Genomic DNA, 189,191 nt, shown 5'->3' with positions numbered 1-189,191 from the left:
AAGGCAAAAGCGAGAAAAGCTGAAGGCTGCCCAAGGCAGCCTTCAGCTATGAAACATGTTTACCGGACACTAGTGACGCTCTGCGTGGGAATGCCGCCAGGGACGCTCCGCGTTCCGCTGTCGACGCATGACGTGAGCCGTGCGCAACGGTGACGCGGAGCGTCACAGGATGCATTCCCACGCAGAGCGTGGGAACGATCACGTGTTCACTTGAAATCAGGTCGGCTTTAAGGCCGCCTCGCTTTGGCTTTGGATTTGGGTACCCCGTTAAATCACGATGGCTGAACGCAGGCATTGCGCAGCGGCTAAACCGGCAGTACGCCGGTTTAGCCGCGTCATCGTTGACCTTCATCGCGAGCATGCTCGCTCCTGCAGGCCGGGCGGCGTTCCGTGCTTCCAAGGGACGCGCCATAGGGCGAAACCCTAAGTGGCCGTTACCGCAGCAATGGATATGTACACAGTCAACCACCTACCACAGCAGCGATCAAAGCTCGAACCGCAACTCCGGCCAGATCGGCGACGTGCCACGCTTTTGCGATTCAAGAATGGCCCGGCACAACGAGCACAGGCGCTGGTCCTGGAACACCCGCCGATCGACGTTCGACCAGCGTGGCTGAGCCGGCAGCAGACTGCCGCACAGGGTCCGGTCCGCCGAGCCGCCCAGCTCCAGTTGCCGGGTCACCAGGTGTACCCGCACTTCCTGGCAGGCGAACAGATCCAGCTGTTCGTCAGGCTCGATCAGTTGATAGGCATAAAGTGACCAGGCAGAACGCGGCATCGGGGGCTCCAAATCGGGGGCGCCACCTTAGCCGAAAGCCTGCTCCTAGAAAAGTGTCATAACAGCGGTTTTAGCGTAGGCCAGACATTTTCCAGCAACTTGCCCTGAGCCCCGGCTGCCGGGTGAATGCCATCGGCCTGCATCAAGTCCGGATGACCGCCCACGCCGTCGAGGAAAAACGGCACCAGCGGGACTTTTTTCTCATCGGCCAGGTTGCTGTAAACGTCACTGAAGGCCTTGGTGTATCGAGCGCCGTAATTGGGCGGCAATTGCATGCCGAGCAGCAGGACCTTGGCGCCCGCCTGCTGCGACTGCTGAATCATCGACGCAAGATTTTGTTGCAATTGTGTTGGCAGCAGTCCGCGCAGGCCGTCATTGCCCCCCAACTCCAGGATCACCAGATCCGGCTTATGCTCTGCAAGCAGCGCCGGCAGGCGTGCCTGGCCTCCGGCACTGGTGTCGCCGCTGATGGACGCATTAACCACCTTATCGTCGAAACCTTCGCGCTTGAGCCGCTGCTCGAGCAGCGACACCCACCCCAAGCGGGTATCCAGTCCGAAACCGGCGCTGATACTATCGCCAACGATCAGGACTGTACCCGCCGCTGCGTTCTGGGCCATGCACATCAAGGCCAGGCCAGCACTCAAAAACCACACACGCATCGGATTCTCCATGGGCGCAAGCATTCTCACCGCGAAGAACCTTAGCAAAGTGGTTCCCAGCGCGGAAGGTGAACTGACCATCCTGCACCAACTGAGCCTGGAACTGAACAAGGGCGACAGCCTGGCCATCGTCGGCGCCTCCGGTTCCGGGAAATCCACCCTGCTGGGCCTGCTCGCCGGCCTCGACCTGCCGAGCAGCGGTGAAGTCACCCTCGCCGGCCAGGGCCTGAGCAACCTCGACGAAGACCAGCGTGCGCGCATCCGCGCCGAACATGTGGGCTTCGTCTTCCAGTCATTCCAGCTGCTCGACAGCCTCAACGCCCTGGAAAACGTCATGCTGCCGCTGGAGCTCGATGGCCGCCAGGACGCCCGCGGCCGTGCCACCGAGTTGTTGCAGCGGGTAGGCCTTGGGCAACGCCTGACCCACTCGCCACGCCAGCTCTCCGGCGGTGAACAGCAGCGCGTGGCGATTGCCCGGGCGTTTGCCGCCGAACCCGATGTGCTGTTCGCCGACGAGCCCACCGGCAACCTCGACAGCCATACCGGCGAGCGCATCAGCGACCTGCTGTTCGAACTCAACCAGGAACGCGGCACGACCCTGGTGCTGGTGACCCACGATGAACGCCTGGCACACCGCTGCCGGCGCCTGATCCGCCTTGAAGCCGGCCTGCTGGTCGCCCCCCTGGAGCCTTGATGGCACGCCTGCCGCTGTTGCGCCTGTTCAGTCTCGCCGTCCGCCAACTGTTGCGCGATGCCCGCGCCGGTGAACTGCGCGTGCTGTTTTTCGCCCTCGTGGTCGCTGTGGCCGCCAGTACCGCCATCGGCTACTTCGGCGCACGCCTGAATGGCGCGATGATGTTGCGCGCCACTGAGTTCCTTGGCGCCGACTTGCTGCTTGAAGGCAGCTCCCCTGCGCGCCCCGAGCAAGTAAGAAGCGGCACCGAGCTTGGCCTCGAACACGCCCGGGTGGTGGAGTTTTCCAGTGTCATCGCCACCGACAACGGCATACAGCTTTCCAGCATCAAGGCGGCAGACGACGTCTACCCGCTGCGCGGGGAACTGAAAAGTGCCCCTGCGCCCTTCGCCCCGGAAGAGCCCGGTGGCGGGCCGAAACCCGGTGAGGCCTGGGTCGAAGCCCGGTTGCTGACGGCGCTGGACTTGAAGATCGGCGACAACATCGATGTCGGCATGAAAACCCTGAAGCTGGCACGGGTGCTGACCTACGAGCCCGACCGCGCCGGCAACTTCTACAGCCTGACGCCACGGGTACTGATCAACCTCAGTGACCTGCAAGCCACTGGCGTGGTGCAACCCGGCAGCCGGGTCAGCTACCGCGAACTCTGGCGCGGCAAGGCCGAAGCCCTGGAAACCTATCGCCAACTGATCAAGCCCGGCCTGGCCGCCAACCAGCGCATCCAGGATGCCCGCGATGGCAACCGGCAGATCGGCGGCGCACTGGGCAAGGCCGAGCGCTATCTGAACATGGCCAGCCTGGTGGCGGTGCTGCTGGCCGGGGTGGCCGTGGCGTTGTCGGCGACGCGCTTTGCCACCCGCCGCTTCGATGCCAGCGCGCTGTTGCGTTGCCTTGGCCTGTCCCGTCGGGAAACCATGGTGCTGTTCAGCCTGCAGTTGGCCGTACTCGGTCTGCTCGCCAGCCTTGGCGGCGCCGTCATCGGCTGGCTGGCGCAATTGGGTCTGTTCGCCTTGCTGCACGATTTGTTGCCAACCGATGTCCCGCCGGGCGGCCTGCTCCCGGCCATCGCCGGTATCGGCACTGGACTGGTGGCCCTGGCCGGTTTTGCCCTGCCGCCGCTGGCGGCGCTGGGTCGGGTTCCACCCTTGCGCGTGTTGCGCCGGGACATGCTGCCGATACCTTCCAGCACCTGGATGGTCTACGGCGCCGCATTGGGCGCCCTCGGGCTGATCATGTGGCGCCTGAGCCTGGACCTGCTATTGACCTTCGCCCTGCTCGGCGGCGGCGTGGTTGCGGCACTGGTACTGGGCGGTCTGCTGTTGCTGTTATTGAAAAGCCTGCGACGCATGCTGGCCCGTGCCTCCCTGCCGTGGCGACTGGGGCTGGGGCAATTACTGCGCCATCCTTTGGCCGCCGCCGGGCAGTCCCTGGCCTTCGGCCTGATCCTGCTTTCGATGGCGTTGATCGCCCTGCTGCGTGGCGAGTTGCTGGACACCTGGCAGAACCAGCTGCCCAAGAACGCACCGAACTATTTTGCCCTGAACATCCTGCCCGCGGACAAGCAGGCGTTCACCGACCGCCTGATCTCGTTGTCGGCGCAATCGGCCCCCCTGTATCCGGTGGTTCCGGGGCGGCTGATCAGCATCAACGGCGAACCGGTGCAGCAAATCGTCACCAAGGAATCGGCGGGTGACCGGGCGATCCAGCGCGACCTGAGCCTGACCTGGGCGGCAGACCTGCCGGCGGGCAACCAGATCACCGCCGGCAACTGGTGGCCAGAGCAACCGCCGGATGACATCCCCGGCGTGTCGGTGGAGGGCAAGGTCGCCGAAAGCCTGAAGCTCAAGCTCGGCGACCACATGGTCTTCACCGTGGGCGGGGCCAATCGCGAGGCGAAAGTCACCAGCCTGCGGGAGATCAACTGGGACAACTTCCAGCCGAATTTCTTCATGATCTTCCAGCCCGGCACCTTGAAGGATTTACCGGCCACCTACCTGACCAGCTTCTATCTGGCGGCCGGGCATGACCAGCAGATCGTCGACCTGTCGCGCAGTTTTCCGGCGGTGACGATCCTGCAAGTCGAAGCGCTGCTGGCGCAACTGCGCAGCATCCTCGCCCAGGTCACCCTGGCAGTGGAGTATGTGCTGTTGTTTGTCCTGGCGGCGGGGATGGCTGTTTTGTTCTCCGGCCTGCAGGCGACCCTGGATGAACGCATCCGCCAGGGCGCCCTGCTGCGCGCGCTGGGTGCCGAGCGGCAGTTGCTGGTGAAGGCGCGACGGATCGAATTCGGATTACTGGGTGCGGTCAGCGGCCTGCTCGCGGCACTGGGTTCGGAAGTCGTCAGCCTGGTGCTCTACCGCTACGCCTTCGACCTGCCCTGGCATCCGCATCCGTGGCTGCTGGTGCTGCCGTTGATCGGCGCCGTGCTGATCGGTGGTGCCGGCGTGTTCGGCACCCGCCGTGCCTTGAACGCCAGCCCCCTGACAGTCCTGCGCGAGGGTTGATAGACTCAAGCGCTCCTGATTCGAAGAAAAGTTGCCATGAGCCGTTATCGCCCTCCCCGTACCGCCGGCACCGCGCTGATCACCCCCGAAGGTGAAGCGCGGATGCGCGCCGAGTTTCATGAACTGTGGCACGTACGCCGCCCCCAGGTGACGCAAGCTGTCAGCGAAGCGGCAGCACAAGGCGATCGTTCGGAAAACGCCGAGTACACCTACGGCAAAAAGATGCTGCGCGAGATCGACAGTCGCGTGCGCTTCCTGACCAAACGCCTGGAAGCCCTCAAGGTCGTCAGCGAAAAGCCCAGCGATCCGAACAAGGTTTATTTCGGCGCCTGGGTCACGATCGAGGACGAGGATGGCAAGCAATCACGCTATCGCATCGTCGGACCGGATGAGCTGGACTTGAAACAAGGACTGATCAGCATCGACTCGCCCTTGGCACGCGCGCTGATCGGCAAGGCACTGGACGCCGAAGTACGGGTCCAGACACCGACGGGTGAGCAATGTGTGTATATCGTGGCGATCGACTATCCATGAGCCGCAGCGCCCTGGCTCTTAGCGATCCGTGCCCCAGTGATCAGCGCCTCAGCGACGGGTAATCAGCCCTTGCCGGGCAACGCGGGTCAGTTGCCTGATCATTTCCGGGGCGTCTTCGATGCTTGGCGACTGAATCACCGCCAGGTCGAAGCTGTCCGCGGCAAAGCGCGCCAGGGATTCACCGTCTTCGACAAACTGGATCAGGAAAGCTGCCGGCCCACCGGTGCGACGTGGCCAACCATCGAGGTAACGCAGGAGCGTCGGCTGATGTTGACCGCCAAGCAGGATTTTTGGATTACGCTGGGTGAGATGTGCCGTGATCGGCGCGGGACGTACAACAGGGCTTAGTGCATTCATCGTGTCGTGTCTCAGCCTCAAAAAGTCTGCATGGCAGGTGAGAGGCAACACCGAACCAGCGCTTTAGCGGTATTTCGAAGCCTGCTTCAAGCTTCTGACGGCAACTCAATGAGTGACCTGGCGCCCCGCAAGTAGCTGTTTAAATCGGCGCATGGGCAGCATCGTAGAGAAGCTGACCGGACAGTGTCAAGAATGACGCACAACAAAAAAGGCTCGTCCAATCAAGCGACGAGCCTCCTTTTGCACAAGCCTTGGCCCTGATGGGGCCTGCATCACAGTCGATCGCGAGGGATCGCGCTGCGAATTCGCAGGATATCGGCGAGCACGGCCAGGGCGATTTCCGCCGGGGTCTTGCTGCCCAGGTTGAGCCCGATGGGCGCATGGATCCGCGCCAATTCCGCCTCCCCCAGCCCACCGATGCGCCGCAGCCGCTCGAAGCGCTTTTGCGAAGTCTGCAGTGAACCCATCACACCAATGTAGAACGCGTCGGTGCGCACCGCTTCCATCATCGCCAGGTCATCGATGCGCGGATCGTGGGTCAGCGCCACCACCGCCGTGTCGCTGTGGCAACCGCCATCGGCGATGAACACCGAGGGCAATTGACGACGAATCTCCACGCTGTCCAGCACCACGCCTTCCAGTACTTCGTCCCGCGGATCGCAAAGAATCACCTCGAAGCCCAGGCCCACGGCAAACTCCGCGCAAGCCTGGGCCACACTGGAATACCCGGCCAGCAACAGGCGCTGTGCCGCGCCGATGCGCAGCCTGACGCGATCGATCTCGCGCTCGACGCGCACACCCTGCTCGCGATCATCGAACAGACTGCGCGTGCCGCTGGCCAGGTCGACTTCGCGGATCAGCCGACGCCGGCCCAACAGCGCCGACTCCAGCTCGCGCAGATGCGCCTGCACCTCACAGACAGGCTCAAGGTTTTCCACCAGCACATCGAGCACGCCGCCGCAGGGCAGGCTGACCCGCGAGCGCGGGTCATCGCCTTCGCCGTAGCGCACGACGCTGACCGCTTGCTCGAATGCACCTTCGGCGACGCGTTCGAGGAAGTCCTCCTCGACACAGCCGCCGGACAGCGAGCCGATCCACTGCCCGTCAGCATTCACCGCCAGCAACGAACCCGGCGCACGAGGCGCCGAGCCGTAGGTGGCCAGTACGCTGCACAGCCAGACACGCTGCCCGGCCGTCGACCACGCCAGTGCCCGCCGCACCACTTGCAGATCCAGATGCTGCATGTCAGTGCGCCTTGTGCTCGAGCGGCGGCGCGTCGGCCCGCAACTTCTGCACATCGCCCAAGGCCAGATCACCCGGTTGACCGCCCCACGCCTGGCGCAGGTAGTTCAACAGATCCGCAAGCTGCTCGTCGCCAAGCTTCTGCGCGAAACCCGGCATGGGTTGCATGTGTTCGAAGCCTGCGAACTTCTGCTCGCCGATGCCATCGTCGATCACCCGCACCAGGTTGCGCGGATCTTCCAGGCGCAAGGTGGTATTGCCGCGCATGGCCACGGCGATGTGCGGTTTGCCTTCGCCATTTGGCGCGTGGCAACCGGCACAGACGTTCAGGTAGTCCTGGCGGCCGCGCTGGGCGCTGGCACTGAGCTGGTCCAGTGGCACGTCGGTCAAGACTTTCGCCGCCGGTGGCTGGTCGCCGAGCAGGAAGGTCGCCATCGCCGCCAGGTCTGGATCGCTCAGGCCCTGGGTGCTGTTGTGGAACACCGGGAACATCTCGTTGAACATGGTGCCTTGGGCGCTCATGCCGTGCTTGAGGAACGAACTCAGGTCCTGATGATTCCAGCCACGGGCCGCGAGGTCAGTGGCCAACAGGCTGGGCGCCAGGTAGCCGTTGAGAATGCCGCCGGTCATGCGTTTGTCCTGCTGCATCGCGCCCGGCAAACCGCGCGGGGTGTGGCATTCGCCGCAGTGACCGAGCACGTCGACCATGTACTGGCCGCGCTTCCAGGTTTCGCTCTTGCCTTCGGCCGGTTCCAGCTTCACATCCTTGCCGTACATCATGTTCCAGCCCATCAGGCCCGGGCGCACGTTGAACGGAAAGCTCAGGCTGGTGACCGGCGCGGCACGTTCGATCGGCGCGACGGTTTTCAGGTAGGCATGGATCGCGTCGGAGTCCTCACGCGGCATCAGGTGATACGAGGTGTACGGCATCGCCGGATACAGGTTGGCGCCGTCACGCCGCTTGCCCTCGGTGAGCGCCGCGAAGAATTCGTCATCGTTGTACAGGCCGATGCCGTGCTCTTTGCTCGGGGTGATGTTGGTGCCGTAGATCGTGCCGAACGGCGAAACGATCGGCAGGCCGCCTGCATAGGGCGCGCCACCCGGTGCGGTGTGGCAGGCCATGCAGTCGGCGGCGCGGGCCAGGTAAGCCCCGCGAACCACCTGATCATCCGCCTGCGCCAGCAATACCGGCGCAGCCAGGCCGACCGCCAGCGTCAGGCGGGTAAGTAGTTGCTTCATGCTTAGCCCTCCTTGACCAGGCCGAGATCGGTCAGCACGTTGCGCGTGGCGCTGTAGTAGCGCACGTATCCGGTGCAACGGCAGATGTGATGACCGAGGCTGTCCTCGATGACTTTTTCCAGCTGGCTCTTGACGACCGGCTGTCGCTGCAGCTTTTCCACCAGCACCGTTGCGGCATTCACAAAGCCCGGTGCGCAGTAGCTGCACTGGAAGGCGAATTCGTCGACGAAGCGCTGCTGGATCGGGTTCAGCTCGGTAACCTTGCCCTGCTCGTCACGGGTCGCATGACCTTCGATGGTGCGTACTTTCTTGCCTTCGAAATAGTGCGCGCCGGTGATGCAGGTGCGCACTTCTTCGCTGGTGCCGTCGGGGTTGTCGACGATCACCACGCAGGCGTGGCAGATGCCCTGGCCGCAGCCCAGGCGCGAGCCGGTGAGGTTCTTGTATTCGTGCAGGTAGTCGATCATCGGCAGGTCATCAGGGATGTCCACCGGGCCGACGGATTGACCGTTGAGGGTCAGTTGAAGCGGACGGTTAGCCATTGAGGGCCTCCTTGATGCGTGCAGAAGTGATAGGCAGGTCGCGGACACGTTTGCCAATGGCGTGGGCCACGGCGTTACCGATGGCACCGACCACCGGGATCATCACCACCTCGGCGATACCCTTGGACGGGTCGCTCGGCGACAGTGGCGGCAGGATTTCCGCGGTCTGTTTCCACACCGCCACGTGCCGCGCCATCGGCAAGCGATAACGGTTGAAGTTCCAGTCGCCCTCCCCCGGCCCGCCTTCGTACAGCGGCATTTCTTCCATCAGCGCATGGCCGATGCCCATGGCAATCCCGCCTTCGAGCTGGCCCTTGACCAGTTCCGGCACCAGCACCCGGCCGCACTCGACCCACGAGTGGTGATTGAGCACCGACACTTCGTTCGAACCCTTGTTGACCTTCACTTCCACCAGCGTCGCCACCGGGCTGTAGTAAGTCACCGCCGCGTTGTTCAACTGGGTCGCCGGATAGGCGATGTTCTGCCGATCCAGCAGATGGAAACCGGCGCTGTTCATCTGCGCTTTCTTCGCCTTCGGCGCACCGTCGCCGTACTTGACCGCCAGGCCATCGAGCGGCAAACGCTCACGCACGCCATCGATGCTGTACTCGGCCTCGGCCCAGCTCCAGCGGTTGAAGCCGTGCACCGTGGCTCCGGTGACCAGGCCGCGCTCGTGGGCACGTTTGGCCAGCACTGCAAACGGCAAAGGCTCCATGCCGTTGGCGGTGAGTTTGCCATCGACCCAATGGGCATCTTCGCGGCGCACCACGTAAGGGTTGGCCTGGCCGCCGAAGGGGCCTTGGCGCCAGATCTCGAGTGCCGCCGGCCACAGGCCGTGGTTGAACAGCAAACGCGCCGCTTCACGGGTGGCGTGGCTGAAGTAGTAGGCGGAGTTGGTCGCCGACGACGCCGACGCGACCTTGCCGACCCAGCGCGGGTTGCGCAGGAAGTTGTCCTGCTCGGCCTGGCTCATGATGTACGGGTTGCCGCCGCTGATCAGCTGCAACTCTTTCCATTCGGTTTCGCCGGTCTTCACTTCGTGCGCCGGGTTGCCGAGGAAATCGGCCACCACCATCGCCTGCGAGGTGGACATGCCGGTACCGATTTCGATACCGATGTGGCGCAGGGTGATGCGACCGTCCACGGTGTATTCGATGCTGGCCATTGGCGCTTCGGAACCGGTGCCGAAGTCTTTCTGGCAAATGGCGAAACCGACGCCATACCAGTTATCCGGGTCCGCCGCTTCGCGTTGTTGCTTGATCGCGCTGCGGTTTTTCCAGACTTCGTTGACCGCCGCCTTGTCGAGAATTTCGTGCAGGCGCAAGGCACCGGCCGGGACCGCGCCCTGGGTGTTTTTCATGCCCGAGCGCAGGGCATTCTTGCGCCGCAGTTCAATGGCATCGACACCGAGGCGATCGGCAATTTCATCGACCATCATCTCGGTGGACGCCATGCTCTGCAGCGTGCCGTAGCCACGCATCGACCCGGCTTCCACTGCGCGCGAGTGATAGGCGGTGACCTGCAGATCGTTCTGCGGCATGTAGTAGATCGACTGCGCCGCCGTGGCGCCCACTGCCGCCACGGACGGGCTGTAGTTGACCCGTCCGCCGCCGTCGACGCTCATCTCGGCGCGGAAGATCTTGAAGCTGTGATCGGTCTTGTCCACCGCCAGCTGGTAGCGGATGTCGAACGGGTGACGCTTGATGCCGCTCTGGAATTGCTCGTAGCGGTCGTTGGCCAGGCGTACCGGCACACCGGCGCCGTACAACGCCGCCAAGGCTGCGTAGTAGACGAAAATGTTGTGGTCTTTCGAGCCGTAGCCGACGGTGTAGCCCGGGTGCATGTTGAGGTTGGCCAGGCCGAAACGCGACGGCGCGATCATCTTCGCGGTCTCGGTCGCGGTTTCCAGCGGGCACTGGGTGGCAACGACAAAATGCAGGGTCTTGGTCGCCGGGTCGTACCAGCCGTTGCCGTTGTCCGGCTCCATCGCCGCCGGTTCGATCGACGGGGTCTTGTAGCGCTCGTCGAACACCAGCCAGTTGTCCGGCGGCGTGTCGATCTGCTGCTTCATGCGCTCGGCGTAGAACAGGCCGCGCTCGGTCAGGTTGCCGTGCAGGTTCGGCTGTGCGTTCCATACCGGCCGGCGATTGCGCAGCATCGGGAACAGGATCGTATCCTTGAGGCTGGCGAATTCGTCTTCGTCGGCCGACGTCGCGCCGCCGACGCGCACGTAGCGGAAGCTGCCATAGGGATCGCCCTCGAAAAACGGTACCTGGGCACCGTAACGAATCGCTTTGTCATTGAACTTGAGCTGAGCCTTGGCCTGGCGGAAACGCTCGAAGTCGTTCCAGATCAGGATCGCCACCGGGTGGCCGATGAACATCGGCACTTTGCCGGCCGGCAACAGGGGGTCGGGGGCGTGCTCTTCCGGGAAGACGATGCCGTCCTTGACCAGGTCGTCGGCGGTGACGATGCGGTCGGGCTGCAGGTCGGCACCGAGCCACGACAGGTCCACACCTGCATAAATGCGGTCGGCCTTGATGGTTTTCAGCAACATGGCGTGGCCTTGCTGCTGCGGCCAGCCCGGCATGTCCTTGGCGCGGATGTCGCGGGCAAAGACCTTGCTGCCGCAGACCTTGGACAAGGCATCGTTACGGGCGCGCGCCTTGCCGTTGTTACCAAGCCACTGCTCGGACGGCACGGTCACGCTGTTTTCCATCAAGGCTGCCAGCGCCTGACTGCTCAGCGGTGTAAGCGTCACGCTCACACCCGCCACCAGCCCGCCCTGAAGGAACGAGCGCCGGGATATTTCACGGTTGGACATGGATCATCCTATGGGCGGTCATGGAGGCCGCCCTTCTGGTTATGTTCTGGAAATCTCGAGTCGCGCAGAAGCCCCTTTTGACGATGCAAGGAGCTGTGATGACAATGCAAAGCTGACCGAAAGGTTAACTTTAAAGGTTTATGCGCTCGCGGAAAACAAAAAACTGACCAAGGAATCAAAAAACCGCGGCTTTTCGCCGCAGCAGATCGATGAACAGGCCCAACTCCCGACTGATGTGCTCGCCCTTGCGCAGCAGCAACCCGAACGGCGCCAGCTGCACATCCAGTTCAACCGGCAGCGCCACCACCAGGCCCATTTTCAGGTAGTCGCGCAAGGCGGTCTCCGACAGCACCATGATCGCGTCGGTCAGCTGAATCAACTGCTGCATCGAATACACCGAGCTGCATTCGATGATGTCTGCCGGCAGCGGCAAGGCCAGGCGCTGCAGGGCTTGATCCAGGCCAATACGCGCAGGGCTGGTTTCCGGTTGCAAAATCCACGGCCAGCCGCTGACCAGTTCCGCCATCTGCAGTTTTTCGCGCCGGGCCAGCGGGTGGCCAGCGTGCACCACCACCAGCAGGCGTTCGTTGCCCAGTTGTTCGAATTCGTAGTGCTCGCTATCGGTGGCGGCATTGCGCCGGGCGATGGCGAGGTCGATGCGGCCCTGCTCCAGCAACTGGATCACCTGGTCGCTGGTGTCGCCCATGATACGAATCCGCAGCTGCGGGTTGAGCGCCTTGATCTCGGCAATCGAGTCCATCACCAGGTCCGGCGCCGCGCCCATGATGGTGCCGATGGAGAGATAGCCATAACCACCCTGTTGCCGGGCTATCAGGTCCTCGGCGCACCGGTCGAGGCCACTGAGGGCCGTCTCGGCAAAGCGAATCAGCTCCTGACCCAGCGCCGTCGGTCGCATGCCCCGGGGTAAACGCTCGAACAGGTCGCAGCCAAACATGTCTTCAATCTCATGGAGCATGCGGGTGGCGGCCGGTTGCGACATGTTCAGGCTTTGCGAAGCGCGGTGCAGGTTCTGGCTCGAATTGAGCGTCACCAGCATGTGCAGATGCTTGTAGCGCAGGCGGTTGAGCAGGCTGCGGGAGATGATTGGCGTGGTCATGGTGGGCCTTGTTATCGATACCCTCAAGGTATCGGTTGTGAGCTAGATTCGATTTGTAACGCATCGATCAGCCGCCGTACAGTCTTCCCCATAAGAACAAATGCCCTACCAAAGGAAAACCGCGATGAAGACTCTACCCGCGCCCCTGCTCGCCAAGATTTCCTGGCGGCTGCTCCCGTTTCTCCTGCTGATGTACATCATGGCCTTCCTCGACCGCGCCAACGTCGGGTTCGCCAAGCAAGCCTTCCAGGCCGACACCGGTATCAGCGACGCCGCCTTCGCCTTTGGCGCCGGGGTGTTCTTCGTCGGCTACGCGTTGCTCGAAGTGCCGAGCAACCTGATCCTGCACCGCGTTGGCGCCCGTCTATGGATGTGCCGGATCATGGTTACCTGGGGCCTGGTGTCCGCAGCCATGGTCTTTGCCCATAACGAAACCACCTTCTACGTCCTGCGCTTCCTGCTGGGCGTGGCAGAAGCCGGTTTTTTCCCCGGCGTGATCCTTTATCTCACCTACTGGTTTCCCAACGCGGTACGCGGCAAGGCCATGGGTTTCTTCTACTTCGGTGCACCACTGGCCTTCATATTCGGTAGCCCGTTGTCCGGGCTACTGCTGGAAATGGACGGGTGGGCAGGTTTTCACGGCTGGCAGTGGCTGTTCGCTGTGGAAGGCTTGATGGCCACCGCCGTGGGCATCTGGGCCTACTGGTACCTGGATAATCGCCCCGCCGATGCCAAGTGGCTGTCCGCCGAGGAACGCCAACAAATCCAGAGCCTGCTCGATCAGGAAGACAGCCACAAACAGAACCATGGCCGCAGCCTGCTCAACGTGTTGTGCCAACCCTCGGTGCTGTACCTGTGCCTCATCTACCTGCTGATCCAGGCCAGTGTCTACGGCGTGGTGTTCTACCTGCCGACCCAGGTCGGCGGACTGTTGGGCACCAAGGTCGGGCTGATGGTCGGGCTGGTCACTGCGATTCCATGGATCTGCGCCATCGTCGCCGCGTACCTGATTCCCGGCTACAGCGACCGCACCGGCGAACGGCGGCGCACGGCCTGCCTGACGTTGCTGATGTCCGCCGCCGGTATCGCCTGCTCGGTGACCTTCAGCAGTCCATTCCTGGGCATCATCGCCCTGTGCTTCGCCGCTTCCGGCTTCATTGCCGTGCAACCGGTGTTCTGGACCTTCCCTTCCAGTTACCTCGCCGGTAGCGCCGCGGCGGCCGGCATCGCCCTGATCAACTCGTTCGGTGCCCTCGGCGGCTTCATCGCCCCGGTGCTGAAAAACTGGGCCGAAGGCGCCTTCCATTCCCCGGCAGCCGGTCTGTACCTGCTGTCCGCTACCACCGTCATTGCCGCGTTGCTGGTGCTGGGCGTGCGTTCGCCCAGCCATAAGGCTTCGAACAAACCGGCCACTGTTTAAACCTGAGGAGTCACACCATGGGCATTCCAACCATCAAACACGTGCGCGCTTTCACCCTGCGTGGCGGCGGCGCGGATTATCACGATCAGGCGGACGGTCACTGGATAGACGATCACATCGCCACGCCAATGAGCAAATACCCAGAGTACCGCCAGAGCCGCCGCACCTTCGGCATCAACGTGCTCGGCACCCTGGTGGTGGAGATCGAAGCCAGCGACGGCACTGTCGGTTTCGCGGTCACCACCGGTGGCGAACCCGCGGCTTACATCGTTGAGAAACACCTGGCGCGGTTCCTTGAAGGCGCGAAAGTCACCGACATCGAAAAAATCTGGGACCAGATGTACCAGTCGACCCTGTATTACGGGCGCAAAGGCATCGTGATCAACACGATTTCCGGGGTCGACCTGGCACTGTGGGATTTGCTCGGCAAGATCCGCCAGGAGCCGGTGCACCAGCTGCTCGGCGGTGCGGTGCGCGATGAATTGCAGTTCTACGCCACCGGCGCACGCCCGGACCTGGCGCAGAAAATGGGTTTCATTGGCGGCAAGATGCCACTGCACCACGGCCCGGCCGAAGGCGAGGAAGGCCTGCGCAAGAACCTCGAAGAACTGGCGACCATGCGCGAACGGGTCGGCCCGGACTTCTGGCTAATGCTCGATTGCTGGATGAGCCTGGACCTCAACTACGCCACCAAACTGGCGGTCGGCGCCCACGAACACGGCTTGAAGTGGATCGAAGAAGCGCTGCCGCCCGACGATTACTGGGGCTACGCCGCCCTGCGCAACAACGTGCCCAAAGGCATGCTGGTGACCACCGGCGAACACGAAGCCACACGCTGGGGCTTCCGCATGCTGCTGGAGATGGGCTGCTGCGACATCATCCAGCCGGATGTCGGCTGGTGCGGCGGCCTCACCGAACTGGTGAAAATCTCGGCCCTGGCTGACGCCCACAATGCCTTGGTCATTCCCCACGGCTCGTCGGTGTACAGCTATCACTTCGTCGCCACCCGGCATAACAGCCCGTTCGCCGAGTTCCTGATGATGGCGCCCAAGGCTGACGAAGTAGTGCCGATGTTCCATCCGCAATTGCTCGGCGAACCGGTACCGGTGAACGGGCGCATGCGCCTGTCGGCGCTCGACCAGCCGGGGTTCGGTGTCACCCTCAACCCGGAATGCCAACTGCATCGGCCGTATAGCCGCTGAGAAAGGAGTTCGTGATGAACATGCCGCACAACGCTTTCAAGGCCGCCCTGAAAAAAACCGCGCCCCAATACGGTATCTGGGCCGGGTTCGCCACCGGCTACGCCGCGGAGATCGTCGCCACCACCGGTTATGACTGGATGCTGATCGACGGGGAGCACGCACCCAATTGCGTGCCCGGCGTACTCGCCCAACTGCAGGCTGTGGCGCCCTACTCCACCGCCCCCATCGTGCGCGCCGTGAACGGCGACGCCAGCCTGATCAAGCAGCTGCTGGATATCGGCGCGCAGACGCTGATGATTCCGATGGTCGAAACCGCCGAACAGGCCCAAGCCCTGGTGCGCGCCATGCGTTATCCGCCCCACGGCATTCGTGGCGTCGGCGGCGGCCTGGCCCGCGCCACGCGCTGGGACGGGGTGCCGGATTACCTGAACACCGCCCATGAACAACTGTGCCTGATCGTGCAGGTGGAATCACGGCTCGGCGTGGAAAACGTCGCAGCGATTGCCGCCGTGGAAGGCGTCGACGCTGTATTCATCGGGCCGGCGGACCTGTCCATCGGTCTGGGCCATGCCGGCAATCCCGGCCATCCACAAGTTCAGGAGCGGATTCAACACGCAGTCAACGCCACGCTGGCGGCCGGCAAGGCCTGCGGCATCCTCGCGCCGAATGAAGAAGACGCACGCCGCTATCAGGGCTGGGGCTGCCAGTTCATCGCCGTGGCGATCGACATCAGCCTGTTACGCCAGAGCGCCATGACCACCCTCGCCCGCTACCGCCCAACGGCCACCGAACAAGCGCCGTCGCGTACCTACTGACCAGCCCAGGAGTCGCTCCATGTCATCCGTGCCTGTTTACGAAAATTTCATCGACGGCCAGTTCGTCGCCAGCACCGCCCACCTCGATGTGATCAACCCGGCCACCGGTGCCCTGCTGTCGAAGGTGCCGGCGTCGAATGCCGAAGATGTCGATCGCGCCTTGGCGGCTGCGCGCACCGCGCAAAAGGACTGGGCGCGCAAACCGGCCAATGACCGCGCCGGCTACTTGCGCCGCATCGCCGCCAAACTGCGGGAAAACGTTGCACACCTGGCGCGCACCATTACCCTGGAACAGGGCAAGATCAACGGCCTGGCCGAAGTCGAAGTCAATTTCACCGCTGACTACCTGGACTACATGGCCGAGTGGGCACGGCGTATCGAAGGCGAAATCATCACCAGCGACCGGCAGAACGAAAACATCTTCCTGTTCCGCAAACCGCTGGGGGTGGTGGCCGGGATCCTGCCGTGGAATTTCCCGTTCTTCCTGATCGCCCGCAAGATGGCCCCTGCTCTGCTGACCGGCAACACCATCGTCATCAAGCCCAGCGAAGAAACGCCGAACAACTGCTTCGAATTCGCCCGGCTGGTCGCTGAAACCGACCTGCCGCCCGGCGTGTTCAACGTGGTCTGTGGCGATGGCCGCGTCGGTGCGGCGTTGAGTGCGCACAAGGGCGTGGACATGATCAGTTTCACCGGTAGCGTCGCCACCGGCTCACGGATCATGGCCGCCGCCGCGCCGAACATCACCAAACTCAACCTGGAACTGGGCGGCAAGGCCCCGGCGATCGTGCTGGCGGATGCCGACCTGGACCTGGCGGTGAAGGCCATTCGCGATTCGCGGATCATCAACAGCGGCCAGGTGTGCAATTGCGCCGAGCGGGTATACGTTGAGCGCAAGGTGGCGGATCGATTCATCGAGCGTATCGCCGCCGCCATGAATGCCACCCGTTATGGCGACCCGATTGCCCAACCTGATGTGGAGATGGGCCCGCTGATCAATCGCCAGGGCCTGGACGGCGTCAATCGAAAAGTCCGCACGGCGTTGAGCCAGGGCGCAAGCCTGATCAGCGGCGGGCAGATTGCCGACCTGCCGAACGGCTTTCACTTCCAGCCCACCGTCCTGGCAGGATGCCACACCGACATGGAGATCATGCGCGAGGAGATCTTCGGCCCGGTGCTACCGATCCAGATCATCGATGACCTGGACGAAGCGATCGCCCTGGCCAACGATTGCGACTATGGACTGACCTCGTCGATCTACACCCGCGACCTGAGCAAAACGATGCACGCCATGCGCGAACTGGATTTTGGCGAAACCTACGTCAACCGCGAGAATTTCGAAGCGATGCAGGGTTTCCACGCCGGCGTGCGTAAATCCGGGATTGGTGGTGCGGATGGCAAGCATGGGTTGTATGAGTACACCCATACACATGCGGTGTACCTGCAAGGCTGAGCTTTGCGGTGTTGCTGATGCCGCCTCCGGGCGGCGTTCCGACGAAGGCGCGAAGTCAGTCAACGCAATGTCATCAGAAATCCACCGTCGCCGAGAGCAAGTAGGTCCGCGGCGTCGACAGCGTCAAACCCGGCTCGCTGTCATCCGAGGCCCCCGCCGAACTCCAGTAACGCTTGTCCGCGACGTTCTCGACATTGGCGCGCACGGTAACGTTCGTTTCATCGACTGTGAACGCGTAGCGCGCGCCCACGTCGAAACGCTCCCAGGCATCGATTTCCTTGTTGTTGGACTGGTCCAGATACTGTGAACTGGAATAAAGGCCACGGCTGGTCAGGGTCAGGCCCTGAACGTTCGGCACGTCCCACTCGGCGCCCAGGTTGACGTTGTATTTGGGCGTGGCCGGCGCCCGGTTGCCGTCAAAGGTGCCGTTGGTGGTGTCGGTCAACTCGCTGTCGATGTACATCACACCACCGAGCAGCCGGAACCCTTTGAGCGGTTCACCGAACACGCTCAGTTCCACACCCTCGTTCTGCCGTTTACCGTTGGGGCCAAAAACCCGCGTCGTGGCATTGGTCTCGTAGGCTGGCTGCCTGATCCGGAACACCGCCGCGGTGACGGCGAACGCACCGGCGTCGTACTTGGCGCCGACTTCGACCTGGCGGCTGATGAACGGCGGGAAAATCTCGTCCTCGTTGACCGACGTCGACGGGGCGATCTTGCCCTGGCTCAGGCCTTCCATGTAGTTGGCGTACAGCGACAGCTTGTCGGTGGCCTTGAACAGTATGCCACCCGACGGCGAGACCTTTTCCTCGTCGTAGGCGGTGTCGCCCTTGACGTCATCCGACCAGTCGTCCACCTGCACCCGCTGCCAGCGGGCACCGAGGGTCAACAACACCCGATCATCGAGGAAACCCAAGGTGTCGGACAAGGCCACGCTGCTGAAGCGGTTCTCGGTGTAGACCTCAGGATCGAAACGTGTGGGCCGGACAGGTGTCGGGGTTTCCACCGGGTCGTAGAGGTTGCTGGGGGCCGCGGCATAACGCGCGCCGCCATTCTCGAAGTCCATGTAGAAATAGCTGGCCGCCAGGTTGACCTGATGGCTGACCGGGCCGGTATGGAACCAGTTGCGCACACCCGCCGTGGCCGTACGGACATTTTCGTCGCGGGTGAAGTCGCGCGCCAGCACGCTGAAATCACCCGCATCGTTGCTGACCGCAACGGCATGCCGAAGAAAGTCATGATTGCTTTTGCGCGCGCCGACACCGCCATACAGCAGGACTGAGTCACTGACATCGAGTTCGCCGTTCAGCGTGCCGAAAGTGTCCGTGGTACGCGCCTGGCTCCAGGGCTGCGCGTAGTTGTGGCGGACATCGCTCGCGTTCGGCACCTGCGCGTTGACGCCAACCTGCACACGCTCCTGCGGGGCGTCGGTATCCCGCTCGGTGTGGCCGATGTCCGTCGAGAGCCGCAGGCGCTCACCGCGAAAATCCAGGCCCAGCACGGCCATCTCGCGATCGACTCGCTGGTGATCCCATTCGGTGTCGCCGGACTGCTTCACACCGTTGAAACGAAGACCGAACTTGTCCTCTTCGCCAAAGCGCCGGCCGACATCCACGGCACCGCCGAGCTGGTTGTTGGAGGCGTAACTGCCGGTGAACGACGTGATGGGCAGGTCGGTCGCGCGCTTGGGTACCACGTTGATCCCGCCCCCCACGCTGCCCCGCGGCGAGATGCCGTTGATCAGCTGGCTGGGACCCTTGAGGATATCGACGCGGTCAGCCATCTCCATGTCGATGGTATAGGTCGGCAGGACCCCGTACAGACCATTGTAGGAAACGTCGCTGTTGAACAGGCTGAGCCCGCGAATGGTGAACTGCTCATAACGCCCTCCCGCCGGGTTGGTGGCGCGAACCGATGGATCGCTGGCAACCAGGTCGCCCAGGGTACGCGCCTGCAGGTTTTTCACTGCCTCGCTGGTGTAGGTGGTCATGCTGAACGGCGTATCCATGAAGTCTTGCGAACCCAGCAAGCCTTGTGAACCGCGGCGCGCAACCTGGCCACCGGCATACGCCTGGTCGGCCGCGTCGCCCGCCGTAGCGAAAATGGAGGTCGCGCCCAGTTGCAGGCTGCTGCCGGATGGCGCGGGAACCAGGATATACGCCTGCTCCCCCACCGGCTGCAGTTGCAGGCCGGAGTTTTGCAACAAGCGGACGAAGCCCTCCTCCACCCCATACTCACCGGACAGCCCGGCGCTACTGCGGCCGCTGACCAGCGCCGGATCGACCGAGAGGTTGACCCCGGCCAGGCCTGCGAACCGGGTCAGCGCATCGCTCAGGCTGCCGGCCGGCACCTGGTAACTGCGGCGGGTGACGTCGTCGGCCCAGCCATTGGTGATGAAGATCGGGCTGGCACTCAGGCCCAACAACAGGCTCAGGCGCAACAACGGGCGCAGACCGGACGACACCGGGCGTGGACGGCAAGACTTTACGGCGGGCATTGAAGAGGCTCTCTTGTGCGTTCAGTTGCCTTGAATGACAAGCGAGTCGAAAAAAGGGGACAGGCTTCAAGCAACTTTTTTACGCGGCGTCAGCGTCACCCAATATCGAGTACGCATTTGCACCTCCAGCGGTAGGCTGGCCGCGAGCAGCGCGAGGATGCGATCGGTGTCGTCCAGGCGGAAACTGCCGGTCACCCGCAGCGCTTCAAGCTCTGGCGCCCAACGCAGGACACCGGGTCGATAGGTGTCGAGCTCACGCAAAAATTCCCCGAGTGGTTGGCTGCTGGCCATCAACACGCCTTCGCGCCAGCCGGGTTGCAAAACATCAAAGGCCTGTACCGCGGCGGCGCCTGTCGCCTGCAGACTGACCTGCTGACCCGCGCGCAACATCAGCGCTGCGCCCTGCAAGGGTTGCAACTGCACGGCGCCGTTGAACACCGACACCCGGCATCCGCGACTGTCCTGGCGCACGCAGGCTTCGCTTTGACTGAGGATCACCTGACCGAACCGGGTCTGGATCATCAATGGCGATGTTCCCGGCACATTCAGCGACATTTCGCCCTCCACCAGCGTTACCCGACGGCTCGGCAGCTCCACATCGACGGCGCTGGCGGTATTGAGTTGCAGGACACTGCCATCGGCCAGTCGTACTTGCTTGTGCTCGCCCGTGGCGGTGTGCAGGTCGGCGCGCCAGACGTCCAGCGGCAATTGCCGGCTGATCAGCCAGGCGGCCGGCACCAACGCGACCGCGCCCAATGCGCGCTTGAGCACCACGCGTCGCCCAGGATCGGGGCGGTCGAGGCTGCTCAGGGCCAACGCTGAAGGCAGGTCGGCAAAGCGTTGACGCAAGGCCTGGGCCTTTTGCCAGGCGTGCTCATGACTGGCGCAGCTGTCGCGCCAACGTTGCAGATTCGCGCGGTCCTGTTCGGTGGCACCTCCCGACTCGAGCAACGCCAGCCACTGTGCGGCGGCGCGAACGGCCTGGCGAGCCTCGGGCATCGGGCTGTTCACAGTTCCACCAACAGGCAATGCTCATAGGCTTGCGCCATGTAGCGTTTCACCGTGCGCTGCGACACCGACAAACGCTCGGCGATTTGCTGGTAGTTCAAGCCTTCGAGCTGACTCCAGAGAAAGGCCCGTCGCACTGCCCTGGGCAATCCATCGAGCAGTTCGTCCAGCGCTTGCAGGGTTTCCAGCAGCAACCAACGCTCCTCCGGGGACGGCGCACACGCTTCGGGCAAGGACGCCAACGCACTGAGGTAGGCCTGCTCGAGACTGCGGCGCTGGTAGAAATTGCTCAGCAGGCGTTTGCCCACCGTTAGCAGATAAGCACGGGGCTCCTGCAGATCAGCAATGCGCTGAGAACTGGCGAGCAAGCGCAAAAACGTATCCTGGCTCAGGTCCGCCGCATCGCAAGCACTGCCCATGCGTCGCCTGAGCCAGCCTTCGAGCCAACTACGGTGATCGCGGTACAGGTCGTGAAGGGCTTGCTCCTTCGCCATCGCTGCATCACTCATCTCAAGAAGCCCTGTGCCAGGAGTTATCGTAAATGAGAGTGATTCTAATTAATATCGCGAGACGTCACCAAGTGCTTTATGCAGCAGTTGCGCAGAAAGATTGGGCGGGAGGCTTAACAGAGGAGAAAAAAACAAATTCCAGAAACAAAAAACCCCGGTCTTTCGACCAGGGTCTTTGCTATCGACTCGAAGTAAACCCGTGGTTTTCTTCGTAGCTCCAAGGCGTTCAGTGGGCCTCGAAGCAGATATGGCGCAGCGGACGGGACTCGAACCCGCGACCCCCGGCGTGACAGGCCGGTATTCTAACCGACTGAACTACCGCTGCGTATCGCTGTGGACTTGCGTCCAGGTAACTCGCTTGGTCGAAAGCTTCGGTGCTTTTCAACCGCGAACCGGATACACCCGACTCGTTAAATATGGCGCAGCGGACGGGACTCGAACCCGCGACCCCCGGCGTGACAGGCCGGTATTCTAACCGACTGAACTACCGCTGCGCGTCGGTGGAGGCATTTCAGCCTACCTCTTGCTTTCGCAAGTTTCTCGGGAGTGGTGGGTGATGACGGGATCGAACCGCCGACATTCTGCTTGTAAGGCAGACGCTCTCCCAGCTGAGCTAATCACCCGTTTGCATCTCCGAGGCCGCGAAATTTACGCAGGTAGCGAACCTAAGTCAATAGCAGGATTGAAGTTTTTCTGAAAAAGACGAAATTCTTTCAACCGGCACAGCATCGACAACAGGCAGACCGCTTTCGCGAGCAAGCTCGCTCCTACAGTAAACTTGCATTACTCGCTGTAAATCATCTTCTTGGTCATGCCACCATCGACCACGAACTCCTGGCCCGTGACAAAACCCGCATTCTTCGACAGCAGCCAGGCCACCATCGCCGCCACGTCCTCCACCGTCCCTACCCTGCCCGCCGGATGCTGGGCATGGTCGGCATCCGTCAGCGGCTCGGCGCGACGTACGGAAGGGTCCCGTGCATCGATCCAGCCAGGGCTGACCGCATTGACCCGGATCTCCGGACCAAGACTGATAGCCAGTGCGTGAGTCAAGGCCAGCAAACCACCCTTGCTTGCGGCATAGGCCTCGGTGTCGGGTTCCGACTGCCCGGCGCGGGTCGAGGCCAGGTTGACGATCGCCCCGCTGTGGGCCCGCAGGTACGGCGCACAGTGTTTGGCCAATAGCATCGGCCCACTGAGGTTCACCGCCAGCACCCGATTCCAGTAAGCCAGGTCGAGACTTTCCAGGGTGATGTTATGCGGATCGGCAACCGCCGCATTGCACACCAGCGCATCCAGGCGACCGAACTGCCCCAGCACCTCGGCAACACCCAGCGCCACCTGCCCTTCGTTCGAGACGTCCATGGCGATGAACCAGGCATTATCGCCAAGTACCTTCGCCACCTTCGAACCACGCGTCCGGTCCAGGTCTGTCAGTACCACTTGCCAGCCTTCGCTGATCAACCAGGCCGCAATACCCAGGCCAATGCCACGCGCCGCGCCGGTCACCAGTGCAACGCGGCCATTGGAACCCGGTGGCGTGGACAACTCGATCACAAGGCAGCCAACCCGCGCGCCAGGTCGACTTGCAGGTCTGCCACGTCTTCCAGGCCGACCGCAATGCGGATCAGACTGTCACGAATGCCCGCGGCCTCACGCTCCTGCGGCGCCAGGCGGCCGTGGGAAGTGGTGCTCGGGTGGGTGATGGTGGTCTTGCTGTCGCCCAGGTTGGCCGTGATCGAAATCAGGCGGGTCGCATCGATAAAGCGCCAGGCGCCCTCTTTGCCGCCCTTGACCTCGAAACTCACGACCGCGCCAAAGCCCTTCTGCTGACGCAGGGCCAGCTCGTGCTGCGGATGGCTCTTGAGACCGGCGTAATGGACCTTCTCGATGCCGTCCTGCTGCTCCAGCCATTCGGCCAGTTGCTGGGCGTTGGCGCAATGGGCCTTCATCCGCAGGTTGAGGGTTTCCAAGCCCTTGAGGAAGATCCAGGCGTTGAACGGGCTCAAGGTCGGCCCGGCGGTGCGCAGGAAGCCGACCACTTCTTTCATCTGCTCGCTGCGCCCGGCCACGACGCCGCCCATGCAACGGCCCTGGCCATCGATGAACTTGGTTGCCGAGTGCACGACGATGTCCGCACCCATTTTCAGCGGTTGTTGCAGCGCCGGGGTACAGAAGCAGTTGTCGACCACCAGCATCGCGCCCTTGGCGTGAGCGATTTTCGCCAGCTCGGCGATGTCCACCAGTTCAGCCAGCGGGTTGGACGGCGATTCGACGAACAACAATTTGGTGTTGGCCTTGATCGCCGCATCCCATCCGGATAGGTCCGCCAGAGGCACGTAGTCGACTTCGATGCCGAAGCGTTTGAAGTACTTCTCGAACAGGCTGATGGTCGAGCCGAACACGCTACGCGACACCAATACGTGATCGCCGGCGCTGCACAGGCTCATCACCACCGCCATGATCGCGGCCATGCCAGTGGCGGTGGCCACAGCTTGCTCGGCGCTTTCCAGGGCGGCAATGCGCTCTTCGAAGGCGCGCACGGTGGGGTTGGTGTAGCGCGAGTAGACGTTACCCGGCACTTCCCCGGCAAAACGCGCGGCCGCATCGGCGGCGGTGCGGAATACGTAGCTGGAAGTGAAGAACATCGGATCACCGTGTTCGCCTTCCGGCGTACGGTGCTGACCGGCACGTACGGCCAGGGTATCGAACGCTACGCCTTCGAGGTCGCTGTCCAACCGACCGGCATCCCAATCCTGACTCATGCTGTCACTCCTTGCCTTATTCGGTAGTAGATACGAAACCGGCCTTGAGGAGAGACACCTGTGTAGGAGCTGGCTTGTGTAGGAGCTGGCTTGCCAGCGAAGGGGGCGCCACATTCAACATCACTGTTGTCTGTGAATCCGCCTTCGCTGGCAAGCCAGCTCCTACAGCCAGCTCCTACAGGCCGGTATAAATTTAGTTGTTATACAGATCGATGATCGCGCTCACTGCCTGGGTCTTGACCTTGGAGGCATCGTTACGCGCCTGCTCGATCTTGTTCAGGTAAGCCTCGTCGACGTCGCCGGTGACGTACTGGCCGTCGAACACCGCGCAATCGAACTTGTCGATCTTGATCTTGCCGCCACCGACCGCTTCGATCAAGTCAGGCAAGTCCTGGTAGATCAGCCAGTCGGCACCGATCAGGTCCGCAACGTCCTGGGTCGAACGGTTGTGGGCGATCAGCTCGTGGGCGCTCGGCATGTCGATGCCGTAGACGTTCGGGAAACGCACGGCCGGGGCTGCGGAACAGAAGTAAACGTTCTTGGCGCCCGCTTCGCGTGCCATCTGGATAATCTGCTTGCAGGTGGTGCCGCGCACAATGGAGTCGTCCACCAGCATCACGTTCTTGCCGCGGAATTCCAGTTCGATCGCGTTGAGCTTCTGGCGTACGGATTTTTTCCGTGCTGCCTGGCCCGGCATGATGAAGGTCCGGCCGATGTAGCGGTTCTTCACGAAACCTTCGCGGAACTTCACGCCCAGGTGGTTCGCCAGCTCCAGGGCCGCGGTGCGGCTGGTGTCCGGGATCGGGATGACTACGTCGATGTCGTGATCAGGACGCTCGCGCAGGATCTTCTCGGCAAGCTTCTCGCCCATGCGCAGGCGGGCCTTGTACACCGACACACCGTCGATGATCGAGTCCGGACGCGCCAGGTAGACGTGTTCGAAGATGCACGGGGTCAGGGACGGGTTGGTCGCGCACTGACGGGTGTGCAGCTTGCCGTCTTCAGTGATGTAGACCGCTTCGCCCGGTGCCAGGTCGCGAATCAGGGTGAAACCGAGCACGTCCAGGGACACGCTCTCGGAGGCGATCATGTACTCGACGCCTTCGTCAGTGTGACGCTGGCCGAACACGATCGGACGGATGCCGTGCGGGTCGCGGAAACCGACGATGCCGTAGCCCGTGATCATCGCTACGACCGCGTAGCCACCAACGCAACGGTTGTGCACGTCGGTGACGGCCGCGAACACGTCTTCTTCAGTTGGCTGCAGCTTGCCGCGCTGGGCCAGCTCGTGTGCGAACACGTTCAGCAGTACTTCCGAATCGGAACTGGTGTTGACGTGGCGCAGGTCAGATTCGTAAATCTCCTTGGCCAGTTGTTCAACGTTGGTCAGGTTACCGTTGTGCGCCAGGGTGATGCCGTAAGGCGAGTTGACGTAAAACGGTTGAGCTTCGGCCGAGGTCGAGCTGCCCGCGGTCGGGTAGCGCACATGGCCAATACCCATGTGGCCGACCAGGCGCTGCATGTGACGCTGCTGGAACACGTCACGCACCAGGCCGTTGTCCTTGCGCAGGAATAACCGGCCATCATGGCTGGTCACGATACCGGCAGCGTCCTGGCCGCGGTGCTGGAGGACGGTTAGCGCGTCATACAGCGCCTGATTGACGTTCGACTTACCGACGATACCGACGATGCCACACATGCGACGCAACCCCTACTTAATGGATCTGAACTGAACAACACTCACTGAGGCGTTTTGGCCATCGGCAAGAGCTGCTCCTTGAACGGAATATCAGCGGGTACGCTGATACCGCTGGCAAGCCACTGACTGCTCCACCCGAGAATCAGGTTTTTGGACCAGTCGGCGACCAATAAAAATTTTGGCACGAGTTGGGACTCTTTCCACCACCCGTCCTGTTGTACCGGCCCCAGGCTCAACAGCCCGACCGCCACGACCACCAGCAACACGCCACGCGCTGCGCCAAAAGCCATGCCGAGGAATCGATCGGTCCCGGACAGCCCGGTGACACGAACCAACTCGCTGATAAGATAATTGACCATTGCGCCTACGATCAGCGTGGCGACAAACATGATGGCGCAGCCCGTGATCACACGAGCCGATGGGGTCTGGATGTATCCGGCGAGGTACTCGGACAATGAGCCACCGAACATCCAGGCAACGGCTCCTGCGATGATCCAGGTCACCAGCGATAGTGCTTCCTTGACGAAGCCGCGGCTCAGACTGATCAAAGCGGAGATGGCGACGATTGCAACGATCGCCCAGTCAACCCAGGTAAATGGCACAGTGCAGCCTACGGACGGATAAGGCGGCGCATTTTAGCAGAGCCCATGCTTATCGGTAAGCTGCGATTGTCAGTGCATTTCAAATCGTGGCGATAGATTTAGCCACGCTCTGGCTGAAAGCGCACGACAAACCCCTTGAGGTTCTGTTGGCGGTTCAACAGGTCACGCAGGCGATCGGCCTCTGCACGCTCGATGAGCGGCCCGACAAACACGCGATTCTTGCCATCGGCAGTACGGATGTAGGCATTGTAACCCTGGCTGCGCAGGTTTTTTTGCAGTTTTTCCGCGCTTTCGCGATTGGCCAGGCTGGCCAGTTGCACCGACCAACTGACCGACAGGCCATTGGCGTCGACACGGCTTTGGCTGGTATCCGGCTTGCCCGGTGCAGCGTTGATCGGTTGCGACGGCGGCGTGGCAGGTTTGGCCGCCAGCGCCGGGACGGGGGCTGGGGCTGGGGCTGGGGCTGGGGGCGGCGTGACCGGCTTGGCGGCGGGCGCCGGAGCGACAGGCGCAACCGGTGCAACCGGCGCTTCCTGCTGGGCGATTTCTTCGTCGCTCGGCACGGGCTCCTGCGGCAGGGCTTGCGGTTCAGGCACCACCACGGGCTCCACCTGCACTTGCGGCATCGCCGGCGCTTGCGGCGCGGCCGGGGCCTGGACCGTCACCTGGCGCTGTTCATCCTGACGGGAAAACAGCATCGGCAGGAAAATCACCGCCAGCGCCACCAGAACCAGGGCGCCGACCATCCGCTGCTTGTAAGCCTTATCCAGCAATGCCATTTGCCGCTTCCTCCGTGGAGCGCCGGGCCAGCCACTCAAGGGCCTCGGCAACACAATAGAATGATCCGAACAACAGAATCTCGTCGTCGCTCGTCGCCTGCGCACACTGCCCTTCCAGAGCAGCGGCCACGCTATCATAGGACGTCACCGCAGCACCGCGCTTGTCCAGCGCCTGGCGCAAGTCGGCCACCGGTCGCGCCCGGGGTGAATCCAGCGGCGCGACAGCCCAATGCTCGACACTAGCACTCAATTCGCCAATTACACCATCCAGATCCTTGTCCGCCAGCAATCCGAATACCGCCAGACGCTTACCGGCCGGCGGGCGGCTGGCCAAGCGACGGGCCAGATATTGCGCGGCGTGAGGGTTATGCCCCACATCCAGCAACAGATTGAGGCGCTTGCCCTGCCAGTCGACCTGCCGGCGATCGAGTCGACCGACGATCCGCGTCGCTTGCAGCGCCTGGACAATCTGCGCACTCACCCAAGGCAAACCGAGCAACAGGTAGGCCTGCAGCGCCAGGGCGGCGTTTTCCATCGGCAGGTCGAGCAGCGGCAGATCGTGCAATTCGACCACCTGCCCCTTGGCATCGACACCGCGCCATTGCCAATGCTGATCGGTCACACCCAGGTCAAAATCGCGTCCACGCAGGAAAAACGCGCAATTGAGCTCGCGCGCCTTGTCCAGCAGGGGCTGCGGGGGATTCAAGTCGCCGCAGAGCGCAGGCGCGCCCTGGCGGAAGATGCCGGCCTTCTCGAAGGCCACGGACTCGCGGGTATCACCCAGGTAATCCGCATGATCCACGCCAATGCTGGTGACCAGCGCCATGTCGGCGTCCACCACGTTGACCGTGTCCAGGCGGCCGCCCAGCCCCACCTCCAGGACCACGGCGTCGAGCCCCGACTGTTGAAACAGCCAGAACGCCGCCAGGGTGCCCATCTCGAAATAGGTCAGGGAGGTGTCGCCGCGACCTGCCTCGACCGCGGCGAAAGCCTGGCAAAGCTCGGCGTCAGTGGCTTCGACGCCATCGACCTGCACCCGCTCGTTGTAACGCAGCAGGTGCGGCGAACTGTAGACGCCGACGCGCAGGCCCTGTGCTCGCAGCAATGAAGCCACGAATGCACAGGTAGAGCCTTTGCCATTGGTGCCGGTGACCGTGATCACCCGAGGCGCCGGCTTGCCCAGCCCCATGCGGGACGCTACCTGCTGCGAGCGCTCAAGGCCCATGTCGATGGCCGAAGGGTGCAGCTGCTCAAGGTAGGCGAGCCACTCGCCAAGGGTACGTTCGGTCATAGGTTGGCAGGTACCGGTGGAACCACGACCGGCTCGATTGGTGCAGCGACGAATTTCGGCGTCGGCAGGCCCATCATTTGCGCCAGCAGGTTACCCAGGCGCGGACGCAGTTCCTGACGGTGGATGATCATGTCGATCGCGCCGTGCTCCAACAGGAACTCACTGCGCTGGAAGCCTTCAGGCAGTTTTTCACGAACGGTTTGTTCGATTACGCGTGGACCGGCAAAGCCGATCAGGGCCTTCGGCTCGCCGACGATCACGTCGCCCAGCATCGCCAGGCTGGCGGAAACACCGCCGTAGACCGGGTCGGTCAGCACGGAGATGAACGGAATACCTTCTTCACGCAGACGCGCCAGCACCGCGGAGGTCTTGGCCATTTGCATCAGCGAGATCAGGGCTTCCTGCATCCGCGCGCCACCGGAGGCGGAGAAGCAGATCATCGGGCAGCGCTTTTCCAGCGCGTAGTTGGCGGCGCGCACGAAGCGCTCACCGACGATGGCGCCCATCGAACCGCCCATGAAGGAGAATTCGAACGCCGAAACCACCACAGGCATGCCCAGCAGGGTACCGCTCATCGAGATCAGAGCGTCTTTCTCACCGGTCTGCTTCTGCGCCGCGGTCAGGCGATCCTTGTACTTCTTGCCGTCGCGGAATTTCAGGCGGTCAACCGGCTCCAGGTCAGCACCCAGTTCGGTACGACCTTCAGCATCGAGAAAAATGTCGATACGCGCGCGCGCGCCGATACGCATGTGGTGATTGCACTTGGGGCAAACGTCCAGGGTCTTTTCCAGCTCTGGACGATACAGCACAGCCTCGCAAGACGGGCATTTGTGCCAAAGACCTTCAGGCACCGAGCTCTTCTTGACCTCGGAACGCATGATCGAAGGGATCAGTTTGTCTACTAACCAGTTGCTCATGCTTTCTTTCTCCAGTACCGGCGGCCCGAACGCTCTGGTTCGCAGCCCCGCGTATGCCCTTGAGCTAAATTCATGTGTGCGGCGATGTTCGATGGGTGCCGGGTCAGTGCAGAGACCAGCGTACGCCCCATCAATCCTCAGCCGTTTTGTACAGTGCAGTGGACGGCGGCAGTCTGCCAGCCGTCACATCAACGTGGGAGCTCCTGTGAGCTTCTGCGTACCGCGTCGATGAACGCCTGAATCTTTGCGTGATCCTTGATGCCCTTGCTCGCCTCTACTCCGCCGCTGACGTCCACGGCATAAGGTCGAACCCGCTTCACCGCCTCGGCGACGTTTTCCGGGGTCAGGCCGCCCGCCAGGATGATCGGCCTGCTCAGGCCTTGCGGTATCAATGACCAGTCGAAGGCCTGGCCGGTTCCACCGGGAACGCCTTCGACATAGGCGTCGAGCAAAATGCCGCTGGCACCGGGATAAGCAGCGCAAGCCGCCGCGATATCATCCCCCGCCTTGACCCTTAGCGCCTTGATGTACGGACGATGCCAGCCCTCGCAGTCCTCTGCAGTTTCATCACCATGAAACTGCAGCAGGTCCAGCGGCACGGCGTCGAGGATTTCTCCCAGTTCACAGCGGCTGGCGTTGACGAACAAGCCCACGGTGGTGACGAACGGCGGCAACGCCTTGATGATCGCCCGCGCCTGCTGGAACGTCACGCCCCGCGGACTCTTGGCGTAGAACACAAAGCCGATGGCATCGGCCCCGGCCTCGACCGCCGCCAACGCATCTTCCATGCGGGTAATCCCGCAAATCTTGCTGCGAACGGCTGGCATGTCGAGAAATCCTCACGGTAAATCCGGGAAAGTCCCGGATGGTAACAAAAGCGTTCGAAGGCGTCAGCCGTCAAGTTCGCTGAAACCGGTAAGGAAATGTGGGCCGATGTAACGCTCGGGCAACTGGAACTCGTCGCGGTACTCGACCTGCACCAGATACAGGCCGAACGGATGCGCCGTCACCCCGCCGGAACGGCGAATTCGGCTCTCCAGCACTTCCTTCATCCACTCCACCGGACGCTCGCCGGCACCGATGGTCATCAGCACGCCGGCAATGTTGCGCACCATGTGGTGCAGGAAGGCGCTGGCACGGATATCCAGCACGATCATCTTGCCGTGGCGCGTGACGCGCAGGTGATGCAGCTCCTTGATAGGCGACTTGGCCTGGCACTGGCCGGCACGGAAAGCGCTGAAATCATGGGTGCCCACCAGGTATCGGGCCGCTTCGGCCATGCGTTCGACGTCCAACGGACGGTGGTTCCAGGTGATTTCTTCGTTCAGGTGCGCCGGACGGATCTGGTCGTTGTAGATCACGTAGCGATAGCGCCGGGCAATGGCTTTGAACCTGGCATGAAAATGCGCCGGCATGACCTTGGCCCAACTGACGCTGACATCGTGCGGCAAATTGATATTGGCGCCCATGACCCAGGCCTTCATCGAACGCTCGACTTGCGTGTCGAAGTGCACCACTTGGCCACACGCATGCACGCCGGCATCGGTACGCCCGGCGCACAGCAGCGAAACGGGAGAGTCGGCCACCTTGGACAAGGCGTTTTCGAGGGTTTCCTGCACCGTGAGCACGCCAGAGGCCTGACGCTGCCAGCCACGGTAACGCGAGCCCTTGTATTCAACGCCCAACGCGATCCGGAAAAAGCCGTCGGCCGCCATTTCGGCGGCCGGGTTATCTATGTTTGCCAAGGAGTGACAGCCTGCTGATATACGCAAAGGGGGCATTATAAGGCTGTCCGGCGGGGATACCAGAGGGATCTCCTTTGACCATACCGGCCTCATCGCGGGCAAGCCCGCTCCCACAGGAGTTGTGAGCGGCGAATATCCCCGTGGGAGCGGCGGTGCGACGATTCGACTTGCCCGCGATGAGGCCCTGATAGTCACCATCGAATCACCCGCAAACAAAAACGGCAGCCTCAATGGACTGCCGCTTTGTCTACAACCGGTCAATCACTCAAGCCAGGCGCGCGAGCATTTCCTTGGCTTCGCTCTTCTGACCGTCGTCGCCTTCGGTCACCACCTCGTTGAGGATGTCGCGGGCACCATCGTTGTCGCCCATGTCGATGTAGGCCTGGGCCAGATCGAGCTTGGTGGCGACTTCGTCGGTACCGGACAGGAAATCGAATTCCGGCTCGTCATCCACGGTTGCCAGGGCGTCATCGACCGTGAAACTTGGCTCGCTGATGCTTTGGGACAGACTTTCCAGTTCGGCGCTGAGATCATCCAGCTCAGGGGTAACCGCCTGCGCAGGCGCCGGAACGTCCATTTCATCGGCCAGGGACAAATCGAAATCCGCCGGCAGGTCCAGATCATCGAGGGTCACTTGCGGCACGTCCGGCGCTGGCGCGGCCGGCTGGTCCTTGACGTCTTCATCCAGGCTCAACAGGAAATCGTCCTCGGCCAGCATCGCAGGCGTTGGCTCGCCACCGAGATCCATGTCCAGGTCGAACTCCGACAGGTCATCGAGGTTTTCCTTGATTTCAGTCTGTTGCTGCAAGACCGACTCGAAACTCAGGTCATCGTCCAGCGGGAAATCTTCCAGGTCGGCCAGGGTTGTTTCCGGCTCCGCAATGGGTGCTGGCTCCGGCTCCGACGCAACCGTTACCGGCGTGACGTTTTCCAGGTCATCCAGGCTCAGGTCGAACGCGCTGTCAAAGTCGTCATCAACCGCAGCCGGTGCTTGTGGCTCGTCGAGCAACAGGTCCTTGACGTACTGTGCGTCCAGCTCGGCAGCGGCGGCCGCAGCGGCAATACCGCCCGCGGCGACGAGCGCCATGGCCGGGAAACGGTTCTTGAGCTTTTCGACCTGGGCATAGTTGTCGCCATTGGCCACCAACTGGCGCTCCTGGACCACGAACGCGTCGCGATCACCCTGCAAACCGTAGACTTCCATCAACTTGAGGCGCAAATCGCTGCGTTGCGGCTCTTGCTTGACGCCGGCCTCCAGCAGCGTGACAGCCTGATTCAGGCGACCACCGTCGATGTGCAACTGCGCGCGGCCCAACACATCGTCGAAATGCTCGGCGGCGGGCGACACCAGCGGCGCGGCAATCGGCGGCGTGACCACGACCGGGGCAATCACCGGCGCGGGTGCTGGCGCTGGAGCTGGAGTCGGTTCAGGAACCGCCGCAGTGGCCAGTTTCGGGCTCGGCTGCTCAACCTCTTCCAGGTCGTCGAAAATGCCTTTTGACAGGTCAAGCTCGGAGGGAAATTCCTGCTCTTCGGCCAGGGCGCGGGCCATGCGCAGATGTTTTTCGGCTTCTTGCTGGGCTTTGCGGCGACGGGCCAGCAACAGCAGCAACAGCAGCGCTACCACTACCCCGCCACCCGCCAGGCCCAGCAGCCATGGATTGGTCAGCAATTCATTGAATTTATGCTCGTCCGAGGCTGCAGGCGTCGGTTCGACCGGCGTTTCTGCCGGGACCGGAGCAGGAGTCGCTTCTGGCGCCTCGGCAGCCGGGGCAGGCGCGGGCGCTTCGGCAGGCGCTGGCGCAGGATCGGCGGGCAGCTCGGCCGGGATCGCCGCAGCGGTCGCCGTTGCCGCCGGCGCTCCCGCCGCACCTTCGGCCTGCAATTTGGCCAGCTGGTTGTTCTTCAGCTCAATGAGACGTTGCAGCTTGTCCATCTGACTTTGCAGATCGGTCATGCGGCTTTTCAGCTCAGCGCTGTCACGGCGCTTGGTATCGAGGCTTTCCTGGGTTACCGCCAGCTGGTTGTTCAAGGCCTTGGCATCGCCTGCGGCGCCCTTGCCCTTGGTCTTTCCGGATTCGGCGGAAACCAGGCTCAGCTTGTCCTGGCCAGCTTGCGCGGAAACGGTTTCGCCGCGACCACGATTGGTCGCATCGAGCTGCTGCTGGCCTGTACCCGGCTTGGCGACATAACGACGCCCCTGACGCCACGCAGTGTTTTGTGCAGCCACTTCGGCTATGGCTTTCGATTGCGGCAAGCTCGTACTTTGGGCCTGATCCGGCAGACGCAACACCTGACCGGTTTTGAGCCGGTTGATATTGCCATCGATGAAGGCATCCGGGTTCAGCGCCTGGATGGCCAGCATGGTTTGTTGAATCGAACCGCCATTACGCGCCTTCGCGGCGATTTCCCACAAGGTATCGCGCCGCGTGGTGGTGTATTCGGACGGTTTGGTCGCACCGGTGACAGGCGTAGTACCGGTTTGAACAGGTGCTGATTGCGCGGCCGCCTCAGCAGTCTGCGGCGAGAATTTGGACGGATCGAGCAGCACGCTGTAATCGCGCAGCAGGCGACCGTTGGGCCACATCACCTGAACCAGGAATTTCACCATCGGCTCGGTCAGGGGCTTGCTGGAGGTCACGCGCAGGATGCTTTTACCACTGGCATTGAGCACCGGGGTAAAGGTCAAGTCGTTGAGAAACGCCTGGCGGTCGACACCGGCCTTGGCGAAATCGTCAGGAGAAGCCAGGCTGGGCACCACTTCGGCAGCAGTGAGTTCCTTGACGTCGAGCAACTCGATTTCCGCCACCAGCGGCTGGTTCAGCGTCGACTTCAGGGTCAGTTCCCCGAGCCCGAGGGCATGCGCCATACCGGAGGACAGCGCCGAGGCGGCCGCTATTGCTAACACCAGTTTGCGAACTTGAACCATAGCTTATCCTTAGTTTTCACATTCCTCGGCCAGCGTGGCAGATAGCCGCTGCCCTAAGGCATTGCGCGCGGGCGAAGGTCGCCGCGCGCGATCGCTTCATGCATGCCCTGCAAAGCCCTTCAGGGTGGCTCGCCTTCGACAATACGGCCAAGCATGACGCTCGTTTGGAAGTATCTTTTACAGCAGGTCTTTTATCAACAATTCGGCCACCTGCACAGCATTGAGCGCCGCGCCTTTGCGTACGTTATCTGACGTCAGCCACACGTTAAGTTCCGACGGTTCGTCGATCCCCAGGCGCACCCGACCAACGTAGACCACATCCTGCCCTACCGCATCACCGACCGCTGTCGGGTAATCGCCGGCTTCCACCAGCTCGATGCCGGGCGCGTCCTCGAGCGCGGCGTTGACCTTTGCCAGGTCGATGTCGCTCGCGCACTGCAGGGTCACGCTATAGCTATCGCCAAAAAACACCGGGGCTTGAATGCAAGTGACGGAAATCTTCAATGAAGGCAACGCCATGACTTGACGCAGTTCGCGCACCAGGCGTTTTTCGAGCAGGGTATGGCCCTGCTCATCCGGCTTGCCGACCTGAGCCAGCAGGTTGAAGGCCATCTGCCGGTCAAAGAAGGTCGGCTCCAGTGGGCGCACATTCAGCAGTTCGGCGGTTTGCCGGGCCAGCTCGGTCACGGCTTCGCGGCCCTGGGCAGACACCGCCAGGCTGGCGGTCAGGTTGATGCGTTGCAAATCGAGCAGCCCCAGCAGGGGTGCGAGCAACACCGCCAAGGTGGTGGCCGCCGGGCTCGGGCTGCTGACCTGGAATGGCTTTTTCAGGCCGGCCAACACTTGCGCATTCGCTTCCGGGACAACCTGTGGCGCCTGGTCGGCCGGCAAGGCGCCGGACAGATCGATGATCGAGCAACCTGCCGCCGTGGCGCGTGCGGCGAAACTCAAGGTCGCTGCCGGGCCTGCGGCGAAGAACACCAGCTGGACCTTGCTGAAATCGAACTCATCGGCTTCGCGAACCCGCACGTTCTTGCCACGGTACGGCACCGAACTGCCAGCGGATTCGCTGCTGGCCAGCAGGTGCAGGCTGCCGATCGGAAAATCGCGCTCTTCGAGGATCTGCACCAGCGTTTCGCCGACAGTACCGGTGGCGCCGATCACGGCAATATCAATGGTCTGGCTCATGGTTTTACCTCTGGCGAAACGGGGGGAGCGGCACTTTACCGGGTGGGTGGCGTGCAGGCAATTCGGCAGGGAGATTTGTAGTGTCTGTTCCGGCCCCATCGCTGGCAAGCCAGCTCCCACAATGTTGGGGTTCGAACATAAAATGTGTGTACACCATCAAAACCTGTGGGAGCTGGCTTGCCAGCGATGGGGCCAGACCAGACAACCGAGAATTCCAGGAATAAAAAAACCCGCGCCTCTCGCAAGGCGCGGGTTCTTTCACAGCTTCAGTCGATCAACGCTCAAGCAGGATCCGCAGCATCCGACGCAGCGGCTCGGCCGCGCCCCACAGCAACTGGTCGCCGACGGTGAACGCGCCGACGAACTGCGAGCCCATGTTCAGCTTGCGCAGGCGGCCAACCGGGATGTTGAGGGTGCCGGTAACCTTGTTCGGGCTCAGCTCCTGCATGCTGATCTCGCGGTTGTTCGGCACCAGCTTGACCCATGGGTTGTGCTGGCTGATCAGCCCTTCGATATCAGCGATCGGCACGTCTTTGTTCAGCTTGATGGTCAGCGCCTGGCTGTGGCAGCGCATGGCGCCGATACGCACGCAGATGCCATCCACCGGGATCGGGCTCTTGAAGCGACCGAGGATCTTGTTGGTCTCGGCCTGGGCCTTCCACTCTTCACGGCTTTGACCGTTAGGCAGTTCCTTGTCGATCCACGGGATCAGGCTGCCGGCCAGCGGTACGCCGAAGTTTTCGGTCGGGTACGCGTCGCTGCGCATGGCTTCGGCCACACGACGGTCGATGTCGAGGATCGCGCTGGCCGGATCGGCCAGTTGATCGGCGACAGCGGCGTGGGTTGCGCCCATCTGCTTGATCAGCTCACGCATGTTCTGCGCGCCGGCGCCCGATGCCGCCTGATAGGTCATGGCGCTCATCCATTCCACCAGGCCAGCCTCGAACAGGCCGCCCAGGCCCATCAACATCAGGCTGACGGTGCAGTTGCCGCCGATATAGTTCTTGGTGCCGGCATCCAGTTGCTGGTCGATGACCTTGCGGTTGACCGGGTCCAGCACGATGACCGCGTCATCCTGCATGCGCAGGCTGGAGGCGGCATCGATCCAGTAACCCTGCCAGCCGGCTTCGCGCAGTTTCGGGAAGACTTCGCTGGTGTAGTCGCCACCCTGGCAGGTCAGGATCACGTCGAGGGTCTTCAGCTCTTCAATGCTGTAAGCGTCCTTGAGCGGAGCAATGTCCTTGCCCACGGACGGGCCTTGGCCACCGACATTGGAAGTGGTGAAAAACACCGGCTCGATAAGATCGAAATCCTGCTCTTCCAGCATCCGCTGCATGAGCACGGAACCGACCATACCGCGCCAACCGATCAGACCTACACGTTTCATCGCAACTACACCTTCTTGAAAAGTGGGCCGCTGCTTCCAGGGGTGAAAGTGGCAGCGGGCCCGAGAGATTACAGATTCCGCAGCGCGGCGACTACTGCGTCGCCCATTTCCTGCGTACCGACTTTAGTGCAACCGTTCGACCAGATGTCACCGGTGCGCAAGCCCTGGTCCAACACCAGGCTAACGGCTTTTTCGATGGCATCGGCGGCGGCCTGCTGGTTGAAGCTGTAACGCAACATCATCGAGACCGACAAAATGGTCGCCAACGGGTTGGCGATGCCTTTGCCCGCGATGTCCGGCGCCGAACCGTGGCACGGCTCGTACATGCCTTTGTTGTTGGTGTCCAGGGACGCCGACGGCAGCATGCCGATGGAACCTGTGAGCATCGATGCCTGGTCGGACAGGATATCGCCGAACATGTTGTCGGTGACGATCACGTCGAACTGCTTCGGCGCCCTCACCAGCTGCATGGCAGCATTGTCGACATACATGTGGCTCAGCTCGACCTGCGGGTAATCCTTGGCCACTTCCTCGACGATTTCACGCCACAGCTGGCTGGAGGCCAGGACGTTGGCCTTGTCCACCGAGCACAGCTTCTTGCCGCGGACCATGGCCATGTCGAAACCAACACGGGCGATGCGGCGGATTTCGCTTTCGCTGTACGGCAGGGTGTCGTAGGACTGACGCTCGCCGTTTTCCAGGGTGCGGGTGCCGCGTGGCGCGCCGAAGTAGATACCGCCGGTCAGCTCGCGAACGATCAGGATGTCCAGGCCGGCAACGATTTCCGGCTTCAGGCTGGAGGCTTCGGCCAGTTGCGGGTACAGGATCGCCGGACGCAGGTTGCCGAACAAGCCCAGTTGCGCACGGATTTTCAGCAGACCACGCTCAGGACGGATATCACGCTCGATGGTGTCCCATTTCGGGCCGCCCACCGCGCCCAACAGCACCGCGTCGGCGGCGCGCGCACGTTCCAGGGTTTCATCGGCCAAAGGTACGCCGTGCTTGTCGATGGCCGCGCCACCGATCACGTCGTGGCTCAGCTCGAAGCCCAAAGCGAACTTGTCACTGGCCAACTCCAGCACCTTGACCGCTTCGGCCATGATTTCCGGGCCAATACCGTCACCTGGGAGAATCAGAATCTGCTTGCTCATGCGTTCCTCATGTCATCAGTCGGTGCGCCTGGGGCGCTCCCGGAAAAAGTCTGTTAGTCGCTTATCTTTCAGCCATCAGTACCAGCACATCCGTACTGAACGAACCATCGGCCTCAATTTCGAAATATTCGCGCACTTCGTTGCCCATCGACTGCTGCAACTCGCGGATCGCCGCGCGCATCACCTGTGGCGTGCGCATTCGCTCGACCCAGGCGTTGTAATCCAGCCGCAGCCGCTGACGGCTGGTGCTGCGGGTATGCAGCCCTGCCTCACTGACCTGGCGCAGCCACTCACCGGCGCTATAGTCGCGCACATGGCTGGTGTCGCGCAGCACTTCGACGCTCTGCAGGTAAGTGTCGAACAACGGGCTGCCCGGTGACAACACGTCAATGAATGCCGCGACACCGCCTGGTTTCAATACTCGCCGCACTTCCCGCAAGGCCAGGCCGAGATCGCTCCAATGGTGCGCCGAATAGCGGCTGAAGACGAAGTCGAACTCGCCGTCAGCGAACGGCAGGCGCTCGGCGGCGCCGTTGACCGTGGAAATATTGCCCAGGCCCCGATCAACGGCTGCGGCGGCGACCACGTCGAGCATCTGCTGCGACAGGTCGTAGGCCACCACTTCCTTGACCAGCGAAGCCACCTGAAAACTCACGTGACCTGCCCCACAGCCCAGATCCAGTACGCGGGCATCGCCCTGCCCCGCCAATTCGGCCTGCAACAGCGCGAATTCGGTGCCTTGAGCGTGTACGGCGCTGCTCAGGTAGGCCGCGGCCTGTTCACCGAATTGCTTCTGGACTACCTGGCTGTGCTGGGCGGTGCGGGTCATGGGGGACTTCCTTTTTCAGGGTTTGGTCTTGTGGTGCTTATGCGGGCCTCTTCGCTGGCAAGCCAGCTCCTACAGGTATTGCGCTGCCCTTGTAGGAGCCGGCTTGCCAGCGAAGGCGTCATCAGGCCTTACGAAAAATCACGCGTCGCGGAACAACCACGGCTGGCTCGCCCGGTGCTTGGCCTCGAATGCCGCGATCGCATCACCGTCCTGCAACGTCAGGCCGATATCGTCAAGGCCATTGAGCAGGCAGTGCTTGCGGAACGCATCGATCTCAAAGTTCAAGACCTTGCCGTCCGGACGGGTCACGGTTTGCGCCTGCAGATCGATCTGCAACTGGTAGCCCGGATTGGCCTCGACCTGCTGGAACAGTTCGTCGACTTCCGCATCGCTCAGGATGATCGGCAGCAAGCCATTCTTGAAGCTGTTGTTGAAGAAGATGTCGGCATAGCTCGGCGCGATGATGCTGCGGAAACCGTACTCTTCCAGCGCCCACGGCGCGTGTTCACGACTGGAGCCGCAACCGAAGTTCTCACGGGCCAGCAACACGCTGGCGCCCTTGTAACGCTCGGCATTGAGGACGAAGTCCTTGTTCAGCGGACGCTTGGAGTTGTCCTGATACGGCTGACCCACGTCCAGGTAACGCCATTCGTCGAACAGGTTCGGGCCGAAACCGGTGCGTTTGATCGACTTCAAGAATTGTTTCGGGATGATCTGGTCGGTGTCGACATTGGCACGATCCAGAGGCGCGACAAGTCCAGTGTGCTGGGTGAAAGCTTTCATGCTGCGCTCCTTAAATCAATTCACGGACGTCGACGAAACGACCGTTTACGGCAGCGGCCGCGGCCATGGCCGGGCTGACGAGGTGGGTACGGCCACCGGCGCCCTGACGGCCTTCGAAGTTACGGTTGGAGGTCGAGGCGCAATGCTCGCCACTTTCCAAACGGTCCGGGTTCATCGCCAGGCACATCGAGCAACCCGGCTCACGCCATTCGAAACCGGCTTCGAGGAAAATCTTGTCCAGGCCTTCCGATTCAGCCTGGGCCTTCACCAGTCCCGAACCTGGAACGACGATGGCCTGCTTGATGGTCGAGGCCACTTTGCGGCCCTTGGCGATCACCGCTGCGGCGCGCAGGTCTTCGATCCGCGAGTTGGTGCAGGAACCGATGAACACGCGGTCGAGCTGGATGTCGGTGATCGCCTGATTGGCGGTCAAACCCATGTACTTCAAGGCACGGACGATGGAATCACGCTTGACCAGGTCCATTTCCTTCGCAGGATCCGGAACGTTCTGATCCACAGCCAATACCATCTCGGGCGAAGTGCCCCAGCTGACTTGCGGCTTGATCTGGGTCGCGTCGAGCTCAACGATGGTGTCGAACTTCGCATCGGCGTCGGACACCAGGTCTTTCCAGGCTTCGACGGCCAAATCCCATTCCGCGCCTTTCGGGGCGAATGGACGGCCCTTCACGTAAGCCACGGTTTTTTCATCGGCGGCCACCAGGCCTACGCGAGCACCGGCCTCGATGGCCATGTTGCAGATGGTCATGCGGCCTTCCACGGACAGGTCGCGAATCGCGCTGCCGGCGAACTCGATGGCGTGGCCGTTACCGCCGGCGGTGCCGATCTTGCCGATCACGGCGAGCACGATGTCCTTGGCGGTCACGCCGAACGGCAATTGGCCTTCGACGCGCACCAGCATGTTTTTCATTTTCTTGGCGACCAGGCACTGGGTGGCGAGCACGTGCTCGACCTCGGAAGTGCCGATACCGTGGGCCAGGGCACCGAACGCGCCATGGGTCGAGGTATGGGAGTCGCCGCAGACCACGGTCATGCCCGGCAAGGTGGCACCCTGCTCCGGGCCGATGACGTGGACGATGCCTTGGCGGACGTCATTCATCTTGAATTCGACGATGCCGTATTCATCGCAGTTGTCGTCGAGGGTCTGGACCTGCAAACGCGAAACCTCGTCGGCAATGGCTGCGATGCCGCCCTTGCGCTCAGGGGTGGTCGGTACGTTGTGGTCCGGGGTCGCGATGTTGGCATCGATACGCCATGGCTTGCGCCCGGCCAGTCGCAGGCCTTCGAAAGCTTGCGGCGAGGTCACTTCGTGGATGATGTGACGATCGATGTAGATCAGCGCCGAACCATCGTCGCGCTGTTTGACCAAATGCGAATCCCAGAGCTTGTCGTAGAGCGTTTTGCCGGCCATCAGACGGTTTCCTCATCAGCTTGTTTCTATGCCCTGGGTCTCGATTAATTCAATAACCCTTTGGCTTGTGAGGCTGATCCTATGGGGTTACATTAAATAACTCAAATTCATATTTTTTATGCTTTGGATAACCAGCTGGAATACTGTTATGGACCTGGCCAACCTCAATGCTTTTATTGCCATCGCCGAGACGGGAAGCTTCTCCGGCGCGGGCGAACGCTTGCACCTGACGCAGCCGGCAATCAGCAAGCGCATCGCCGGGCTGGAGCAGCAACTGAAGGTGCGACTGTTCGATCGGCTCGGCCGCGAAGTCGGCTTGACCGAGGCCGGCCGCGCCCTGTTGCCCCGGGCCTACCAGATTCTGAATGTCCTCGATGATACGCGCCGCGCCCTGACTAACCTCACCGGCGAGGTGACCGGTCGTCTGACCCTGGCCACCAGTCACCACATCGGCCTGCACCGTTTGCCGCCTTTATTGAGGGAGTTCACCCGGCGCTACCCCGAGGTGGCGCTGGACATCCAGTTTCTCGATTCGGAAGTGGCTTACGAAGAAATCCTCCACGGTCGGGCGGAACTGGCGGTCATCACCCTGGCGCCGGAACCCCACGCCCTGGTCAAGGCCACGCCGGTGTGGGACGACCCGCTGGACTTCGTGGTCGCCCCGGAGCATTCCTTGCTCCACAACGGCAAGGTCAGCCTCGCGGACATCGCCCGACACCCGGCGGTGTTCCCCGGCGGCAACACCTTTACCCACCACATCGTCCAGCGCCTGTTCGAGGCCCAGGGCCTGACGCCGAACATCGCCATGAGCACCAATTACCTGGAAACCATCAAGATGATGGTGTCGATCGGCCTGGCCTGGAGCGTCTTGCCACGCACCATGCTCGATGACCAGGTTGCGCGAATACCTTTACCGGGCATACAACTGACTCGCCAGCTAGGCTATATCCTGCACACAGAAAGGACGCTATCGAATGCAGCACGGGCCTTCATGGCCTTGCTGGATGCTCAAATCGATCTGCCAGGGACTCAAGGCTGACTTGTGCTACTCCTATAGAGCCCGAATTTCTGTACCCGATACCCAATTCAGCTCAAGGCTTGCCAATGCCGAAATCTGTTGACCGTATTCCGCCGATGCCGCGCATCCAGGCGCTTGACCCGAAAAGCTCCGAACAAAGCTGGGAAAGTGCCTCGCAATTGCTGGCCGCGCTTAACGGCGCGCGCCTGGGCGCGTGGTATTGGGATATCGAGCGTGGGCAGATCAGCTGGTCCCGAGGCACGCAGGCGCTGTTTGGCTTCGATCCCCGGCAACCGTTGCCGGCCGACCTGGAATACCTCGACCTGTTGCCTGCCGAAGATCGGGCCAAGACCCTTCGCGCCTTCCATGCCGTGATCGCCGGCGCACCGCTGGAACAAGCGATGCACCATCGCGTTCGCTGGCCCGACGGCACCCTGCATTGGCTGGAGATCAACGGCAGCCTGCTGCCGGACAAACACGGCCGTCCACGCATGATTGGCGTGATCCGCGAAATCACCCACCAACGCCTGCGCGAACAGGCGCTGAGCAGTTCGGAGAAGCGCTTCGCAACGCTGTTTCACCTGTGCCCGAACATGGTCCTGCTGACGCGCCAGGATGACGGCCTGATCACCGAAGCCAACCAGTATTTCGAAAGCCTGTTCGGCTGGCCGGTGCAGGACGCGATCGGCCGCACCACGCTGGAACTGGGCCTCTGGGTGCACCCCGAGCAACGCGCGCAACTGGTCAAGGCCACCAAGGCCAAAGGCGAACTGACCAGCATGGAGGTGCAGTTTCGCGCCAGCAACGGGCAGATCCACGATGGCATCCTCAGCGCACAAAAGGTCGAACTCGAAGGTCAGCCCTACCTGCTGAGCACCTTCCTCGACACCACCGAACGCAAAGCCGCCGAACACGCCCTCAAGGACAGCCAGGAGCGCCTCGACCTGGCCCTGGACTCGGCGCAGCTAGGCACCTGGGACTGGCACATTCCCAGCGGCATGTTGTATGGCTCGGCCCGCGCCGCCCAGTTGCACGGCATGGAGCCCATCCCTTTCCATGAATCCTTCGACGATTTTTTCGAAGGCGTGCCCGGCGAAGAACGCGACACCATGCGCGATGCCTACCGCAGCCTGCGCGAAGGCCCGGCCGGCAACTATCAGCTGACCTATCGGGTGCAAATGCCGGACGGCAGCTCACGCTACCTGGAAAGCCGCGCCCGCCTCTACCGCGATGAAAACGGCGTGCCCCTGCGCATGGCTGGCACCCTGCTTGATATCACCGACCAGGTCGAGCGCGAACAACGTTTGGTGGCCTCCGAAGAGAAATTCGCCACCCTGTTCCAGGTCAGCCCGGACCCGATCTGCGTAACGCGCCAGGACACCGGGCAGTTCATCGAGATCAACTCCAGCTTTACCCAGACCTTTGGCTGGAGCGCCGCCGATGTGATCGGGCGCAGCGCCGACGAAATCGGCCTGTGGGACGCTTCGGCAAAAAGCCTGCAGCGGATCGAACAGGTGATTCGCGAACAAGGCCTGAACAATGTGGCGATCCTCGTCCAGCACAAGGATGGGCAGTCGCTGACCTGCGTGATTTCCAGTCGCCAGATCAGCGTCAGCGAACAGTCGTGCATCGTCACCACCTTGCGCGACATCACCCAACAGCAACGCTCGGAAGCGGCGCTCAAGGCCAGCGAAGAGAAGTTCGCCAAGGCCTTCCACTCCAGCCCCGACGCCATCACCATCACTGAACGCGATACCGGACGCTACCTGGAGGTCAACGACGGCTTCTGCCGCCTGACCGGCTACCGCGCCGACGAAGTGATCGGCCGTACCGTGTACCAGGTGGGGATCTGGGCCGAAGAGAAACAACGCTCGGCATTGCTGGCCGAACTGCAGATCAAGGGTCGGGTACACCACCAGGAAATGCTCGGGCGCAACAAGCGCGGCGAGTTGCTGACGGTTGAGGTGTCGGTCGAACCGATTACCCTCAACGAAACCGCGTGCCTGCTCTTGACCGCGCGGGACGTCAGCCTGCTGAAAAATGCCGAGGCGCAGATCCGCCACCTGGCCTACCACGACCCGCTGACCAACCTGCCCAACCGCGCACTGCTGATGGATCGCCTGAGCCAGCAGATCGCCCTGCTCAAGCGCCACAACCTGCGCGGCGCATTGATGTTCCTAGACCTTGACCACTTCAAGCACATCAACGATTCCCTCGGCCACCCGGTGGGCGATACGGTGCTGAAAATCATCACCGCGCGCCTGGAAGCCAGCGTGCGCATGGAAGACACCGTCGCGCGTCTGGGCGGGGATGAATTCGTGGTGCTGCTCAGCGGTCTCGAAGGCTCGCGCAACGAGGTCAGCGATCAGGTTTGCCAGCTGGCCGACACCATTCGCGAGCTGCTGTCCGAACCGATGTTCCTCGACGGTCAACGCCTGCAAGTGACGCCGAGTATCGGCATCGCTTTGATTCCCGACCACGGCTCGACGCCGACCGACTTGCTCAAGCGCGCTGACATTGCTCTTTATCGCGCCAAGGATTCAGGGCGCAATACCGCGCAGATGTACCACAACACGATGCAGAAGGCCGCGAGCGAGCGCTTGCGCATGGAAACCGACCTGCGCCTGGCGCTTTCGCGCGGTGAGTTTCGTGTGCACTACCAACCCCAGGTGGACGCCCGGGATAACCGCATCGTCGGTGCCGAAGCGCTGGTGCGCTGGAACCATCCGGAACTCGGCGCGCAGTCGCCCACCGAGTTCATCAAGGTGCTGGAAGACAGCGGGTTGATCCTGGAAGTCGGCACCTGGATCGTCGACGAAGCCTGCCAGGCCTTCAGGCAACTGATCGCCGATGGCCGGGTGGACCCGCTGCAATTCAGCCTGTGCGTCAACATAAGCCCGCGCCAGTTCCGCCAGAACGACTTCGTCGAGCGCATCGAAAACAGCCTCGCCACCTATGGCCTGCCCTGCTCGCTGCTGAAACTGGAAATCACCGAAGGCATCGTCATCCAGAACCTGGAAGACACCATCAACAAGATGCTGCGCCTGAAAAAACTCGGCGTGAGCTTTGCCATGGACGATTTCGGTACCGGCTACTCCTCGCTGACCTACCTCAAGCGCCTGCCGGTCGACACCCTGAAAATCGACCAGTCGTTCATTCGCGACGCCACCACCGACCCCAACGACGCCGAGATCATCCGCGCCATCGTCGCCATGGCCCGCAGCCTGGGGCTGAAGATCATCGCCGAAGGGGTGGAGAATTCGGAACAGCTTGAGTTCCTGCAAGGCCTGGGCTGCCATCTCTATCAGGGGTATCTGCATAGCCGGCCGCTGCCGGTGGAGGATCTGCAAAAGCTCCTGTAGGAGCGAACTCACTGGTTGAACATCCCTTTCCTACGCGCATTCCGGAAACGTCCGATTTACGCCTGACTGCCTCATATACAACCCTTGCGCTGCACTTTGCCCTGCCTCCGTTCCTTCGGATGCAGGAGCAATTTGACCGTGAACAGACAAGGAGTTGCAGCTATGGCTAAGGGGTATTTCATTCGCAAGGGTGACAAGACCAGTTGCGGTGGCGAGGTGCTGGAGGCCGATACCCGCGTCATGATGTTTGGCTTCGCCCATGCTCGCGCCGGGGATCGGGTTTCCTGTGGCAAAAACGACGAAACTTACGAAATCATCGGTGGCATCTCGTTCATCAACAGTCACGGCAGACTGGTGGCGGGCTCGTTGGACAGCCGCAGCAACTGTCCCTGCAAGGCCGGGCTCATCCCTTCGTTTACCAACTCCACCTATGAGTCCAGACAGGATGCTGCGCCGCCAGCCGCGAGGAGTGCCCCGCAGCAGGAAGCCGCGCCCGTTGCCCCCAACCACCCGGTCGCCCCGCGACAATCCGGATTCACTTCAGCGCGGGCGCCCTCACCGACGCTCAGCGAACGGCCTGGGACGGTCTGTGAAAACCTGTGGCGCGGGTACCAGCAAAGGGTTGAAAACGTCGTGGCACCGGGCGGCAAGTTGATTGCCGACCCGAAGGCGCGCAACAAGGCGATCAATGCTGCCTACGCGCAGCTGTGGCGACATGACCCGCGTTTCCAGTGGGCCGGGCTCGCGGCCTTTGCCTCCAAGCAGGTGGGTTGCGGCCTGCTGCACGCGGCCGACACGATCGAGAAAATTCAAACGGAAGAGGAGACGATACAGCAACTGAGGGACAGTGCCAGACAAGGATTGAGAGGTTTGCTCAACCCCAGTGAGCGGGAAAAGCGCGCGACCATTCGGGCGTTTGAGCAGCGCCAGCACGAGTACGAACAGGCCAACCGTGACAACCCGGTGTGGGGCTTCACCCACTGGGGTGCCGACATGCCCTTGTCGTACTCACAACGGATGTACCGGTTTGTGTACGAGATGCTGGCCATGGGCAATACCACGCTGTTCCTGGATGTGTATCCGTTGCATGTGTTCTACAGGGAACGGGGGCTGGAGGCCCTAAAGGACTGCCTCGCCTCACGAAAAAACATCTATGGCACTGGTCAGTATCCGGTGCTGTGGCCGGTGGGGCAGGAAACTCTGGAATTTGGGACTAGCCAAGAGGAAATCCTCCTGGCCTTCGAGGCGATTGAGGCGGGTAACATCGCCAAAAGTGTTGAGCATCTAGCCAAGCACGAACAGGTCAACATCCTGCAACCGGCGATGTACAACGACAAAGGCCTGCAATGGTTGCTGCACGGTAATCACGCCTCCTACGTCATCGGTTTTCCGTCCGGTGCCGCTGAGGCCGTCGAACTTACGCTGGCCAGCCAGTGCCGCCGCATCGATGACGGACGTACCATTGGTTTTGGCAACAACCCCGTTGCCGACCTCTCCAATGTCAACCAACGCATGGCCTTCGTGCTCAGGGCCGCGAGACAGTTTGATGATCTGCTGCACAGCGACCAACGCAAGCAGCTAGAGCAATCGATACGGGATACCGCCTTGGGTGGAGGCGTGCGATGAACCTGATGCAACGCATGGGCTGGCGATGGGGCGTGCTCGCACTGGCAGTGATTACGCTCCTTACGCTGTCGGCGATTCAAGCCCTATCGGATGAGCCGGAAATCGCCCTAATGATTGGTGAGCCGTACGAGGCGATGCGACAGCGCTCCAGCGCAAGCATTGGCCCAGCAATTCCGGGGCGCTCATGGTTCAGTGTTCCAAAATCAGATGCGCGCCTGCGTTTCATTGATCCCCAGTACGGTTTTGTAACCCCACTGGCTCGCTTTTTCACGGTGATGTTTGATGATGAACATATCCACGGCGTCCGCATGTCCCCGCAAATCGAGCCACTGCTGCTCGACGACACCTTCAAGGTCGTGCTGGATCTGCAGGAGCAATGGCGCAACGCGGGCTGGGTACCCATCCGCGTCGAAGAAGACCCACCGTTCGCCGACACCCCCCAATGGCGAGCCCGATTGCGGGACGTGAACAAGGGTGGCACATCCTACTGGCATGCAGGCACCCAGTATCAAGTGATGCTGGTGGTCAATCGCTTCAAGGATTACAGGCACCCCCACCGAGGAGCGCTACCTCATCAAGCTGTCACTGGCCAAGCCATGGACGAATCCCTGACATTGCCTTATCGCGACAAGATCACGCTTTCAGCATTAAACCCATGCACTGGGCGCCGTCGCCAAATCCATCCCTAGATGCCATCTACACTCAGTAACCATATCGCCTCCGCCCGAGACCTCTCCAACGTGCCCAGCATCTACCAGATCAAACCCGCATTCCAAAACCTCCTGCGCCCCTTGGTCCAGCGCCTGTTCAACAACGGCACCACCGCTAACCAGATCACCCTGATCGCGGGCATCGGCTCAATCCTGGTGGGCGCCGTGATCGCAGGTTTCGTGCATCACCCCTGGATCTTTGCACTGGTACCGATCTGGATGATCGTGCGCATGGCGCTCAACGCCATCGACGGCATGCTGGCTCGGGAATTCGACCAGCAGTCGCGCCTGGGGGCCTATCTCAACGAGTTGTGCGACATCACCGCCGACTGCGCCTTGATCCTGCCCTTTGCCCTGCTGCCCGGTGTCAGCCTGTGGCTGGTGCTGCTGGTGGCCTTGCTCGCCTTGTTCAGCGAATACAGCGGCGTGCTGGGGCCGATGATTGGGGCTTCGCGGCGCTATGACGGGCCCATGGGCAAAAGTGACCGGGCTTTTGTATTGGGGGTGGTGGCCGCTGGCATCGTACCGGGCTGGATCGGCCCACTCTGGATCAACACGGTGTTCGCGATCATCGCGATGCTACTGGTCTGCACCCTGGTCAACCGGGTCCGCCAGGGCCTCAGGGAAACACAAATCGACAGCTCTTCAGCCGAAGGAAATGGCAATGCGTGAAGCACAACAACAGACATTCACCACCCACGACGGCGTGCAATTGTTCTACCGCCACTGGCCCGGCACCCCAGAGCCGGGAGAGCCACGCAAGGCCGTGCTGCTGTTTCACCGCGGCCACGAACACTCCGGGCGCATTGCCCATCTGGTGGATGAACTGGATCTGCCCGGTTTCGATTTCTTCGCCTGGGATGCCCGCGGTCATGGCCAATCGCCGGGCGCTCGGGGCGACAGCCCCAGCTTTGCCACCAGCGTACGGGACGTGCAGAGCTTCTGCGAGCACCTGAGCGCGACCTACCAGATAAACGAAGAAAACCTGGCGGTGATCGCCCAGAGCGTCGGCGCGGTGATCGTCGCCACCTGGGCCCACGATTACGCGCCGCGCATCCGTGCGCTGGTGCTGGCGTCGCCGGCGTTCAAGGTCAAGCTCTATGTACCCTTCGCCCGTCAGGGGTTGGCGCTGATGCGCCGGTGGCGCGGCAACTTTTTCGTCAACAGCTACGTCAAGGCACGTTTCCTCAGCCACGACCCGCAGCGCGTCGCCAGCTACGACAGCGATCCGCTGATCACCAAGGCCATTTCAGTCAATGTCCTGCTCGGTCTCTATGAGGCCGCCGACCGTGTCGTGGCCGATGCCCAGGCCATCGCGATACCCACTCAGATGCTGATCTCCGGTGCCGACTTCGTCGTGCATCGCCAACCCCAGGAACAGTTTTTCGAGCGCCTGGGCACTTTGCGCAAGGAAAAACATGTGCTGCCGGGGTTCTTCCACGACACCCTGGGCGAAAAGAACCGGGGGCCCGCCGTCGCCAGCGCACGGCGCTTCATCCTGCAGAACTTCGCACAGCCCGGCGAACGTCCCAGCCTGCTGGACGCCGATCGCCTGGGCCTGACCTGCGCCGAATCCGAATCGTTGGCCGCGCCGCTGCCGCGCAACTCCCTGCGCGATCTGTATTGGCGCATGACCCGCGCCAGCATGCGCCTGGGCAGCCGACTGTCGTCCGGGATCAAGCTGGGCTTCGACACCGGTTTCGACTCCGGCAGCACACTGGACTACGTCTATCGCAACACCCCCACGGGTACCTCGGCTGTCGGCCGCATGATCGACCGCAATTACCTCGACTCCATCGGCTGGCGCGGCATTCGCCAACGCAAGCTGCACGTCGAAGAACTGCTGCGCCTGGCGATGCAGCAATTACGCGACCAGCGCCGCGAAGTACGTATCGTCGACATCGCCGCCGGACACGGACGCTACATTCTTGAAGCCTTGCAGGGCGTCAGCCCGTTACCCGAGTCGATCCTGTTGCGTGACTACAGCGACATCAACGTGCGTGACGGCAGCGCACTGATACGCGAAAAAGGCCTGGAAGGGATCGCACGGTTCGTCAAGGGCGACGCCTTCGACCGCGCCGACCTGGCCGCGCTGGATCCCAAACCAACCCTGGCGGTAGTCTCCGGACTGTACGAGCTGTTCGCGGACAACCAGATGGTCGGTGCTTCCCTCGCGGGTCTGGCCGACGCCGTGGAGCCTGGCGGATACCTGGTCTACACCGGCCAGCCCTGGCACCCGCAACTGGAACTGATCGCCCGCGCCTTGACCAGCCACCGGGAAGGTCAGGCCTGGGTCATGCGCCGGCGCACCCAGGTGGAAATGGACCAACTGGTGGAGGCCGCCGGCTTTCGCAAGGTCGACATGCGCGTCGACGAGTGGGGCATTTTCAGCGTCGCTCTCGCGCAACGGGTGTCTTGATGCTGCGCAGCGCAACGACGACGCGCGAGCCCGGTTTGCTCAAGCCTGCGGTGCTCTGGCTGCTGCTCCTGGCGCCGTTGTTCTTCGGCACCTACGGCTTCGCCACCTGGTACACCACCCAGCGCGACGATGTCGGCAGCCTGGTGTTCGGCTGGGAAAACCACATGCCGTTCTGGGCCTGGACCATCGTCCCGTACTGGTCCATCGACTTGTTGTACGGGCTGTCCCTGCTGCTACCCGACAGTCGCGAGGCACTCAAGCGCCACGCCTTGCGCCTGCTGACCGCGCAACTCATTGCGGTCAGTTGTTTCCTGATCTGGCCGTTGCGCTTCACCTTCGCCCGGCCTGAACTGGACGGCGTATTCGGTTGGCTGTTCGATGTCCTGGCAGGTTTCGACAAGCCGTTCAATCAGGCGCCATCACTTCACATCGCACTGCTGGTGATCCTGTGGACCCTTTATCACAGGCACTTACAGGGTCTCTGGCGCGGATTGATGCACGCCTGGTTCATCTTGATCGGGCTCTCGGTGCTGACCACCTACCAGCACCACTTCATCGATCTGCCGACCGGTGCACTGCTTGGCTGGCTGTGTGTCTGGCTGTGGCCGCTGGAGGGCCCCAGCCCGCTGCAGGGCGCCCGACTGGCAAGCGGAAAGAAACGCTGGCAACTGGCGCTGTATTACCTGGTGGGCGCTGCCGTTTTCGCGGTTCCGGCCTTTTTCTTCGGCGGCACCTGGCTGTGGTTGACCTGGCCGGCAGCGGCCTTGCTACTGGTGGCACTCAACTACGCAGTGCTGGGCGCAGTAGGTTTTCAGAAGCGCGCCGATGGACGCCTGTCCCCTGCCGCACGCTGGCTGCTGGCGCCCTACCTGGCTGCCGCCAGGCTCAACTCACGCCTGTGGACCCGCAACAATCCGCTGCCCGACCAGGTGCTCGATGACGTCTGGCTCGGGCGCATACCGACTCACCGGGAACTCAAGGGCAGCACCTTCAACGCAGTGTTCGACCTGTGTGCCGAACTGTCCCTCGATCCTGGCGCCGTCGCCTACCGCGCACTGCCTGTCCTGGACCTGACCGCCCCCACCACCGCGCAATGCCAGGAAGCTGCATTGGCCATCGAAAGCCTGCGCCAGCACGGGCCGCTCCTGGTCTGCTGCGCCTTGGGCTATTCGCGCAGCGCCACCGCCGTCGCCGCCTGGCTGTTGCATACCGGCCGGGCCAGCAGTGTCGCCGAAGCCTTTTTGTTGATCCAGCGCGCACGCCCGGGGATTGTCCTGGGGCCCCGTCACCGAGAGGCGCTGGAACCGCTGGCGACCAGCATGGAGAAGCTCAGTGTCCATTGATATGCAATTGCAGGCGACAGCCAGCCTGTTGCGTCGTGGCGACTCACTGGATCGACTCTCCAGCGGATTCACCCTGCTGGGAGCCCTGCTCGGCCTGAGCCAGTATGTGATGCCCGGCCCGGGGTTGTGGAGCCTGATCTGCAGCAGCGGGCTACTGGTGCTCGGCCTGTGGCAAAAGTACTGGGCGCTGCGGGTTGCCTTCGACGCCGAGCTGTTCCGGCACCTTGCCAACCCTGCCGAAGACCTCCCTCAGCGCACCCAAGCCCTGGACCAGGCACTGGCGGCCCTGGGCCTGCAACCCGCCGACCGCGGCGACCGCCCCTGGAACGAGCGCATCGCCGGCGCACTGAAATTGTTACGCCGCCAGGCGCTGCTGGTGGCAGCACAACTGTTATTGACGCTGGCTTTCATCCTGGCCGGCCCCTGGCTGTCCATTGCTGGATAAGGAGTTCCCATGCTCGAACCCGTGGTTGCCACCCTCATCACCTCGGCCGCGCGCATCCTGACCGGCGCGCGCAGTTTGTGGCTCGGCTGTGCACCGGAACCGGTACAACGTATCTACTTCGCCAACCACAGCAGCCATGGCGATTTCGTCCTGCTGTGGGCATCGCTGCCGCCAACCCTGCGCACCATCACCCGGCCCGTTGCCGGCTCGGACTACTGGCTGAAAAGCACACTGCGGCGCTACATCATCAACCAGGTGTTCAACGGCGTGCTGGTGGACCGTGAACGCAAGGACCCTGCCGACAACCCCTTGCAGCCGATGCTCGACGCCCTGGAACACGGTGACTCGCTGATCATCTTTCCCGAAGGCACGCGCAACCCCGATGAGGGTTTACTGCCGTTCAAGAGCGGGCTGTACCACCTGGCAAGGCAATATCCCCAGGCGCAGTTGATCCCGGTGTGGATCGCCAACCTCAACCGCGTCATGCCCAAGGGGCGGGTCCTGCCGCTGCCGCTGCTATGCACCATCAGTTTTGGCGCCGCACTGACCCTGAGCGAAGACGAAAGCAAGACGCACTTTCTCGAACGCAGTCGCAATGCGCTGCTGAGCCTGGCCGGGGAGCATGCCTGACATGGATAGACAGACCTTGATGTTGTTCAGCGGGATTGGCGCGTTTCTGCTGCTGGCCTCGGCGATTGGTTGGGGGCTCAAGCGCCGCAGCCAAGGCAGCCCCAACCCGGTGATCGACAACCTCAACGCGCGGATCAACGCCTGGTGGGTGATGGTCCTGGTAATCGGCATCGCCTTCTGGCTCGGCACCACCGCCGTGATCCTGCTGTTCTACACCGTGTCCTTCTACGCCCTGCGCGAGTTCATGACCCTCACGCCCACCCGCCGCAGCGACTACCCGGCATTGGTCGCGGCCTTCTACCTGGCGCTGCCGCTGCAGTACCTGCTGATTTACTACGACTGGTACGGGCTGTTCTCGATCTTCATCCCGGTCTACGTGTTCCTGCTCCTGCCGATCCTGGCGTCCCTGGGCGGCGACAGCACGCACTTCCTCGAACGCGCCTCGAAAGTCCAGTGGGGCCTGATGATCGCAGTGTTCTGCGTATCCCATGTCCCCGCCCTCCTGACCCTGGACATCGCCGGTTACGAGGGGCGAAACCTGCTGCTGATCGCCTATCTGGTGATCGTGGTGCAGATGTCGGATGTGCTGCAGTACGTGTGCGGCAAATTGTTCGGCAAACGCAAGATCGCCCCGAACCTGTCGCCGTCCAAGACCGTGGAAGGTTTTGTCGGCGGCATCCTGCTGGCCTCGCTGATTGGCTGCGCCTTGTGGTGGATCACACCGTTCACCGCCTGGCAGTCACTGCTCATCGCCCTGCTGATCAACCTGCTGGGATTCGCCGGCGGCATCGTGATGTCGGCGATCAAGCGCGACCGTGGAGTGAAGGATTGGGGGCATATGATCGAGGGTCATGGCGGCATGCTCGATCGCCTGGATTCGGTGTGTTTTGCGGCGCCGATCTTCTTTCATCTGGTTCGGTATGGGTGGACCTGACTGCATTGCCCCAAGCCACATGAGCGGACTAGCAGTTCTGATAGTGGGCAGAAAGTGAAAATGCGCCGATGCTTTAGGTCCAGCTTTAGGGACCTTGATCGGAGCTCAGCCAATGCCCATATCACCTCGCCAGAATCTGCTGTGCAATTACCACTACGACGCCCTGGATCGATCGATTAGTTGGGCGCCTACTGGACAAGCCGGCATTCAGCGTTTTCACTGCAAAGAGCGCTTGGCCACTGAAATCCAGAACTCGGGCAGGCACAGTATTTTTCAGCATGATGACCACGTGTTGGCGCAACAACAGCACATGAATGACCAAGTGAACATTACGCTGATGGCAACTGACCTGCAAAGGACAGTTCTAAACGCGCTTGACGCAGGCCGGGCTCAACCCATCGCTTACACGCCCTACGGACATCGTCGATCCTACAACGGTTTACTTAGTCTGCTAGGGTTCAACGGCGAACGGCCCGATCCGGTAACAGGGCATTATCATTTAGGTAATGGATATCGTCAGTTTAATCCAGTATTGATGCGATTCAACAGCCCGGACAGTTTGAGCCCGTTTGGGAAGGGTGGGTTGAATGCTTATGCTTACTGTAGTGGCAATCCAGTTCTCAATGTTGATCCACATGGACGTTATATTGAAAAAGTCGTTAGAACAATGAACGCAAGGATTTTCCTAAGAACCGGTCGTACTGAAATAACTGCACACACCAGAGCAGCAATAGCAAACACACCACCTATCTGGGTTCGGGGCGACGGACATACATCACCGGATGATGTTATCCGTCAACTTATAAATGATAATATTATAGGCTCTCACGACAATGAGATTCTTCATACTTTTAAATACGCAAAACCAGCGGAGGCTGAAAGTTTGCTACCACGCGCCCGCCGACATCAAACCGAGTTCGAAAAAAGACTTGCGATAGTAACAGACGCAGAATACGCAACGGAAAACGATAACATTGATATACATACTGTAAAAAGAATGGAAACCTATCGTAAGGAACTGAATAGCGCTGCAGATAAACTGATATTTAAGGCAGAGGCTCATAAGAATCATATGAGGCGTCTCACTCCCCACAATCAGAACTCGTCGCGCACCCTTCGAAATGACTCGAAAAATCTGCGACAGCCTGAACAGTAAAGGAGTAAAGCAGGAGTAAAGGGAGGTAAAGCGAGGTAAAGGAGGTAAAGGAGGTAAAGGGGACAGGAGGTGAAGAGGTGAAGGGGACAGATTTATTTTTACTATCAAAAAAAGGGCGCCTGATGGCGCCCTCTTCCTGCTCTGACTTAGTGTTGCAGAGCCGGTTTTTGCGTCCCGTTGATCGGGATGCGCTTGGCTTTTGCCTCTTCCGGAACAACCCGCAACAGGTCGATGCTCAACAGACCGTTGCGCAGGTCCGCGGCCTTGATTTCGATGTGATCGGCCAGACGGAACGACAGCTTGAATGCACGCTGGGCGATGCCCTGGTGCAGGAAGGTCACGCCTTCATTAGCGTCGCGCTTGCCACCGCTGATGGTCAGTACGCCCTTCTCGACTTGCAGCTCCAGGTCTTCTTCCTGGAAGCCGGCCGCCGCCACGACGATGCGGTATTGGTCGTCACCGTGTTTCTCGACGTTGTAGGGTGGGTAGGTGCTGCCTGGCTCGTTGCGCAACGCGGTTTCGAACAGGTCGTTGAAACGGTCGAAGCCAACAGAGGAACGGAACAGTGGGGCCAGGGAAAATGCAGTACTCATGGTTCAAATCTCCTGAAGACATATCAGCAAGGTTTCTTGTCTCCGCGACCCGAATTCGGCATCGCGTAATCCTTAGATAGGGACCGCTGTTTGCTTTTCAAGAGATTTTTTTCAGATTTTTTTACTTTTTTTCAGGCCGCTTCAGCCACCTGCAACCCCAACAAACGCGAGACCTGATCCAGTTCGGTCTCACGACGCAGCACGCCGAACAACTCGACCGCCTCGGGATAATTGCGGGTCAGCATCGCCAGCCACTGCTTCAAGCGACCCGGCGATTGACGCGCTGTCATTTGCGCCTTGGCTTGCAGCCAGAAGTCCTGGATCAGCGGCAGCAGTTCGGCCCAGGTCATCTCGACGACTTCTTCACCGGCCTTCGCCGCCGCGATTTGTCGGGCGAGATCCGGGCGCGAAACCAGGCCGCGACCGAGCATGATGTCTTCCACACCACTGATTTCACGGCAACGGCGCCAGTCTTCGACGCTCCAGATATCGCCGTTGGCGAACACCGGCACCTTGACCACGTCCTGTACCCGCGGGATCCACTCCCAATGGGCGGGTGGCTTGTAGCCGTCGGTCTTGGTTCGTGCGTGGACCACGATATGCTCGGCGCCGCCTTCAGCCAGGGCCGTCGCGCACACCAGCGAACCGTCCGGGCTATCGAAGCCCAGGCGCATCTTGGCCGTTACCGGAATATGCGCCGGAACGGCGCGACGGACATGCTCGACGATCTGGTTGAGCAGCTCAGGCTCCTTGAGCAGCACGGCACCGCCCCGGGACTTGTTGACCGTCTTGGCCGGGCAGCCGAAATTGAGGTCGATCACCTCAGAGCCCAACTCGCACGCCAACGCGGCGTTTTCCGCCAGGCACACAGGGTCCGAACCCAGCAGCTGTACGCGTAGCGGCACGCCGGAGGCAGTCCGGGCGCCATTCAGCAGCTCCGGGCCGAATTTATGAAAATAGGCAGGCGTGAGCAGTTGGTCGTTGACCCGAATGAACTCGGTCACGCACCAATCGATACCGCCCACTCGGGTCAGCACGTCGCGCAAGATATCGTCGACCAACCCCTCCATGGGCGCCAAGGCAATTTGCATGAAAAACACACTCAACGAAAAACGTGCGGCAGTTTACTGGTTTCGGCGTCTAGAAGGTATTTCGTCAGACCGGATGATGGCGTTTGCGCAGACGTCTTCGCGGGCAAGCCTCGCTCCTACAGGAGATCACCGACCTGCAGGAGCGAGGCTTGCCCGCGAAGGTAGCGCTTAGATCGCGACTTGCAATGCCGGGCCGTAGCCCTCGATGAACTCGGCAGGCATGCGCTTGGGCTTGCCCGTGGACAGCTCGATGCAAACGAAGGTGGTTTGCGCGCGCAGCAAGGTCGAGTTGTCGCTGGGGCGCTTCAGCTGGAAATGACGGGTCATTTTCAGGCGCTGGTCCCAATCGACGATCCAGGTCGCCAACTGCAGCTCGTCGCCTTCATAGGCAGCCGCCAGGTAATCGATCTCGTGCCGCACCACCGCCATCGCCCGGTCCAGCCGCCGATATTCGACCAAATCCAGGCCCAGGCGCTGGGAGTGGCGCCAGGCACAGCGTTCGAGCCAGGTCACGTACACCGCGTTATTGGCGTGTCCCAGCCCATCGATGTCTTCGGCGCCCACTTGCAGATCAATGATAAATGGCGTTGCCCGATCCCAGCCCATGCCCCACTCCCCGGTCAGATTAATTCGACCGGGGCAGTGTAACGGATGCTCAGGCCGATTGGCGCGATTGCAGGCTGCGACCGGCCAGCAGTGATAACACGCCATCAATCACCCGCGGGTCGGCCAGTACCCGCTGATGACCGCCTTCCTGCAGACGCAGCAGGCGACTGTCGAACCAGGCTTCGTGGATCAGTTGCGACTCCTTGACCGGGACATGGGTGTCATCTTCGGCGTGCACGATCAGGCCAGGCATGTCGAGCTGGTAGTGCGCGACATCCAGCATCGCAGCGCGCATGCCAACGTCACTCTCGACCTGGCGGATGAATGCCGAGCGAGCTTTCGGGGGCAACCCTACATAGCGGGCGAAACCGCGCAACACCCCGAGAATCCGTGCCGGAGCGGCAATGCTGACCAGGGTTTCGGTACGCAAGCCCAATTGCACGGCGAGCATGGCACTGGCGCCGCCCATGGAGTGGCCGATGACTGCTTGCAGCGGTGGTAACTCGGCGGCGGCTTCAAGCATGGCACGGGCAAATAGCACGACATTCGCCTCACGCCCGGGCGAGCGACCGTGCGCCGGGCCGTCCAGGGCGACAACCGAATAACCGGCATCGACCAGCGCCGTGATCAGGCTAGCAAACTGCGTGGGCCGACCTTCCCAGCCGTGCATCAGCAACACCGCAGGGCCCTGCCCCCAGCGCAAGGCCGAGAGGCCGAAACGCAAAGTGATTCGTTCGGATTTGGCCAGCAGCGGCAATTCCCAATCACGCGGTGGAAAATCGCGCGGCGTCATGAACGCCAGCCGCATTTTGCTCGCCACCAGCTTCGGGGCGAACCAGCCCAAGGTGCCATTAACGCCACGAACCCACTTCAACGTGCTCATCGCATTCTCCCCAGGCCGCAGCCTTCAGGTCAACGCACCGCCGACTTGGCCGCGCGCAGCAAACGATCGGATAAATCACCGGGCCCCAGCGCCCGTGCCAGCGCCAGGCCGCCCACCATTAAGGCCAGATCGGCCAGGGCTTTGTCGGTGTCTTCAGGACTGGCCGCCAACTGCGCGACCATCAGTTCCATGTGCTCATTCAGTGCGATTCGAAACGCCTCAGGCAGGCGTCCGAGTTCACCGATCGAGGCCGGGATCGGGCACGCAGACTCGCTGGAATCACGGTGTTTGCGTGACAGATAAAACGCAGCAACCAACGCGCGACGCTCTTCACCGGTCAACTGGGCATCCATGTCGGCAATCAGGTCACGGCGGTGACCCAGCAACTGCTTGAACGCTTCGAGCATCATGGCGTCCTTGCTTTCGAAGTGCGCATAAAAGCCGCCGACGGTCAGGCCGGCTGCGCCCATCACTTCGCCAACGCTTGGCTCGGCCGGACCGCGCTGGATCAGCGCGGCGCTGGCAGCCTTGAGGATGCGTTCGCGGGTTTGAGCTTTTTTATCGTTCATCGATGCCTCCGAATATTACGACTAGAATATTATCTTTATAATAATTTTCTGCAAGTCGTGGATGTGACCGCTGGTCTGAAGAACAGTTTGGGAGAAAGGGGGAGATTTGGCCAAACGCCAGACAAACAAAAGGGCCATTCAATAATTGAATGACCCTCTAAAATCCCGCAGAGCGGGTAATCGTGGCGTCCCCTAGGGGACTCGAACCCCTGTTACCGCCGTGAAAGGGCGGTGTCCTAGGCCACTAGACGAAGGGGACGCAAACCCTTCTATACAATGATCAGTGCTGAGAGCTGATCGATTCAAGGCCGGTGTGGCCAGACCTTGAACTGTAAAATTGGTGGAGCTAAGCGGGATCGAACCGCTGACCTCCTGCATGCCATGCAGGCGCTCTCCCAGCTGAGCTATAGCCCCAGATTTTTCGCCTCGCGGCGGAGCGACATCTTGCAACATCGCTTCTGTAAAACTGGCGTCCCCTAGGGGACTCGAACCCCTGTTACCGCCGTGAAAGGGCGGTGTCCTAGGCCACTAGACGAAGGGGACGCAAACCCTTCTATACAACTGATCAGTGCTGAGTACTGATCGATTCAAGGCCGGTGTGGCCAGACCTTGAACTGTAAATTGGTGGAGCTAGACGGGATCGAACCGTCGACCTCTTGCATGCCATGCAAGCGCTCTCCCAGCTGAGCTATAGCCCCTCATCGTTGATGTCATCGCTGAGGACGGGGCGAATCTTAAGGGCGTATCGAAAGTCTGTCAAACTTATTTTTCAAAAATTTTAAAATTTTTTGCCGACATAACAATCACTTACCGCCCTCCCCCGTAAATCCGGGGGGTTTTCCCCACTGTAGGAGCTGGCTTGCCAGCGAAGGCGGCCGCAAGATCGACGCAAGCTTGGAGGTCGCCTTCGCCGGCAAGCCGGCTCCTACAAGGTCAGGTACGCGGGATCAGGCGATCGCGCCCAACAGCTTTTCCCACTCCTTGTTTTCTTTCTTCGACACGCCACCCAGCAGGTCGATCGCCTGGCGCAAGCGGAAACGGGTCAGGTCCGGCCCGAGGATTTCCATCGCATCGAGCACCGACACCGAGCTGGCCTGGCCAGTGATCGCGGCGAACATCAGCGGCATGGCGTCACGCAGCTTCAACTCCAGGGATTCGACCACCGCCTGAATGGTCGCGGTGATGCTGTCCTTCTCCCACTGGCGCAGGCTTTCGAGCTTCCACAGGATCAACTGCATCAACTGGCGAACCTGATCGCCCGAGAGCTTCTTCGATTCGAACAGCCTGGCGTCCGGATTCACCCCACCGGCAAAGAAGAACCCGGCCAGCGGTGCGACCTGGCTGAAGGTCTCGACGCGGCCCTGTACGTGCGGCGCGATCTTCATCATGTATTCAGAGTTGAACGCCCACTTCTGCACGCGTGCGGCGAACTCTTCCACCGGCAGGTCACGCAACCACTGGCCGTTGAGCCATGACAGCTTCTCGATGTCGAAGATCGGCCCGCCCAGCGAGACGCGCTTGAGGTCGAAGTTGTCGACCATTTCCTGCAGCGAGAACTTCTCGCGCTCGTCCGGCATCGACCAGCCCATGCGGCCCAGGTAGTTGAGCATGGCTTCGGGCATGAAGCCCATGCGCTCGTAGAAAGTCACCGAGGTCGGGTTCTTGCGCTTGGACAGCTTGCTCTTGTCCGGGTTACGCAGCAGCGGCATGTAGCACAGCTCCGGTTGTTCCCAGCCGAAGTATTCGTACAAGAGGATCAGTTTCGGTGCCGACGGCAGCCACTCTTCGCCACGCAGCACGTGGGTGATGCCCATCAGGTGATCGTCGACCACGTTGGCCAGGAAGTACGTCGGCAGGCCGTCGGTCTTCATCAGGACTTGCATGTCCATGCGGTCCCAAGGGATTTCCACGTCGCCACGCAGCATGTCCGGTACCACGCAGACGCCTTCGCTCGGTACCTTCATGCGGATCACGTGCGGTTCGCCAGCGGCAAGGCGCCGCGCCACTTCTTCCTTGGACAGCAACAGCGCACGGCCGTCGTAACGCGGGGTTTCACCACGGGCCATTTGCTCGGCGCGCATCTGGTCCAGCTCTTCGGCGGTGCAGAAGCACGGGAAGGCATGACCCAGGTCGACCAACTGCTGGCAGTACTTCTGATAGATCTCGCCGCGCTCGCTCTGACGGTACGGACCGTGCGGGCCGCCAACGTCCGGGCCTTCGCTCCAGTCGATACCCAGCCAGCGCAGGGCGTCGAAGATCTGCTGCTCAGACTCGCGGGTCGAACGCAACTGGTCGGTGTCTTCGATCCGCAGGATGAACTCACCGCCGTGCTGCTTGGCAAAGCAGTAGTTGAACAATGCGATGTAAGCGGTACCTACGTGGGGGTCCCCGGTAGGCGATGGCGCGATGCGCGTGCGGACGGTGGTCATGGCAAGTCTCGAAAAGAAGATCAAACAAAGGGCGAATGGTAACAGGCGACACCCGCCCCGCTCCAGTGAACAGGGCATTTAAGCCAAGTTTGCGTCTACAACGCCCGTATGCCGTGGTGAATGGCCGATTATCAGCCGATGGCATTTACCGTTTATCGGCTGTATGCCAGATTCACCTGCTGATAACTTTCCTTACATATTCTCGACTACAGTTTGCCCCATGCCTGCCCAACTCAAGCGTCGCCTGTCCATCTTCCTGTCGATTGTCCTGCTGATCGCCGGGGGCTTTTTCGCCCATTGGTTTTTCAACGGGCGGTTTTATGAAAGCACGGACAACGCCTATGTCCAGGGCGAGATCACCCGGGTGTCGAGCCAGTTGGGGGCGCGCATCGATCAGGTGCTGGTGCAGGACAACCAGCACGTCGAGAAAGGCCAATTGCTGATCAGGCTTGAAGGCGATGATTTTCGCCTGGCGGTCGACCGCGCCAACGCGACACTCGCCACCCGCCAGGCCGAACGCCTGCAAGCCCAGAGCAAACTGGCCCAGCAGGCCAGCCTGATCGCCGCCAGCGATGCGCAAGTGGCGTCCAGCCAGGCGAGCCTCGGCCGTTCACAGATCGACCTGACCCGTGCCGAGACTTTGCGCAAGCCCGGTTATGTCTCGGAAGAACGCGTGACCACGCTCTCCGCCGACAATCACATTGCCCGTTCACAGTTGCTCAAGGCCCAGGCGGACGCCCAGGGCCAGCGCCAGCAAATCAACGCGCTGAATGCCGAAATCAAACGCCTCGACGCGCAAATCGCCAATGCCAGGGCCGACCTGGCCCAGGCCGAGCTGAACCTCACCCGCAGTGAAATCCATGCGCCGATCAGCGGCCTGATCGGCCAGCGTGCCGCGCGCAATGGCCAATACGTACAGGCCGGCGCCTATCTGCTGTCGGTGGTGCCCGATGAAGACATCTGGATTCAGGCCAACTTCAAGGAAACCCAGATTGGCCACATGCACCCCGGACAGAAAGCCGAACTGACCTTCGACGCCTACGGCGACACGCCGATCGAAGCCCGGGTCGACAGCTTGTTCGCCGCCTCGGGTGCGCAGTTCAGCCTGCTGCCGCCGGACAATGCCACGGGCAACTTCACCAAAGTCGTGCAACGGATCCCGGTGAAACTGACCTTCGCCGCCGACAACCCTTTGCGCGGCAAGATCCGCCCGGGCATGTCGGTGACTGCCAAGGTGAACATCAAGGACGCACCTGAAGATCTCACCACCAAAGTCAGCAGCAAAGACACCCCTGACGATGGCCGGTGATCAACTGATCCGCCCGGTCGGGGAACCGACCCGGCGGGACTGGATCGCGGTGATGAGCGTGATGCTCGGCGCCTTCATGGCGGTGCTCGATATCCAGATCACCAACTCCTCGCTCAAGGACATTCAGGGCGCACTGTCGGCAACCCTGGAAGAAGGTTCGTGGATTTCCACCTCGTACCTGGTGGCGGAAATCATCATGATCCCGCTGACCGCGTGGCTGGTTCAGCTGTTGTCGGCGCGACGCCTGGCGGTGTGGGTATCCCTCGGTTTTCTCGTCGCTTCGCTGCTGTGCTCCATGGCCTGGAGCCTGGAAAGCATGATCGTCTTTCGTGCCTTGCAGGGCTTCACGGGCGGTGCGCTGATCCCGCTGGCCTTCACCCTGACCCTGATCAAACTCCCCGAGCATCACCGCGCCAAAGGCATGGCCATGTTTGCGATGACAGCAACCTTCGCCCCCTCCATCGGCCCGACGCTGGGTGGCTGGCTGACGGAAAACTGGGGCTGGGAATACATTTTCTACATCAACATCCCGCCTGGCCTGCTCATGATCGCCGGCCTGATGTACGGCCTGGAAAAGAAAGCAGCTCACTGGGAATTGCTGAAAAGCACCGACTACGCCGGTATTGTCACCCTGGGCGTCGGCCTGGGCTGCCTGCAGGTGTTCCTGGAGGAAGGTCATCGCAAGGACTGGCTCGAATCCGACCTGATCGTAGCCTTGGGCAGCATCGCCCTGATCAGCCTGATCACCTTCGTGATCGTGCAGTTTTCCAAGCCCAATCCGCTGATCAACCTCGGCATCCTGGGCAATCGCAACTTCGGTCTATCGAGCATTTCCAGCATCGGAATGGGGGTTGGCCTGTACGGGTCGATCTATCTGTTGCCGCTGTATCTGGCGCAGATCCAGAACTACAACGCCTTGCAGATCGGCGAAGTGATCATGTGGATGGGCGTGCCGCAGCTGTTCCTGATCCCGCTGGTGCCCAAGTTGATGAAAGTGGTCTCGCCGAAATGGCTGTGCACGATTGGCTTCGGCCTGTTCGGCCTGGCGAGTTTTTCCTCTGGCGTGCTCAACCCGGATTTCGCCGGGCCACAGTTCAACCAGATCCAGATCGTCCGCGCCCTTGGGCAACCGCTGATCATGGTCACCATTTCGCTGATCGCCACGGCATACATCCTGCCCCAGGATGCGGGCTCGGCGTCGAGCCTGTTCAACATCCTGCGCAACCTCGGCGGCGCCATCGGCATCGCCCTCCTCGCCACCCTGCTGGATGCGCGGACCAAGACCTACTTCGATTATCTGCGCGAGGCGATCGTGCCGAGCAATCCGCAGGTGGCGGAACGTCTTGCGTCATTGACCATCACCCTGGGAAACGAAACGGCGGCGTTGGGCAAACTCAGTGAGATCGCCCATCAGCAGGCGTCGATCATGGCCTACAACGATGCGTTTCATTTTGTCGGGATTGCGCTGGGGATCAGCATGTTGGCGGTGCTGTTGACCAAAAAACTGCCGGCCGGACTGAAGGCTGGGGAAGCGCATTGAGACCGCAGCGCGCCCATCGCGAGCAAGCTCGCTCCCACAGGGTATGAGTTGGACACAAATTATGTGAACACCTTCAATCCCTGTGGGAGCGAGCTTGCTCGCGATGAGGCCATGACAGGCATCGTAAATCAAACAGTAATCAACCGCTCCCGCAACTTGGCAATCTCGTCGCGCATCTGCGCCGCCGCTTCGAACTCCAGATCACGCGCCAACTGGTACATTTTCTCTTCCAGCGCCTTGATGCGCTTGGCGATCTCACCCGGCGAACGCAATTCGGCTTCGTACCGGGCGTTTTCCTCGGCGGCCTTGGCCATGCCCTTGCGCTTCTTGCTGCGCGAACCCGGCACGGTGGCGCCTTCCATGATGTCGGCAACGTCCTTGAACACGCCCTTGGGCGTGATGCCGTTGGCCAGGTTGAAGGCGATCTGCTTGTCGCGGCGGCGCTCGGTTTCACCGATCGCCCGCTCCATGGAACCCGTGATCCGGTCGGCATACAGAATCGCCCGGCCATTGAGGTTACGCGCTGCCCGGCCGATGGTCTGGATCAGCGAGCGCTCGGAACGCAGGAAGCCTTCCTTGTCGGCATCGAGGATCGCCACCAGCGACACTTCGGGCATGTCCAGACCCTCACGCAGCAGGTTGATCCCCACCAGCACGTCAAAGGCGCCAAGGCGCAAATCGCGGATGATTTCCACCCGTTCCACGGTGTCGATGTCCGAGTGCAGATAACGTACACGCACGCCGTGATCGGCCAGGTAGTCGGTCAAGTCCTCGGCCATGCGCTTGGTCAGCGTGGTGACCAGCACTCGCTCTTCCAGTGCGACGCGCTTGGTGATTTCCGACAGCAAGTCGTCGACCTGGGTCAGTGCCGGGCGGATCTCGATTTGCGGGTCTACCAGCCCGGTCGGACGCACCACCATGTCAATGACGCGTGCGGCGTGTTCGGCTTCATAGTTGCCCGGCGTCGCCGAGACAAAAATCGTCTGCGGGCTGATGCTTTCCCACTCGTCGAAACGCATCGGCCGGTTGTCCAGCGCCGACGGCAGGCGGAAGCCATATTCCACCAGCGTCTCTTTACGCGACCGGTCGCCTTTGTACATGGCGCCCACTTGCGGCACGCTGACGTGGGATTCGTCGATCACCAGCAAGGCATCAGCCGGCAGGTAATCGTAGAGGGTCGGTGGCGCTGCCCCCGCTTCGCGACCGGACAGGTAGCGCGAATAGTTCTCGATGCCGTTGCAATAACCCAGCTCGAGAATCATCTCCAGGTCAAACCGGGTGCGCTGCTCCAGACGTTGGGCCTCCACCAGTTTGTTGTTGGAGCGCAGGTATTCCAGGCGTTCCTGCAACTCGACCTTGATCCCTTCGACGGCGCCCATCAGGGTTTCCCGGGGCGTTACGTAGTGGCTTTTTGGATAGAAGGTGAAGCGCGGCAGCTTGCGAATGACTTCACCGGTCAGCGGATCGAATGCCGACAGGCTTTCCACTTCATCGTCGAAGAGTTCGATGCGGATCGCTTCAAAATCCGATTCCGCCGGGTGGATATCAATCACATCGCCGCGCACACGGAACGTCGCGCGGGCGAATTCCATGTCGTTGCGGGTGTATTGCAGGTCGGCCAGGCGTCGCAGCAATTCACGCTGGTCAAGCTTGTCGCCGCGATCCACGTGCAAAACCATCTTCAGATAGGTTTCCGGACTGCCCAGGCCGTAGATGCACGACACCGTGGTGACGATGATCGCGTCCTTGCGCTCCAGCAGAGCCTTGGTCGCGGACAGCCGCATCTGCTCGATATGGTCGTTGATCGAGGCGTCTTTCTCGATGAAGGTGTCCGAAGACGGCACGTAGGCTTCAGGCTGGTAGTAGTCGTAGTAGGAAACGAAGTACTCGACGGCATTGTTCGGGAAAAACGCCTTGAACTCACCATACAACTGCGCGGCGAGGGTCTTGTTGGGCGCCAGCACCAACGTCGGGCGCTGTACCTGGGCGATCACGTTGGCGATGCTGAAGGTCTTGCCTGAACCGGTCACACCGAGCAACGTCTGGTGCGCCAGGCCGGCCTCAATGCCTTCGACCATCAGGCGGATGGCCTCCGGTTGATCGCCGGCGGGCTCGAAGCGGGTGACTAGCTGGAATTCCGACATGTAAAACCCCTGGGATCACTCTTGCCGGTAAACCGACACGAACGAGAAAGACCGCAAACGACCGATGTCGCGCGAGGAAAAAACTGGATTGCGCTCAATGTGGAGCCGATTGCCAGCGCTTTCAAGGCAAACGTCCTACAACGGGTAAAGCCTTTGACGGCGCCAATCGACTAACGGTCGAAAAATAATGGAAAAAACTTACCTTAAAAGCCGATTCGTCTGTCGCCATCACTCGCGGATGGCCTCTATACTAGCTCCCCGTTTGTGCACCGCTCTAGTGCATTCGGCTGGAGCGCGACACGTCCCTCCATTCTCCATTCAGAGCCGCCGCAAAAATGAGCCTGTTCTCCGCTGTCGAAATGGCACCACGCGATCCAATCCTGGGCCTCAACGAAGCATTCAACGCCGATACCCGTACCAACAAGGTCAACCTGGGAGTCGGTGTTTATTGCAACGAGGAGGGGAAAATTCCACTCCTGCGCGCCGTTGTCGAAGCCGAAACCATTCGCGCCGCTCAACACGTTTCCCGTGGCTACCTGCCAATCGACGGCATCGCCGCCTACGACCAGGCTGTGCAAAAACTGCTGTTCGGCAATGATTCGCCGCTGATCGCCGCTGGCCGTGTAATCACCACTCAGGCTGTCGGCGGTACCGGCGCACTGAAAATCGGTGCCGACTTCCTCAAGCAACTGCTGCCGAACGCCGTTGTGGCAATCAGCGATCCGAGCTGGGAAAACCACCGCGCGCTGTTCGAAACCGCCGGTTTCCCGGTGCAGAACTACCGTTACTACGACGCCGCGACCCACGATGTGAACCGTACCGGCATGCTGGAAGACCTGAACGCGCTGCCAAATGGCTCGATCATTGTGCTGCACGCCTGCTGCCACAACCCGACCGGCGTGGACCTGAGCCCGGCGGACTGGAAAAACGTCCTGGAAGTCGTTAAAGCCAAAGGCCACGTGCCGTTCCTCGACATGGCCTACCAGGGCTTCGGCGATGGCATCGACGAAGACGCCGCTGCCGTACGCCTGTTTGCTGAGTCGGGCCTGACTTTCTTCGCTTCCAGCTCGTTCTCCAAGTCGTTCTCGCTGTACGGCGAGCGCGTTGGCGCCCTGTCGATCGTCAGCGAATCAAAAGAAGAAAGCGCGCGCGTGTTGTCGCAAGTCAAACGCGTGATCCGCACCAACTACTCCAACCCGCCGACTCACGGTGCCAGCGTTGTCGCTGCGGTGCTGAACAGCCCGGAACTGCGCGCCCAGTGGGAGGCCGAACTGGCCGAAATGCGCCTGCGCATTCGTGGCATGCGCACCCAGATGGTCGACCTGCTGGCACAAAAAGCGCCTCAGCGCGATTTCAGCTTCGTCGGTCGTCAGTGCGGCATGTTCTCGTACTCCGGCCTGAGCGTTGAACAAGTGCATCGCCTGCGCAACGAGTTCGGCATCTACGCCCTGGACACCGGTCGTATCTGCGTGGCTGCGCTGAACCAGAGCAACATCAAGGTTGTGACGGATGCGATCGTTCAGGTGATCTGATTGGTCTGCTGATACGAAAAACGGGAAGCCTTCGGCTTCCCGTTTTTTATTTGTCGCAGATAAATCTCAAAGGCTTGACCCACACCTCTAAACTGTACGCAGATCAAATGTGGGAGCGGGCTTGCCCGCTTCCACAGGTAATATGTGTACCTTGAAATTCCTGCGAGAAACGACATGAAAATCGATGACCTACGCGCTGACCGCGATGATCGCGACGACCTGGATGATTTCATCCCCCGCGCCCCGGCCAAACGACGCGGCAACAACCTGGTGATGCAAGTCGCTGCCGGCGTATTTCTCGGCGGCCTGGCCCTGTGGCTGGTGCAGCTGGGTGCCACGGCGCTCTACGCCAAACTGATGCTTGGCACCATTACCTTCGGCGGTTAGGCCAGTTCGGTTGCGCGCTGGCTGGCGGCATCGTCATAGGCGACATACAGCGATTCAGCCACCTGGCCCTTGATCGCCTTGGTGCTTTCCAGGCCCAGGACAAAACCCTCGGCCTTACCCCCTGCACGGTTCAACTCATCGGCGTTGCTGGCCTGGGTGATTGCATCGAACAGTTTTTCGGCGTGCGGGCCGACCCCCTTGGGCAGGCTGATTTGTGCGATGCTCATGGGAACACCCCGTTGTGTCGAGGTTTTGTGGCGGTCAAGCAAGTCATGGCACGTACCTTATCGGCGAATGGCCGGCAGCGCGTGAAACCACTTCCGGGCGGCCATGTTAGCCCCCGCCAGCGATTCCGGTAACCGCCAATCAGCGATAAACCACCGTCCGTCCTCATGAAACCCTCATTTTACTATCAAACGCTTGACTTCTCTTTTTGAATCAGTAACATAGGCGCCATTCCGCGATAGCTCAGTTGGTAGAGCAAGTGACTGTTAATCACTGGGTCCCTGGTTCGAGTCCAGGTCGTGGAGCCAGACAGCAATATCAAAAGCCCCTGAATCGAAAGATTCAGGGGCTTTTTTGTGGTCGATGCAAAAGGCTGCGATCTTGTGATCCGCAAAGAAAAGGCCGATCTGTCCATTCAACAGATCGGCCTTTTTTCATCCGCGATACAGGTCAGACATGCTCGCTGCTTTTAGCCAGCACCGGCCGCGGGTCGACCGTCCCGTGCGCCGACTCCACCACCGGGATCTCCTTGCCATCACAGTCGTGCAACTTGCCATCGCTGAAGTAATCCCCTTCGCGCAACGCCGCCAGGTCTTGATAGCGCAGTACCCGCTCGGTACCCGCTGCAAACACCGACTGCTGGTCGGAGTTACCGGCGGTGAGGTGGTTAAAGGTCAGGTTGAGCACGATGGCCATGATTGCCGAGGAGCTGATGCCCGAATGGAAGATCGTGGCGAACCAGCTTGGGAAGTGATCGTAGAAGTTCGGCGCGGCAATCGGGATCATGCCGAAACCGATGGAGGTCGCAACGATGATCAGGTTGACGTTATTGCGGTAGTCGACCTTGGACAGCGTCCGAATGCCGCTGGCCGCAACGGTGCCAAACAGTACGATGCCAGCTCCGCCGAGGACGGAGGTTGGTACGGCGGCGATCACACGCCCCATGAACGGCAGCAGGCCGAGGATCACCAGGAACAGGCCGCCGGTGGCCACCACATAACGGCTCTTGATGCCAGTCACCGCCACCAGCCCGACGTTCTGGGCGAAGGCGCTTTGGGTGAAGGAGCCGAAGATCGGTGCGATCATGCTCGACAGCATGTCCGCGCGCAGACCATTGCCCAGGCGCTTGGAGTCGACCTTGGTGTCGATGATTTCACCCACGGCCAGGATATCGGCCGACGTCTCCACCAGCGTCACCATGACCACGATGCACATCGACAGGATCGCCGCGAAGTGGAAGGTCGGCATGCCAAAGTGGAAGGGTGTCGGGAAACCGAACATCGGCCCCTGGCTGACGGACGAGAAATCCGCCATGCCGAGGAACACCGCGATCACCGTACCGATGACCATTGCCAACAGGATCGACAACCTTGAGATGGTGGCGCTGCCGATCTTGCTCAACAACAGCACCAGCACCAGCGTCACCGCTGCCAGGCCGATGTTGGCCATGCTGCCAAAGTCGGGGGCGTGACTGTTGCCACCCATGGCCCAGCGTGCCGCCACCGGCATCAGCGTCAGGCCGATGGTGGTGATCACGATGCCCGTGACCAGCGGCGGAAAGAACTTGGTGATTCGCGAGAACACCGGCGTGATCAGCAACCCGATCAGGGACGCGGCTATCACCGCCCCCAGGATCGACTGAAATCCGCCCTCACCGCCACTGCTGACAATCGCCACCATGGTCGCGACGCCGGAGAACGACACGCCCTGTACCAGCGGCAACTGACAACCGAAAAACGGTAGACCCAGGGTTTGCAGCAACGTGGCCAGCCCCCCCGCAAACAATGAAGCAGCAATCAACAAACCGATGTCCGCCGGCGACAGCCCGGCCGCCTGACCAATGATCAAAGGCACCGCGACGATGCCACCGTACATGGTCAGAACATGTTGCAGGCCGTAAGCCATATTCGCGCCGATCCCGAGATTCTCATCTTCAGGCCGTTGGTGTGAAACATGGGGCGTTTTCATGTTAGGGGGTTCCCTGGTTTTTGTTATGCGCACACTGTATTCAAGATCCAGGACAAATGTCTATAGAGTTGTATACAACTTGCCAGTCAAATTATGAACGGTCGTTCATGCAGACTGTGTGCCACCGCGCGCCACCTCGCAAAAAACCTGCGCCGGGCGTTGCTGACCGAGCATGCCAAAGCAGAGAGCAGCACGGCCAGGCACCTGAAAAAGGGGATCACCGCCTCTGAGTTGAAAAGCCTGGAAAAAAAGCTCGCGCAAGCCCTCAGCGAAATTCAGCGGGTGATGGAGCCCGAAGCCCGGCCGTAATCAGGCACGGAAAAGGGGCAGGCCAATCCAATCCGCACCTTTATTGTGTGCACGATGAACCGCCTATTGCGGCGCTATCAATCGCTCAAGTGTGCGCATCAACGTCGCATGCATGGGCACCCGAATCTCGAACTCGCTTTCCAACACGCCAATCAACTCCTGTAAATCGGCCACTTCCCGGCGCTCGCTGTCCTGCCCCATGCGATGGATCGCAAAGCTGCCGTTATTGAGGGTACGTCGCCACCCTTCCCCGGTTCGGGCCACCATCAGCTGCTTGGTGAACGATGATTCGGGGTGGGTCGAGACGTACCAATTGCCGACGGAGTAATCGATGCCCTCCTGGCGCTGCAGGTCGAAGATGTACATTGGGCGCCATTCATTCGCGACCTTGGCGCGCAGGGTGTAGCCGTCGGTGTGCTGCTCGATGCGATACGGCTCGTGGGGAGTCAATTGCTCATCAAGGCTGTCGAGCAACAGCGGTGCGGTGGGTACCATTCCACCAAAGCCGACGTCGGTGATGTAGCGCACGCCATCGAGCGTCACCAGGCTCAAGCGGTGCGTACGCGCGGTCCAGGCACCTTCCGGCTGGCCCATGACCACGCGCCCGCTGATGCCCCGCGCGTCGAAGCCGAGCGTCTGTAGCAAGGTCAGAAACAGATAGTTGAGTTCGTAGCAGTAACCGCCGCGCCCATCCTGCAGGACCTTTTGCTCGACCGACGCCAAGTCGATGCGCACCGGCTCGCCCGCCAGCGTGGTGAGGTTTTCAAACGCAAAGGCACCGGTGTGACGCAATTGAAGCAGGCGCAAGGTTTCAAGCGTCGGTGCCGGGGGCGCTTCGAATCCCAGGCGTTGCAGGTAGGCAGCAGGGTCTGTCAGACGTGGCTCGCTCATCGCTTGATCCTTATGCACGCAAGCTGTGGACGCTATGTATAAGGGATGAAGGGGCACGAACGACAATTGATTTAGCCAATCGGCCGGCAAGAACAATCAACGGCGCTTGCGCGAGCCCAATTGAATCCAGGTGGGCGCATGATCGCTGGCATGGGGTTCGTTGCGCACCCAGGCATCGACACCGGCCTCCTCCAGGTAAGGACTCAAGGCCGGGTTGAGCAACAGGTGATCGATGCGTAACCCGGAGTTCTTCTGCCAGTGCTGGCGAAAATAGTCCCAGAAGGTGTAGACCCGCTCGTGCGGATACAGCTGTCGCACGGCATCAGTCCAACCCTGATCCAGCAGACGCTGGTAACACTCGCGGCTCTCGGGTTGCAGCAAGGCATCCTTGAGCCAGGAACGTGGGTTGTAGATATCGAGGTCGGTGGGAACCACATTGTAGTCACCCGCCAGCACCACCGGATGCTCACTGCCCTGCAGCGCCTGAGCGTAGCGTATCAGGCGCTCGAACCAGGCCAGTTTGTAATCGAACTTCGGCCCCGGTTGCGGGTTGCCGTTGGGCAAGTACAGACAACCCACCACGATCCCGTGTACGGCAGCTTCCAGATACCGGCTGTGACTATCGTCGGCATCGCCCGGCAGACCTCGGCGGCTTTCCAGCGGCTGCGCATCCCGCGCCAGGATCGCCACCCCGTTCCACGACGCTTGCCCCTGCCAGATCGCCCCATAGCCGATGGCCTCAAGCTGCGCGGCGGGAAACGCACTGTCGACCGACTTGAGCTCCTGAAGGCAGGCGATGTCCGGTTGCTCACGCTCAAGCCAGACCAACAGATTCGGCAGGCGGGCGCGCATGCCGTTGACGTTGAACGTCGCGATTCGCAGCTTTTTCATGACTACCGTCCCGTCTGGCTGAGCCTCTTGGGTGTGACCGCGTTACCTGCCAGGTGTTCGCTCCACCGTAGCCTGCCACTCGTCATCGAGCTGGCATCAACCACCCCGACCTTCACACCAGTTTCAGGTAACGACTCATCTTTTGGAGACGGACCATGATGAACACCAGAATCACCTCGCTGTTTCTCGCTGGATTGCTGTGTACGGCCTCCCTGGCCACCTTCGCTGCGTCCGGCGATGATGCTGATGAGACAGGCACTAAATCCGGTGCAACCAGCGGCCCTGCCATGCTACCGGACAACACGCCGAGCTCGCCCTCTGGCGGCAACGCCGGTGACGCAGACTTTCCAGACGATCGCCGGACCCGATGACAGCCCGTCGCCGGCTGCCTGGATTGCCCACGCTTATATCTGCTTGACCGCCGGCGGATTCCACTTGCCGTTCAACGCCTCGGCCTTCGGACCGTACAAGCGCATGGTCAGGTTGAACGGCCCCTTGGGCGCCGGTAGCCAATTGGCTTCCAGTTCCTTGCCGGGGCTTTCATTCTGGAAGTAGATGTCCAGCGAACCGTCGGCATTGCTCTTGAACGGCATCCAGCTGCTGACCGCGAAGCGGTTGAGCCCGTTGCCCACCTGGAAACCTTCGGGGTCGTACAGCGTGATCGACCAGAAGGCGTTCACCGGAGGCGCCTCATCCTTGGGGAAATGCAGCACGTACTTGTGCGCACCGTCGAGGGGTTTGCCGTCTGCATCGCCGATATTCAATGGATAAATCGCGTCTTCGGGCAAGTTGGCGCCGAGTCCCACCTGCGCCACGATCGCGCGCTTGAGGTAGTAGTTGCCATAGACGCCCATGGTGTCGGTGTTCATCGACCAGCCGTTGACCACGCGTGCAAGGGTCGGCACCTTCCACGCCATCAATGCTTGCGCGTCCTTGGGCGCAGTCTCCAGGGCAGCTCTTACTTCAGGGGCCAGGGCATCCATGCTGAACGACTTGCCCGGCTCGATGCCGATGCGCTTGATCTGCGCCAGTAGCGGCTGGTCGGTACCGTGGGCCGGATGCACCTTGAGCAGTTCGGCGGCATAGGCGAAATAGTCGGCCGCCGACATCGTGTCGACCTGGATTTTCGGTGGGGTGGTCATGTCCACGACCGGGTCGATCTTGACAGCGACCGGTTCTGCGCCCTTGCCCAGGCGTGACAACGGCGTCACGGTGTAGCCGGCCTGGATCTTGTGCACCGCCGCGTAGTCCGCCGAGCCATCGGTCTTGGTTCTCCCGATCACCCAGACAAAGGGCGTTGGCGCCGGCAGATGGTTCAGCCCCGCAGGCACGGTGCCGGTCCAGCCCGGTGGCGTGACCAGGAACTGCGCGGCGTCGGTTCCCGTGGTGCGCCAGCCCGGCGAAGCGAATACGTCACTCCACATGTCGAGCATCGGCAGCAAATAAAAGCGTCCGGCGGTGTCCGGCGCGGCGATGACCAGTGGTTCCTTGGTCAGGTCTAGCCAGGCGATGGAATACAACGTGTCGAAATTCGAGCGCACCACGCCTTTGAAATTTGCCGGCGGGTACTCAGGCACACTCACGAACATGTTCATCGGGCCTTTGCCGAACTCCTTGCCCGGTTCGATGTTGGTAAATTGTTTGCGGGTGATGTCCATGGTCAACAGCGGGTAAAAGTAAACGTAGGCATCCACGCCGATGGCGTGCGCTTCTTCGGCGGTGATTTTCGATTGCGCCTGACTGACCAGCGGAAACACCGCGCTGGACACAACGATAAGGGCAATGGTGGTCAAAGCTTGGGTTATCGACATAGTAGCGATCGTCCGTGCGATGGGGAGATCTGCCGGGACCGGCAGAGCTATCGGAACTCTAGACGATCAATTGAACAAGTTCTGACAGGCAGACAATCGGCTACCGGCAGTCGCGCAGTTGCGCAGTTGCGTCAGCGATCCGATCGCATCAGCCCCTCGGCTACGCCCTCCATCGACAACGTCGCCGAACGGTTCCTGCCCGAATGCTTGGCCTGGTACAACGCCGCGTCCGCGCGCTGGATGAACACTTCCATGCTGTCGCGCCCCGTCGGCACGAACGAATAGCAACCGAGGCTGACGGTCACGTAGCCGCTGGGCGAACCGGTATGGCTGATGTTCTTGCCCATGACGGCGTGGCGAATCTGTTCGGCCAGGTTCATGGCACCCTGGATATCGGTATCAGGCAGCAACACCGCGAACTCTTCGCCACCGTATCGCACCGCCAGGTCGGCCTTGCGATGGCAGCAACTTTTCACGGCACGCGCCACTTCGGCCAGGCAGTGATCGCCCACCACGTGACCGTAGGTGTCGTTGTAGCGCTTGAAGAAATCGATATCGAGCATGATCAGGCTCAGTGGGCTGTGTTGCCGGGCGCCGCGCCCGAATTCGATATCGAGGGCCCGCTCGAACAACCGGCGATTGGCCAGGCCAGTCAGGCTGTCGTGGGTGGCAATCAGCTCCAGCGCTTGCTGAGCCTGGCGTAAATCCGCCTCGACCTGCTCACCCACACGCACCTGGCGAATGAACACCCAGCCGATCAGCCCGATGCCCAGCATGACCAGCACGACGATGGCGCTGGAGCGAAACGCCGTGTCGTACCAGTCCGCCAGGATCGAGTCCCGGGACGATGCCGCCGAAACCACCAGCGGGTAGGCCTCCAACTGCCGATAGCCATGCAGGCGGACAATCGAGTCCATCTCGGAGGCGAACATCGCGTTGCCGGAAGTCGCCCGGGGCAGCAGGTTCTGAAAGATTTCCCCCTTGGCCAATGACGTACCGATCTGCGCCTGTACATAGGGTCGACGGGCCAACAAGGTGCCATCGGTCAACGCCAGGAACATCGCGCCGTTGTCATCGATGCTGAAGCTTTTGAAGAAGTGCTCGAAGTACGACATCTTGATCCCGGCCAGCAACACCCCCTGGAACTGGCCATTCCTGTCATTGACCCGCCTGGAGATCGGAATGATCCATTCGCCATTTTCCCGGCTGCGGATGGCCGGGCCGATGTGGGCAACGGTTGAGACGTTCTGCTGGTGAAATTTGAAGTATTCGCGATCCGCCACGCCGTTCCCGCGAGGCAGTGCTTCAAACGAGGTGACGACCCATTGGCCCTTTTGGTCGAACAAAAGGATGCCGTGCAATTGCCCCAGCGCCTGCACCCGCCGGGCGAAGGTTTTCTGCAAGCGCGGACGCTGGGCCGGGCCGGATCCGTCGACCTGAATCCAGTCCACCAGGCTGGTCAGCACCAGATCGGCTTGCATGACGGTGTCTTGTGCCTGTTGTGCCATGGCCCGCGTCAGGTTCGACGAAGCGACCTGGGCCTGGCTCAAGTCATGGCGCCGGGATTGTTCCAGTTGCAGGTAAAGCAAGGCGCACAGGCACAGGCACACCGTGCCGATAAACAACACCGCGGCCTTGCGCAGCGGTATGCGCTTCAAGGCAACGCCCTGGGCGTGATTCAGGTCATCAAGGCGTGTTGGCAAAAAGCGCTCCCTGAAAGTACGAGGCACGAGCGACACCCCATGCCCCTGGTTTTGGGCGCCAAGTCTACGGTGTTACCCACGAAAAAAGCGCAACAGATGCCAAATGGTTGCCCCGCCCACCTGAAAACCGTCAGCGACATGACGCAGGACAACAGTCACATCCCCCTCAAGGAGCTACGATGAGTGTTACACCACGACAGGGAAATGAAATGAGCAAGGCAGACGATCTGGCCGCAAAACTGAAACAGACCCGGCCTACCAGCCTCATCGATCAGGCGATCGACAGCTGGCCGGACCAGGTCAACGAGCTGTATCACCGGATCGAGGCTTGGTTGCAGCCATTGACCGAGGCTGGCCTGGTCCTGCGGCGCAACCCCACTCACGTGTTCGAGAGCCATCCGCAGGGTGACACCTTCGACTATGCCATCGACCAACTGGTGATCACCGGCAATCACCACAGCATCACATTCGACCCCGTTGAGCGCTTCACGGCGGATGGCGAGGGGCGTGTCGAAATTCACGCCAGTGACAACGAACTGGCCCTGTTGCGCACCGTGGACGAACACGGCGCAACACATTGGTGGCTACAAGCGATCGAGCAAGCTGCACCGCGACCGGATGCAGTGGCGCTGACCGAAAACAATCTGCTGTCGGTGGTACAGGCAGGGCTGGCGCTCGGCTGAAGCGATCAATTACCGCAAAGGCGGAACCCGGATGTCTCCGGCGCGGCATTGGGTCTTCACACCTTTGCCGCAAGAGGCAAACACCAGGTCCTTGTCCATGCAGACCCGAACCTCGGACAACTGCGGCCCGTTGCAGATCACCACAATTCCATCTTCCGCCATCCCTGGATTGCTCTGGCGAAACATCTGCGCAATATCCCTGGCTGAAAAATAATGGGTGCTGCTCAACGGTTGCAGTTGCTCGGGAATCCTGACCGCGCCCAAGGCCTTGTCGGAAGCCTCCAGATAACCGATGGCGCCGAGGCCGCTGCAAGTGCCGTGCTTGGCCCATTCGTGCTCGAGCAGCTTCTGCGACGGGAACAGCATCAAGCCCTTGGCCCGCTCCTGCGACGAGAGTTTCACCCTCGGCGCGCAGGACTTCGGCCAACCACCCCGAGTGTATTGCGGCCAAAGGCCGTGAAGCACAAAGCCATAGCCTTTGCCGGAACATTGCGCATCGTCAGCATGGGTCAGGCAGTAGGTGGGTGACCAGGACAGCGCCAACAGGTAGTAGTCGAACACCCCCGCCACGGATTGCGGCCTGGTGTTTCCTGAATCCCGGGCGCTGCTCGGGCCGACGTTGGCGAACGTCAGCACGATCAGCGCTACCACGGCGTTAAGTCTGTTCATCGGCACGCTCCTGCGGGCGGACTTGACCGCCAATATCATCGAGCGACGATGGGCCGGTCTAAAAAAGCCGGTACTTTGGCAAAGCCACGGACGCTTTCGCACCACGAGAGTGATTCGAAATGATTAATGTCGTGCAGATGAACAATCCGTCAGAGCAACCTGTCGAGTTCTGCCAGGGTCATGCGGGGGATCAGTCGCGGTGGAATTTTCGAGACGTCGGACAGGTTGTAGACCTGAAAATCCTCGTTCACCACTTGCTTGGACAGGATCTCGAACGAAGGCAGGATCCTGGTATGAAAATGCTCATCGAGCACACAGGGAGAAACTAACCTGCCTGGCATTTCATAGAAGCGCCCTGCCGTCGGGTCGAGATCGACGCCCACCAGGAACACCCGGTTGAATCCCAGGTGATAGGCAAGCTGCAAAGCCAGGTAGGCAACGGTGCGAGCGTCAAAAAAACCGCGCTTGAGGTTCTTGCTGAAACCCAGGGTCTTGTTCCGGCTACTGCCCAGCTTGCGAACCCTGACCAGGTCTTTGTCAGTCCTGAAAAAATCACTCCACAACAGCCTGGGTGCCCGGCTCAGCAAGTACAGCTTGCCCTGGGGCTTGAGCGAGGTGTGCCAGACATGTTTTTCCCACAGTGCAACCCGCTCGCTGATGCGCATGGCCTCGGTGAACAATTCCGGCTGCTGCTCGGAAAACCCCTGATCGGTGCAGACATAAAAGTACGGCTTGATACCCGTCCCGGTGAATTTCGATATGGCACCGTTCATGGTGATCATGGGAACGTCGGCATACGTGTGCAACGGAAAGTCTTTGGCCGATGCACCCGAGGCCACGATGAACACTGGCCCCTTTTGAATGTTGCGGCACTCATCCAGGTCGTGCACCCGAAGCGCCCCGGTGATGAGGGTCGTTTTTTTGTCGGCAACATCCATCGTCAATATCCCTATCCCTGTTGATTGATCAACTGCGACCCGTTTTCATCTCCATAGTTTCAACGGGTTCCCCCCGACCTGGCTTGTCGATAAGGCGCCATGACTACAAATTGTCTTGACCTGTTACGACCAGTGACGGCTCTGCACGTTGCAACTCCAGCGCAGGTAATTTGGAAGGCTGGTTCAAGAGTCGCAGCACCGGGGAATCGTAACCGTAAACGTCAGGTTTGAACGTCACCCGTCCGTCGGTATTGAGGTCTACTGTCCAATAGGCCAGCAGCACAGGCACCTTGACCGGCAGCGTGATGTTTTGGGTCTTGCCGTTGGCCAGCTGCTTTTGAATACCCGCCGCGTTCCAGCGCACAGGGTCGTTGAACAGCAGTTCCACCAGCTGCAACGGGTTCTCCACCCGGATGCAGCCGGAGCTGGTGGCACGCATGGGTTTGGCGAACAGTTCGCGATGCGGGGTGTCGTGGAGGTAGATCGCATAGTCGTTGGGGAACCGGATGACCACCTGCCCGAGCGAGTTTTCCGGGCCGGCGTCCTGGCGCAACGTGATGCCGCGCGCATTGGACCAGTCGACGGTCGACGGATCCAGCATGTTGCCTTCCCGATCCAGGGCGCGAATCCGGTTGGCCGCGAGGTAGCCTGGATTCTGCTGGATCTTGGGCAGCATATCCTTGACGAGAATCGTCGGCGGCACGGTCCAGGTGGGGTTGAACGTGACGTAGGTGATTTCGGACTGGAACACCGGCGTGCTGCGAAACGGCTTGCCAACCTGCACCCGGGAACGCCAGATCGGCTGGCCGTCGCGGTACAGGGCGACCTTGTAGCCAGCGATATCGACGATCACAAACGTACCTTGCAGCTTATAGAGCAACCAGCGCGCCCGCTCCATGTTCACCCGCACCTGGTCGATTCGCGCCTCGACCGGCACGTTCAGTGCCGCCAGTGTCCCGGCCCCCGCCACGCCATCGGCGCCGAGGTATTGTTCGAGCTGATACTTCTTCACCGCAGCAATGACACTGTCGTCGTAATCGGTACGCTTGGACTTGTGGGGGTCCAGGTACCCGGCCGCCGCCAGGCGCGCGCGCAATTGCCTGACGGCGGCATTGTCCATGCCGGGCTTGAGCGACTGCCCTTCGGCGACTTTCGGCCAACCGCCGGCGTCGCGCACCTTGCGCAACTGCGCGAGGCTCTCGCGCAGGCTGCGATAAACGGCTTCCTGGGGCGGCGCCTGAGCGAACGCGCGATCGACGTCGTGATCATCCAGGGCAGTAAAGAAGCTGTTCACATCCCCACGCGGATCGACGCCCTCGGGTTCGAAGTTCCAATGAAAGTCCAGGCGTGCCGGATCAACCTTGCCGCGCCGCAACTGCAGCAGCGCCGTGATGTACGTGCGGGTTGCCGCGAGATCGAAAGCCGCCCATTGCGCCGGAGTCGGCGCCGTTGCCTGCAACGCCAGTTGCGCCTGGGCCAGTTCGCCAGCCCGGTAATCCTCAGGCACCAGGCCATCGGCCTGGGTGCCATCCAGGCCCTTGAGCAATTGACTGACATCGCGCCCGTTCATCCAGGCGGCGCGGAAATTGCGGTGCGAATAGAAATCCAGAACCACCCGGGTGACATCCAACCGTTGATGTTTACGCGAGGTCAGCAACGGAGGAAATGCCGATTGCAGGGGTTCGAGCTGCGCCTGGATCGCCTGGCCGATCTCATCATCGGGTGCAGCACCGAGCACACTCACTGATGCCGGAGATACCGGCACGATCGGCGAATTTTCACCCATAGCAGTGCCGCTGATCAGAAAGACCATAAAAAATGCACGGCTTATGACGAATAACCTTGTTAATTGACCCATGGATAATCCTTAATCGCCTGTAATCAAAGGGCTAGCGTTCAACTCGCTGCTAGACTCGACATATTCCTGATGAGACATTTTTATGGCGCTACTTCGCTTTGGCTCACTGACAGCCCTGTTGCTGACGTCGGCTTTCCTTCCATCAGCCTACGCCGATTCGCTCGAAGTCGCGCTGGCCAAAGCTGCTCCAAACGCCAATGCCAAGGTCATTGCCCTGGCGGTTCGCGCAACACAGTGTACCCGCACCCAAGGCGCGGCTCCGGCACAGAGACTAGCAGTGATCGATTACTCCCTGCCTTCGACTGAACAACGCCTGTGGGTATTCGACCTGAAAAAACGCAAGCTGCTGTTCCACGAACTGGTCGCCCATGGCCGCAACAGCGGCGAAAACATGGCGACCCAGTTTTCCAACCAGAATGAAAGCTTCGCCACCAGCCTGGGCCTGTACCGCACCCAACAGAGCTACGTAGGCCAGAACGGCTACTCCTTGCGCATGGAAGGCCTGGAGCCCGGCTTCAACGATAACGCCTTCGACCGGGCCATTGTCATTCACGGCGCGCCCTATGTCAGCCCGGTACTGGCGCGCGCCAACGGCCGGATCGGCAGGAGCCTCGGCTGCCCGGCAGTCAGGCCGGCCATCGCCCACCGCCTGATTGACTCGATGAAAGATGGGCAGTTGCTGTTTTCCTACTATCCGGACCAGCGCTGGCTGAAATCCTCTTCTTTCATCAATTGCGGCAGCGGCACGGTGGCCTCGTCGGACAAGGTCACTTCACGCCAATAAACCGTCATTTACAGCGGTCATTGCCAAAGGCGGGCACGGCATCACGGAATTCGCGTCACTTACACGCTTATAATCCGCCCGTTCGCCCGCATTCGAGACCGGTATGACCGCTATCCATATCAAGTTCCCCTCCCTGACCCTCAAGGCCGGCGCCCGGGCTTTGGCACGCATTCGCGAGCGGGGTTTGAGCGCCGCCGATGTCGGCACGCTACCCGGTGCCGCTGGCGGCCCCAAAGCCCTGGGGATTCAGGGGTTGGACCTGGCACTGTTCGGCGAATGGCTGCCGGCGGCACCGCGCGAACGCTCGTTGATCGGTGCCTCGGTGGGCTCCTGGCGTTTTGCAAGCGCCTGCTTGCCGGATGCCGCCGAAGGCCTGCGACGCCTCGGCCACCTCTATACCGAACAGAACTTCGCCAAAGGCGTGACCATGGCGCAGATCAGCCAAAGCTCACGGCGCATGCTCGATGATCTGCTCGATGGCCGTGACGCGACCCTGCTCGACAACCCCCACTACCGCTTGAACATCATGGTGGTGAAAAGCCACGGCCTGCTCGCGCAAGACCATCGCGGCCGCCTGGGCTTGGGCTTGTCGGCGGTGATCGCCGACAACCTGCGCGGTCGTGCGCGGTTGTCCCGGCACTTCGAACGGCTGATCATCCACGACCCGCGCCTGGCACCGCCGGTCAACGCGCTGAACGACTTCCCGTCGCGCTTCGTCGCGCTGGACACCTCCAATCTACGCCAGGCCCTGTTGGCCTCGGGCTCGATCCCGATGGTGATGGAAGGCGTGCGCGACCTGCCCGGCGCTGGCGCGGGCACGTTCCGCGATGGCGGCCTGCTGGACTATCACCTGGACCTGCCCTACAGCGGCAACGACATCGTGCTGTATCCGCACTTCACCGACCGGGTGATTCCTGGCTGGTTCGACAAGACTTTGCCGTGGCGCCGCGCCTGCCCTGCGCGCTTGCAGGATGTCGTGCTGCTGGCGCCATCGAAGGAGTACCTGGCACGCCTACCCTATGGCAAATTGCCAGATCGGAATGACTTCAAGCGCTTCATGGGCGACGCGCCGAGCCGCCAGAAATACTGGCGCACGACGATGGATGAAAGCCGCCGCCTGGGCGACGAGTTTCTCGAACTGGCGGCCAACGGTCGTCTCGCCGAACGCTTGCTGACCCTTTAGTCAGGACAAGCTGTTAAACTCGCCTCCTGCCCACATCGCTGCGGCGATCGCCACCTGAACAGAGCTGAAACCACTGTGGAAATCTTCAAAGAATTTACCTTCGAATCCGCCCACCGCCTGCCCCACGTCCCGGACGGCCACAAGTGCGGCCGCCTGCACGGTCACTCGTTCAAAGTGGCGATTCACCTCAGTGGCGACCTCGATCCGCATACGGGCTGGATCCGTGACTTCTCGGAAATCAAGGCGATCTTCAAGCCGCTGTACGAGCGTCTGGACCACAACTACCTGAACGATATTCCTGGCCTGGAGAATCCGACCAGCGAAGTGCTGGCCAAATTCATCTGGGCTGAACTCAAGCCGCTGCTACCGGAATTGAGCGCCATCCGGATTCACGAGACCTGCACCAGCGGGTGCATCTATCGCGGCGAATGAGCCAATCGATCAAAAAAACCACCGAGACCGGTGGTTTTTTTATGCCTATGCTTTTGCGTTCGCATCCGCCAAGAGGACACGCCAATGACTGACTGGCCGCTGGCTCAAAGCTATCGCTTCAATGGGCATAGCGTTCGCTTCGCCGTGCGCGGCGATGGACCGCCACTGGTGTTCGTGCATGGCACGCCCTTCTCTTCCTATGTCTGGCACCGGATTGCGCCGCACTTCATCACCACCCACCGGGTGCACTATTTCGACTTGCTGGGTTACGGGCAATCGGAAAAGGTCGATGGCGACGTCTCCCTGGGCGTGCAAAACCAGCTGTTGGCTCAATTGCTGGAACACTGGGGCCTGGATCGCCCGGATGTGGTGGCCCATGACTTCGGCGGGGCAACCGCCCTGCGCAGCCATTTGCTCAACGGCAAGGATTACCGCAGCCTGACACTGATCGACCCCGTGGCGCTGACACCGTGGGGTTCGCCGTTCGTGCAGCATGTGCGTCAGCACGAAGCCGCTTTCAGCGGTCTGCCGGATTACATTCAGCGGGCCGTCGTGGCGGCTTATATTCGCGCAGCGATCAAGCGCGACATCCCCGATGACGAACTCGCACCGTACGTGCAACCCTGGCTGGGCGATCCTGGACAAGCGGCGTTCTATCGGCAGATCGCGCAAATGGACGAGCGCTACACCCGCGAAGCCGAGGGGCTGTACCCGTCGATTCGCTGCCCGGTGCAGATTCTCTGGGGCGAAGACGATCAGTGGATTCCCATCGAACGCGGGCGGGCCTTGCAGCAGATGATCCCAGGGGCGCAGTTTCACCCCGTCGCCAACGCCGGGCATTTGGTGCAGGAGGATGCTCCCGAAGCCATCGTCGCTGCGCTGATGCGTTTCTTGCCCCGGCACCCGTCGTCCTGACGAAACCGAATCGTGCATTTTGGACTGAGGTGATCAACATCGCTGGCGGGGATTGCCACTGCCGAGCTAACTTAATGGCAATGCCCACAAGAATCTTGAAGGACTCTCCTGATGCACATCATCAACGCCCGGCTGCGTAACCAGGAAGGCCTGCATGAACTGCACCTGGAAAACGGCCTGATCAGCAACATCGCCCGGCAGACCGAAGCGCCGACCCTGGGCCCCGACGATCTGGACGCCGGTGGCAACCTGGTGGTGCCGCCCTTCGTCGAGCCGCACATCCACCTCGATGCCACCCTGACCGCTGGCGAACCGCGCTGGAATATGAGTGGCACGCTGTTCGAAGGCATCGAATGCTGGGGTGAGCGCAAGGTCACCATCACCGAAGAAGACACCAAAGTGCGCGCCAGGAAAACCCTCAGGGCCCTCGCCGCCCATGGCATCCAGCACGTGCGCACCCACGTCGACGTCACCGACCCGCAGCTCACGGCGCTCAAGGCCATGCTCGAGGTGCGCGAAGAAAGCCGGCATCTGGTCGACATGCAGATCGTCGCATTCCCCCAGGAAGGCATCGAGTCCTACCGCAATGGTCGCGAGCTGATGGAAGAAGCCATCCGCATGGGTGCCGACGTGGTGGGTGGCATTCCGCATTTCGAGTACACCCGCGACCAGGGTGTCAGTTCGGTGAAATTCCTCATGGACCTGGCCGAGCGCACCGGTTGCCTGGTGGACGTGCATTGCGATGAAACCGACGACCCGCAGTCGCGGTTCCTGGAAGTGCTGGCCGAAGAAGCCCGCAGCCGCGACATGGGCTCGCGGGTCACCGCCAGCCATACCACGGCCATGGGCTCGTACGACAACGCCTACTGCGCCAAGCTGTTTCGCCTGCTCGGGCACGCCGGGATCAGCTTTGTCTCGTGCCCTACCGAAAGCATTCACCTGCAAGGCCGTTTCGACAATTTTCCGAAACGCCGGGGCGTGACCCGGGTCAACGAACTGCTGGAAGCCGGCATGAACGTGTGTTTCGGCCAGGACTCGATCGTCGACCCCTGGTACCCGCTGGGCAACGGCAACATTATGCGGGTACTCGAAGCCGGCCTGCATATCTGCCACATGCTCGGGTATCGCAACCTGCAAAACGCACTGGACCTGGTCACCGTCAACAGCGCCAAGGCCCTGGCATTGGGTGAACGCTACGGGCTTGAACCCGGGCGGCCGGCGAACCTGTTGATCCTCTCGGAGGAAAACGACTACGAGGTGATCCGCAGCCAGGGCTTGCCGCTGTATTCGGTGCGCGGTGGCAAGGTGTTGATGAAGCGGACGATGCCGGTGGTGGAGTTCACTGATCCGAGCTGAGATCTGCATTGACTGAACTGTCGCCTTCGCGGGCAAGCCTCGCTCCTACAAGGTTACGCAAACTCTGTGGGAGCGGGCTTGCCCGCGATAGCGATCCGACCATCAACCCACCAATCGAGCCGTACCGAACAAGCTGACCCGACTCAGCTCCCCCTGCTCTTCTTCCAGCAAAATCGGCGCCGTACCACCGGGCATTGTCACCTTCACCTCGCCGGCACTCACCCAACCTACCCGCCACGCCGCACACGCCACCGCCGACGCACTCGTCCCCGAGGACGCCGTAGGACCTTCGCCGCGCTCGAACACCCGCGCGACGACATGACCTTCGGACTCACGCATCGCCCATTGCAGATTAATCCCTGCCGGACAGGGTTTACCCGCACCGGCAGGCATCGCGTAGGCGATCCGCATCAGCCCCTCGGCCAATGGCGATTGCCGCATCTGCTCATTGCCCGGCAAGGCCTCAACACTGTCCACCAGTGTCACGCAATGCGGATTGCCGACCCGGGCGAATTGACTGCGCGACCAGGCACCATTGATTGCCGATAGTTGCCGCACGAGGCTGAGCTCACGGCCGTTCAACTGCATAGCTTCAACGCCAACGGCACTGACCGCCGACGGCCCGAAGCCAGGCTGGCCCAGGTCGAGCCAGAAACCCTGCACGCCCTCGACTTGCGCGGTTTTCACCGACGTCTGCCCCGGTGAGGGAATGTCGGATTTGTCGTGATGCACCCTGAGTACACAGGCTTCGTCGCTCGGAAATAGTCCCTGATCGCTCAACGCCTGGGAAAAAATCGTCAGCCCATTGCCGCTGCGCTCGGCCAGGGTGCCATCGGTGTTGACGATCAACAGGTCAAAGGGCGGCGATGACTGAAACGGCCCGACCAGCAAACCATCACTGCAATGTTCCTTGCTGCCCGGCGGTTGCGTGCCGGGTGCCCAGGCACAGCACGCTTCGATGGCTGCCGGCGCCCAGGCCTCGCGGGTTTGTGCGGCGCGGTCGGCCTGATCGGGCACGTCGATGCCCTGCTGGTGCAGCGCCTCAGGCGCCACCACCTTATAGATATTGCCCCGTGCATCGTACATCCGCGCCATGGCGCCCTCCCTGTTGGACATCTGGTTCTGTCACAACATATCGCGAAACACGCTCGGGCTGTGCAAGGATGTCAGACTGTGGGCGTGCCAGATCGCGGACGCTGAACGAACCCTCGGGGCCAGATCACTGTCCCTTGCAGACGCGACGTTTTTTCCAAGGATTGATATGACCAACCTCAACACCCAGACCTCATTCGTGCCAGGGCGCATGGAACAGATGTCCACGCGCATCGCCTTTTTCATCGCCGGGTTCGGCATCGCCGCATGGGCGCCGCTGGTGCCCTATGCCAAGGCTCGGGCCGGGCTGGATGAAGGCACCCTGGGTTTATTGCTGTTGTGCCTGGGCGTGGGCTCGATACTGGCGATGCCCATGGCCGGTATCCTGGCCACGCGCTTCGGTTGCCGCAAGGTGGCCGCCGGTGGCACTTTGTTGATCTGTGCGGCGCTGCCGCTGCTGGCCACGGTATCGTCGATTCCGGCCTTGATTGGTGCATTGTTCATGTTCGGCGCAGGCCTCGGCACCGTGGACTCGACGGTGAACCTGCAGGCGGTGATCGTCGAACGCGCCAGCGGCAAAAACATGATGTCGGGGTTTCACGGGTTGTTCAGCCTGGGCGGAATCGTCGGCGCGGCGGGCGTCAGTGCGTTGCTGGGCCTGGGGCTTGCGCCGTTGGGGGCGATGCTGGTGGTCATTGTGTTGCTGCTGGTTGCGCTGCTCAAGGCTGCCCCGCACATGCTGCCCTACGGCAGCGAAAGTTCGGGGCCGGCGTTCGCTGTCCCGCACGGCATCGTGCTGTTTATCGGCGGGATGTGTTTCATCGTGTTCCTCGCCGAAGGTGCCGCCCTGGACTGGAGCGCGGTATTCCTGGCCCAGGAACGCGGCATCGACAAGGCCTATGCCGGATTGGGCTACGCGGCCTTTGCACTGACCATGACGGTGGGTCGGTTGACCGGTGATTCCATCGTGCGTCGTCTGGGCGCGACGCGGGTGATTGTCTTTGGTGGGGTGACGGCTGCGGCCGGCCTGTTCCTGGCCACCTTCGCCCCCAGCTGGGAAGCGTCGCTGGTGGGCTATGCATTGTTGGGCGCCGGATGCTCGAACATTGTGCCGGTGCTGTATACCGCAGTGGGCAAGCAGACCGTGATGCCGCAAAGCATCGCCGTGCCGGCGATCACTACCCTGGGTTACGCGGGGATACTCGCAGGGCCTGCGGTGATCGGATTTGTCGCCCATGCCGCCAGTTTGAGTTTTGCCTTCGGGTTGATGGCGCTGTTGCTGCTGGCGGTGGCGATTGGCGGGAAGGTTTTGAAGGTTTGAACGCTTCGCGGGCAAGTCGGATTGCCCGCGAATGAATTCACCCCGGTCGATCAGAACCCGACGCTGGCCTGCACGAAGAACGTGCGCGGCGTGCCGACGTACATGCCCGCGTTGTTGTCACTGGAGCGGGTGAAGTACTGCTTGTCGAAGATGTTTTTCACCCCGGCCCCCAGCTTCAGATTCGACACCTGCGGACCGAAATCATAGCCGGCGCGCACGTTCCAGGTGACGTAGCCCGGAATGTCGCCGTACTGCCCATCCGCCGTGCCTTCGGTGATGTAGTTGTTGCTGAAGCTGCCGTCAGCGTTCACCGCCACACCCGGGGAGCGCTGTTTGGACTGGGCGAAGGCATCCAGGTTGTAGGTCCAGCGATTGATGTCGTAGCGCAGGCCGGCGGTCGCCACCTGGCGCGAGTAGAACGGCAGGTCCCGACCCTTGAAGTCCGGAATCTCACCTTCATAGACAGCACGGGTGTAGGTGTAGCCGGCGTTCGCGGTCAGGCCGGCGAGACGCGGATCCAGCGCCGCCATGTCGTAGTGCACCGAAGCCTCGATACCGCGGTGCGTGGTGGCGCCGAGGTTGGTCCAGCCCGCATCGTTGCTGATGTATTGCAGCTCTTTATCGAAGTCGATGTAGAACAGCGTCACTTCACCGCCCCACACCTCATCGTTGTAGCGCGTACCGATCTCGTAGGTCTTGGCTTTTTCCGGCTCCAGGCCATTGGCCGTTTCGTCACCCACCCCACCCTGGCCGAGCTGGAAATATTGCAGGGAGCCAAACGAGGTTTCGTAGTTGGCGAACAGTTTCCAGGCATCGGACATGTGATACATCACGCTCAGCGCCGGCAGCGGCTCGTTACTCTCGATGCTGCGGCGTTTTTCCTGCACCGGCTTGCCCGCGGTATCGAGCACCGGGCGGTCATGCCACTCGGTCTGGATATGTTCGAAACGCACACCCGGAGTGACGGTCCAGTTGCCGACGTCAATTTTGTTGTCGACATACACCGCGTGGGCTTCAGTACCACCGGTACGGTCCTGGTACACATGGCCGTCCGCCCCCGGACGCACGACCGGCTCGTTGTTGACCAGCGCCAGGCGGCTGGCTTCTTCGTGCATGCCTTCCTTCAGGTAGCGATAACCGACGCTGACTTCCTGGGTCGTCTGGCCGACGTCGAAGACGTGGGACACACGCGGTTCGATGCCATAGGTGTAGTAGGTACGCGGAAACGAACCCAAGGTTTTCTGGTCGCGAGCGGCGATGTTGCTGCCCCGGAAACTGTCCGAGTAGTAGGTCAGCACTTCGGCCTGGGTGCGGTCATCGAGTTGCCGAATCCACTTGAACGACACGTCCTTGCGGCGGCCGCTGAAGTTGTCGTGGTCACGGTCGGACTGGAACGGATCGGCGTCGTACTGGGCCTGGGTCAGGCCACCGGGCATGTCGGCGCTGGCGTCGTAGTAGTGAAAGTTGAGGCTGAAATCGTCCACATCGGTCGGCGCCCAGTGAGTCTTGAGGATCACGTCGTCGATGTCATTGCCATTGTTGCTTTTGCGATAACCGTTGCCGTTCACCCCGGAATACAACAGCGCCACGCCCATGCCGTTGTCGGCGGTGCCGCCGGCGAACAGCGTATCGATGTGCTTCCAGCCACCGTGCTGGGAGGTTTCCAGCGTGCTGCCGATTTCAGCCGAGGCTTGTTCGGGGATCGCCCGGGTCACGAAGTTGATCACTCCGCCGACGTTCTGTGGCCCATAACGCACGGAGCCGGCGCCGCGTACCACGTCGATGCTGTCGAGGTTGCCGGAGGAAATCGGCGCCATGGACAGCTGTGGCTGGCCATAGGGGGCGAAGGCCGCTGGCACACCATCGATCAATACGGTCGAGCGTGGCGACAGGCGCGAGGTCAGCCCGCGAACGCCGACGTTCAGCGAGATATCACTGCCGCCGGTACCGTTGGCCTCTTGCACTTGCACACCCGGCACGCGCTTCAAGACGTCGCCGACGTTCATCGCGCCTTGCTCGACCATGGCCTCGCGGCGAATCACGGTACGGGCACCGGGGTGGTTCTGCACCACCGCGGCATCGGCATCACCGAGCCAGTCGCCCACCACCTTGATGTCGGTCATGCCCAACTCCAACGGGCCGTTTTCCGCAGAAGCCGGGGCTGGCAGCAGCGTCACCGAGCCTTCATCGATCTGGTATTGCAGGCCGCTGCCTTGCAGCAACTGGCGCAGCGCCTCTTCCGGGGCGATGTTGCCATCCACTGCAGGGGCTTGCTTGCCAGCCACCAGCTCAGGACTGAAAAAAACCTGCAGCGAAGTCTGCTGGCCCAACTGGCTCAGGGCCTGCCCCAAAGGTTGCGCCGGGATGTGGATAGCATCGGCAGCGAATGCCTGGGGCAGCGCCAGGTTGACCGCCAGTGCAAGGGCCAGCGGCAACCAGGGGGAATTGTTGTTTTTAGCGATGGCTTTTTTCACGTCGAACGTAGTCCTGAAGATCGCAAGAGTGTGCGCTTGTTAATGCAAACCAGTTGCAGTTGAACAGGAAGACGATGAACTCGAAAAAAACCTGAATCTTATTTTGAAATTATTTCCTGGCTGCCGTCATCGAGGGTGCGCACGGCCACCGGAAGGATGCTTGGCAAGGCCTTGAGCAACGCGTCGGTGTTGTCGGACTTGAACACGCTGGTCAGGCGCAGATTGCCCACTGCGGCATTGCCGACCTTGAGCGGCTTGTCTCGATAACGCGAGATCTGCTCGGCGACATCGGCCAGGCTGGCGTTGTTGAACACCAGCTTGCCGTTGCGCCAGGCCGTCAGTTCAGCCGGGTTGACCGCGTAGGCAGCCGCGACCTTGCCCTGGGCATCGACCTGGGTGCCCAGCCCGGCGGTGAGGTTGACGAAATCATTGTCGGCCGCCGAGCGCCCTTGCACCTTGACCGTGCCCTGCTCCACCACGACCCGGGTCTCGGCGCTGCCACGGCGCACATCGAAGCGGGTACCGGTGACCGTGACCTTGCCATTTCCGGCTTCAACCACGAACGGCCGACTGCTGTCATGCTGGACGCTGAACATCGCCTCGCCTTCGCTCAGCTCAATGGCGCGACGATTCTTTTCAAACCGCACCTGAATCCGACTGCGGCTGTCCAGATCGACCACCGAACCGTCGGGCAAGGCTACCTGGCGACGTTCGCCCAGGGCTGTGGAAAACTGCGCCGTGTAAGCCGACGGTTGCTTCAAACCGTTGAACAGGCCCAAGCCGACTGCCACCGCCAACACACTGGCAGCCACCGCATAGCGCAACATCGGTCGACGTTTGCTGCGTGACGGCGTTTCTTCACACAACGCCCGCAGACGCGCCGCCGGCACCAGGTCGGCGGCTTTCCACAGGCCCTGGAGTAATTGGAATTCGTTGCGGTGTTGAGGGTGTTCGTCCAACCAGCTTTCGAATTGGCGTTGCGCGTCGACATCGACGGCGGGTTCCTGCAAACGCACAAACCACCGCGCCGCCTCATCGCGAACCGTTGTTTGCCCGCACGCACAATCACGAGTATCCATCATGGAAGTTCCTGTTTGGCTGGGGGTGAGAAAGCGCGGCCGCTCATGGGTACAATCCTTCAAGGCGGTCGCGCAGATGCCGCAGCGTGCGGATCATATACTTTTCCACCATGTTCTTGGACAGACCCAGGCGTTCGGCGATCTCAGCCTGGGTCAGGCCTTCGATTTTCTGCCAGACAAACACCTTGCGGCAGTTGACCGGCAGCTCGGTGAGCGCCCGTTCGATGGAATCAGCCAACTGGATCGCTTGCATGTAATGCTCCGGGTCGCCGGACGACGACGCACTTTCATCGATCGCCTCCGACTCCATGGCGCCCCGCCGATCCTCACGTCGATAACCGTCCACCGCGATGTTGCGCGCGGTCTGGTGCAGATAGGCCCGCGGTTGCTGCACCGCCGCCGAATCCGACTCGAGCACCCGCACGAACGTGTCGTGGGCCAGGTCCTCGGCCTGCTGACGGTTTCTCAGGCGACGGGTCCAGGTGCCAACCAACTCTTCGTAGTGCTCGAAAAAGCCGTGTCTGCGGGGCAGCTTGGGGGTCATTGCGGTGTGCTGTGGAGACGAGGACGTGAATAGTAATGCTTCCTATTAACTCAAGGCAACGGTTTGCGGCCGAGCGGCCAATGTAGGCTTTCAAAAAAAATGAGGAAAATGGCAATTAAATGATCCACTTGTTTTCATTAACCGACTGTTTTTGTTGGATATTTTAGATCTGACTGATGCTGGAAATCATGCGAACGCCCTCTCCTACCCGCTGTCGATAGGGAAGGTTTAGCACAGCTCAACATCTACTAAATATCTCGCTGCGGTGTAACGCGAAACCTAAATTAATAGCAACTACGTATACGTAATGCACACTATGCAGTGCGCACTACACATTGCACATTCACTTCTTGAAAAAAACAATAACAAATAGAAAACACGTACTTATAAAAACTCTTAGAAAAAAACAAAAATCAACCGCCTACTAAGAAAGTAATTGCCAGCGGGTTTTTTGTTGTCATAAGATCTGCCCCTATCGGCGCGCCGACCTACTTTGGCGCGCCGATAGTTATAGTTGCATGTTACGACCGAGAGTGAATATACATACGCGTTATCGCACCTAAGATGAGGTGCATTGATTTATTACTACGTGTGAAGAATTGTTGATGCGAGACTCTAGCTTCGCTGGAGGCTGCAAAACCGTTCGTCATCTAAACGAAAAAAGCCAGAAATGAGCTTTAGACTCACTGCCTGGCTTTAAAAGAAAAAGGAGGTTCCAGAATGTAAAACGCGGCCAACCTTGAGGGGTTAAGACCGCGACGAAAACAAAAGCAACTACAGATGTGGTGTCAGTAGTTTCTTCCATTTTTTCGTCGCCTGTCAACCCCCTCCCATAACTTCGATTTCAGCGAGGCCACTCGACGGGAAAGTGTTGCCCATCGAAAGCCTCCAATCCAATGCACCTGTCGAGCGTTGTACATTCGCTCGCTCGTGAGGGAGTTGCAGATGCCAGTACGAAAAGTCGTAACACGAAGATCCAATCACTTCAGGGGATATCACCCATCCCGCAAGAATGGGATTCCTATTGCCTGGGAGTCTCAACTGGAAGCTAGTTTCCTGCGGCTGCTAGAGCTTTCCCCGGATGTCCTTACATACGAAGTCCAACCGTCATTGGAGGTGCTGCCCGTAGGAAGCGTGGAAACAAAATACATACCGGACGTATGCGTCAACTTTATAGACGGCACAACCGGATGGTTTGAAGTCAAACCATCCATGCGCCTCCTAAACCATAAGGTGACACTGAAACTACAAGCGGTAAATGATCACTTCGAACGTTCCGAGCGCGTATTTCATATCGCTACAGAAAAATTGATTCTTGCAACGCCCATGGCGGATAACCTTTTAACTCTGATGTACCACCGCCGTGGAGAGGATGTGACCGAGACGTACGAAGAACACCTCAACCTCAAATTCGAACGCTTCTCCCCGGAAACAATCGCTGACTTGATAGCAATCTTAGGTCCGCAAGAAGCATGGCGATTATTAGGTCTGGGCTATATCGGGATAGATCTGCGAAACCCCATTTCTGAATCAGCACTGATTTTCCTGACCGGAGGCCATCGCCATGAAAACTTTTTCGCTTAAACCATCCCTGGTAGTAAATTACGAAAATCGAATCATGCGTTTCATGGGGAAAAGCATAAATCATAAGCTGCTATTCAAAGATGAGTATGGAGAATCCATAACGCTCTCAGAGAGTGAGTTCTACTCTCTATTTGATGCACGAAAGATCACAATCGACGAAAACCAGCCGCATTTAGGGGTAACTCCATTTGTCCGAAATGTAGCGCCTGACCTAACATGCTTTCCAAAAAAACATCAGGTAGTGGCAGTGCGACGTAAACGCTATCTCGATGCATTAAAAGCTAGATGTGACAAATTTCCGAACAGGAAGACTCTAAACAAACTCCTCCCAGAGATTGCCAAGGAGCTTGCCGATGAGAAAAAAGTGCCTTCTGCAATTACAGTCAGGCGTTGGTATTACAAAGGACTCAACAATAGTATTGTTGCTTTGATCCCGCAGCATGCCAAAAAAGGCAGAGCGACTGTTTTTACTCCAGAACTGGAAGACTTGCTTCTTGACGTCCTGAACACAACGTATTTTAAGCCAGAAGCAATTCCAGTAAAACAAGTCTACGAAGAGTTCATTCGCCGTACCCGTGAATACAATAGTGACAAACTACCATCTCGGCAGTTGAAATACATTTCTGAATCTACCGTACGACGCTACATAAAAAGTCTGGACCCGTTTGAGGTAGAGATCAATAAAAATGGAAGACACGCTGCTGAGAAAAAATTCTCGAAATCGGTTGGGCAGCTTACCGTAAACAACATTCTTGATCGCTGGGAAATTGATCACACGCCACTCGATGTAATGATCGTAGACCCAGTCACGGGTAACGTGATCGGACGCCCCTTTCTCACAGTCGTGTTAGATCGTTATAGTAGAATGGTAATGGCATACTGGATTCACTTTTCTGCGCCAAATACTGAAAGTGTTCTGCGTGTAATAGAACGAGCCATCAGCCCGAAGACCACTTGGCTTGCTAAATATCCAAAAGTCATCAATGAATGGCCCGCGCGTGGTCTCCCCTTGCGTATTGTTCCTGATAACGCCGCGGAATTTCACGCGGACAACCTGATCACCGCCTTTACTGAGATGGGCATCGAAATAATGTTCCCGCGCTCTCGGGGACCTCAAATGAAAGGCGCTGTGGAGCGCTTTTTCAGAACGTTGAACATGGGGCTTATTCACACACTACCTGGTACAACTTTTTCAAACGTCAAAGATCGAGGTGATTACAAGCCTGAGAAGCACGCGTGTTTGACGATGAAATCGCTTGAGTCCGCGCTGGTTAAATGGATCGTCGATATCTATCACCAATCACCACACAAAGGACTTGCCTCGAAGACACCTATGGCAGTCTGGAAAGCCATGGAGCCTTCTCGCGTCATACAAATGCCATCAGATCTCGATGCCCTAGAGACCGCCCTGTCGCATAGGAAATTTGTGACTGTTCAGCCATATGGCATCCAGCTATCCAACAACTTCTATCACTCAGATGAGCTCGCAAGCTTGCGATTGAAGCTGGCTAAAGAACAAAAAGTTCAGATGAGATACCGAGATGAGATGGGCCATATTTGGGTGCACGATCCTTTTCGAAACATATTTTTTGAAGTCCCAGCAAAAGACAAGCGTCTTATCGGCACGAGCCGCGACATATATAAGGACGCAGTAAAAAAAGCCAAATCCGAAAATGCAAAATTGGTAGATAGAGAAGCTATTCAAGAAGCATATCACCAAATTCGTGAGGGGATAGATGAAGCCCGTCGTTCCAACAAGCAAACTGTTCGACGCGAAGCGGCAAAACAGCAAGCTGTTATTGACGAACGCTCTGCGAACAAGGTTTCGCTGAAGGTGGCACGAAATTCATTTAAACCACCTTTATTGGAAAGTAATAACGAAGAATCACCTTCAATGTTTCCAGTGCATTCCTTTTCTGCGGCGGAGGTTTAAGATGAACATACCGACAGACCCCAAACAAATTCAAGATCTAAGCAATCACTTTATAACCACTCCCCAAATCGAGCGGAGCACTACTCGTGTTCATGAGGTGATCGACGATACAAAAATATCCGGAAAGGCTAAAGGCTTGCTCATTTGCGGCCCTAGCGGGGCTGGCAAAAGCACAATGATCAAAAAGCTCATGAGCGACCGCCGAAAAGATGTCACCGACGGCCACAACTACAAAACCATGTATATGACCATCCCAGCAAAACCAACCACCAAGTCCATGGGCGAGGCGTTTTTGGATGGAATGAATGATCCTTTTGCACGCAAGCACGGTCACTCATCAGAGTACAAGTTACTTCGAATTACTCGCTTACTCAAAGACCTTGGGACTGAGCTTTTGATTTTTGACGAAATGCAACACATTGTAGAGCATCACCGTAAAACGACAGAAGCCAGCAACTGGATCAAGTACCTAATGGATCATACGGGACTTGCCGTGGTTCTTATCGGCATGTGGACAACTCAAGAAATCCTAGACAATGATCATCAATTGCGCAGGAGATTTTCTGCCACTGTTGACTTCCATAGATTCAAGATCATCAAAACCCCCTCAGATAATTTTTTGATACTGATCAAAACACTTGAAAGCCTGCTTAAGGTTAAAGCGATCAGCCTAACAACCGACGAAATGTTGCAGCGACTTTATTACGCGTCTTACGGCCTAATAGACTACCTGGTAAAGATACTTAATCGCGCTGTTTGGATTGTAGTCAAAAAAAACTTGGAAGGTATCACCTTAGAGGTTCTGTCCCAAGCCTTTACGGACGAAGTTTGGGGCGATGTAAAAGACAACAGGAATCCATTTTCCCAGCAATTCAATTTCCGCTCACTGGTTGATCACCGCGAGCCATTTCATGATTTTGACTTCAACGAACAATAATAGGAACCCTACAATGAATTATCAGAAATTTGAATTCGTTGACCACCAGTTGGCCATGTTAACTGAAGAAAAAGAAGCACGTCTGCTCGCGGCAAAATACAGAATGCGGGCGGAACATGAGCACCTTACAGTTCCAACTGTAAACCTGCTGATTAAAACCGAACTTTCGCCTTGGGAAAGCCTGGAGAGTATTTTTTTCCGGGCCTCTGCATTGAACCATCTTTCGGGCATTTCTGCCCTCCAACGCGCACTTATGCTTCCAGACAATGGCATGATGTCAATCAAACGCCACCTACAGCTAAGCGTAGCGCTTGGTCATGAACTGAGGACACTATCGCCCGCGATTCCCACACTGATGAGTAAATCGACGCTTAGACTATACGGGAATTTACTACCAACCAAACAAGTCGCACTCACCTCCTACCGAGTGTGCCCTCGTTGCCTGGAAGAAACGGGTTACGGAAGGTCCTATTGGTCGCTGGCATCATTTACGGTGTGCGAAACCCATAACTGCCGGCTCATCGATAGTTGCCCTATATGTGAGAAAACACTCTCAGGTACTCGTCCCGCTTATGATCGATGCTCCTGTGGCGTCGAGTACTCAAAAATAGATTCAACCAGTTGTTCTGGGCCGTTACATGAGATGAGCATCATCATTGCATCGAAATTCAAAAATCAACAAATCAATAACACTATAAGTTCTTATCCGAATGACGTCCTTTCCATGGGCCTGCCGGACATACTGGAGCTACTCGCTTTTCTAGGCGCCTTATCAGAAAACCCTGGAACAACATACCTCAATTTGAGCCGCAAGGTAGTAAGCCTGAAATACGCACACCGAATCGTTAAGAAGGCGACTGACGCCTTGTTAGACTGGCCTAATGGATTCCACCGGCTACTAGCCTCTGCTCGGAGCTTTAGGTCCTACAACGAGACACAGGCCTCTGTATATAAAAGCATCTCGCATATCACCGGTGTCATGCCTATCGGGTCGCAGCAGAGATGGAGCAACTTTATTCTGTCGGGCATCGAAAGCTTTTTGAGCAGATGCGATGCGTGGGGACGTTCTTCTTTTTAGGAGACATCTAGAGATGTTCGGCCTGTTAGTAAGTCTCTCTGCAACGCCTGGTGAGGGCCTAATGAACTTCCTCAGACGAACCGCTACTGCTAACTATCTAACGTTAACAGATCTTGTGGACCATATCCGGAGTACTTGCGAACCAGAGCTGAACATCTTTCCAACACCACCTTCCCCGTCAACGTGGAGATCAGCGTATGAGCACCTGATCTCTAACACCACCAACAAGACGTGGTCTTGTCTTCAACCAAAATTTTGCACCTCCTGCTTATCTGAGCATGGACAGTTCATGGAGTGCTGGGATTTGACACTGAACACTGTGTGCACCTCACATAAAATTTTGCTTGAGAATCGCTGCCTAAGCTGCGGTAGCCTTTTCAATCTCCAAACGATTGAATCCAAAATGTGTGTTCACTGCGGTATGTCGATTTTGAAAAGTGGTGCTGGGTCCCACTCAGTCTCTCAAGAGGCGCTGTGGTTATGTTGTGAATTTGAAAAACGCCTGATGGGCGTCCGCTCAGACGGCTGCCGCTCCATCGACCAACTGGACACGTTGGACCTACATTGCATAGCAATGTGTTTGGCGGATCTGGGGTGCAACGCAGACAACATCCACGCAAAGAAACGGAACAATCTGCACCATCTAGAAAACGTGTATCAAATGACCTCAATGGCCGGCCGACTCTTGTCGGACTGGCCAGTCTCCTTTCACTCTTACCTGCAAAAACTGGATGCCCGTGTCATCACCTCTAGGAGGAATTCAGCAGCAAGGTTTGTAGACCGATTCAGAGTGAACATCTATGAGAGACTCGCGAGTCCCGCATTTGATTTTGTTCGTTCTGAGCTCGAAAAGCACCACCCACCTCCCAATTGCGCACCTGGCACCATAAAGCATCGTCCCAATGTGCCTTTAGAATTGACCGAAATGATGCCTCTGAAGGCCATATCCAAGGCCACCAACATCAACGTTCAATTGCTGAAAAGGTTGATTGCCGAGGGCGAACTCCACGGATACAGAGGATTTTCTGCATGCGGCAATAGAACAATTGTCGCTGACCTGAAGCAAGCAAGGCGTCTGGCCGCCGCTCTGACCTCCCGGTTGAATGTTATGCAGACTGCCACCCACCTAAAGTTACCCATCAGCACTATTGAGGTGCTGTGCAGGAATGACTTTTTTATCTGCCTGGGAGGCCGACCTGCTGCCGGGCAATCCTGGTGGATTGATGCGACATCTTTCGACATGTCCAACGCTTCAATCAAACGCCAGCGATCCATTGAGAGCACCATCTCGTTGCGAGACATACTCCAGCATCCCTCAATGTCAGAGGACTGCGTAGCAGCCTTATTTCGGGCAATCCAAAAAGGAGTCTTATCCGTTTCAATCATAGGTAAGACGGACATGGGTGTCCTTGGTGAGTGGAGGCTTGGCAACGATGAATGGCACGCTTGGATCAGCATGCGGATGAAGCAGATGGCAAAAAGGCTAGAAATGGTGTCCACTTAACGTGGACACCATTTTTAGCCTTTTAAAACGGACGCCCATGCCAAAAGAACGCCGTTCCTATTCCAAGATCTTCAAGGCCCAAGTTATTGCCGAGTGCGCCCAGCCTCACACCTCAATTGCCAATGTCGCTTTGACCCACAACCTCAATGCCAACTCGCCCATAAATGGATTCGCGTGCATACGCAGAAAACTCTGGCGCTTCAAACTGCCTTCGTTCCAGTCAAAGTATTGCCATCGACAGCGGCGCATCAAGGGCTTGCTGCTATGGTCAGAATCGACGTGCCTTATTCAAAAGGCGTAATCGTTGTGAGTACACATGAGCGGGGAAGGAGCTGCAAACGTTTTTCCAAAAAAATTACGCGCACCCGAGCCTGAGGTACTTGTCTTTTTAGCGTTATTGCCATTCTTCGACGAAACATTGCAGCCCATCTAAAATGGTCTGATGGCTTTCGTTGTGTCTATGCTTTCACTGATTAGATCGGGAGCGTTCAATTTATGGACCCCATCTCTGCCCCTATTTGTTCAGCTCTTGTCCTCACAATCTGTTCCTTTCTGGGGCTACGTGATGAGGAAAAAATTGCAGATGGGTTACGCGGCCTGGCGGGCAACCTAGCTGCCGGGACGATAGACGCTAACGCACGACGCATACTCTCAAAGCTCTCCGACAAAACTAAAGACCCCACCACCGGCTTGCCGTGTAATTTTGAGATCCAGCAAGCCAGCCTTGAAGCATTACGAGGAGCAGGTTTCGCGTTGCTACTCGAGATAGGCCGCCAGATGGAACCACGCAAACCATGGATAGCGAGCATTGTCACCTTCGTGCGCAGCGGCCGATTTGGAAAAGAACCGCTATTGGCGGCGCTTGACCGTCCAGATCTACAATCGCTTGAGGCGATTGAGCGTGCGCTACAGTCGGACAGCTTTGTAACTTGGCACGAGGCGATCAGCCTTACTGAATTCGATATTGCAACTTGCTTCCAAGGGCAGCGTTGCAGCCTGGGGAACGTACTTTTGCAACGGTTCAGGGCGTGGCTGAGGCACCATGTCTGTGACGAGGCCCTATTCTCAAATATAGAATTGCTATTGCTAGATGGGTGGTCAAGTGCTGGGGCTGCTGCTCCAAAACTCAGGTTCGACGATATTTATTGTCTTTTGCTCCGCGAGTCATTCAAGCAAAAGCCAGAAATATTTAACATTCTACTTGCCGATCAGTTTGGCACTCAAGCTCAAATAATACAGACAACCGCCCAACGTACGTTACAGATCCAGGAACTGCTTGCGCCGTTTGTTGCAGATTCTGCGGTACTGCTCAGCGGCTTGGACACCACCATTCAAGAAATACGAGTGGGCCAGTCTGAGCTCTCTAACTTCCATTGTGAGTTGGTAACCGCCCTTGCGATGCTGCGCAACGAAGTTTTGCATGGGGACGTCGAAGCGGTCACACAAATCGAGTCTCTGCAAGGCCATATCGAGCAACTCAGTAACGCCTTCTCCACATGGGAACGGAAACTTTTCGGGCTGCCTCTGGTTCGCCCGATCGTCCCGTCGGTGCAGGCCAAGAATGAAGGCGGATACCTCTGGCTTATCCAGGCCAAATATCGTGCTTTGGATCTGATCGGGCGCGATGCCGATTTGGCATCCCTCTGGCAATGGCTGCACAGTGATGCGCCAATCTCCATACGTCTTGTTACCGGTAGAGCCGGTGCCGGCAAGACTCGAATTGGCTTCGAATTGATCTGGAAATTGGCGCGCGAGCGAGGTGACACTTGGGATGCCGGCCGAATTGAGAGCTTGCAGTTGCGCCGATTGAACGATCACAGCCATCCCCAGGACTGGCAATGGAACAAACCCACGCTGGTCCTTTTGGACTACGCCCGTGCGGGAGGAGATGCTTTAGAGACACTTTTGCGTGAGCTTGCTCGACGGTCCGACGATCAGGGACTACCAAAATTTCGTCTATTGCTGCTGGAGCGAAGTCAAAGTGTCAACGACAACTGGCTCAAGTACCTCAGGGAAATAGAGCATGTCGACGGCGGTCATTGCGTCGGCACCCTGCTTGATCCACCAGATCCTGTTGAGCTAAAAACACTGGACAGCCTGGGTCAACGTCGGGCCCTTTTCGTCGCAGCACTTGCCAAGATATCCACGACTGGTAAACGTATCCAGGTTCCTGAATTGGGAGCAAATAACGATTTCGACCAAATGCTCGCCCGCCCGGACTGGGCTGACCCCCTTGTGCCGGTGATGGCCGCACTAGTAGCGGCAGATCGACAAGAATTAATGGCTGCAATGCATCTGACTCGCATGGATCTAGCAGAAAAAATCGCAAGAACTGAGTCCCAACGACTGCTCAAATTCGGACAGCTTCACGGCCTTAAACACCAAGGAGAACAACGTCTGCTGCTCCATGTAGCTGCTTTAGTCGTACTTTGCGGAGGAGTGACGGCTAAGGAAATTCGGAAGATAGCACGCATAGAAACAGAAACTTTGGCGCTGAACGTGACCGGCGGCCCAGGCCAAGTGGCCTGGGCCATTGCTGAGGCTTGGCCTGATATAGAAACAATAATCGGCAATTTGCAACCGGATCTAGTAGCCGAAGCCTTCGTATTGAATCAGTTTGAAGAACCCAAACATGTCCAGGATGCAAGGGACGCAATGCTTCGCCATGTGGGCGGCCACGAGTACATGATCGCGGCCCTGATTCTCAGGGCATTTCAGAATTTTCAGATGGACCGGCCTAAAGCAGAAGCCCTGAGTTTTTTAGTGTCAGCTTTGATTGGTCAAGGACTCGCTACACGTGAAGAGGCGTTGCTCGCCGCGCTTGACGAGGCCATGCCATTAAATACTGTGGCTCTGAGGCAGAGCGCTTTACGGATCAAAGAAGCCAGACTTGATGCACTTCGCTCAAGGTTTGACGATAGTCATCTCTCGCAATACAACCGACTGGAACTTGCCTACTCGACCTATAGTTTGGCCATCCGCTTGAGTCACGTTGGCGACTATCAGGAAGCCCTTGTGGCAGCCCAGATGGCTGTAGAGAACTTCCGTGCCTTGGCAGCTGAAAACCCCGACCTTTTCAGCTCTGCCTTAGCATCTTCGTTAAACAGCATGGCCAACCGCCTGAGTGAGATAGGTCACCGCGAGGGGGCGGTTACTATGGCCGAGGAGGCGGTGGTGACCTTTCGTGCACTTTTTGCGCAAAACCCTGACTACTTGCACGAACTAGCGAACTCACTCAGCACCTTCGCCAATTGTCTCGGCGAAATGCGTAACTACCAGAGAGCGCTTTCCACGGGAGAGGAGGCGGTGGAGTGCTACCGCATCCTTGTAAAAAAAGATCCCGATACCTATCGGCCGAACCTCACGAACTCGCTCAACAATCTAGCCATACTTTTAAGCGAAGTAGGAAGGTTCCACGATGCGTTCGACCCGGCCAAGGAGGCGATGGAGGGCTACCGCGCCCTGGTAGCGAAATATCCCGACGCCTACCTTCCCGACCTGGCGATGTCGCTCAGCAATTTGTCAATATGCATGTTCGAGTTGGGCGACCGCAAAGCCCGGGGACCAGGCGAGGAGGCGGTGAGGCTCTACCGTACATTGGCGGCACAACACTCCGATGCCTTCCACTCTGCCCTCGCGAGCTCACTCATCAATCTAGCCAACAGCCTGAGCTTAGTGGGCGACTACCACGAGGCGTTTAAAGCAGCCGAGGAAGCTGTGGAGATTTTCGGCGCCCTGGAGTTGAAGCACCCTGGTGTTTTTCTACCCGATCTGGCGAATTCGACCCAAGCTCTGGCCTTCCACTTAATAGCAATGGACAGGCATTATGAGGCGATTTTCTCTCTCAATCAGGCGGTGAAGAGCTACCGCGCCTTGGTGGTTGAAAACCCAAGAGCCTTCCGCCCCAACTTACTAAAAGCGCTCCATAACCTGGCCCTCTGCCATTACGAATTGCGTGAAAGCAAAAAGGCGATCGCTGCGGCCAAGGAGGCAAAAGAAGTCCACAACGATCTAGTGGTAGATACCCCTGATGTTCACTACGACCTCGCAGAGTTCATCAAAAATTTGCAAAAATTTGGACTGTTATGAACTCGGACATAGCGAAGCAGAACTAATGGCCCACGGCGATATCGCCGAAGGCGACCGGTATGATCTCCATTGAGTGAGATTTACACACGGGAATGCATACGCGCCGCCAATCTCCCTTTGAACTTAAAGGAGCCTTCTTGGGCCTCGCTGGCCTTGGTCCAAACAAAGGCGCCCGAGACTCGGGGTAAAAAGTGCGTTTCGGTTAAGGCTGATTGAGTCAGAGCGTGAAGATACTCATCAAAAATCTGTGTTCACGCCATGCGGTTCAATCGTTTTGTCGGTCGCCTTTCCGGAAAAAATCGTGTCAAGATCGAAGCTTCATATGGGTGACCTACCATGAGCCGCTCGCCTCAAACCAGTCGACTTGTCATCTCCCTACCTGGCCGCTCCAGACATTCCTTCCAACGGATAAACGGTACTCAGCCGGATCCCGCTTCGACCATTCCCGTCGAGTTCGAGTATTCGAAGAGGCGGCTGCCGCCCATTTGGTGTTTCTACCAAATCTACACCAGAAAACTTTTCTATTAGGTGTCGAGCCAAAACTCGACTCGACGTGGTGATAACGAGGTTAAGCGTATTACTGCTTTCTAAGACAGTTGCTCGCAAAATGTCGAGCAGGCCGACGCGATTCAAGTCGTCTAAATGGACAATCGGCTCATCAAGAAAGAATGTCCCACCAAGGCTGCGTGCGCGCGCCAGGAATAAAGCAAGTGCAAGGTCCTGTCGCTGCCCTTGGCTAAAATCTTTGCCCGGATCGAGTTGCTGACCACCCGCGTCTGCGAGCCAGTGCAGAAAATCACTATCCGCACCGAGGTTGATCCGGTCAAATACACGATTAGCGTGCATGCGTGCGAAGAGCGGATTTACCACGCGGCTAAGGTCTTGAACCTTTTGACGGCTAATGGTGGTGTAGGCCTCATAGAACACTGCGCGCGCTCGATTTGCGGCATCCAACCGCCCCCTCATTACCCTGGCTTCATCTACTAAAAGCTGAGTTGCTTGCTGAAGCTCTAAAAGACGAGAGCGACGAGATTCTGCAGCCCATGCCGCACGAGCCGCCTCAATGTGTCCTTCAATCAAAGTAAGGCGAATGTTCTCCCTTGAGAGTTCAGACATCAATGTATCAAGTTCTGCGTTCGACCAATCAATATCTGGTGATGCCTGTTGCCATGCCGATTGTATGGAGGCGAGTTCCGCTGATTTTTGCTCTAAAACTAAACGGCACTCCTTTAAACTCTGCTGTAGAGCAGCATATTTTGCACGTAGATCCTCACGATTATTGCTCGCAACCTCGATAGACTTTGCTAGATCAGCAAGCTCGAGTTGTAGTACACGGTTTCTTGCCTCGAAGACAGCCTCCAAGTGTTGGTGGAGGTCAGCGACCCGGAATCCTGAAGTGGGCATCCGAAATTCAGAACCGAAAATTGTGGGAGAAATTCCATCACGGGCTGATAGCAGTGCGGAAATAGCCTCGGCTACATCCAGATGCGTCGCGAGAGATTTGAACTCTTTTTCCGTTGCACCTTTTTCGACACCTAGCCTCTCCAACTCGCGAAGCCGATCAGCATTCGCCAACTGCAGATCAGAGTGTTCTTTTTCCAGCCTTTCTAGATTTTTTTGCTTTTGCAGGGCCACATCGAGTTGGGTTTGTGCGAACTTGGCCGCATCTTCGGCTGCGGCCACTCCAGCCCTGGCCGCCACAACTAAATCTGGCGCGGCCGAAAGAGTTGCATCAATCGCAGATCTTAAATTTTCGGCGTCCTTCCAGTCATGTGAGCAAAGGGGGCATTTGCCCATGTCCACGCCATGGTCATGCCCCAAAAGATCCCTCGCAGCAGCCTGTAAGCGAGCCACAGGGCTCGCTACAGCATCCAGCAGCTTCGCAGCAGCTCTGGCGTTAGAGATGGTCTCAGCAGCTTGTCGCTGCATACGATCCAGCTCTTCACGTGAGGGAGCGCTTGTGCGGGCGGCACCAACCTCAACATCCAACTCATCTAAGCGCTTGGTCTCATATGCGGATCGGGAACTGGACAACTCAAGTGCTTTTAACTCTCGGCGACGTTGTTGCCGTGCATTAGGAGTCCATTGATTTTCCGGATATTTGTGGGAAAGCTCTATTAGGCTTAGAGAAAGATCATCGACAAAACCGCCATCCAAAAGAGTGGCGACGACCATTGCACTGAGATGAGACAGTTGATCCTGAGCTTCCGCAAGTTCTTGCGCCAACAGATAGGTGGATTCGCGCCGAGAACTGAAATCAGTGAGTGCAGTAGCAGCTTGCCTTCCATCCAGTTCAATCTGGGCTAAAGACTGCGCCAAAGCGGCCTCAAGGTTGATACCGTCAGCGACAGCCACTTCTAGGCTGTTCCGAATACTCCATTTTGCCTCGACGCGCTTGGCTGCGTCTAAGCGTGCATCGAATAAGTGTTTGTAACGGCGGTGCAACGCGGTAAGCGAGGCGAGTTGATCGTCGAGGTTGGACTGCTCGACGAACCACTGAGTATCCTCGGGGGCAAAGAGATTCGCGGCAGTATCAGCCTCGAGCCGCGCCGAGCTCAAGTGCGAATCCCCGGCAGTATCATCAGGGCCAAGAGCGAGCTCCAGATCAGCGACCTCCGCTGATCTGGATTCAGTCATATTTGTAAGGTTTCGCAGGCGCCTACTGATTTCAACAATGTATTTTTCACATTGACGTTCAGCATCAAGCAGATGGCGAATTCCTAGCAGGTCCGCGAAGACTTGAGTTCGTCGCTCGATAGTTTCTTCGTCGGTATCGACCAGGGCTGCTAGCGCTTCAGAACTCAAAAAGCGCGTTCCTTTAAGCCACCGCTGTCGTAAATTTATAGCCGTTAACGCGTGTGCTTCGTCGGCCGCGGCTACCGGAGCCAAGAGCGCCAGAAGTTCGTTGGGGCGAAGGATAGCTGCTGCACCTTCATCTGCACCAAATGCTGCAGATGATTGTGACCCATTAACAGCGCGCCGAATGAATTGTTGCGCTCCATCGATATAGAGATTTGCAGCTGCTGAAGTTACAGCGTCATTTTGACTGGGAAACTTCGGGTTCAGGACCAAAGCATCAAAGCCGCTACCTTCCTTCAACCGTTCTACTTGTCCTGTGAGCAGCCATTCAGCAGCCTCGCACATTGTTGTCTTGCCGGTGCCGTTTGGGGCGTATACCACGGTCAATGGCGAGCTGAAATCAAAGCGGACAGCGTCGTTGATTCCGCGAAAATGAGACACATTGAGAGAATTAAGTCTAATTCCGCGCATTCGGCGCCCTCTCATGAAGTAAAACTGTTCCATTGACGCCAAGCGTTGATAGCTCAGCCCAAAGTGCCTGCGCCTCAGAGTCCAGCTCCGGCCATCCCAGTTCGCTACTTGAGGGTGCAGAAGCCTCAGGCAGCCCCAAAACTGTTATGTCGGCTACGCGCTGCCAAAGCCCCGGTTCATGACTTTGGTCTGCAGGCGTCGAAGGCCAAATTATGTGCTTGCGGCATACCTGAGACGACAGCTCCAGTCGGCGAATTTTCTCTCGAGCATCCACCTCAGGAGGCTCCGGCAGGGCAAGCACCAGATAGCCATCTATCAGTCCCCCAAATGAACTTCGTTCTTTTCGGACGAGAACTTCATCAAACCATGCTTGACCTTGCGCCGCTGCATGCTCAACTGAACCATAGTCCCCCCCACGACAAGGCCATAGCAGGACAAGTGCGTAAGACGAGGACCAGAGCGTTGTCCCAGCAGGGGCGGAAATCGCAATTCCTGAAGAGGGAAGATCCGAAGCGCGGTCGAGACCTACCTTTACGCATAGCTCATTTAGCTGCTCACGGGCGGAGGTCCAAGACTCGGAGTTTTCATTCATGCTTCCTAATCCCTAAAAAGAGAGGCGATCTGATCGAGCAACTCCTCGACTCGCTCGTCATCCTCTGATGCCACGTAATCGGCGTAGACCGCTGCGGCTTTCGACAATCCGAGACCGGCCACTCGACGCATACCTCGAAGCCCCCCAATGTCGCCTAATACAGGTGCAAGTGACCCACCTGCACGGAGGTCGGTATTACCATTTGGAGAAGTGCTGAAATCATCACGTCTCTCGGGATGAAATTCGCCGTCCGCCAGGTCTCCATGGGGAGTTGCTCCAAGCACGACCAAATGCGGATGTGGACCACCTGAGTCCCTCCACTCTCCAAGAATACGTTTAAGCGCTCTAGGTGACTCTTTATGAGAGCGCCATATCAGTAAATGCCGGTTTTGAGAGCGAACAATGAGTTGACCCGTGGCACTAGTAGAGTCTTGCCAATCTATGCCATCAATCGATTTCAGCGTTGCCAGCGCGTGAAGTCCGGCTCGGAGAGCGCTGATCACTTCAGGATCAGCAATCGCGTCAGGATCAACCTTCTTGTTGAAATCTGTTCCCTCCAAAATGGCGTTGAGTATGGCACTCGAGTCGGCCAATGGATTGGTGTGCAAGTGCGCGCCGATTTCGGCGATGCCTGTGCTTAGCCGTGGAGCAGCGTCAGTAGCTGGCGGATACCTACGTAAAAAGCGCTCAATCTCATAGGTGACTTTATTAGGCACGGACGTCACAGGGAGCATCATCCCCGTGCTCTGGATAAGACAAACCATATTCCCCCGCCAAATCAACAAACTGTTGACAGGGTTGTATGGCGGCCAGTGCACAATACCCGCAGTAACGGATGGGTACGTCCCTCGTACTACTGCTCCCACAATGCCCTGAGCATTCAGCGACCTAGCCGCTGGGAGATTCTTCTGACCGTGAGGCATCTCAGTTAGCGACGCAAAGACACCACTGAGGCTTCTCCATTTGTCGTTTGACTCATCTGCCACCGGGACATCGTGAGCGACGTTGCACAGTGCAACTATTCCTTGTCGACCGGCAAGAACATAGTTCAAAAGGGAGTCGATAGCGATCCCCCAATTTTGGTTGTATCCGGTCTGGAGCAAGGATCCTACGATGAGCGCAGGGCGGTCATTGTTCAAACTCTCGAGTTTGCGGCGGATACGTGCTTGAGGTGAATTTTGGCTCTGCCCGGCTGGCCTCAATAAATCCGCACAGATCAGAGGAAACAGATCCAAGTCGTTGAAACGCAAATGCAGAAGCGTGTCATGGGGCTGCACATCGTCTAATTGGACGGCCTCATAACTTTGCTGGAGAGCATTTTTAAGATAAGTGATGCAGTGCGTCTGACCGTTCGGCTCATGAATCCAACACCAGCCGCCATTCACACGCATTACGGGGCTGATACCGTTACGAGTCTGGTCCCAAGCGAGGTGTCTTGCGGTACCGTCTTCGGACGATGCCTCGCACCATTGGAGAACTGCTTGACCCAACGAAAGACCAAAACCGGTAATCAGCACAAGCGACCGATTCGTCGCTCTGACAAGGGCATCTACAGTGCTCCAATCCACAGAGCCCAGTGCCCACTCTGGCGCAACAATGAGCACAGGATCGCCTGCGGGCGCAATCGTGGACAACGCGGGGCCCGTCCCATCTGGATGTGCCTCGAGCAAATTGCGCAAAACGTTCAACGCAGCCGGCCGACTGTGATCGTTTAATGCCTCATTAATGGTTGCCGGCAGCTGGAGCAGGCAAAGATTAAGTCCATTGGTGGGGCGAAGCGCACAATTGATTTGAACGCTCGTGTAGTTATCTAGAAACTCAAAATTCAGTTCAGGCACAATAGTACAGCCATCAGCCTAGGGCATCGTGAGAAGGACGGTAGAACAGCGATCCTCACGAGTCAATACACTATCATTCCCAGCTCCAATTTATCGTTGAATGATAATTCAACGCGGATAAAGGTCACGAACCCGAACAAAAGGTGCACCCGTCTCCGCGGCACGGCGGACTTTGATCTTTAGCACCTGGGATAACGAAATCTCTCTATCTAACAACTCGTACAAATCCAACCCATCCATGCAAATCACCCGCTTGCCTCGGCCAAAGGCGGCAAGACCTTCCTCGGTGAATCCACTATTGCTTACAAATAGCCCTCGAGTCCAAGCAGCCTTCTGCTCGATCTTCCCGTGAAATGTGTGCAAATCGGCGACACCAATTGCTTGGCCATGCCACTTCGCCTCGAGAAGATAAACCTCATTGTCGAGTTCAAAGCTACCGTCGATTTGCTCGCCTTTCACCCGAAAAGGCTCTCGGGCGGCAAGTTGAAATGCGTCGAAGAGGTTTTTGAGAAATGCCTCGAAAGCATAGCCACGAGCGTGTGGGAGTAGCGTACCGACTTCCAAAAGGTCATTTTTGAATTTCGCAAACTTGCGGCCTTCAAGCACCATGTCGTTGGGTTTCGGTGCGGCCTGCGGTTGCCCCGACAGTCGACTCAACAACGCTTGATACCGCTGCTCTGAATTGGGGATTGGATCTGGAGTATCAGTCCGAAGGAGATGGTCACTACGATGCTCCCAAAGGGCAGCAAGAAGCCGCACAGCATCAGCGTCGTTGCAGCTCTGCAAGAAACACTTTAAACGTTTACCCTTTGACCCGCCGCTTACCGAGAATTTGGGATCTTCGATATCGACATTGAGCTCTGTGGCAAAAAATGCCGAAAAACTGGCGTCCGAAAAGTCCAAGACAAAGCCTGCGCCACGGACGAACTCGACGAGGTCGCCTATAAAGCGAAAATCGAGGGATCTGATTGAGCTAATGTTGGACTCCTTCCAAAGGCTCACATTTCCGTGGTACCTGATCTTCCCCTAACACTTCATTTCAACGCAAGAAGCGCCATGGTCAGTTATACCCTGCACCAGCGATTATAAGGTCGCAGATAGCTGCAACGGGGCAGCCCTACTATCCCTTGCAGTGCTCGCACCCGGAGGCCTACCCCGTCTAATACAGGAAGCTGGCGTGGAGGCGAAGGGCGAATAGCCGATTGAGCGCTGCTCGCCTTATATTAACGTCCAAAAGCAGAGATGAGCGTTTTCAGTGGCGTCATTAACGATCGATTTCAAAGCAATTCGTCCACATCATGGTAGCCAGCACAGCGGGTTTGAAGAACTTGTATGCCAGTTTGCTGCCCTAGAGAGTCATGAGGCTATTCCGTTTCATCGCAAGGGGCGAGGCGCCGACGGAGGGCTCGAGTGCTACCGTGTTGAGCGCGACGGCTCTGAAACAGGCTGGCAAGCCAAATACTTCTTCAAGTTTGGAAACGCAGAAGCTACTCAGCTCACGAAGTCCTTTGAAAATGCTTTAGCAACCCACCCAGCGCTTACGACGTTTATCGTTTGTATCCCATTCGACCTTACAGACGGTCGTGTTGCGGGCCAGGTCTCTGAACGTGAGCGCTGGAATAAATGGGTGCAGGCGCGCCAAGCGGCTATCGCACCTCGCATAATAGAAGTCCAGCTCTGGGCAGCCTTCCAGCTCACCGAGCGCCTAACCCGTAACGACCCGCTGTACGTAGGGCGTCGTACCTATTGGTTCGACCTCCCGCATTTTGGGCGCGACTGGTTCATCGATCGCTTCAACATCAGTCGAGTCTCGCTAGGTCGTCGCTATAGCCCCGAGCTCAATATCGAATTGCCGATATGTAAAGCCCTCATAGCTTTCGCACGTGACCCTAAGCTCGCAACAACTGTCGCGAGCTGGGCGGACGATCTTGAGCAGGCATTACATGCATTGCTACCTCACCTTCGGACTACTCTTGGTGAAGAATATGCTCAGAATATATCGACACTTCATGAGGAGCTGGCCGTTGTTTGCGCAGCGTTACGTAATGTCCCAAGCCTGCCGTCAGAACTTTTGCCCATAGCTCCATGGCGAACCCTTCTGGACTCAGCGTTAAGAACGCTCGACATTTGCCGCGAAGCGCTTTGGAACCAGCGGCGCCAGGAGGGCAATAGAAACAGTGACAGTCCTCTCCGGTCAGCGATTCGCTATGGTGAGCATCTGCGCGACGCGCTAGAAAATACCAGAGCGGTCATTGGCGCAAATGAGGTGACCCTAGCCAATGCTCATCGTCTGTTAGTTAGCGGTGAGGCAGGTGTTGGCAAATCGCACCTACTAGCAGATGTTGCCCAGCATCACATTGAGCAAGGATTCCCTGCCGTTCTTATGCTGGGCAGTGCATTCACTGATGCAGAGCCGTGGCACCAGGTTGCTGAGCAGCTCGGCCTGACAAGTCTTTCACCTGATGCGATTCTGGGTGCGCTCGATTCAGCGGGTGAAGCTGCTGGAACTCGTGCTCTTATTATGATCGACGCAATCAACGAGCGTAACGGTATCGCGGTATGGTCCGAAAGGCTTGCTGGTTTTTTCGCAGCCGCAAACCGCTTCAAAAACGTTGGCATTCTCGTCTCCTGCCGAACCACCTTCATACCTTATATCGTTCGCGATATCGAAGAAGATGAGCTCCCTCAACTACGGCATCCCGGTTTTGCGGGTCGAGCGTCCGAGGCGGCCCGCCGCTATCTTGACCAACGGGGAATTGTTCGGATGGCGGCTCCCCATTTCGCTCCCGAGTTCGAGAACCCGCTATTTTTACGTACTTGTTGCGACATGCTGGATCGAAGTGGTCAACAAACATTCCCGCGTGGCTTGGCAGGAGTCTCTGCAACCTTCAATTACTACTTTGAAGCCGTTGTGACGACGATCAATCACAAGATGGGATTGACGCCTAGACGTAGGCGGATCGAGGCTGTGCTCGAATCGCTTACGACAGCCATGGTTAGCACAGGTACCGGATACCTAGATCTAAACGCGAGCATGGAAATTATCGAGTCCATTCACCCCTCCGGCGGGCGAGTGGATCAAGACCTGTTCCTCCAACTCGAGAGCGAGGGCGTTATCACCGTCGAACCCGTTAGCGATGGCGATGGCCTCGTGGAAGTAGTTCGCTTCACCTTCGAGAGGATGAGTGATCACCGGATTGCTCAGGGACTGCTAGACGCCCACGTAGTCGATGAGAACGTCTCACAAGCTTTTCAATTGGATGGCCCACTCTATTCCTACGTCGCAGGCAGGGGTTCTTACCGCTTTGCCGGAATAGCGGAAGCTCTCGCTGTTCAAATACCCGAGCGTTACGGCGTTGAGCTGATGGACCTCGTCGATAACCGAAGCGCGCGCTGGCAGCTTGTCCAGGCTCTTCAATTTAGCCTTCGCTGGCGGCGGCATGATGTTTTTACGGAGCGAACCCTAGAACTTGTTGAGGAATGCAGCGACATCATGGGTGAGCATGCGGTCCTAGAGACTTTGCTCGACATCGCGACTGAACCTGACAATCGGTTCAACGCCGACCATCTTGATCGGCTTTTAATGCCCTTGGCGTTGCATGATCGTGATATCGAATGGACCGCCAAAGTCATGACCATTTTCTCCGACTCCGAAGAGGATGGTGAAGAGGATAGAGCTGTAAAAACTCTCATCGAATGGGTACTCACGAACGGCCTAGATTTGATCGAGCCTCCCCGCGCACGGCTCGCTGCAATCACGTTGGCTTGGCTTACAAGTCTGAGCCATAGATGGATCCGCGACATGGCCACAAAAGCGTTAGCGACTCTACTTGTTAATCGACGGGAGCTCGCTGCTTCGCTTATCGATCATTTCGCTGAGGTTGACGACCCTTATATTCTGGATCGAGTCTTGGCATCTGCCTATGGAGCGGCAACAAGAATTTCCAATACCAATGGCTTAGCTGCTCTCGCCAGCTCGGCATACAGAGCTGTTTTTGAAGGCCCCATTCGGCCTGTGCATGCGCTCATACGAGATCATGCGAGGGGAATTATTGAACTTGCTCAGGATCGTGGGGTGCTTCCTGCGACTGTATCGATTGAGGCCGTGCGCCCTCCCTATCAACGAGGTATGCCGCTAGAGCTTATCAGTGAGGAAACCCTTGCCGCGTATGCTCAGGATTATGGAAGAGGTCAGTTTAGTGATCAAATTTGTAGCTCCTCGATTGAGGACGGAGATTTCGCGCGCTACAAAATAGATTCTCTCGCAGCCGATTTTCTAATGCTTCCGCGTGAAGAGTATGGGCGATCCATGGCAGAAATTTACGATGCCTGGCGAAACGATTTTATCGTTGCCCACCCGGATCGCTTGGAGGCGTTGGATCATCTGGTTGCCGTCTCGGAACAGTATCATTCGATGCCCAGCGGCTACGAGTGGGATCGTGATTTCAGCATCAATGAGGAGCTCCAAGAGGCGAAGCGAGCCTCTAAAGAGATTCGCGAACAAGCTGTTACCACTCTTGAGAGTCTCTTAACTGAAAACGAAGTTCAAGAGTTTCGGGTTCGAGCTGCAGGTTATTTGCGCGGTCGCATGTGGGACGAGAATGCTAATTCTTGGCATGTAACCTATAGAGGGGATATTCCAAGGCGCTGGGTTGCTTGGAGAGCTCATGAGCTTGGGTGGACGGCGGAACGCTTCGGAGATTTCGAAAGACAAATGTCGAGCGGCGATCGCATGGAGCACCGCGTTGAACGCATCGGGAAAAAATACCAGTGGATCGCGTACCACGAATTGGTAGGTCGGCTTTCTGACATCGCCTTGCTAAAAGCGCCGTCTCGAGATGAACCCATTCTTTACGACGGACCATGGCAGGTCGGCACTAGAGAAATGGACCCCACCGTTCTGGTTACTCATTCCAAGCAACAAGAATCGAATGGGCAACAAGCAACATGGTGGGCTCCGCACACGACAAATTGGCGCATTGATTCTCCTGAATCCAGGATTGCATGGATGGAGGATGAAGCTAGAGATATCCCCGCCCCAGTTCAACAGATCGATGTGACAGATACAGATGGACGGCGTTGGCTAGTACTCAATACCTTCGTATCCAAAGACCAACGTGTCATGGTTAATGGGTCACGTGAATATCAACGAATGAGCTGGCACAAACTCAAATCAATGATAGTCCCTCGTGGTGAGCGGCAAAGGCTTGAGACTGTGATTGCAACGGAGGAGGAAAGAGACCCTTTCCCCTCGCTCGATCTGTTCCAACGTGGGTACTTGGGAGAGTACCCGTGGCACCCCGCGTTCTCAAACGTAGACGGGACCTGGGAGGTCGGAAGGAGTAATCCTGTAGAAGTCCAAGCCACAGTTGCAGATTGGCATATGGAACGGTCTGGCCACGATTATTCGATAGAAGATAGCATCACTCTCACCGTCCCTGCGCCAGCGCTTATCCATGGTCTGGACCTACGGCTGGCCGAGGGTCGCTCCCTGTCCTATGCAACCGCCGATGGAACAATCCTCTTCAAGGACCCTTCTATAGACGAGCCAGGAGACAGTGCCGCCGTCGTTGATTACGGCGCGTTTCGTTCCTATCTCGATTCACAAGAGCTCGAAATTGTGTGGATTTTTTCAGGGGAGAAAAGCGTTCACGGAGGGCATCGTGGATGGGGCGGGATGCTCAGCTATTGGGGCATGTACCGATTTAACGGAAGCGTCATTGAAGGCAGCCTGACCTTCTCACGCCAAGATGCTAGCGCTGATCAAATAGCGGAGCTTATGTGCAATTCATAACCAAATCGAAAACTTAGCCATGGATCTGGGTGCGCCCAACCTGACCGCCCCCCTATTTCCACTGGGTTTGGTTTGCGTGCACGGGCAAAAGCGCTGACTTGAGACTGAGTTTCGAGAGTCCGGCAAATGTGGCATTACCGGGATTCAGCCTACCGCCCCAGAAGCCGGAGCGACGTCGTTCAATCGTTGTCCGCATGGACCAATTCTGGTCCATGCAAGGAGGGTGTGAGGCACGCTCAAACAAGCTAATCCTACACGGTTATCCCTTATCGTAAGGGGGAAACGGTGTCCTGTCTTTCATGGGGCTCGTTCAGGCGACTTCGCGATGCCTCGCTCAAAACTGACCTCTTCCCGGCACGTTTACCGAATGCTAGCCTTGAAACGCGGTCTACTGTGACCATGGTTTCGACCGTGAATTCAACGGTGAAATGCGCCGGATCTATTCACCAAAAGCAAGAAAACCTTGTTTTGGGGCACTGACGATACTCGTACGGAAGCTACAGCAATTGTGCCGCAAAGGGATTGTCAAGCGTAGCGAGCTTCTCCTCGGTCATTTCACAACCAAGCGGGGGCGAAGCACGTCGGAGGAAATATCCCTGGTTTTTTGTCGGAGGGTTCATCCGGAATGGCCGCTAGGCAAGCAACGCCCAGCAGAGGAGGAATTCTACGGCGGGATCTTACAAGCCAAAAGAAGCTCCTTTTCACAGACTAGCAAATATTGCTGCCGCTTGCGCACGCCGCCGCCAGAACGGCGCTTCTCGCCAACGCTGCTCCGAGGTGTATACCGACAACCGCTGCGCTTCGCTATGCCGCCACGTCCCGCGCACCTGGAAGGCGTAATTTTGCAATGCGTCCAAGTTACCGTTGAACCACGCGCAAACCGCATCTGCGCCGGCGCGACCGCTGGCGAGCGCTTGGAACAGCCCCTGCCCTGCGATTGGATCAAAGGCACAAGCCGCATCGCCAACGGCGATCCAGCCCTCGCCAGATGCTGTATCAAGCCATGCGCTCGACGCGTCAAAGGCGGGACTGTGTGTATGTCGCCCCGCTGTGCTATCGCTTATTACGACGGCGGTACCGTCGGCTTCATATCGCCAGCCCTCATATCTAGCCTCGATAATGAGCCAACCTCGCACCGGACTGGCCGGCGCGCTGGCGACGAAAGCGACCAAGCGATCACTAGTCCTTCGTAAGGCACCCAGACGGCGCGCTAGAGACGCCGCCCGCCCCGTCGCATCGATAAGAAAGCGTGCGCTAATGTGTTTAGTCGGCGCTTCAGACAAAAAACCAAGACTCCAGATGCCTCCGTTGCGTACTGCGCAGGCGACTTTGCAGCCTAGGAATAGATCGGTGTTGGCTGACACCGCGCGCTGACGCAGGAGCCGGTCGAAGTTGAACCGGTCGATGAAATAGCCTTCGCCCCCCGGATGACGGATGAAATCGTCGACAACCTCTCGCCCACCCCAGTTGCGACGTATGCCGTGCGCCGTACACGCGCAGCCAAAGGCAGGATTCGCAAGGTCCTCCGCAAGACCCAACGCTTGGAGCAGCGGCAAGGTTGCTGGCGCGAGCATTTCCGTTGGACGCCATGCCATCGCGCGTGCACGATCTATTAAAACGACGCGCAAGCCTGCTTGCGCCAAAAGGCATGCGGAGATTGCGCCGGCTGGTCCGGCGCCGACCACAGCCACATCGTAGAGTTCGTGGGGCGCCGCCACAGTTGTCAGACCTCGCCGCGCTTGTAGGAGCGACGTGGCGGGGTTGGCGGTGCTGTGTCCGGTTGTACACCAGCAGCCGGCGCACCCGCACCCGCCAACGCTTCAACTGCGGCGATCAGTTTGATCTTTTCGTTAGAACCCACAATTTCCATGGGGCGCTCGGACTCTACATGCACTTGTGCCGGCAATCCGAGTGCCTGCATTTCCAGTTCTGTCTCGCGCGGTGTAACCAGACCCAGCCGCCACCACTCGTCCACAATGTTCGCGATGCGGTTGAGATAGCCGGTTCCTCGGATGTCACGTAGCCAATCCTCGCGGAAAAAGAAATGCTTCAGGCGCTGCGCGTCGGATGCTCCTACCGCGCTGGCACGATTCCAAGCCTCCTGGCTCAATACCTGATCAGGTACGCGAGCGCCCCAGAACGTCGGCATCGATAGGTAAAGGCTTGGCGAATATTCCGCTTCCGAATTGCACGATGCTTCGTCGGTCTGCCAAGGAACGCCAAGCCAACGCGTTAAGGCACCAGGACCGACCGCAGAAAGCGGCCCATCCCCGCTCAGGCAAACCTCCGGCGTCAACGTCCCGCCAAAGTCTTGCCGCGTGCGCTCACCTTCGGCGAGCAGCTTGAGCCGGTACGGCGCCTTCCACATCGCTCGATGACGCAGCGTCCAGGTTAGCTCTATTCCCGGATGGAAAGGGCCTCCAAGGCACTCGTGTAGGGCGGCACGATTCAAATGCTCGATCTGCTCTTCCGCGCTCAGCGATGCAAATGAGATCGGCACCGGCGGGGCACCCGGCCAGTCAGAGTCGAATGCGCCATCGCGCCAACGCTTGAGGTGCTCATACATTGTCGGTTTGACTGCAAGACGCTCCAGCTTCCACTTGAATCCCTTGTCATCCTCGCCATAAGCGTCGCCGAAAACTTGCGGCAAGCGCGCATGATCAACGCCGCCGATGTGTTCGGGCGTAAGGAAGAGACTGACCACCGCGGCTCGCCAGTCTGCCGCGTGGGGACTGGCGTCGGTGAGGCGTGCAATCACGGCAGGGTCACGAGCATTCAGCGGCGAACCCATGCCGTGCGTCACGAATGCGCCGTGATTGACCCAGCCAAGTCCAGTCATGCGATCGAAGATCGGCCAGATGTCCCTGGTGAAGCTCGTCGTTGTAGGCGTAGGGAGCATGCCTTCAGAGATGAACAGGTCGCGGAGCACATCGTCCATAGTGACGACTCCGAACAGCCCAGGTGCGAAGTTTGGCGGTGCTACCGTGACATAGCCTGGCTCCGCCTCAAAGGATCGCTCATCGATTGTCACTGTAGCCCGAACCGTGCCATCGGACACGTCGTCGTGCCAGAGCTCGTTGTTGGCGAACGTGGTCGGATGCGTGCCGGTCAGCTTCGGCTCCGAGGTGCCGCGCCCGCCGAGGAAAATTAACCGGCCCTCTTCGTCTGTGCGTAACTCGCCAAGATACACCGGCTTGCCAAAGAAGGTGCCGTCATCGAACATGAAGCCTTGGCCGGAAAGATTCCTGCCAGTGATTGTGCGGGGGCTGGGCCGAATATCGAGCGCGTCCCGATCCTGTTCATTGGCGTTGCGGCGCGGCGCCGGCTTCGACAGTTCTTCCGGAAGATCCATCGCCTGAAGAAAACTGTACCAGCCAGCCTTGATGTTTGCGATTTCGACGCGCCATGCGATTTTGGCGCCGCTGGCAGCGGTCACCTCAACAACGCTACCGTCACGAAGCGTGGCGTAGATACGGAACCGTATGGCCTGCCGCTTGATGCGTCCATCGCCTGCGCGAAAGCCCCCACGCGTATCGGGCAACCCTCCGATCACTTCGGACGCCAACATGAACTCATCGTCGCCAGCAGCGTTGCCCACGCGGGCGAGCCCGATCGGCGGATAGATCGCCACTGACTTTATGTCCGACGCCTTCAATCTAGCCATAACCGACCTCTCAGAAATCGAGTTTCACTTCTTCCTCGGCGAAGATTTCGTCGTCGAACCCGGTGCTACGCAGAATGCGCACGCGCGCCTTCCTGGCGCTTGGAAATTGGTTGCGATCCAACTGAATGTCGGGACGCTCGCGACCGACAGTAATGGTCTGCCAAGCTTGCGTGCCCTCTGGCTTAACTTGCACCGTGAACGTGACACCTTGCTCGGGCAATGTTTCAGCCACCGCGCTCACGCTAAGTCGATGCGCCGCCCCATCGACCGCTTCGCGAAAGGCGAGCCCCATGCCCGCACCAAGCTTCGCAGCGGTGCCATCTTGGAAGCGGCTTACCTCCTTGCCATCATGCATTAGAACGACGGCTTTCATCCCTTCAACGAAAGGAACAAACTCATTGATCATTCCGGTCGTGGTTTGCTTCTTCGCCACTGCTCCCACGCTTTCTGGCTCAATGTCGCTTGACCGCCGCAAGTTGCACTTAGAGGTTTTGATATGCGGAATGATCTGCGTAAGTACGGCGCCGTTTTTATCTTCGATGCGAATTATGAAGTGTGCCGCACCGACATGTACCGCCAATGCTCCGGCCACTACTCCTGAAGGCGCCATGCCTTGTGGTGAAGCGCCAGCAAATAACTCTGAAGGATCCGCGCCTGCTTCGGCTCGGACTGGGTTGACGTACAGAATCTCGCCTAGGCCCTTTTTGAGATCCACCGTGGCAACGATATTGATGTGTTTTACGCTCATGGGAAACTCTCCAGCGCCTGCACGGTTAAGCGCCGTACTGGCGTTTCTCTTCAATCAACCGGTCGTAAATACCGTCATAGGTGTACTTACACACCCATTGGTCGTCGGCGTAAGTCATGAAGTCATGATGCAAGTCGCCGCGTATCGCTTGCATCGGTAAACCTAGTGCAGGATCGCCGACATCAAAACCGACATAACGATTGTCTGCAGATGTGATCAAACCGTCGGGATACGGGAATCCGGGCAAGTCGTCGGGGTCTCTCGGCTGGTAACCTTCTTTTTGCGGAATGTTGGGAAAACCTGGATGACGGCGCTGGAAGGTATGTCCTAGTTCATGAGCTGTATACCAGTCCGCGAAACTGCCATCGTTATCGCCAGTCCACCCGTTTGGCCTTCCTGCAGGACCACTTGCCACGAATTCAAACATGTTAGTTGCAGTGTCCAAGACCGCGCTTCCCTGCATCGTGCATTTCGCGGCACCACGATCATTGTCGACGAGACCGTAATAGTGCGTCCGTGGATGAACTCCGCCGGCGACGTCTTGTGTGCGGATAATGGTTAGCTGTGCATTGGCGATGTCGGAGGCATTCTCAAGAAACGGCGCACGCAGGCGATCGGCGTCGATGACTATTTGCGACCAGTCCAGAGCGCCAATTGGATAAGCCCTTATCAGGTACGACTTCATGTACGCGAAGTGCACGGCGTCGGGTGAAACTAGTACTGTCGGGTCAGAAAACCGCTTGTAACGTAAGCCGATCGCGCGCACGCGCATGATCGGGGCTGCCTCGAACCTCAGACTCAGTGTCAGCGGGCCCGCGCCAGCTATCTCCTGACCGCCGGGAACGAACACGCGGTTAAGGGCGAGTTCGAGTCGCCCGGACCGGATCGCGGCCGCTGGGAGGGTGAAGTTCAGGCTCATTCCGACATCGAACCGCTGGTCGAGTAGGCTAGGCGCTGCAGACTCGAAGGTCACACGATTCATCGACGGTAGGTAGGACATGCCACCACCATCGCGGCGCCACATTGCCTCGCCAGCAAGACGAACGCCTAGAGGTACCATAGTTGGGTCAAGATAGACCCGCATGATCGTCGCTTTGTCGGCGATCAGGCGGACTTCGTTTTCGATCGACTGGATCGACTGCGTCACCTCAATGGCGCGTACGATTGCATTGCTAGTAATAGCCGGCCCTACGGCCCTAGCTCTCGCCGACCTGCGTTTCCCTGTTTCGGTTGCAATGTTCACCGCTACCTCCCGTTCAGTCTCACGTGCTCCTCAATTCTTTGCCGATCAGGCGAAACCGAAACTTATTGTCCATTGGGATTCGCCGCAGAACGCTCCTCATGAGCACGATCTCACGCCGCCAGATCGGTTCGTTCCATGCCGCTTCGTAATGCGCTGCACAACCTCGTACGTGTCCCAAAAAAACGTGGGAGAGGCGGTCGCGATAATAGTCAAGACGCGCTTCGATAGCGCCATCGCTCGCGATGGCGCCCAGCACTGCTTGCGCCAACAAAGCTCCGCGTACGGCAAAACCGATTCCGTCGCCACGTAGCGGATCTAGGGCCAGCGCGTTATCGCCCAAGGCGATACGCCCTTGCGTCGCGCAGGTGCGATCAAAGCTCGGTGCTGCTGTACCGGCGCCGAGCACGAGCACTTGCGCCCCGAACCCTGGCCAGAGAAAATCCACAGACTCGCGCAGCACAGTTTCCGCCACCAGTTCGATCGAAGGATCGATCGACACCACTGCAAGATCGCCATCGGGTCTCACTACTGCGAAGATCCAACCGCCCGGCGTAGCGGCGACGACCATCGCCTCATTGGGAAAGCCATCCGGTATCTCCATCCGGCCCACGACCGCACGCCGAACTCCTGCCTCCACCACGGTATCCCCGCGGGTGCGTCCCTTTGCGCACAGGACCCATTCGTGCTCCAGAGACGCGTCCATCTCGTCGATGAAATGCACACGCAAGGCTTCCGCCAGAGCACTGGCGTCACAAACAAGCGCGCGAGCAGGGATACCTGTCAGATCCCGGCCTTCCCATGCGACACAGCGCTTTTCGACCCAGCGTGAAGGCGTCATCGCCTCGATCGCGACGCCGAGGCAATCCTCGAACAGCGCCACCGTCTTCGCAGGAACAGCGACAATACGCTCCTGTGCGCCGCACTCTGCATGAACGTTAACAGCGCATCCCCGCCGCGCCAGTAGCGCTGCAGCAGTCCATGCCGCCACCCCGGCGCCCTCGACGCGGATCCGCAGAGTCATCCGCGCGACTCCGTAACTGTGCGGAATTCACGTTGCATGGTGTCTAGTCGATCGCGCATGCGCCGCGCCAAATCGTTTGCTCCTGACTCAGCCGCGTCAAGCGCATCGAGCGCGGTTATGAGAGGGATGCCGAGTTGATCCACAGGGTCGAGGGCTTCAGTGAGTGCTCCATGAACAATTCCCGCTACCGGCATTCCCGCGCCCGCTACCGGCGTCCTGACGGACCCGACACGCTTGTAATCAAACAAGGCGCCGATACCTCTTGCTGCAAGCGAGCGTGCTGCGTCGTCCATGTTGTACATGGCCCGTCGAGCCGACTCCAACAACGCGCCACGCTGTTGGTCGTCCAGTTGGAACACGTAATCTAGTGAGCGCAGCAGAACTAGGTAGGCAGCGTCGACGACATCCTGCAACGCTCGATCCGATGTACCTATCGGCTTCGCTTTTGGTCGTTTGTCCGGGACTTTCAGATATTGGGCGGGGCTTAGCCCCGATAGGGCTTCCTTAGCGACGCCGAACCGTTTGTAGTGATCGATGCCTTCGTCGATTATGATTTTGACGAGGTGCGACAGCCTCTGCTTCTCCGCGTGCGTGAAGTCGTTGCTCGTCTCGACGCTATAGAGGATCAACGTGTACATTCCGTCGATCGTGCTTTGATCAGCCTCGCCGTTGCTTTGGCTCGCTCGCTCCACCTCCATGAACCAATCGAGGTGATCTGAAGTGCAAGGACGCAGCACGAAATTGTGCTTAAAGCCCGTACCTGGTCCGTCGAAGTCTTCGCCGATAATCCTGGCCCGCTCAAGTACGTGCTCTTCGCCTAGGCTGATCAGCATTTCGTTGACGGCGCGCAGATGCCGCATTTCGTCCACAGCGACCTGGAAGATTTCCGAAGCCGCCCGGAAAGAGCGCGCCTGGTCCGGAGTAGCGCCGACTGGCTTGGTGGAAGGCAAACCAAAGGAATAGTGCGCATAGAGGTACTCTACAGCTAGCGCGTGCTCGACACTCGCCAGTTTCCTGAGGCGATCAACAATCTCAGATCGGCTGAGCGGCTTCTTCGCAGGCTGTTGCGGAGTTGGCACATAGCGATCAGTTTCACTCCGTGCCATAACGAATGGCAAAGCCTCCCAGTGCATCATCGTCTCGACGTGGCGCATGATCAATGCGTCTCCATCCCACTGCCGGCCATGGCTTAACAGCCAGTCCTCTGCCTTTACCGCTGCATCGCTTTCGGGTGTCCGATTGCGCCGCTGGAAGTTCAGCAAAGATTCAGGCTGCGCTTCGTTTGAGACCAGATCTGGCTTATTAGATGCCCAATAGAAACAGCCGCAATCAGCAAAATCGTACTGCCAAGGAGAGCAAAGGCTTTGCGTGAGCTCACCCGTTGCCGCCGCAGAGGGCGCAATGACCCCTTCGCTATCGAGGTAGCGCGTGCGCTCCCCGAACAGCATGACGATCTTGCCGTTCGGTACATTTACGGGGCGGTTCCGCCGATCCTTGAACAGCAGTTCCACGTTATCGAAGCTGATGGCGCCGCTCCCTATCTGGGAAAATGCGTTCTCATCGCAAAGCAATACGCCGACCTGGCCTGGTTCGAGGTCGCGCACGAAGCGCCAAGAATCCAGTCCTGCGGGTGGCATGAAAGGGATGATGCGTGGACGTGGCGTGGCCCCCGCTGTTCGCGACGTGAACATACCTTGGATGTACGCAAGAAACACGCCCTGGCCGATTTCGTGCGGTTCGATCAGTCCGCCCGCCGGGCCGTCAGCGTCGAACTCGCGCAAGATTATCCCGGAGGCGTGGTGCATCTCGAAAACAAGTCCGGGAAAGAACCGCTTGTCCAAGTTGCGTTGATCGAATTCAAGGCCAGGAAAACAATTCTCCACTCCGGATTCAGTCCGCGAAGTCACGGGGTTCCCAGCCACCACGATATCTGCGTGCGCTGTGAGATTGCGAGGGTAGAGCTTAAACTGCTTCGGGTCGCTTGACGTCATGTATCGTTCCCCGTCGAAGTCGCGGCGTCTGGCTGCGCTGAAAAATGTGATTGTGGGTGTTCGAAGTATTCGGGCGCGTGCTGCTTCACTTCGCAGTAGGCGGCGAGACAGAACTCCAACCAACCACGGATATAGTCGCAACCAGGCCTACCTCGATGCTTAACCTCGTGGTGGCAGCCCCCACCGCACAGGTAGCGAGCCCAGCATGATCGACAGGGCTGCTGAGTATCGACATGGCTGGCAGCGAGATGGCGTGCGCGGGCCTCGTAGTCGCTTCCGCTCCAAACATCGCCGAATCGATAGTCCTTATCGTCTACTAAGCGGTGGCAGGCGAACAGTTCGCCATCGGCGTTGACACTAAGATACGCCGCACCGGCGCCGCACGCATACGGACGATGCGAGCCGCGCTCGAGCTGCTGCAGGGCAGTCTCGAAGTTCGAAAACGGATAACGGCGCTTGCAGATAATGGAACGTTTTGCGCGCTCACCGCATTCCACCATTTCATTTAGGAACCAAGCGAAGTCCGCTTCCGAGAAGGCGAGTTTAGGGTCCGGGGAAACCAGCACCGGCGCAAAGCCGGCCGAGTCAAAGCCCAGACTTAGCACGTGTTCGAGCTGTTCGACCAAGTTGTGGGACAGTGGCGTCACTGTGAGACGCGCAGAGAGGTGGCGCGGTCGGCCGTAACTCTCAAACAAGTCCAAGCCGCCAAGAATCCGGTCGTAGGCGCTGTCGCCGTTGTGGATGAGCCGTAGAGCGTTGTTGGCAGCCCTGCCGCCGTCGATTGAGACCGCCACCTGAAAATCGTGGGCAGCCATCAAGGTGATATCCTCGGGGCGCAGGAGTGTCGCGTTGGTCGTGAGTGAAAACCGTACTTTATGCCCGCATGCACGCGCGGCCTCAACGGCGTAGGGCGTGATTTCATGCAGTAATGCGCGGTTCAGGAAGGGCTCGCCGCCCATGAAGCCAATGACGAGATCAGTGCCAGGCGCCGCCTCCGCGATTAGGCGATCGACTGCTGCACGCGCGGTGTCTGCGCGCATTAGACGCGCTTTACCGCCAAACTGCCCCTCGCCCGCATAACAATAGCCGCAGCTCATATTGCAGGCTTGCGCGACATTGAGCGAAAGCGTCTGTAGCGAGGGGGGCGCAAGCGGTACATTGTCGATTCGTCGCCGACCGGGTGGCGAAAGCGCTTCGATAGCAGCGCGGATCGCTTCGTCAGTGGCGTCGCCAGCAATGTCGTATAGCCGGCTCCCGTCCACGACGAATAGATGGCGTCCGACGCCGCTCTCGATTACGCGAAAGGATGGTTGGGTATCCATGCAATTTATCCCTGCGGGCGTGCACCCGCCGCATTCGTGTTGGCCTGCAAACGTCTGATCCATTCGCGCACGATTTCCCATTGTCGACGGGTAAGATGCAGCGGTCGTCCATCGGAACCGCGCATAAGCGCGGGCATACGTTTGTCGAAGAATGGATTAGGATCGAGTGGCCGCCGGACCCACGTTTGAAACAACGCCGGGTTCTCGCGCATGCGATCCTCCAGAAAGGCGGTTGCCGCATGTCGGCGATGCTGGCGGGTCCCCGCCTTGGATATCTCCATCGCATCGGCTGCACCGGCCCGCACCTGCGCTTCGTTCGGCATAGGCCAAAGCAGGCCAGGTAAATCCTCTTCATCCACTTGGGCTCGCGCGCCGAGTTCTCCCAGGACGATGGTGTTTTCGCGCGCCGATCTCAAATTCTGGTAATCGCGATGCATTAGATCCGAAGTCTCGAACGCACGTTCGAATATGTCGGTGACGATTTCGCTGAGCTCTTCGTCGCTCCAAGCCGTTACATCTTCGCGCGCTCCGGCACGATCCTCTCTGTCTGCGAGATTGTCGGCAAGCGAAATTGGTGGGCGATTCGCCGGGGCGAAATCTGGTGGACCGACAACGATGCGCGCGATCGCTTCGAAAGTCTGTGCGCCAAGCTGGACACGGCAGCTCACGATACCGTCGCTGACATCGTCGACGAGCCCCAATGCGCGGGGCCGCACTTCTTCGTTCAGCCAAGGTATCTTTGTAACAGGCGCGGCGAGTAATCCGCTCGGAGAGTTGCGATAGTCTGCGCCGCGAAATGGGCCGAGAGTGGACGCACTCGATACGAAGTGTGGCCAAGTCGCCTGCGGATTGACAATGAGATTAGCTTTCGGAAGCTCGAACCCCCGCCATTCTTCATTAGGTTTGTCGCCCAGCACATCGAGATCGTAATCGATCTCCTCTATACGCTCAGCGAAGTTTTCTGGACCATAGATGCGACCCTGCGGGGGGTAGAAGCGTAAGCGAATTTCGGGGTGCTGCGGATTTGGACGGGGCGCCTGTATCTCTCCCATCGGCAGGGGCAACGCTGCGCGGATGAGCGGTTCCGGCTCGGCGGGCGAGATTCCCAACAACGGCTCCCGCCCGTAGTTGCCACCGCTCACCTGCATGCGCGCCTCTACGCGGTCGCCGGGGTTGCGGGTGTAGTGATAAGCTTTTAAATTTGCCAGTTCGACGGTCCAGGTCACATCTATCAGTCCGCCGCCCCATTTTGCCAGAAGATCTTCTGTCAAAGGACCGCTGCGTTCCTGCCCGTCCTTTTCCGTCCATACGCCATGCAATTCGAAAAATGGGGCGACGGGTCGAATGCCATCTTCGTCGCGGAACCGGATTTCCGAAGGTATTCGAGATGTCAGCGTTCCGTTTTGATCCACGTCAAAGGTTAACATCGGCTGCAGCCGGGTTTGCCCATCGCCGCGTGGGGTGAGATCGTTTGACGTCCATAGAAACGCATCACATGGTGTCGTTGATGCGCCGACACGTGCGAAAGCGAGTGGTGGTGCGATGTATATTCGCTTTAGCACGTTGGCCACCATCCCAAAGAGTTGATACTTCGGGAGCTTAGAAGCTTCTCACGGAAGTGCAAATCATCGAGCGCGGTGCCCCCCCTTACAGCATCGCCTTGCCTACGCCGGTAAAAATAAACCGACGAAATTTACTACTCGTATCTTCTGAGCTTCATAAAGGCCACACGCGCGATTAAACGGAGATGCGCAAACTACGGTCACCTTCTGACCGTCTACAAGTCTGTGCAACACGTTGCTGAAGGAACCTTTAGGCCCCGCAAACCGAAGTTTCGAGCCACTGCGTAATTGCATCGCACATGACCACCCAATTGCATTGCCACTGACCTGGCACCTGCATTCGTGGTGCCCCCAGTTTGTATCCGGTTGAACATTGCAAGCACAAGAGACGACAGGCAGAGAACGGCCCAGAGTGTGTAAAAACGCCTTCGCGAACCCTTGCTATGATTTCTGAGGGTTTCATCGCAGGGATCACCCATGAAGCGCTTTATCCAAGGTGAACATCAAGGCCAAGGCACCTTACTTCCCGAGAGCCTCGACGACTACGTCAGCAATACCAATCCGGTGCGTGTAGTCGACGTCTTTGCCGACGAACTCGACCTGGTCAATCTGGGTTTTGAAAGTGCCATTCCAGCCGATACTGGCCGGCCGGCTTACCACCCCGCGATCTTGCTAAAGATCTACATCTACGGCTATCTCAACCGCATCCAGTCGCGCCGACGTTTGGAGCGAGAAGCTCAACGCAACGTCGAGCTGATATGGTTGACCGCGCGATTGATGCCGGATTTCAAGACCATCGCCAACTTCCGAAAAGACAATAGCAAGGCCATCCGAGGCGTCTGTCGCCAGTTCGTTGTGCTGTGTCAGCAGTTGGGACTGTTTGGAGAAAATCTGGTCGCCATCGATGGCAGTAAATTCAAAGCAGTCAACAACCGCGACCGCAATTTCACCAGCGCCAAACTGAAACGGCGCATGGAAGAAATTGAATCGAGTATCAATCGTTACCTGGCGGCACTTGATGCTGCCGATCGGCAAGAGCCAACAGCTTCCGAGCCCAGCGCCGTGCGGCTGGAAGAGAAAATCGCCAAGCTCAAAACTCAAATGAAGGAGCTTCAAGCGATCGAAATCTAGCTCAATGAATCGCCGGATAAACAGGTCTCACTGACCGATCCAGACGCCCGTTCCATGATGACGCGCGGCACAGGAATCGTCGGCTACATCGTGCAGACAGCGGTCGATATTCCTTTCGATGCGGTAGTCATGTCATTCCCTTAAATAGCAGTGTGTGAGGGGGGGGAAAATCAGTGGCAATTGATTGCGTGAAACATTCGGTGGTTTTCGATTGCATTCTGGTAGCGCGCCCAGCCAACCGCCACGGGCGAATGCAGACAGGCGTTCATTGAACGCGATTTGCAATCAATGAACGGACCGATAAGGACACCCGATTCCTTTTTAACTAGTGACAACTACAGCTAGCCTGCCCGGCTGGAGCTAGCCAAGCCAACGTACCGGAGTAGAACTCCATCGCCACACTATGTGAATAGGGCGCTGTCCCAGGCCGACACAACGTACAGAACCGTTTCGCCTGCATATTGATGTAGTCACTGCAAGGTCGCTTGCGAAACCTTCCATCGCTCCGCACCCAGGTGACACCCATGGGGGCCAAGTTGTTCACGATTGAATAGACATTAGCATTCGCTTCTGAGCCATGATGAGGAACGGTAGCAATAGCGTTGGAAAAGTCTAAACCGGAGAGTCCGGCAATCCCCTTCAGGTTTGAATCGGCGTTGAACAGCACACCTGGGGCTGCGCTATCAACTGGGGAATAGAACACCAGACTTTCTCGGTTTGATTTGGAAAGGCACAACTCAGTGAATGTGCTGTTGCTCCTGCGTGCACCCCCTACTTCGCATGCGTTAAGAGGGATCAACTCTTTTCGCCCGCCGCCGGGTGCGCTCGGTGAAAACGCGAACCAACGAATGGGGATGTTCCTTTGCAAGGCTAGTAACAACAGTTCTGCGACGTTGCTGAGATCCTCCAACGCTTCGAGGTACAAAGCCATGGCGGGACTACTCGTATTAGTGCCGAAGTGGCGCCTCCCCTCGAAATACGTGTGGTAGGCGCCACTGACATATTTAATTCTGTCCAATGATCTCAGCCACTCGTATTGGGTTCGGCTATGCGTCAGGTTCGCGCCTTCCCAATGGAACCATCTGATTTCATTTTTCAAAGGCTCCATTCGTTCGGTATCCCGTTGCCTCTCCTCTTGAAGCCCTGGAAATGACTCACCATTGACCATACTATCCAGAGGGAACTCCGCATCCTCATCGAAAACTGGGTGTGTTTCACAAAAGCGTTCGATGTCCTCCATAAGTTGATTTAACTTATGGTGTGGATGATGCAAAACGCTTGAAATTAACGTTAGCCATTGCGCAGGTAACCAGAGTTCATCGCAATGAAGCGGGGAGGATAAGTAACCCAGCAGCCCTCGAATATGGTCAGCATCATTATGCGTACAGACAATCACGTTCACACTTTGATGATCGACGGTGGACATGAACAAATCAGCAAAACGCCTGCGTCCCTTTCCACCATCGACTAGAACTGAAAATTTCTCACGTTCCAGGTAAAACGCATCTCCTTGTTTTACCGGAATCGCCACAAACCTAGCCATTACTTATCCTTATTTTGCGTTACTGTCCGTTGATGACATTGTCTGCATCCAGGTTTTTTACCAACCTTGAATGGCTCGCAATCTCCATCAAAGCAACGTTGCATTCTGTGCGCTGCTAAGAGGTCGAATGCTCCGAATGGTATCCCATTCAAGAGTTCACGATCTTTCAAAAGCGCTGGTTTTTCTAGTGAAATCCCGCGTACTGGCGTAGATCTGGGTCACTTAGCTCAATCAACTGTCGCGGAGGCGAACGTTCTTCATCCAGGCCTAGGTTCACCAACACGTACCAGAGAAGCGCACGTCGACAATCGAATGTTGCTCTGCCGTTAGACATTCCAAAGTCCGCGGCAACCAGCTTAGCTTGAGCCCGATTCAGTTTGTGGTGAGGACGAATTTCAACCTCGACAAATTCATGCCACTGCACATCAGTAATGGGATCGACTGTCCGCGGAGCTGTCTCATCTGCGATCTCCATTCGTCCTAAAACAAAATCTCTGAATCCGCTCCTCTCTCGGCAGTAAGCCCTGACATGCCATCGGTGCCCGTCTGATACTAAGCAATGCGGTTCAATCCATCGCCAATGTCCGGCAGGAGTTTCCATCGAGCGGTAGAACACCTTTAGGGCAAAACCTGTTTGAGCTGCAGCGATGATATTACGAGCAACTCCAGGATCCGCTGCCCGATTCGGGGATGGTACTAATTCAAACGGTGGACGCGGTCCTGGCAGTCCATCCTCGAGTACGCTGTGTGCAAAGAGCCCCTGGAGAGCGGGAGCCCCAAAAATCGGTAGAAAGCGCTTGCCTGCACGGTAGACCTTGTTGCTACGGTCATAGACAGCATTGCGAGGAGCCAAACGCCGGTACTCCGCCAAGTCTTCTGAAGCCACGGAACGATGGATTGAATAGTGGTCCATCAGGTCGGATCGATTAATCCTTCCCGCCCAGAAAAGGCGCGCTTCGATGAACCGTAAACGCTGCTGCGAAAACCAATTGCCTCGAGATCGCTCCGCCATATGCACAGCGACCTCTCGCCGCCGCAACGGCGTCTTAATCGTAAAAAGAGAAGAATCCACGCTCACTGATCACCTCCTGATGAAGGCTTACATTAACAATATAGGTCGTTTTAGGCGACTGACCTTGAACTCCTGCAAGTCGGTGCTTTACTGAAAATCAGTCGGTTAAAACGACTGACCAAAAATCGGGGAGTGTCACCGATGGATGCGATAGAGCTGCCTGCGGATGTGCTGATAACCGCCCTCACCTCGCGATTGGCGGATCTCCAGTGCGCACGCGTCGAATCGGACTCTTCGCATATCTCTGCGCCTCACCCCCAAGACGGCGCTGATCGCCGCGCGCTAGTGGCAGGCAAGTTGCTTGGTCAGCTGGAGCGGCGTCTGATTGATGGCAGCAACGAATTCGTTCCTGTTCATGTGTTGTCTGAACACATGCGAGAAACACTGAGGGACCTCAACGCAGAGGAGGTGCGTTTTTGCGCTAGATTTCTCGACAGGGATCGAGAAATCCGCTTTCGAACTGAGGAAAACACTGAAAGCCGTCAAACCCGTTCCTGGTCTCGCCTCGTTCGATATCAAGCTCGGTTGGACAGGGTTAAGCTCTCTGAAGCCGGAAGATTGTTTTTAAAGGTATTGAAGCATCGGCGTGACTGGCTGTACGAAGATAAGCACATTGAAACGCTTTCCCGAGCGTTGCAGAGCGGGCTGTTTGACGAAATCCCACGTCTCAGCCAGGAAATACTTTCATCCCTGCGGCTTTTCAATGAGCAACTGACTCAGATCCGCGAAAGCCCGTCCATTGAAGAAATGGCCGAGCAATACGAAAACCGTCGCCAACATTTCACAGAGATGCTCCAACAATCTCTCATCGCTGCACTGGCTGCACTGGAGCTCCTGCAAAGCCAACCGGTACAGGAGCGACTCGAACAGTTCCGCCAGGATCATCCTGATCAAGCAGTTTCGTTGGGCACGATCCGGCGTCGATTGAAAGTCATTCACCAAGCAACGGAAAGCCTTAACCGCAACTGGGCAAACCTGCTAGCCGATCTTCAACGAACTCGACGCCAACGATTAGGAGTGCTGCGGTTTGACAACATCATCACTGAATTCCTTGATGCTCCGCCTTCGATAAGCGCTATGGAAAGCTTGCTCGGGGGCTGCTGCGGCTGGGTTCGTCGCAGCCAGTTCGCCAGTGTCACACCATTTATTGGATCGGTTGAAACTGCAGAAGATGCTCCTGTACCTCAAGATGTGGTGTTCAATGATGATCCTAAGCAAGCCCATCAAAGTGAAGCATTGGGTTCGTGGCTTAAGCAGCATGCCGCAGTAATCATAGAAGCGGTGCGCCAGGGCCCTGTTCGCCTTCGAGAGCTGCTTGCTCACCCGCAATTAGGCAACCTTCCAATCGATACTCTCGAAGATCTCGTTGGCATACTGGGTTTATATGTCATCAGCGAACCACTCGAGCGGGCCATTGAACTAGAGGTTATCTGTTTTCCAGGCCTGCATAAGCAGCAGTTGGGGAACTACCAAATACTCGTCTCTGATTTGGCTATCCAGCTACGCAATGCTCCCACGGAGGCGCTATGACTGCTGAAGAAATCGGGCTGATATTCAATCAACTCGTTTCTCGTCGAGCACTCTACAGCTTTGCGCTCACCGGACGTCGGCGTCTGCAAGAGGAAAAAGATGCCGTAGACATCTTGGAGCACCAGTATGGTCGCACATCTGACCTCGAAGATTTCCTGCGAACTCAAGGTCTTCGAATGCAGGTATTGGACGCCTCTGCCATCGGCCTTGCAAACACCGGGCGAATCTACGTAGCTGTTCGTGATCCACTACAACAAGCCCCTGAGCACCTGGAAACAAGCGCCTTGCTGATGGAGCTTATCGATGAGCGGAGATCGGAAACTTCAAACGCTGCGGCTGTCTGGGCTACCTTCTTTTTGCTTACGCTCTTCTACTTCCTGTACACGATCGATAACCGACCTATCGAAGCGATCAGTGCTTTTAAGGATAGCTCCGTAGATCTCGAGCAACTGCTAGAAGAAGCACAGCGACGTGTCGAGCAGCTTCGCGTGAGGGCGGAGCCCGCAACTGAACCACATCAAAAATTTGTCCACGACGTGTTGACCAACCTCAGCGATGGCGCCCTAGAAAATCGCACGAAAGTATTCTTCAGCAGCATGCTCAACCTGGGAGTCCTCGAACCAATCCCAGGCGTGGAAGGTTATCGGCAAACCCTCTGGTCTGCAGTCGATGTCGCGACAAATTTCCGACGACACGCTGGTAGCCTCGAAGTTGCAGGGCTAGAGGCTGTGCTGTCGGTCGTTACTCCAGAAACCGAAGTTTCTCCAGCTCAATAGCGGGAGCGGCAAAATGTCAGTCATCAATCGCATCGAAATCAGTAACTATCTCAATCTGGACAACCGGCGTCCTTCCGAACAGCAGTGGATCCCTCATTGGCGCCATGTAGCGATAAACGCCCGAGGCCTGAGCACAGCAATTGTCGCAACCAACGGCGTGGGTAAATCCACAGCGAACAAAGCCATTTACGCCATCCTCACACGAGATCGAACTTTTGTTGCAGAGAGTCGTGAACGTGCAGCACCTAAACGCCGCGGCTTGTGGAGCCACGTTCGTATTGAGGTTCTATATCAGGATGTTTCTGAATTCATTCAGCCAGGCTTGATTGGTGATGCCGTACGAGGCGAGGCATACGTGATCGGTTTCTATGGCTTTTCCGACGAGGAGCTCCATTTTTATCATTACTTGGGGCACCTTGAGCAATGCCCGGTCGTTGACATCAACGGGCACCTTAAAAGGATGATCTCCAATGCTGAATTTCTGACAACGCTTAAGGGGTGCGATGGCGTCGCGTTCAACCTGCCTGTTGTTGATTGGAAACGCTTTATCCATCGTCATTTTGATCCAAGCCTGATTCACCAGCTCGTGAACTATCAAAAAGCAGGAGGTGGGGACGGCGCAGAAAACTTTTTCAAGGTGCAACGTCGCAACGGTGAGGATTACGATTCTGCTTTCTTTTACACCCATATCGCTCCGGAAGTATTGGTCAACTGCATGGATGTTTTCGGCGAAGAGGGAGAATATCGCTTTGAAGACACCCTTCTTGAGAGCGCGCGACCCGTTCTTGCTGCGCAGCGCAAAGCTGAGGATCGCGCTAAAGCGGTCAAAGAAGCTCGCTTCGTCTTTGAGGGTCTTGAGGTTGTGAAGGAAAAAGCGGACGCCTATCTGACTACACAAGGTGATCTCTCGCGAACAATTGCGGCCTCGTTCAGCGAAGCGGCTTTTATCCAGAAAATCGTTGAAAAAGATCCCATCCTTGGTATCCCGCAGCCACTGCGCACTCAGAGCCCAGATACCGCATTCATCGCAGATCGACTGGTCTGCTCAGATGGCACCTGGCTAATTCCAGACAAAGTCATCTCCGAAATCTTTGCCAGCGAAGCCAAGCTGATCAATCAGGAAGCAAGTGAAAAACAACTCCCATCAGTGATGCTGAAACCGCATCAAGTCATTGAAAAACCTACCTACCATGGCTCATTGGAGCGAGGGGCGCCTAATCGTGGTTATGGTCGGGAAGCAGTACTAGTGTTGATCGAAAATCGAAAACGCTTCGCCGAGAATTGGGATACTGATAAGGCCAAACGAGCCATCAACTATGCCTTTGATTGGCAAACAACGACCGGCGAACCCAATTCGTTGCGCAGCGCCGCAAATCGCCTGACGCAGGAGCAACTGCAGCTAAAAAAAAGCATAGAAGAAAAGAAAAAAAGGAGGTTCGATTGCGCCGAAGAGCATTCACAGCTGCAGGACCAACTGCAAAATATGCAAGCTGCAGAAACTGCGCTCTCGACGATGCGTCAAAGCAGCCTTTTTTCCGGGGATGAGCTGGCGGAACCACTAGCGACTCAATCGAAAGTTTTTGCACAACAAGACGATGCAATAAACGCGCGAGAAGCTCATAAACTGCACCACGCTCAACTGAGAGAATATCGCGACGCCCATAGTGACATGGAAGAGGAATTTCCAAATCGCATGCCGGACGATGTCCGCAACGAACTGATTCTACTGAATGACCAAGCTTCTTCAGCGCTCAAGCGTGCGACGGATGATCAGGCTACATCGACCTGGGAGTATGCGGAGGCGCAAACCTCGAACGAGGCCGCCCAACTAACGCTCTCGATTGCGAAGTCGAAACACACCCAAGTCACCACGCTGCTCCCAAAAGTTAAGCTCTTTGAAGCTGCCTTCCCGGGCGAATCCGCTGATGGGCTCCAGGCATTCGTTCAAGAACAGCTTTCCTCCGCCGAACGCCGGCATGAAGCGTTAAAAACAACGATTGAACAGCTCGAACTCGAAGACCAGACACTTGCAGGCCTACTTGGGGATGTCGAGCACTATCACTCGCGCTTCAACGATGAGGATCCACACACAGTTGCAAGCAACGTTGGACGTGACCTTGAGGCGGGCTACGCATTAGAAAAAGATGCCGTTAGACGTCAGGAAGAGACACAGATCAAGCTGGTTAAGCTGAAAGACGGTTTCCAGGCACTTAACACCGTACACCGTCGCTTTGGAATCAATTCGGATGTCCCAGATTTGGAACGTACGCTTGCTGATGAGTTTGCTCAGCGAACCGGAGAAAAGAACGCGCTCTCTGCCGACATTGAGGCCTTAGATCCGCTCGTTCAAGCCGCAGAGGATTTTGAATCGCGCTTCGGCAATCTTGAGAATGCAAGTTCTACTGCGGCATCACGGGCAAAGCGCCTGCCTCTGTGCGGCCGCATGCGTGACCAAAAGACGGCGAAGTTGGAAGATCTTCAACGACAACGCGCCGAGCTCGAGAAGGCCCGGGCAGCAGCTGGCAGCATTGCCCAAGAAGTCTTGAGCTGCGTCGGTAAGACCCTGCCACGAGTGCATCAGATTATTGAGGACCTGGAGATTTCTCCAAAGCGACGTGCGCAGGTCCTCGTGCATTTTTCTCAAGTCTTACACGCTCCAGTCGTCAGCGACACTGAAGCTGCGCATGCGGCCTTGAAAGCGCTTGATGCCGCGGGATTGGAGGCACCCATATTTTTCGAGTCGGAGTTGATTCGATTCTGTCATCAGGGTGATCTCACCGAAAAACATGGCTTGACCTACTCTTTTATGATTGGAGCTCCGACCCTACAAGCCAGGGCCCTAATCAACCCAGCCGAGATTGAAAACGTCAAAGCTAGCCTGGACAGACAGATTGCCGGCATGGCTCCCCAGGTAGAAGCGCTGGAAAACGAATACGCCGATCTTTCTCCAGAGTCTGAAACCAGCCATCTCATCCGGCTCGCCTGTACCGCGTTTGAGCGACAAGCCCCTGTTGCTCTGTTCTCGGCTCGACAAAGTTTAAGAACCGTGGAAATCCGACTCAGAGAACTGGAGGAGCAACGTAGCGAAAAGGTCATTCTCCTAATTCGCAGCGCGACTGAATTTCTCTGTGATGGTGGTGAAAAAACGCTGATTACAACTGAAGAGAGTTTGGCCGCCCTCGCTCAGGAACTTAAGTGGTTAAGGGATCAGCTACCGACGCTCGAACTGCGTGCATCTGCAGAGAGCTCTAGATGGATCGATGCCACCTGTCGTTTTCTGGATAAAGGCGGTGCGACAAGACTTTCATGGATCCGCGATCGTAAAGCGCAACACGAGACCGAGTTGAGCGACATAGCTAAACAATTACCAATCCTTCACCAGCGCGTTTCGCAACTGCCAATTATCCAGGCCGCAGAGGAGTTTTTAACATTAGGTGGTTGGGAGTGGGCGACCTCCATTGCAAAAGAGGTGGAGCATGCTCAGGACGCTTGTGACGAATGCGAAACACTGCTGGAACAAATCAAATCAATCTGCAGCGAGCTGAATACTCGTGTCGCGCTGCTGCAACAAAACGCGTCATCAGCATCGTCGCATCTGGTGAAGTGGGAAAAGCCCCTTATTAAAGCTCAGGAATACATCAATCAGGATGGACCTGCGTTCGATGCAACCTATAAGCAAAAAGGTCAAATCCTTCAGATCGAAGTAGACAACTCCATCCAGCGCACCCGGTTTGACTTCAAGCATGCCCAGCAGGCGGTCAATGATGCTCGCGTGCCCAATGGCCGCACTCAGTTAATCGAGCGACGCGACTACCTTCTACGAGAGCTCACATCTCTTGAGCAAGATATTTCGGATGCGCAAGAGCGCCATGAGAACCAAATGGTGCGGCTGCAAGCGCTGCAAAATTCTGCGGCAAAAATCGATCAGGCTGTGATTGGCATCCTCAGGCAATGGAGGATGGTACGGGATCTTCTAGACGTCATTTCTTCTGACCAAGTATCAGGGTCAGAGGTTGAAAGCATCTATTTGCAAAGCGCAAAAGCACTACATCTCGATCTTGTTGAGCAAGTCGACATTGGAGATCTGGATGCGCAAGCAGAGCTGTTCGATAGCTTGGCCAGCGATATATCCAACTTCCCTCTGAACGAACATCGCACGAAACTCGCTAGCTTGCGCCAGCAACTGAACCGACAATTCAGCGAGCTAACGCGTGAACTTGATCGAGTCAGAAAAAACCATGAAAACCAATTGTCAGTCACTGAGCAGGAAGCGTTGGCTTCTGATCGTACCCCGCAAGCTGTGCTCAAGGACGCCAACCAACTCTATCGGCACTTCGAAAATTATCTGCTGAATATGGAACGGCTGCACGGACAAAGCGAAGTGGATCTACAGGAAGCGCGTGAGCGTTTGGTTGCTTCGATCTCTGGATTTACCGATGGTCTGGGCGAGAATTTCAAGCTGTTGAAGACGGTTCTCGATCGGCGCGATACCGGCGGGATCGCTGGTCTGCACATCGCCGGCGAATTGATTGATCGAAACGCAGTGAGTGAGGAAATTGATGCAGTTGTTCGGGAGCTTGATCGTCAGCAGCGCCGACGAGACGAGGACAAAGCCGCCGGGAAAACAATGGGCAGCGACACCGAGTTTGAGGAAACCCTGAAGCAAGATATTCGGGCAACATTCTACCGTACTGTGTTTCGCGCACCTAAAGACAGCGATGCTACGGGACCGACAGTTACGTTCCAGCATCCTGAAATCGCAAGCGGACGGCCAGTACGCTTAACGCCGAAACTTTCTACAGGCCAAGGCAATGCGCTGGCTCTGCTGATCCTAACCAAGCTAGCCGATTTCACCCTGCATCGGGATGCATTGGCGGACGCCGGCAGCATAGACACTCGTCGTCGAATCAAACCGTCTGCCACTCGTGTCGTGATGATCGATGGTCTGTTTTCCAACTTAAGCGACAAGAAGATGATCAGGCATTCGCTGTCTGTCATTCGAACGCTCAAGGGCTCGTTCCAACTGATCGGTTGGATACATAACGAGCTATACGAAAATGATCCGAATCTATTTCCCTCATATTGCGCCCTTCGCCGGGTTGGGGGGGAGCGAGGGTTTGTGCTCGTGGATGATTCCGCTTCTAAGGAGGAGATGTTCCATGAGGGTGAGATCAAGTCGATCGAGCTTCATGTGGATCAATTGCGAGAATAATCGATGGACATGTCCGAGCAGGTGGAAACCGTCCTTCGGCGGCTGACAGCAGGAGGAAAGAAACTCCGTCCACGTGGCCTCATTGGAAGGCTTTCCAAACTTACGGCAATTCCCCAATTGGACGTTCAACTGGCTCTGGAGGAGTTGGCACGAGCGGGTAGCCTCAGCGGAGTTTCCAAGTCAGGTCAACCGTTGACGCTGGTCGGTTGGACGGGCTCAGCACTGCCGCTCAGTCAAACCGAGATGTTGCTAGGTGAGGTGATCGAAAATTTTAGTGATAAGTCGTTTAAAACGACCCTTCAGCCCCTACTTAAAATTGCCGAGCTTTTCTCAGGACTTTCGGCGGACGACATCAACTACGTCATCCAAGGGATGCTGCAGTGCAAGGACTCGGTCAACTGTGACCCGATTTTCGCCTCGGCGACTAACATCCTGGGCTCTGCAAAGGCGCTAAATAATCTGCGAGGGGCCGCTCGCAACATCGGGATTGAATGGCCCATTGACGCGTACGGCGAGCTGTACGCCCTTACTGCCGGCCCGGCACAACCGACTGCGGTTGTCCTGATTGAGAACATCAGGAGTTTCACGGCTTTCGCGCGATCACGACACGCTAAATATGCCGTTGGAGTTGCGGCATTTGGCTATGGATTGACGATGGAAAATTTCGGTAATCGACTTGCAACTGGGCAGATTGTTGCGTGCCGTGCTTACGGAGACACCGTCAATTTGTACGATGCAATCAGCCATCTGCCTGCTTTCTTTTGGGGTGATCTGGATCGCGAGGGTGTGCGTATTTTTGAATCTTTGCGCCGACAGATTCCAGATTTAGCACTGAGCGCAGCTTACGCTTCCATGGATAAACGCCTCACGAATCCCCAGCTTTGCCATCCCTATCACGCATTGTTTGAAAAAGATGGACAACGTGTCATATGCGGAGCGACGCCTGAAGCGACATACCTCGCAAGGAGGTGTGCCGACCGAGCAGTGGATCAAGAGGCACTGGGATCAGAACTCGATGAGGTGGAGGTCGCGGCTCCATTTCGACTGCTTCAGGAAGAATTACCAGTAAACAACTGATGATAGGTCTTCGATGGCCACTCATTCTCGTTGTTCGTTGAGGAATGTTTGCGCAGGTGCTCAAGGCTGTTCACGCCAGAATTGAGGGCTATAATTGTTGAGTCCTCGAGTGTATCGCCACTAATTATCGAGCACTTGGGGCTGTACTGACCCCGGCAAAGGTGATGAAATTACCGCGATTCCGCAGAGAGGGGATCGCCCTTTCTGATGGAAAATCATCGATGTCAGCCTTCGGCTTCGGAACCTTTACTATCTCCCGAAATCGATGGAACTTGGCGCTCTGACCGATCGATACACTGCTATACCCTCCTGCCACGAAGGCTCATCTCTTGGTGAAAGCCTACAATATTCAAAGATAGGTCGTTTAAAACGACTGGTTTTGCATTCGTGAATTTTCGATGCATTAGTATTAGTCGGCTAAAACGACTGATCAAAAATCAGCGGCCTTTAGTCAGACACTATAGAGCTAGCTGTGGAGGAATCGTGGGGGATGCTTGCGGTAAGGCTGCGGAGCAATTCTTCACACGGAACGTATCAAATTGCCACGTAAGGGTGTTGCCATAGGCCCTGGGCTGTTGGCTATGTCTGAAAAAACAAGTGTGAAAAATGACCTATGGGCTCTCGTACAAACGATGGCCATCTGCGCCTTTCTCAAGCACCTCCTCGATGGCATCAATTAGCGCCTTGGCTTCCTCCGATTGTTGGATGAGGTAATTACTCCGATCGACGAACTCAACCGACTTTGGCGATGGGTTAACGAGGGGACACCGCAATCGGCCAATGGCTGCTGGACTGCCGGCGCGGCCTCCACGCAGGCGCCAGTGTCGACCTGCGGCATACGCCTCCCGAGGTCACACGGATTCAACTGCTGCCCGCCACCGCCGACTGCCAGCACCTGACCGCGGCGTTGACGCGTTCGGTGACCCCGGAGGGTCAAGTCCTGGTTATCGGCAACAGCCTCGCTAATACATCCTCAGAAACCATTTCGGAATCGGCAGCAAATCATCTAACCCCTTACTTGGGTTGTGCTTTATCAACTCGCTTCGAATATTGCTCAAGTTTAGCTTGTATTTTTTATTAAAGTCATACTTCGTGGCTGCCATCCAAGACAATATAATCAAATCCTTATCCACATCAAACCCCCCATAATCCTTTTGCAAAATTAACTCCAAATAATCCATTGCATTGCGGGAAAGATACACCTGCACCGATAAATCATCGGGCACACTCTCGAGGCGCGACTTAAATAACTCTATATAGCGCGCGCTATAGAGCGGCGACCTGGCGTCATCAAACATCCACCTAACCGGAAGGTTTTCTTCGAGCATTAGCTTTCCCAAGCCGCCAGGTTCATAAAAAAGATTAAGTGCATTATCAACAACAAACGGAACGACAATTTCGAAAGCCGCATTACATATATCCCATTCATCACTGAGCTTCTCATAGTCTTTGGTATTTCTATGATCGTGCCCAAAATTCGATTTATAAAAAAATCTACAGGATCATGACATTCATCGAGCGCAGACTTAATTATCTCCAACTCGCGTATAAACTCTCCTCGGGAGTTACCTTCTGCGTCTAACACTTTGGATGGAAGTGACTCGTATAAACTCAAGCAAACATCAACAGCTCCTCTCTCATGAACTACCTCTCTGACCGTGCAATTCCCCCATAGATACGCAGCAAAATTCAAGTCAATGTTAGCCATCTCATAACATCGTTTTTCGTTATCTAATGATTGGTGACCGCCAACCATGCTCAGATTAGTCTTATAACTCGGGATGACTTTTCTTAACAAGGACTGAGCCGCCTCAATCCGCGATACATATAACTGCTCGCATTTAGCATTCAATATATCGTCGACAACATGATCGCTTTTGGACTGATACCATTCATTAGCGAGATCCGAATATTCTTTAATTGTAAAGCATGGTTCTCTCACAACCAGATTCATTTCATAATTGATACATTCCTCTGAATGAGCCTCTCTAAGCCCTAAAATAAAAAAAGCAAGAGAAAACAAGTAATTGTAATCGCGATCGCTTATGCGTACGCCGCTCAAAAGCATCGCATTCGAGATCAGATTATTTCGGCTTTCAGAAGACTCCTTGTCAGACGCCGCTTCTAGCGAAACAGTGGTGCCACCATCAGTTGCAAACAACTTCTCTACTTCAACGGCCGTTTTCGGCGCTGAGTGGCGGAGGATGGTCTGCAGAATAATTGCTTCCCAGTGAAGTTCTGTCTCGGAATGGCGCGTAGCAACCTCTTTCATAACCCCCAACGCTCGTGCAATAAGTTTTACCTGTCGCGGATTATCCGGAAATCTAAAACAAACTTTTGCTCGAATGTCACAAGGAATAAAGTCAGCGCATTTTTTAAGAGCTTCTTCAGCAAGACGAGCAACCTGCTTGGGGGGTGCACTCGGCAGTGCATATGGAACATCAATTATTTTATCCAAAAACTGCTGAGCGGACTCGCCATAAGCTTTTGAATACTCACTAAGTGCCTCTCCGATTACCTCTCGATCAAAGGCCAATACGAATGCAAATTGAGGCCAATCCAATAACTCACGTAGCGCCAAGAGGGTCTTGGGTACGGATTTAGGGTCTGATCGATCCAAATCGTCGATAAAGACAATGACTCTTCGGTCCCCTAATAGTTCGTGAAGTTTTTTTAGATCATCTGTGCTAATAACCACGTACTGCAACAACGCGCCAGCTGCCACTCCAAGCCCCGATATTGCCGCCGCCACCGAAACGCCGTGGTAAGAATCTAACTCAGAGGCCGCGGTACCTGCTTGCTTTGAAAACTTCTCTACTACTCCCGTGAATTTCCTCAGAATATCTTTGCTCCAAGCATTTATAGAAGGTTGAACACCCTGACGTTTTAGACGATCAGTAAGCGCAGTGTAAAACAGAGCAATTACGCCACTTTCGCCGATTGCATTCCAAGCAGAAAATCTGACGACGATGTCGCCTTTCGATTCAGCAATTTTCTCTAAGAAATTTAAAACACTGGTCTTCCCGCTCCCCCAAGGACCATAAAGCCCAATGCGAGTAGACCAATCGGGAGGGGCCGCCTTAATGGTCCGATAAATTGAACTCGCCACAGGCCACCGTTCAAGGTAATCCTCTTCCCGGCAAGAGACTGCGGCATCATGCCCCTTGGGTGGTTGTTTCCGATTAGTGCCCACCGAATCGAGGACCATAGGTTGCTCAGTCTTCCGTTGCTCCGTTGGAATTATAGATGTCTTCTTCTCAGGGTTCCGTTTCCAACCGAATAGGTTCATGCATGCCACCCAACAACATAACTAGATGGCTGAAGCTTAGATGGTTAGGTCGGGCGGCAAGCTTGGCGGCCGCCTGATCCGATCAACGGAAACCCACCAATGCTGCCTTCCTCCCCCCCCAAGCGCATGGAGCGTGACTTGGCTGTCACTTAGTTATAACACTATTGCCCAACTGTATCTTTCTCCGGTTTCGGCAGGCCTATAGCAGACTGATGCCAAGAGTTGAATTGTCCTTGACTGGTGGTACCGAGGGCAAATTGACCAGCTGCCGAGTTGTCACTGACCCAGTCTGTTTTCGCGAACGATCGTCTTTGCTGTTTGTTTAGATTTGGAGGAGGGTCAGTCTTGCGTCAGCATGTGGGTCAATTCGGCGTCGCTGCCAACATATCGAGTGAAAAGAGCGTAGCCGGGCTATCCAGCTTATCGATTTTTACCGCATATTTTAGCTAGCCAAGTAATTATTAGCTGGCTACAGAGTAGTTTCGAATGCTGTTTTATGTGAATTGAAGGGACTGGCATACGTGAACACACTGCTACACTTGCCGAGGGCCGATTCGTATTCGTGTCGTAGCGCCATCCCGGTTTGGCGCAGGTGGCGAGAGTCAGATTTTAGAATGCTGACGTTAATGCAGTAGCAGTCGGCTCTGGATCCTTTAGCAGTAAAAGACGCCTCGCTTATTCCGCAGGAATCGCCGCGAGCTAATCACCTACGGAGCATAACGCCATGGCAGTTACTTTAAATACTTCGATCTCCTGGTTGACCGCATCGGGAGACGACTTGGTAATGTTGGAAAACCTGCAACCGAACATCCTGAAACCTCATACCCGCGATGCACTGGTCATCCTTTTTCTGTCATTCTCGGACTCAACTGGCGCGAAGCAATTCTTGCGCGACGTGTCGACGATTATGAAGTCGGCTAAGACTCATCTGGCCGAGGTTAAGGCCCACAACGACGACCCGACTGTTCTGGGCACCGTTTATGTGGGCGTTGGGCTAACTGCATCTGGATATAAGCAACTTGGAGAGGTCAACATCCCGAGCGACCCTTCATTTTTGAATGGGATGCAGGGTGAACCACAGCTTCACGATCCAGATGTTGCAACTTTGGAATTGGCATTCCAGGATCGGAACAAGCTACATGCCATAGTCCTGATTGGTGATTCAGGCCCGCAAAGTGTCGCCAGCATGCAATCAACCATCGAACTCAAAATAGCGAACGCTCAAGGGGTCTCCATTCTAAGCAAGGAAGTTGGGAAAGGGATTGTCAACGCCGCAAAAGAGGGTATCGAGCACTTTGGCTACGTTGATGGCCGCAGCCAGCCGCTATTTTTCACAGAAGATATTTTAGAAGAGCAAAAGAAAGAAACAGGAACTGCACCGCGATGGAATCCAGATTTCCCTCTCAGTCAGGCGATTGTCCCGGACCCTGGGGCGCCTGATCCGAGCGTGCATTTCGGGAGCTATTTCATTTTTAGAAAGCTGGAGCAGGATGTTAAAGCATTCAAAAATGCAGAAGTGCAATTTGCGAAAGACCTACAAATATCAGAAAAAGAACGAGCAGGCGGGTTGCTTGTAGGAAGGTTTGAGGATGGGACCCCGGTGACATCGGCCGCTGCTGAGGCGGGCCTACCCGGCGTTGTGAACGATTTCACCTATAGCAGTGATTTAGACGCTGGCAAGTGCCCTTTCCTGGGCCACATCCGCAAGACCAACCCGCGCGGTACCGGTGGCAAGGAGTTGGAGGTGGATGAGCGGAGCCATCTAATGCCACGTCGAGGACAAACTTACGGGATAAGGGAGGATGACCCTAATGACGGGCAAATCGCTAACAAACCCTCGAAAGATGTAGGCTTGCTCTTCATGGCATTCAACAGCGATATTGGGAACCAGTTTGAGTTCACTCAAAAATTCTGGGCGAACAATGCCGGCTTTCCGGAGGTGCCAACGGGGCATCCCGCACCAGGAGTAGACCCGATTATAGGTCAGTTACCGTCTGGGCAAACTCGGCCAAAAATGACAGTTGCCCGGATTTGGGGTGATGCCTCATCGAACGTAACGGTATCCGCTGTCCCACAGACTGTAACAATGAAGGGGGGGGAATACTTCTTCATGCCATCGTTGGCGTACTTGCGAGAACTTTAAGACAAGCCTCTTCACTCAAACCAATAGCCTGATAAAGAGTCCGGCTGCGCACAGCGGTCCGGACTCTCAAGTGAAATTGCAGCTTACCGAAGACGCGAACGGTACCTTGCGCCTCCGCCTCTTCGATGACGAGCATTAGATTCGCCGCCGCACCTTGGGTTCTCGGAAATAACCACGAGAGGCTGCCCTCCCCTTCATGCGGCAATAACAGTTCCATAAATCAGATTGGAAAATATGATGCTATTGGTAGGTTAAGTTGAATGCAGAAGGGAAGTTAACTCTCCGATGCCTCTCTCAAAGCGGACCTCTTGGTGAGGGGGCTACGCTTCCCAAGATAAGTCGCTTAAAGCGACTGGCTTTGTGCTCTGTATTTGGGTGAAAAACCGACGATCATTCGGTTAAAACGACAGATGAAAAGTCCGCTTTCATTAACATATTCCTATGATGGATTGTGGTACTGGGGGGCAATACCGGACAGCAAACGCTGGCACATTTACCGCCACGCTAGTGAGGGCATCCCGAAAGAGTAAATCAGTAGCTAGCTTGGTCGGCTGTGCGTTTGGTTTCACTATGAGACGTTGTCAGGTTCTCGATGGTAAATACGCCCTCCGCCGCAACCGATAATGCATGGATTGCGATAGCGGGCAACCCGGCAGGACTCGTCGATTACGGCACCTCTTCAAAACGCACATTACAATGGCCGAGCACTCCCGAGGGTAATGCTGGGTACGCGCCGGACCCAAAAGGGGGTCTCGAATCTTTCTAGTGCATCCGCATAGAATTTCCTGCGTTGCTCTAGGTAGACCTGATAGCTCGCCCGTGACGCCTGCTCCAGAGCCTCCAGTATATTAGTCCCTGAGCTTAGTGTCTCTGACAACTGGGCAGCAATCCTAAGGGCCTCCCACAATCCCCGACCGGCAACCGGGTCAAAACTCGCATGAGCATCCCCCACACGGAAAACTCCAGGGCCAGCTCGCAGGGCCCTCCACCTGCAGGGTACGGGTACAGCTGCAAGCTGAAGAGGTTGCCGAGTTGCCCCGAACAACCGGGAAATACGCTCGGTGCGATACAAAGCGTCTGCTGCATATACCTTAGGGTCTTTCCCTGCTAAGCAGAGAGCGTCGGTGAAATAAGCCACTCCAACGGTGCCTTTTGGCCCGACCAGACCATATGCCCAGCCATCCGGTAGCGCTTCGATGAGCAGTCGTGAATCGAGTCCGGCACAGGATTCAACAAGACGGCCACAACCGACAAAAGCAATGAGACGGTCGTCATACTGAGCTGTGGCCGGTGCAGCGGTACGATTGCTTACCGCTCCAGAAGCCAGGATCTGCCAATGATCACTGTCCCCTTTTGGGGAGAAAGTCGCTGTCGAGTCCTCGACTACGCCCATTTCCAAGGCCCGAGTACGCAACAGAGCATCAAAGCTCGCCCTGTCGACGGACCAGGAAGCGCCGTATGGGGAACTGATGGCATCAACACTAGCTGGGCCGCCGTATCCCCAGCATGACCAAACCCCCGGACAGGGCTTAGCGATACGATTGAGATCATTAACTGAGAGACCAATATATGGATAAAAGCGAGCTGCTGAAGCTGCAAGCAGCTCGATCCGCGAGGCATCGCGCCTAGCGGCCGGACGCCGGCGGACCGTGACAGCCCATCCCACACGAGCAAGACCTGCCGCAACTGCCCAGGCCGCAGGACCATCCCCATGCACAAGCACTAAGCGGGGGCGCAAACTCATAGTTATCGATGGCCGAAGCGGCGCGCTTTCATTTCTACACGATCTGCCTCGCTTGGAAAGCCGGCTTCTTGAGCCAAACGGTCCTCCTCGGTTGCGGGCGGAGCTGAGGCAGCGATTCCCGCACCAGCACCCGACCCAGCTCCGAAGGCGAACGCCCCACTGGGCCCTGGATTGGTTTCCGCATAAATCACGGGAGGAAGTTGCGGATGCTCGGCGGTAAGGTCATAGGCCTCCACAACGCCCATACCTCCAAACTCATTGACCAGACGATCCCCCCACTCTCTCGGAGGACTATTGAGCGGAAAGAACCAGCTTCGCCTTTTCTGAAAGGCGAATAGCCGATCAGCCTCTGGCAGGTTGTCATCGTTGGCCTGAAGGAAGTTTGCGTGAGGCAATACGAAGTTTGGTACTCGGGTTGGCCAGAACGAAGGCGCGTCGAAAACATTGCCTCTGACTTCATAGCCAGCAAGGCAACCGCCTGTATCGTACTGCCAAGGTAGCAACATCCAGCGAGTTAGAGAGCCTGGCGTCTGCCCATTAAGCGGACCGTCTGACGCCAAGGCCGTGTTGACGTTGAGATGGCTTCCGTAGTCTCGCTCTACAGCGGTGGAGCGCTTGATACGAAAGGCTGATGAGAAGATCGATGCATGCCGCATTGGCCATGTGAATTCGATGCCCGGATGAAAGGCGTCTGCCACACAAAAGTCCAGCGCCGCACGGTCAAGAGCAAACGGTTGATCCGCTACTGGATATCCATCGATCGTGCGCGGCGGGGTCGGCAAAGTTTTCCAGTCGGCCTCAAAATTTCCCTCTACCCAGTTTTGTAGATGCAGATACCTCGCTCCATTCCTGTCCAAAGCAAGGTAAAGGTAAGGCTCTGTCTCCTCTCTCTCAGTCGTGCCAATGGCATCACCATAAAGCCACGGCCACGCGCCTAGAGTAGAGGGATGATCTTCTTGCACTCGAAACATGCGCTGAATAGTCCGACGCAATGGTTTGTAAACATCCACATCTTTCCCACCATGAAGACGACAAATTTTCTCAATAAAATCCGGGCTTCCGAAGTCAAATGGCGCACGGTGACCGAAGATGGCTGCCGAGGCTTTGTTGACCCACTGGAGACCGCTCAACCTGCTCAACATTGGATAGATGTCCTCGGTGAAGGACGTGGAACCCTTTTTTGACATCCAGCCTTCGCTGACGAACATTTCTTCAAGAAGGTCGTAAAGAGTCCTCCAGGACTTCAGGTCAGGAGCATAGTTCGGAGGTGCGGATGCTACCCACGAGCCTTCCGTTGGTACCACCCTCCCATCGACTACCACCATGGCATCGACCGTGCCATCTGCGATGTCGTCATGCCAATCTTCTGAGTTTCCAAACGCATCTTTGGCTCCCTCCACCTCCAACGGAGCTCCACTGGGCGAGCGTGAGACACCCAGGCCGCTGAAAAACAGAAGCCTCCCATGCCCGTCGGTTCTGATTTCCCCCAAGGAGACCTTCAGGTCCTTAAAATAGCCAGTATCGAAACGGTACTCTGCCTTACCTTGCTCGTTGCGCCCAACGATAGTTCGAGCCCCCGGATCGATCACCAATTTGCGACGCTCAGACGGATCGGTGATGGCCGGGTTCCGACGCTCTACTACCGTATCCGCCAACGAGGGCACGTCCATGGCATGCCGAAACTTGAACCAGGCAGCCTTCGAATTAGCGACATGGACAGTCCACGTCACCTCTGCGTTATCCGAGTTGAGCTCAGCAATGACCTGGCCATCCTCATCGTACCCATAGACACGGAACTCTACCGCCTCACGCTTTAGCTGGCCGTTGTCATCATGAGAACTGCCAGCCTTACGAGGAGCTGGGAATGGCACTTGCGGCGCAAGAAGATGGAAATCTGGACTACTGCCAACCCTAGCAATGCCGATCGCAGGATGAATTGACGCCCTCACTATTGGTTTAGCCATATTCGACTCCAGCAATAACGGTAGGGTGGGTGCTGAAAGCGGAGTCAGAACTCTCGCTTGGTCTCCAGAACAGTGGTGGTCGCTAACCCGTTCGTGCGCAAAATCCTTATTTCAAGGGTCTTAGCTCCAGGGAACTGATTAACATCCACCTCGACTGCATCAGGTCGATCCATACCGGTAGCCATGGTGTGCCAACGGTTATCACCTTCTGGCTTCACCTGCAGCAGATAGGTCACGCTCGCTTCAATCGGTGGTGCACTATCGGCTTCGATTGGTATCCGATGCAGTTTTTCAGTCAGCGGCTGACCTAGGGAAAGCTTGAGATGTTGTTGCGCCATACCTGGTGCATAGGTTGCAGCCTCTGCGCCGTCGACATACAGGCGAATCACCTTCAACTGATCCTGGACTGGAACAAACTCCTCGAACATCCGACTTGTCCCGGTATTACCGCAGGAAGGCGTCATTGGGTTGACGGCCAAGTCAAAGAGAACCTCGCCGTCCTCGTCCAACCCCCTTATTCGAACGCGATCCTCACCACCCTTAATGGAAGCGAACGCGACCTTGGAGGGTTGCATTGACAGAATTTCGCCGCGGCGGGTAACAAGGTCAAAGGTTCCGATTATCTGGGCCCAATCACCGTACTCCATCTTTCTCATCGTGCCTCCCTAACTCACTGCTACGGGCGAAACAGCTGCTCTTCATCTACCAATCGTTGATGCAGGCCGTCGTAAGTATGCTTCGAGATCCATTGCCAGTCGCAGTAGGTCATGAAATCCGCCCACCGCTCAAGGGGACATGCTTGCATGGGGATACTGAGAGATGTATCACCGACATCGAACCCAATGCAGTCCTCAGCTTTATTCGAGATCTTTCCGTCGGCGTGTGGGTAGTGAGGGTCGAAAGCCTCTTGGTCGTTGCAAAAGCCTGGGTGATTACGCCCGAACGTATGGGCTAACTCATGTGCGGCGTACCAATCAGCGAATGACCCGTCCTTATCCCAATCCCAGTTGCCTTCAGCTGGTCTACCGCAAGGCCCCACGGCCACAGTGTTAGGTGCTGGAGTGCTCGGTACGAGGTTAGCTGCCCCGCGGAAGAAGCCTGAATCATTGGCAACTAGACCGTAGTAATGGGTTCGTGGATCCCAACCGGCATCAACATCTGCTTGCCGGATACTGAGAATCTGCTGATGCAGCATTTGGAGCAAGGCCCCCCATAGAGGGTCAGAACCATCAGGCAATGCCGCACTGAAGGGGGGGACAAAGTTGGGAGGACTATCAATGACAGACTGTGACCACTCGACACGCGAAACTGGGTATGACCGAATCAAGAAGGAACGTAGGTGATCAAAGTGGCTAACATCAGGGGCGTGCTTGTTGGGCGCGGCAAATCTCATGTCGGTGTAACGGATCCCTAGTACACGTATCCGAAGAACAGGCCCAGGAACGAAGTCGACACCCACCGAATTTCCGGCATCGAGGATGGGTACATCCTCACCGCTTGAGACCACCAAGAGTCTCTTCAGTTGGAGATGCATTGGCCCAGATGGAGGCTCAGGTATGAGAAAGTTCAACGAGAGCGTCGCATCACGGCGCTGCTCAGCAAGGGCCGGATGCTGTGAGGAGCGAAGTAGGATCTCATTTGTTGAGGAGATGTACCTGCCTGGCGCTCCCGGTCTTGTAGCGACTACAAGCTCGCCTCTAACCCGCGTATTCCTCTTGAAGGACTTCGGATCAATATAGACCCGCACCACAGTCGCTTTCCCTTCGAAAAGCCGTACCTCATGCTTCATGTTCTGAATGACTTGAGTGACCTCGATGCCGATGACTTCAACTTTGGTTGATGGCTGTAGGCGGCTGGTCGGGCGCCGACCATTACGGTTCAATCCATGCTCTGAATAGCCCATTGCTCAATCCCTCTGTGCCTAAGGATGTGCCGAATGAGTTTCCGTCTTACTCGGGCGAGATCAAACTCGGAATCGAAACAATTCGGCTGAGACCAGGTGATTGGCCAAACACAAAGGCCCTTCCAGCGAGCGCGCCAGCATGGCCCTCTACCGTCAGATTCGGCAGCTTGAGCTTCGGCGCGGGGGTCGCTGCTGGGCGGGCAGCCCCCTGGATCCGAATTTTGATCTTCTCGGTAATCTGCGAGCCAAAGCGGATATTGCGCTCATCAACCGTAACATCCTCAAGCACATAATCAGCACCTTTTGGCGCCTCAAATACTACGCGCAGCATCAGTCCACTCTCGCCGCGGGTTACGCGCATCAAGGACTGGACGTCCCCGCCATCAGGAGTCTCAAAGCCAGTCAGATCGACCTCGTGGATGTATAGTCCAACGGGATCTGCAAACGAAACCTCATTCCCTGCTCGAACTAGTTCGTTGAGCTGAGCACCAATGTGGGGGTCGCTATGCCGAAATTTATCGCCGAATGGAATGGCCTCGATCAGTTCCTGCTCCGAGGTAATCGGGATTCCTTCCTCACTCATGACTGGCCAGCATGCCCGCGCGGACAGGTTCATCGCCGCCCGCAAAGTGTTGTTCACCTGGGCCATATGCATCAGGGCTCCACGCTGCTGTTTTGGCCAATTCCATTTGTTCTGCGGGTTATATTCCCCCCCGTTGCCAAGGTCGTTAAGGAGGACGTCAGGTGAGACGAACTGGTGGTAGAGCTCCAGCAGTTTGTCAGGAGCGTTCTTCCAGAGAAAAGCATAATAGTCCGCAGTCTCAGTAGTGACCGTCACCCGGACAACCTTGCCATCGACCCTCGCCACTTCCCACTCGCAGTATTCCTCCTGAAGGTCCCGCTCACGATCAACCTCACGCCAGTTAATTTGCTTCATCTTTTTGGGAAAGGCGGTCCACGCGATGTTTTTCGTCAGGGTGTTCGCAAGGCCATCACCCGCAGCGTCGAAGAACCAGGCTCGCGGCTGATCCGGTTCGGGTATCTTTCGAGTAGATTGGACTTCAGCCCTGAAATCCTCGGAAAGTGCCTGGGTCCATTGTTCTTCAAGGTCCAGGGTGAGATCACTGGTATTGCCGGGCGCATGCATCATGATCATTTCTCCTCTTCACTAAGGTCCGTGTTCTTCGTAAACACGGAACCGTCTTCCCGCATAGCCAGGTGCGAAACTGTCGCACCATTTACCGAGGTGGTGTGGCGAAACTCGTTCAGCCTCCGCTTTCGGAAGGCCTCCTTCCGAGAATCAGCAAGTTTCATAAGATCGATGACGCCGTCAGGCGCACGCAACCTAGCCTGAACGGCAGTCGCATAATCGGCCAAACGCCGCCGAACAGTACCGAGCAGATCTTGGTCCTCCCATAGCAGGAGCAACTCTTGGGTGGATGACGATAGTTTCGCCCTGGCCTCGCTGATGACCATGTTGTCCAGGGCCGCTCCTTTCGCCCCCTGAGCAATCGACTCCGGGAAGAGCGGCAAAAGCCCTGCACGGACCGGCGAGAAGACAGGATTGGTAAAATCAACCATCAACAGGCAAAGCGCGAGCCGAGGGCTCAGCACTTCTCTTCTGACAAGCACCTCGACGACAGCTAAATCCTCGAAAGCCCGCTCTGGGACGAGGAATGCGAAATGGGTGTCGCCTGGAACAGAGGGGCCGTCCTCTGACGCTTCTACATGGACCTGTAGCTCATCGAGAGCAGCGATATACAGGCTCGAAAGCACAGTAATTTCGTTGGAAGGGAGAACAGTCAAATCACTTAACTGCGAAGCAGCAAAGCTGATGCCATCCTCATCAAAAAAGAAGCTATTTGGCAACGATATTTCGGGGTTGAGGGCAACAATTCTGGAAAGGATTGTCGAGCTGATGAGATTTACCGAGGTGGTCCAAAGGATCTGACGGGCGTACCACTTCAGATTGAGAAGTTGGCCACCCTCCAGATCCTTTTGCACACGACGCCTTGTCCAGCGTCGGACGCCGGTTTTAACTGTGGCCTCAAGCTCCTGAGCTCCTGTCAACTCTGCGAACAACGGATGATTTCGCTGCTCTACCGTCTCGAAGATGAGATCGCGAGGAATGCCATTGGTCATGGTGTGCCAGTGATTCCAGGGCTCGTTAAGCTCTTTCATCACTAAACTACCGTTAATGTGACTGTCGAAAGGACCTTTCCCGCGGCTGGAATCCTGCAGGGCATGCAACGAGCTTCCAGCCCAGCCCCACCCGGCACTTGTCCTCTCGAAGAAATGAAACACCCCCTGAGTCTCGCTCCAGGCGATCAGTTGCAGTAGAGATTTCGGATCATCCAGATCAGTAGTAGTACTGAGCAAAAAGTCGGGAGGAGTAGCGTTGTCCTTCTGCCATGTGAACACTAGTCGAGTGTTCATTGGCAGACGGGGAACGGTCGACTGAAATTCAGCACCTTCGGCGACCACGTAAAGCTTGCGCAGAGGTCTCGCCTCCTCCCCAGCCAACCCGTCGATAGCGGCAGCAAGCTCAACCAGAGTCAGAGGCACTTGCTCCCTGAAGAGAATGTGGGCCGTGAAGGGATCACCGAAGGCCTGAACCTCTTCGAGCGTCATCAGCTGCGGACGGTCGTGAACGCCCATTATCATGGCCAGAAGCGGTACTTGAGGTCCAACTGCCTCGCCAGCTGGAGGTTGCTGATGTGTGGGAGAACGCCCTGCAGCCTGCTCAACCACGCCGCGGAACACTTGACGGCGCTGCAATAGGTCTCCAACCACTTCCTTCTTTGGAAATCGCGTACTCATGATCCCTCCGAATGCAACGCGTTCTGCCCCGACACATCACACTGATGCTTTCACGGACACTAATGAAGGCATGACATTCCGTGTCTGATCCTTGCCATACAAGTCGATCCTTTATGATCTCTCGGTACGGTGAAAATCCAGAGTAGTTCAGCCCTGACGTAATGCCAGTGGGCCAGCACGCCAAAATGTGACTGCACAGTGCCGCATATCCCACACCACCCCTCTGGCACAAGTGTTGGGCGAAGGTTTCACCGGAGAAATCCCGACCAAGGGTTGCATTTTCTATATGTGCCAGCGTGCCATGGCTGCCCGAGCCGGGGTCGTCATTCGAGGGGCATGATCTGGTGGTGTATCAGCCGCATTTGCAAGGCGGCAAGGACATGACTCTGATAAACAATTCTTTAGGGCGTGGGCGGATTGTCTCAAGCCTGAGTTCCAGCCTGCTGGTGCGCCGGTCCATCGCTTCGGGTATCGGACTGGGGGAAGTTCCGGTGTACTTAGGGGAGAGAGACGGGCTGGTCAGGCTGTGGCCGGAGCGTACGCGGTCTCTGCCGTATGACGTGTGGCTGGTGACCCACACGGATTTGCGGCACACCGCCAGGGTGCGTGAGATGATTGACGAGATTGTTGCGGGGTTTTCCGGTACAGGCGAATAAAAGATCGCGGCTTCGTTTCACTTTGTACGAGCTGTTGAGTGCAACGAGACTGCGATCTTTTCAACTTCTTTTATGGCATTTTCGGTAGTTCCTGCGCACGAAAGTCGAACATCTACACTTCGGCATCCACACCGTGCTCAAGCTCAGCAACTGTTCTTCACGTCACCGTAAGCCATCGCCTTCTTGCAAGGGCATCTCGATGAGCTCGACACTACCCCGCGCGGCCAATTCAACGGTCGCACTTTCCTTGCCGTCGACCAGTCCGCCATACGCCCGCGAATCCTTGCGCACTTCCAACGCGCTTGGCGTCATAGGGGAGATGATCAGTTACAGGCAACGGCGTTTCTTCTGCCGACCGAACTGCTCCAGCGGATCACGCGGTTTTGAGGCTCAGTCACCACCCCTCAGGTTCTAGCGACAAACTGCCATTTCTCCGGAGGATTTTTGATCTGACAAGCAGGTTTTGGACTGTCGATGCCGCGCGGAGTAGCCATCCAGTACGACTCCATATATGGTCCGGTGCCAGCAACTAGATGCTTGTACTCGAGGGACTCGCAATCGGTACCCCGCACAAAAATCGACGCGAGTGGAACAAGTTGCATTGGCAGCGAGGATGGGTCAGCAGGTACGTCGACACGGCCAATTGCCGTATTGATCTTGCCCTCCTTCACGACGGCCGAAACCAGAAACCAATCACTGGCTGCATTCTGAAGGAGCTGCAGATAGTTACCGTCCACCGTCGGCCAAGGTGCGAGCCGGCCAACATCAGGTACGGGACTGGCTGAACCGGCGCTGGCGGCCAACATTAGACTGAAGGTGAACAGCAGGTGTTTTAGGTAGATCATTGTTGCAGCCTCGTTGCGAAAGAGGCTTCCCATGATAGGGCGATTTAAACCCGCTGCAACCGAAAACCATGCAAGTTTTTCCCGGACGGTGATAGATGCTGTGACGCTTAGGATGAACCATGCTTGATTCGCCTGGAGACTTCGCTGACCGCATTGAAATCTCGATTAGGTCCAAGCAAGTGATCAAGTGATGTTCTAGTCATCTTTCTTGGTGACGCCATGCTGCGCGAAAAGCTCTTTGAAAAAATTTACGGCCAATGCTCGCGATTGATCACCAATTTCTACAGCACCATCGCGCTGCAACGTGTCCTGAAATTCGCCTCCACCGAAGCGGTAAACCTCGTATCTCATTAACCTCAGACGCCGATCCTCGGCAACCATTGCAGCGTACCTAGCCGGAGCAGGCTTGCCATCGATTGCATAGTGATGCTGTCCATCCACCTCAATGACTACCCGGACACCGTGCTCAAGAAGTAATAAGAAATCCATTCTCTCCCGAAGCAGCACCTTGTCTGGCCCCCTCTGCCGTGAGGTTTTGGGATCGTAATGAAGATAGACTTGTGGAATCAAAGCCGGTAGCCGTTCTTTGAACAGTGGCGCCAACTCACGGTAGTAACTGTCGAAAAGCACCGTCTCGCCTGGGGATCGCGCTTGTTTCACGGAATCTCTCAACCGACGATAGAGGCTTCGCTGTGCGACATCCAGATCATCCACACCTTCGCGTCCTCCCCACCAGACCACGAGATCGCTCCACAGCAATCCTTTCTCGCTCAATGCGCGGTCATAGATTAGGGCGTCATGTTGATTTCTGATGCCAACCTCATTGTTGATCGCATCAGTGAAATACAGATCTGGCTTGCTGTTGATCGAGGCAAAAATCAGGTTCTTGGCGGCGCCCTGTACCCCTGAAGAAATGCGTCGAATGCCATAAACATCCCGGCGTGAGATCTCCTTGAGCACCTTCAGTGAAAAACCGTCAGCCACGAGTAGATCGTTAAGCATTGGCACCAGGACTTTTTGTTCTGGATCTGTTCGGCATTCGGGAGATAGGACGTAAGCGATCAGATCAAAAAAACGCTGTTGTGAGCATGTCATCGCTCCACAGTATTTCAGTACAGTGGAGTTGGAGTAGTCGTTGCGTTGTACGAAATGCTCTACAACGTCGGTGTAAAGCGTGTTGAGAAATCCGTGCTCGGGCCCAGACATGCCCCAATTTGGATTCAACACGTTGAGTCCATCCAAAGCTGGAATCTCACCAAAAAGCGGATGGACCTGGTCCAAGGCTCCGAGGATTGCACGCCTGGTGATATCGGAGATGCGATGACTCTCAGGCGTCATCAGCTCACCGACGAAGTCCTCCAGTTCCGTATCCCCAATTTCATCGATGACATTTTTTGCGAGGGTGAGCAGCTCGTTCAGATTGTGACTGTGCAACCGAGAGCGAACGTATGACCGTTTGCTGCGATAGGCCTCTTCCTCGGTCCCTACCTCCAGACCAAGCTTGGTGCACAGCCCAGGCAGGTCGTATGCTTTAACACTGTGAAGAGAAGCAGCAATCGCGTCTCGTATGTCCTCTAGGCTAATGTTTTTTGCGTGCACCAATGGTCACCCTCACTGATAAGAATTCGCGTCACAGCACCGTGTAGGGCACACCATTCGGACGTGTTTCTGCCCTTATATTTTCTAGGCCCATTCAGCCACTCTCCTGAAAGACGCGGGTTAGTCGGTTAAACCGACTGATCAAAAATCAGCGGGCTTCAGACATACACTAAAGAGCTACCTGTGGAGGAATCGTGGGGAGATGAACTAATCTGGCTTTGCGCTTCTTGCTTTGTCTATCGAAAACCTTTCAAAAACAAGCAATACAAGCGTCCTGTCGTGCCATGACAAGAGTGCCAGAGCAACCGCGACATCTTTCCGACCGAATGATCCGAACTGAGCAAGATCAAACCAGTTGATCCTGCTCAGTGCTGAGTTAACAAACTCACCATACTGATTACAGTTAAGTCGAGGACTCTTCGCCCGCTTCGTCATCCTGTTTCGTTTGAGCTCTGCGCGCCAAGGCGGCCTTGTCCATGGATAGGATGGGTTTACGGTTGGCTTCGCAGAAACTTGTACGACAGTCTCCTAGGATCGCATCGACAGTCAAACCAGCGTCTGTCCAGGCCATTAGCGGCTTACCCCGCCCTTTCACCAGATTGTCGAGATAGGATTCAATCTTGGTGATCCGTTCCTTGTCGACTGTGACATAGCCAATCGGTACCGTAATGGCGCTCTCGACATCCGGCTGGAAGTGGTACTGCACGACGGCGAGCTGGCCAGGAACCAAGAAAATCTCCACCTGTGTCTGCAGGTCTGCCCCATCGTACGCAATGGCATGGGGCAACCTGGTGTGAAAACCCTGTTTCAGGGCACTAAGGTGCTCCTTACCCTCGAACGGCATGATCGCAGCGATAATTCCCCGACCTTTACGGTCCTCAGTAAGGCGTTTGGCGACCTCGTTACAGAATTCATTCAGCAGATACCCGTTTGCGCCCCAGAAGGGTACAGAACTGGACAGCCAGAATGCCCGGTGAACCTCACCTGGCTTCCAATCGGTCGCGAGATCTTCAAGCATGCGGTCGAGGGTTTTTTTGTTATTGCTGTTGAAAATCGGGCCAATCAACGAACGCGTCGCGCTTCCCCCATAACCCGTCTTGCGGTTGGCATGATCGATAAGCCAGCGGTTGAGATCCAGCCCGCGTTCATCAATGTATCGGTCAAGGACATAGTCATCGAATAGCATGCAATAACGTATTAGACTCATGCCCTTGGACGGCATTTTCACGCTGTTGAGATAGTCCGAAATTTTCGACTCAACCTCCATCGATAGCGGCCTCTGCCGTGAGCCACTGATCCTCTCAGCGACTTTTTTGAGGACCTCTACGTCTCCTTTCTCGGTTGGGCGCAGCCAGATTTCAAGATCGATGGGGATCTGCACAAACTTGCCAGCGCTGCAGCCGCCCACTTTGTACAGGCGGGTGTTTTTGATCTCATGTTCCTGTCGACGGGAGTAATCCAAGAACGCCCGATACTGACCGCCGAAGGCTTCGGTGATGGTTTCAGGTGGTGGGCTCTGGTTCTCGGTAGGTATAGGGAGTTGCCGTAGGCCGAAGCGACTGCGGTTGTACGAATTGGACGGCATGACAGACACTGTTAACGCCTCGAAAACGACGGTTTCCGTGCGCTCTTCATACTTGGTAAGTCTAGGAGGGATCTCGGGGTTGCCTTTGGTTCGGTCCAACAAAATGCTGGAAGGTGCTAACAAGCCCTCGTTGGTATACGTGGCCAACTTGTTCTTGAGCAACGTCTCGATTAGAACCTCGCACTCCCGATTGCTCAGGCCGAAATAATCCTGAATTTCTCCAGGGAGCACCTCCTGCAAGGCGATAAGAAGCCGGCAAGTAAATTCCTCAATCGCAGGCAGCGGGACTTCCTGCGTCCAGGCGCAGTTAATATGGTAGCTGTAGGCTGGGATCAGCAGCGATATCGTGTTGCACAGACGCACGCCACTGGTGTCAACAATATCCATTTCATCAAGCATTTTTGGCGGCCTCGATCATGGTGGTTCCGTCCACAAACTCGTAATTTTGGTTGCCTGCAGCACTCTGCTCACTGATGAACGCCAAGACGTCGGCGAGGGACGAGTTCGCATTCGAACTCTCCCACATGTGCTTGGAACCGATCACTACGAGGCGTTCCTGGGCTCGGGATAGCGCCACGTTGATGCGCGAGGCCTCGACTAGGAAGCCTTGTTTTCGGTCGGGGTTGTTTCTGACCAGACTCAAGATGATTATGGCGTTCTCTTGTCCTTGGTAGGCATCCACTGTCTCGATCTTGATGAGATCGCGGATGGGGGCGGCCCACTCCGCCCGGGACAGTTCATTTTCCAACAGTTTTTTCTGCGCCCGGTACATGACGATGATGCCGATCGGGAATGGATGCTTCTCTGACTTCTGGCTCCTGAGGTTTTCCAGCGATTGTGAACGCGCCAACTGTCTAAGAATGTCCCTGCACACCTCATATTCATGACGGTTAGTCACGGATCCTTTGCCGTCATTGTCTTCAACAACAGCCCGGGAGCCGCTGCCGCTATCGATCCAGGTGACGGGCTTATTCAACGGGTAAGGAAGCTCCTCATACCACTCAGGGGCTTTCTTTCGGTGACTTTGGAGCTGCCCCTTATAGAAGCAGGTGGAGATGATGTCACCGATCGGTTCAATCATCCGGTACTGGAGATCCAAGGTTAAGCCGTCGTTGGCGATGAACGCCCGTTCGAAATCGGTTTTACTGACCTCTGCTTCGCTGATCTGCAACTGCCTAGCGACATGCCGGATATGTGACTGCTCATAGTGTGGAGGCAGTTGGCAGTGGTCTCCCACCAGCAAAACACGCTTCGCGCACTGCAGAGCAATCATAAGTTCAGAAGCCTGAGCACGGCCAGCCTCATCAACGATTACCCAGTCGAACTCTTGTTCTTCGAGACTCAACCACTTGGCTCCCATACCCACCAGGGTCCCCGCGACCAACTGGCTAGACTTGACGAAGAACCGATCGAAGCTTGAGGAGGCTGATGCGAGAACATCGATCCAGTCTTGGCTGATACCGATCAGTTGATTCAGTCGCTGGATGGCGATCTGGTTAGTAACTCCATGGCGCATAGCGATGTGGTTCGTGAGCTCCGACCAGTACGCAGGGTCCGTGATTTCCGGCAGATTGAACTCATATCCTCGCGTCTCTATGTTGCTCCTGACGAAGTCTTTACAGGACTCTAGGCTACGCTTTAACTCGTCAATGCGGTCTTGCCGGTCTTGGCTCAGCTCTCGACCATCGCTCTGTTCGTTGATGCTTCCAAGCAATACGGCGATGTTAGAAAGCAGCGGGCTAATACTGCGGTGTAGCTTAGCAACTTCGGCGACGAACTCCTGGTCCAGCATGAGACGGGAGGCCAGCGCATTGATGCGCTTTTCGTACTCGCGCTGAAATTTGTAGCGCATCTTACGTTGGATTGAGCTGGAGTGGCATTGCAAAAGCTTTTCGTCAATCTGCTGCTCCCGGCCCAAGCGCACCAAGCTGATTTTCGTCTCCAACTCCTCACAGAGCTCCTTGGCCTTGATTGCCACGGTATCCACAGACGTGTGGGATTGGCCTACCAGCAAGATACTGCCGGCGAGCTTATTTTCGAACAGATAGTGAATCAATTTGCTGATGAAGGCCGTCTTACCGGTACCGGGAGGGCCCTGAAGTACGGATATGGGTGACTGGCTGACCACCCGCTGAAACGCCAGAATCTGCTTTGGATTGAGCACTTCATCTGAGCCGTTGCGGCGATCATACCGGCTGCGGATTGCCACCTCGTCTGGTATCTCGTGCTCTAGGCTAGCGCGTACATTTCCTTCCTCATCGAAGTACCCGGGCAGGCTGTGAATTCTTGAATTGCCAGCCAAAACCCGTTCCATTGCTTTCTTCCGACGGAACCGTGAGGCATGGTTACGCTTGGACTCAAGGAATATCTCCGTTCCCTCGCCCACCCGCTTTTTGAAGGTAAAAAGGGCTTCCCCGCGTGGCTTGACCGCCAAGGTTTCATCGTTGGACTCTTCAGGGATGACCCAGCCAAAAGGACTACTTTCCTCAGCTAGATAAACACCGATTTCCTCGATTTCATCAGCTGGGAACTCCAGTTCGTTACCGCTCTGAAGTACACAGGGAATTAGCCAAGCACCCGACTTACTTTCCCCGATATCGGCACTACGTAACTCGAGCGTCTGTCGCTGCTCACCCTCCGTTTCGAGCAAGGTCTGCCAGATGTGGAAAGGCTTGATCGTCTGCTCAATGCTCTTTTCTGAGTGGGCTTCGCCATCCTGAGCGCCCTCTTTGGACTCAAACATCTCAACCAGCAGGTCCAATACAGCGTCTTGGTTCATCAGAAACTCGATGAAAGAATTGGGCTTGCCCGAATCCATGACGCCACGTTCGACCGTAATAGGAGTCGTGAAGCTGCACTGCGATCGCTGTCCGTCGCTGGCGTAGTCGCCAAGCCCTGAGTCCTTGATCCACGCCGCGGTGAGAATCCTGGCCTCGGGATCGAGAATGACGCGCAATGTTTGTTCGTGTGCAGTAATGGTGAAAAACAGATGCATTGGGTTGTCATTGGCCCGTTTGACCCCCAAATGATATTCAGCCCCTTCCTTCTGCAGCAGGCTCGGTTTTTCTGGCAATTGCGGGTCTAGATGAATTAGACGTAACGGGAGCTGTGCCATCTTAGGTGGTGAATTCTGGCGATCGGCCTCGTTCTGCAAGGCCGCCCGGAGAAGTGCCAGATCCACCGGGACATGATCGGGCTGCGCTGCTGCGGCCTGAATTTCAACCGCTAGTTCTCGGGGAATATCCTCGGCAAATAACTCTTCTACCATGCGGTAGATAGCAAACCTATCGCGCCCGAATCCGTCGGTCGCTGTTGGGTTGGCCGGGCCATACTCCACGTTGTAGGGGTCGCTGGTGTCTCCGTAATCCAGGGCGTCAATCAGCAAAATTTTTATCGCTTGGCTACCCTCACCTTCGCTACTACCAACCAGAATGTTGTCGGGATGCAAGTCACCATGTGCGAAATCACTGGCATGAACCTGGATAGTCAGATCGCAAAGTGCAAGGGCACTCTCCAGCTTTTTCGCCGGGGTAACGAGTTTCGGCACGTGCTCTCGCCAAGTGATGCCATCTTCATAGCGAGTAACAATGAAGAGCCCGGCCCCCTCACCGAACAGACCATAATGAACAACACCAGAGATGGGCAGCTTGGCTTCGACAGCCCTCTCTATCCGACGGCGCATGCGAAGCAAGCGGCGGTTGGCTGCCGGATTCTGGATGTCGATGCGAGCGTGCTGCCAGAGTTTCAGCAGACACTGCTCGCCGTTAACCAGGCACCGATAGGAGATCTTCTCGCCAAAAAATGATACCGATTCGCCCGGCACCGGCGGAAAGACTCCCTGGAGAGTAAATGGGCTGAGATCCCTATTGATGAAACCACCGGCGCTCAAAGCCTGAATAACTTCAGCGGTGTCATCGAAGGACCGGTCATTGCCCAAGGAGATCGCATTGAATTCCGCGAGCATTTCGGCAGCGTTAGCAAACCGGTTCTGATACTCCAGATCCATCGCTTTCTTAAAAAAGGCATTGAGCTTGCCGTCAAAAGGGTCGTTTTCAACCGGCGTCCAGATCGAAACGCCTTCCTCCTCATCCAATTTCTGGTCAGGAAAGCAAATCTTGTGTGCCACAATACCCAGTAGATAAACGTCCTGAGCGAAGGGATTTATTCGCTCTCCCTCACCTCCATAGACATCTTCAGGGGTCAGGGTCGAGGCGCTTTTTAGAAGACGACTCTGATCCCTCACTGTGCCCTTTTCTGGGATGAAGGCGGCGTGGTAGCCGCTGGTGAGGATGTAAGCACTATCTTCCGCGTACCAAAGGTTCTGCGGCTGAATGTCTCGGTGAGCGCTGCCCAAGCTATGCAGCTCTGCAAAAGGCGCTAGCAGCGCCCGCACAATATCTAGCTTTCGATCTGGACTCCACTTGTGCGCGTTGAGGCTTATGTACTCACTCAGTCGGCGCGTATTCTGTTTAACCTCGTACATTGCCACACAGTCGACGGTGATGTTGTCATCATCGGGGGCGTCCAATGGACGTAACATGTACTGTTGCAACAGGCTGTTGGTTGCTGAGGCATTGCTGTAAAGGTGATTCTCCCGGCTAACCACTTTTTTCCAGATGCTATCTTCGCGGTTAATAATACCAAGCATATCCAGATCCCAACGCCGAATCATGGAGCGCCGGACACGGGATTCCACATGCGTAGCGGGGTACTCCGCGAACAGCTTGCCCTCATGCAGGTGATCAGGTGTTTCGGCAGCCTAATACCCCTTAACTGTGAAGTTGGCTAGCTTCACGAGTCGGCCGCGAAAAAACTCATCGAAATGTTTCAAGTTCACAGGATCATTCGGCCGGAGGCGACTGATGCCATCGAACTTGATCATCTGATTTTTTTGCACGAGAGCGTCGTAGGCCGCGGTGTCGTTGATTTTGAGAAAATCCTCAAGCCTATGAACATAGAGTTGTTCGCTTGACGGCAGATGCTCAGGAGTAGCTTTCCCACACAGCACCACATGGGCCTCTACGAATGGGTAGTAACCGAGCTTGTGCTGCAGTTCTTTCGCCAGGATGTTTTTTAGGCGGATAGCCTGGTCCCGTTTTGTATGATACGGGCTCTTACCACGACTCTTACCGTCGATATACCAATTGCCATCGTAGCTAGTCAGCTTACCCCGCCACTCTTTCAGTTCGACAACAAGAACTCGGTCATGGGTGACCATGATCAGATCGAACTCCATCGACCCTTGCGAATCACAAATCAGAACGGAGGCATAGGAATGCCATGAATTCCGTAGCTCTGCCTCCATCCGAGTGAGTGCCTTTGTTTCGCTGGCATGCAGGCCCCTACCCTTAACGATTACCTTCATACTGTTTCCTTTCCTTTGTCGGGGAGACCGGCGCGCTGAATCAGCGGGTTCAAGCCTGTCTCCCCCCCATGTCCAATGTGGCATCTCTCCAAGCTATAGTTCATTAAGGAGCATGGCAAATGGATATCACGCTGTTTGGGCACAGCTTCAAGTCGTCCGATTGAATCGCCCCGGGTTTCGTAGACACCTCCATGCCTTAAAATGAGGCCAATCAGGAGGTGCCATGAGCAACCCGCGTTATCCCGAAGAATTCAAAATCCAAGCGGTCAATCAAGTGACCGAAAAGAAGCTTCCCGTCGCTGACGTAGCGGCCCGTCTTGGTGTGTCGACGCATAGCCTCTATGCGTGGATAAAGCGCTACAGCAAACAGAAGAACGGCAGCAAGACGATGACCAGCACGCTGAACTGCGTCGACTGCGAGCGGAACTCAAGCGGGTCACTGAAGAGCGAGACATCTTAAAAAGGCCGCCGCGTACTTTGCCAAGGAGTGCGGCTAAAGTACGCCTCTATCAAGCAGCGCGCGGGCGACTATTCCATTCGACGGCTTTGCCTGACGCTGAAAGTCCATCCCAGTGGTTATTACGCCTGGTTGTCTGAGCCGCAATCTGCACGCGCTAAAGATGATCAGCGATTGCTGGGTTTGATTAAGCATTCATGGCTGGAGAGTGGCGGAGTGTATGGCTATCGCAAAATCCATGATGATCTTCGCGAGGTCAGTGAAGATTGTGGTCGGCATCGTGTGGCGAGGCTGATGCGTCTTGAGGGGCTGCGCTCTCAGACAGGGTATCGACGACGCCCTGGAAAGTACGGAGGTAAGCCAGCAGTCGCTTCACCCAATTTACTGAAGCGCCAGTTCGATGTCGTAGAACCCAACACAGTGTGGGTCACCGACATCACCTACATTCGCACGTACGAAGGCTGGCTGTATTTGGCTGTGGTGCTGGATCTGTTTTCTCGACAGGTCGTTGGCTGGTCAATGAAGTCGCAGATGACCAGTGATCTGGCCATTGATGCGTTATTGATGGCGGTTTGGAGGCGTAAACCGAAACAGGAGGTGATGGTTCACTCCGACCAAGGCAGCCAGTACAGCAGCACCGATTGGCGCAGTTTTTTGAAGGCGAATAATTTGGTTGCCAGCATGAGTCGCCGAGGCAACTGTCATGACAACGCCGTAGCCGAGAGCTTTTTCCAGCTTCTAAAGCGGGAGCGTATCAAGCGGAGATCTACACCACGCGGCAAGATGCTCGTAGCGATGTGTTCGACTGCATCGAGATGTTCTACAACGCAAAACGCCGTCATGGTTTCAACAATCAGCTGTCACCGGTAGAGTTTGAAAAGCGTTACGCAATGAGTTGCAAGGTGTCTACGAAACCCGGGGCGATTCAGGGCGTCTCGGCAACGCCCAACCAGGTAGTCAACTCGGTGCACTGCTGATTCTGTAAACCGACTTTTTTCACTGTTAATCAGTGCGGTTAACAGTGAAAAAAATAGGTTTGCAGGAGGTTTCCTTTGTTAGGCATTTTCACTTCGGCCTTTAGGGCTTGGTAGGTGCCTCGTTCTCTGCAAATGCACGGAATGCGTTCCTTTTTTGCCCTATAACAGGGGCTTATAGGAATTCAAGTAGGATATGCCTACCGTTGTAGAAACGCAGGCGCGCAATTCGGAGTGAAATGAGATGGAAGAGGATCAGGAGCCGATGTTCCCAGCAGACCGTGACGCTGGGGAGGAGGCAGGTTCAGGCGCCCATTCTCTCGCTGGCTATGACTATCAAGTCGACATCTCCATCTGGTTGGCCCTCGATCTAATGCTTGGTACTGGCCTGACTCAGATGGTCGAACTTGAGCCCAGTAGCGAGGAGGATCTCGAAGCGCAACTGGCAGACGACGAGCCCGGGCGCGTAGCAACAAAAGTAGGTCTGGATGGCTACACCCTCGTCGTGCAGGCAAAACTCCGCAGCGGCGACGCCTGGACCGTCAAGGGCATAAGTCGTGTCCTGAAACATGGAAGTGCGACCCGATTATCGGCAGCGCGGCGGTTGGCCTCCCCTACTATCCGATACCTTTTAGTAACAAGCGCGGCTTTAAACGGAAAAACGAGAGGGCTAGCAATCAAGCGTCCTGGGAGTTGGCCTCATAGCAGCGGAATGCCTGCCTCGATGGTCAAGGAGTTACCGGCAGGAGCCGCGGGGCGCGTCGCCGTCATTGGCAATTTGGGCGTAGAACACTTAATCCAAGAAATTAAACGACTCCTGATCGAACGGTTTGGAGTTCCGAACTCACGCTGGATCGAGTGCCTCCGCGCGCTCCGCGAAGAGGCACGGCTGCGCGTTCGACGCGCGGGCGAAGGACGCTGGCGCCGGGAAGATCTCGCGCAGGTGATCCGCAGCCACGACGGCTACCTCGCGAGTTCGCCGCAACTCGACAACTATGTCCACCCCCGAAACTGGCAAGATCTGCGCGACGCGATGGGAAGCCCTAAATACGCCGCTATTATCATTGGTCAATCCGGGACTGGAAAAACGCTCGCGACAAGCAAACTCTACGAAGAGCTTCACCGCGAGAACCCAGAGTTGACCCGCGTTCCAATCCGCAGCCCGCAACAGCTGCGCGATGACGTGACGTCGCCGCCTGTTCTATATGACATCGAGGATCCGTGGGGCCGCTACGATTTCGATCCTGCAAACCGGCCTTGGAACGACGAACTTGCCCAATGGCTTGGGCGAGCACGTGCCGATAGAATGATCATAGCGACGAGCCGGCGGGACGTGGCCATGTCGTCAGGCGCGCTGAAATCGGTTGATCCGTGGGTGGTTCGGCTCGAGGCAGAACATTACGGTAAGCCTGAGCGACAGCGGCTCTATCGCACAAGAATCGATACTCTGCCAAGGGACGTACGCCTACTGGCGGCCGGGGCAGAGCCGCAGGTACTCGATAGTTTGGCAACCCCGCTTGAAATCGAAAAATTTTTCGATGCGCTGCGCACTATGGGGCGTCCACAGAAATATGGTGAGCATGCGTTCATAGGCGACGCGATCGCCAAAGCTCATGAGCAGTCGATTGAATTAACAGTCGTTCAGCAAATTGAAGAGCGTGAAGATGTTCGAGCCGCAGCCGTTATCTGGGGGTTCCTGAAGGCAAGCGATCATCTGTCACTCCAGATGCTTCGCAATTTGGAGCTTAATCTTGCCGAATCGCTGCCGGCCTTCGAAAAAGGCATTATGCCTTTGGTGGATTTTTTCGTCGCCGCACGCAACCTGCGTTCAGGCGCAGGGGACGTAAGTTATTATCATCCCCGTGTCGAAGCCGGTGTAGAAGCGGCACTCAAGCGCCATTCGATTCCCGTAACCCTCGCATTGCGGACGCTCCTCGACGTACTGACCGATCCAGATGGACCTGGGGAAGATTGGGGAGCAGGGATCGCCGCGCGCATCGTCGCTGCTGCACAGCGTATCCCAGAGCTGAGGCTCCTTCCGCGCCCTAAAGCGGCAGCAAAGATCGACGCCTGGCTATCTGATCGCCTCCTCGACCCTTCTTTCAAATTGAGCGAGTATGCAAAGCTTGCAGCTGCGGCGGGGTCACCTGCGTCCAACGCTGCCGAGTTTGCTCGCTACCTTCTACACCGACCGGATCAGAGCTTTGCTGGTATGCATTTTTGGGAGAGTCCTGAACATCCCGAAGCCTGGTATGACCGCCTACGTGCAGATCGAACGACTGCATTGATCGCCGGGCGCTATATCCGAGAAATACTGCCAAATGATCGCGATCACTACAGTTTGTCTTTTGTCGAAGACCTCAATCGCTTGGCGCCCGACCTTACCTCAGCCTATCTCGAAACAGCTGCGGCCATCGTCCGCTATGGGGTAATCCACTCCTGCGATGTTATCGCTGCCGGCGCCTTGCGCGATCTTGACAGCTTCGAGCCTATCGTAGATGCAGCGATCGAGGTACTCACACCAACACCTGACGAGCAGGCGGAGACGCGTGCGACCCACCTTGCCATCATCAATGGCGTCTACAACAGCGATTATGCCGAACATCTCTCCGACAATGATGATGGTTATACGGCGGCGCAGTTTCTACAAGCCTATGCCGATCGTGTGCGTGAAGTGAACGGGTGGCGCTGTCTCGCGCAGCACCGACACGCCGCGCCGCTCCTACCCTATTGGATGCGCTCTCTCATGAGGGAAGCAGATACCGGGCCGCCGTCTAACGACGAAATCGCTGGTGCATTCGCCGCCGCATTCGGTAGCGACGAAGAGGATGCCCTATGGTTAATCATGGTGAAGCATTGGGACGAGCAGTATCGGGAGCAGCTTCTTTCCCGCGTCCGTGAGGGGTCTTCACTAGCCGCAGTACGGCATGCAGCACTGGCGTGCGTCATTGAAAAAACACCAGACATACTGCCGCCGATTGCCGATGACCTTCGTCAGCTTGGAAAGGATGAACGGGTTGTCGAACTCATGATCGACCTTGCAAATCTTCACGACCGGCACAAAGGCGACGGCGACAAGCATGAAGCAGCCGCTACAATTGCTCTGAATCACCTCGATCCTGAGCTTCGCGAGCTTTGCAGAGCAGCCCAGAAAAGCGTGAAAGAAGAAGCGCTACCTTTATCTTCGGCCGCTATCGCCCTTCTGGCCAGGCCGGTCCGATCAAGCCAGAGCGTGCGTGCGTTACGCATTCGTCGACACCTTGATCTTCCAGGCTCTGCACGCGCGGACATAAAGTGGACCCTCGCCCACAGCGACGATCACGAATCATGCGTCGAGGCAATTGACGCCGCCATTGCGCTGGGAATGAAGGATATTGCCGCCGGAGCGCTCGACCATAGATATTCCCATGTCGTGGCGAAGGCGCTCCTTGAAGTTGGAGCCAATATCACGGCGCCCCTACCGGCGGAATTACTCGCTTTGGCACATGCCCAGGGAAGCCCGGTGAGGAAGGCCTTGGTCCGCCTGCTAGGGGACAAGCCTCATCTGAACCATCTTCCAGTGCTACTGCATCTAGCGCACGATCAATGGTCTTCATCATCACGGTTCTATGGCGAAGAGGATGAATTCCCCATCGCGCGCTCGGCAGTCAATGCGATCGCGGGTCTTGCACCACTGGATGCGGAAATTCTTGAAAAGCTACAGGAGATCGCGCTTAGGACCTCTGACTGGCTGGTCCGGGCTAACCTGTTCAGAATCATCGCTGTGCAGGGCGGAAGCACATTCCAAGAACGGCTTTTAGAGCTCGCAGTTACGCCAGGTCGCATTCACGTCATGCGCGCGGCAGCCCGCGCGATGTTGATGGAGGTACAAATACTGGACTCTGCAGTAATTGACCAGATCACCGTAGATCTCTTGGCAAAGCGCGAGCCATCAATCGCCGCCATGTTGACCCTCATCGCAGCATGTCGAATGGATCTTCAGGAGCGCCTTGAGCTAGCGCGCGGAATATCGGCGATCGCTAAGCGGCGAGCTCTTCTCCTCTTAATGCTTTGGCCCGCGGTAGGACCTGACGAGTCTTCGAGGTCAGCTATCGAGCAGCTTCTTCCCGACAATCACTCATCGCTCGCATGGGTGAAGACCGGACCGAGCGAAAAAGCCGAGGATACCTTGATTGCCGACCTCGGCGAACCTGCTATATGCCAGGAGGTCCTTGATTGGCTGAACCCCAAGGAGAAGAAGGCATGAGCAACCGACTTCGGGCCGGGAGTGGCCTTGAGACTGAAACTTCGGCTTTTGGGGGATGGTCACGAACGTGTGCATCCGGCCGATTTCTTCTTGCCATGGGAGGTTGATAAAAAACCAGCCGAAGCTGGTTCATTTATTTCGAAAACTTCAAAGGCTTTTATCAACAAAACTGAAAAACCCATGAAGCGGTCATGTCAAAAAAGATGCACAACCTATTGATTTTACACCCCTCAAAAAGTCATCTTTTTTGAATGCCCTCAGCCAAAGGCTAACGCTCGTTAGTCTTGGCGCCGCGAGTACCGGGCAGTTCCACACACGCCACCAGCCCTGGACCGTTGCGATTGCGCAGGGTCAGTTCGCCTCCCTGTTCGCGAACGATCGCCCGGGCAGCGGACAGTCCCAGCCCCACACCACCGGTGTCACGGTTGCGTGAGGTCTCCAGGCGGTAAAAGGGATCGAACACCTGTTCGAGGGCGGACTCGGGGATGCCGGGGCCCTCGTCAGTGACGTCGATGCAGATCCGGTGTCCGCCCTCCTTCAACTCGATGCCCGGCTTGCGGCCATACTTCACGGCGTTTTCCAGCAGGTTGACGATCACGCGCTTGATCCCGAGCGGGCGGCCGTCGTACACCAGATGGGCGGGACCTGTGAAATGGACGTCGATGCCCTGGTCGCGAAAATCGTCGACGATCGTTTGCAGCAATTCCGAAAGGTCGAATGCCGTGGCGTGCTCCCCGTGGCTTTCATCACGGAAAAACCCCAGCGCCGCGTTGATCATCGTTTGCATTTCTTCGATGTCGCGCACCATTTTGCGCTGCTGTTCACGGTCTTCCATGAATTCGCTGCGCAGACGCATCCGCGTCAGTGGCGCGCGCAAGTCGTGGGAAATGGCCGCGAGCATCTGGGTGCGCTCGCTGAGAAAGTGCCGGATCTGGGCCTGCATGGTGTTGAAGGCGATGATCGCCTGGCGTATCTCATCGGGGCCTTCGATCTTGATCGGCGGTGCGCGCAAGTCATCACCAAAGCGCCGCGCCGCGCTGGCAAAACGTTGCAGCGGGCTGGCCAGTTGCCGTGTGGCAATCCAGGCGACCAACAGGGTGGCCACCAGCCCCAGGGCGATGATGATCGCGATCCGTACGCTTGAATCGAGTCCCCAGCTGCGTTCCGGCGGCGTGAACGACAGCCAGCTGCCATCGCGTAATTCAACGAGTGCCACGTAGTGCGCCTGGGGGCTTTCAGCCGGCCAGTCGCTAGGGTTGAAGACTTGAATGCGGCGCGGAACATCGCCCAGCAATTGCTGCAGCGGCGAATGTTCGGGCCCCACCTGCGTACCGCCCGTTGGCAGATGGAAGTCGGCCCGCTGGCCGTGCCAGACCACCTCAAGCATCGGATGGCTCGCGGCGGCGGCCAATGACGGGCGCAGCGGCACAGGCGCCGCCTCGATCACCCGGACATTCGCAGCGATTTGCTCCAGCAGGCCTGTGCGCTCAATGGGCGGGCGGCCCCAGGTGCCAGCAAGCTGCACGAACAATCCATTGAGGAGCAGCGAAGCGAGCATCGCCGCGACGATGGTCAGGGCAATCCGGGACCTGAGGGTATCGCGCGGGGCAAGACGACGGATCACGAGCGGGTCACCTTGGCGCAGAACATGTACCCGCCGTTACGCACGGTACGAATGAGATCCGGGCGCTTGCTGTCCGGTTCGATCTTGCGTCGCAGTCGACTGACCTGCACATCGATGCTGCGGTCATAGGCATCGTGACCCTGGCCACGCGCCAGGTCGATCAACTGTTCGCGGGTGAGAATGCGTTGCGGATGCTCGAGAAACACCCGCAGCAAATCGAACTCGCCGGCGGACAACGGAATCATCACACCCTCGGGCGAACGCAATTCGCGACAGGTGATGTCCAGGTGCCAATCGGCGAAGGTGATGACCGGACGCGTCGGCTCGTGCCCCGCGCTTTTCTCGCCGGCGCGACGCTGCACGGCACGCAGCCTGGCAAGCAGTTCCCGAGGGTCGAACGGTTTGGTCAGGTAATCGTCAGCACCCAGTTCCAGGCCGACAATGCGGTCGCTCAGCTCACCCATCGCGGTCAACATGACGATCGCAATATCCGTCTGCGCCCGCAGTTTCTGGCAGAGGCTCAGGCCACCTTCGCCGGGTAGCATCAGGTCAAGGATGATGATATCGGGGCGGTTTTTTTCGATCAGCGCCCACATGGCCTCACCATGGGTGGCCAGGTCCACCTCGTAGGCATGCTGAACAAAGAATTGCTTCAGCAGGGACAGGATTTCCACATCGTCGTCGACGATCAGCAGTCTGCTCACGTTAAGGGGATCCACGGCCAAAAAAAGAGCGTATCTAAAACCATTCCGGCGCCAGGGTCATATATTTCAATCCAGCAACATTCCTGCCTGGCTGACATCAATCGGACATACGGTCGCAACCCCCCTGCGGCACCCTGCGCGAATTCCAATTCATGAGGTCTTCCATGCAGGGTTCGAACAGCACCTACGCGACCGAGACAACCGATAGCACTCATTCGGTGATCCTGAACCAGCGCACCAGTGCGCCAGGACACGACGAGCCGATTCTATTCCAGCAGTCGTGCCTGGGACTGACCGACGATCGGACCCATGTCGTGCTGCGCCGCTATTTCGAGCAATACAGCCCGACCACTGGCACCTGGGTGGAGTACATCCACCGCGTGCCGATCGCCGAGTTCACCCAGTGGATCATGGCCCATGGCGATCTGCGTATCGAATGCTCGGAAGACCTTCCAGATTCCCCCCTCCAATCAGGAACATCTTGATGAGAAAGCGCTTCTCGCTGCCGCTATTGGCCGTTGCAACACTCGTCCTCACGGCGTGCAGCAACAAAAAAGTCGCAACATCGGACACCTATTCAGGCTTTCTGAAAGACTACAGCGCCTTGACGGAGCACCAGTCGCCCTCAGGAGAGCCGGTGCTGAGCTGGGTAAACCCGACGCTTGAGCTCGACCGCTACACACAGGTCTATATCGAACCGAGCCGGTACTACCCGCAGCCCGCACCCAGCAAGCGCCTGCCACAGACCACGCTTGACGACACGACCTGGTACTACGATGCGGCGCTCAAGCACGAGCTGGGCAAGGTCTTGACCGTGGTCACCACCCCGGGCCCCAAAACCCTGATCGTGCGGCCGGCAATCACCCGAGTGACGGCCAGCACCCAGGGCCTGCGCTTTTACGAATGGCTGCCGATCACCCTGGTTGTAGCCGGCGTCAGCACCGCCACCGGGATCCGTGACCAGGACAGTGAAATTGCCACCGAAGTGGCCTTTGTCGATGGCGGGACCAGGACCCTGGTCGCCAAAGTGGTACGCAAGGGCACGGGAGTGCCGCTGGAAAACGACAAGCAGGTCATTACCACGGCAAACGTCAAGGGCGTGCTCGACGGCTGGGCCAGCGACCTGCGCAAGTCGTATCTGGCGATGCGCAAATAAAGGCTGCTTGCCAATTCGGATCCATTGGGGAAAAGTGATTCAGGCAGGCAGTCAAAGCAATCTGGCAGGAATCCAAATGCAGGCGTCGACTGGCTGTTGCAAAGTGCAAGCATGCCAGTCACCGGCTTTTCCCCCAGGAATGCACACATGTCCAGCGCCAAAGCATCGCCCAAAAGATCACCGCTTGCCCGGCTCGCCCTGGCCATCTCCCTGAGCGCCCTCGGCCTGCCCATGTACATGAGCAATGCCCAGGCCCACGGCGGACAAGCCGAAATGGTGCCGCTGCAGGCAGGCCTCGAGGAATTTGGCGCCACGGTCAAATGGGACGACTACTCGAACCTGTTCACCATTGCCAAGGACGGGGTCTACCTCAAGGTCAAGCCGGACAGCAAAGTTGCCATGCTCAACGGCAAGCGCATGGAGCTGACGGTGCCGGTGGTGTTCAAGGGCAAGACAGCGTTCATGTCCAAGGACTTCATCAACCAGGTCTTCCAGTCGGGCCTGGACACGACCTTCGTCGTCGAGACCCGCCCTAACCCGCTCAACCCCCTGACGGCGGACGAAATCACCGCGGCGGTGGACGTCGTCAAGAAATCGAAACACTACAAGCCAGGTTTTCGCTTCACCGAAGTATCGGTCAAGGAACCACCGAAAGATCAGGTGTGGAACTTCGTCTACACCGGGCAAAACGTGTCCCAGCCGCGCCAGGCCAATATCGTGGTGCTGGACGGCAAGCATGTGATCGAAGCGCTGGTGGATCTCGACAGCAAGGCGCTGCAATCCTGGAAGCCGATCGAAGGCGCCCACGGCATGGTGCTGCTGGATGATTTCGCCACGGTGCAAAGCGCCGTCGAGACCAGCCCCGAATACGCGCAAGCCTTGGCCAAGCGCGGCATCAACGATGTGAAGAAGGTCGTGGCCACGCCGCTGACCGTCGGTTACTTCGACGGCAAGGACGGGCTGGCCCAGGACAAGCGCCTGCTGAAGATCGTCAGCTACCTCAATGTCGATGACGGCAACTACTGGGCGCACCCGATCGAGGGCCTGGTGGCGATTGTCGATCTGGAGCAGAAAAAACTCATCAAGATCGAAGACGAAGCGCTCATTCCGGTCCCGATGAAACCGACGCCCTACGACGGTCGCGGGCGCAAGGGCGTGGCGGTCAAACCGCTGGAAATCATCGAGCCCGAAGGCAAGAACTACACCATCACCGGCAACAGCATTCACTGGCAGAACTGGGACTTCCACGTTCGCCTCGATTCGCGGGTCGGCCCGATCCTGTCCACGGTCACTTACGACGACAAGGGCAAGAAGCGCAAGATCATGTACGAAGGCTCCCTGGGCGGGATGATCGTGCCTTACGGCGACCCGGATGTGGGCTGGTACTTCAAGGCATACCTGGATTCCGGCGACTACGGCATGGGCACCCTGACCTCACCGATCGCCCGTGGCAAAGACGCCCCGGAAAACGCCGTGCTGCTGGACGCGACCCTCGCCGACTACACCGGTGCGCCAACCTCGATTCCACGCGCCATGGCGGTATTCGAGCGCTATGCCGGCCCGGAATACAAACACCAGGAAATGGGCCAGCCCAACCTCAGCACCGAGCGGCGTGAACTGGTGGTGCGCTGGATCAGTACCGTCGGCAACTATGACTACATCTTCGACTGGGTCTTCCAGCAGAACGGCACCATCGGCATCGACGCCGGCGCCACCGGCATCGAAGCGGTCAAGGGCGTGAAGTCCAGGACCATGCACGAAGAGACCGCCAAGGAAGACACGCGCTACGGCACCCTGCTGGACCACAACATCGTTGGCACCACGCACCAGCACATCTATAACTTCCGCCTCGACATGGACGTGGACGGTGAAAGCAACTCGCTGGTGGAAGTGAACCCGGTGGTGCTGCCCAACGACCGTGGCGGACCGCGCACCAGCACCATGCAGACTGAAACCCGTGTGGTCAGCACCGAACAGCAGGCGGCGCAGAAGTTCGACCCCTCGACCGTGCGCCTGCTGAGCAACCTCAGCAAGGAAAACAAGGTGGGCAATCCGGTGTCCTACCAACTGATTCCCTATGCCGGCGGCACGCACCCGGTGGCCAAGGGTGCCAACTTCGGCACGGACGAATGGCTGTACCACCGCCTGAGCTTCATGGACAAGCAGCTGTGGGTAACGCAATACAACCCGGAGGAAAAGTACCCGGAAGGCAAGTACCCGAACCGCTCGGACAAAGACTCGGGGCTGGGGCAATTCACCCAGGATAACCATTCCATCGAGAACACCGACGATGTGGTCTGGCTGACCACCGGCACCACCCACATCGCCAGGGCCGAGGAATGGCCAATCATGCCGACCGAGTGGGTGCATGTGCTGCTCAAGCCGTGGAATTTCTTCGATGAAACGCCGACGCTGAACCTCAATTCACCGAAATAACGGGTTGGAACGCAAAACTGTAGGAGCCCGGCTTGCCGGCGAAGGCGTCCGTAAGTAGGCCTTCGCCGGCAAGCCGGGCTCCTGCAAAATGCGATCAAGCGTATTGCTTGCGATACTCGCCCGGCGCAATGCCGAAGCGCGATTTGAACGCCGTTGAAAAGTAGCTCGAATCGGAAAAACCCCACGAATATCCCAGTACCGACAGCTTCTGCTCCTTGCCCGACTGGCGCAGGGATTCGGCGCACAGGTCCAGCCGACGGTTCTTGATGTAGCGCGCCACCACCAGGCCTTTCTTGGCGAACATCCGGTACAGGCCACGGGTCGACATGCCGACTTCCCGCGCCAGCCACTCCGGGCACAGTTCTTCGGAGCGGATATGGGTATCGATGAAATTCAGGGTCTTGCGGAAGGTCCGTTCGTGCGGATCGGTGCAATCGTCGGTCTGGCTGATGGCCGGGCGCAACAGACTGACGATCGCCTCCAGGGTCGCTTCGCTTTCCTGGCGGGTCAGGTGCTGTTGGCGGGTGGCATCGAGGATCAGCCGATGGGAGAGCATGGCAATCGGCGACGACGCAGCGATGCGGTGGCCGCACTTGACCTGGTTGAAGCGCAGGGTCTGCTCGACCAATTGGTACGGCAGGATCAGCGACAACTGCCGCGAGTTTTCGCTGTAGGTGAAATCACTGGGCCGCGCCGCATCGATCAAGGTGATGTCCCCGGCGGACAGCAGCACCCTGTCGTCGCCCTGGGCCATGCCCGCGGTGCCATCGAGCTGGAACACGGCAAAATACTTGCCACCCTCGCCCGCCGCGACTTCCTGCGGCGTGCGATACAGCCGCGCCTGGCAGGCATCGACGAAGCTGAGCTTGAGGGCATCGCTGCGGTATTCGCGAATCTGCCCGGCAAAGCCGGCGCCCAGGGGTTGTGCGTTGAAGGCGCCACAGATCTGGTTGATCTGGTGGATCCACTGATCGAACCCTTCCTGGCGCTGTGCGGTTGTAGAAATCATGTCAGGCCTCACGCAGGCTTATTGTTATTGTCTACGTCAATCAACAGGTTCTCCTGAACAGCGACTCTTCCTACCCTTGGCGGGTTATTTCAACCCGCCAAAGCGTCGATAAAAACTCTCGCCCACATCCGGTAACGGTCCGTCGGCGGTTTCCAGTGCACTGTTCAGCCATTCCTCGGCCTTGGCGTAGATCAAACGGTAAATGTTGCGGCACAACTGGCGGGCCGCTCGCCCTTCCCAGTCGCCAGGCAACAACTCGTCCGGCAGCTGCGGGTCGCGCAGCAGCAGTTTGCGGTATTCATGAATAAGCAGGATCCGCGCCAGGAAGCAGTCGGACGGCTGCAGGTTTTCCTGCTCGCGCAGTACTTGCCAAAGCGGGCGGAACAGCTGGATGAATTCACTGTAGTGGGTCGCCAGCTCCTCGATGTTCCAGCTTTCGCGCACCTGCAGGCGCAGGGCCTTGGAGGCCAGAACATCCTGGGCGGTGGTTTCGAAGACGATGGTTTCTTCCTGGGCGCCGAGGTCGAGCAGCGTCGCGTTGACATCGGTGCGGTCGCTGCGCGGACAGGCCAATACCACGGGTGAAATCGCACCAAAACCTTGCCATTCCAGCTCTTCGCGCACTTGTTTGCGCTTGTCCTGGGTCAGTTGCGAGAGCATCACCAGGCACCAGGAACCATCCCAAGCCGGCATGCTGGTGCTGTAGACCCGCTTGAACGCCTTGTCGAAACGCCTGCGGCCGGTGCCGGTCAGGCTGTAGTAACTGCGACGACCGACCTTCTCGGCGGTCAGCCAGCCCTCCTTGGTCAGGCGGAAAATCGAGGTGCGGATCAGCCGCTCGTTGATGCCGATCGGTTCGAGCAACTGGATCAGGCTGCCCAGCCAGACGGTCCCGCCATGGGGTTCGATGGCATCACCGTACAGGGTGATGATCAAGGAACTGGCGCGAATCGGCGTCTGCTCTTGAAAGCGTGTAATCAGATGGTTCAAGGGTGTCAGGGACGACATGGGCGTACCGGGCTGAAAAAAGAAAAGGAATATACCGAAAACCTGCCTGTTAATCGCTCCTACAGGGGGCCATTACCCTTGGGGCGAAGGCCACGGTCACTGATCCGCGGCCGATCCGGCTCCGGCTCTGCCAACGGCTCGCAAACCTGCATCTGTGTGAGGCAACGCTTGGCCAGCTCTTGATACTCACGAGTGCCCGCCTGTTTCCACGCCACTTCCTGATCGCTGAGGGTGCGTTTGACGCTGGCCGGTGCGCCCATCACCAGCGACTGCTCCGGGCATTCGAACCCGGCCTTGACGAACGCCGCCGCCGACACGAAGGACCGCGGGCCGATGCGCGCGTTGTCCATCACCACCGCATTCATCCCCACCAGCGCGTCCGCGCCGATCCGGCAACCGTGCAGCACGGCACCGTGGCCGATGTGGCCGTTGCGTTCGACCACGGTGTCGCTGTCGGGGAAGCCGTGCATCACGCAGGTGTCCTGAATGTTAGCCCCCTCCTCCAGCACGATCCGCCCGAAATCACCGCGCAGGCTGGCCAGCGGCCCTACATAGCAGTGGGGGCCGATGATCACGTCACCGATCAACACGGCGGACGGATGCACGTAGGCGCTCGGGTCAACCACCGGGGTCAGGCCATCAAGGCTGTAGCAGGTCATGGCAGCTTCCTTCGAAAGCGATGCAAATATTGACTTGTTTTGTATCACATCACTTTTACATTAACAAAGACAAAAAACCGTATCACTTGAAAAGGGCTTTTCCGACGACCTGCTTTTTGGCCTGCAGATCGCCACAAAACCCAATAAAACCGGGATTAAATCCGCAACATACAGCGATTTCAGATTACCTGGAACAAGCAACACCACCGACAATAGGACACATTAAAACAACTTATCTGTTGATTTTTCGTATCACATTGCAGGTATACTCCGGCAAAACCGGCCCCTGAGGCCGATCCAATAACAAGCCGGCATCACCGCCGAGCGTTCACCGTGAGGGCATCCGCCATGCCTCAAACCCTTGACGTCGAATTCATCGAGCCTGGCGTACGCCTGATTACCCTGCAGCGCCCACAAGTGCTGAACGCCCTCAATACCCAGTTGCTGGGTGAACTGGCCTTTGAGCTCAGCGTCGCCCAAGCCGACCCCGCGACCCGTGCCGTGGTCATGACCGGCAGCCGCAAGGCCTTCGCCGCCGGTGCCGACATCAAGGAAATGGCCGAGCGCGACCTGGTCGGCATCCTCGACGACCCGCGCCAGGCCTCATGGCAGGCCATCACCCGCTTCAACAAACCACTGATCGCCGCCGTCAACGGTTTCGCCCTCGGCGGTGGATGCGAATTGGCGATGCACGCCGACATCATCATTGCCGGCGAAGACGCGCGTTTCGGCCAGCCGGAAATCAACCTCGGGATCATGCCCGGCGCCGGTGGCACCCAACGCCTGTTGCGCGCCGTCGGTAAATCCATGGCCATGCAGATGGTCCTGACCGGCGAGCCGATCAACGCCCGCCAAGCCCAGCTCGCCGGCCTGGTCAGCGAAGTCACGCAACCGGAATTCACCGTCGACCGCGCCCTGCAGGTCGCCCGCCAGATCGCCGCCAAGGCCCCGCTGGCGGTGCGCCTGGCCAAGGAAGCGCTGCTCAAGGCCATGGACACCGACCTGGCCAGCGGCCTGCGCTTCGAGCGTCACGCCTTCACCGTGCTGGCCGGCACCCGCGACCGCGATGAAGGCATTGCTGCCTTCCAGGAAAAACGCACGCCGACTTTCACCGGCCAGTAACCCGCCTAACGAATTCCAAGAGAGCGCCAAGACCATGAACTTCGAACACATCCTGTTTTCCATCGAGGCCGGCGTCGCCCTGCTCAGCCTCAATCGTCCGGATCAGCTCAACAGCTTCAACACCCAGATGCATGGCGAAGTGAAGGAAGCGCTGAAACAGGTACGGCAAAACCCCGACGTGCGTGTGCTGCTGCTGACCGGCGAAGGCCGTGGCTTCTGCGCCGGCCAGGATCTGAGCGACCGCAATGTCGCGCCGGGCAGTGCCGTGCCGGACCTGGGCGAGTCCATCGAGAAGTTCTACAACCCGCTGATCCGCCAACTGCGCGACCTGCCGATGCCGGTGATTTGCGCGGTCAACGGCGTGGCCGCCGGTGCCGGCGCGAACATTCCGCTGGCTTGCGACCTGGTTCTGGCGGCGCGTTCGGCCAGCTTCATCCAGGCCTTCTGCAAGATCGGCCTGATCCCCGACTCCGGCGGCACCTGGACCCTGCCGCGCCTGGTCGGCATGGCCCGCGCCAAGGCACTGGCCCTGCTCGGCAATCGCTTGAGCGCCGAACAGGCCGAGCAATGGGGCTTGATCTACCGCTGCGTGGAAGACGCCGAACTGCGCGATGAAGCATTGAAACTGGCACGACACCTGGCCACCCAGCCGACCTACGGCCTGGCGCTGATCAAACGCAGCCTGAACGCCAGCATGAGCAACAGCTTTGATGAACAGCTGGAACTGGAGCGGGACCTGCAACGCCTGGCCGGGCGCAGCGAGGATTACCGCGAAGGCGTCGGCGCCTTCATGGAAAAACGCACCCCAAGCTTCAAGGGACGCTGAGTCATGAGCGCACTGAACACTTCTGCACGCATCGCCGTGATCGGCGCCGGTGCCATGGGCGCCGGCATTGCCCAGGTCGCGGCACAGGCCGGGCATCCGGTGTTGCTACTGGACAATCGTCCCGGCGCTGCCGCCCAGGCCATTGAAGGCATCGACCGACAACTGGGCAAACGGGTCGAGAACGGCAAACTGTCGGCCGAGTCGCGCAGCGCAACCATCGCCCGCTTGCAGGCCGTGGAAGCCATCGAAGCTTTGGCCGACTGCGACCTGATCATCGAAGCCATCGTCGAGAACCTGGAGGTCAAGCGCGCGTTGTTCCGCCAGCTGGAAGGCATCTGCGGCGCGCAGTGCATCCTGGCCAGCAACACTTCGTCGCTGTCGATCACCAGCATTGCTGCGCAGCTGCAGCACCCGCAACGCCTGCTTGGCCTGCACTTCTTCAACCCGGCGCCGGTCATGGCGCTGGTGGAAATCGTCTCGGGCCTGGCCAGCGATCCGGCTTTGGCCGAGTGCCTGTACGACACCGCCAAGGCCTGGGGCAAGAAACCGGTACACACCCGCTCCACCCCGGGCTTCATTGTCAACCGCGTGGCCCGGCCGTTCTATGCGGAAAGCCTGCGCCTGTTGCAGGAAGGCGCCGCCGATTGCCCGACCCTGGATGCGTTGATGCGCGAGGCCGGTGGTTTTGCCATGGGCGCCTTCGAGCTGACCGACCTGATCGGTCATGACGTTAACTACGCCGTGACTTGCTCGGTGTTCGACGCCTATTACCAGGACACGCGTTTTCAGCCGTCGCTGATCCAGAAAGAGCTGGTGGACGGTGGACGACTGGGACGCAAGAGCGGACAGGGTTTCTATAGCTACGCTCAAGGCGCCGAACGCCCGCAAGCGGCTGAGATCAGCAGTGTGGCGAGCGTCGATGCTTGCGTTGCCGAAGGTGACCTGGGCATCGCCCAAGGTCTGCTTGGGCGACTGCAAGAGCAAGGCGTCGAAGTCCTCCAGCGTGATGGCCGCGGTTTGCTGCGGATCGGTGATGCAGTGCTGGCCTTGAGTGACGGGCGCATGGCCTGCCAGCGCGCCCGGGAAGACGGGCTGCGTAACCTGATCCTGCTGGATCTGGCGTTCGACTATGCCGAGGCCCAGCGCATCGCTATCAGCCATGCGACAGGCATTGATCCGCAGGCACTGGAGCACGGCGTCGCCCTGCTGCAACGTGCCGGCCTCAAGGTCAGCCTGCTCAGCGACAGCCCGGCCCTCGCCGTCCTGCGCACCGTGGCGATGCTTGCCAACGAAGCGGCGGACGCCTTGTTGCAAGGCGTGGCCTCGGCCTCCGACATCGACCTGGCGATGCGCGCCGGGGTCAATTACCCCCAAGGCCCGCTGGCCTGGGCCGATGCCGTGGGCCTGCCGCACATTCTCAGCACGCTGGACAACCTGCATGCCGCGTACGGCGAAGAACGCTACCGGCCATCGTTGCTGCTGCGCCGTCGCGTGGCCGAAGGGAGAAACTTCCATGACTAACCATGAAGCGATGAACCTGGCCAGCAACTGCGCCCAAGCGTTGTTCCAGCGCGACAACGCCAGCCAGGCCATGGGCATGCGCCTGCTGTCTGCCGGCCCAGGCTCAGCGCGAGTGGGCATGACCGTGCGCGCGGACATGGTCCAGGGCCACGGCACCTGCCACGGCGGCTACCTGTTCGCCCTCGCCGACTCGGCATTCGCCTTTGCCTGCAACAGCTACAACGAAGCCACCGTGGCCATCGGCTGCAGCATCGACTACATCGCCCCGGCGCGCCTGGGCGACACGCTGACTGCCGATTGCATCGAGCAAAGCCGCTCCGGGCGCACCGGCAACTACGACGTACGCATTGAAAACCAGCAGGGCCAGCTGATCGCCCTGTTCCACGGCAAATCCTACAAAGTGCGCGGCTCGGTGCTGGCGCAGGAGATCCCCAATGAATGACGCCCTGATCATCGACGCAGTACGCACGCCGATCGGTCGCTACGCCGGAGTCCTGAGCAGCGTGCGCGCCGACGACCTCGGCGCCGTGCCCCTGCGCGAACTGCTGCGCCGCCACCCGCAAGTGGACTGGAGCAGCGTGGACGATGTGATCTACGGCTGCGCCAACCAGGCCGGCGAAGACAACCGCAACGTCGCGCGCATGTCGGCACTGCTGGCCGGGTTGCCGGTCAGCGTGCCGGGCACCACCCTCAATCGCCTGTGCGGTTCCGGGCTGGATGCCATCGGCACCGCCGCCCGGGCGATTCGCAGCGGCGAAACCGGGTTGATGCTGGTCGGCGGCGTCGAGTCGATGTCCCGCGCGCCACTGGTGATGGGCAAGGCCGAGCAGGCGTTTTCCCGTGCAGCGGAGATTTTCGACACCACCATCGGCTGGCGTTTCGTCAATCCGCTGATGAAAAAGGCCTACGGCATCGATTCCATGCCGGAAACCGCAGAGAACGTCGCCGAACAGTTCAACATCTCCCGGGCCGACCAGGACGCCTTCGCCCTGCGCAGCCAGCAACGCGCTGCCGCTGCCCAGGCCAACGGGCGCCTGGCCAGGGAAATCGTCGCGGTGGAAATTCCCCAGCGCAAAGGCCCGGCCAAAGTGGTCGAGCACGACGAGCATCCACGCGGCGACACCACCCTCGAGCAACTGGCCAAACTGGGCACGCCGTTCCGCGAAGGCGGCAGCATCACCGCCGGCAACGCTTCGGGGGTCAACGACGGCGCCTGCGCGCTGCTGCTGGCAAGCCCCGAAGCCGCCAAACGCAACGGCCTGACCGCCCGTGGCCGGGTCGTGGCGATGGCCACCGCCGGCGTCGAACCCCGCATCATGGGCATCGGCCCGGTACCGGCCACGCGCAAGGTGCTGGAAGTGGCCAACCTGAGCCTGGCGGACATGGACATCATCGAGCTCAACGAAGCCTTTGCCGCCCAGGGCCTGGCCGTATTGCGCGAACTGGGCTTGAGCGACACCGACCCACGGGTCAACCCCAACGGCGGCGCCATCGCCCTGGGCCATCCGTTGGGCATGAGCGGTGCACGCCTGGTCACCACCGCCCTGCATGAACTTGAGGAACGCAATGGCCGCTACGCCCTGTGCACCATGTGCATCGGCGTCGGCCAGGGGATCGCGCTGATCATCGAGCGTCTACCCCACTAAAGAATCGCGATTCCCAAGGAGCCGAGAGGTATCCTTGGGGCATGCACTCAAAGCCCCTGCATGCAGGGGCTGGAACACAAAAACAATTCGAGTGAACACATGAACATGCCAATTGCCCAAGCCGTGCTAGATCCTGTATTGGACCCGCTGGAAACCGCCAGCATCGACGAGCTGCGCCAGCATCAGCTGGAGCGCCTGCGCTGGAGCCTGAACCACGCCTACAACAATGTGCCGCTGTACCGTCAGCGTTTCGATGCGCTGGGCGTGCACCCCGACGACATCAAGTCCCTCGACGACCTGGCGAAATTCCCCTTCACCACCAAGTCCGACCTGCGTGACAACTATCCATACGGCATGTTCGCCGTGCCGATGCACGACGTGGTGCGCCTGCACGCGTCCAGCGGCACCACCGGCAAACCGACCGTCGTCGGCTATACCCAGAACGACATCGACACCTGGGCCAACGTGGTTGCGCGTTCGATCCGCGCGGCGGGTGGCCGGCGTGGTGACAAGGTGCACATTTCCTATGGCTACGGCCTGTTCACCGGCGGCCTGGGCGCGCACTACGGTGCCGAACGCCTGGGTTGCACGGTGATCCCGATGTCCGGCGGCCAGACCGAAAAACAAGTGCAGCTGATCAAGGATTTCCAGCCGGACATCATCATGGTCACGCCGTCCTACATGCTCAACATCGCCGACGAGATCGAGCGCCAGGGTATCGACCCGCACAAACTGGCCCTGCGCCTGGGCATCTTCGGTGCCGAACCGTGGACCGCCGAGCTGCGCAGCGCCATCGAAGCGCGCATGGGCATCACCGCCCTGGACATCTACGGCCTCTCGGAAATCATGGGCCCGGGTGTCGCCATGGAATGCGCCGAGACCAAGGACGGCCCGACCATCTGGGAAGACCACTTCTACCCGGAAATCATCGACCCGGTCACCGGCCAAGTGCTGCCGGACGGTCAGATGGGCGAACTGGTGTTCACCTCTCTGAGCAAAGAAGCCCTGCCGATGATCCGCTACCGCACTCGCGACCTGACGCGCCTGCTGCCGGGCACCGCGCGGCCGATGCGGCGTATCGACAAGATCACAGGGCGCAGCGATGACATGCTGATCATCCGCGGGGTGAACGTGTTCCCGACGCAGATTGAAGAACAGGTCCTGAAAGTCAAACAACTTGCCGAGTGCTACGAGATCCATCTGTATCGCAATGGCAACCTGGACAGCGTGGATGTGCATGTCGAGTTGAAGGCTGAGCATCAGCACCTGAGCGACGAACAGCAGAAGGCTGTTTGCGGGGAGTTGAGCCGGCACATCAAGACATACATCGGCATCAGTTCGCAGATCGTGTTGCAGCCGTTCCATTCGATCAAGCGTTCCGAGGGCAAGGCATGCCACGTAGTGGACAAACGCCCTAAAGCATGACTGCTGCACCCCTTATGGCCCCGCTTTTGCGGGGCTTTTTTTTGGTTTTTTTTCATGAAAACAGATACCCCCTCTCTGTAGGAGAAGGCTTGCCAGCGAAGGCATCCGTCCAGTCGATAAATTTGCCATCTGACCCACTGCTTTCGCTGGCAAGCCAGCTCCTACAGGGGAACGGTGCTTCATGAAGGACCGTTGAACCCAAAGCGATACCAAAAACAAATGCGACACGTCGTTTTATGTTTGATATTAATTTCTGTATCGCTTATAAAGTTCTCCATGCCTTCAACAGATTCACGGCGGGAGCCCCCCAATGTACGCACAGCTCGTAGAAACAGGCGTAAAGCGCATCAAAGACCTCTCGGAGATGTCCGATGAGGAGCGCGCCTTCCAGGAAAAAATCGATTCAGAAATCAAGATCGAAGCCAAGAACTGGATGCCAGATGCCTACCGGCAAACCCTGATCCGGCAGATTTCCCAGCACGCCCACTCGGAAATCGTCGGCATGCTGCCGGAAGGCAACTGGGTCACCCGTGCGCCAAGCCTCAAACGCAAACTGCAATTGATGGCCAAGATCCAGGACGAAGCCGGTCACGGCCTGTACCTGTACAGCGCCATGGAAACCCTGGGTGCCGACCGCGATGAAGAGATCGCCAAGCTGCACAGCGGCAAGGCCAAGTACTCGAGCATCTTCAATTACCCGACGCTGAACTGGGCCGACATGGGCGCGGTGGGCTGGCTGGTGGATGGCGCGGCGATCGTCAACCAGGTGGTGCTGCAGCGCACGTCCTACGGTCCGTACTCGCGAGCGATGATCCGCATCTGCAAGGAAGAGAGCTTCCACCAGCGCCAGGGCTACGAAATCCTCCTGACCATGATGCGTCACGGTACCCAGGCGCAAAAAGACATGGTCCAGGACGCGATCAACCGCCTGTGGTGGCCGTCGCTGATGATGTTCGGCCCGAGCGACGAGCACTCGCCGAACAGCGCGCAATCCATGGCCTGGAAAATCAAGCGCCAGAGCAACGACGAACTGCGCCAGCGTTTCATCGACCAGACCATCCCGCAGCTGGAACTGTTGGGCTGCACCTGCCCTGACCCGGACCTGAAGTGGAACGCCGAACGCGGCCACTACGATTTCGGCGAGATCCAGTGGGACGAATTCTACGAAGTGCTCAAGGGCAACGGCCCGTGCAACCAGGAACGCGTCGCCACCCGCCGCACGGCGATTGAAGACGGCGCCTGGGTTCGCGAAGCCGCCGTCGCCCACGCCCGCAAAAAACAAAACAAGAACGCCGCCTGATTCGGCCACCTGATGTGGAGTAACTGAAATGTCCGAGTGGACCCTCTTCGAAGTCTTCGTGCGTAGCAAGCACGGCCTCAACCACAAACACGTTGGCAGCGTGCATGCCGCCGACACCACCATGGCCATCGAGAACGCCCGCGAGCTGTACACCCGTCGCAGCGAAGGCGTGAGCCTGTGGGTCGTGCCATCGGCGCTGATCACCGCTTCGTCGCCGGATGAAAAAGACCCGCTGTTCGACCCGTCGGACGACAAGGTTTACCGACATGCCAGCTTCTATGAGCTGCCGGCCGAAGTCGGGCACATGTGAGGTCGACCATGAATAACAAGACCGATCTGATCGAATACCTGCTGCGCCTGGGCGACAGCGCCCTGATCCAGGGCCAGCGCCTATGCCAGTGGTGCGGCAAGGCGCCGGCACTGGAAGAAGAGCTGGCGCTGATGAACGTCGGCCTCGACCTGGTGGGCCAGGCACGCAACTGGCTGGATTACGCCGCCGAACTGCTGGACGACGGCCGCGACGCCGATGACCTGGCGTTTCGCCGCGACGAGCGGGCCTACCGCAACCTGCTGCTGGTGGAACAACCCAACGGCGACTACGCGGTGACCATCCTCAAGCAGTTCCTGTATGACGCCTGGCACCTGCCGGTCTTGCACGGTTTGAGCCAGTCCGGCGATGAGCGCATTGCCGGGATCGCCGCCAAAGCGGTGAAGGAAGTCACCTACCACCTGCGCCGCTCCGGCGAGTGGGTCGAGCGTCTGGGCGACGGCACCGAGCAAAGCCACAAGCGCATGCTCGCGGCCATCCCGCAAGTCTGGCGCTTCACCGTCGAACTGATCGCCGCCGATGACAGCGAGCAGCGTCTGTGCGAAGCCGGCATCACCCCGGACATCGCCAGCGTGGCGGCGCAATGGCAAGCCCAGGTCAAGCAGATCTTCGCCAGCGCCACCCTGCCCGTGCCGGCCGCGCCAAGCTATTTCTACCTGAATGCGCGCAAAGGCCTGCACTCCGAGCACCTGGGCATCCTGCTGGCCGAAATGCAGTTCCTGCCACGAGCGTACCCCGATGCAACCTGGTGAGTTGATCGCGAGCGATCTCGGCGCCCGGCCGGCACAACCGTGCGACCTGGCCGCCGCCTGGGCGATCCTGTCGCAAGTCATGGACCCGGAAGTGCCGGTGGTCAGCGTGGTTGACCTGGGGATTGTCCGCGATCTCGATTGGCAGGCCGGGCACTTGCACGTGGTGGTCACCCCGACGTACTCCGGCTGCCCCGCCACCGAAGTGATCGAGGGCGATATCCGGGAGGCGCTGGAGCAGGCCGGTTTCCAGGCACCGAACCTGGAGCGCCGGTTAACCCCGGCCTGGACCACCGACTGGATCAGCGACAGCGGCCGCGAACGCCTGCGCGCGTACGGCATTGCGCCGCCCGAGGGCAGTACCAGCAAACGCAGCCTGCTCGGTGAAAGCCCGGTGATCGCGTGCCCGCAATGCGGCAGCGTCCACACCGAGGTGCTCAGCGAGTTTGGCTCCACCGCGTGCAAGGCGCTGTATCGCTGCGTCGATTGCCGGGAACCGTTCGACTATTTCAAGTGCATCTGAGCGGCGTCGGCCGTCCAGCTGGAGAACAACAATGAGCAAATTTCACAGCCTGACCATCAAGGATGTGCGCACCGAGACCCGTGACGCGGTGTCCATCGCCTTCGAGATTCCGCAGCACCTGCAAGACAGCTTTCACTACACCCAAGGCCAGCACCTGGTGATGCGCACGCAACTGGACGGCGAAGAAGTGCGCCGCTCCTACTCGATCTGCACCGGGGTCAACGACGGTGAACTGCGCGTCGCGATCAAGCGTGTGGCCGGTGGACGCTTTTCCGCGTTTGCCAACGAGCAGCTCAAGGCCGGGCACAGCCTGGAAGTCATGCCGCCCGCCGGGCATTTCAGCGTGGAACTCGACCCTGCTCGCCACGGCAACTACCTGGCGGTCGCGGCCGGCAGCGGCATCACGCCGATCCTGTCGATCATCAAGACCACTCTGCAAACCGAGCCCAACAGCCACGTCACCCTGCTGTACGGCAACCGCTCCAGCTCCGGCGCACTGTTCCGCGAACAGCTGGAAGACCTGAAGAACCGCTACCTGCAACGCCTGAACCTGATCTTCGTGTTCAGCCGCGAGCAGCAGGATGTGGACTTGTACAACGGCCGGATCAACGCCGAGAAATGCGAGCAGCTGTTCAGCCGTTGGCTCGACGTCAAAGCCCTCGACGCCGCCTTCATCTGCGGCCCGCAGGAAATGACCGAGACCGTGCGCGACAGCCTCAAGGCCAAGGGCATGACGCCTGAGCGCATTCATTTCGAACTGTTCGCGGCCGCCGGTAGCCAGCAGAAACGCCAGGCCCGCGAAGCCGCCCGCCAAGTGGATGCGGCGGTCAGCCAGATCACCGTGATCAGCGATGGTCGTGCCCTGGCTTTCGACCTGCCGCGCAACAGCCAGAGCATTCTCGATGCCGGCAACGCCCAGGGCGCCGAACTGCCCTACTCGTGCAAGGCCGGCGTGTGCTCGACCTGCAAGTGCAAGGTCATCGAAGGCGAAGTGGAAATGGACAGCAACCACGCGCTGGAAGACTACGAAGTGGCCGCCGGCTATGTGCTGTCGTGCCAGGCCTTCCCGATCAGCGACAAGGTGGTGCTGGATTTCGACCAACTCTGAAACAACGCAAAACCCTGTAGGAGCTGGCTTGCCAGCGAAGGCGGCCTGAAAACATACGGTGATCTCAAGGGCGTCTTCGCTGGCAAGCCAGCGCCTACAGGGGGGCCGGTGATCGACCCGAACACATCGTTTTCACCCAAAACAAAAACAACAAAGGAGCGCGCGTCATGACACCCCAGGAAATAGAACTCATCCGCCAGCACCCGGATTTCATCCAGCTGGTGCGCCGCAAACAGAAGCTGTACTGGTCATTGAGCCTGGCCATGCTAGTGATCTATTACGGCTTCGTGCTGCTGGTGGCTTTCTCCCCTTCTACCCTCGGCCAATCCCTCAGCGGCGGCGTGACCACCGTGGGCATGCTGGTGGGTGTCGTCATCGTCGGGCTGGCCTTTGCGCTGACCGGCTTCTATGTCTATCGCGCCAACAACGTGATCGACCCGCTGAATGAAAAACTCAAGCAGGAGTGCACCCGATGAGCCGCCTTCTCGCGCTGTTCCTGCTGCCGCTGGCGGTGGTCACCGATCTTGCGGTGGCCGCCGACGGCGCTTCGCGACCACTGAACTGGAACGCCATCGGCATGTTCCTGGTGTTCGTGTTGTTCACCCTTGGCGTGACACGCTGGGCTGCCCTGCGCACCCGTTCCGCCAGCGACTTCTACACCGCCGGCGGCGGCATGACCGGTTTCCAGAACGGCCTGGCGATTGCCGGCGACATGATCTCCGCCGCCTCGTTCCTCGGCATTTCCGCGATGATGTTCCTCAATGGCTACGACGGCTTGCTCTACGCCTTGGGCGTGTTGGCCGGCTGGCCGATCATCCTGTTCCTGATCGCCGAACGCCTGCGCAACCTCGGTAAATACACCTTCGCCGACGTGGTCTCCTATCGCCTGGAGCAGACGCCAGTGCGCCTGACTTCGGCCTTCGGCACCCTGACCGTCGCCCTGATGTACCTGGTGGCGCAGATGGTCGGCGCCGGCAAGCTGATCGAATTGCTGTTCGGCATCGACTACCTCTATGCCGTGATGCTGGTCGGCGTATTGATGGTGTTCTACGTGACCTTCGGCGGCATGCTCGCCACCACCTGGGTGCAGATCATCAAGGCGGTGATGCTGTTGTTCGGCACCACGTTCATGGCGTTCATGGTGCTCAAGCATTTCGGTTTCAGCACCGAGGCCATGTTTGCCGGCGCCACCGCCGTGCATGCCAAGGGCAACGCGATCATGGCCCCAGGCGGCTTGCTGTCCAACCCGGTCGATGCGATCTCCCTTGGGCTGGGCATGATGTTCGGCACCGCCGGCCTGCCGCACATCCTGATGCGTTTCTTCACCGTCAGTGATGCCAAGGAAGCGCGTAAAAGCGTGTTCTACGCCACCGGTTTCATCGGCTACTTCTACCTGCTGCTGATCATCGTCGGCTTCGGCGCCATCGTCATGGTCGGCACCGATCCTGCGTTCCGCGATGCCAGCGGCGCGATCATCGGCGGCGGCAACATGATCGCCGTGCACCTGGCCCAGGCCGTGGGCGGCAACCTGTTCCTCGGCTTCATCTCGGCTGTCGCCTTCGCCACCATCCTGGCGGTGGTTGCCGGGCTGGCGCTGTCCGGCGCTTCGGCGGTGTCCCACGACCTGTATGCCTGCGTGATGCGCAAGGGCCAGGCCACGGAACAGCAGGAAATGCGCGTATCGCGAATCGCCACCCTGTGCATCGGCGTGCTGGCGATCATCCTCGGCCTGTTGTTCGAGTCGCAGAACATTGCCTTCCTGTCCGGCCTGGTACTGGCCATCGCCGCGTCGGTGAATTTCCCGGTGCTGTTCCTCTCGATGTACTGGAAAGGCCTGACCACCCGCGGCGCCGTCGTCGGCAGCCTGTCCGGCCTGGTCTCGGCGATTGTCCTGCTGGTGCTGAGCCCGGCGGTGTGGGTCAACGTGATGCATCACGACAAGGCGTTGTTCCCGTACTCCAACCCGGCGCTGTTTTCCATGAGCCTGGCGTTCTTCAGTGCATGGCTGTTTTCCGTCACCGACACCTCGCCCCGTGCAGCCCTTGAGCGCGGCCGTTATCTGGCGCAGTTCATCCGCTCGATGACCGGCATCGGTGCCACTGGCGCCAGCAAACACTGAATATTGGCAGGGAATAAAAATAATGAAGCCCGCACGTAACGCATCTTGTGAATCACTGTTTTCCCTGGCCGCCGCATTGAGTCTGCCCCTGTTCGCGCCCAGCGCCATGGCCGACTTCATCGGCGACAGCAAGGCCCGTATCGAAATGCGCAACCTCTACCTCAACCGCGATTTCCGCCAGGACAACGCGCCGCAAGCCAAGGCCGAAGAATGGGCCCAGGGCTTTACGGCGCGTGTCGAATCCGGGTTCACCGACGGCACCTTCGGTTTCGGTCTCGATGCACTGGGGGAGCTGGGGATCAAGCTCGACTCCAGCCCGGATCGCCGTGGCACCGGCCTGCTGCCCTTTGGCCCGCAGAGCCATGAACCCGACGACGACTACAGCGAACTGGGCCTGACCGGCAAACTGCGTGTATCGAAAAGCCTGTTGAAACTCGGCACCCTGCAACCCGTGTTGCCCGTGGCAACTTACAACGACACCCGCCTGCTGAGTTCGACCTTCGAAGGCGGCTTACTGACCAGCCAGGAAATCGACGGCCTGACGCTCAATGCCGGACGCCTGACCAAGGCCAACCTGCGGGACTCGTCCAGCAACGATGACATCGGCTACGCCGCCGCCAGCAGCGATCACTTCGACTTCGGCGGTGGCAGCTACGCGTTCAGTCCGCAACTGAACCTGAGCTACTACTACGGCAAGCTCGAGCAGATCTATCGCCAGCAATTCGTCGGGCTGGTGCATACCCTGCCCCTGGGCAACGGCTTCAACCTGCGCAGCGACCTGCGTTATTTCGACAGCCGCGGCGACGGTGCAGAAAAAGCCGGGCGCATCGACAACCGCAACTTCAACAGCATGTTCACCCTGTCCCAGGGTGCCCACAAGGTCAGTGCCGCCTACCAGCAACTGTCCGGCGACAGCGCCTTTCCGTTCCTCAACGGTGGCGATCCGTACGTGGTCAACCTGGTGACCTTCAACACCTTTACCCGCGCCGAGGAAGATTCCTGGCAGCTGCGCTACGACTATGACTTCGCCGCGCAAGGCATTCCCGGCCTGACCTTCATGACCCGCTACACCGACGGTCGCCAC

General features: G+C 58.2%; 136 protein-coding genes, 8 tRNA genes and 4 pseudogenes (1 of these 148 cut by a window edge). 64 read left to right on the top strand and 84 right to left on the bottom strand.

The window, feature by feature from the left end:
- Window positions 1–484: 484 nt before the first annotated feature.
- Entirely contained in the window at window positions 485–778 is a 294-nt protein-coding gene (locus ACIO0C_RS04910; protein ID WP_008055299.1) for a hypothetical protein, read from the bottom strand.
- Window positions 779–834: 56 nt separating this feature from the next.
- Entirely contained in the window at window positions 835–1,440 is a 606-nt protein-coding gene (locus ACIO0C_RS04905; RefSeq protein WP_401308558.1) for an arylesterase, read from the bottom strand.
- Window positions 1,441–1,450: 10 nt separating this feature from the next.
- Between ACIO0C_RS04905 and ACIO0C_RS04900 the strand changes: the two genes are divergently transcribed.
- From ACIO0C_RS04900 to greB, 3 genes are read left to right on the top strand one after another with little or no spacing between them, the layout of a single operon-like run.
- Window positions 1,451–2,134, top strand: a complete 684-nt coding sequence (locus tag ACIO0C_RS04900; RefSeq protein ID WP_008055295.1) for an ABC transporter ATP-binding protein — start codon at window positions 1,451–1,453, stop codon at window positions 2,132–2,134.
- A complete protein-coding gene (locus ACIO0C_RS04895; protein WP_401308555.1) occupies window positions 2,134–4,638 on the top strand; it encodes an ABC transporter permease in 2,505 nt (834 codons plus the stop codon). The genes ACIO0C_RS04900 and ACIO0C_RS04895 overlap by 1 nt, the downstream gene beginning before the upstream one ends.
- Window positions 4,639–4,674: 36 nt before the next feature.
- Entirely contained in the window at window positions 4,675–5,172 is a 498-nt protein-coding gene (greB, locus tag ACIO0C_RS04890; protein ID WP_008055293.1) for a transcription elongation factor GreB, read from the top strand.
- Window positions 5,173–5,220: 48 nt separating this feature from the next.
- Here the strand turns inward: greB and ACIO0C_RS04885 are convergent, their stop codons facing one another.
- From ACIO0C_RS04885 to ACIO0C_RS04860, 6 genes are all read right to left on the bottom strand, one after another.
- A complete protein-coding gene (locus tag ACIO0C_RS04885; RefSeq protein ID WP_401308552.1) occupies window positions 5,221–5,529 on the bottom strand; it encodes a class I SAM-dependent methyltransferase in 309 nt (102 codons plus the stop codon).
- Window positions 5,530–5,801: 272 nt separating this feature from the next.
- Entirely contained in the window at window positions 5,802–6,773 is a 972-nt protein-coding gene (locus ACIO0C_RS04880) for an XdhC family protein (RefSeq protein WP_401308549.1), read from the bottom strand.
- A 1-nt stretch (window position 6,774) separates the two neighbouring features.
- On the bottom strand, window positions 6,775–8,010 hold the full coding sequence (locus tag ACIO0C_RS04875; RefSeq protein ID WP_401308546.1) for a c-type cytochrome: 1,236 nt from the start codon (window positions 8,008–8,010) through the stop codon (window positions 6,775–6,777).
- 2 nt (window positions 8,011–8,012) lie between these two features.
- Entirely contained in the window at window positions 8,013–8,552 is a 540-nt protein-coding gene (locus tag ACIO0C_RS04870; RefSeq protein ID WP_057396123.1) for a (2Fe-2S)-binding protein, read from the bottom strand.
- Window positions 8,545–11,376: a xanthine dehydrogenase family protein molybdopterin-binding subunit gene (locus ACIO0C_RS04865; RefSeq protein ID WP_401308542.1), complete on the bottom strand. Its 2,832-nt coding sequence runs from the start codon at window positions 11,374–11,376 to the stop codon at window positions 8,545–8,547. Before ACIO0C_RS04865 ends, ACIO0C_RS04870 begins: the two co-directional genes overlap by 8 nt.
- Before the next feature lie 175 nt (window positions 11,377–11,551).
- On the bottom strand, window positions 11,552–12,493 hold the full coding sequence (locus tag ACIO0C_RS04860; protein ID WP_401308540.1) for a LysR family transcriptional regulator: 942 nt from the start codon (window positions 12,491–12,493) through the stop codon (window positions 11,552–11,554).
- A 124-nt stretch (window positions 12,494–12,617) separates the two neighbouring features.
- Between ACIO0C_RS04860 and ACIO0C_RS04855 the strand changes: the two genes are divergently transcribed.
- From ACIO0C_RS04855 to aldA, 4 genes are read left to right on the top strand one after another with little or no spacing between them, the layout of a single operon-like run.
- A complete protein-coding gene (locus ACIO0C_RS04855; protein ID WP_401308537.1) occupies window positions 12,618–13,913 on the top strand; it encodes an MFS transporter in 1,296 nt (431 codons plus the stop codon).
- A gap of 17 nt (window positions 13,914–13,930) precedes the next feature.
- Complete coding sequence (rhmD, locus tag ACIO0C_RS04850; protein WP_020795474.1) at window positions 13,931–15,115, top strand: L-rhamnonate dehydratase; 1,185 nt, start codon at window positions 13,931–13,933, stop codon at window positions 15,113–15,115.
- A 14-nt stretch (window positions 15,116–15,129) separates the two neighbouring features.
- Window positions 15,130–15,930: an aldolase/citrate lyase family protein gene (locus ACIO0C_RS04845; RefSeq protein WP_401308533.1), complete on the top strand. Its 801-nt coding sequence runs from the start codon at window positions 15,130–15,132 to the stop codon at window positions 15,928–15,930.
- A 19-nt stretch (window positions 15,931–15,949) separates the two neighbouring features.
- Complete coding sequence (gene aldA, locus ACIO0C_RS04840; protein ID WP_401308530.1) at window positions 15,950–17,383, top strand: aldehyde dehydrogenase; 1,434 nt, start codon at window positions 15,950–15,952, stop codon at window positions 17,381–17,383.
- Window positions 17,384–17,456: 73 nt separating this feature from the next.
- On the opposite strand, the gene ACIO0C_RS04835 is transcribed toward aldA, so the two are convergent.
- The 22 genes from ACIO0C_RS04835 to leuC all read right to left on the bottom strand — a co-directional run bounded on the left by ACIO0C_RS04835 (window position 17,457) and on the right by leuC (window position 40,891).
- Window positions 17,457–19,880 carry a TonB-dependent siderophore receptor gene (locus ACIO0C_RS04835; protein WP_401308527.1) on the bottom strand — a complete coding sequence of 808 codons (2,424 nt, stop codon included), beginning with the start codon at window positions 19,878–19,880 and terminating at the stop codon, window positions 17,457–17,459.
- A gap of 66 nt (window positions 19,881–19,946) precedes the next feature.
- Window positions 19,947–20,891: a FecR domain-containing protein gene (locus tag ACIO0C_RS04830; RefSeq protein WP_401308524.1), complete on the bottom strand. Its 945-nt coding sequence runs from the start codon at window positions 20,889–20,891 to the stop codon at window positions 19,947–19,949.
- Window positions 20,888–21,397: a sigma-70 family RNA polymerase sigma factor gene (locus ACIO0C_RS04825; protein WP_401308521.1), complete on the bottom strand. Its 510-nt coding sequence runs from the start codon at window positions 21,395–21,397 to the stop codon at window positions 20,888–20,890. Before ACIO0C_RS04825 ends, ACIO0C_RS04830 begins: the two co-directional genes overlap by 4 nt.
- 248 nt (window positions 21,398–21,645) lie before the next feature.
- Window positions 21,646–21,722, bottom strand: a tRNA-Asp gene (locus tag ACIO0C_RS04820).
- A 92-nt stretch (window positions 21,723–21,814) separates the two neighbouring features.
- A tRNA-Asp gene (locus tag ACIO0C_RS04815) sits at window positions 21,815–21,891 on the bottom strand.
- A 53-nt stretch (window positions 21,892–21,944) separates the two neighbouring features.
- A tRNA-Val gene (locus tag ACIO0C_RS04810) sits at window positions 21,945–22,020 on the bottom strand.
- Window positions 22,021–22,180: 160 nt separating this feature from the next.
- Window positions 22,181–22,954, bottom strand: a complete 774-nt coding sequence (locus tag ACIO0C_RS04805; RefSeq protein WP_401308518.1) for an SDR family oxidoreductase — start codon at window positions 22,952–22,954, stop codon at window positions 22,181–22,183.
- Entirely contained in the window at window positions 22,951–24,162 is a 1,212-nt protein-coding gene (locus tag ACIO0C_RS04800; protein ID WP_401308515.1) for an O-succinylhomoserine sulfhydrylase, read from the bottom strand. The genes ACIO0C_RS04805 and ACIO0C_RS04800 overlap by 4 nt, the downstream gene beginning before the upstream one ends.
- A gap of 193 nt (window positions 24,163–24,355) precedes the next feature.
- Window positions 24,356–25,861 carry an amidophosphoribosyltransferase gene (gene purF, locus ACIO0C_RS04795; RefSeq protein WP_008056375.1) on the bottom strand — a complete coding sequence of 502 codons (1,506 nt, stop codon included), beginning with the start codon at window positions 25,859–25,861 and terminating at the stop codon, window positions 24,356–24,358.
- 41 nt (window positions 25,862–25,902) lie between these two features.
- Entirely contained in the window at window positions 25,903–26,463 is a 561-nt protein-coding gene (locus ACIO0C_RS04790) for a CvpA family protein (RefSeq protein ID WP_272602970.1), read from the bottom strand.
- 98 nt (window positions 26,464–26,561) lie between these two features.
- A complete protein-coding gene (locus ACIO0C_RS04785) occupies window positions 26,562–27,242 on the bottom strand; it encodes an SPOR domain-containing protein (protein ID WP_401308512.1) in 681 nt (226 codons plus the stop codon).
- On the bottom strand, window positions 27,226–28,533 hold the full coding sequence (folC, locus tag ACIO0C_RS04780; RefSeq protein ID WP_401308509.1) for a bifunctional tetrahydrofolate synthase/dihydrofolate synthase: 1,308 nt from the start codon (window positions 28,531–28,533) through the stop codon (window positions 27,226–27,228). The genes ACIO0C_RS04785 and folC overlap by 17 nt, the downstream gene beginning before the upstream one ends.
- A complete protein-coding gene (accD, locus tag ACIO0C_RS04775; RefSeq protein WP_020795483.1) occupies window positions 28,530–29,450 on the bottom strand; it encodes an acetyl-CoA carboxylase, carboxyltransferase subunit beta in 921 nt (306 codons plus the stop codon). The genes folC and accD overlap by 4 nt, the downstream gene beginning before the upstream one ends.
- A gap of 188 nt (window positions 29,451–29,638) precedes the next feature.
- A complete protein-coding gene (locus tag ACIO0C_RS04770; RefSeq protein ID WP_401308505.1) occupies window positions 29,639–30,277 on the bottom strand; it encodes a phosphoribosylanthranilate isomerase in 639 nt (212 codons plus the stop codon).
- Between the two features lie 63 nt (window positions 30,278–30,340).
- Window positions 30,341–31,165, bottom strand: a complete 825-nt coding sequence (gene truA, locus ACIO0C_RS04765) for a tRNA pseudouridine(38-40) synthase TruA (protein WP_033039317.1) — start codon at window positions 31,163–31,165, stop codon at window positions 30,341–30,343.
- Between the two features lie 295 nt (window positions 31,166–31,460).
- Window positions 31,461–34,124, bottom strand: a complete 2,664-nt coding sequence (locus ACIO0C_RS04760) for a FimV/HubP family polar landmark protein (protein WP_401308502.1) — start codon at window positions 34,122–34,124, stop codon at window positions 31,461–31,463.
- Window positions 34,125–34,301: 177 nt separating this feature from the next.
- A complete protein-coding gene (locus tag ACIO0C_RS04755; protein ID WP_401308499.1) occupies window positions 34,302–35,312 on the bottom strand; it encodes an aspartate-semialdehyde dehydrogenase in 1,011 nt (336 codons plus the stop codon).
- A 274-nt stretch (window positions 35,313–35,586) separates the two neighbouring features.
- The gene (asd, locus tag ACIO0C_RS04750) at window positions 35,587–36,699 is read right to left on the bottom strand and encodes an aspartate-semialdehyde dehydrogenase (protein WP_401308496.1); all 1,113 of its coding nucleotides are present in this window, start codon (window positions 36,697–36,699) and stop codon (window positions 35,587–35,589) included.
- 68 nt (window positions 36,700–36,767) lie between these two features.
- Window positions 36,768–37,850 (bottom strand): 3-isopropylmalate dehydrogenase, encoded by a 1,083-nt coding sequence (gene leuB / locus ACIO0C_RS04745; RefSeq protein WP_008056363.1) that lies wholly within the window; start codon window positions 37,848–37,850, stop codon window positions 36,768–36,770.
- A gap of 61 nt (window positions 37,851–37,911) precedes the next feature.
- Window positions 37,912–38,679, bottom strand: coding sequence for a class I SAM-dependent methyltransferase (locus ACIO0C_RS04740; RefSeq protein WP_401308493.1), 768 nt, complete (start codon window positions 38,677–38,679; stop codon window positions 37,912–37,914).
- A 138-nt stretch (window positions 38,680–38,817) separates the two neighbouring features.
- Entirely contained in the window at window positions 38,818–39,462 is a 645-nt protein-coding gene (gene leuD, locus ACIO0C_RS04735) for a 3-isopropylmalate dehydratase small subunit (protein WP_401308490.1), read from the bottom strand.
- 10 nt (window positions 39,463–39,472) lie between these two features.
- Window positions 39,473–40,891: a 3-isopropylmalate dehydratase large subunit gene (leuC, locus tag ACIO0C_RS04730; protein ID WP_401308487.1), complete on the bottom strand. Its 1,419-nt coding sequence runs from the start codon at window positions 40,889–40,891 to the stop codon at window positions 39,473–39,475.
- A gap of 148 nt (window positions 40,892–41,039) precedes the next feature.
- Between leuC and ACIO0C_RS04725 the strand changes: the two genes are divergently transcribed.
- The 11 genes and pseudogenes from ACIO0C_RS04725 to ACIO0C_RS04675 all read left to right on the top strand — a co-directional run bounded on the left by ACIO0C_RS04725 (window position 41,040) and on the right by ACIO0C_RS04675 (window position 54,534).
- Window positions 41,040–41,930 (top strand): LysR family transcriptional regulator, encoded by an 891-nt coding sequence (locus ACIO0C_RS04725; protein WP_401308483.1) that lies wholly within the window; start codon window positions 41,040–41,042, stop codon window positions 41,928–41,930.
- Between the two features lie 65 nt (window positions 41,931–41,995).
- Window positions 41,996–45,271, top strand: a complete 3,276-nt coding sequence (locus tag ACIO0C_RS04720) for a PAS domain S-box protein (RefSeq protein WP_401308481.1) — start codon at window positions 41,996–41,998, stop codon at window positions 45,269–45,271.
- Between the two features lie 162 nt (window positions 45,272–45,433).
- Window positions 45,434–46,897, top strand: coding sequence for a PAAR domain-containing protein (locus tag ACIO0C_RS04715; protein ID WP_401308478.1), 1,464 nt, complete (start codon window positions 45,434–45,436; stop codon window positions 46,895–46,897).
- Window positions 46,894–47,509, top strand: a pseudogene (locus ACIO0C_RS04710) (hypothetical protein). The gene ACIO0C_RS04715 and the pseudogene ACIO0C_RS04710 overlap by 4 nt, the downstream one beginning before the upstream one ends.
- 128 nt (window positions 47,510–47,637) lie before the next feature.
- Complete coding sequence (locus ACIO0C_RS04705) at window positions 47,638–48,279, top strand: CDP-alcohol phosphatidyltransferase family protein (RefSeq protein WP_401308475.1); 642 nt, start codon at window positions 47,638–47,640, stop codon at window positions 48,277–48,279.
- A complete protein-coding gene (locus ACIO0C_RS04700; RefSeq protein ID WP_401308472.1) occupies window positions 48,272–50,026 on the top strand; it encodes a bifunctional alpha/beta hydrolase/class I SAM-dependent methyltransferase in 1,755 nt (584 codons plus the stop codon). Before ACIO0C_RS04705 ends, ACIO0C_RS04700 begins: the two co-directional genes overlap by 8 nt.
- Window positions 50,026–51,369, top strand: coding sequence for a phosphatase PAP2/dual specificity phosphatase family protein (locus ACIO0C_RS04695; protein ID WP_401308469.1), 1,344 nt, complete (start codon window positions 50,026–50,028; stop codon window positions 51,367–51,369). The genes ACIO0C_RS04700 and ACIO0C_RS04695 overlap by 1 nt, the downstream gene beginning before the upstream one ends.
- Entirely contained in the window at window positions 51,359–51,814 is a 456-nt protein-coding gene (locus tag ACIO0C_RS04690) for a hypothetical protein (protein ID WP_401308467.1), read from the top strand. The genes ACIO0C_RS04695 and ACIO0C_RS04690 overlap by 11 nt, the downstream gene beginning before the upstream one ends.
- 9 nt (window positions 51,815–51,823) lie before the next feature.
- On the top strand, window positions 51,824–52,444 hold the full coding sequence (locus tag ACIO0C_RS04685) for a lysophospholipid acyltransferase family protein (RefSeq protein WP_401308464.1): 621 nt from the start codon (window positions 51,824–51,826) through the stop codon (window positions 52,442–52,444).
- 1 nt (window position 52,445) lies between these two features.
- A complete protein-coding gene (locus tag ACIO0C_RS04680) occupies window positions 52,446–53,378 on the top strand; it encodes a phosphatidate cytidylyltransferase (protein ID WP_401308461.1) in 933 nt (310 codons plus the stop codon).
- A gap of 112 nt (window positions 53,379–53,490) precedes the next feature.
- A complete protein-coding gene (locus ACIO0C_RS04675; RefSeq protein WP_401308458.1) occupies window positions 53,491–54,534 on the top strand; it encodes an RHS repeat-associated core domain-containing protein in 1,044 nt (347 codons plus the stop codon).
- A gap of 146 nt (window positions 54,535–54,680) precedes the next feature.
- On the opposite strand, the gene ACIO0C_RS04670 is transcribed toward ACIO0C_RS04675, so the two are convergent.
- The 10 genes from ACIO0C_RS04670 to gltX all read right to left on the bottom strand — a co-directional run bounded on the left by ACIO0C_RS04670 (window position 54,681) and on the right by gltX (window position 60,705).
- A complete protein-coding gene (locus ACIO0C_RS04670) occupies window positions 54,681–55,127 on the bottom strand; it encodes an Hsp20 family protein (protein WP_401308455.1) in 447 nt (148 codons plus the stop codon).
- Window positions 55,128–55,258: 131 nt separating this feature from the next.
- On the bottom strand, window positions 55,259–56,218 hold the full coding sequence (locus ACIO0C_RS04665; protein ID WP_401308452.1) for a tRNA dihydrouridine synthase: 960 nt from the start codon (window positions 56,216–56,218) through the stop codon (window positions 55,259–55,261).
- Window positions 56,219–56,386: 168 nt separating this feature from the next.
- On the bottom strand, window positions 56,387–56,824 hold the full coding sequence (locus tag ACIO0C_RS04660) for an acyl-CoA thioesterase (protein WP_401308449.1): 438 nt from the start codon (window positions 56,822–56,824) through the stop codon (window positions 56,387–56,389).
- Between the two features lie 49 nt (window positions 56,825–56,873).
- A complete protein-coding gene (locus tag ACIO0C_RS04655) occupies window positions 56,874–57,707 on the bottom strand; it encodes an alpha/beta fold hydrolase (RefSeq protein ID WP_401308446.1) in 834 nt (277 codons plus the stop codon).
- 29 nt (window positions 57,708–57,736) lie between these two features.
- On the bottom strand, window positions 57,737–58,276 hold the full coding sequence (locus ACIO0C_RS04650; protein WP_008056330.1) for a TetR/AcrR family transcriptional regulator: 540 nt from the start codon (window positions 58,274–58,276) through the stop codon (window positions 57,737–57,739).
- Window positions 58,277–58,459: 183 nt separating this feature from the next.
- Window positions 58,460–58,535: transfer RNA gene (locus ACIO0C_RS04645), tRNA-Glu, on the bottom strand.
- Between the two features lie 79 nt (window positions 58,536–58,614).
- Window positions 58,615–58,690 (bottom strand) — tRNA-Ala (locus ACIO0C_RS04640).
- A gap of 53 nt (window positions 58,691–58,743) precedes the next feature.
- Window positions 58,744–58,819, bottom strand: a tRNA-Glu gene (locus ACIO0C_RS04635).
- 79 nt (window positions 58,820–58,898) lie between these two features.
- Window positions 58,899–58,974: transfer RNA gene (locus tag ACIO0C_RS04630), tRNA-Ala, on the bottom strand.
- A gap of 249 nt (window positions 58,975–59,223) precedes the next feature.
- Window positions 59,224–60,705, bottom strand: coding sequence for a glutamate--tRNA ligase (gene gltX / locus ACIO0C_RS04625; protein WP_401308444.1), 1,482 nt, complete (start codon window positions 60,703–60,705; stop codon window positions 59,224–59,226).
- 220 nt (window positions 60,706–60,925) lie between these two features.
- On the opposite strand from gltX, the gene ACIO0C_RS04620 reads away from it, so the two are divergent.
- Together ACIO0C_RS04620 and ACIO0C_RS04615 are read left to right on the top strand one after the other, a co-directional pair.
- Window positions 60,926–62,014 (top strand): HlyD family secretion protein, encoded by a 1,089-nt coding sequence (locus ACIO0C_RS04620; protein WP_401308441.1) that lies wholly within the window; start codon window positions 60,926–60,928, stop codon window positions 62,012–62,014.
- Between the two features lie 49 nt (window positions 62,015–62,063).
- Window positions 62,064–63,554 carry an MDR family MFS transporter gene (locus ACIO0C_RS04615; RefSeq protein WP_401308571.1) on the top strand — a complete coding sequence of 497 codons (1,491 nt, stop codon included), beginning with the start codon at window positions 62,064–62,066 and terminating at the stop codon, window positions 63,552–63,554.
- A gap of 128 nt (window positions 63,555–63,682) precedes the next feature.
- On the opposite strand, the gene uvrB is transcribed toward ACIO0C_RS04615, so the two are convergent.
- The gene (gene uvrB, locus ACIO0C_RS04610; RefSeq protein WP_401308438.1) at window positions 63,683–65,698 is read right to left on the bottom strand and encodes an excinuclease ABC subunit UvrB; all 2,016 of its coding nucleotides are present in this window, start codon (window positions 65,696–65,698) and stop codon (window positions 63,683–63,685) included.
- Between the two features lie 335 nt (window positions 65,699–66,033).
- On the opposite strand from uvrB, the gene ACIO0C_RS04605 reads away from it, so the two are divergent.
- Entirely contained in the window at window positions 66,034–67,230 is a 1,197-nt protein-coding gene (locus ACIO0C_RS04605; protein ID WP_175388342.1) for an amino acid aminotransferase, read from the top strand.
- A 174-nt stretch (window positions 67,231–67,404) separates the two neighbouring features.
- Window positions 67,405–67,617, top strand: a complete 213-nt coding sequence (locus ACIO0C_RS04600) for a hypothetical protein (RefSeq protein WP_401308435.1) — start codon at window positions 67,405–67,407, stop codon at window positions 67,615–67,617.
- On the opposite strand, the gene ACIO0C_RS04595 is transcribed toward ACIO0C_RS04600, so the two are convergent.
- A complete protein-coding gene (locus ACIO0C_RS04595) occupies window positions 67,614–67,844 on the bottom strand; it encodes a hypothetical protein (RefSeq protein ID WP_401308432.1) in 231 nt (76 codons plus the stop codon). The genes ACIO0C_RS04600 and ACIO0C_RS04595 overlap by 4 nt on opposite strands.
- Window positions 67,845–68,074: 230 nt before the next feature.
- Here ACIO0C_RS04595 and ACIO0C_RS04590 point away from each other — a divergent pair.
- Window positions 68,075–68,150: transfer RNA gene (locus ACIO0C_RS04590), tRNA-Asn, on the top strand.
- Between the two features lie 142 nt (window positions 68,151–68,292).
- On the opposite strand, the gene ACIO0C_RS04585 is transcribed toward ACIO0C_RS04590, so the two are convergent.
- From ACIO0C_RS04585 to ACIO0C_RS04575, 3 genes are all read right to left on the bottom strand, one after another.
- On the bottom strand, window positions 68,293–69,810 hold the full coding sequence (locus tag ACIO0C_RS04585; RefSeq protein WP_401308429.1) for a nucleobase:cation symporter-2 family protein: 1,518 nt from the start codon (window positions 69,808–69,810) through the stop codon (window positions 68,293–68,295).
- 372 nt (window positions 69,811–70,182) lie between these two features.
- Window positions 70,183–71,010: an arylamine N-acetyltransferase gene (locus ACIO0C_RS04580; RefSeq protein ID WP_401308426.1), complete on the bottom strand. Its 828-nt coding sequence runs from the start codon at window positions 71,008–71,010 to the stop codon at window positions 70,183–70,185.
- A gap of 96 nt (window positions 71,011–71,106) precedes the next feature.
- Entirely contained in the window at window positions 71,107–71,901 is a 795-nt protein-coding gene (locus tag ACIO0C_RS04575) for an exodeoxyribonuclease III (protein WP_401308423.1), read from the bottom strand.
- A gap of 155 nt (window positions 71,902–72,056) precedes the next feature.
- Between ACIO0C_RS04575 and ACIO0C_RS04570 the strand changes: the two genes are divergently transcribed.
- The gene (locus ACIO0C_RS04570) at window positions 72,057–72,272 is read left to right on the top strand and encodes a hypothetical protein (protein ID WP_401308420.1); all 216 of its coding nucleotides are present in this window, start codon (window positions 72,057–72,059) and stop codon (window positions 72,270–72,272) included.
- Window positions 72,273–72,305: 33 nt separating this feature from the next.
- Here the strand turns inward: ACIO0C_RS04570 and ACIO0C_RS04565 are convergent, their stop codons facing one another.
- Both ACIO0C_RS04565 and ACIO0C_RS04560 read right to left on the bottom strand, forming a co-directional pair.
- Window positions 72,306–73,712, bottom strand: a complete 1,407-nt coding sequence (locus ACIO0C_RS04565; protein WP_401308417.1) for a DUF1254 domain-containing protein — start codon at window positions 73,710–73,712, stop codon at window positions 72,306–72,308.
- Between the two features lie 131 nt (window positions 73,713–73,843).
- The gene (locus ACIO0C_RS04560; protein ID WP_401308414.1) at window positions 73,844–75,415 is read right to left on the bottom strand and encodes a diguanylate cyclase; all 1,572 of its coding nucleotides are present in this window, start codon (window positions 75,413–75,415) and stop codon (window positions 73,844–73,846) included.
- A gap of 209 nt (window positions 75,416–75,624) precedes the next feature.
- On the opposite strand from ACIO0C_RS04560, the gene ACIO0C_RS04555 reads away from it, so the two are divergent.
- Window positions 75,625–76,098, top strand: a complete 474-nt coding sequence (locus ACIO0C_RS04555) for a hypothetical protein (protein ID WP_401308411.1) — start codon at window positions 75,625–75,627, stop codon at window positions 76,096–76,098.
- A 9-nt stretch (window positions 76,099–76,107) separates the two neighbouring features.
- Here the strand turns inward: ACIO0C_RS04555 and ACIO0C_RS04550 are convergent, their stop codons facing one another.
- The 3 genes from ACIO0C_RS04550 to ACIO0C_RS04540 form a co-directional block, all read right to left on the bottom strand.
- Window positions 76,108–76,767: a ribonuclease gene (locus tag ACIO0C_RS04550; protein WP_401308409.1), complete on the bottom strand. Its 660-nt coding sequence runs from the start codon at window positions 76,765–76,767 to the stop codon at window positions 76,108–76,110.
- Window positions 76,768–76,916: 149 nt separating this feature from the next.
- Window positions 76,917–77,705 carry a lipopolysaccharide biosynthesis protein gene (locus ACIO0C_RS04545; RefSeq protein WP_401308407.1) on the bottom strand — a complete coding sequence of 263 codons (789 nt, stop codon included), beginning with the start codon at window positions 77,703–77,705 and terminating at the stop codon, window positions 76,917–76,919.
- A gap of 103 nt (window positions 77,706–77,808) precedes the next feature.
- On the bottom strand, window positions 77,809–79,563 hold the full coding sequence (locus ACIO0C_RS04540) for a murein L,D-transpeptidase (protein ID WP_401308404.1): 1,755 nt from the start codon (window positions 79,561–79,563) through the stop codon (window positions 77,809–77,811).
- A gap of 82 nt (window positions 79,564–79,645) precedes the next feature.
- Here ACIO0C_RS04540 and ACIO0C_RS04535 point away from each other — a divergent pair, with 82 nt between their 5' ends.
- The 5 genes from ACIO0C_RS04535 (at window position 79,646) to codA (ending at window position 84,233) form a co-directional block, all read left to right on the top strand.
- Window positions 79,646–80,347 carry a murein L,D-transpeptidase catalytic domain family protein gene (locus ACIO0C_RS04535; protein WP_401308401.1) on the top strand — a complete coding sequence of 234 codons (702 nt, stop codon included), beginning with the start codon at window positions 79,646–79,648 and terminating at the stop codon, window positions 80,345–80,347.
- 103 nt (window positions 80,348–80,450) lie between these two features.
- Window positions 80,451–81,530: a patatin-like phospholipase family protein gene (locus tag ACIO0C_RS04530; protein WP_401308398.1), complete on the top strand. Its 1,080-nt coding sequence runs from the start codon at window positions 80,451–80,453 to the stop codon at window positions 81,528–81,530.
- Window positions 81,531–81,605: 75 nt separating this feature from the next.
- On the top strand, window positions 81,606–81,962 hold the full coding sequence (gene queD / locus ACIO0C_RS04525) for a 6-carboxytetrahydropterin synthase QueD (protein WP_008056290.1): 357 nt from the start codon (window positions 81,606–81,608) through the stop codon (window positions 81,960–81,962).
- A gap of 84 nt (window positions 81,963–82,046) precedes the next feature.
- A complete protein-coding gene (locus tag ACIO0C_RS04520) occupies window positions 82,047–82,877 on the top strand; it encodes an alpha/beta fold hydrolase (protein WP_401308395.1) in 831 nt (276 codons plus the stop codon).
- Between the two features lie 111 nt (window positions 82,878–82,988).
- Window positions 82,989–84,233 carry a cytosine deaminase gene (gene codA, locus ACIO0C_RS04515; protein WP_401308392.1) on the top strand — a complete coding sequence of 415 codons (1,245 nt, stop codon included), beginning with the start codon at window positions 82,989–82,991 and terminating at the stop codon, window positions 84,231–84,233.
- A gap of 102 nt (window positions 84,234–84,335) precedes the next feature.
- Here codA and ACIO0C_RS04510 read toward each other — a convergent pair whose 3' ends face one another.
- Window positions 84,336–85,328: a diaminopimelate epimerase gene (locus tag ACIO0C_RS04510; protein ID WP_401308390.1), complete on the bottom strand. Its 993-nt coding sequence runs from the start codon at window positions 85,326–85,328 to the stop codon at window positions 84,336–84,338.
- A 166-nt stretch (window positions 85,329–85,494) separates the two neighbouring features.
- On the opposite strand from ACIO0C_RS04510, the gene ACIO0C_RS04505 reads away from it, so the two are divergent.
- Entirely contained in the window at window positions 85,495–86,646 is a 1,152-nt protein-coding gene (locus tag ACIO0C_RS04505) for an MFS transporter (RefSeq protein ID WP_401308388.1), read from the top strand.
- A 50-nt stretch (window positions 86,647–86,696) separates the two neighbouring features.
- Here ACIO0C_RS04505 and ACIO0C_RS04500 read toward each other — a convergent pair whose 3' ends face one another.
- From ACIO0C_RS04500 to ACIO0C_RS04490, 3 genes are all read right to left on the bottom strand, one after another.
- On the bottom strand, window positions 86,697–89,120 hold the full coding sequence (locus ACIO0C_RS04500; protein WP_401308385.1) for a TonB-dependent siderophore receptor: 2,424 nt from the start codon (window positions 89,118–89,120) through the stop codon (window positions 86,697–86,699).
- A 98-nt stretch (window positions 89,121–89,218) separates the two neighbouring features.
- Entirely contained in the window at window positions 89,219–90,202 is a 984-nt protein-coding gene (locus ACIO0C_RS04495; RefSeq protein WP_401308383.1) for a FecR family protein, read from the bottom strand.
- Between the two features lie 40 nt (window positions 90,203–90,242).
- Complete coding sequence (locus tag ACIO0C_RS04490; protein ID WP_401308380.1) at window positions 90,243–90,743, bottom strand: sigma-70 family RNA polymerase sigma factor; 501 nt, start codon at window positions 90,741–90,743, stop codon at window positions 90,243–90,245.
- 945 nt (window positions 90,744–91,688) lie between these two features.
- On the opposite strand from ACIO0C_RS04490, the gene ACIO0C_RS04485 reads away from it, so the two are divergent.
- The 6 genes from ACIO0C_RS04485 to ACIO0C_RS04460 all read left to right on the top strand — a co-directional run bounded on the left by ACIO0C_RS04485 (window position 91,689) and on the right by ACIO0C_RS04460 (window position 101,868).
- The gene (locus tag ACIO0C_RS04485) at window positions 91,689–92,327 is read left to right on the top strand and encodes a TnsA endonuclease N-terminal domain-containing protein (protein WP_401308377.1); all 639 of its coding nucleotides are present in this window, start codon (window positions 91,689–91,691) and stop codon (window positions 92,325–92,327) included.
- Entirely contained in the window at window positions 92,308–94,260 is a 1,953-nt protein-coding gene (locus ACIO0C_RS04480) for a Mu transposase C-terminal domain-containing protein (protein WP_401308374.1), read from the top strand. Before ACIO0C_RS04485 ends, ACIO0C_RS04480 begins: the two co-directional genes overlap by 20 nt.
- A gap of 1 nt (window position 94,261) precedes the next feature.
- Window positions 94,262–95,197, top strand: a complete 936-nt coding sequence (locus ACIO0C_RS04475) for a TniB family NTP-binding protein (RefSeq protein WP_401308371.1) — start codon at window positions 94,262–94,264, stop codon at window positions 95,195–95,197.
- A gap of 13 nt (window positions 95,198–95,210) precedes the next feature.
- Window positions 95,211–96,275 (top strand): TniQ family protein, encoded by a 1,065-nt coding sequence (locus tag ACIO0C_RS04470; RefSeq protein ID WP_401308368.1) that lies wholly within the window; start codon window positions 95,211–95,213, stop codon window positions 96,273–96,275.
- Window positions 96,276–96,696: 421 nt separating this feature from the next.
- Window positions 96,697–97,779: a hypothetical protein gene (locus ACIO0C_RS04465; protein WP_401308365.1), complete on the top strand. Its 1,083-nt coding sequence runs from the start codon at window positions 96,697–96,699 to the stop codon at window positions 97,777–97,779.
- A 495-nt stretch (window positions 97,780–98,274) separates the two neighbouring features.
- A complete protein-coding gene (locus ACIO0C_RS04460) occupies window positions 98,275–101,868 on the top strand; it encodes a tetratricopeptide repeat protein (protein WP_401308362.1) in 3,594 nt (1,197 codons plus the stop codon).
- Between the two features lie 375 nt (window positions 101,869–102,243).
- Here the strand turns inward: ACIO0C_RS04460 and ACIO0C_RS04455 are convergent, their stop codons facing one another.
- The 3 genes from ACIO0C_RS04455 to ACIO0C_RS04445 form a co-directional block, all read right to left on the bottom strand.
- Complete coding sequence (locus tag ACIO0C_RS04455) at window positions 102,244–105,171, bottom strand: AAA family ATPase (RefSeq protein ID WP_401308359.1); 2,928 nt, start codon at window positions 105,169–105,171, stop codon at window positions 102,244–102,246.
- A gap of 564 nt (window positions 105,172–105,735) precedes the next feature.
- Window positions 105,736–107,568, bottom strand: a complete 1,833-nt coding sequence (locus tag ACIO0C_RS04450) for an ABC-three component system protein (RefSeq protein WP_401308356.1) — start codon at window positions 107,566–107,568, stop codon at window positions 105,736–105,738.
- 108 nt (window positions 107,569–107,676) lie between these two features.
- Window positions 107,677–108,570: a restriction endonuclease gene (locus tag ACIO0C_RS04445; RefSeq protein ID WP_401308353.1), complete on the bottom strand. Its 894-nt coding sequence runs from the start codon at window positions 108,568–108,570 to the stop codon at window positions 107,677–107,679.
- Window positions 108,571–108,823: 253 nt separating this feature from the next.
- On the opposite strand from ACIO0C_RS04445, the gene ACIO0C_RS04440 reads away from it, so the two are divergent.
- A complete protein-coding gene (locus tag ACIO0C_RS04440) occupies window positions 108,824–113,362 on the top strand; it encodes a hypothetical protein (protein WP_401308350.1) in 4,539 nt (1,512 codons plus the stop codon).
- 701 nt (window positions 113,363–114,063) lie between these two features.
- Here ACIO0C_RS04440 and ACIO0C_RS04435 read toward each other — a convergent pair.
- From ACIO0C_RS04435 to ACIO0C_RS04400, 8 genes are read right to left on the bottom strand one after another with little or no spacing between them, the layout of a single operon-like run.
- Window positions 114,064–115,047 carry an FAD-dependent monooxygenase gene (locus ACIO0C_RS04435; protein WP_401308568.1) on the bottom strand — a complete coding sequence of 328 codons (984 nt, stop codon included), beginning with the start codon at window positions 115,045–115,047 and terminating at the stop codon, window positions 114,064–114,066.
- Window positions 115,048–115,085: 38 nt separating this feature from the next.
- Window positions 115,086–117,026 (bottom strand): LodA/GoxA family CTQ-dependent oxidase, encoded by a 1,941-nt coding sequence (locus ACIO0C_RS04430; protein WP_401308347.1) that lies wholly within the window; start codon window positions 117,024–117,026, stop codon window positions 115,086–115,088.
- Window positions 117,027–117,036: 10 nt separating this feature from the next.
- The gene (locus tag ACIO0C_RS04425) at window positions 117,037–117,774 is read right to left on the bottom strand and encodes a hypothetical protein (protein ID WP_401308344.1); all 738 of its coding nucleotides are present in this window, start codon (window positions 117,772–117,774) and stop codon (window positions 117,037–117,039) included.
- Window positions 117,775–117,799: 25 nt separating this feature from the next.
- A complete protein-coding gene (locus ACIO0C_RS04420; protein ID WP_401308341.1) occupies window positions 117,800–119,017 on the bottom strand; it encodes a hypothetical protein in 1,218 nt (405 codons plus the stop codon).
- A gap of 19 nt (window positions 119,018–119,036) precedes the next feature.
- Window positions 119,037–120,038: an NAD(P)/FAD-dependent oxidoreductase gene (locus ACIO0C_RS04415; RefSeq protein WP_401308338.1), complete on the bottom strand. Its 1,002-nt coding sequence runs from the start codon at window positions 120,036–120,038 to the stop codon at window positions 119,037–119,039.
- On the bottom strand, window positions 120,035–122,029 hold the full coding sequence (locus tag ACIO0C_RS04410) for a ferritin-like domain-containing protein (RefSeq protein ID WP_401308335.1): 1,995 nt from the start codon (window positions 122,027–122,029) through the stop codon (window positions 120,035–120,037). Before ACIO0C_RS04410 ends, ACIO0C_RS04415 begins: the two co-directional genes overlap by 4 nt.
- Window positions 122,026–123,351, bottom strand: coding sequence for a radical SAM protein (locus ACIO0C_RS04405; protein ID WP_401308332.1), 1,326 nt, complete (start codon window positions 123,349–123,351; stop codon window positions 122,026–122,028). The genes ACIO0C_RS04410 and ACIO0C_RS04405 overlap by 4 nt, the downstream gene beginning before the upstream one ends.
- 5 nt (window positions 123,352–123,356) lie before the next feature.
- Entirely contained in the window at window positions 123,357–124,778 is a 1,422-nt protein-coding gene (locus tag ACIO0C_RS04400) for a hypothetical protein (protein ID WP_401308330.1), read from the bottom strand.
- Between the two features lie 612 nt (window positions 124,779–125,390).
- Between ACIO0C_RS04400 and ACIO0C_RS04395 the strand changes: the two are divergent.
- Window positions 125,391–126,173, top strand: a pseudogene (locus ACIO0C_RS04395) (transposase); the annotation flags it as partial.
- 196 nt (window positions 126,174–126,369) lie between these two features.
- Here ACIO0C_RS04395 and ACIO0C_RS04390 read toward each other — a convergent pair.
- Window positions 126,370–127,587: a hypothetical protein gene (locus ACIO0C_RS04390; RefSeq protein ID WP_401308327.1), complete on the bottom strand. Its 1,218-nt coding sequence runs from the start codon at window positions 127,585–127,587 to the stop codon at window positions 126,370–126,372.
- Between the two features lie 184 nt (window positions 127,588–127,771).
- Complete coding sequence (locus ACIO0C_RS04385) at window positions 127,772–128,500, bottom strand: WYL domain-containing protein (RefSeq protein WP_401308566.1); 729 nt, start codon at window positions 128,498–128,500, stop codon at window positions 127,772–127,774.
- 300 nt (window positions 128,501–128,800) lie between these two features.
- On the opposite strand from ACIO0C_RS04385, the gene ACIO0C_RS04380 reads away from it, so the two are divergent.
- The 4 genes from ACIO0C_RS04380 to ACIO0C_RS04365 are packed head-to-tail and all read left to right on the top strand — an operon-like array spanning window position 128,801 to window position 137,254.
- Window positions 128,801–130,189, top strand: a complete 1,389-nt coding sequence (locus ACIO0C_RS04380; protein WP_401308325.1) for a hypothetical protein — start codon at window positions 128,801–128,803, stop codon at window positions 130,187–130,189.
- A complete protein-coding gene (locus tag ACIO0C_RS04375; RefSeq protein WP_401308322.1) occupies window positions 130,186–130,965 on the top strand; it encodes a hypothetical protein in 780 nt (259 codons plus the stop codon). Before ACIO0C_RS04380 ends, ACIO0C_RS04375 begins: the two co-directional genes overlap by 4 nt.
- 13 nt (window positions 130,966–130,978) lie before the next feature.
- Window positions 130,979–136,177 carry a hypothetical protein gene (locus ACIO0C_RS04370; RefSeq protein ID WP_401308320.1) on the top strand — a complete coding sequence of 1,733 codons (5,199 nt, stop codon included), beginning with the start codon at window positions 130,979–130,981 and terminating at the stop codon, window positions 136,175–136,177.
- A 3-nt stretch (window positions 136,178–136,180) separates the two neighbouring features.
- A complete protein-coding gene (locus ACIO0C_RS04365; RefSeq protein ID WP_401308317.1) occupies window positions 136,181–137,254 on the top strand; it encodes a Wadjet anti-phage system protein JetD domain-containing protein in 1,074 nt (357 codons plus the stop codon).
- A 962-nt stretch (window positions 137,255–138,216) separates the two neighbouring features.
- Here the strand turns inward: ACIO0C_RS04365 and ACIO0C_RS04360 are convergent.
- Window positions 138,217–138,582 (bottom strand): hypothetical protein, encoded by a 366-nt coding sequence (locus ACIO0C_RS04360; RefSeq protein WP_401308314.1) that lies wholly within the window; start codon window positions 138,580–138,582, stop codon window positions 138,217–138,219.
- Window positions 138,582–140,543 carry a P-loop NTPase fold protein gene (locus ACIO0C_RS04355; protein ID WP_401308311.1) on the bottom strand — a complete coding sequence of 654 codons (1,962 nt, stop codon included), beginning with the start codon at window positions 140,541–140,543 and terminating at the stop codon, window positions 138,582–138,584. The genes ACIO0C_RS04360 and ACIO0C_RS04355 overlap by 1 nt, the downstream gene beginning before the upstream one ends.
- A 724-nt stretch (window positions 140,544–141,267) precedes the next feature.
- On the opposite strand from ACIO0C_RS04355, the gene ACIO0C_RS04350 reads away from it, so the two are divergent.
- Window positions 141,268–142,686: a Dyp-type peroxidase gene (locus ACIO0C_RS04350; protein WP_401308309.1), complete on the top strand. Its 1,419-nt coding sequence runs from the start codon at window positions 141,268–141,270 to the stop codon at window positions 142,684–142,686.
- A 1,746-nt stretch (window positions 142,687–144,432) separates the two neighbouring features.
- Here ACIO0C_RS04350 and ACIO0C_RS04345 read toward each other — a convergent pair.
- The 5 genes from ACIO0C_RS04345 to ACIO0C_RS04325 are packed head-to-tail and all read right to left on the bottom strand — an operon-like array spanning window position 144,433 to window position 151,117.
- Window positions 144,433–146,394 (bottom strand): LodA/GoxA family CTQ-dependent oxidase, encoded by a 1,962-nt coding sequence (locus tag ACIO0C_RS04345; protein WP_401308306.1) that lies wholly within the window; start codon window positions 146,392–146,394, stop codon window positions 144,433–144,435.
- 44 nt (window positions 146,395–146,438) lie between these two features.
- On the bottom strand, window positions 146,439–147,050 hold the full coding sequence (locus ACIO0C_RS04340) for a hypothetical protein (protein WP_401308303.1): 612 nt from the start codon (window positions 147,048–147,050) through the stop codon (window positions 146,439–146,441).
- Window positions 147,051–147,070: 20 nt separating this feature from the next.
- Window positions 147,071–148,297 carry a hypothetical protein gene (locus ACIO0C_RS04335; protein ID WP_401308301.1) on the bottom strand — a complete coding sequence of 409 codons (1,227 nt, stop codon included), beginning with the start codon at window positions 148,295–148,297 and terminating at the stop codon, window positions 147,071–147,073.
- Window positions 148,298–148,343: 46 nt separating this feature from the next.
- Window positions 148,344–149,453, bottom strand: a complete 1,110-nt coding sequence (locus ACIO0C_RS04330) for a hypothetical protein (RefSeq protein WP_401308298.1) — start codon at window positions 149,451–149,453, stop codon at window positions 148,344–148,346.
- On the bottom strand, window positions 149,450–151,117 hold the full coding sequence (locus ACIO0C_RS04325) for a hypothetical protein (protein ID WP_401308295.1): 1,668 nt from the start codon (window positions 151,115–151,117) through the stop codon (window positions 149,450–149,452). Before ACIO0C_RS04325 ends, ACIO0C_RS04330 begins: the two co-directional genes overlap by 4 nt.
- 305 nt (window positions 151,118–151,422) lie before the next feature.
- Between ACIO0C_RS04325 and ACIO0C_RS04320 the strand changes: the two are divergent.
- Window positions 151,423–151,773, top strand: a pseudogene (locus ACIO0C_RS04320) (LysR substrate-binding domain-containing protein); the annotation flags it as partial.
- A 404-nt stretch (window positions 151,774–152,177) separates the two neighbouring features.
- Here ACIO0C_RS04320 and ACIO0C_RS04315 read toward each other — a convergent pair.
- The 5 genes from ACIO0C_RS04315 to ACIO0C_RS04295 form a co-directional block, all read right to left on the bottom strand.
- A complete protein-coding gene (locus ACIO0C_RS04315) occupies window positions 152,178–152,618 on the bottom strand; it encodes a hypothetical protein (RefSeq protein ID WP_401308292.1) in 441 nt (146 codons plus the stop codon).
- Between the two features lie 195 nt (window positions 152,619–152,813).
- Window positions 152,814–154,217 carry a hypothetical protein gene (locus ACIO0C_RS04310; protein WP_401308289.1) on the bottom strand — a complete coding sequence of 468 codons (1,404 nt, stop codon included), beginning with the start codon at window positions 154,215–154,217 and terminating at the stop codon, window positions 152,814–152,816.
- A gap of 403 nt (window positions 154,218–154,620) precedes the next feature.
- Window positions 154,621–156,201 (bottom strand): hypothetical protein, encoded by a 1,581-nt coding sequence (locus tag ACIO0C_RS04305; protein ID WP_401308287.1) that lies wholly within the window; start codon window positions 156,199–156,201, stop codon window positions 154,621–154,623.
- A complete protein-coding gene (locus tag ACIO0C_RS04300; RefSeq protein WP_401308284.1) occupies window positions 156,194–160,450 on the bottom strand; it encodes an AAA domain-containing protein in 4,257 nt (1,418 codons plus the stop codon). The genes ACIO0C_RS04305 and ACIO0C_RS04300 overlap by 8 nt, the downstream gene beginning before the upstream one ends.
- Window positions 160,451–160,561: 111 nt before the next feature.
- A complete protein-coding gene (locus ACIO0C_RS04295; RefSeq protein WP_401308282.1) occupies window positions 160,562–161,167 on the bottom strand; it encodes a nuclease-related domain-containing protein in 606 nt (201 codons plus the stop codon).
- 223 nt (window positions 161,168–161,390) lie between these two features.
- Between ACIO0C_RS04295 and ACIO0C_RS04290 the strand changes: the two are divergent.
- Together ACIO0C_RS04290 and ACIO0C_RS04285 are read left to right on the top strand one after the other, a co-directional pair.
- Window positions 161,391–162,520, top strand: a pseudogene (locus ACIO0C_RS04290) (IS3 family transposase); the annotation flags it as partial.
- 322 nt (window positions 162,521–162,842) lie between these two features.
- On the top strand, window positions 162,843–166,844 hold the full coding sequence (locus tag ACIO0C_RS04285) for a hypothetical protein (protein WP_401308279.1): 4,002 nt from the start codon (window positions 162,843–162,845) through the stop codon (window positions 166,842–166,844).
- Window positions 166,845–167,112: 268 nt separating this feature from the next.
- Here ACIO0C_RS04285 and ACIO0C_RS04280 read toward each other — a convergent pair whose 3' ends face one another.
- Both ACIO0C_RS04280 and ACIO0C_RS04275 read right to left on the bottom strand, forming a co-directional pair.
- Window positions 167,113–168,468 carry an ATP-binding protein gene (locus ACIO0C_RS04280; protein ID WP_401308276.1) on the bottom strand — a complete coding sequence of 452 codons (1,356 nt, stop codon included), beginning with the start codon at window positions 168,466–168,468 and terminating at the stop codon, window positions 167,113–167,115.
- Window positions 168,465–169,172: a response regulator gene (locus ACIO0C_RS04275; protein WP_401308274.1), complete on the bottom strand. Its 708-nt coding sequence runs from the start codon at window positions 169,170–169,172 to the stop codon at window positions 168,465–168,467. The genes ACIO0C_RS04280 and ACIO0C_RS04275 overlap by 4 nt, the downstream gene beginning before the upstream one ends.
- A 164-nt stretch (window positions 169,173–169,336) precedes the next feature.
- Here ACIO0C_RS04275 and ACIO0C_RS04270 point away from each other — a divergent pair, with 164 nt between their 5' ends.
- The 3 genes from ACIO0C_RS04270 to tynA all read left to right on the top strand — a co-directional run bounded on the left by ACIO0C_RS04270 (window position 169,337) and on the right by tynA (window position 172,764).
- The gene (locus tag ACIO0C_RS04270) at window positions 169,337–169,657 is read left to right on the top strand and encodes a hypothetical protein (RefSeq protein ID WP_401308563.1); all 321 of its coding nucleotides are present in this window, start codon (window positions 169,337–169,339) and stop codon (window positions 169,655–169,657) included.
- The gene (locus ACIO0C_RS04265) at window positions 169,657–170,328 is read left to right on the top strand and encodes a DUF3313 family protein (RefSeq protein ID WP_401308271.1); all 672 of its coding nucleotides are present in this window, start codon (window positions 169,657–169,659) and stop codon (window positions 170,326–170,328) included. The genes ACIO0C_RS04270 and ACIO0C_RS04265 overlap by 1 nt, the downstream gene beginning before the upstream one ends.
- Window positions 170,329–170,475: 147 nt before the next feature.
- Complete coding sequence (tynA, locus tag ACIO0C_RS04260) at window positions 170,476–172,764, top strand: primary-amine oxidase (RefSeq protein ID WP_401308269.1); 2,289 nt, start codon at window positions 170,476–170,478, stop codon at window positions 172,762–172,764.
- Between the two features lie 94 nt (window positions 172,765–172,858).
- Here tynA and feaR read toward each other — a convergent pair whose 3' ends face one another.
- The 3 genes from feaR to paaY all read right to left on the bottom strand — a co-directional run bounded on the left by feaR (window position 172,859) and on the right by paaY (window position 175,440).
- Window positions 172,859–173,773 carry a transcriptional regulator FeaR gene (feaR, locus tag ACIO0C_RS04255; protein WP_401308266.1) on the bottom strand — a complete coding sequence of 305 codons (915 nt, stop codon included), beginning with the start codon at window positions 173,771–173,773 and terminating at the stop codon, window positions 172,859–172,861.
- A gap of 84 nt (window positions 173,774–173,857) precedes the next feature.
- Window positions 173,858–174,781 (bottom strand): phenylacetic acid degradation operon negative regulatory protein PaaX, encoded by a 924-nt coding sequence (gene paaX / locus ACIO0C_RS04250; RefSeq protein WP_401308263.1) that lies wholly within the window; start codon window positions 174,779–174,781, stop codon window positions 173,858–173,860.
- A gap of 59 nt (window positions 174,782–174,840) precedes the next feature.
- The gene (gene paaY, locus ACIO0C_RS04245) at window positions 174,841–175,440 is read right to left on the bottom strand and encodes a phenylacetic acid degradation protein PaaY (protein WP_401308260.1); all 600 of its coding nucleotides are present in this window, start codon (window positions 175,438–175,440) and stop codon (window positions 174,841–174,843) included.
- Between the two features lie 348 nt (window positions 175,441–175,788).
- Between paaY and paaF the strand changes: the two genes are divergently transcribed.
- The 14 genes from paaF to ACIO0C_RS04175 all read left to right on the top strand — a co-directional run.
- The gene (paaF, locus tag ACIO0C_RS04240) at window positions 175,789–176,562 is read left to right on the top strand and encodes a 2,3-dehydroadipyl-CoA hydratase PaaF (protein WP_401308257.1); all 774 of its coding nucleotides are present in this window, start codon (window positions 175,789–175,791) and stop codon (window positions 176,560–176,562) included.
- A 34-nt stretch (window positions 176,563–176,596) separates the two neighbouring features.
- Window positions 176,597–177,388 carry a 2-(1,2-epoxy-1,2-dihydrophenyl)acetyl-CoA isomerase PaaG gene (gene paaG / locus ACIO0C_RS04235; RefSeq protein WP_401308255.1) on the top strand — a complete coding sequence of 264 codons (792 nt, stop codon included), beginning with the start codon at window positions 176,597–176,599 and terminating at the stop codon, window positions 177,386–177,388.
- Window positions 177,389–177,391: 3 nt separating this feature from the next.
- Window positions 177,392–178,909: a 3-hydroxyacyl-CoA dehydrogenase PaaH gene (paaH, locus tag ACIO0C_RS04230; RefSeq protein WP_401308252.1), complete on the top strand. Its 1,518-nt coding sequence runs from the start codon at window positions 177,392–177,394 to the stop codon at window positions 178,907–178,909.
- The gene (gene paaI, locus ACIO0C_RS04225) at window positions 178,902–179,351 is read left to right on the top strand and encodes a hydroxyphenylacetyl-CoA thioesterase PaaI (RefSeq protein ID WP_401308249.1); all 450 of its coding nucleotides are present in this window, start codon (window positions 178,902–178,904) and stop codon (window positions 179,349–179,351) included. The genes paaH and paaI overlap by 8 nt, the downstream gene beginning before the upstream one ends.
- Window positions 179,344–180,555 carry a 3-oxoadipyl-CoA thiolase gene (gene pcaF / locus ACIO0C_RS04220; protein WP_401308246.1) on the top strand — a complete coding sequence of 404 codons (1,212 nt, stop codon included), beginning with the start codon at window positions 179,344–179,346 and terminating at the stop codon, window positions 180,553–180,555. Before paaI ends, pcaF begins: the two co-directional genes overlap by 8 nt.
- Before the next feature lie 99 nt (window positions 180,556–180,654).
- A complete protein-coding gene (gene paaK / locus ACIO0C_RS04215; protein ID WP_401308243.1) occupies window positions 180,655–181,980 on the top strand; it encodes a phenylacetate--CoA ligase PaaK in 1,326 nt (441 codons plus the stop codon).
- 310 nt (window positions 181,981–182,290) lie between these two features.
- Window positions 182,291–183,280, top strand: a complete 990-nt coding sequence (paaA, locus tag ACIO0C_RS04210) for a 1,2-phenylacetyl-CoA epoxidase subunit PaaA (protein ID WP_401308240.1) — start codon at window positions 182,291–182,293, stop codon at window positions 183,278–183,280.
- A 28-nt stretch (window positions 183,281–183,308) separates the two neighbouring features.
- Complete coding sequence (paaB, locus tag ACIO0C_RS04205; protein ID WP_007943393.1) at window positions 183,309–183,590, top strand: 1,2-phenylacetyl-CoA epoxidase subunit PaaB; 282 nt, start codon at window positions 183,309–183,311, stop codon at window positions 183,588–183,590.
- Between the two features lie 8 nt (window positions 183,591–183,598).
- Window positions 183,599–184,360 carry a 1,2-phenylacetyl-CoA epoxidase subunit PaaC gene (paaC, locus tag ACIO0C_RS04200; RefSeq protein WP_401308236.1) on the top strand — a complete coding sequence of 254 codons (762 nt, stop codon included), beginning with the start codon at window positions 183,599–183,601 and terminating at the stop codon, window positions 184,358–184,360.
- Window positions 184,347–184,880 (top strand): 1,2-phenylacetyl-CoA epoxidase subunit PaaD, encoded by a 534-nt coding sequence (gene paaD / locus ACIO0C_RS04195; protein WP_401308233.1) that lies wholly within the window; start codon window positions 184,347–184,349, stop codon window positions 184,878–184,880. Before paaC ends, paaD begins: the two co-directional genes overlap by 14 nt.
- 31 nt (window positions 184,881–184,911) lie before the next feature.
- A complete protein-coding gene (paaE, locus tag ACIO0C_RS04190; RefSeq protein ID WP_401308230.1) occupies window positions 184,912–185,988 on the top strand; it encodes a 1,2-phenylacetyl-CoA epoxidase subunit PaaE in 1,077 nt (358 codons plus the stop codon).
- Between the two features lie 167 nt (window positions 185,989–186,155).
- Window positions 186,156–186,464 carry a DUF485 domain-containing protein gene (locus ACIO0C_RS04185; RefSeq protein WP_401308227.1) on the top strand — a complete coding sequence of 103 codons (309 nt, stop codon included), beginning with the start codon at window positions 186,156–186,158 and terminating at the stop codon, window positions 186,462–186,464.
- Entirely contained in the window at window positions 186,461–188,107 is a 1,647-nt protein-coding gene (locus ACIO0C_RS04180; RefSeq protein ID WP_401308225.1) for a cation acetate symporter, read from the top strand. Before ACIO0C_RS04185 ends, ACIO0C_RS04180 begins: the two co-directional genes overlap by 4 nt.
- 22 nt (window positions 188,108–188,129) lie before the next feature.
- Window positions 188,130–189,191, top strand: the 5' portion of a protein-coding gene (locus ACIO0C_RS04175; RefSeq protein ID WP_401308223.1) for an OprD family porin. Its footprint extends 192 nt past the window's final position; 1,062 of the gene's 1,254 nt are visible here — the first part of the coding sequence; it begins with the start codon at window positions 188,130–188,132; its stop codon lies beyond the right edge, outside the window.

This window comes from Pseudomonas sp. NPDC087336, from assembly GCF_044744285.1.
Taxonomy (GTDB): domain Bacteria; phylum Pseudomonadota; class Gammaproteobacteria; order Pseudomonadales; family Pseudomonadaceae; genus Aquipseudomonas.
Note: the sequence above shows the minus strand (reverse complement) of the source record. Positions and strands in the feature narration are given on the sequence as shown.

Bases quoted from the DNA above. Each gene is read 5' to 3' on its own strand.
- ACIO0C_RS04300 (WP_401308284.1), bottom strand. From the start codon at position 160,450: ATGCTTGGTATTATTAACCGCGAAGATAGCATCTGGAAAAAAGTGGTT.
- tynA (WP_401308269.1), top strand. From the start codon at position 170,476: ATGTCCAGCGCCAAAGCATCGCCCAAAAGATCACCGCTTGCCCGGCTC.
- ACIO0C_RS04695 (WP_401308469.1), top strand. From the start codon at position 50,026: ATGCTGCGCAGCGCAACGACGACGCGCGAGCCCGGTTTGCTCAAGCCT.
- ACIO0C_RS04700 (WP_401308472.1), top strand. From the start codon at position 48,272: ATGCGTGAAGCACAACAACAGACATTCACCACCCACGACGGCGTGCAA.
- ACIO0C_RS04825 (WP_401308521.1), bottom strand. From the start codon at position 21,397: ATGAGTGATGCAGCGATGGCGAAGGAGCAAGCCCTTCACGACCTGTAC.
- ACIO0C_RS04390 (WP_401308327.1), bottom strand. From the start codon at position 127,587: ATGGCTAGGTTTGTGGCGATTCCGGTAAAACAAGGAGATGCGTTTTAC.
- ACIO0C_RS04860 (WP_401308540.1), bottom strand. From the start codon at position 12,493: ATGACCACGCCAATCATCTCCCGCAGCCTGCTCAACCGCCTGCGCTAC.
- ACIO0C_RS04375 (WP_401308322.1), top strand. From the start codon at position 130,186: ATGACTGCTGAAGAAATCGGGCTGATATTCAATCAACTCGTTTCTCGT.
- ACIO0C_RS04720 (WP_401308481.1), top strand. From the start codon at position 41,996: ATGCCGAAATCTGTTGACCGTATTCCGCCGATGCCGCGCATCCAGGCG.
- ACIO0C_RS04545 (WP_401308407.1), bottom strand. From the start codon at position 77,705: ATGGATGTTGCCGACAAAAAAACGACCCTCATCACCGGGGCGCTTCGG.
- ACIO0C_RS04660 (WP_401308449.1), bottom strand. From the start codon at position 56,824: ATGGGCTGGGATCGGGCAACGCCATTTATCATTGATCTGCAAGTGGGC.
- ACIO0C_RS04495 (WP_401308383.1), bottom strand. From the start codon at position 90,202: ATGATGGATACTCGTGATTGTGCGTGCGGGCAAACAACGGTTCGCGAT.
- greB (WP_008055293.1), top strand. From the start codon at position 4,675: ATGAGCCGTTATCGCCCTCCCCGTACCGCCGGCACCGCGCTGATCACC.
- ACIO0C_RS04305 (WP_401308287.1), bottom strand. From the start codon at position 156,201: ATGCTTGATGAAATGGATATTGTTGACACCAGTGGCGTGCGTCTGTGC.
- ACIO0C_RS04880 (WP_401308549.1), bottom strand. From the start codon at position 6,773: ATGCAGCATCTGGATCTGCAAGTGGTGCGGCGGGCACTGGCGTGGTCG.
- ACIO0C_RS04295 (WP_401308282.1), bottom strand. From the start codon at position 161,167: ATGAAGGTAATCGTTAAGGGTAGGGGCCTGCATGCCAGCGAAACAAAG.
- ACIO0C_RS04715 (WP_401308478.1), top strand. From the start codon at position 45,434: ATGGCTAAGGGGTATTTCATTCGCAAGGGTGACAAGACCAGTTGCGGT.
- ACIO0C_RS04685 (WP_401308464.1), top strand. From the start codon at position 51,824: ATGCTCGAACCCGTGGTTGCCACCCTCATCACCTCGGCCGCGCGCATC.
- paaK (WP_401308243.1), top strand. From the start codon at position 180,655: ATGAACATGCCAATTGCCCAAGCCGTGCTAGATCCTGTATTGGACCCG.
- ACIO0C_RS04360 (WP_401308314.1), bottom strand. From the start codon at position 138,582: ATGCTCGAAGAAAACCTTCCGGTTAGGTGGATGTTTGATGACGCCAGG.
- gltX (WP_401308444.1), bottom strand. From the start codon at position 60,705: ATGACCACCGTCCGCACGCGCATCGCGCCATCGCCTACCGGGGACCCC.
- ACIO0C_RS04595 (WP_401308432.1), bottom strand. From the start codon at position 67,844: ATGAGCATCGCACAAATCAGCCTGCCCAAGGGGGTCGGCCCGCACGCC.
- ACIO0C_RS04900 (WP_008055295.1), top strand. From the start codon at position 1,451: ATGGGCGCAAGCATTCTCACCGCGAAGAACCTTAGCAAAGTGGTTCCC.
- ACIO0C_RS04345 (WP_401308306.1), bottom strand. From the start codon at position 146,394: ATGGCTAAACCAATAGTGAGGGCGTCAATTCATCCTGCGATCGGCATT.
- ACIO0C_RS04380 (WP_401308325.1), top strand. From the start codon at position 128,801: ATGGATGCGATAGAGCTGCCTGCGGATGTGCTGATAACCGCCCTCACC.
- ACIO0C_RS04885 (WP_401308552.1), bottom strand. From the start codon at position 5,529: ATGAATGCACTAAGCCCTGTTGTACGTCCCGCGCCGATCACGGCACAT.
- uvrB (WP_401308438.1), bottom strand. From the start codon at position 65,698: ATGTCGGAATTCCAGCTAGTCACCCGCTTCGAGCCCGCCGGCGATCAA.
- codA (WP_401308392.1), top strand. From the start codon at position 82,989: ATGCACATCATCAACGCCCGGCTGCGTAACCAGGAAGGCCTGCATGAA.
- ACIO0C_RS04620 (WP_401308441.1), top strand. From the start codon at position 60,926: ATGCCTGCCCAACTCAAGCGTCGCCTGTCCATCTTCCTGTCGATTGTC.
- ACIO0C_RS04665 (WP_401308452.1), bottom strand. From the start codon at position 56,218: ATGCAAATTGCCTTGGCGCCCATGGAGGGGTTGGTCGACGATATCTTG.
- ACIO0C_RS04465 (WP_401308365.1), top strand. From the start codon at position 96,697: ATGTCGATTTTGAAAAGTGGTGCTGGGTCCCACTCAGTCTCTCAAGAG.
- ACIO0C_RS04455 (WP_401308359.1), bottom strand. From the start codon at position 105,171: ATGGAACAGTTTTACTTCATGAGAGGGCGCCGAATGCGCGGAATTAGA.
- ACIO0C_RS04385 (WP_401308566.1), bottom strand. From the start codon at position 128,500: ATGGACCACTATTCAATCCATCGTTCCGTGGCTTCAGAAGACTTGGCG.
- ACIO0C_RS04185 (WP_401308227.1), top strand. From the start codon at position 186,156: ATGACACCCCAGGAAATAGAACTCATCCGCCAGCACCCGGATTTCATC.
- ACIO0C_RS04405 (WP_401308332.1), bottom strand. From the start codon at position 123,351: ATGGATACCCAACCATCCTTTCGCGTAATCGAGAGCGGCGTCGGACGC.
- ACIO0C_RS04555 (WP_401308411.1), top strand. From the start codon at position 75,625: ATGAGCAAGGCAGACGATCTGGCCGCAAAACTGAAACAGACCCGGCCT.
- ACIO0C_RS04910 (WP_008055299.1), bottom strand. From the start codon at position 778: ATGCCGCGTTCTGCCTGGTCACTTTATGCCTATCAACTGATCGAGCCT.
- ACIO0C_RS04270 (WP_401308563.1), top strand. From the start codon at position 169,337: ATGCAGGGTTCGAACAGCACCTACGCGACCGAGACAACCGATAGCACT.
- ACIO0C_RS04905 (WP_401308558.1), bottom strand. From the start codon at position 1,440: ATGCGTGTGTGGTTTTTGAGTGCTGGCCTGGCCTTGATGTGCATGGCC.
- folC (WP_401308509.1), bottom strand. From the start codon at position 28,533: ATGACCGAACGTACCCTTGGCGAGTGGCTCGCCTACCTTGAGCAGCTG.
- ACIO0C_RS04180 (WP_401308225.1), top strand. From the start codon at position 186,461: ATGAGCCGCCTTCTCGCGCTGTTCCTGCTGCCGCTGGCGGTGGTCACC.
- ACIO0C_RS04485 (WP_401308377.1), top strand. From the start codon at position 91,689: ATGCCAGTACGAAAAGTCGTAACACGAAGATCCAATCACTTCAGGGGA.
- asd (WP_401308496.1), bottom strand. From the start codon at position 36,699: ATGAAACGTGTAGGTCTGATCGGTTGGCGCGGTATGGTCGGTTCCGTG.
- aldA (WP_401308530.1), top strand. From the start codon at position 15,950: ATGTCATCCGTGCCTGTTTACGAAAATTTCATCGACGGCCAGTTCGTC.
- ACIO0C_RS04350 (WP_401308309.1), top strand. From the start codon at position 141,268: ATGGCAGTTACTTTAAATACTTCGATCTCCTGGTTGACCGCATCGGGA.
- paaC (WP_401308236.1), top strand. From the start codon at position 183,599: ATGAATAACAAGACCGATCTGATCGAATACCTGCTGCGCCTGGGCGAC.
- ACIO0C_RS04740 (WP_401308493.1), bottom strand. From the start codon at position 38,679: ATGACCCGCACCGCCCAGCACAGCCAGGTAGTCCAGAAGCAATTCGGT.
- ACIO0C_RS04870 (WP_057396123.1), bottom strand. From the start codon at position 8,552: ATGGCTAACCGTCCGCTTCAACTGACCCTCAACGGTCAATCCGTCGGC.
- ACIO0C_RS04770 (WP_401308505.1), bottom strand. From the start codon at position 30,277: ATGCCAGCCGTTCGCAGCAAGATTTGCGGGATTACCCGCATGGAAGAT.
- truA (WP_033039317.1), bottom strand. From the start codon at position 31,165: ATGGCGGCCGACGGCTTTTTCCGGATCGCGTTGGGCGTTGAATACAAG.
- ACIO0C_RS04785 (WP_401308512.1), bottom strand. From the start codon at position 27,242: ATGGCATTGCTGGATAAGGCTTACAAGCAGCGGATGGTCGGCGCCCTG.
- ACIO0C_RS04470 (WP_401308368.1), top strand. From the start codon at position 95,211: ATGAATTATCAGAAATTTGAATTCGTTGACCACCAGTTGGCCATGTTA.
- ACIO0C_RS04580 (WP_401308426.1), bottom strand. From the start codon at position 71,010: ATGAGCGAGCCACGTCTGACAGACCCTGCTGCCTACCTGCAACGCCTG.
- ACIO0C_RS04845 (WP_401308533.1), top strand. From the start codon at position 15,130: ATGAACATGCCGCACAACGCTTTCAAGGCCGCCCTGAAAAAAACCGCG.
- ACIO0C_RS04410 (WP_401308335.1), bottom strand. From the start codon at position 122,029: ATGACGTCAAGCGACCCGAAGCAGTTTAAGCTCTACCCTCGCAATCTC.
- ACIO0C_RS04675 (WP_401308458.1), top strand. From the start codon at position 53,491: ATGCCCATATCACCTCGCCAGAATCTGCTGTGCAATTACCACTACGAC.
- ACIO0C_RS04800 (WP_401308515.1), bottom strand. From the start codon at position 24,162: ATGAGTCAGGATTGGGATGCCGGTCGGTTGGACAGCGACCTCGAAGGC.
- pcaF (WP_401308246.1), top strand. From the start codon at position 179,344: ATGAATGACGCCCTGATCATCGACGCAGTACGCACGCCGATCGGTCGC.
- paaH (WP_401308252.1), top strand. From the start codon at position 177,392: ATGAGCGCACTGAACACTTCTGCACGCATCGCCGTGATCGGCGCCGGT.
- ACIO0C_RS04365 (WP_401308317.1), top strand. From the start codon at position 136,181: ATGGACATGTCCGAGCAGGTGGAAACCGTCCTTCGGCGGCTGACAGCA.
- ACIO0C_RS04530 (WP_401308398.1), top strand. From the start codon at position 80,451: ATGACCGCTATCCATATCAAGTTCCCCTCCCTGACCCTCAAGGCCGGC.
- ACIO0C_RS04400 (WP_401308330.1), bottom strand. From the start codon at position 124,778: ATGTTAACCTTTGACGTGGATCAAAACGGAACGCTGACATCTCGAATA.
- paaX (WP_401308263.1), bottom strand. From the start codon at position 174,781: ATGTCGTCCCTGACACCCTTGAACCATCTGATTACACGCTTTCAAGAG.
- accD (WP_020795483.1), bottom strand. From the start codon at position 29,450: ATGAGCAACTGGTTAGTAGACAAACTGATCCCTTCGATCATGCGTTCC.
- ACIO0C_RS04540 (WP_401308404.1), bottom strand. From the start codon at position 79,563: ATGGGTCAATTAACAAGGTTATTCGTCATAAGCCGTGCATTTTTTATG.
- leuB (WP_008056363.1), bottom strand. From the start codon at position 37,850: ATGAGCAAGCAGATTCTGATTCTCCCAGGTGACGGTATTGGCCCGGAA.
- ACIO0C_RS04460 (WP_401308362.1), top strand. From the start codon at position 98,275: ATGGACCCCATCTCTGCCCCTATTTGTTCAGCTCTTGTCCTCACAATC.
- paaD (WP_401308233.1), top strand. From the start codon at position 184,347: ATGCAACCTGGTGAGTTGATCGCGAGCGATCTCGGCGCCCGGCCGGCA.
- paaF (WP_401308257.1), top strand. From the start codon at position 175,789: ATGCCTCAAACCCTTGACGTCGAATTCATCGAGCCTGGCGTACGCCTG.
- paaB (WP_007943393.1), top strand. From the start codon at position 183,309: ATGTCCGAGTGGACCCTCTTCGAAGTCTTCGTGCGTAGCAAGCACGGC.
- ACIO0C_RS04325 (WP_401308295.1), bottom strand. From the start codon at position 151,117: ATGAGTACGCGATTTCCAAAGAAGGAAGTGGTTGGAGACCTATTGCAG.
- ACIO0C_RS04725 (WP_401308483.1), top strand. From the start codon at position 41,040: ATGGACCTGGCCAACCTCAATGCTTTTATTGCCATCGCCGAGACGGGA.
- ACIO0C_RS04550 (WP_401308409.1), bottom strand. From the start codon at position 76,767: ATGAACAGACTTAACGCCGTGGTAGCGCTGATCGTGCTGACGTTCGCC.
- ACIO0C_RS04415 (WP_401308338.1), bottom strand. From the start codon at position 120,038: ATGACTCTGCGGATCCGCGTCGAGGGCGCCGGGGTGGCGGCATGGACT.
- ACIO0C_RS04760 (WP_401308502.1), bottom strand. From the start codon at position 34,124: ATGGTTCAAGTTCGCAAACTGGTGTTAGCAATAGCGGCCGCCTCGGCG.
- ACIO0C_RS04895 (WP_401308555.1), top strand. From the start codon at position 2,134: ATGGCACGCCTGCCGCTGTTGCGCCTGTTCAGTCTCGCCGTCCGCCAA.
- ACIO0C_RS04475 (WP_401308371.1), top strand. From the start codon at position 94,262: ATGAACATACCGACAGACCCCAAACAAATTCAAGATCTAAGCAATCAC.
- ACIO0C_RS04835 (WP_401308527.1), bottom strand. From the start codon at position 19,880: ATGCCCGCCGTAAAGTCTTGCCGTCCACGCCCGGTGTCGTCCGGTCTG.
- ACIO0C_RS04355 (WP_401308311.1), bottom strand. From the start codon at position 140,543: ATGAACCTATTCGGTTGGAAACGGAACCCTGAGAAGAAGACATCTATA.
- ACIO0C_RS04600 (WP_401308435.1), top strand. From the start codon at position 67,405: ATGAAAATCGATGACCTACGCGCTGACCGCGATGATCGCGACGACCTG.
- ACIO0C_RS04535 (WP_401308401.1), top strand. From the start codon at position 79,646: ATGGCGCTACTTCGCTTTGGCTCACTGACAGCCCTGTTGCTGACGTCG.
- paaA (WP_401308240.1), top strand. From the start codon at position 182,291: ATGTACGCACAGCTCGTAGAAACAGGCGTAAAGCGCATCAAAGACCTC.
- ACIO0C_RS04855 (WP_401308537.1), top strand. From the start codon at position 12,618: ATGAAGACTCTACCCGCGCCCCTGCTCGCCAAGATTTCCTGGCGGCTG.
- leuD (WP_401308490.1), bottom strand. From the start codon at position 39,462: ATGAAAGCTTTCACCCAGCACACTGGACTTGTCGCGCCTCTGGATCGT.
- purF (WP_008056375.1), bottom strand. From the start codon at position 25,861: ATGTGTGGCATCGTCGGTATCGTCGGTAAGTCGAACGTCAATCAGGCG.
- paaY (WP_401308260.1), bottom strand. From the start codon at position 175,440: ATGACCTGCTACAGCCTTGATGGCCTGACCCCGGTGGTTGACCCGAGC.
- ACIO0C_RS04265 (WP_401308271.1), top strand. From the start codon at position 169,657: ATGAGAAAGCGCTTCTCGCTGCCGCTATTGGCCGTTGCAACACTCGTC.
- ACIO0C_RS04585 (WP_401308429.1), bottom strand. From the start codon at position 69,810: ATGAAAACGCCCCATGTTTCACACCAACGGCCTGAAGATGAGAATCTC.
- ACIO0C_RS04670 (WP_401308455.1), bottom strand. From the start codon at position 55,127: ATGAGTACTGCATTTTCCCTGGCCCCACTGTTCCGTTCCTCTGTTGGC.
- ACIO0C_RS04520 (WP_401308395.1), top strand. From the start codon at position 82,047: ATGACTGACTGGCCGCTGGCTCAAAGCTATCGCTTCAATGGGCATAGC.
- ACIO0C_RS04680 (WP_401308461.1), top strand. From the start codon at position 52,446: ATGGATAGACAGACCTTGATGTTGTTCAGCGGGATTGGCGCGTTTCTG.
- rhmD (WP_020795474.1), top strand. From the start codon at position 13,931: ATGGGCATTCCAACCATCAAACACGTGCGCGCTTTCACCCTGCGTGGC.
- feaR (WP_401308266.1), bottom strand. From the start codon at position 173,773: ATGATTTCTACAACCGCACAGCGCCAGGAAGGGTTCGATCAGTGGATC.
- ACIO0C_RS04480 (WP_401308374.1), top strand. From the start codon at position 92,308: ATGAAAACTTTTTCGCTTAAACCATCCCTGGTAGTAAATTACGAAAAT.
- ACIO0C_RS04755 (WP_401308499.1), bottom strand. From the start codon at position 35,312: ATGAGCCAGACCATTGATATTGCCGTGATCGGCGCCACCGGTACTGTC.
- ACIO0C_RS04285 (WP_401308279.1), top strand. From the start codon at position 162,843: ATGGAAGAGGATCAGGAGCCGATGTTCCCAGCAGACCGTGACGCTGGG.
- leuC (WP_401308487.1), bottom strand. From the start codon at position 40,891: ATGGCCGGCAAAACGCTCTACGACAAGCTCTGGGATTCGCATTTGGTC.
- ACIO0C_RS04575 (WP_401308423.1), bottom strand. From the start codon at position 71,901: ATGAAAAAGCTGCGAATCGCGACGTTCAACGTCAACGGCATGCGCGCC.
- ACIO0C_RS04565 (WP_401308417.1), bottom strand. From the start codon at position 73,712: ATGTCGATAACCCAAGCTTTGACCACCATTGCCCTTATCGTTGTGTCC.
- ACIO0C_RS04315 (WP_401308292.1), bottom strand. From the start codon at position 152,618: ATGATCTACCTAAAACACCTGCTGTTCACCTTCAGTCTAATGTTGGCC.
- ACIO0C_RS04505 (WP_401308388.1), top strand. From the start codon at position 85,495: ATGACCAACCTCAACACCCAGACCTCATTCGTGCCAGGGCGCATGGAA.
- paaG (WP_401308255.1), top strand. From the start codon at position 176,597: ATGAACTTCGAACACATCCTGTTTTCCATCGAGGCCGGCGTCGCCCTG.
- ACIO0C_RS04490 (WP_401308380.1), bottom strand. From the start codon at position 90,743: ATGACCCCCAAGCTGCCCCGCAGACACGGCTTTTTCGAGCACTACGAA.
- ACIO0C_RS04370 (WP_401308320.1), top strand. From the start codon at position 130,979: ATGTCAGTCATCAATCGCATCGAAATCAGTAACTATCTCAATCTGGAC.
- ACIO0C_RS04340 (WP_401308303.1), bottom strand. From the start codon at position 147,050: ATGAGAAAGATGGAGTACGGTGATTGGGCCCAGATAATCGGAACCTTT.
- ACIO0C_RS04335 (WP_401308301.1), bottom strand. From the start codon at position 148,297: ATGGGCTATTCAGAGCATGGATTGAACCGTAATGGTCGGCGCCCGACC.
- ACIO0C_RS04875 (WP_401308546.1), bottom strand. From the start codon at position 8,010: ATGAAGCAACTACTTACCCGCCTGACGCTGGCGGTCGGCCTGGCTGCG.
- ACIO0C_RS04425 (WP_401308344.1), bottom strand. From the start codon at position 117,774: ATGAGCGTAAAACACATCAATATCGTTGCCACGGTGGATCTCAAAAAG.
- ACIO0C_RS04330 (WP_401308298.1), bottom strand. From the start codon at position 149,453: ATGATCATGATGCATGCGCCCGGCAATACCAGTGATCTCACCCTGGAC.
- ACIO0C_RS04865 (WP_401308542.1), bottom strand. From the start codon at position 11,376: ATGTCCAACCGTGAAATATCCCGGCGCTCGTTCCTTCAGGGCGGGCTG.
- paaI (WP_401308249.1), top strand. From the start codon at position 178,902: ATGACTAACCATGAAGCGATGAACCTGGCCAGCAACTGCGCCCAAGCG.
- ACIO0C_RS04510 (WP_401308390.1), bottom strand. From the start codon at position 85,328: ATGGCGCGGATGTACGATGCACGGGGCAATATCTATAAGGTGGTGGCG.
- paaE (WP_401308230.1), top strand. From the start codon at position 184,912: ATGAGCAAATTTCACAGCCTGACCATCAAGGATGTGCGCACCGAGACC.
- ACIO0C_RS04650 (WP_008056330.1), bottom strand. From the start codon at position 58,276: ATGAACGATAAAAAAGCTCAAACCCGCGAACGCATCCTCAAGGCTGCC.
- ACIO0C_RS04605 (WP_175388342.1), top strand. From the start codon at position 66,034: ATGAGCCTGTTCTCCGCTGTCGAAATGGCACCACGCGATCCAATCCTG.
- ACIO0C_RS04570 (WP_401308420.1), top strand. From the start codon at position 72,057: ATGATGAACACCAGAATCACCTCGCTGTTTCTCGCTGGATTGCTGTGT.
- ACIO0C_RS04430 (WP_401308347.1), bottom strand. From the start codon at position 117,026: ATGGCTAGATTGAAGGCGTCGGACATAAAGTCAGTGGCGATCTATCCG.
- ACIO0C_RS04655 (WP_401308446.1), bottom strand. From the start codon at position 57,707: ATGAGCACGTTGAAGTGGGTTCGTGGCGTTAATGGCACCTTGGGCTGG.